The organism is Bacillus sp. FSL K6-3431, from assembly GCF_038002605.1.
Classification (GTDB): Bacteria; Bacillota; Bacilli; order Bacillales; family Bacillaceae_C; genus Lederbergia.
Window position 1 is genome coordinate 3,573,157 of sequence record NZ_JBBOCT010000001.1, and the last position, 230,686, is coordinate 3,803,842.

A 230,686-nucleotide genomic window follows, 5' to 3' on the forward strand; every position below is an offset into this window, starting at 1 on the left:
TTTGCCATAGTAGCTAGTTTAATAAGTATCATTTTCATTATGATTGTCAACTATTTGACTAGCCCGAATTATATGTGGTTTATTTACCCTGTTTTTGCACTGTTGTTCTGGCCAGGGAGCATTATTTTTATTGCGAAAAAAAAATATAAACTGCAATCTATTTTCGGCAGTGTAGTCATAATTACATTTCTGATTATAACGAACTATCTTCATTCACCAGATTATCTTTGGTTTCACTATGCGATTTTTCCAATCATTTGGTGGCCAGTTTCTGCGTTTTATGGCGAAAAAGCAAAGACATTATCATTCGCATTAATCGGAAGTATGAGTACGATTCTTTATTACTCGTTGTTGAATGTCATCATGTCACATCAGCATCCATGGGCTATTTATCCTGCCTTTATTGTTCTATGGTGGCCACTCGCACTATACTATGCTCGAAAAAAGGATTATTTCGGTCTGTCCGTTTCCGGTAGTTTATTAACGATTTTATTTTTTATTACTGTCAATGCTGTTTCTTCTCCTAGTACAATTTGGGCTATTTATCCTGCCTTTATTGTTCTATGGTGGCCACTCGCATTATACCATGCTCGAAAAAGGGATTATTTCGGCCTGTCCGTTTCTGGTAGTTTATTAACGATTTTATTTTTTATCACAGTCAATGCTGTTTCTTCTCCTAGTACAATTTGGGCCATATACCCTATATTTATTGTTTTATGGTGGCCGTTAAGTATGTATTATTACCAATTTAAAAGACGTTAAAAAACTATTAAATAAGGAATAAGCAATGGATATGATGCGATTGACTTTTGGCATACATTCTCTCTGTAACTAAGAGAGAATGAACTCAATATACAAGCCATTCGATTTTTTTTTGGATGAGTATAACTATAAATATGCGAATTTTCAGCATAATAGGCATTTACAAGTTAAATAGTAAGAGGGTTAAGGAAGAAACTCCATTCAAAAAGGTATCAGAGACGTTAATCTAATGTATATGTGCATAAGGGTGGAAAATTGTAGTGCTAGAATGAGAAACTACAGGTTTGAAATATGGTTGCTTAGTCTAAGATACATAAATAGCTGCTTACACACTTATTCAAAAGGCATGCATAAAATGACAGACTGGCAAAACCACCATTATAGGGTTCTAAAAGGTCCTACTATAAATATACTTTTTCAAAATCTGTAGGGTTGAAAGTTAGTCTAACGTCTATATAAGTATCATATATGAAAGAAACAAGAAGATTGGATATATAAAAGAGTGTTCAAAAAGCCACCAAATGATAAACAACGAATTTATTCGTTGCCTTTGAAATTTGGCGCTTTTTTGAACACCAACTATAAAAGTTCGAAATCAGACTTAAGTCTTAGATGATTATTAGTCTATAGCTGGGTTCGCTTTGGAAGTTCTTTTTGTATGCTTATTATAAGATCACGGAATCACCGAAAGGAATGAGCAGTAATGAAGAAGATATTATTTTTCCCCCTACTAAGCATGCCTTCAGGCCATCATCAAGTTGCAGATACACTTACGAGCTATTTACGCAAAAGAAACCCCAAATTTATTTGTAAAAAAATAGACCTACTAAGTAAGTGGAATCCTTTGTTTGAAAGTATTATTACGAAAACATATTTAGAGTGGATATATCATTCTCCTAAAACGTATGCATGGGTCTATAAACAAATGGCGCACACCTCTAAGGAGCAACGGTCGTATAAATATTATGAGTTTTTATTCTTAAAAAAGATGAAGCAGATCATATCTGAAGAAAAACCGGATCTGATTATTTGCACACACGGATTCCCATCCTACTTTCTAAGTAGACTGAAAACACGGGATCAATGTCAAATACCAGTTATCAATGTGTACACAGATTTTTTTGTGAACGATGTTTGGGGAAGAGAGGGAATAGATTATCATTTTGTACCAAGTCAAGTAGTGAAGAATGAATTATTGGAGAAAAGTGGCGTTTCTGAAGGGCAGATATTTATTACCGGAATACCCATTGCGGAACAATTTGATAAACGACTGAATTCAATTAAAGGTAGATCCGGGTGCAATGTTTTAGTATCTGGGGGAAGTGTTGGACTGGGAAATATGATGGATCTTTTGCAGCGACAAAAAGAGGATAAAGAAATAGAATACTTTGTTTTATGTGGAAAGAATAAAAAACTTTATCAAAGTATTGTTCGTCTTAATTATAAGAACATCCATCCGATTCCCTATATTTCATCAAAAGAGAAAATGAATGAATTATATAATAAAGTGGACGCGATCATTACGAAGCCAGGTGGTGTGACCATTAGTGAGGCTCTGATGAAAGGTTTACCTATTTTTATTCACTCCGCTCTACCAGGACAAGAGGAAATTAATTTAAAATTTTTAAAAGAAATGAAGCTTGTACATGAACTAAATGATAAACAATCACTGGAAGATCAGCTCATAGATTTTTTCAAAGACACATTACTATTTGATCGATTTCAAGATTCAGTGCAAAGATATTTAAGTGAATTAGAGGCTGGTAAGCCCGAGTATATTTCAACTTTAATTGACTCTGTGATTGAGACAAATGATACAGCCTGGATTAGTGAGATAGAAAGAAGGAAAAAGGTGCAATGATTCAACAATTCTTAGAATGGCTAAATACAATTGGAATTGCCGGTTTATTTTTATCCATGTTTTTAGAAGGATCATCTCTACCCTTTCCAGGTTTGGTTATTGTACTTTCATATGGATATTTATTATCTCCGGGATATATAAATACAGCTTTCATCGCACTGGGCATGAGTATTTTTTACACTCTTGCTAGCCTTATTCCTTATTTTATAGGGGCAAAGCTTGAAAGACATCTCCCAAAGAAACTGAAAAAGGGGTTAGAGAAAGGAATCGTATTATTCAATCGCTATGGAATTTGGAGCATAGCACTTTCTCGACCATTTGGTATTGGTAATTATATTTCGTATGTAGCGGGTATAGGGAAAGTGAACTTATTTAAATATTTTATCTTAACTTTTTTAGGGATATACCCGTGGTCATACGTAATGATTCTGCTAGGAAATTACTTTAAAGGGAATTATGAGACATTCAAGGACTATTTCAGCTCCTACGGCATATACGTTTATCTATTCATAGCAGTTATCTTAATATTCATAGGATTATTATTTTATTATAAAAAATCAAAACAGAGAAATGTAGAATTATCTGATTTAGGTGAAGGAGGACGTAGTAAATGAAACAAACGGGAGTGTCACTGGGCGGCGGCTCTCTTAGGGGAGTTGCTCATATAGGCGCATTAAAAGAACTAATAATCAATGATATTGAAATCACTCATATAGCAGGAACAAGTGCTGGATCTATGGTTGGCGGTCTATTGGCGTGTGGCATGAATCCTGAAAAGATGCAAAGCGTTGTTCATGATGTTTCCATTCGTCGCCATATTGATATTGGCTTCAATAGAAAGGGCTGGATAAAGGGTGACAGAATTTATAATACTTTACTAAAATGGACTGAGGGAAAGCATTTTTCGGATTTGGATATTCCATTCGCGGTCATTTGTGTAGATCTTATTTCTGGTGAAATGGTCGTTATTGATTCTGGAGAAGTAGCACTTGCCATTCGTGCCAGTATTGCGATACCAGGTCTATTTTCTCCAGTAGAAATAGGCAATAAATTATTAGTTGATGGCTATATATTAAATAATAACCCTGCTGATATTGTCAGAAGTATGGGTGCGGAAAAAGTGACATCTGTAAGAGTTCGAAGTTCTAATCCTCATTATCCTTCTAATTTTTTTTCCGTTTTAAACAGATATATTGATATTGCTAGTCAAAAAAATACTGATCGCTGCTTAGAGGAGCATGCCGATTTATTAATAGATATCGACCTACACGATGTAGGGAGATTCGAAACCAAGTCTTTATCGAAATCAATTGACTTGGGGCAAGAGGAAACAAGGAAAGTATTATTTAATAAAAAAAATGAAGAGAGTAATAATAATATTATTTACATGGATCATTGGTTGAAAAAAGTCCGTTAATAGAGGTATATATAGTTCAAATGCTAGGTAAGGTATTTATAATGGGAAAGTCCTATTTTCATATGGTTAAAGTTAAAACCATTCCTGTGATTAGGAGTGGTTTTATTTGATAATTAGACGAATGTAATGCTTAGATAGCATGGATGGAGAGTTAAACACGAACAGTGGATAATGATTTTTTCAAAAGTGTACGAAATAATCTATAAAGTCAGATGCCGGAATGATATTCACATCTGACTTTAGATAGACATATTACTTATCCCGATATATCTCGTTTATTATATCCGACAAAGCCAATAAGCATCGCAACAATTGCGATCGTTGTTAGCACGGAGGCTTTCATAAAGTCGATATCTTCAACTGGTAGTTGAGAAATATGCCTATAGGGCGATAGGTGACTGAGCCATTCGGGAAATTGAAGTAACCCGCCTAAATAAACGACTACGAAAGAATAGGTTAAGTATAACCAAACGAAACCAGTGAATTTGGGTGCTATACCGACAAGCAATACCGTGATCCCGATCATGATCCACATTGCAGGTAAATAAGCCATTGCTGCACCATAGAGAGTGCCGAATGGAATTGGATCATCCATGACTGCCGATCCAGCACCCCATAGACCGATTGCAGTAAGTGATAGCATGATAAAAGCAACAACAATAGACACTAATAACGAGCTATTTATTAACCCTGTTCGAGAAATAGCAAGAGCTAGTAAATGTTCAGTACGATTTTTTCTCTCTTCCCCGATAAGTTTTAGTATGGCCATCAGAGCAGGAATCGTACAAATCATTGCCATAATGGACATCAACATTGTTATAAACTGTTCTGTTAATGAAAATCCTTCGACAGGTGTTAATAAATCTTCCATTATGTCCATATTTTCAAAAAAGGACTCTAAATCACCTAAAACGGATCCGTATGAGACACCTAAAATAAACATACCGATGGCCCAAGCGATCATTCCTGTTCGCTGTAATCTTAGTGTAAGACCAAGCGGACTTTGTAAAAGTGGGTGTGCAAATTTCTTTCCATTCTTTGCAGGTAAAAATCCCGATTCTAAATCGCGGATGGCGTTCAAATATAATGCTAGTATAATCAAAATGATTGAGACAACTATTGTTAGTAAAATTGGCCACCAGTAATTATTCACATACACTTCCGCACTTAACACCCAACCTAATGGGGAAAACCAAGAAAGTGTTTCAGTGCCTACATCACCTACTGCACGAACAAGGTAAGAAATGCCCAACACCCCAAACGATAAACCGATTGTCCCTCTGGAGTTTTCCGAGATCTGTGCAAAAACTGCGGTAATTGCTGTGAAAAAAATGCCTGTTGCTCCTAAAGCAGCTCCATATAACAATGAACCTTCTAAATTCATACTTTCAATACCTAAAGCATGCAGCCCGAAACCTATCACTAAGGCTAATAATACATTAGTACCAGATATTACTAAGATTGTTGCGTGTAAATGTGATAAACGCCCGGCAGGAAGAGAGCGGATCAATTCGATACGACCGTCTTCTTCATCTGCTCGTGTATGACGTGCAACAAGTAGAATACTCATAATCCCAACAACTAAAGCGGTGAAAAGTAACATTTGATGGGCCATCATCGCTCCATTTGTATAATTATCTAAACCATATCCTTTACCGACCATTGCTGTCATTGCAGGGTTCATCATCGTTTCTGCAATCGTCTGTCTTTCTTGCTGGGAAGAGTATAAATCTGTAAAGGCATTCGCGACTGCAAATGTCACAACAGATAAAGAGAGTAACCAAATCGGAATACGAATGCGATCTCGTCGAAGTATGAAGCGAAATAGGCTCCCTGTTTTATTGTAAAGCTGCTTTGTCATTATGATTCACCTCCAACTCCTTCGTAATGGCGCATAAATAAATCTTCTAATGTCGGAGGCGCACTTTCTAATTTCACAATCCCAAATTGACTAACATGCTGCATTACATTGCCTAGCTCTTCCGTATCTACATGGAATGAAAAAGCTTGACCTTTTTTTACAATATCATGAACACCTTTCAGTACATGTAAAGAAGTGATGGCTTGCTTCGTCTCGACAAGTAGACTTGTTCTTGTTAAGTGGCGTAATTCATTTAAAGAACCTGTTTCGATGATTTGACCTTGTCTAATGATGGCGACTTTGTCGCATAGCCTTTCTACCTCAGATAATATATGACTGGAAAGAAGTACGCTTTTCCCTGCCTTTTTTGCATTCATCACACATTCTTGAAACACTCTTTCCATTAATGGATCAAGTCCTGAAGTTGGTTCATCTAAAATATAAAGATCTGCATCAGATGAAAAAGCGGCAATTAATGCAACCTTTTGTCGATTCCCTTTTGAATACGTTCTGCATTTTTTTGTTGGATCTAAATCGAATTTCTCAATAAGTTCTTCACGTCGGCTTTTATTGTTCGTTCCACGAAGCTTTACGAATAAATCAATCACTTCACCGCCTGTTAAGTTCGGCCATAGGTCCACATCTCCCGGTACATAGGCAATTCGTTTATGGATGTCAACAGCTTCTTTCCATGTATCCATTCCAAAAATAACTGCTTCACCTTCCGTTGCTTTTAAAATACCGAGCAACACTCGTATTGTTGTTGATTTTCCAGCTCCATTAGGACCGATAAAACCATAAACTTCCCCATTATTCACTTCAATGTTCACGCCTTCTAAGGCGACAAATTTGCCAAACTTTTTCGTCAGGTTAGTTGTTCTTAATACGCTCATTTCTCATCCTCCCCTTTTGTATAAAAGCATGTTTTCATCATGTCGAGATAATCAAAAAACTCTTCAAAATATGCTTCGAAATGAATGGAATTCATATCTTGGTCCCGTAAACGATGTTTGACTTCTTCTTCATATCCATGAAATGACCACTGTATTAATTTGAATGTCTTTTCGGCATCAATGTCTTGTCTAAACAATGAAAAGTCTATATTTCCATATATTTTGGCGTGTGATTTCTCTTGCAATGTCTCAATCCGAGATTTTAATTTTGGATCAATTTGATCAAAATTCTTTAAAAATATGGTCGCTAAAAAATTTATAGCGTTAGGATACTTCATGAGGAACTCCAATTTGACGTTTGATATGTTTTTTAATCTCTCAAATACATTACGTTCACTCGTATCAATAAATTTGAGATACTTCTGCTCCGTTATGTCGATACAATAATCAATTAAATAGAAATAAAGGTCTTTTTTATTATTAAAGTAATAAAATAGCATTCCTTTTCCAATGCCAGCATCTTTGACAATTTGATTCGTTGAAGCCATTTCAAATCCCTTCTCTGTAAACTCTTTTAACGCAGCATTAATGATTCGCTTCTGTTTTGTAATATCGAGGTTTTTAAATGGTTTTGTCATACTTAATTCCCCCTCTGTAATTGTTTTATTCCTTTACGACATTATATAGACCAGTTCGGTCGATAAAATCAAAACAGATTTCGACCGAACTGGTCTACGCTTTATTTTCCAGTGAATGGAGGTTGTTAATCGATAATAGTACTTAAACTGTTTAAACAGGCATATTCTTTGAAATAAACTGAATGCTTATTCTGATGTCGAAATCATACTATTACTACTAAAAGATAGAAAATGTTAGTAAATTGCTAATATCTGATAAAAGATGATGAATACGAGTGAAAGAACGAACGGTTGGTATCGGTGGAGAGATGCTAAAAGAGGTAGAGTAAGCGCAAATGCTGTTAAGCGACGTACAAACTGGTGGCGATCTAAGATGGGACTAGTAATCCTATACAAAAAACCTGAAGGAGATTTCCCTCAGGTTTTTGATTTTATTGAAGACCATCAATGTCGAGTTTTTTGACAGGCATGAATGTTTCTCCGGTGTCTAAATATTGCAAGTTCACTTTATCTCCCACCTCTAGGTAGATGGTAAGAGGACTATTCTCTGAGGAAACGGTATAGTTTTGTTTGTTATCTAAATAAAATGAGATGATGGTAAAATCTCCAGTTTTTTCTTTGAATACTCGTAAAACTGTTCCTGAAACGCCTTTCTCTTCCGCGTTTGATGTACCATCGACGGAACTCCCGCCACGTTGCAGCGCTGTTTTATAGAGCTTTAGTGCTTCATTTGGTGTATTTGCAAAAACGGAAATCTCTGGATTGGCGGCAGAAACAATAAAGTAGTTTTGCAAAAATCCATTTGAATCAAGCACGGGTGTTAACCAACTAGCTTCACCATAAAAGTTATAAAGGACTGGCATTTCACCTGACCACTTTTTCTCAATGAATTTCTTATCAATAATCTGTAGTGCTGCTTGTGAATCCATATAAGATTCTTCCAAGTTACCAGTGTAATAAGTTGCTTTTCCTGTACGCGCATCTGTAAGCGAGTAACCGAGCATCGAATCTACGCCTTCTTTCGGACTCGTGAAGTCGGTGAAATAGACCATTTCTCCATCTTCATTAAAGATGGGACTCACATTTGCAACCGTTCCTTCATCAGAAGGGAGTTTTACATCTCTTTTCCCGAAGACACTATTCCAAAAACCGTGAATGTATTTTCCAAAGTAACTATTTTGAAGGCTGACAGCTTCGGGAGAAACGGCACCGTCAATGAATGCTGGAACCTGGTCCAAAGAGAATTTCTTTGTTTCTCCATTAGTAGGATTAACCATGACAACACCTTGCATATCAAAACCATCACGCGCCGAAATGAAGTGACCATATGTCCTAACATAAAATGGTTTTCCGTCATCATCGATCTCCAACCGTGGCTCACCATAGAAGATGAGATTAGGATTTTGATTACGAATAAAGCGATTTAGGTCTTTGTTTAGATAAGCTGAAGGGCTATAAGTCATTTCTGCCTTCACAAATTTTGGATTATTTGATGCATCTGTCGCGCTCATTTTAAAATAGCCAGGGGTTGTTTTTCCATTCCACCATTTGAAAAATCCAGAAAATTCAACAGGAGCAATATAAACATACTCTTCCCCGATTTTTTGAATCTGTAATTCTCCAAGTTCGTAGTAACTTGTATTTGGAACTTGCCCAAATGCTTTTTTCATTTTATTTCTTGCAAATTTGGGTGGAACGCTAGCAGGTGTCTTTGTTTCATCGAAAGCCTGAATTTCCACCTTTTCTTCCATTTTTGATACCTTGTACTTGTCATCAGCATTGAATAAAAAGGCACTAAATATATAGACCATAAACAATAGGCTTCCTAGGAATAAAATACCTTTGAACCATTGCTCGCGTCCACTTGCTATTAAAGCTCCTAGGGCGGTAACAATCAATAACAAGAGCCAAAGCGAACTAATCGTCCGATCAATATTTGTCAAATAATAATAGCCAAATATAATGAGGAAAAACAGGACAGTCACACTGATATACTCCGCACTTATATTTCGTTTCACTGCTTCCTTCACTTTCTTCGCTTGCTTAGGTTTGATTGGAATTACGATTAACGTAAACACAATCGAAACAATAATCGAAAAGATAAAAATACTTCCCATTTCCGAACATCTCCTCTAGTCATCTAAATTTCCTCTATTATTTTCTACGAGCTGATACACTAAAAAGTTTCAAACGATACAAAACAATTAAATGTTTTTTCAAGCACATAGAAGGGAAATATTAAAGAAAAGCGATAGCACCGTACGCATCGACGTATAACATATTGGTTAAGTGCGGCACGTCCTGTCGCTACGTCGATGTGACCGGTCTCAATATAAAGGAGATGTATACAGTGATAAAGAAGATGGTTTTTGCCATGATTGTTTTGATGTTGACGGGATGTAATTCTCCTCAATCATCTGATAAAAAGGGGCAAGAAAAAAACTCGTCGATAGTAGAAAACGATTCAAATGTTGATAATGAAAGCCTACCCAATGTAGAGGAGGAGCAAGCTAAAGAAGAGTCTGTCGATCAGCAGACATTATCACCTAAAAAAGTTATTGAAGAAACAGAAAAACAGTTGAAAGCAGATATTCCAATCAAGTTGCCAAAAACTATCTCGGTTTCTTCCAGGCAACATTTAACAGCCATGACTAGTTCTGACAAGGGTCAATATGCTGTTATGTTTTTGGAAACGGACGAACCTATTCCAATTAATAATGATGAATTGAAGGATAAAGAAGTAAATATAGCTACATTGAAAGGAACGAGATTCGAATCGGCAGAAAAAGCAGCAGAACAGATTAATCATGAAGAACACGCAGAAACGGGCGGGCATGAAGTGGATCTCGGCTATGGCATAAAAGGATATAGTGAAGGAGCAGCTGGTTCGCAGTACATTGGCTGGAATGAAGGTAGATGGTCACTCGTTGTCCGTGGCTTTACAGAGCAAGGGGAGAGTGTTGTAATCGAGGCGAAAAAAGTTGTTGAATATCTGGAAACAAATATGTTGCCAACTCCACATGATATTGGCGCGTCGATGTTAGATGTGACAAATAATAATGATCGGAAACAACTCATTTCCTGGCAGGAAGACAATATCGTATATGAAATAGAGACGAATAAGAATGCGCTAGATGCGCTTGAAATTGCTGTTTCCATTCAAGAAAACAAATAATATATTACAAATAATTGAACAGAAAGGGACTATTAATAATACTATAGAGATGATTTGACTTAATTTAGCTTTAATCATATATAATAAAGGGAAGGAAAAATAAAAAGGTGGTTTTTTTCGTGACATTACAAAGTAAAAATGATGCCCTTCCTCCTAAGACATGTACGATTGAACGACTAGTTACAGTTCCAGAAGACATTGAAAAGGTGCTTCAAGGGAAAAAGAAAGCAACTAGGAGAAATGGAAGATATGCAGATATCGGAGAAATAATGACGCTTCAAGATCGAGAGTTCATTGTTGAAAAAGTGTATACCCAAACCCTTGGTGAAATGACAGATGAACACGCGCAGCAAGAAGGATATGAAACACTAAACGAATACAAAGAAACAATACTAGCGATGCATCCCGGTATGCCTTGGGTTCCTAAAATGAAAGTTTGGGTTCATGAGTTTGCTTCTAAATAAATGTTATCACTCGTTTCGGTAGCATTTATGTTATAAAAGAAAAGTAGCTGACTAGGTCAGCTTTTCTTTTAAGGTTGTCGAGAAAGTCTCGGCAGCCTTTTATATTTTTTTGGTGCAATACTATACACGTACGAAACTATACGATTTCTCGACTAGTTCCTCCATCTGGCCAGTTTTACTAGTTGTGATCCACACTTTTACCCTGTAATCCAAGCTCATTCCAATAATGAATATGTGATAATGACTTTTTCCATGGCTCTGCGTGTAACTAGCCACTCACGTAAAATTACTGGTCGCGCCATAAATAGCTAACCATAGAAACTTCGTAAAAAAAATTGAAAGAGTCTTTATGTTTAGTCTCTTGCTTATTGACTGTAACTGTATGTAATTGGAATAATGGAATGAGGAATGTTTCTAAATGAAGCGGAGGTCAAAGTCATGATTAGATCAACCATCATGTTGTCAAAAAAATTAGAGTCTTATCGATATGAAATTGAAAAAACGGTGAAACCCTTTCTGAAAATCGAAACGATAAATGAAAAGCCTCGTATTTATCACAGCAAATTTGCCGGTCATCCTTATTTGCCCAAAACTGCTGAGCATCCGCTGGATGAAAATGGGAAACAGATGAAATTACTCGCGCAGTTGAATTTTGCAAAAATTCCTCATTTAGAACATATGCCACAAAAAGGATTGTTACAATTTTTTATTGCAGCTGATGATGATTTACTGGGGCTAGACTTCGATGACCAAACGAAACAGAATAATTTTAGGGTCGTTTATTTTCCAGAAGTGATAACAGATGAAAGTCTACTTGTTTCTGATTTTAGCTATATACAAGAAGTAGAGGAATCGTATTTTCCCATTGAAAAAGAGCTTTCTCTTTCATTTACAGTTGGGGAGGAGCCAGTCGCTACGGGGGATCATAGGTTTGATCATTCTTATTCTAATCTCGATTTTGATGAAGTGATCGATAGGGGAGGCGAAAAGAATGAGACATTATGGGATTTATTTGCTGAAGAACTCTCAAATGAGGGGCATAAAATAGGCGGATAGGGATTATGATGAAAAGTGGAAAAGTCATGATATATTGCTACTTCAAATAGATTCCGAATTTGAAAAGGGTATGATGTGGGGAGATTCAGGAGTTGCTAATTTCTTTATTCGCAAACAAGACTTGGAAAGGTTGGATTTCTCTCATGTATTATATAACTGGGATTGCTTTTAAAATGGTGTGAGGGGGAGTGCAAATGCTAAATGAAAGCATAATGAAGTGGGTATTGGCTTCATATAGTGGAAGTGAAAAGATCATTGCAATCGAACAGCTTCACGGGGGAATGTCTTCTCATATATATAGTATTTCACTTCAAGTCGGGGATAAGATAAAAGATGTAGTGTTACGTCAGGTTGATGATGAGGAATGGCTGGAGGAAGAACCTGATCTAGCTCGTCATGAAGCAGAAAGTCTTCGCTGGGCCACAAGTGCTGGATTAATGGCTCCAAGTATTATTGCTTTTGACGAAACTGGAAGCAACTGTGGGCATCCCACAGTACTCATGGAAAAGCTAGAAGGATCAGTCATTTTGAGGCCGGACAATGTGGATAGATGGGTAAATGGACTAGCGGAATCTTTAGTGCAGATTCACAAAGTGGATGCAGATGATTTTCATTGGAGTTATTTTACATATAAAGACCTTCATATAGTAGAAACACAGGAATGGTCAAAACATCCAGATTTATGGAACACAGCATTTAAAATAGCGAATAAACCTCGTCCAAAAGTGAAAGACTGCTTTATTCATAGGGATTTCCATCCAGCAAATGTATTATGGTCAAGGAACGCTGTCAGTGGTGTTGTCGATTGGGTAAATGCTTGTCGCGGCCCCGCAGGTATTGATGTTGGCCATTGTAGAACGGATTTGGCATTGCTACATGGCATTTCAGTAGCGGATGCTTTTTTGGATGCATACATAATGCATGCAGGGGATTCATTTCAATATAACCCTTATTGGGATATATTGTCCGTAATAGATATTCTATTTGGTACGCCAGAAGTGTATCCGGGTTGGACTGCTTTAGGTGTGACAGAACTTACGGATCAAATGATGGAAGAGAGATTGGACGCCTATTTAGTTAGTTTATTGAAACGTATATGATCTTGCTGATTTATCTATATATACTAGTGAAAAGCACTGAATGACAAGCAAACTAATTCAGTGCTTTTTCCCATTAAATATGAAAGGATTTGTTCGAATCCTTTTTGAAAAAAATTAGGGTTGCAGCAATTATTAACAAAATACCTGTAAAGATAAAGCCTTGATTTGCTGATAGTTTTAATAACCCTGTTAAACTGGAGCCAACTACGACACCAATGGAGAAAAATGCATAAAAGTATCCATATGCTTTTCCGCGATGCGTCTTTTGTGTGGCCTCAATTAGCAATGAATTAAGTGATGGGAACAAAAAGGCAAAGCCGAGTCCATATAGGCCCATAAAAACATAAAGAATAGGAATATTTTGACCGATACTAATGAAAATAAGGCTTACTCCCATCGTTCCCATTCCAAATGTTAATGTTTGAATTGGCTTAATTACGTCAAAAAGACGATTAGTTGGAAGAATGAAAATGAGAATGGCAACAATACCAAAAGTACTTAGAAGCAAGCCACTTGTTTGTGTATCTTGTCCAAGGGCAGCTACCTTTAATGGTAGCATATATGCGAGAACACCCTGTGAAAACATCAGAAAAAATGCTCCCAAGAAAGCTTTAATAATACGTGAATCTTGGAAGAAAACACGTACTGACATCTGTTCCTTTTTTGCTTGCGTTCTATTTGATGTAACCACTTGTGAACGTAAAAGGATAAACGCAAGTATTCCTAACGCGATCATAAAGCAAGCAGTTATAGACAATACAGCAACTTCATTTGTTCTGCTTGATAAAATACCACTAAATGCTGGTCCGATGACAGCGGCTAACCCTACAAATGCTCCTGAAAGCGCCGCACCCTTCCCCTTTTTTGTTGTTTCAACCGAGTTCGCTAAATAAGTAAAAGCTGCTGGGACAATCAGACCTGCAGTCAGTCCATGTACGAAGCGAATTAAAAGTAAGAGCCATGCATTTTCTGCAAAGTAATATATAGAAAGAGAAGCACCAGTAAGTAATAATCCAGAGATCAAAATGAGAAATGGTCCCTTTTTATCTGTTAAAAATCCCGAAACAACATTTCCAATTGTATTAGAAAAAGAATACATACCGACAACTAATCCAGTTAAAAAAGGAGTTGCTCCGACAGAAATTGCGAGCGGAGTCATAATTGGAAGTTGCGTAAACAAATCAAAGAATGAGAAAAAAACAATAATATATACAAAAACACGCATAAACGATAGCCGCCTCCATCTTAATAACCTCACACTATCATCTCTTTTTTAACGAAATTAGGCAAGAAGTTCTGCCTTTTTCGAGGATGGGTTAATAGAAATTCGTGACAATCTTGTTAATTATCCTTTTAATGGATAATAGGGCTATTACGGAAGTTTTTTAGGAAAATAAATAGGTGTGAACCATGATAGACTAACAATCATACCCAGCGTTTGGCCATAAGATGGTAAGAAGTGGCTATATTCATGTATTTACCTACATATGATACAATTTCACATAGGTATATTGGCTGGGATAGTCTCTTAGTGCATTAATCGTAGATGAACAGGTAGTAAAATCGGCTAATATAAAACTAAGGGACCCAGGGAAGCTCAAGGGGAAGGAATAAAACTTCTACTTTTGGAGGTTTTACTTTATAAAGTAATGAGTGTGGCCAGAAAGGGGGAGAGGAAATGATAAGGATGCAAAGAGAACATATCTTTAAAATAATTAAAATAATCTTCCCTTTGATATTATTAGTATTAACAGGGTTGGAAATAAAGAAAGCGGCAATGGGAATTAATATTGATTTGCTCCAATATGAAGTAAATCAATTGCCGTTTTGGCAAATACCTCTCATTTTTATCCTTTCTATCTGTGCGATCACACCGATGTTTTTATATGATATCATGCTTGTTAAATTGTTAGGGATTCAAGTATCGCAAAAGAAGTTAGTAAAACAATCCTTCATTGTCAATACTATTTCGAATTTGATTGGCTTCGGGGGGATTGCGGGCTTAATGCTCAGAAACTATTTTTATACAAAATATGACGTGAACAAGCAGGTCTTACTGAGGAATATTGCTTCTGTAACAATATTTTCCCTTACAGGAATTTCATTACTCGCAATGATTTTGCCAATCAGCTATCGAAACTTTCCTTTACTTAATGAAACTAAATGGTTATTTATTGCTGTAATAGGCGTAAGTTTATGTTTACCTATGTTTATCCTATTCTATTGGATTCAACATAAAAGAAATAGTAGCTCTGCTATAAGCTTACAAATGTTTGTAAAGCTTGTTTTGGCATCACTTCTTGAATGGATATCTGTATTTTGTGTGATTTGTTTTTTCGCTTATGTGTTGAATATTCCCATTCAATTGACTGATTTGTTTCCTGTATTTATTATCGCCACTTGCGCGGGGGTTGCCAGCATGATTCCTGGTGGGGTTGGATCGTTTGATCTAGTGTTTATTTGGGGTACCCAAAGTTTAGGTATTATGGATGAAAAGGTATTCGTTTTACTGATTTTTTATAGAATGAGTTATCTAATTTTCCCTTTCCTATTATCAGTAGCTTTATTTTATAAAGAGATATGGAGGAAGGTAGATTCCTTTTTGGAGCAATGTGCCAAATTTCTTCTTTCAGGGAATTAATCCTAACCTACTTGTAGTGGGTAGATCTGTAGAAATTAACCGTAGCCTGTTGGTGCCGTAAAAAGTGTATCCGAATTGTAGCCAATGCATGGCTATTAATCTTGTACAATATAGCTAAAAGGTGATTTTAAATTTGTTGCAATATCAATCGGTAGTAAAACTGATATAAACGCTAGTAAGTCGCCAAAGATTGGTAGAAAAGTATCTTGAATGGGTAGTAACTACACGAAAATCGGTAATAAAATAATCATAATTGGTAATAAGGCGGCCACCTTATAAGAGGATGTTCAAAAATTCACCAAATGATAAACAATAAAATCATATAAACAACATAAAGGATTTGAAAAGTGATGAAGAAAGTATTAATCATTGAAGATGAAGAGAGTATCCGTAGCTTTTTAACGGTGAATTTTAAAATGCAAAAGTTTATTGTAGTGGAGGCGGGATCAGGCGAAGAGGGTTTAGTGAAGGCAAAGAAGGAAAAGCCGGATATTGTGATTCTCGATGTTATGCTTCCTGGTATCGATGGATTCCAAGTGTGTGAGCAATTAAGAACGAATTTCCCGGATATTGGTATCATTATGTCTACGGCAAAAGGACAGGATTTAGATAAGATTAAGGGATTAGAGTTTGGAGCAGACGATTATGTCGTTAAACCATTTAATCCTTTAGAACTAATATTACGTGTGAAGTCTTTATTAAGAAGAATGATTGATGAAGTGGAAAAAGGAGAAACATTGAAAAGTGGTCCCTTTTTATTAGAAGTATATTCACAAAAAGTGTACAAACATAAAGTGGAAGTTTCGCTTACTCCGATAGAATACCTTCTGATGAAATTATTTATGGAAAACCCAGGTAAGGCATTTTCTAGGAATGAACTTTTAGACATTGTATGGGGACATCATTTCGTAGGGGACACGAAAATAGTTGATGTAAATATTAGACGGCTCCGAATTAAAATTGAAGATGATGTGGCGACCTCCATATACATAGAAACGGTGTGGGGAACAGGTTACCGTTGGAGGAAAGATTAAAGAATGGCTGGTAAAAGAAAACAGGCGAAGAGTATTAAAACGAGACTTGTTGGCAATTTTATTGTGATTATTTTAATCAGTGTAATAGCTTTTGAAACACTGCTAATCTATTTTACGCAATATTACTTTTATAATAATGCGGAAAATGTTTTAACAAACCAAATTAAAATATCTTCCGAATTTTATTCGAAATACTTTTCCAATGTTCCATTACAGGAAAATATTATTGATAATGTCGATGTATTTTGGAAGCAAACAGATGCCCAAGTTCAAATTATCGATACAACGGGTAGAGTTTTATTAGATTCTGTTGGCGCCGAACATAAAGAGAAATTGCAGAGTTCGGATTTCCAAGAAGCATTAGATGGCGGAAAAGGTATTTGGATTGGGAAGTTGGAGCAAGGACAAGATAAAGTGATGATCGTTTCTTATCCATTAGAATCTGACCAGGAAGTAGTAGGTGTGCTGAGGTTTATTTCAAGTCTTACTGAAGTAGATAATATGTTGAGAAATATTGCCTTTATCTTTATTAGTATTGGAGTTATTGTGATTGTGATTGCTGGTGCCATTAGCATCTTATTAGCAAACAGTATTATTCATCCGCTTAAGGAAGTGACGAATGGTGCTGAATTAATGGCTACAGGTGATTTGAAAATAAGAGTAATGAATCAGAAAAATGATGAGATTGGTAGACTGGCCTCAACTTTAAATTATATGGCACAAGAAATTGAAAATAGGGAGAAAATAAAGGACGATTTTATTTCTCTAGTTTCACATGAATTGCGAACACCACTTACATCTATTAAAGGATGGGCAGTTACCTTGAAAAATGTGGATCCAGTCGAAAAGAAAATATTTAAAGATGGTTTAACAATTATAGAAAAAGAAAGCGACCGTTTAACGGATATGGTGGAGGATCTGCTTGATTTCTCTAGCTATACAACTAGTAACTTAACACTAAATAAAAAAGCGACTGATTTACGAGGAATTTTTGATTTTATTGCGAAACATATGAGTCCAAGAGCGGACAGGGATGGTATTCAATTTGAAGTTCAATGTAAGGAACTCCCTATCATAACATTGGATAAAGATAGGATAAAGCAGGTGCTTATTAATCTTTTAGAAAATGCATTTAGATTCACATCATCTGCAGGTAGCGTTACATTAAGTGCTTATTTGCAGGAAAAGGAAATTATTTTATCTGTAAAAGATACGGGCTGTGGAATTACTGAAGTAGAATTACCTAAAGTGAAAGAGAAGTTTTATAAAGGGAAAAATAGTAGATCGCAAACAGGGCTTGGTTTAGCTATATGCGATGAAATTGTTGGAATGCATGGTGGGAGCTTAATGATTAAAAGTGAAATAGCTGTCGGCACAGAGGTCATTGTTGCACTTCCATTAGGGGAGGAGGAACATGATGGGGGAAAATAGAGGAACGTTTCCATACTATTTATGCATCTTGATTCTTTCCCTTGTCGGATGTAGTCATTTTGATTTCAATACAGATGCCATGCTACTCTCTCCAGTTAATGAAATATCACCCATACAAGGGACTTGGGAGATAGAAGAATTTTCACCTGTAAAAGAACAGGAGAACCGATCCGGTGAAATCGAGCGATACTTAGGAAAGACAGCAATGTTTGATGATGTAGTTTGTGCTATGGGTGAAGAAAAATGTGTACAACCTAAATACAAAATTATTAATGTGGCTACTGCTGATTACTTTTACAATAAGTTTAGGATAGATCAAGATCAGCATCATATTACCGCTGAAAGGGTGGATGTCATTACAGTTACGTCTGATCATCAAGTATTTTATGAGTTTATAAAAATAGAGGATAGTAAACTGCTTGTTTATATGGAAGGTGGATTTTTATATCTACATAAAACCTCTGATGAGGTAAAAGAAGATATGAAACAAAATGTTGTGGAAGATGATATTAAAAAGAATAGGGAACACAAAGGGAATAATGTATCAAAAGTAGGTCTATTGCTTGGGATTCGCTCTGCAAATAATACGTATAAAACATTGTGGATTAACATGGAAAATAACAAATTAAAGCCGATTCTCACCAATAAGCAATTACTTGTTCCTAGAAAGACAGGATTTTGGGAAGTGGGCCGCTCATCATCAAAGGAAAGTATATATGCAATGCCAATGACTAATAAAGGAGAGCCAACTATATTAGTGGAGAATAAAAATATTCTTACTGAAAGCCCAGATAGTAAGATCTTATTCGTGGGAAATGACTATATTGGAACAGAGAATAATTTAAAGCTTAATGTGTTACCAATCGATAATATTAGCCTTGGAAAAGGAATCAAGCTTACAGACGTAACAAGCAAAAATGCATATGCCATAATGCTCCGTTCCAGTGAAGCATTTATTGCGTCACTTGATCGTGAAAAGGCCCAACAGATTATCAAAAATCCGCACGAGGATAATTTTACTTTAGAAAGAAGAAGTGGACATTGGATTATGAAAGGTAGGCTTTTTTACGACCATGCGATTGGCGAAAAAGAGTACGAAGACTTTAATATCAATATATTAGTCCCGATGAAGCTAATAAATTATGATGAACTGTATACCCCATGGGGAGAAATTAAATCTAGCATGCCATGGATAATAGATGCATATCAATCACCTCTGCAAGATACAATGATACTGACATCCAATGAATCCCTTTATATTTATACATTGGATGATGGGAAGATTTCTAATCAACCATTAAGGGAAATCGGTTTGCAAGATGGCGATACAATAGTAATGGCCGAATGGGCTCTTGGGGATTATGTTGATAAATGGAATGCGATTGTTGAGGAGAATTTTACTATTTTAAATTAGAAATTGGAATGTTTAGTATATAAAAGTCATTGACAGAAGACAATGACTTTTATATACTAAAAACAACTACTTGGTATAACCAAGTAGTTGTTTTTACAATAGCTATCTTGTTTAACATAATAGATGAGAGAGGATGGCATTACATGTCCATTAGAAGCCAATTGTTAAAAGGGATCTTAGACGGCTGCGTGTTAGCTATCATAGAAAAGGACTCAGCATATGGTTATGAACTTTCACAAAAGTTACAAACGATTGGTCTACATGATGTAAGTGAAGGGACGATCTATCCAGTGCTGTTAAGACTTCAGAAAAACGGCTTAATCCGGGGAGAAATGAGACCATCAGATACAGGACCGAATCGAAAATACTATTTTTTGACTGTAGATGGAGAAGAGGCTTTAACAACGATCACAGAAGAATGGCAGCAAATATCTAATCCGGTAAATGAATTATTCAGAAGGAGGGAAAATTAATGCATGCAAAACAATTAATTGAAGAAAACAACCATAAAAGAGATCTGTTAACATTGGATAACAAATCATTTTATAGCGATATCCTATTATATATCCGTCTTCAGTTATCGTTATCGGAGCAGCAGTCGGAAGAGATATTAATGGAGATGCTTGATCATCTACTAGATGGGCAAAAGGAAGGGAAAACAGCGAAAGATATATTTGGACCAGATCCAAAAGCTTACGCAGATGAGATTATTGCTCAATTGCCAAAGGAAAAAATGCGAGCTATTATACCATTTGTCACTGGAATTATTTTTGATATAGTAAGCTGGCTGTTAATCTTTCGCGGAATTGCCTTACTTGTTATCTCGCAATTTAAAGAAGTGGAAACTACGATTTACCCAATTATGGTGACGATCATAGCTGTTGTAGTGCTTAGTCTAGTGCTATTAGCTGTTTGGTTTGTATTTAGAATGATTAAAAACACATTATTTAAAGAAAAATCAAGCGTGAAAAAGGATTCACTAAAAATAGGTTTATTCGCTGCAATTTTGATGGCAGTGGTAATGGGGTTAACGATTTTTATTCCGGACAAAGGGCCGTCATTTAACTTTACTTGGTGGGCATCAATAGTTGTAGGGTGTATTTTGTGGTTAATCACCTATTTCATAAAAAGGAAGAGATAACTTTTTTAGCTATCATGTAATGCAATGTAGACTGGTAAAAATATACGCGAGTTTTGAATCCCAAATCCGAAGCAGGAGGAAAAAATGCTCACTAAAAAAAGTGCGAATTTCATCGATAATCTACGATTATATTTAATTACATCTGGTAAAAACGAAGATGAAGTAAAAGAGCTAACAGAGGAGTTACGAGAACATTTAATCGAATCAGAAAAGCGCGGTAAGAACATGGACGACATCATTGGCGGTACCCCGGCAGCCTATATGGAATCAATAAAAGCTGAAATGAAAACGGACTATACCGGTCTTGTGAAAAATATTCCGGTCTATTTTTTGGGGGTCATTGCTTATTTTATTATGGGTCCAGCTATCCGCGGCGAATTCGAATTGAACATGATCCAAGTTATTGGCTTTCCGATTGTGGCAGCGGCAGCTTTGCTCATTTATGTTGCGTTTCTGCGGCAAGCCGGTAAAAAACAATATTCATCCAAAAGGCTATTCCTAGTTGGAATGATTGCGAGTACAAGTGTTATGGTGCTTTTTATCTTGCTTTTATTAGGGAGCAATCTTATTGTGAAGTCGTTTTTTCAAGCGAGCGCTACGGTTAATTGGGTGATTGTCGGGGTCTGTGCTTTCGTTTTTATTGCAGGGGCGATCTGGAGTAAAACGTGGTTTACCATTTGGATTCCACTGCTTTTATTCATTCCTGATGTTCTTTTCCGTTTTTCAAATTTAGGAGATGAAACGATATTGATAATAAGTGGTGCATCCTTTTTCTTAATATTTATCTTGCTTATATTGAGCTTGCTCATACAGGAAAAGTTTAAAAAGAAGCAAGGGTAGAATAATGATCATATAGTAAATAACTAAGGACATTGATTATTGCATCAGTGTCCTTAGTTATTTCCCATCGTGATTGTTCGTTCCGAAGCAAAGTATGATTAATTTACAATTTTAAGTCGTATCAAGTAGACTAGGAATAATTAAAGTGCGTGTTCAAAAAGGTGCCAAATTAGAAACAAGAAGTTCGAGGCGCGAAGGTTTTGAGGATCAGAGCTATGCTATTAATACGTGAGAACCGGACTTGCACAGGAAGTTCTAACTTCTACGTTGCCCACAGGACGTACTTGCAACACGACGTGAGCGATCTTAACATTTAGTAGAAGTACGACGTACCTTTGCCAACGAAGAAATTCGCTGTTTATCATTTGGTGACTTTTTGAACATCCTCTTAAAGGACTTTTTTACCTTTATCTACTATTATCTACTATAAAAATAAAAGGAGCACAACCATGATAAAATTTTCAAATGTATCAAAGTTGTATGCAGATGGAACCCAAGCGGTGAATTCTTTAGATTTACAAATCGAAGACGGCGAGTTTTTCGTCCTCATTGGTCCAAGTGGATGTGGAAAAACCACGACATTAAAAATGATGAATCGTTTAATAGATCCTACAAGTGGAGTCATTTCCATAGATAATGAGAAGATTGACAGTTATGACATTCATGAATTGCGCTGGAATATTGGTTATGTTTTACAGCAGATTGCTCTGTTCCCTCACATGACGATTGATGAAAATATTGCAGTTGTCCCTGAACTAAAGAAGTGGGGACGGGATAAAACTCGCTCGCGTGTGAATGAATTGTTAGAGATGGTTGGTCTTGACCCAGCTGTTTATAGAGCTAGAAAGCCAGAAGAACTCTCAGGAGGCCAACAGCAGCGGATTGGTGTTGCGCGTGCATTAGCTGCGGATCCGCGGCTGATTTTAATGGATGAACCATTTAGTGCACTTGACCCGATTAGCAGAGAAAAATTGCAAGATGATGTACTTACATTGCAAAGAACCATTCAGAAGACGATTGTCTTCGTTACACATGATATACAGGAAGCTTTGAAGCTGGGAGACAGAATTTGCATCATGAGAGATGGAGGTATTGTACAGATCGGTACGCCGGAAGAGATTGTGCAGCATCCTGTAAATGATTTCGTAAAAGAGTTTGTGGGAATTGAATCGCGTAGGGATGAAAATGTAGATTTGGAGTCAATAGTGGATCATAGTGTCGGTAATGGTAATAGTGGTGCTTCTGATTCATTGGTAACTATTTCGGTCCATTCAACCTTAAAAGAGATTCTTGAAGCCTTCACCCATGAAGATCAACTCCAGATAGAAAAAGAAGGCCAACGTATTGGGATGATCAATCGCCAAAAAATGATGCAGTACTTAGCGAATCGCTTGCAAGAAAGAGGCGTAAACAATGACTAATATGATGAATGAATTTCGTGACAGGCAAAGTCAACTGTTCCAAGCTTTATTTGAGCATATTCAAATTTCATTGATATCCCTTTTGTTTGCCGTCTTGATTGCCATCCCACTTGGTATTTACTTGACTAGAAGAAAAAAGGTTGCCGAAAGTATAATTGGAGCTTCAGCTGTTTTACAAACCATTCCGTCCCTCGCTTTACTTGGTTTATTAATCCCCTTGCTAGGGATAGGTAAGGTCCCGGCAATTATAGCTCTTGTTGCCTATGCATTGCTCCCGATTTTAAGGAATACCTTTACTGGGATTAATGAAGTTGATTCTTCACTAAAGGAAGCAGCGCGCGGTATGGGTATGAATACTCGCCAACAGCTCTTGAAGGTGGAAATGCCACTTGCTATGCCTGTAATCATGGCAGGGATTCGCACAGCAATGGTATTGATTGTGGGGACAGCAACATTGGCTGCGCTTATTGGTGCTGGTGGTCTAGGGGATATTATTTTGTTAGGGATTGACCGAAATAACTCGATGTTAATTGTATTAGGTGCCATTCCGGCAGCATTATTAGCAATTTTATTTGATCTATTATTGCGTAAGTTTGAGCAGCTTTCTTTTAAAAAAACATTGGTTTCCATCGGTCTTTTTATCATTTCAGCAGTACTGATTATGGTTCTTCCGTTCATATGGACAAGCGGTAAGAAAGATATTGTCATCGCCGGAAAACTTGGATCTGAACCAGAAATATTAATCAATATGTATAAAATTCTAATTGAGCAAGATACAGATTTACGCGTTGAATTGAAGCCGGGACTTGGTAAAACATCTTTTGTCTTTAATGCGTTAAAAGGTGGCAGTATTGATGTATATCCAGAGTTTACAGGTACCGCTATCTCTGAATTTTTAAAAGAGACTGCGATAAGCACAGATCGCGATGAGGTGTATGAACAAGCAAGAGAAGGTTTGTTAAAAGAATTTGATTTAGCTATGCTTGACCCAATGGAATACAATAACACCTATGCATTGGCTGTACCTAAAGAAACGGCAGACCGGTTCCAATTAAGTGCAATTTCTGATTTAGCTGCAGTTCAGCAAAACATCAAGCCAGGCTTTACTTTGGAATTCGCTGATCGCGAGGATGGTTATTTAGGCATTCAAAAGCTTTATGGCATCCAATTCTCTGATATCGTCACAATGGAGCCAAAATTACGCTACAATGCGATTGAAACAGGTGATATTAATTTGGTCGATGCTTATTCAACAGATAGTGAGATTAGGCAGCATCAGCTCGTTGTTTTAGAAGATGATCAAAACTTATTTCCACCATACCAAGGTGCTCCATTGCTACGCGAAGAAACAATAAAGAAGCATCCTGAAATCGAGGACGCTTTAAATAAATTGGCTGGGAAAATTACAGATGATGAGATGCGCGAAATGAATTACCAAGTAAATGTAGAAGAAAAAAAGCCAGTAGAAGTAGCGAAAGAGTTTCTCAGAAATGCAGGTCTGTATCTCGGAAAATAAATATATAATGATACACGCTCATGTATAATGAGTATAAATAAAAAAGGGGTGTGAACAGAATGAGGAAAAGTGTTAAACATATGGTTATGTTTAGCCTACATGTAGGTAAAGATACATCAGAGGCGGAGGACTTCTTGAAAGAAAGTGCAGCCGAATTGGCTTCAATTCCAGGTGTACAACAATTTGAGGTGCTTCGTCAGGTTAGTGCCAAGAATGATTATGATTATGGCTTTTCAATGATATTTACAGATCAAGAGGCCTATGATGCTTATGATAATCACCCAGTGCATCAAAATTATGTTGCCGAACGTTGGCTGAAGGAAGTAAGTATCTTCCAAGAAATGGACTTCGTGAAGTACGAATAACCCGAAAGAGCCGTCAATCTGTTGAGTGGCGGCTTTTTTTGCAGTGTGGGTGAACGGAGACCAGCATTACTACCGATTGTGACGTAATTACTACCGATTATTAGTATCTTACTACCGATTATGCAAAGTTTACTACAGATTGTAAAAAAGCGCATCATGTTATAGCTAATAATGATGTTTACTCACTCATTTTTGGGTCAAATATCATCGTATATGTTCGATTTTGAAAGGTTCCATCGTTTTTTAAGTTCATGCTTTGTAGAATCCTTGTGGTGGTTTGCATCTTTTCGATATACAGGAATTCACGGCAATCCTTGTTTGTCATTTTATCGCCAAACAATAAAAACCATTCTTTTATTGCCTGTTGATGAGCGTCTTTGCTTATTTTACTGCAATTAATACAGTACCAACCCTTTTTCGATTTAGTCATACCTAATACGCCACAGGATTCACACCTGACCCCTGTACGAATCTCTCTCTTCTGAATGTTATACACTTCGCAGAGCGGCGATGGGATATAGCGTTGATGATTATTCAAAATTTCTGTTGTTAACCAGTTTAACTTATCTTTTTCTAACCAAACGGAACTAGGAGTAAGACTTCTAATGTATGGTGGAATTAGGTTGGGGAATAAAACCTTTGTTTTCGCGGGAGCTTGCTCTACAATTTGTTTTAGATATGCGAGTACTACAACACCGTAAACGGGCAAGTGTATACCCCGAATTTGAAGCCATTTGTTGAATAATTCTACGTTTCGCTCTACCTGCGCTGCGGGACTGTCAAATCCGTCTATATGCCCGTCGGCCCTAATCCGAATTAGTTGCGGAGGATTATCAATAAACTTCAATCGTCCACCAACGTTTTTTACTTCGAAAATAATCGCAAAGGAGGATATCAATAATAAAGTGTCCATTGAAATATACTGCTAGAAAATAGGGCTATATCGTGGAAAATCCGTGGTTCATCGTGAATCTGTGTTTACAAAAGATGTCGGCTACTCTATCCTCACCTCCAATGCCAGCTTGTCGAGCAGAATAGCTTCCAATCAATGCCGATGATAAAGGATGGTTTTCAATTATCCGGGCCAAACCAGCTTCCAAGCTTTGAAGCGTTAGCGACTCGTCACAGTTTTTAACAATAATTACTAAACACCTCCTTACATTTAGGATAGCACAATACAAAGCCACCTTCATCCTTCCAACCAATCCATATTCTGATCTTCACTTGTCCATTGAAACCTCTCAAGATCAACACGCAGCTTTGCGTCTATTACTACGCCTTCCTTCTCCAGCAAAACTTTCTGCTTGCCTCCATCACTAATCACAATGTCACCTTTCGCATTTACAACGCGATGCCATGGCAATTGGTGTTTTGCGCTCATGGAGTGAAGAACTCTTGCTACTTGCCTCGCACCTCGAGCATTACCAGCAAGCCTCGCGATTTGCCCATATGATGCAACCTTTCCTTCTGGAATACCGCGAATCACTTGAATGATTTTTTCTGTAAAAGTTTTCATTTTACTTCACCCACCAATCATACGTGTTCAAAAAGGTGCCAAATTAGAAACGAGAATTTCGAGGCGAGAAGGTTTTGAGGATCAGACTTGCACAGGATGTGCTGACTTCTGTGTTGCTCACACGACGTGAGCGGTCTTAACAGAGGATCCTTTTCCTTAGAAGAAGTACCTAATTGCCAACGAAGAAATTCGCCGTTTATATTTGGTGAATTTTTGAACATACACCAATAGTATAACATTTTACCTTTTAAAATCCGGCTGTCAGGGTAAAAGTAATACAAAGAAGGGAGTGTCAATAATGACAATTAAAAACGCAGGAGAAGGTAAAGAATTCAACGAAGGCAGATTAATAAAAACAGAGCTATTCCAGGAAGGAAAAACGACCGCATTAGTACTGAACTTTTTACCTGGGCAAATATTGCCGCCGCATCCGCATCCAGACTCCAACGTTTATATATATGTAATCGAAGGAAAAGGAATATGCAAGATTGACGATAAGGAAAATCCTATATCTGAAAAAGATGTCATACATGCCGCAGACAAACAGCATGTAAGTATCGAGAATACCGGCGACGCTACATTAAGTATTTACATTGTTCAAGCCCATGAATCATTATAAAATGCTTGAAAATCTTCCTACAGTATGACATGTTTAACAAAAAAGGGAGATATTATGGCGAAAATCATGATTGTTGAGGATGATCCCAAAATCGCAGTACTTCTTCAGAGCCATCTAGAGAAGTATGGATATGATGTCGTACTCACAGAAGAATTTGAATTCGTAGTGGACCTTTTTCAAGAGGCGAAGCCGGACCTTGTGTTATTGGATATTAACTTACCAAGTTTTGATGGGTATTATTGGTGTCGACAGATCAGACAGATTTCCACTTGCCCGATTCTGTTTATTTCTGCTCGGTCAGGAGAAATGGACCAAGTGATGGCTTTAGAAAATGGAGCAGATGACTTTATCACAAAGCCTTTTCACTATGAGATAGTCATGGCGAAAATTCGTAGTCATCTCCGACGTGCATACGGGGAATATGCACCAAAAGTAGAGGAACGGATTGTCGACTTGGAAGGACTTATTCTTTACGTGGAAAGAATGGAATTACAAAGAGAAAATGCTATTGTATCATTAACTAAAAAGGAAACGATTCTTCTCGAAATGCTGATGAAGCGATCACCAAGAGTTGCAAGCCGTGAAGTAATTCTTGAAAAACTTTGGGACGACCAATCTTTTGTAGATGAAAATACGCTAAATGTTAATATCGCAAGAGTACGAAAAAAGCTTCAAGAATTAGGGATAGAAGAAGCAATTGAGACAGTCAGAGGAGCGGGATATAGAATCAATCCATCCTGGGAAAATAAACAATGAAATTATTTTTAAGAGAGCATGTCCCACTTGTACTAATCAATATCATTCAAATAATGATTATCATATTTATTTTCTGGATAGATGGATATCGAGATTATCCGCTTGCTCTTTATTCGGTATTTCTTGGTACCTTTCTATTAACTGTCTATTTAATTTATCATTATATCACTCATAAAGACTTTTACAAACGGTTGACAGTCTCGATGAGAGCATTTGATGAAGCAAATCGAACGCTAGGCAACGCTCCACTTCCAGAAGCACTTGAAGGACTTCTAAAGGCGCAGTATACCCAATATATGAATGAACTACATATGCAGGCGAAAAAGCGTAGCGACCATCTTACATTCATTAACCAATGGGTTCATCAGATGAAAACGCCTCTCTCTGTAATTGAACTGATCGCCCAAGAAGATGACGATGAGAAATTTGAAAGCATCCGAGAAGAAGCGGAGAGATTAGGTAAAGGTCTAGAAATGGTTCTATATGCGGCTAGACTGGAAGCCTTTGAACATGATTTTCAAGTAGGACCAGTTTCTTTGGGGGAAATAACGGAGCAAGCGATTCGTGACAATAAACGTTTGTTCATTAAAAGCAGGGTGTATCCGGAAACCAAGATTCATTCAGAAGTACTTGTTGATTCAGATGAAAAGTGGCTCATTTTTATTTTGAATCAATTTATTACAAATGCTGTAAAGTATTCAACAGGCAAATCGCAAAAAATTATTATCTCCGTTTCTAAATGTGAAGAACATGCGTTGTTCGAAGTGGAGGATTATGGAGTCGGGATCGCAAAGACAGATATGAAACGCGTTTTTAAGCCATTTTTCACAGGGGAAAATGGTCGGCTTTATCGTGAATCAACAGGAATGGGCTTATATTTGGCGAAAGAGGTGTGTGATCGCCTCGGCCACAATATTGAAATCAAATCTGAAAGAGGCACAGGAACAAAGGTGAAGCTTACCTTTCCTTCCCAGTCCAGTTCTAGCACTTAACCGAAGATCCTCTTCGCTCTATGTTTCTTGGAGGCCATCAGGCCAAAGGCCACAAAGGCTTTAGCACAGGATGCGCCGTTCCTAGTCTTTCTTCTTGCATTCTGTATAACCTTACAAAAGTGTAATAAAACTGAAAGCTGAACCGATGGTTAAAAACCCCTTTTTTCTATTACACTATGTGTAGAAGAGAAAGGGGTTTATTATGTTGGATATGTTAAAAATTAAAAACTTAAGTAAAGTATATGATGGAAAAGTAGCTTATAGAGCTTTAAATGATATTGATTTAACTATTGAAGCAGGTGAGTTTGTTGGAGTGATGGGGCCATCTGGGAGTGGGAAAACGACCATGCTTAATATGGTGGCAACCATCGATCAACCGACATCAGGCGGTATCTTAATTAATGGAAAAGATCCATTTCGCTTAAAACAAAATGATCTTGCATTATTTAGACGTAGACAATTGGGCTTCGTTTTCCAAGATTTTAATTTGCTTCATACTTTAACGGTTGAGGAAAATATTGTTCTACCGCTTACACTTGACGGCGAAAAGGTGAGAGTAATGGAGGAAAAGGTAAATATGATTGCTGAAAGATTAGGCATTACAGATATTTTAAAAAAGCGCATATATGAAATTTCCGGTGGACAAGCGCAAAGAACAGCAATTGCTCGTTCGATTATTCACTCGCCTAGCATGGTGCTAGCTGATGAGCCAACTGGAAATCTAGATTCGAAATCTTCAAAGGCAGTGATGGAAACCCTTGAGAATATTAATAAAAAAGATAAAACAACGATGATGATGGTGACACATGATTCGATTGCAGCAAGTTATTGTGATCGTGTTGTGTTTATAAAAGACGGAAAATTGTTTAACGAAATTCACCGTGGTGACAATCGCCAAGCCTTTTTCCAAAAAATCATCGATGTGTTATCGCTATTAGGAGGGGATTCACATGACCTTTCGACAATTCGCGTTTAACAACGTCATTCGCAATAAAAGGACATATGCCGCTTATTTTCTAAGCAGTACATTTTCCGTACTCGTATTTTTCATTTATGCGATTTTCGCCTTTCATCCTTCTTTATCAGCGATCAATGCGAATGTTTCTATGGGATTGCATGTTGCTGAAGGGATTATTTATGTGTTTTCTTTCCTATTCGTCCTCATTTCCATGAGTGCCTTTTTGAAATCGCGAAAAAAAGAATTCGGATTGATGGTCATGCTTGGGATGACGAATACGCAGTTACGAAGAATGGTCTTTCTAGAAAATGTCTTTATTGGTTTTTTTGCAACTATTTCTGGTATGGGGCTTGGCCTCGTTTTTGGAAAAATAATATTGCTTGCTGCAGAAAATATTTTAAATTTAGAGGAAACCCTGCCATTTTATTGGCCAATTCAGGCTTTGCTATTAACATTTATCGCTTTTTTATTGTTGTTTATTATCATCTCCTTTTCGACGGTCTCGATTTTAAAAGGGAATAAGCTAGTCGATTTAATTAAAGGAAGTTCTGCACCGAAGAAGGAGCCGAAATCCTCTGTTGCATTATCGATTATTGCCGTTCTATTACTGGCAATCGGTTATGCTGGAGCATTGTTGGCTCGTAATATGCAAGTGGTAATGGCGATGATCCCGGTTATCATTGTTGTAACGATAGGTACCTACCTTCTTTTCACCCAACTAAGTGTTTATACGATCAATAGGCTTAGAAGGGGAAAATCCCTATTTTGGAAAAAGACAAATATGGTGCTTTTTTCGGATCTTGCTTATCGAATGAAAGATAATGCTAGAACATTCTTCTTTGTGGCGATTGTATCTACTGTTGCATTTTCAGCAATCGGCTCGCTCGTTGGTTTCCGCTCGATGATGACCACGGCCGCCGTTGAAGAAAGCCCATTTGCATTTACTTATACAAATGAGGGGAATGTCAAAGGGGAAGAACATATCAGGCTGATCAAGGAGGAACTTGCTGATATTCCATATAAGGAAGCAAGTGTAAAAATGAAGGGGATTAATTTTAAAGAAACTAATTATCCCATGTTCGTTGTAAGCGAGACAGACTATAATCAACTGGTGGAGATTGGAGAACTGGGATTTAAGAAGGTCGACATCCAACAAAATGAAGCAATTCCTATTCAATACCATAGTTCGATCGGTATGACGCCAGATTGGGACCGTGGAAAAATCATTTTAGAAGAAGATAATATTGTCCTTAATCAAAACGAAAGAATCTTATCCAATTTATTTCCGCCTTATCATGATTATTTTGTTGTAGATGACGCGCTTTTTGATAAGCTACAACAGGTTGAATTACAACAGGAATATTCGGCCTTTTATATAAAGGATTGGAAGGAAACGGTTGAAGCTGGTAAAAGTTTAATACAAAAGATTGGCAAATTCGGAGATGCTTATCAATTCCATTCTTTAGCTTTTGATTGGAATGAAGTGAATCAAGGGTACGGGGCAATTCTTTTTGTCGGTTTGTTTATCGGGGCAGTATTTTTCGTAGCTGCTGGAAGCTTTCTATATTTCCGACTTTATGCTGACTTAGAAGATGAGAAGCGTAAGTTTTCCGCGATCGGAAAATTAGGATTAACTGACAAAGAATTATCAAAGATTCTCTCAGTCCAGTTAGCACTCTTGTTCTTTGTGCCAATTATTGTCGCTGTTATCCATGGTGCCGTTGCACTTACAGCTCTTCAACATATGTTTAACTTTAGTTTAGTGAAGGAGTCCGCACTTGTACTAGGAAGTTTTAGTGTGATACAAATCGTTTACTTTTTCTTTATTCGCGCCAATTATATACGAAAAATAAAAAGATCGATGTAAAAAAGATATATTATATTATCGCATATGAAATTCGTCCATTGAATAGACCTGATATTTTTAAGTGATTACATTGTTTCAAACTTGCATGCTATAATATCAGTATTCGAATCAAAGGGAGAATTTTATAAATGGATTGGAAAAATATATACCGTGGGCTTTTAATGGGAGTGACAGATTTGATCCCAGGTGTCAGCGGCGGAACCGTAGCATTTGTGCTTGGAATCTATGATCGTTTACTAGAAGCAATTAGTGGGTTCTTCAGTCGCAATTGGAAAAAGCATATCGGGTTTTTGGTTCCGTTGGGAATCGGAATTGTCGCTGCGTTACTTATATTTAGTAGATTGATTGATTATTTGTTAGAAAGCCATCTAGCATCTACCCAATTCTTTTTTATGGGACTGATCATTGGTGTTATCCCATTTATATTGAGGCAAGCGGAAGCAAAACAAAATTTTAAATCAAACCACTTTATTGGATTAATTGTGGTGGCAATTTTGCTTGCCTCACTTGCTTTTATTAAACCGGATGAAGCTGTAGCACCAATCACTTCTTTAAGCATGCCAGTGTTCTTTCTGCTTTTTTTTTCGGGCTGGTTAGCAAGCATGGCTATGCTTCTGCCAGGTATTAGTGGGTCGTTTATTTTGCTATTAATCGGTGTCTACACGACGGCAATTAAAGCTTTAAAAGATTTTAACATTCCTTTAATCCTTACAATAGGTGCAGGGGTCATTATTGGTTTCATTGTGAGTAGTAAGGCGATACGTTATTTACTTACGCATTATCAACATATGACCTATGCAGTTATCGTTGGATTAATATTCGGTTCATTCTTCGTCATGTTTCCGGGCGTTCCAGGGGGATCGGAACTATGGCTTAGTATCATCACTTTCCTAGCGGGCCTTGTTTTTTCGTTATGGTTTAGTTCCGAAAAATTCACGAAAAAAAGTCAATGAAAAAATTATTGGCTTTTTTTTATTTGTGGTGTATAGTGTGTATATAGATATACACACATAAACTTAAGGGGGAGACTTATTTGGAAAGCTGGAGACAGGCACTTTGGTTAGTGAAGTTTGAATTAAGGGCATACAGAAAAAATATGTTTTTCGCCATGCTGCCTTCTTTATTACTTTATTTCGCTATTGTCTATACATTGGAGAGCGATAAAGTAAATGACGGATCAATTTCGATGCTAGACGATATCCTTTTTGTTACTATCTTTTGGTTTGCGGTTGTTTGGATGAAACCAAAAGAGTTCCAATATCAAAAATTAGCTGGAAAGTTTTGGGCTTCACCATATTTTGTCATGTTAAAACAGTTACCGATCCCTAAAGATATTTTGATCAAGAGCCGTTTTCTACAATATTATGTGACTTCGATCCCAGTCCATCTACTTGTATTAATGATGATATTTATCAGTTCGCCAACGATAAGAGATCTATTATCTCCTGGTGAATATATCGCATTTTCACTTATTTGGCTTAGTTCGGGTATGGTGATGGGAGGCGTTTTTCCAGCTAGTGAATCTGGAGAATATAACTCAAAATTAAAATTAGTAATATACACTATTATTTCGATCGTTGTGTTTCTTGGAGGGTTTATTGCTCTTTATATATTTACTGGTGAAGGCCTCGTTTATTGGTCGATTGTTGCTGCAAATAAATGGCCTATTCTATCAGCCTCTTTCTCCATCTGTATAGCGGTAGCCTTCATGATTTATTGGCCACATTATATGAGGAAGAATATCGAACGGATCGATTATTTTAAATAGAAAGAGAGGAAGCGACAGATGCAACTTCCAATTCGACTTTCAAAGGATTCGCGGGAACCGATTTATTTTCAAATAGAAGAACAAGTAAAAGCGCTAATTGCAAGTGGGCAATTGAGTGCAGGAACACTTCTTCCTTCGATTCGTTCTCTTTCAAAAGATCTTGAAGTTAGTATGATAACGACGAGAAGGGCGTATCAAAATTTAGAACAGCAAGGATTCATTCGGACAACGCAAGGAAAAGGAACATTCGTCTCTGAAATCGAAGAAGGATTGAAAAAAGATGTGAAAATAGCAGCAGTAAAGCTTGCATTTGAAACGGCGATTGAAACAGCACTTCGCCATGATTATTCTTTAAAGGAAGCAGAAGAGATATTTCAAAGCATAGTTGAAAACTATCAAAGGAAGGGGGAGTAAGGAATGGAACAGGCTGTAAGAATAACAAATGTACAAAAACAAATAGATGAATTTCAGTTAGGACCAATCGATCTTCAGTTTGAATCAGGGATGATTACTGCGCTCGCGGGAAGCAATGGTGCGGGGAAAAGTACCTTGCTAAAAATAATCATGAATTTAGTAAAACAAAATCAGGGAAATATAGAACTTTTTGGAGAGGTCATCCGTAAAGAAGAGGAGAATTGGCAGAAGAGGGTTGCATATTTGCCGCAATCAATGCCGGGAGTTGTCCCTTTTACAGGAAGAGAACTTAAAAGCTTAGTTGCACATTGGTACCCAAGTTGGGACGAACAACTATTTAATCAAATGATTGATTTATTTGAGATCCCTTTAACAAAGCAGTTTGAAAAATTATCGCAAGGGGCAAAACAGAAATTAAATTTAGCTCTGACACTTCCACGGAATGCCGTTTTGCTTATATTGGATGAGCCAACTTCGCATCTTGATATTCCAGCAAAAAAGATGTTACAAGACTTACTAGCAAATTGGATGGAACGCGGCGATAGAACACTTATATTTGCTAGTCACCAAGTCGAAGAGATTCGTAAACTTGCTGATTATATCGCTGTTATGAAAAACGGAAGGCTGATAGGACAGTTTGAAAAAGAAGCACTGACAGAGCAGTATAAACGCTACTGGTTTTCAAACCCTATACCAGAAAATGCAATTCCAGGTGAAGTGGAGCGCAAAGGTAGAACGATCGTTACGAGCAACCCTCAAAAAACAGAAATGTTTTTTAGAAATAAAGATATGCAATGGTTAGACTCAAAAGCTGTCGAACTTGATGAAATATTAACATTTATGTTGAACAAGAAAGGGTGAGCCAAAATGGAAAACGTTTTAACCGTAAACAAGCTTGGAAAATCATTTAAAACAAAACGCGTCATTGAAGATATCAGTTTTGATGTTCGTAAAGGTGAAATTATGGCAATATTGGGGCCAAATGGAGCAGGGAAGTCAACGACGATTAGAAATATAATGGGAATTATGTATCCTGATGAAGGTAGTATTGTGTTTCATAATCATGCAGCGAATGAAATCCCGCGTCATAAAATTGGTTATTTGCCTGAAGAGCGGGGTTTATATAAAAATGTAAAAGTAATGGATATGATTTTATATTTAGCTGACTTAAAAGACTATCCAGTGAAGAAGGCGAAAGAGCGAGCTCTTGCCTATTTAGCTAAATTTGATCTGGAAGGGAAAGAGAAAGTGTCTGTGGAAGAGCTGTCGAAAGGAATGGGGCAAAAAGTTCAATTTATTGCTTCGATCATCCATGAGCCTGAATTACTGATTTTAGACGAACCATTCTCAGGATTAGACCCAGTCAGCCAAGAGCTTTTTAAAAAAGAAATTAGAGAACTCGCAAATAATGGGACTGCAATTCTATTATCCTCACATCAAATGAATGTTGTCGAGCAATTATGCGACCGATTATTTATGATTCACCGTGGACAAAAAGTAATTTATGGAACAATGGAAGATGTTAAAAATCAGTACGCAAACTTCAAATGTACAATTAAAGGAAGGAATGATCTTTCGGTATTAGAAAAACTGTCAAATGTGCAGCGAGTCGAGCAGTCCGATGATACGGCTATTCTTTATTTAACGCAAGACGTCGTTGTGCCACTGTGGCTGAGACAACTTCCAGAAAGTTTACACATTCAAGAGCTTTCAATTGATAGAATTTCTCTCCATGAAATTTTCATTGATGTAGCAACTGACAAACATATACTCCAAGAAGGAGGCGCTGTCCATGCGTAATAGCTTAAAGGTTGCAAAGTGGGAAATTAAAAGGAATATGACAAATAAATCATTTATCATTTCCCTTTTATTAACACCCGTTCTATTTATGATATTCTTTTTTGTGCCTTCTTTCTTTAGTGATAAAGATTCAAATAATACAGTGAAGGTACATGTTCTTGACGAGTTGAATGTTTGGGGTGAACTTGAAAAGGCAGTCGAACAGCAGGAGTTGAATACGTGGGATTTGCAAAAGACGGATATAGCTGAAGCCGATATGGCTAAAGCTGCTGTTGACTCGGAACAATCTGTGTTCATTGCCATGACAGAAAAAGGACTTGAGCAAGGTCAGGTTCACATGTATATGAGTGATGATGTAGATGAAAATTTTCAGTATGAAGCATTCATTTTAGAAGAACCACTACGGCAGGTGCAAATCGAGCGCCTTGGTTTGACGGCTGAGCAAAAGGCCGTGATCGCAAGCCCAATTTCAATTGAGCCGATGTATACTGAATCTACAGAGACCAGTGAGGAAGTAGAATCTGGCGAAGAATCAACGGCTGATCCACTGAAGCGAATTATTCCAGGTGCATTTGCAGGCATCATCTTATTTTCCATTGTCATGACGGGGATGATGATCTTCCAATCAGCGTCACAAGAAAAGAAAGAAAAGGTCGCGGAAATTATTTTATCTTCGCTGACACCGACGGAATTAATGCAAGGAAAAATAATTGGTTATTTTGTTCTTGGTATTACCCAAGTGATGGCATGGCTCGTTTTTCTTATTCCACTTGTCATGTGGAAACTCGATATACCAATAATGGAGTACTTATTAGTCCCTGAGTTATTATTGCTTTTATTTATTGCATTTGCAGGCTATCTTCTGTTTGCGGCAATTTTTGTCGGACTTGGAGCAACTGTAGAAGAGATGACAGCAACAAGTAATTTCCAAGGGATGATTATGATGCTTCCTTTCTTACCGTTTCTATTTATTGGTCCAATCATGAGTGATCCTAGTGGGCTGATTGCAAAAATCGGCTCATTTATTCCAATTACTTCCCCTGCAATATTACTGCTTCGCCTTTCCATGTTAGAAGAATGGCCGTGGACAGAAATAATTATTGCGTTAGTCATTTTAGTGATTAGTATTTGGCTATTTATGAAACTTGCCGGAAAAATATTCAAAATGGGAATTTTGATGTACGGAAAAAACGCGACACCAAAAGAAATATGGAAGTGGATGTGGGCTTAGAAGGGAATTGTGTGAGTTGTTTGGGGGTTGTTTGGGTGCCTGGCACCCAAACAACCCCCAAACAACCTTCTCGACGGGACAGCTACCTTATTTTGTGCAAATATTTTCAAATAACAAGAATTCATATATAATAGTCTATTAAGTATAGCAACAGGAGATGTGAATAAAAATGTCTGTTAAAGTAAATATAGAGAAAAAAGCAAAACAGCTAAATAAGAAGTTTGAAAACCGCGGCCGTTTATTAGTAAAATGCCCAGATAGACCGGGGATTGTTGCGGCGGTGTCCAAGTTTTTATGTGATCATGATTCAAATATTATTGAATCAAGTCAATATACAAGTGACCCAGAAGGCGGAGCTTTTTTCATTAGAATTGAATTTCAATGTGAGGATCTAATGTCTAAGCGTAAGCAAATGGAAAAAGACTTTGCAGATCTCGCGGCTACATTTTCGATGGACTATGATTTTACATATGGAAATGAGCGGAAACGTACGGCTATTTTCGTTTCACAGGAGCCACATTGTTTAATGGAGCTTCTTTGGGAATGGCAAAATGGTGACCTTGAAACAGATATTGCTGTTGTAATCAGTAATCATGAAGATTCACGCGGGATCGTCGAATCGCTTGGTATTCCGTTTCATCATATACCGGCGAATAAAGATATTCGAAAACAAGTAGAAGAAGAACAGATTCGTTTAATGGAAGAATATAATGTTGAATTATTAATTCTTGCGCGTTATATGCAAATATTAACACCGGAGTTTGTTGATCACTTTCCAAATCAAATCATTAATATACATCACTCGTTTTTGCCGGCATTTATCGGTGCACGCCCGTACGAACGCGCATATAATCGCGGTGTGAAATTAATTGGAGCAACTTCACATTATGTGACGAATGATTTGGATGAAGGGCCAATTATTGAACAGGATATCGATCGTGTGGATCACCGTGACCGTGTAGATGATTTAAAGAAAATAGGTCGACAAATTGAACGGCGTGTTTTAACACGAGCTGTAAAATGGCATTTAGAAGATCGAGTAATTGTCCATGAAAACAAAACGATTGTGTTTCACTAATTTACATGCGATAGTGTTACTTGTACGAAATAAGATGTAAGTGAATTTGAAAGACCTTCTGAAAAATGGAAGGTCTTTTTCCATTCAATATTATGGTACTGCTGTCTTTGGATTTATTTTAGTTCCGAAGTTTGGAGCGGAACGAACTCCCTGCTATGCTGAAAGAGAATTTCGTTAGGAGGTAATAAAATTTGTTTTGGGAAACCTTGTTTTTGTATAAAAATGTAAAAGGTATCGCAATTTCGGCAGCTATCTTTTTGTTATTTCTGCTTTTTGGAAGATATTCGCAAAATATGTGTTTACGCTTTTATTAAAATTGAGTAGAAAAGCACAGAGTACATTGTTCACCTATATTTGGTTAGCATTTGAAAAACCTATGCAGTGGTTGTTTATCATTATCGGGATTTATATTTCAGTTGAATACTTCCCACTTTTTGAAAATACAAATTCATTTTATTTAAATATGATAAGTTCTTCCATTATCTTTTTGATCGGTTGGGGTTTGTTCAACCTCTCGGGGTCTTCTTCCCTTCTTTTTACAAAGATCAATGAAAAATATAATATCGAAATTGATGATATATTAGTTCCGTTTTTATCTAAGGCGTTACGATTTATCATTATTGCAATAAGTCTTAGCATGATCGCTCAAGACTTTGATTATGATGTGAGTGGATTAATTGCTGGATTAGGTCTAGGTGGACTTGCATTTGCGTTAGCGGCAAAAGATGCACTCGCAAATTTATTCGGGGGCGTGGTCATTATTACAGAAAAACCTTTTACAATAGGTGATTGGATAATGACGCCAAGTGTTGTAGGCTCCGTGGAGGATATTAACTTTCTTAGTACAAAAGTGCGTACGTTTGCCCAAGCTCTAGTCACAGTACCGAATGCCACACTAGCAAATGAATCGATAACAAACTGGAGTAAAATGGGGAAGAGAAGAATTAAGTTTAATTTAAGGGTTGCTCATGATACTTCTAAGAATACATTAGAAAACATTGCTACGCAGATTGACGAATTATTTAAAAATCATCCTGGCGTACATCAAGAGAAGATTTTCGTGACGTTCGATGAATATTAGGCAAATGGATTAGATATTTATCTGTATTTCTTTACGAAAACAACTGTCTGGGGAGAATACTTAAAACTAAAAGAGGAAATTAACTTTGCGATAATGGAAATACTCGGAAATGAAGAAGTTTCATTTGCATTGCCAAGCAGCAGAATATATGTTGAATCTGAAATGGAAGGTCATCGGAAAGGTGATTCTTCATTAAATCAAGAAACTTAATACAGAAATCCTCGGTCCATGCGGATCGGGGTTTTTTTAGGTTCCGTTCACGAGTAGGCCCATGTCATAGAATTAACATCGATCTATCTATATTTACATTCGTTATTGCATATATATGGAACGTACTGACGACTCTTTTTTACGGCGAGATCTGTGATGAACACAAATTAATCATTCTTTAGTTTTATGTAGGTGGATCTATATGGAACTAGCATAAAAATGGAGGTTGTTCCTCGTGGCTAACAATGTAGTGAATGAAAAAAGACTTAAAAACTATTTAAACGGTGAGTGGTTAGAGCCAAAAGAGGCAATTTATGCAGCAGTCCATAATCCTGCTACTGGTGAAAGTATAGGCGAGGTTCCTTTATCACCTATAGCTGTAGTAGATAAAGCGGTGGAATCAGCTAAGATGGCCCAAAAGGAATGGGCGTTGATCCCAGCTCCACAGCGGGCAGAAGTTTTGTATCGGGTCGGATATTTGATGAAGGAAAGAAAAGAACGACTTTCGCAACTTCTAACAATGGAAAATGGAAAAGTAATTGAGGAAGCCCGAGGTGAAGTACAAGAAGGAATAGATATGGCTTTTTACATGGCTGGAGAAGGAAGGCGCCTATTCGGTCAAACGACACCATCCGAATTAAAAGATAAATTTGCGATGAGTGTACGTGCTCCAGTTGGCGTAGTCGGTATTATTACTCCATGGAATTTTCCAATTGCCATTGCTACGTGGAAGTCATTTCCGGCCATTGTAGCTGGAAATGCAGTGGTTTGGAAGCCTGCTACTGAAACACCATTCATGGCCTATGAACTTGCTCGTATTTTTGCGGAGGCAGGATTACCAAATGGTGTCTTGAACGTTGTTTTTGGCTCCGGTTCTACACTTGGAGAGGCGATGGTAGAGCATGAAAATATCCGTGTGATTTCATTTACTGGTTCAAATGAAGTTGGCAGAAACATTGCTAGCAAATGTGGTCAGCTGTTAAAAAAGGTCTCCCTTGAAATGGGTGGAAAAAATGCGGTCATTGTAATGGATGATGCTGATTTAGACTTGGCAGTTGAAGGGATTATTTGGAGTGCATTTGGAACAAGTGGGCAAAGGTGTACGGCGTGTAGCAGGGTGATTGTTCACGAAAATGTGAAAAATCGTATGGAAGCAAAGTTATTATTGGAAATGGAGAAGCTAACGATTGGCAATGGCTTAAATGAACATGTGAAGGTCGGACCGATTATTAATAAACCATCTTTGGCAAAAATCCAACGTTATATCGATATTGGTAAAAAGGAAGGAGCGAAACTTTTAGCTGGCGGTTTTGTCATAAATGATAAGGAGTTTGCGCGGGGAAATTACTATGCACCGACGATGTTCACAGATGTAAGTCCAAATATGCGGATTGCTCAAGAGGAAATCTTCGGTCCTGTTGTCTCGCTAATCCCAGTGAAAAGTTTTGCAGAAGCAATAGCAGTAAATAATAATGTTTCGTTTGGATTATCTAGTTCTATTTTTACTAAAGATATAAATAAGGTATTTACTGCACAACGTGATCTTGATACTGGAATTGTGTATGTAAATGCGGGAACGACTGGAGCGGAAATTCATTTGCCATTCGGAGGAACGAAAGGAACTGGAAATGGACATCGTGATTCAGGTGTTGCTGCGTTGGATGTATTTACAGAATGGAAAAGTATCTATATTGACTATAGTGGCAGGCTGCAAAGAGCACAAATTGATGTAGATTAATCATATACTATCAAGCAATCTCCATTTTGAAGATGGTGTCGCGCACTCTTGTTTTTAGGAGTGATCCCATTCGTAAGGAGGGAATTGATAGATGAAAATAGCTGTCTTAGGATCAGGTTTGATGGGGAAAGAAGCGGCGCGTGATTTAGTCCGAAGTATAGAAGTGAAAACGGTAGGACTTGCTGATATTGATTTAGTCCGTGCTAAGCAAGTGTGTGATAATTTGAAGTCAGATAAGTTGGAAGCATTTCGTGTTGATGCAAGTAATCAAGCGGAATTGGCGCAGTTTATCCGCCAATATGATGTAGTGATTAACGCGCTTTTTTATTCTTTTAATGAAACTGTCGCAAAAACAGCGATTGCTACTGGGGTAAATTGTGTAGATCTTGGCGGTCATATCGGTCATATAACCGATAAAGTATTGAAGCTTAAAGGTGCGGCAAAAAGTGCTCAGACTACAATTATCCCCGATTTAGGGGTTGCTCCTGGGATGATTAACATATTGTCAGGATATGGGGAAAGTAAGTTAGATAAGACTGAATCGATAAAAATGTATGTAGGTGGGATTCCTGTCAGACCCGAACCCCCACTTGAATATAACCATGTATTTTCGATGGAAGGGGTACTTGATCATTATACAGATCCTTCTTTTATCATCCGCAATGGAGTAAAACAAGAAGTGCCGTCTTTATCTGAAATAGAAAGAATATACTTTGAGAAATTCGGTCCTTTGGAAGCTTTTCACACGTCAGGTGGTACCTCAACATTGTCTTATTCCTATCCTTTTTTAAATGGATTGGAATACAAAACAATTCGTTATCCAGGTCATGCTGAAAAAGCGAAGTTGCTTGTAGACTTAAATCTGACTCGTAAGAATTATGAAGTAGAAATTAGAGGGCAAAAAGTGAAGCCAAGAGAAGTATTATTAAAAGTCCTCGATCCAATCGTGGATTTAAAAGACAAAGATGACGCCGTCTTACTTCGTGTGATTGTTTCAGGTGAGAAAAATGGAGTGAAAACCACTCATTCATATGAAATGACGACATATAATGACAAATCTACGAAAGTCACAGCTATGGCGCGGGCCACAGCTAACACGATTTCAGTTGTCGCGCAAATGATCGGTAATGGCACGATTACAAAAAAAGGTGTATATCCTCCCGAACAAATTGTGCCAGGAAATGAATATATAAAAGAAATGGCGAAACGAAATATTAGTATTATTGAAACAGAAACAAAAAACGAATTCAATTCATAAAGAAGGCTGCGAATATAGATTTCGCAGTTTTTTCATGGGGGGTTATGTCATTCAATAAAATAAAGTTAAGTTTCTCTCCTATGAGAAAGGGAATGGAGGAGTATCAGCAATAATTTTAGGAGGAGAATAAGTATGGAAATAAGAGCTTTAATACTTAATTGTACGTTGAAGAAAAGTAGTGAGCCATCGAATACGCGCGCGCTTATCGACAAGGTTATACATATTTTTGATGAACATCATATCGTATCAGAAATCTTAACGATGGCAGATTACAATATTGAATTGGGAATTACTCATGAAGCTGTCAGTGACCAAGATGAATGGCCTATGATTTTTGAAAAAGTAAAGCAGGCAGACATTCTGATCATTGGCTCTCCTATTTGGCTTGGGGAACAAAGCAGTGTAGCTGTAAAAACGATAGAAAGATTATATGGTGGAAGTAGTTTACCGAATGAGAAAGGGCAGTATCTTTACTATAATAAAGTGGGGGGTGTGGTGATAACTGGCAATGAGGATGGAGCCAAACATGTGGCAGGATCCCTCCTTTACTCGCTTACCCATATAGGTTTTACTATCCCTCCGAATGTTGATACATATTGGGTGGGGGAAGCAGGACCAGGTCCATCTTTTATAGAAGCCGAGGGTGAAAAGAATGAATTCACTATGCTACATGCTAAAATAATGGCTTATAATTTGATCCATTTTGCTAGAATGCTTAAGGAACATCCCATACCGGCAGAAGGCAATGTGATGGAGTAATAGTGCCTTTCAATTGGAAAAGCTATTAACGACCGCTGCTCCCTTATAGGGATTAGCGGTTCGTTCGTTAATTACTTTCGCATTAGTTGTTCTTGTGCCATTTTAATCATTTCTTTGACCATATTTCCGCCAATCGGTCCACCTATTTTTCCGGCTTGTTCTGATGTGAGTTGACCATTCTTTCCCTTACTTAGTGGAATACCTTGCTCTTTGGCGACTTCAAATTTTACATTATCAGCTGTAGCATTGTATCCCTTAGCTTTCATAACTCGCTCTTTTAGCTGATTCAGACCTGCTCTTGCCTCTGGAACCAATAGTTTATTTTTTCTTGCCATTTGTAATCACTCCTCTAAGGGTAGTGTTCCCATAAAGTGTGAAAAGACTAATAAACATAAAGAGCTTTCATTTTTATCGCAGATTAACGGGCAGTAAAACCCCACTTTAAGGATTCGAGTAAAAATAATGAAGAGTAAGTGGGGGACCAACTTTCCGTAAAGGCCCGATTGGTTCAACTAACAATCAGTGGGGGATGATAGAAAACCCCCACCGATTGAAGTTTCACTTTATATTTCGGAAACATTTTACATGTATATTCCGTCTACTCTATTAGAAGACTTGATTTTTAGGGTAGAGGTGGGAAAAGATGAAAAGGTTTTTAGGGATAATGTTTATATTACTTTTATTATTTTTAACTGGTTGTTTATTGAATAAGACCTCAGAGGGGGGGAGAAAATTCCCAGAAACGATAAATAATCCATCCAAAGAAGGATTTTATATTGTGAAGAAAGATAAATCAGGTGTAACCGTTGTTAGTGCTGAATCTGAAGACTTTAGCGATTCTGGAGGAGAGAAGGAATTTTATCAAGCGGTTGTGTATTCGAATGTGTCGAAAAATGTGAAAATTGGTCAAAGAGTGCAAATTGAAAATGATGGTCCGATTCTTGAATCATATCCTGCTCAAGGTAAAGCAAAAGCCACTGTTTTGCTTCCAACATATCATCCTGAAGGTGCTGATCTGACGGAAGCTCAAGTTGTGAGGAAAGCCTTAAATGTGTTAGAAGAGAAATTTGCATGGGTACCTATTATCAGAGAAGTAGTCTATCATCACGCTTTAGATAATTGGGAAATCAAAATTCAATTGGAAGAAGTAGTATATAAAGTAGAAATACAAGACAAATAACCAGCCTCAAAGTACCTTTTGGAGCTGGTTATTTGTGCTCTTTTATACAATTCTTAATATCCACTACAGACACTATCTGCTCGAGACTGTTTCGGTCTAGACGATTAAGTAATAAAGGCAATATTCACCACCATTTATCCTTCGGTCGCTTGTCGCTGAGGAGCAGTCGCCTCTGGTTTACATTACTAAAAGGTAAAGTCGACTTCTTTCTCATGTTCTTTTTCTACGCCTTGCATATATTCGATTCTGCGTTGAGCAGAGGCTTGGCTTACTTGCTCATCTGCATGGTAGGAAGACCGAACAAGTGGACCTGCTTCACAGTGGCTAAAACCTTTTGTCATAGCTATTGCTTTTAGTTCTGCAAATTCATCAGGATGGTAGTAACGCTCGACCATTAAATGTTTTTTTGTAGGCTGTAAGTACTGACCGATCGTCATTATATCAACATTATGCGCACGCAAATCATCCATTGCTTGGATGATTTCTTCCTTTGTTTCACCAAGCCCGACCATAATACTCGATTTTGTTGGTGTATTTGGCGCAATTTCTTTTACTCGTTTTAAAAGTTCAAGAGAGCGGTCATATGTTGCTTTTGCACGAACCCTTGGCGTCAAACTTCTTACAGTTTCAATGTTATGATTAAAAATATCCGGACCACTGGACATTAAGTTTCGTAAGTTTTCGTAATCACCTTTCATATCTGAAGGCAGAATTTCAATCGTACACCCAGGAACCTCCTGACGGATTGCACGAACAGTTTCAGCGAATACACCAGCACCGGCATCATTTAAATCATCGCGGGCTACTGCTGTAACAACGACATGCTTAAGCCCCATTATCTTCACTGATTCAGCCACTCTCATAGGCTCATTCAAGTCCAGTTCGTTTGGCAATCCAGTATTGACTGCACAAAAACGACATGCACGTGTACAAATAGAACCAAGAATCATAAAAGTAGCAGTTTTACGTTCACTCCAGCATTCGTGAATATTCGGACAACGAGCTTCCTCGCATACCGTATTCAAGCCTTTTTCACGCATTAGTTTCTTTAATCCTGTATATGCTTCATTCGTATTAATCTTGGTTTTCAGCCAATCAGGCTTTCTAATATATTCTTCTTTTTTAAATGCCATTATTTTAGCACCTGCTTTCGATTTTTGAAGTTCCATTCGTCCGATTGATACTTAGATTCTGCTATGGTATGTACTTCATTCCACTGCTCATTAGTGAGTTCGAACGGAATAAATGTAAGATTTAACTCCTTTTCAAATCCATATTGAAAAGCTTTGGCAGCTGCTTCGAATGTAATTTTCTTTTTTGCTGCTTCATTCATTGTGATCGCTTTTTCGGAAAAGGCTTTTCGCTGCCGCTCTCTCATTTTGTCTGATGAGAAGTTGAATAAATCGAATAACATTTGATTATCAATGCTAAACGGAAGTGAACCATGCTGTAGCAATACGCCTTTTTTTCTTGTTTGCGCATGTCCCGAAATCTTTTTCCCATCAACAAGCATTTCGTAATCAGATGGTCTTTCAAAACAGACCGCAGTACCGCTTTTTTCAAAATGCTCCTTCGGCATGGAGTAGTCTGCATCAATACCTAATTCCTTAAATCCAGCCATAATTCCTTTCGATAATGTAAAATAGGCCGCACGGATCGAATCAGCTATGTAGGATTTCTGCTCAGAAACAGCGATGCTGTATGTGAGTTCGTCCTCATGTAAAACAGCGCTTCCCCCAGTTAGGCGTCGAACAAATTCGCATTCGTATCGATCTACTGCAGAGAAATCAATCGTTTTCTCAAGTTTTTGAAAATGGCCAACAGAAAGCGTTGGCTTCGACCAACCGTAAAATCGGAGCACAGGTGGGATTTTACCTTCACTATGCCAATTCAACAAAGCTTCATCTAATGCCATATTAATAGCAGCATGATGAAACCCAGAATGAAGAAGGCCCCATGTATCATTCATGATTTTCAACTCCTTCGATTTGAATAGAAAAAGACCACATTCTAAGGAATGCGGTCTGATTGTATGCCAATTTGTAATGCATACGACCACACTTCCCCACGCTAGCATTACCTAGTTTCGGGTACAAAGAGTCAGAGCTTGATGTCTTCTCAGCCGCCATAGCAGCTCCTCCAGTGTATAAGTCAATATTCAATCAACAATTCCTATGTTAGCGAAAGAGAATCTACATGTAAAGAAATCGGATTGCTAGATAGTCTAGCAATCCGATTTCCAATTATGGAATGTTGGGTATTATGCTTGGTCAGTTAGTTTCTTATAGCGAGCAAGTGTTTCAAGCATTTTTGAAGGAATGGTTTGATTAGCCAACATGATCAGATCTTCTTCCTCTTTATCTTCTTCTTTAAGGATGGATACCTCTTTGTGAAGACGTTCCATTTTACGGTCCAGTTCGGCAGCGACAGTGGCCGTCTCCTCTAGTTCTTTTGATAAATGTTCAGGAATGTCTTTATTGTATTTATAGTAAATTTTATGCTCTAAACTAGCCCAAAAATCCATCGCAATCGTGCGGATTTGTATTTCAACATATGTATTTTCCACTCGATCAGACATGAAAATTGGAATTTCTATAATCATATGAAGACTCTGGTAACCATTTGGCTTTGGATGCTTAATATAGTCCTTACACTCGATTACTTTTATATCTTTTTGATTTTTTAGCATATCGCTTACTTGATAAATATCGGAAATGAAGGAACAGGTAATCCGAATTCCAGCTATATCTCTAATATTATTTTTGATGGAAGGGAGAGAAAATCCATATCCTTTTCTTTGGATTTTTTTTAATATACTTTCCGGAGTCTTTACACGGGACTTAACGTGTTCAATCGGATTGTAATCGTGAATATAATTAAATTCATCTGATAAAATATTTATTTTCGTATTTAACTCATCGCAGGCAAACTTGTAAGCCATCATAAATCGAGTCAATTCAATTTTAAATTCTTTTATGTAATTAAGGTCAAGTAAGTTTTGTTTTTCCATGACGGAATTCCTTTCCTGATGCAGTAATACCATTATCGTACCATAATATTAATCAAGAAATCGAATCTAATATGTCTAAAATCATAATGGGAAATAGGTGCATACATCTTGTTTTATTTTCGGTTTAAATATATACTACATTACAACACTAACGTACTATGTTAGAGGAGGTATATAAGTGATTTTACATTCGGATGGATCGAAACCAATTTATGTGCAAATAGCAGAATGGATAGAAAATGAAGTTATTAGCGGTGCGTTTATGAATGATGAAAAGGTTTATTCACAATATCAGTTGGCAGAGATGTTCAATATTAACCCAGCTACGGCAGCAAAGGGGCTGAATATATTGGCAGATGAACAGATTCTATATAAGAAGCGTGGACTTGGAATGTTTGTAAATGTTGGCGCGAAAGAAAAAATACTTAGCAAACGGAAAAATGAAACATTAAAGGGATTAATTCAAGATCTTGTTCAAGAAGCAGATCGTTTAAGTGTAAGGGAAGATGAGTTACTCAAATTGATCAAGGATGCGAGGCGAAAAAAAGATGAAGATAATTGAATGTAAAAATATAACGAAAATTTATGGAAAAAAAGCAGTTCTTGAAAATATATCTTTTTCAATTGAAGGACATAAATTAACGGGATTGATCGGACGTAATGGAGCAGGGAAGACAACACTTTTGAAAATTTTATCTGGATTTATTCGTGAAACATCTGGTGAGGTGGACGTTTTTTCTGAACAGCCTTTTAATAATTTATTTGTTTCTGCTAATAGCATTTTCATTGATGATCAAATGACATTGCCTCCAGCACTAACTCTTGCTGAAATTCTAGATGCTGCAGATAGCTTTTATGAAAACTGGGATGCAACTCTTGCAAAGGGGCTTTTTGAATATTTTTCATTGGATTCGAATCAATATCACGCAAATCTTTCTAAAGGGATGAAAAGCACATTTAATATGATTTTGGGACTATCAGCAAGATGTGCACTCACAATTTTTGATGAACCAACAACTGGAATGGATGCGGCGGTACGTAAAGACTTTTATCGTGCCTTGTTAAAGGATTATATTGCACATCCACGTTCGATTATAATTTCAAGTCATCACTTAAATGAAATCGAAGATCTATTAGAAGATGTTCTACTAGTAAATGATGGAAAGGTCCATCTTCACAAACCAATTTCTGAATTAAAAGAATGGGCGATTGGACTTTATGGAAAGAAATCTGTAGTAGCTGGATGGACGTTGGGTAGAGAGGTACTTCTTGAAAAAGATATGGGACCAGACCGTATGTATTCCGTTGTGCGAAATGATTTTACTGAAGATGATATAAAATGTGCAAGAGACGGGGGGGTAGAGTTCACATCTATTTCTTCAAGTGATATCTGTATATTTTTAACGAGTAAAAGCAAGGGGGGAATTGATGATGTCTTTAATAGAAACGAATCTATCTGATGTTGTAAAAAAACAGTTCTCATTTAAGGTAAAGGCATATTGGGGTGTATTTAATTCACTTGCGATCATGCAGTTGATTGCCGTTTTGTTTTCACTTGCACCATCGTTTAATGTTGGCTATGGATCAGCTAGTTTCTCGGTAAATATATCTTTTTATTCAGCAGATATAGTCATCGTTTTTACGATGCTTTGGGCTTTTATTTCCGCTATTTTAATAACCACAAAAGCGACAAGATATGATGATTTTGCTTTCGTGGGGAACCGAGTGAGCAGTAATATTTCAAATGCCCTTTTCCTATCAATAGCAAGTGTTATCGGTGGTATCACAGCTATTTTGTCGAGTTATTTCATTAAGGTAATTGTCCATTTTATTGGAGGAATTCAATCTGCCGGAAGTATAACAATCCAAGAATTATTGATCGGTATTGCAGCAACGATATTATACGTGTTCTTGTTCAGTGCTATAGGATATTTAGTAGGAATATGCATTCAAATAAGTAAATTATTTATCATTATCCTGCCTGCTTTGCTTATAGGAACGATTGTCACCGGCGTGCAGGTGGGCAAAGACCAATGGTTAGTAGCAGTTTTTAATTTTTTTGCTGCAGAGTCATCATTTCTTCTATTTTTTATAAAAGTCATCGTGGTGGCTGGGATACTATTCAGTGGTTCTGCCACACTCTCTAATCGAATGGAGGTTAGAAATTAATGATTATGAGTATAATTGCACCTGTATTGATCATGGGATTACTAGCGATTTCTGTAGTACTAATCATTCGTTCGAAAAATAAATATATGAAAAACAAGCGAGTGACAATGACTTTTTTAGGTAGCTATCTTACAATCTTGTGCATCTCGGCAATTGTCTATGGGCTACTGCCGGTAGAGAATGCAAATATACATGCAATAACGGAAAAAGAAGTCAATCGAATTTCCGACGTATTTAATGAAAATATTTTTAGTGGAAAAACAGAAAATATGGATCCTGCGTTTATAAAGGACGAATGGACTTTAGATTATGATAAAGATAAACTTACGATACTCCAACCAGAAGGATATTTCGATGGCATGATCGTAATTGAAAGAAAACCGGAAGATGATGAGAAAATAGAAGGCACATACTACGCGAATGCAATCATAGGGGGTGTCGATGTGACGCCAGAAATAATACCAACTAAGGTAGATTTAAATGGTGATACATTAGAGTTAATCATTCCCGCTATGGTCGAGCTAAAATTTTCCTTAACTAAAAAGGAATTTCCCATTAATCAATTTACCGAAGAAGGCCGGTTCAAGAGAAATCCAAGTTCCTTTACGGAGAATCAATTACTATATTTGCGAATTCCTCAAAACCTAGAGATTATTAATAACCAAGATCTTTTTATTCACTATGTGGAAGAGTAAAACGTGAGTGGCCAGTAATAATCGTGAGTAGCTTATAAATTCGCTGAGTGGCCAGTAATAATCGTGAGTAGCTTATAAATTCGCTGAGTGGCCAGTAAAAGAAGAGTGCCACTCGTAATCAATCATGATATGCGGTAAATGATTGTTTATATGTATTTAAAACTTCATTTTAAGTGTTTTCGCTAAACTCTGCGTTTAAATCTAGTGATTTTGGCAATCATGCTAAGGATTCTAAACATAGGAGGTTTTGATTTTGAAAAAAGTTATGTTGTTCGTTATTGTTGCTATGTTTACCCTAATAGTCGGCGCGTGTGCTACGGATAAGGATGCAACGCCTCAACAAAATAAGGATGAGGCGGTTCCCGTGAGTAGTTCTACTCCGCTGGATATAGACATCATCAACACGAAAGATGCAAAAGTGGGCAAGGCAACTCTTACTGAGACAAAAGAAGGTGTTAAGATTGGATTAAAGATCGAAGGAATGGAACCAGGTACCAAAGCGATCCATATCCATGAAACAGCAAAATGCGATCCACCAGATTTTAAGTCCGCGGGTGAACATTTCAATCCCGGGCATAAGGAGCATGGTTTCGATAATCCAAAGGGCTTCCATTCTGGTGACTTGCCAAATATTGAGGTTTCCGATAATGGCACTGTAAATGTAGAGATCATTGCAACCAATGTAACATTAGGACAAGGGGAAAACTCCTTACTAGATGAAGATGGTAGTGCCCTTGTTATCCATGAAAATGCCGATGATTACAAAACAGATCCTGCAGGAAATTCAGGAGACCGGATTGCATGTGGAGCAATCACCAAATAAATTAGTTTGTAAAATGCGTTTTTTAAAAATTTCCTCACCGAAATATCTTAGCTAATACTTTTAAAATTGCAAAATCCCCTACTAATAGCAATTCGTGCGTTAGTAGGGGAGATTTTATATGATCGCGATTACCGATCGCCACCAAGGATATTAAAAAGTCCACCGATTCCGCCTTCATCTTTTGATCCACCTGTTGTAGGCATCGCAGCAAATACACGGCTAGCAAGTCTTGAGAATGGAAGTGATTGAATCCATACAGTGCCTGGTCCACGAAGTGTCGCGAAAAACAATCCTTCGCCACCAAATAAAGCTGTTTTCACACCTTTAACCATCTCAATATCGTAATCGACATCATGTGTCAACGCAACGAGACAACCAGTATCAATTCTCACCACTTCACCAGGTGCTAATGTTTTCTTGTGAATGGTGCCTCCTGCGTGGACGAACGTCATACCGTCACCTTCAAGCTTTTGCATAATGAAACCTTCACCACCGAAGAACCCCGCACCAAGTTTGCGTTGGAACGCAATTCCGACAGAAACCCCTTTTGCAGCAGCTAAAAAGGCGTCTTTTTGACAAATGATTTTTCCGTCTAGTTCACTTAAATCCATAGGAATAATTTTTCCAGGGTAAGGTGAGGCAAAAGAGACATGTTTCTTTTCGGATCCTTCGTTCGTGAACATTGTCATAAACAGACTTTCACCAGTAAGCATTCTTTTACCTGCACCCATCAGTTTACCCATAAGCCCTCCGCCTTGGTCAGACGAACCATCCCCGAAGACTGTTTCCATTTTGACACCATCATCCATCATCATCAAACTGCCGGCCTCCGCTATTACAGTTTCACGTGGGTCAAGTTCAACTTGTACAAACTGCATATCATCGCCAAATATTTCAAAATCAATTTCATGGTTATTCATCAATGTCCACCATCCTTTAATAAATGTACGGATAAAGAAACGAAAAGGATTCAGAAATAATCTAAGGAATAGCGGAAAACTTTTTTAGAGATAGAAATGGATCAGAAGTATAGAGGTTATGTGACGAATGAATATAATGGAAAAAGGAATTATGTAAGGAAGATAAAGTGGATCTATAAACAATTCCTTGATTGTTGTTGTAAATCACATTGCAGGAGATTCAAATTAATATCATTGGAAGGACGATCAAATTAAACATAATGATATAGTTATAACAAAAACTGCCATTGAACAGGTAGCAATGGCAGTTTTATAAGCGGATCCTGAAATATTGTTTATATCCATGTCTTAAAGAATTTTACTTAAAAACTCTTGCGTTCTAGTATTTTGCGGATGATCAAAAATTTGTTCTGGATCTCCTTCTTCTGCGATTACACCTTCGTCGATAAATAGGACTCTATCGCCAACCTCTTTGGCAAAACCCATCTCATGAGTCACGACAACCATTGTCATTCCTTCTTTTGCGAGATCTTTCATTACTTGGAGGACATCTCCAACAAGCTCTGGATCAAGTGCTGAAGTAGGCTCATCAAACAGCATTACTTTAGGGTCCATAGCGAGTGATCTTGCAATGGCAACTCGCTGCTTTTGACCGCCTGAAAGACTATCGGGATACATATGCGCCTTATCAAAAAGCCCGACTTTTTCTAATAAAGGTAAAGCTTCTTTCTCTGCAGCAGTTTTTGATTTACCTTTTACTTTTAGCGGCCCCAGTATGACGTTGTCTAACACCGTCATATGAGGAAAAAGGTTAAAATGCTGGAAAACCATTCCCACTTTTGCACGGACCATATTAATATCGATATTCGCATCAACTAGATTTTCTCCATCAATAATTACATCACCAGAAGTGATTGCTTCCAATGAATTTAAGCAGCGAAGAAATGTACTTTTACCTGATCCAGATCGACCAATGACACAGACAACTTCTTGCTCCTCTATTTCACAATCGATACCCTTTAAAACTTCCAAACTACCAAAAGACTTATGCAAATTTTTTACACTAATCATATTAGACAGCCAGCTTCCTTTCTAGTCTCCGTAAATAAAATGATGCAGGAATAGTAATTAATAAGTATAAAACACAAACCATAATCAATGTTTGAAAGGGTGTATATGTGACATTGTAGTATTGTTTACCCATATATAAGAGTTCTCCAACCGCAATAACCGAAAATAGGGAGGTATCTTTTAAACTGATAATAAATTGGTTTCCTAAAGGTGGAATCATCCGTTTAAATGCTTGTGGCCAAATAATATAGCGCATCGTTTGTTTTTTTGTTAATCCAATCGAACGTCCCGCCTCGTTTTGTCCTTTATCCACTGAATCTACAGCCCCACGAACGATCTCAGCAATATAAGCTCCTGCATTAATCGTGATGGCAATAATCGAAGCTGTTAATTTATCAATATTAAATCCAATAATCTCTTCTGTTAATCCATAATAAATAAAAAGTACTTGAACAAGGATAGGAGTACCACGAACAACCTCTACATACACTGCACAAATGAAACGTAAAACTTTATTATTTGATAAACGTCCCAACCCAGTGACTGCTCCTAAAGCAAAGCCTAAAGCAAGACCGATAAGTGTAATGATAAGCGTCCACACTAATCCTTGTAAGAGAAAGGGTAGACTTTGAATATAATGACTTTCTAGAAAGGCTTCTATCATCTAACATTTCTCTCCTTTTAAATTATATATTTAATGGTATGTATTATATGGTGGGTATTGACAATTAAAAACAGTTGTTAAAAAAGCGCAACAAGATATAAGAGATTGTTGCGCTTTTTGACTGATAAAGTGCATTAACTGTAATGTAAGGGAATTCCTTTTAGAATGGCTTACGTCGGAGGTGCAAATCATAGAAAATGAGCATTGAACTAATTACTCACCTAGCCACTTTTCAGTTGGGGCCTCACCGAAGTATTTTTCATATATATCAGCGTAAGTACCATCCGCAATTATACTTTCCAATGCTTTATTGACATCATCTACTATTTCTGAATCCTTCTTTAAAGCGATTCCATAGGATTGCCCTTCAAGTACATCGCCGACAGTTTTTAACTTATCGTCACCTTCTTGGGAGATATAATAAAGAACGTTTGGTAGGTCATATAATGCACCGTCCAGTCTTCCTTCTTTAACATCCATATAGGCAGTAACGATTTCTGGGAATGCTTCGACTTTTGCCTCCGTTTGTTTCTGTAAGTATGTTTGACTTGTTGAACCTTGGCGAGAACCAATTTTTTTACCATCCACGTCCTCAATTGACTGGATATCACTATCAATAGGAACCATCATCACTAAACCAGAATCATAATAAGGGATCGAAAAATCGATCGATTCTTTACGCTCTTCTGTAATCGACATGCCTGCAACTCCAATAGGAAAGCGACCAGATTGCAGTCCGGCAAGGACCCCATCAAAGTCCATTGTTTCAAATTTAACTTTAAAACCTGCCCTGTCAGCAATCTCTTCAATGATCTCGATGTCAAATCCTTCTAGCTCTCCGGTTTTAGGATTTTTATATTCGAATGGTTTAAAATTTGAATCTGTAGCAACTGTATACGTTTTACCTTCTCCACTAGATTCAGAGCTACCACACGCTGTAAGTGCTACCAAAACGGAAAACGTCGCTACCAAAAATAATAACTTTTTCTTCAAAGTATACGAACCTCCTAATTTTTTCTGCATCTGTTCATCATTATCTATGAATTCTAAATTGGGCACAATATTCATAAATTTACATAAGAGACGATAATAGTGTATATATTGGGAAGCCGTTCATATGGAGGGTGGTTTCTATATAAATGCTCCAAATAAGTCTCAAATACTCATTACCCTTTCAAAATAGGAATAATCATAAATAATGAAATATATGATAAAAAGTTAGATTTATTATGCATGTGGAAGTATCTGCTCTTCATTTGCTAATGCGATTATTACATTTGCAATTATGAATTACTAATTGATGTGGTTGTTAATCATTGAAGGTACGCGGTTATTGGTTTACGTTTAGAAGTGGGGATGTAACACGCCGAGGGCTATTATTGGTTATATTTGAGTACCACTCATTATAACGGGGGAAAATGATCCAGTAGTTAGGGAGAAATACTTTGAACTAAACTTTCATAGGAAAATAAAAAAGCGTGCAATTTCTGCACACTTTTCATTACTTCACTAATTGCCACACGTGTTGACGATCTTTTTTCTTTTCTTCGCCTTTATGTGTAATTGTAACTGTGTAAGCTTTTAGTTCAGGCAATTTATCGCCTTGTTGTACTTCTACACGTTGTGCTTCTTTTACTTTACCGCCACCGTGTCCTACTTCTACATAAGTGCCTGCAGCTGGTGCTGCTTCACCGGATTTAACGAATTGACTCATAAGAAATTACCTCACTTTGAATGTATTGCAAAACATATAAGTCAATTATAACAAATAATCGACCTAAAAAGCTAATTGTAGTGAAAAAAGATAAAGTTTTTATCAAAAGATAAGGAAGTATACGGTTTTCAGTTAGCTTTTTTTCGAAAAGGCATTTCTGTATTTAGCTTCAAACACCTTCGGTCAAAAGGTCACTAATTAAATTGCTGTAGGACTGGGGAGCTTATCCTTTGGTAAACAAAATCCGGTACTTAGGTGTTGCCGCAAGGCGTGGCAAACTTGGCAGCTCTTTATAAGCTATTGCCGATGGGTGGGTGCCTTGTGCTTAATTACCCTTTATTTACAACGTCAATTGCTTTTAAACCATTATAAATTCCAGATTCTGAAACGGTAGTAGTTTTTCTATTTCCATAGGCGAACAAGTCAGGATGGGCGTTTCCCATGACAAATCCCTCACCGACAGTCGCTAGCATTTCTTTGTCGTTCATTCCATCGCCAAAAGCTATTGCTTGGTCTTTTTGAATGTTCATTCTCTCAAGTATTTTCTCAACTGCCCTGCCTTTATTTACTGAATCTCTGATTACATCGTAACAATCACGCAAACCATCTACATTTACTTGTGAAAAATGATAGCTAGAATTCAATTCATAAAGACTAGCTTCATCATCCTTTAAATTGATTAATGTAGCTCCGAGAATCTGATCGGCAATCTCAGCGTGAAACAGATCATTTTTCTTCATCTGAAACATCTGGATGAAATTTTCAACACAAGCTGCATCCATGGTAGTAAAATAATTTTTTTTGCTTGTATAAAATACAATTTCGTGGCCGTGTTTTTTAGCAATCTCACCGAATTGTAGAATAATCTCAGCTTGCATCGGTTCATTTACAATTGTTTTCTCTTGATAAATAGCAAGCGCTCCGTTATATCCAATGAAAGAATCGATATTCAATTCATCAGCAAGGTCTGCAATTTCATGAAGAGGTCTGCCAGTAGCTAAAAAAACTTCTATCCCTTTATCTTGTGCTTGTAGAATAGCTTCTTTTGTAGAATCTTGAAATGTGTGGTCTGGTAATAAAATAGTTCCGTCAATATCTAAAAATAATACACGATAGTTCGCCATCTATTTCTCCTTCTATTCATATTATTTGAATTTTATCATAAATTATCTAAATGCGTGTTAAAATGGTTTCTTCCAGTCTTTTTGGAAAAGTTATGGAGTAAGGAAGCTGGAATTTTAGGGCTTATTTAATATAAGAATATGAATTTTCGATTAGCATTCACACGTTGAATCTTTAAAGCTCATTGCTTGACAGTGGATTCATATTCGCTGATGATAGAATAGAAAGAATACTCAATCTTCAATGAGAGGGAGAGATATCATGAAATATCGTAGACTAGGTCGTTCAGGATTAAAAGTGAGTGAAGTTAGTTTGGGAAGCTGGTTGACTTATGGTAAATCAGTAGAAGATAATACTGCAGAGAAAACAATACATAGAGCATATGAACTAGGAATTAACTTTTTCGATTCCGCCAATGTATATGAGCGTGGCGAAGGTGAGAAAGTAATGTCAAAGGCTTTGAAAGAGTTCCCTCGCGAATCATATGTCATTACTACAAAGGCATTTTGGCCTATGGGAGAAGGTCCAAACGATCGTGGCTTATCTAGAAAGCATGTATACGAGCAGGTGCATAATAGTTTGAAAAGAATGGATTTAGACTATGTCGATATTTTTTATTGTCATCGCTATGATTCCGAAACGCCGGTGGATGAAACATTACGAGTTATTGATGATTTAATTCGCCAGGGCAAGATCCTTTATGCAGGTGTCAGTGAATGGAGCGCAGCACAAATTGAGGAAGCGGTTGGAACAGCAGATAAGTATTTGCTTGACCGAATTGTTGTGAACCAGCCACAATACAGTATGTTAAATCGCTATATTGAAGAAGAAGTCATTCCAGTATCAAGTAAACACGGCATCTCCCAAGTTGTATTTTCTCCGTTAGCTCAAGGGATGCTTACTGGAAAATATAAAGGTGGGAAAATTCCAGAAGGTAGTCGTGCGTCCAATGATACGATTAATTCTTTCGTAAAAAATATTTTTAATGAACAAAACTTTTCAAAGGTTGATCAATTGGATGCAGTGGCAAAGGAGCTAGATACTACCTTGCCGGCACTAGCCATCGCTTGGATTTTGCGTCAACCAAACGTAGCCAGCGCTTTAGTCGGTGCAAGCCGCCCGGAACAAATTGAAGCGAATGTAAAAGGTAGTGAATTAGAACTATCAACGGAGATCATCTCGAAAATTGAAGGAATTTTAACTCAGTTAGATTAATATTTTTATATAATAGTAGTTACGAACCACACTTCCTGTATATTAGTAAGGAATGTGGTTCGTTTCATTAAAAGCAATTGAGTTTATACAATACATCTTAAACATATAGGAAGAAGATCCGGTGGTTTCCGGTAACATTTAAATGGTGTTGATTTTCGGCCTAGCTAATAAGAACCTTATAAATTTATTTATTAAATTCCAATGAGCGGAACATACATATCAAATTGACGTGCTAATAGCAATTACAGTCAAATGTTTTAAGGAAAAAAGCATGGTAGGATAATGTTTTTAAATAGAAAATTCGATATGATATAGCTAAATGGAAAGTAAACCCTTACAAAATAAGTGGCATGCATATAAAGTGGGGTGAGTGAATGGATGAATGGTTGACTTCCAATTATAGAATGAAGTCTCTTGGTGAGCAGGCTTTAGACTTTCATTCACATTCAACGTTTGAAATATACTATTTTCATAGTGGTGATTGTAAATATTTGATACATAATAATATTTTTGACTTACAGCCGGGAGATATCATTATTATGGACGGGATGACCTCGCACCGGGCAAATCCTTCGCCGTTCGAAACGTATGAGCGGAGTGTTGTTCAATTTTCGCCAGATTGGATTAAACCCGTAATCGAGTCTTTACAAATGCCTGAATTACTGTCTCCATTTCAAAAAATGAATAATTGTTTGCTTCGAGGCCAAGAAGAAACAGAGCGGAAAAACATTCTATCATATTTAAAAGAAATCGATCATTTAACACATGATGATAATTCGTATGTATGGGAAGGTAATGAACGGCAGCAGAAAAGGGAAGTGGAGGTAGAGATAAAAGTATTGCTCGTATCTATACTTGTTCAAACATTTAAGCTGAGTAAAAAAGAAAACCAGACACTAACAATGCATAAAAGTGAAAAAGATATCCATGTAGAAAGAGTTGTGCAATATATCAATCACAATTTTAAAGACAAAATTACATTAGATGAAATTTCATTCGAAATGAATATAAGTAAGTTTTACTTATCTCGACTTTTTAAAGAGGTAACTGGAACAACTATAATGGATTATGTGATGGCTTGTCGATTGAATCAAGCGAAATACGAGTTGGAGATGAATCAGGGTAAAACGCTTTCGGAAGTAGCGGTAGAATCAGGTTTTGAGAGTCCAGCTCACTTCAGTCGCTTTTTTAAGCAAAAGCTAGGTATGACTCCTTCAGAATTTCGTAAAAAAAAACAAAAGTAATGGATTCGATAATCTTCAAATAGATGCTATTCGTGAATAATCAGAGGAAAAAAATAGTCAATATGAAGGGGGATTTAATTGAAACAAGGTAAAATTGGCGTTCAAATGATGATGCTCAAAGGGAAAGTCGAAGAACTAGGTGTATATGAAACGATGAGAAAGATAAATGAACTTGGATATCGCAGTGTGGAGGTATCGCAAATTCCGATGTCTGAGGAGAATGTTTCAGAACTGAAAAGAGCATCAGCGGACTTTGATATCGAAGTTGCTGCTTTGTCTGCTGCTGTAGAGCCAATGATGCCTGGTATGTCTGGTGAGACGTTAACAAATGATTTTGAGAAGATTGTTAGCGATTGCAAAATGCTTAGTTGTAATTTTTTACGCATCGGTATGCTGCCATTACATGTAATGGGCGACAAAGATAAAATAATGACATTTATCAAAAAGGCTGAATCCATGGCAGAGAAGTTAGCTGACCATGGTATTGAGCTATACTATCATACCCATCATATCGAATTCCAAAAATATGATGGTGTGTACCTGTTGGATTTGATGAAAAATAACACTTCAAAACTTGGTTTTGAGTTGGATGTTCATTGGATTCAAAGAGGTGGAGAAAATCCTGTGGAAATTATTAAGCAATATGAAGGACGCATTTCATTATTGCACTTGAAAGATTATCGAATTGGGTCTTTGGATATGGGTGCTTTAAAGAAAAATGATATGCAACAATTCTTCCAAGACTTTGCAAATGTAATTGAATTCGCTGAAGTTGGTGAAGGTAGTCTTGATATGAAAGAGATGATTGAAGCAGGCCTTAAGAGTGGTGTACAGTATTTCTTAATTGAACAAGATGATACATACGGACGAGATCCTTTTGATTCCTTAAAAATATCTGCTGACAACTTAAGGAAATTAGGATATGCAGATTGGTTTTCTGTGTAAGCGGAGGTCTATAACAATATGAAACTATTATTTACACGTTATTGACTACTTATCAATACAGTCAGTTTCACAATTATTATACGAGGAGTGAAGAAAATTGACGAAAAAAGATGGTATGAATTATGCCCCAAAAGGAAGAGTAAATCGGGTTGTTGATGAAGGTGAGTTTGTTATTGCTGCAATGTCTCTTGATCATGGACATATCTATGGCATGTGTAATGGCTTGATTGAAGCAGGGGCAACAATCAAGTGGGTATATGACTCGGATCCCGAGAGAGTGAAAAAGTTTATAGAATCATTCCCAGATGTCCAAGCCGCGAATAGTGAAGAAGAAATTCTCCAGGATACTGAAGTGAAACTTGTCGCTGCTGCTGCAATTCCATCTGAACGTGGTCCACTTGGCATTCGAGTGATGGAAAGAGGAAAAGATTATTTTACAGATAAGACACCATTTACAAGATTAGAACAATTGGAAGCTGCAAAAGAGGTTGTAAAAAGAACAGGGAAAAAATATATGGTTTATTATTCGGAACGCTTGCATGTGGAAAGTGCTGTATATGCAGGGGATTTAATTAAGCAAGGTGCAATTGGTCGTGTACTTCAAGTATCTAACTTTGCACCGCATCTTCTAAATGCACCCTCGCGGCCTGAGTGGTTTTTCCAAAAGGAAAAGTATGGCGGAATTTTATGTGATATTGGTAGTCATCAAATTGAACAGTTTTTGTATTTTAGTGGAAATACCGAAGCAGAAGTAGTGAGGAGTCAAGTGGCAAATTATACTGCAAAAGAATATCCAGAACTAGAAGACTTTGGAGATTGTATGATCGTCGGAAATAATGGTGCTACCCACTATTTTCGAGTGGACTGGCTTACTCCCGACGGCTTAGGTGTATGGGGCGATGGGCGAACATTCATCTTGGGAACGGAAGGGTATATAGAAATAAGGAAATACATTGATATCGCTCGTGACGATGAAGGAGATCAAGTGTATCTGTCTAATAAAGAAGGAACGTATCACTATTCAGTGAGAGGGAAAGTCGGGTTTCCTTTTTTCGGAGAGCTTATTCTCGATTGTATAAACCGTACGGAAAATGCGATGACACAAGCGCATGTGTTTAAAGCCGCAGAACTTTGTCTAATTGCTCAGAAAGAAGCGGTGCTCCTAGAATAAGCGCCATAATTTGCTTTATCATATCAACAGCCAGTGGTGGGGATAAGAAGGGGTAATAGAATGATTGTATTCAATACAATTGGAAAAACTCGGTGGGAATTGGTATATTCCCACCGGGTTTGCTTATTTTTGCATTATTGTACGGCATGATAGTAATTTAGATCATTTTGATTTCATGCTACAATAATGGTTAGATAGGGCTTTCAAATATCGCTATTAGTCGTGTAGCGGTGTTTCTTGATGGGGAAGATATGTTTGAAATATAGTGATTTCAACAAGTTTCACACTATGAACCGACCTAGATGCTATTGTCTAACAAGTGATTTTTTCAGAGATGGAGGTCGGTTAATATTAGTATAATCTACTTTTTTGTTGGTTTATTTGCCTCGATAATAGGCGCTATAGCTGGATTGGGTGGCGGAGTTATTATCAAACCGGCACTCGACTTCTTAGGTGATTATGATGTTGCAACGATTGGTGTATTATCAGCAGCAACAGTATTCGCAATGGCTTGTGTTTCATTATTAAAGGCTACTCGTTCTGGAATAAAGGTAAAGGGGAAGGTAAGTTTTATTCTTGCTGCCGGCTCCATTATTGGTGGTGTTTTTGGGAAAATAATATTTAATTATCTTATTGCGTCCGTAAGAGATCAAGAACTAATAACAGGCATTCAAGCTGGGATCTTAGCGTTCTTGATGTTCATTATTTTTTTATTTGTGAGAAATATAGAGGATATAAAAACATATCATTTGAAAAATAAGATTGTTATCTTGATCGCTGGATTTGGATTGGGAATGCTAGCTTCTTTTTTAGGAATTGGGGGCGGCCCGTTGAATGTGGCAGTACTAGCATTTGCTTTTTCAATGAGTGCAAAAGAATCGGCGATTAATTCGATATTTATTATTTTTTTCTCACAGCTAGCTTCCCTAGTCATTACAGCATGTACTACTGGTTTTGCAAACATCGATCTAACGATACTAGGGTTTATGTTAGTAGGTGGGGTAGCGGGAGGCTTTATCGGTGCAACGTTATCGGTAAAGTTGAGTAATATTCGAATTGGAAAAATATTTAATTTTACCTTAGTGGGAATTTTACTATTAAATGTATATAACTTAATCCGAAGTTTGCTATAACAATGAGGTGAAGATCATGAATTCTAATGAAAAAAAGTCTTGCTGTTCCATAGATCGTTCTGTAGTAAATGAAGTTTCCAGGCATCACTCCATGCTTAAGGATTATATATCTAAAGAAAATAAACATTCGGAAGATATGGTTCTCGTTACCGGTGGAGAATTTCTTATGGGGACGGATGATGTTGATAGCAATCGAGCAGATGGGGAATATCCGATTCGAAGTATAAGGGTCGATGACTTTCTTATGGATGCATACGCTGTAACCAATTTGCAATTCAAAGAGTTTGTTGAGGATACTAAGTATAAAACAGAAGCTGAAAATTATGGTTGGTCCTTCGTTTTCTATAAATTGCTTTCCGATGAAGCAGCAAAATCAGTGAAACAAGTTGTGACAGGGACTCCTTGGTGGGGTGTCATAGAAGGTGCATATTGGTCCAAACCGGAAGGACCAGGAACGGATATTAATGATCGTTTAGATCATCCCGTCATACATATTTCTTGGAATGATGCAAAAGCATATTGTGAATGGGCAGGAAAAAGACTACCGACTGAGGCGGAATGGGAGTACGCGGCACGCGGTGGTCTAACGCAAAAAAGATACCCATGGGGCGATGAATTAACGCCGAATGGAAAGCATGTTTGTAATATTTGGCAAGGGGAATTTCCGAAAAGTAATACGCGGGCAGATGACTACTTAGGTACTGCTCCTGTAACAGCTTTTGAGCCAAATAACTATGGGCTATATAATATGTCGGGAAATGTATGGGAGTGGTGTGAAAATTGGTTTAGTCCTAACTTCCATATATTTGATACAAAGGAAAACCCAAAAGGACCAGCTGTTGGCGAAACAAAAGCAATGCGTGGTGGATCCTATCTTTGTCATGACTCATACTGCAATAGATATCGTGTTGCAGCAAGAACTTCAAATACACCTGATAGCTCAACCGGAAATCTAGGATTCAGATGCGTGAGAGATATTCATTTTAAAGATAACGATAAATGACATACATATATAGGATGATTATTTGATGGCTGAAAAATAAAAAGGAGCTAAATTCCATGAGGCAACAAGATTTTACGAGTGGGAGTATATGGAGACAGCTACTCGTTTTTTCGACGCCGATTTTATTAACTAATTGACAGACCTACCGAACTAGAAAACTCATTGCTTTTAAGCGTGGGATGAGAGTGAGCCATATACGGAGTGCCACTAAAAACCAGAGGATTGTTGCGCTTTAAGTATCTGAAAATATTTTCACCAAAATGCAGCAGTAATGCTTGCCTTTGTTCTTTTTATCCAATAAACAAACCACACTTCCTGAATCAAGGAGTGTGGTTTATTTTATTTAAATCGAATATATCCTTTCAACTGTGAACTTTGAGCGATCTCCTCTAAAAACTGACTCTGAAAATTCAATTGGAATATGCTCCATATTGTAAGTGATCGTTTCTAATGATAATACGGGCGTTCCCTCAGAAACATTTAAATAGCTACTTATCGTTTTACTGGCTAATATGGGCTCTATTTCTTCAATCGTCTTATGAATTTTGAGCTGATACTTCTCTTGTAATAGTTGGTACAAAGATCTTTTACATTCCTCCTCGTCATTCACGAGACCTGGTGCGAAATGCCAAGGTATATAAGAGATTGCGTAGAAAAGAGGTTCATCGTTTGCGTAACGCACACGAGTCAATCGATGAACAGGATCGTTTTCCTTTATTTGCAAATGGTCAGCAAGCGAAGCATCCGCAGGAATGACTTGAAGATCAATAATTTCAGTTTTAGGCTCATAGCCCTGTTCAATCATCTGGCTGGCAAATCCTTTTTCAAAAGTGGTCAATGATTGCTGAATTTTCGGTTTGGCAACAAATGTTCCCTTCCCTTGTAATTTATAAACTCTTCCCTCTAATGCGAGTTGCTGCAACGCTATCCTGATTGTTGTGCGGCTAACACCATACTCTTCACATAACTCCATTTCCGTCGGTAATTTTTCACCAACTTCGTATTCATTTATTTGAATTTTTTTCATTATACTCATTTTTACAATGTAATACAATGACGCTTGTTCTTGTGATGACAATATAGGACCTCCTAGTATAGAACACTCTTTATATAGATTGTTGTTATAACAATAGTTATTTGAAGAAACAAATATATAATGATTTTAAATCTCAGAAATCTGTTAATTTGTAAGGATCATACTTCTAATATACAAGTAAATCTAACTAATGTGAAGAACTTTCAGAATAATGTTGACTATTTGTTATACCAAGATTACAATGTTTATAACAAGTTTTGCGTATGTAAGACAACAGATACTCGTCTTGAAAGTATTGCTTTGCGTTTAGAAATCTAAACTACAATGAAAACGCTGTCATTCTGAATCGGGTAATGACAATTGGTTAAGGGGGACGAAGATGCCTATTCTTATGGGGGTAGACGGTGGTGGCAGTAAAACCTATTCCGTCATTACAGATGAACATGGTTATCAATTGGGGAAGGGAATATCTAGTGGTGCAAACTACCAAACAATAGGAATTGATAAAGCGATTAAAAATATTAAGGATTCTATTGAAAGTGCTTTAATGTCCGCGTCGCTAAAGTACGATGATATTGATTATGTACAATATGGTCTTGCGGGTGCTGATCGAGAGAAAGATCTATTGATCATAAATGAAGGGCTGCGTACAATCAATTTTCAAAACTGGGGGCTTGTGTGTGACACGATGGAAGGACTTCGGATTGGTTCTCCGGATTATACAGGTGTAGTGCTTGTCTGTGGAACTGGTACAAATGCAGCTGGTCGCAATAAACTTGGTCAAATGGTGCAAATTGGTGGATTAGGAAACCTCTATGGAGATGGGGCTGGCGGCTCATCAATGGCAGAAGAAACATTCCGGGCAGCTATCCGTTCGTGGGAACTACGTGAACGTCCAACTATTTTAACCAAGACAGTACCGAGTTATTTTGGATTTGAAAATGTACCTGATATGTTCAATACGTTTCTTGATGATGAAGTATATAATGTTCCAAATGAGTTGACCATCGTGCTGCATCAAGCTGCATATGAAGGTGACGAAGTAGCCATTCGTATTTTAGAGGAAACAGGCAAAGAACTAGGATTAGCTGCAAGTTCTGTCATCCACAAACTTGGAAATTTGGAGGAGCCTACTCCGATTGTGTTAACGGGGAGTGTATTACAGAAAGGTCAAAGTAAACATTTACTAGAGTCGTTGCGAAGTACAGTTGAAAGTGTCCATGAACATATCAAATTGGTTATTCCAAAAATGGAACCCGTTTATGGGTCTCTATTGTTAGCGATGGATCATCTTGGCATTACAGTCACCGAAGAAATCCATCAAAAATTCAACTCTTACGGAGGATACGAGCAATGAATAAGAATTTAAAAATAGCAGTGATTGGTGGGGGATCTTCCTATACCCCTGAGCTGATTGAAGGATTTATTAAACGATACGCTGAATTGCCGATAACTCAGTTGTATTTAGCCGATATTGAAGAAGGGCGAGAAAAGCTAGACATTATTGGTGGTTTGGCCAGAAGAATGTTTGATAAAGCAGGGATTAATATTGACTTAAAATTAACTTTAAACCGTCGGGAAGCTATTAAGGATGCTAATTTTATTATTACACAATTCCGGGTCGGCTTACTTGATGCTCGTGGTCGGGATGAACGTATTCCTTTACGTTATAATCGTATCGGTCAAGAAACAACTGGGGCAGGCGGATTTGCTAAGGCGCTGAGAACCATTCCAGTAATCCTTGATATTTGTAAAGACATCGAGGGACTGGCACCGAATGCTATGCTTTTAAATTTCACGAATCCTGCGGGGATTTTAACCGAGGCAGTGTTAAAACATACAAATGTAAAAACGATTGGTCTCTGTAATATACCAATTGGGACAAAAATGCAAATGGCTGAGCTTTGTGAAACAGACGTGAACAATGTTTTTATTGAAATGCTAGGAATTAACCACTTAAACTGGACGACTAAGGTGGTTGTGAATGGAAAGGACATTTCGAATGAGGTGTTCACGAAAGCGGCTAGTGCATCTGGTCTTACAATGAAAAATATTCCCGACTTTGGTTGGGATGCATCCTTTTTGCAAGCAATGGGCGCTTTACCTTGTGGTTATCATCGTTATTTTTATATGGAAGATGACATGCTAAAAGAGCAATTGGAGTCGCTGGAATACGAGGGAACACGAGCTGATGTAGTGAAAAAAGTGGAACAAGACCTATTTGAATTATATAAAGACCCGAATCTTGCAATAAAGCCTCCGCAATTACAAGAACGAGGTGGTGCTTATTATTCAGAAGCTGCGCTAAATTTGGTCTCGTCTATTTACAATAATAAGGGTGATATTCAAACCGTAAACGTAAGAAACAACGGAGTTATTTCTTGTCTACCTGATGAAGTATCAGTTGAAGTGAATTGTATAATCGATTCACAAGGTGCACACCCTATTCAATTAAGTACTGAAATTTCACCGCAAATAAGAGGATTGCTACAATTAGTAAAAGCATATGAGGAGCTCACAGTCGAGGCTGGGGTTACCGGCAATTATGATACTGCAATTCAAGCATTAACGATTCATCCATTAGTAGGCTCTATAAAAGTAGCGATATCGATCTTAAACGATATTCTAGCAGAAAACAAAGCGCATTTAAGCCAATTTAAGGTTGATTCAAAGATTACTTGACTAGGAAAGTGGCTGATAGACCTACTTTGTTCTTAGTGAAAAACTCTATTGTAAGCGCACGCAAAGTGAAGCAGACTACTGGGGGATATGAAAATGAAAAAGGTTATCACAAGTCCAGAAGTGATGATTGTACCAAAAAGAAAGAGTACCTTCTCTCGATTTATGGCGCAATGGGATCTGCAATTAATGGTTATTCCTGCTGCTATTTTTATATTTATTTTTAGTTATATACCAATGTATGGGATCATCATGGCCTTTCAAGATTACAATATTTTCAAAGGGGTGATGGCTAGCTCTTGGGTAGGATTTAAGCATTTTCAGATGTTTTTCACTGCTCCTGAATTTGGAAGGGTGATTCGTAATACGATTGCCATTAGTTTTCTAAAGCTTTTTATTGGCTTTCCTGCCCCGATTATTTTGGCATTAATGCTAAATGAAGTAAAGAATATGGCGTTTAAGAGAATTGTACAAACAGTGAGTTATCTCCCACACTTTCTTTCATGGGTAATTGTATCTGGCTTCGTAATGTCCATTTTATCTACTGATAATGGCAGTTTAAATATCCTATTGCAGACACTACATATGATTGACGAGCCAATTGGGTTTCTTAACTTTCCGGAATACTTTTGGACAATCTTAGTGACTACAAATGTGTGGAAGGAGATCGGATTTGCTTCTATAGTATACCTAGCAGCAATTGCTGGGGTGGATCAGCAACTCTATGAAGCTGCTTCTCTTGATGGAGCAAATAGATTTAAACAAATGTATTTAATTACGATCCCTTCTATTATGCCGATCATTATCATCTTTATGATCTTAGCCATTGGGAACCTATTAAATGCAGGCTTTGAAGATATTCTTCTACTTGGTGCAAATCCAGTTGTAAGGGATGTATCAGATGTTTTGGACACGTATGTATATAGGGTAGGTATCCAAAATTCATTATTCTCTTATGCAACCGCAGTGGGCTTGCTTAAGGCAGTCATCAGTGTCGCATTACTGACAATAGCGAATCACATTGCACGTAAGGCAGATAGTAGCTTATGGTAGGTGCTAAGAAAGAGAGGGGGAGTCAGTTTGTTGAGGAAGAGTATTAGTGATCGGTATATGTCGATTTTTATTTATATTATTTTGACTATTCTTGCATTTGTTACCTTTTATCCGTTTTGGAACGCTGCGGTTATTTCTTTTAACAGCGGAGTGGATACGATGAAAGGAGGAATAACTTTCTGGCCAAGGGAATTTTCGCTAGATAACTATAAAGTAGTATTCAAGGATTCTCGTATTTTGAATGGGTTTTTTATCTCTGTTCTTCGGACGGTGATAGGAACTATCATGGCTGTAATGTTTACTGCAATCTTTGCATATGGGATATCAAAAAAAGAGTTAGTAGGTCGTAACTATTATATGCTTTTCTGTGTGGTTACGATGTTCTTTAGCGGCGGTCTTATTCCAACATTTTTACTTATTCGTGGCTTGGGATTATTCAATACATTTTGGGTGATGGTAATTCCTGGTTTGATCAGCGTGTGGAATATGATCATTTTCCGTACCTTCTTCCAAGCACTTCCAACTGGGCTTGAAGAATCAGCCAAAATGGATGGATGCGGGTATTGGGGAACGTTCTTTCGAATCATACTGCCACTTTCAGGTCCGGTTATCGCTACATTGTCATTGTTTACAGCGGTCTATCACTGGAATGATTGGTTTTCTCCAAGTATCTATATTTCAGATCAGGAGTTACTACCAATACAGACTATGTTACAACAAATACTATCCTCGAATATCATGACAGAGCAAATGGCTCAGACCGATTCTGCAGCAGCAGGACGAATGGCAGCAATGAAGTCAGTATCAACTAAATCACTTTCAATGGCTACAATGATGGTTGCAACAATTCCTATCATCTGCGTATATCCATTTGTCCAAAAGTATTTCGTAAAAGGGGTATTGGTTGGTTCCTTGAAGGGGTAGTGCCTGAAGTCTGACTAATGGATTTTAAGCGAAAGCTTTGATCATATAAAGTATGAAAAATAATACGAGGGGGAAAAGAAATGAAGAGAAATAAGAAATACTTTATGTTGTTGCTTGTAGCCATTCTTACGGTATTTATGGTAATGTCAGGCTGTTCAAAAAAAAGTTCCAATGAGGATTCCGAAAAAGGAAGTAAGAGTAGTAACGAAGATTTTATTCTAGGTGAAACTCCATTAGAATACACAATGTACGGGCATTATGATTGGTATACAATGCCTAAATGGGGGGAGGATCTTGCCTCTAAATCGATTAAAGAAAACAAGAAAGTAACCGTGAAACCAATTAGTTCAGGTGGTAACGCAGCACAAAAATTCAATACGATGATAGTAGCCAATGATTTGCCTGATGTTATTTGGATGGATCGAGGCCCAGATGTAGAAAAACTACGTGAGGCGGATATGCTAGTTCCGTTGGATGATTATATAGACAAATATCCCAACTTAAAGAAATGGGCAGGAGAATCCACGCTTAATATGCTACGTTCATCTGACGGGAAAATATACCAATTTCCAAATTGGTATACAACTCAGCCAAATGGAAATGCAGGTTATGTCGTGAATGATAAAATTTATAAAGAGCTTGGTTCCCCTAAGTTAGAAACAACAGATGATCTATATAGTTATTTGAAACAAGTTAAGGAAAAATACCCTGATGTAGTTCCTTTCGAACCAAGCATTCTGGCAAGCTCTGGATTTGATATTCTGTACTCAGCATTTGGTGAAGACCATTCTGGAATGTTTGTAGGCATGAGGGCAGTTCCGCAAGGAGATAAATTAACTTCAATTTTTACTGATCCTGTTTTTAGAGAGTCCATGCAATATATCAACAAGTTGTACAATGAAAAACTTATATCGCAGGATGCATTGACGCAAACAGAAGATCAAGTAAAAGAAAAGATTATGACAGGGAGATTTGCAGTTTATGCTGAAAGTAGCCCGACAACAAATGCGAATGTTGCTCACTCAGTACTCAAAGATGGAGACCCTGAAGCAGGTCTTAAAATGATCTGGCCGATCCATAAAGAGGGATTAGATAAAGATAAAATATATACAGGAAGCTATAATCAACTCGGGTGGAATGTAAGTGTTATAACGAAAAATGCCAAAAATCCTGAAGCAATCTTCGCATTCCTTGATTATATGACTGGCCCAGAAGGACAACGCGATATTTTCTGGGGGCCTGAAAAACTGTATTGGGAAGGTACACAAAGTGTTGAAGGTGTTGATGAAGCACCGATTTTCACTGAAGCATACTTAACAGATACAAAAAAACGCGACGAGCTAATGGAAAGTACAGACGGTTTACAATGGGTTGGGAATACAGTCTATATTGATAATTCAAAAATGGCATTTGAAAAGTCCTTGCCAGAAGAACAACAAAACTGGGCAACAAGGTATCAATCTCAAATTACTTGGAAAACACAATATAATGGTACTCCATTTGTGAATCTTAATCCGATGCCGGAGTCTCCAGAGGGAATAACGGAGCAACGTGTCAATGATATTTATGATGAAGCAAGAGCAAAAGCAGTTTATGCCAAGAGCGCTCAAGAGGTTCTCGATATCCTTGATGAAGCAGAAAAATCTGCTCAAGCAATTGGGTACGATAAATTACTGGAATTTAAAACAAAGCAATGGCAAGACAACTTGAAACAAATGAAAGGTAACTAACATGTTCAGCTTCTATACTTTACTGGAGATGGGAGCTGGTTTTTTATAAATTGTTATTAAAATCACAGCTTTGTTATGCTACGGTGAAGATAACGAATGAAGCACTTGTCAGAGTTGAAAGCAGAAATGAAAACATCACTAGTATTCTTGCTTGTGCAAATTTTCAATAGGTATGACTGAAATTAACTTGCCATTGAGACATCCTGGTTCTTCTATTATGCCGGGAAAAGTAAATCCCGTCATGGCTGAATTAATTAATCAAATTGATTCCAAGTGAAATGACAGAGCCAGGTATCGCCGGTGCTGATTGATTAGCGAAGTAAATAGAGAAATCCTCGAAAAGCAATCACGCTTCGAGGATTTTTTATTGTTAAGGAAATTAAATTTGATTGGGAAAGTAATACGATTCCTTACATACGAATTATCGTGAAAGGAAGCAAGTGTTAATAAATCTATGTTTGCACTTTTTCTTGTGTTAATCTGCTCCTGCCCCTCCGCCATCATCTCCTCCACCACTGTCACTGGAAAAGGAGCTACCACCACTACTGTCCCCACTGTTATTTTTCTCATTATCGCTACTATCGAAAAGTCTTTTTCCTGAACTATCGCTCCATTTCCATGTTTTTAATAAATAGCTAGCGGGATCTTCATTATTAAGAATAAGAACGGCCATGGGCGCAATCGACGCTAATTCTTCTATTGGACGGTTAAACTGGTTTACATCCAATTCAAATGTCTTTACTTTTAACAGAACAGCTCGTGTCATCCATTTTTCTAGTTCAGTTTCATCTATACCGGAAGGGATCCCTTCCTTTTGGATCCACTTTCGGAATTGACGAATTTCTGCTCTCATTTCAGTAGCTTCTCTATTTAAGATATAACGAGGTATTGTTAGATAGCAGATGCTGACTGCAAAAGTAAAAAATATGAATCCGGGAATAAACTCTGGATCTATAGCAAGCCATCCAGAAATCATCGAAAAGAAGAAAAATAGTAATACACGTTTTTTCGTTAATAATGACCATGCCCTTTTTAGCAAATAAGCAGAAATAACAAGATAGAGAATGATTCCGAAGCCAGACGATGCCCCAATAAAATAGGTGGAAATAGTAATGATCATCATCATTATCATCAAAACGCGAGTAGCAATAGGGTATAGTTTGCCTCTGATCCATTTTTTTTCAGTTAACTCATTGAGAACGCAATCAAACCAGTTCTCTTCATGTTGTTGACGTTTGATCTGTTTCCGGTAATATCCATGCACATTTTTCGCTTCTTTTTCTCTTTTTGTCGCACCGTATATATTATTCATTGAAAAAATCCGAGTGCCTAGTTTACTTTTTCTCGTAAATAGCCAATCAAGTAACATTTTTTCAGACTCAGCTAAAACTGAAGATGGTGGATGAAAGGTAAAAGAGAGCGTGTTTTTCGGTGCTTCAGTATCTTGTTGAAATCGTGTAAGAGTCGAGGTTTTTCGGACTGTTGCATAACCTTTTTCAACTAGAGAATACACGCCAGCTAAAAATGCATATCCATCCTTTTCTCCAGCACGATCAATAACGTATAAATAAAGTGGATCATATTTTAATAAATCCTCAGGGCGTATATGGTTTCTTAATCTACGTTGTGGTAGCAGTAGCAAAAAGGCAGTGGCTACCGCAAATAACCCTGATAATATTGGTAGAAAGCCCCTAAATGATTTTTGCGTGCTGCTTCGTGTCATCGCTGATTCTAAGGCTTTTTCCTCGTCCTTTAAAACAGTTTCCAATGACCTAGGTTCAGCTTGCTTAGACTGTTCCGTCATTATAGCTGAAGGAAATAAAAGGCGTGTTTCCGTTAACATGTGCATTTTTGAAAGTGGTGTAAAAAATCGTATCATTTCTTCTGTTTTTTGAACGATATATCCTTCTTCATCATGAAAAAAGGCATGATATTGGTTAGGATTTATTTGATTGGGAAATACGAAATCAATAGTAACATTTTGTAAATCGGTATCGTGGTTACTATCAGTCCCGAAAAAAGGTACGGTAATATCACTATAAGTCTTATAGGATTTCACTGCATTTTCAAGAATGTAAACATATACAACTTGCTTACTGGTATTTTTGACAAGTAGATTTCCGGTATAGCTATTTTCGTTTTGGATAACGTCAAGTTGACGAAGATCGTTTTTACTTATTGCGTTGAGAGAAGCATTTGGATTCATAAGCTCATAAGCTTCAAAGTCCTTGACTCCATTATGTCCAACAGTATGAATAGATCGCCTCACATTTTCAAAAGTACCGTTAAATGTGTATGTAAACATTTCATTTACTAGTAGGTTACCATCAGGTGCAATCATTATGCGAATATGCGCTTCGTCAATGGTGAATGAGCGTGCGGAAGCTTGTGGCGCAAAAATCGCAAAAAATAAAAGTGCAAATAAAAGAATGATATGTGGCTTTTTCAAACCGCCCCTCCTTAGACAATGTTTCTTATAAAAATCATAGCTTGAAAAAGGGGGGAATTCCATAGGGAGAACGTCTTAGTGCAAAAGGACAAAGCTTCTAAGCCTTGTCCCTTTTCTTCCATTAAATTTTTCAATTAACCGAAAATCCAATCTTCCCAAATTGATCTGCATTTTCCATTCTTTTAAAAGCTTCTTCAAATTGGCTTAGTGGATAGATTCGATCAATAACGGGAGTGATTTTATGTGTGTCGATAAATTGAATCATTTCATTATATTCCTCTGCACTGCCCATCGTTGATCCCAGCAGATTGAACTGTCCATAGAAAAAGTCGCGTAGGTTTAATTGGATTTCATCTCCCGCGGATGCACCGAAAGCGACGATTGTTCCACCTGGTCGAAGTTGATTGAGAGACTTATTAAATGTAGCAGCTCCAACTGACTCAATGACAATGTCTACTTTTTCACCATCAAGTGCTTCATTCCAATCTCCATTACTATCAATCGCTTTATCCGCTCCTAATTCAAGTGCCATGCGACGTTTTTCATGCGATCGGGAAGTAATATATACAGTCGCATCCGCAGCTTTGGCGAATTGCAAAATAAATGTAGCGACACCACTACCAATACCTGGGATCAATAACGTTTTTTCAGCGCTGATGTTGCCCCTTGTAAAAAGAGCACGATAAGCAGTTAAGGCAGCGAGTGATAATACTCCAGCTTCTTCCCATGTTAAGTATTCAGGTTTTAGTATCGCATTTCCAGCAGGGATCACGATTTGTTCGGAAAATGTCCCATGATCAGGTAAGCCGACGATCTCAAATCCATTCGGAGGTGCTTCGCTGTTTTCAGTCCAGCCTAAACCTGGATTGATAATTACTTCATCCCCGACTTGAACATGTGTAACGCCTTTTCCAACTGCATCAACGATACCAGCACCGTCAGAACCGATAATTAGTGGTGGCTCGGTTGGTTTATGTCGGTTTAGTACAAATAAATCGCGATGATTCAGACCTACAGTTTTTAATCTGATCCTGACCTCGCCAGCATTTGGATGTAATTCCTTCATTTCACGATAAGAAAGGCCCTCAAATCCGACCTTGTCTGCATGCACAACAGCTTTCAATTCAAATCCCTCCATTAAAAAATTTTCGAAAGTTATGTCATCTTTATCATACTCTACTTTTTACCTTAAACAAAAAAGAGATATTTATAAACCTAGATCTTCTATTTGATTCATTAGATCGGTAATTTCACTAATTGTTTTCATTATCTCCGAGTTTTCAAGAAATTCCGGATCAAATGTACCATTTTCAATGTTGGTTAAATATAAATCAATTCCTTCTTCCAGTTTCTTATTAGAGCTTACTATATTTTCATGAATGTCCGCTGCTATGGAAGGAGGTTCCATTTCGTTAAATGTTTGTATCTCTTCCTTCATTGCTTGGAGCTCATTCTCTAAATTTTCTCTTGCTTCCGTATCTGTAACTGCATCTTGAGCAAGAGGTGGTACTTCATTAGCGAAACTTTTTGCAGTATTAATATAGTCCGTTACTTCGTTTACATAATCTAGTGAATTGTTCACCTCTCCAAGTAGCGAGCAACCGCTAAGAATTAGCATAGATAATAGTCCGAATACAGCGATGATTTTTTTCATGAAACTCCTCCAGTAATTGTATTTTGTCTGTGAAAAAACTTATAAAAAGCAGCGATCCAATTGAGAATGAATGCGGGAATCTTTTTCGGGAAAAAACGCTTGTTGTAATAGCGATAAAAGGCAGTCTTTAAATCAAGCCATTGATTACAAGCTTTTCTTTGTCGAAAGCGGGCTACGTCAATCATCTTAATATCTTTATTGGAGGTGATTAAAATATTCCGCAAATGGATGTCTGAGGGATTTAATCCTTCCTTTCGTGCTAATTTCAAAGCTAGATCGACCTTCTGGATCTCCTTTTCAGAAATCCGAATCCCTCTAGTTAGACATTCAAAAAATGTATATCCTTCAATAAAGTCAATGACAATATAATTAATTCCAGCTTCGTGGAGAGCAGAATAAAAATCGATGTGTTGTATGGATTTATATACATCGGCTTCTTCTTGTGCAAGATGTCGATGTGTTGGGAAAAAAACTTTCAGCGCCTTGTTTGTGTGTTGAATCTTAAATACAAAGGCACTTCTACCAACACCTACAAGCGTTAAAGAGTCATCATATTTAATGATTTCTGGTTTGTTGTGCTTATTAGTGATGATTACGCTCTCTGCCAATTTTTTGAAAAAATACAAAATGTGATCTCCTCTCAAATTTTAATTGAAATAAAAAAGACGTTGATACCGATTTCGGTACAACGTCTCTTAGAGATAAAAAGACCTTACCAAAAAATCGGTAAGGTCTCGCAAACAACGTAAGTTGCCAACAAAGCCGAGGATATACTCCTGTATTGACGACTTTATTGTATAGCTACTCCCCTTATACGGAAGATTTATTTTATTATAATCTTTTTCATTATAGGGGTAGAAAGTTGATACGTCAAATAGGCGTTAGTTAGCAAATTTCCCCATATCTTAAAAGTTCGTTAATAGTTTGTTCATACTTTCTGGCTATGATAATAACAAGGAATCATTAATGAGGAGGAAAGAAAGATGACGGATATGCATGAAAATAACGGGATGAATACAATAGATGAAAACCGTGGGAAGCCGAAGAAGCCAAAAGGTGGAAGATTCTTGTCGACGATAGGTGCAGGTGTGATCGGTTCGGTGCTAACTTTGACTATTGTGACGAATACAGGATTGTTAGAAGATAAAGAGGCTCCAGTAAATAATAATACACCGATTACGCAAAAGGACGATTCGAATAACTATGATGTTCAGCAAACCTCTGCAAGTAGTGGTTCGTTAGCAGATATGGTGGAAAATGCATCTAAAGCGATCGTCGGGGTAGAAAAATTTCAACATACAAATAACCGTTTCTCTCAGGATTCAGAAATCCAAGCAGCTGGATCTGGATCAGGTGTTATTTTTAAAAAGGATGAGAAAAGCGCCTACATTGTGACGAATAATCACGTCATTGAAGGTGCTGAGAAAATTGAGATCTCTCTTGAAAGTGGCGAGAAAACAACAGCGGAACTCGTTGGAGCGGATGCATTAAGTGATTTGGCTGTATTAAAAATGGATGCCAAATATGCTAATGCGATTCTCGAGTTTGGTGATTCAGATAAATTAAGAGCGGGAGAACAAGTCGTAGCAATCGGTAATCCGCTCGGAAGTGACTTCTCCCGAACTGTGACGCAAGGAATCATTAGTGCTGTCAAGCGTTCTATCAATGTTAAAACTTCGGCAGGCGAATGGGATTTAAATGTTATCCAAACAGATGCAGCGATAAACCCAGGAAATAGTGGCGGTGGGCTCATTAATTCGGCTGGTAAACTGATTGGGATAAATAGTTTGAAAATAGCTGAGAATGGGGTAGAAGGTCTTGGTTTTGCTATACCAAGTAATGATGCAATACCATTAATTGAAGAAATGATTAAAAATGGAAAAGTCGAACGTCCATATATGGGTGTAAGTTTAGCAGAGCTTGCGCAAGTTCCGCCGCAATATGTACAGCAATTACCGCTAGAAGTAGAGGGTGGTGTGATGGTGACACAAGTGGATCCGGAATCTGCTGCAGCAAAAGCTGGACTAGAGGCACAGGATGTCATTGTTAGTATGAATGATAAAGACGTAAAGAGTACAAGTGAACTAAGGAAATTATTATACTCAGAATTTAAAACTGGTGATAAAGTTTCTCTAAAAGTATACCGGGGAAGCGAATTGAAAACCATTCAAATTACATTGGGTTAAACGCAACACCTCTTATCAAGCTTGGTAAGAGGTGTTTGTAGTTGCTTATTTTTTATATTCTGTTTACCTTTAAATTACAGAGAATGTAGAAAGGAGGCAGGTTGATGAAAATTTTAGTAATCGAAGATAATGAAAGTGTCGCTTCTATGATTGAAATGTTTTTTACAAAAGAAGGTATTGAAGGACAATTTATCATGGATGGGCTTGAGGGTTATGCGCGTGCACAAGAAAATAATTGGGATTGTTTGATTATTGACTGGATGTTGCCGGGAATGGATGGTGTGACCATTTGCCGCAAAATCAGGCAGAAAAATAAGACTGTTCCTATCATTATGCTGACAGCAAAGGATACGGAATCTGATCAAGTGCTAGGCCTTGAAATGGGGGCGGATGATTATGTGACGAAGCCATTTAGCCCGCTTGCACTAATGGCGCGTATTAAAGCGGTGACACGCAGATACAATCCGCAGAAAGAAAATTCAGATACCATTGAGACGACTCATTTTAAAATTAACAAAAATACGCGGGAAGTGATTCTTGATGGACAGAGAATTACGAACTTAACACCAAAAGAATTTGACCTTCTTTTTCATTTTGTTCAACACCCGAAACAGGTTTTTTCCCGTGAGCAATTGCTCGAAAGTGTATGGGGGTACCAATTCTATGGCGATGATCGTACAGTCGATGTTCATATTAAGCGATTGCGAAATAAAATTGGCACCGCAGAACAGCCATTTTTTCAAACGGTTTGGGGGGTAGGCTATAAATTTGAAGAAACTGATTCCCCACCTGATGGTAGTGGAAAATGAAGATTAAATATGTTTATCAACAGCTTGCCAGCCATATTGGTGTACTGCTTATCGCCTTTTTAATCTTGAGCTTATTGTTTACGCAGTTTGTAGAAAAATTAGTATATGAAAATAAGATTGAGGAACTTACTTCATATGGGAATAACATTCTTGGTGATTTGGAGAGTAATCAAGGGAGATCGCAACAAGTTTTACAACAGTATGGGAATGTTTTAGCGGGACGGGAAATTCAGTATAGCTTGTTTGATACGAATGCTGCGATTACTTATTCAAAAGGAAGCTTACACCCAGAAGTGGAGCTTACGAACAATGAATGGCGCGATATAAAAAATGGTAAGACGGTTATTATTAAGAAAGAGTTTAGACGTTTTGATCAAGGGGTTACTTTTGTTTTACTTCCATATGTGCATAATGACCAATTCATGGGAGGGATTTTACTAGTATCTCCAATAAAAGGTTCTCGTGATGTCATTGATCAAATTAATCGATATTTATTTTATACAGTCATTATCTCTTTAGCAGTAGCATTATTGATGAGCTGGATTCTATCTGCATTTCATGTGAAAAGAATCAAACGGATTCGGGAAGCAACAGCGCTCGTTGCAGCTGGTGATTATTCCGTACAGATTCCATCATCGAACTTTGATGAGATCGGGGAGCTCGCCGGGGATTTTAATGAAATGGTTGATAAATTACATATTTCAATGGAAGAAATTGAAAGTCTTGAAAATCGCAGACGCCAGTTTATGGTTGATGTGTCACATGAACTAAGAACGCCGCTCACAACCATTAGCGGTGTGATCGAAGGTATAAGAAATGACATGATCCCTGAATCGGAAAAAGAAAAAGGGATGTTATTGGCAAGCAAGGAATCGAGACGGCTCATTCGGCTCGTAAATGAAAACCTTGATTATGAAAAAATCCGCTCGAACCAAGTAAAACTTTATAAGGTAGAGACACAGCTAATTGAAGTGTTGGAAATAATCAAAGACCAATTAGAAATGTTGGCACAAGAAAAAGATAATGAAATCATCGTTGAGGTGGATCATGATGCTTTTATTTACGCTGATTATGATCGACTAACGCAGATATTAATTAATATTACGAAAAACAGTATCCAATTCACGAAGGGTGGAAAAATTATACTTCGTGGAAAAGTTGGTGTAAATCAAACAATTATCGAAATAGAGGATACAGGTATTGGAATTGATCCCGCAGAGATTGAAAAAATATGGGGGCGTTTTTACAAAGCAATGTTATCGAGGACGACGAACCCATACGGTGAATTCGGTCTTGGTTTATCTATTGTAAAGCAATTGGTTACGATGCACCATGGTAAGATTGAGGTGACCAGTGAAAAAGGAAAAGGAACAAAATTTACGATAATATTCCCCGTGAAAGAAACCGTCTAAATGGCGGTTTTTTCTCCCTAACCTAAAGGAGTAAGCAGTATAAAGTTGTAACCCTAGTGATGTTCGTTTTTTACTTACGCTTATCTTTTTCTTTTCAAAGTTTGTTAATAGTTTGTTCATAATTTCCGTTTATGCTTATGAAACAGGTATTAATTTGGAGGGGAAAGAATGAATAAGAAGTTTTTATTATCATTAATCGCAATAGTAGTTATTGGTGCAGCAGTTATCTTCAGTACTGCTTTTTCAAAAAAAGAGACGGTTGCAATTGTCGGAAGTGAAGAAATATCCAAGGATGATTTGTACAATATGTTAGTAGAAACAAATGGAGCAGCGGCGCTTGATTCATTAATAAATACAAAAATCATTGAACTAGAAGCAAAAAAAGAAAAGGTAGAGGTTTCAAGTAAAGAAATTGATGAAGAGTTAGTGAAGTATACAGAATCATTTGGCGGTGAAGAAGCATTCAATGCGGCTTTGGAACAAAGTGGTATCACAAAGGATATTATCAAGGATGACCTTCAGCAATTTGTATTAATTAAAAAATTGATCGAACCACAAATTAAAATAACAGATAAAGAAATGAAGGCTTACTTTGATGAAAATAAAACGAAATTTAATCAGGAAGAACAAATACAAGCAAGCCATATTTTAGTAGAAGACGAAGCTACAGCAAAAAAGGTTGCTAAACAACTTGTAGATGGTGAAGATTTTGCCAAATTAGCAAAGGAATACTCTAAAGATACCGGGAGTGCTGAAAACGGAGGGGAATTAGGGTATTTTCCTAAAGGTAAAATGGTAAAAGAGTTTGAAACTGTTGCTTTTTCGATGGAGAAAGGTAAGATCAGTGATCCTGTAAAAACAGAACACGGCTATCATATTATTAAGGTAACCGATAAAAAGGCTGCAAAGGAAGCTAAGTATGACGATCATAAAAAGGATATAAAAGAAATTTTATTTGAAGAGAAAATGCAAACCGAATATCCAACATGGTTAGAAAAGATGAGAAAGGAATATAAAGTTAAGAATTCAATGGAAAAGGCGAAATAAGGATACTTTAATTGTTTATAGTTTATTCCAACATACAGGGCATACTAGTAAGTGAAAAATTACTTACTAAAGGAGGCAAATCTGTATGAAAAATAAACTAGCATCATCGCTTTTGACGGTCGCTCTTATGTTTGGAGCGATCGGTTTAACCCCGGTTCATGCGGAATTTTCTAAGGTTAATGGCCAAACCAAGGGAGAGTATAAGCATGATTCCGAAATGCTTAAAAAGCATGCAGAGGATCTAGGGATTAACACAGAAGGAAAAGATGTAGATACGCTCCGAAAAGAAGTGCGGGATGCGATTATCAAAAAGCAGGCTGAGGCTCTGGGTATTGAAACAGAAGGAAAAGATTCGGACACTTTAGCGAAAGAAGTTCGCCATAAATGGGTTGAACACATCGCAAAAGAATGGGATATTGATACAAAGGGCAAAGACGATAAGACGATCATGAAAGAAGTAAAGGCGGCTAAGATCAAAAAGGCTGCAATGGAATTAGGCATTTCTACCGATGGAAAAGATCTGAAACAGCTTGACAAGGAAGTGCGCGAGACACAAATCAAAAAGCATGCTAAAGAATTAGGAATTAAAGTAGAAGGAAGAGACCTTGGGGAAGTAGCAAAAGAAGTCCGCGAGAAAATGATCTACCAAGCGGCGGAAAAATTAGGTGTCGATACGAACGGAAAATCACCTAAAGAAATTTTCCACGAAATTATGATGAATCATGGTGAAAAGGCGAGAGAACTAAATTTATTTCCTTTTAAAGAGGAAAATATCATCTTCTTTAACGGACATAGACATATGAATCGCTGGTAAAAATATTAATCCTAAGAGCTTTCATGCGAAAGCTCTTTTTAATTGTGCGGTCAGGTTATTATGAGCGGCTTATAAAATGTGGGAGTGGCCAGTAAATCGAGAGAGCGGCTTATAAATTGTACGAGTGGCCAGTAAATCGAGAGAGTGGCTTATAAATTATACGAGTGGCCAGTAAATCGAGAGAGCAGCTTATAAAATGTACGAGTGGCCAGTAAATCGAGAGAGCAGCTTATAAATTATACGAGTGGCCAGTAACCTCGAGAGAGCAGCTTATAATTGTACGAGTGGCCAGTAAATCGAGAGAGCAGCTTATAAATTATACGAGTGGCCAGTAACCTCGAGAGAGCGGCTTATAAAATGTACGAGTGGCCAGTAGTAACCCGAGTGAGTGGCTTATAAAATGTACGAGTGGCCAGCACCCCGAGTGAGTGGCTTATAAAATGTACGAGTGGCCAGTAACCCCGAGAGAGTGGCTTATAAAATGTGCGAGTGGCCAGCAAACCCGAGAGAGTGGCTTACAAAATGAGCGAGTGGCCAATAACCCCGTATGAGCGGCTCATAAATCCCACGAGCAACCTGTAAAGCGGTAATAACAAGTGAAGTAAGTGTAAATACAGAATGTATACATTTTTTTTGCATGTTTTTTCGGAACTAATCTGCGATTCGGGTTAAAATCATCAATAGCGGGTATTTTATAAGGCAAAAGGCAACATCTGAAATGTTTTTGACGTCCTTAGAAAAGAATGTGAATGAAAGGAGTGTGAATTGTATGAGGAAATTGTCGTTTTTATTCATGATCATTTTTGTTTTTGCTCTAGTAGCTTGCCAACAGGGAGCGAAAACCGATTCAGGTAATGGAATTGTGGAAAATGAATCTAAAGTGGATGTAGTTGACAAAAATAGGAGCGAGCTCAATAAGGGGATAGGAGATCCAGCTAAAGAAAATAAAGAAGAAGTAAAAAAAGAGATAGCACTCTCTACCTTTTTCATGAAAGACGAAGCGGAAGCGGAGTTTAGAGGAGAAGGAAATGAATTTGCGCAATTTACGGCCAAAACGCAGTGGCTCAATGATCATTTCGTGAATGTGTACGAGAATAATGGTGGGACAGTCATGCTAAGAACATTCCGTATTGATAAAGATAAAATAGTTGTTGTGCGAGAAGAAGGAGAGTCCTATGATGATTATTCGCCTTCCGACAGTGAACTTAAGCAACTTGAACCTATTTACACATACTTACATCTGCCTTTAAATAAAGGTTCGAAATTTGATGGCTGGACTGTCATTGATAATAAGGCGACACTCGATACACCGTTGCAAGAATTCTCAGATGTAATTGTCATTGAAAGAGAAGGGGATGATGGATCCATCACCCGTAAATATTTTGCAAAAGATTATGGTGAGATAAAACGTGAGATCATTATGAAAGAAGGAACCGAGGAATTTACAGTTACTTCTACAATAGAAAAGGTAAAATAATTTCAGTTGATATCCGTATACGTTTTTATATAAAATCCATCTGTTGCTGACCATTCGGCGAAAAAAATTTCGTCGATTACGGGAAATCCTTCTTTCTTCAGTTCACCTTGGAGCCACTTGGGCGTTTTTCCTGCAAATTGCAGGATTTCTTTTTTTATTCTACCTTCGTCGATCAATAATATGGAAGGAGATTCGTCATTTACTTCCATATGAAGCATGTCGGCGGTCGGTGGTTCTGAACTTGAATATTTCAGCATACTTATATTTCCACTCGGCTCTAAATACAAATCACGGACTTCACGTAAAGAGAATACTCCTTGCTGTCTAAGCATTGTAAGTAATTGTTCCATTTCTAGGTGATTTTTCTTCATTGCGTTTATATCAAGCTGTCCATTTTTTATAATAACGGATGGCTCTCCTTTTAAAATCTTTTTAATTCTATTATTTTTAATAGCTATTACTTCAATGATGTAGATGAGAATAGCCCAAACCGCAACAGCAAACAAAAAATTCCAAATGGTTATTTTTTGATCGTAGAGGCTTTCTTCTAGTAACCCGCCAAGGACGAGCGCATATACAAAATCAAATGGTGTGATCTGAGCCATTTCTTTTTTTCCAAGAAGTCTAGTAACAACTAGAAGAGCTAATAGACCCAGTACAAGTTTGAACGCTGTATCAAGAAACTCCATTTCTTTCTCCTCCTGTTAACTCTCATAATGATATTTACCACAGAAAAAACAAATTAACCTTGTCGGGAAATTTTTATTTCACCTAGAACTTAGAATAATCGTAATCTCGTAGTCTTTTGGTTTCAGTTTTACTGGTATAATTGGCATAATTAATGATATAAAACTGAAGATTGTGGATATGTAAGATAAAAAATATTATGTTAATTCATAAAAAAATTTGCCTGATGATTATTTATTCAACTACGAAAGGGCTGTGAAAAATGATGAAAACGTCAATCGAAGGTGTCGGTCTTTATTTGCCTTCTCGGATAGTGACAACTGAAGAGATTGCGCAACGTCTGAATGTAGATCCAGTCCAAATTTCTCGTGCTTCGGGAATTGACTTTCGACATATTGCTACAGATGAAACGAGTTCGTATATGGGTGCACAGGCATTGAAAGAGGCATTAGAAGATGCTGGGCTTCAATTGGATGATCTTGATTGTATTATTAGCGCTAGTGGAGTGCCGCAACAAGCGATTCCTTCAACTGCAAGTCTGATTCAGAAGCAGATGAATGGAAGCGAAACTGGCATTCCATGCTTTGATATCAATTCAACTTGTCTGAGTTTTGTAACAGCATTTGATGTAGCAAACATGGCAATTCTAACGGGTAAATATAAGAGAATTGCTATTGTGTCTACTGAAATCGCATCGGCAGGTATCAATGAAAAGGTAATTGAAAGTGCTGTGCTGTTTGGAGACGGGGCAAGTGCAGTTATCGTGGTTGCAATAGAGGGCGAACATGCAGGTGTTCTTGGTTCGCATATGGTGACATACAGTGATGGTTCATCTTTTACTGAAATCAAAGGCGGCGGTACATTAATCCCACCACGTGCTTATGGTGATCATCCAATGGAGGATTTTTTATTCCATATGGATGGGCGCGCTGTATTTAAAATGACATTAAAAAAGATGGATGCTTTTTTATCTGAACTACTTAAAAATGCTGGAGTAGCAAAGAAGGATTTGCAGATGGTTATCCCACATCAGGCAAGCGGTTCATCGATGGAGATTGTCCGCAAAAAGCTTGGATTTTCAGTGGACCAGTTTATGAACATCATTCGCAATCATGGCAATATGATCGCGGCTTCTATTCCAACGGCACTTTATTATGCGATCCGCAAAAATAGAATAAAGCGTGGAGATAAGGTCATGTTGATTGGAACTTCTGCAGGCCTATCTATCGGAGGGCTAATATTTGAATACTAAGTGTATTTTATTAACTGGAGCAAGGGCGCCAGTTGCGGTAAAAATGTCACGTACTTTGGCGGAGGCAGGACATAGGGTAATTTTGACCGACTCAACACCGCTAGTCATTGCAAAAAAGTATAAAGAAGTAAAGAGGTTTTATCAAACGTCTTCGCCGAATCAAATGCCAGAACGGTATATAAAAGAATTGCAGGAAATTATCGAACTTGAAAAAATTGAATTAATTATCCCGCTTTGTGAAGAAGTATTTTTTATCTCCCGGTATAAAGATAAGCTTGATACGGAAATTTTTGTCGAGGATTTCTCTAAAATGCAACTCGTTCATCATAAAGCAAAGTTTTGCGATTGGATATTGGAAAAAGGTCTTTACGCGCCAAAAAGTATGCTCGCAAAAAGTAAATCCGATATCTTAACATTTATGGAGCGAAGTAATAAGCAACGTTTTATTTTAAAACTGCCATATACGCGTTTTTCCAATTCTGTTCTTGTGCTGGAAAAAGAGGGAGTATTACAAAACGATATTTTTCCAATTGTTGTTCAAGAATTTATCGAAGGGCGAGAGTGGTGCACATATAGTGTCGCATTGAAAAGTGGTTTGACGACAGTGCTTTATCCATCGGATATACATTATGGTCGAGGCACAACGATTTATTATAAACAAACAAATAATGAAGCGTTGGAAGACTATGTTAATAAAGCGATCATGCTTCTTGGGTGGACTGGACAGATTGCATTCGATCTAATTGAGTGTGCTGAATCGGGAAAATATTACTTTATTGAATGTAACCCTCGTGCTACAAGTGGTGCACTTTTCATAAAAGCAGATGCTTGGTTTACTTCTACTAATCCATTAAAGGAAGCATATCAAATGGCTCCACTTATGTTAGGGAAGATCTTGAGAAAACCATCAGTGGAGATGCTGAGAAAGTTTCGAAAAGCACGTGATATTATCGGGTTTTCAAGTGGTATTCGACCTTTTTTTACCCAGTTCACTGTCCTGATCGGCTGGTTTCTAATCGCTAGGAGGTTAGGTTGCACGATGACAGAAGCTACAACAAGGGATATCGAATGGAATGGAGAGAGTTTATCATGAAATTGGCGATTACAGGAGCCACGGGATTTCTTGGCCAACGTGCATGTGAATATTTACAAGAGGGAGACCATCATGTGATTGGCCTAGGTCGAAATAATAGGAAGGGGTTAGAGCTTACTGCTGCAGGTATCCCATTTGTGCAAGCGGATTTGTCAGATGTTGAGGAGTTGACAAGAGCTTTCAAAGGAGTAGAAGTGGTTATTCACTCTGCAGCTAAGTCTGAACCTTGGGGACAGTATAAAGATTTTTATCAATCGAATGTAATAGGCACTCAAAACGTATTAGTCGCAGCTAAGAAAGCAAATGTAAAGCGGATCATCCACATTTCTACACCGAGTCTTTATTTTCGCTATAACAGTAGACATTTTGTTAGGGAAGATGAGCCAATACCAAAGAAATTCGTCAATGCCTATGCTGAAACGAAATTTCTTGCTGAAGGCCATGTACAGAGTGCAGTAAGGCAAGGGGTTGAGGCGATTATTTTGCGGCCGCGTGCTTTATTTGGACCACGCGACACGACGATTATTCCGCGATTGATCGAATTAAATGGACAGCGTGGTTTTCCGCTTCCTAATAAAGGAAAAACACTTGTTGATCTAACATATACAGATAATGTCGTGCGAGCGATTGAACTTGCACTTACAGCGCCCGAACAATGTATAGGCGAGGTATACAATATAACGAATGGGGAGCCAGTTTACATAAAGGTAGCATTGCAGCAATTATTTACAGCACTACATATGCCAATGAATAGTAAGCCGATCCCTTATTCCATTTTGTATTGCCTTGCCGCTATCCTTGAAGGGGGCCATAAAGTGTTCATACCAGACAAAGAACCAATACTGACGAGATATAGTGCTAGTGTATTAGGGAAAAACCAGACTTTAAGTATTGAAAAGGCTAGAAAAGATCTGGGGTATGCACCAGTCATTTCCATACAAGAAGGGATTGAGCGTTATGCAACTTGGTGGCACGAACAAAATAAAAAATGTGAAGGTATTTAAGACCGGATCTTGCTCGAGTTATGATTTTATTGCACGCGCGGGAGGAAAGTTCAAACAAGTGCATTTTCCTTCTCTTGCTTTTCTGATAGATCACGAGGATGGATATGTTCTTTTTGATACAGGATATGGCGATCATTTCTTTACTGCTAGTGAAAGTTTTCCGTATAAATTGTACCGTTATGGCACACCCGTTACTTATTCATCGCAAGATAGTTTGAAGATACAGTTACAAAATAATGGGATAAATGCCGATGAAATTAAGACAATTGTTCTTTCTCATTTCCATGGTGACCATACGGGAGGGTTGCTTGATTTTCCTAATGCAAAGATTATCTGCAGTAACAAGGCGTGGGAGGCAATTAGGGACTGTAAAGGAGTCAAAGCAGTAAGACAGGCATATTTGCCAGGAACGATTCCAATAGATTTTAGTGAGCGTGCAGTTTTCATTGAAGAGACCCCGATTCTTCCTATAAAAGAAACACATACCCCTTTTACGAAAGGTTACGATATTCTCGGGGATGGGTCGATCATTGCAGTATTTTTAGAAGGTCATGCAAAAGGTCAGTTTGGTATTTTTTTTAATGATATTTTTTTATGTGCGGATGCGACTTGGTCTTCAGCGGCTATTCGTGCTAAGTCTTTGCCGAACCGAGCCGCAGGGTTGATCATGTCCTCATGGAAAGAGTATAAAGAGACATTTGATCAAGTGGTGGACTTCTTGAGGTTACATCCCGAATTTCAAATCATCCCATCCCATTGTACGGAGGTTTCTCATGAATAAAATTCGTGTGCTTCAGCATTATTTGAAAACCCGATATCGTCATCCATTTAAGTCACGGCAAGAGCTTGAATACCACCAACGTCAGCAACTGGATCGTTTTTTCAAAAAGTTACCTTCCAATTTGGCCTATTTTACAGGATTGTCTGAAATAGAAAGGAAGCAATTATCGATAAACACACTACAAACATTGCCGATCACAGATAAGCTATTCATGATGGAGAACTTCGATAAGATTAATACGGTTGGCATATCAAAAAAACAGGCATTCGATGTTGCACTGAAAGCAGAACAATCCCGAGATTTTTCTCCCATGCTCAATGGTGTCACCATCGGTTTATCATCAGGAACGTCTGGGAACCGTGGACTTTTTCTTGTATCGTCCGAGGAGAGAGAAAGATGGGCAGGCATTATGCTCGCGAAGATGTTGCCGAAATCGATTGTACGAAAACAGAAGGTGGCATTTTTTCTTCGAGCAAATAGTAATCTCTATGAGACGGTTTCTAGTAGCTCCATCCAGTTTACATTCTTTGATTTACTAGATTCGGTGAATGAGAATGTAAATAAATTACGAGCCCTTTCACCAGATATTGTCATAGCCCCGCCAAGCATGCTCCGGATAATTGCCGATTTAAAAGACCGACCTCCATTCAAAAGAGTGATCAGTGTAGCGGAAGTGCTGGAGAAACAGGATCAAGCATATTTAGCACAAGCATTCGAACAGAAAATTCACCAAATCTATCAATGTACAGAGGGATTTCTCGCACATACCTGCAAAGAAGGCAATCTTCATTTGAATGAAGAATTTGTGTATATTGAAAAGGAATATGTAGATGAAGATAAAGGCATTTTTTCGCCGATTATAACTGACTTTTCGCGAATGGCCCAGCCAATTATTCGTTATAGATTGAATGATTTGCTTGTGGAAAAAGATGAACCTTGCAGATGTGGCAGTGCATGTACAGTATTAGATCGGATTGATGGACGTAGTGATGATATTTTTACTTTTAAAGGAGCTGATGGTGAAGGAGAAGTAGCCGTGTTTCCAGACTTTATCCGTCGTACGCTCATTTTGCACGGTGATGAGCACGACCAATTTAGGGTAATCCAAGAGAAGGATCTTTCACTATCAATTTACGTGACAAACTTCCACGATGGCGATGCCATTAAGCAATCATTTCAAAAGCTCTTTTCAAAAATGGTCTGTGTACCAGTGGATCTTACTATTTTTCCGTATGTGCCACCAGAGGCAGGCGTAAAATTGCGTCGAGTTCAGAAGCGATGATTGCACTTTATAGAGATTTTCAAAGTATTGATTGGTCTAATTGTGAGAATCGAGAAGAAGTAGAATCTTATCTTCAAGTGATGCTGGGAGGCTTGACAGAAAAGATTCGCAATGTTCATAGTGAAGTATATGCGATACGAGCGGGAAACTGGATTTATCCATTGACGGTGACAACGGAAAATTACGATGACAGTTGGATTGTGTCTCCGTATGGGCAGTACGTCGTTTCATTGGAGGATGAACTCGCACAGTATATTGATTCCCGTTTTTCTCGCAGCATCATTCGGGCAGTGATTCGTTTTCAAGGTGGCTGTATTCGCCGCGTAAAGAACAGGATCATTTATATACATAATTTCCTCGTTTCCACGAATCTATATGCTAGTAAATGTAATATAGATATGGAAAAGATGACTGCTTTTCTGACGAAGGAATTTCCTGAGCATGCGATCGGTTTCCGTTCACTCAATGAAAAGACAGCTTTGGATTGGATAGATCAGCTAAGGAACGCAGGTTATCTGCCTTATGGAAGCCGCGTCATTTATTATTGGCATCCGGCAGAAAGGATGACGAAAGGACAGAGGAAGGACCATGCGCGGGACCGATCCATTCTAAGAAAGTCGGGACTCACTAAGAAAGTAGTGTTAAGTGAAATCGACATGGACGAATGTGAACGGCTTTATGATAAATTATATTTGCAGAAATACTCACCGAACAACCCACAGTATACTGCTCGGTACATGCATGAAATGTGTCAGAGTGGAAAATTTGATATGATTACATTAAATAATGATATATGTGTGGCTTTTGGTGGCTATTTTATCATGAATGGTCAAATGGCGACCCCTTTTTTCGGCTGGGATACGGATATAGACGAGAAGGATGGTATTTACCGAATGCTTTCAAATCAGCTGTATGAAAAAGCCCGCGAAAAAGTTATACTGATGAATAATTCAGGTGGAGCGGGGAGTTATAAAAAGGCGCGTGGTTGTCAGCCTGAAATGGAGTATAGCTATATTTATACGAAACATTTACCTGTAAAGGACCGTTTAAATTGGTGGGCAATCCAATGCCTTACGTATACTGTAGGTAGTAGGATACTTTGGAAGTTTAGATAAGAGCACTTATAGAGGATGTTCAAAAAGTCTCCAAATGATAAACTGCGAATTTCTTCGTTGCTTGGTTTTTCCGGTTCTCACGTATTAAAAGCATACGCTCTGATCCTCAAAACCTTCGCGCCTCGAACTTCTTGTTTCTAATTTGTCATCTTTTTGAACACGCATTTATAGGAAAAGGAATGGTTATTATGTCCCAACAGAGCAGAAAGTCGATTGCTGCAAAGTTAATCTCAGAACACGCTCATTTTTTCAGCTGCCCGATCTGTACAAGCCCTATGGTGTTTGAAAATAACACAACATTAGTTTGCACAGAAGGTCATAGCTATGATCTTGCGAAAAAAGGCTATATTCATCTACTGTCACAGTCCATAGATACGAAATATGATAAATCCTTGTTTCAATCCAGACAAAGAATTGCTGAAAGTGGTTTTTTTACGCCACTTGTAGAAGCAATTGCTATTTTAATCGAAAATGAACGGTTAAATGAACTTACGGCCATCCTTGACGCTGGTTGTGGCGAGGGATCACATTTGGCGCAAATCCAGGAATATGTTGCTGGAAATACAATTGGTTTTGGAGCGGATATTTCAAAGGAAGGGATTCAACTTGCAGCGAGTAATCTCTCCAATGCGATTTGGATAGTTGCTGATTTAGCCAAAACACCGCTTGCTAGTCAAAAGTTTCCGTTCATCCTAAATATTTTATCCCCGTCTAACTACTCTGAGTTCGATAGATTACTTACAGATGACGGCCTACTTATCAAAGTAGTGCCAAACAGTGCTTACCTGCAAGAACTTCGGGAACTTTTCTATGAGAATAGAGAAGCTTTTGATAATGAAAAGACAATGAGTCGATTTCAAGAAAAGTTTGATTTAATAAAAACACAAGCTGTTAAGTATCATGTTCGGTTAGAACAGCCACTTTTGAATGATTTAGTGAAAATGACCCCTTTATCATGGTCAGCAAATGAAGCAAAACGGAAGCAAGTAAGTGATATGTCAGATATGGATATTACCATCGATTTAAACATTTTGGTGGGAAGAAAAAAAGTTGAAAATGGAAGCCAGATTTAATTGAGAAAATAGGATAAAGAAGACTCCGAATTTCAAGATTTGGACATAGTGTTATGGTTCTTATATGATGAAAACACACGCCAACATTCTCATTAGAAATGACGTGTGTTTTGCATATGAAAGCTATTTCCAAGCGTTAAGCTTTAGCATCTGCTTTTCCAGATGAATTCTTATGATTATCTGTCGCCATATTTTCCCATCCCCGTAAGCGCCAACGTCTCATTAGTATAATGCCTCTTACCCACTCATCCACGATAAAGCCGATCCAGACACCAATCAAACCTAAACCAAAATGTATGCCTAATATATATGCAAGCGGTACACTAATTAACCACATTCCAAGGATACCTACGATCACCGGATAATTAATATCACCTGCTGCTTTTAGAGAATTATTAAACACTAAATTCAAAGCACGCCCAGGTTCTAAAAGTAACGTTAAGAGAAGGAGGGTGGTCCCTAACGTAAGAATATCAGGATTGTCTGTAAAGATACCCAGTATTGGCTTGGAAAAAATATAAAATACCGTGGCAACCCCAAGTGCAACCATTGCTGCTATTTTATAGAGGCGGATACTTTGCTGATAGGCACCATCAAGGTTTCTAGCACCAATTTTACGGGATATGAGAATTAACGTCCCTTGCCCAATAGCTCCAGAAAAAGCAGTGACAAATACCCTTATATTTGTACTATATACATTGGTTGTTAAAGCAACGGTTCCCAGTAAGGCAATAAACACAGTAATTACTACCATTTGCAGGTTCCAAGCTGCCGAATCTACCGAGGATGGTATTCCTATTTTTAAAAGACTTTTAACATGTTGTTTCGGAAGATGGAATAGCTTTGATAAGGGAATCGTTTCCCCAATCCACTTTACTAATATAATAAAAAGAACAATGACACCTATTATTCGACTTACCACGGTTGCAATTGCAACACCTTGAACACCTAACACTGGTATTCCGAAGGGGCCAAAGATAAATAAATAATTTCCTACGATATTTAGTATATTGACACCTGTGATTACATACATGACTTGCTTCGTAAAACCATGGCCTCTAATTATCGCAGACACTGTTAACATCAGGGATTGAATGAAGGAACATCCTCCGATGATGATTAAATAAACTGTGGCATCTTTCATTAGCTCTTTAGGAAGCCCCATTAGTTTCAATAGACCAGAAGCGAATACGATCAAGATCACACCTATGAATAATCCAAATAGAAAATTGAGAGAGATGGAGACACGAGCGATTTCTGACGCACTTTTATACTCTTTCGCACCTAAATGACGTGAGACCAAAATCGTTGTACCGATCGTCAGCATGCTACATAGCATGATTGTCATCATTATTAATTGATTAGAAAATCCTACTGCAGCGACTGCATCATCCGAGTAATGACTAAGCATCAATGTATCAACAATACCCATTAGTCTATTTAGAATTATCTCAATAAATATCGGCCATGTTAGAGCAAATAAAGTGATCTTTTGTACTTTGTCATTACTCATAAAGTTGATTATCTCTCCTCCGGAAATAAAATTTAGAGCGTTTTTATTGTACTTCAACATAAATTAAAAATATAGACTGATAATTTCTTTTATTCTGTGTTATGATAAGAGTATAGTAAAAGAAGCGTGTTCCTAACTTGAAAAAGGTACGTAAAAAACGGCAGATATGTTATTCTGCCGTTTTTTTATTCTTTATTATTTAACTTTTTAGTCATTATTTTTTTCAATAAAAGACCAGTAAAGAGTCCTGGGATGAGACTTAATATTGGAAGCCAAATAGGACCTAATAATACGCCAAATAATGAAAATTTTGGTGAATAAATGGTGCCTAATGTTACAAAATACGCAGAGAATGCAAATGGCAGAAATGAATACGGTTCTTTCCCGCCTCCTGCATCTTTAAATGCATCCCACATGGCGAAAAAGTATAAACATGGATAAAACATAAGCCACTGATAATCGGCTTGATTAATCGCATGATTAATATCTCCGTGAAAACTAGAAATAATAACTTCATTAAAACGTGCCCGTACGTTAATTAAAAATTCTAAGGAAATAAATACAATACCTTTGATATATTTTTCGTTTAAAAATTGACCGAATCCGGGAAAGGCAATGCTCCAAAATAACTTCTCTTTTGCTTCCACATCGTTTTAACCCTTCGCCAAATCTTTTCGATCTGGAGCAGAAGGAGGTTTTTCGAGCCATCCATTGGAAATCATTATTTGCGCCCCGTCAGTAACAAACTCCCCGGTTTCTATTAATAAACGGCTATAAGCGGTCGCTAAATCTTTCCTTGGGCTTCCTGCTATACTTTGCCCATAAAAGCCTATCCCGGCATTATTTAATACATCTGTATGAAACATTAGTAATTTATCGGAAAACACAGGTTCTTGAGAGGTTGTCACAGTTAGACTTGAAGAAACAGGTGTAGCCAAGTTGCTCTCCGCTAAAAATTTACTAAAAACAGCACTATGATGTTTGGCAATTTCCGCTCCATTCGTCATGAATTTACGTACTTCTTTCATCTGTGCGATTTGAGAAAATCCCGTCAATAGGGAGCCTCCAAGCGTGTTTCGATATAAATTCATAAATAGAAGTGAAATTTCATTGCTTGTTAAAGGTCTTTGCTCTCCTATCCATCCAGATAAAAAGTGCTGTTTATTAACGAATTCTGTTTGCTTTGGATAAGGTATATAGGGGGGACGTATATACAGCCCTTTTTCAAGTAATAGATTTGTTACACGATTAAATAATTCAGTTGATGAATGCAACCAAGATGTAAAATGTGTGCGAATATCATTACGGGTTGCATTTGGAAGTATAACACTGTAAGCAGTTAGTCCCATAATACCTATATTAAGAACATAATGAAGGATCATTTCATCACTAAAAAGTCGAGGCGCTTTTATATTGACATCTTGTTCTGTAAACCCTACTGGTATAGGAAGACCTTCATCATGATAAATTTTCTTTAAAATATCTACATGCGATTCGGATAATTTTAATGAGTATTCCAAACAAGACTTCACTTCAAGATCCTCTACATGTTCTAAAAAGTAGGAATTGACACAAATAGCTAATGTATCTTGCATATATGCTCCAAACAAAACGGCCAATTCACTAGAAGTTAATTTTATGTGATCATGATTTTTCATTATAATCCTCCTTGTCGTTTGCAGTTGCATAAATAGTGTCTCCCAAAAGAGAAAAAAGTATAATAGTTAAACTCTTGTATATATCCAAGTTGACAGTTTTGCGGTGTGGATACTGCTTTAGTAATCTATCGGGGTAATTTGACAATTCATTAGATGACTCGTATCATTAATACGAATTTGAAAATAAAATTAGGAACTCTCGTTAGGTGAGGCTCCTATATGGAGATATGCTGCTGCCCAGAAATGTCGAAAGACTCCAATGGGTCAACAGAAACCATCGACTTAAGGTGGTTTTTAATGTAGCTGGATCGATTTCATCCTATGCCATATAGTGCTAAAGCTCTACGAAGGAGGTTTATTCACTTATATCATTTTTATGCTGAGCACCCTTCTTTGTAGAGGGGTGTTTTTTATTATTTTGAGGAGGTGGTGGGGAATGTGTAGTTCTAAGGAAACAGAACCCCCTGGTTGGTTAAAGTTAATTGCCATTCGAATGAAAAGTAGTATGTCCACTTCCCCACACATGGTGAATAAGTGGACGCAATAAGGAGGTCCACATACATGGGCACAATTACTAACGGTGTTTTCAAGCAAGAAACGACCGGAACACTTATGAAAAAAGGCTATATCGCTCTTCAAGAAACATACACAGTTAAGGAAGCACTGTCACGTCTTCGGCAAAACGTACGTGATAAAACGAATATTCACTACTTGTATATCGTTGGTTCTGATAGTGAGCTAATGGGAGTTTTGTCTATTCGAGAATTGCTCGGTGCCGCTGATAACGATTTTATTAAAAATATTATGATGAAAGAAATTACCTCTTTTCCAACTGATTTAGACCAAGAAGAAGCAGCGCATATCTTCCGTGATAAAGACTTAGTTTCTATTCCTGTCGTCAATAATAGGGAACAGATTATCGGGGTTATCCATGTTGAAGATATTTTAGATGTTATGCAACAAGAAGCAGATGAGGATATCGGAAAACTTTCCGCATCTGGAAAAGAAATTGACTTTCACACAAGTCCCTTCGTTGCTGCTGCGAGAAGGTTACCATGGCTTATTTTATTATTATTTATCGGACTTATTTCAGGTGGGATCATTGAAAGATTTGAAGCTACCCTTGAAGCAGTCGTTGCCCTTGCCTTTTTCATGCCGATGATTGCGGGAATGACTGGCAATACAGGTACACAATCGCTCGCAGTCGTTGTCCGTGGCCTCGTTTCAGAAGATCTTAATTTTAAAAAAACGATGAAGCTTTTATTTCGAGAGTTAATTGTCGGAATTATTATAGGTGTTACGTGTGCGATTGTCATTTCAATCATAGCATTCGTTTGGCGAGGAAGTATAACACTGGGTCTTGTTGTAGGCTCATCACTTCTCGCTACTCTGATTATAGGGACACTCGCTGGAACAATTATCCCACTCATTTTATACAAGTTTAAAACAGATCCTGCAGTAGCATCTGGGCCGCTCATTACAACAATTAATGATATCTTGTCCCTACTTATTTATTTCGGCATTGCGACAATGTTCATTTCAAAACTAATGTGAAAATAAACAAAGTCCATGTTCGATAACAAGCAAAGCCATAATTCCGAGCGTGTAAAAAGTGAATATTAACTAGTAAGTCCAATGCTTACCTTAAAAAGTGATGGCGGGTCAGTAACAGGCTGTTAACTGCCAGTAAAAGAAAAAAGCATCTATTTTATCCTAAATAGATGCATTTCCTTCACATTAGCGAGTAAAAGTTTATCAAAAAAATAGGTTCAGTTAATATGCCTATGCAAATGATGCAAGACAATAAAAACGCTCAACCTAAGTTATTCGTGGGAGCACTTTTATTTTATTCTATCAATAGGCACGACCAAACCAAACGGTATGTTTTGCTTCTTTCCCACAGTTAATACAAGTAGACTTCTTAGCTGGTGGATTAAATGGAATATTACGAGTAGTAAACTTCGTTTTTTCTTTCACATGTTCTTCGCAAGCGTCATCTCCGCACCAACCTGCAAGGATCCAGCCTGGGATTTCTTCGTTTTGTGTTGAATTAGCAATATGATTCGTTAATTGCTCTAAAGATTCTACATGTGTATGGGAATGCTTATCACGGAATGCACGCGCTTTTTCTAATAAGCGTGTTTGCATGGTGTGTAACGCTCCTTCAATACAGTCTGCTATTGTTGGAAGATCAACAGAAACTTTCTCATCTTCATCGCGCGCTTTGATTAGCGCTTGGTTATTTACCAAATCACGAGGTCCTAATTCCACTCGAATTGGCACACCTTTAAGCTCCCATTCATTAAATTTATATCCTGGTGATTGATTGGAATCGTCTAAACGCACTCGAATGCCTTTTGTTTTTAATGTAGCAAAAACTTCATCTAGCTTTTCAATAATTTCAGGATTTTTCTTCCATGGTCCTACTGGAATTAATACAACTTGCGTTGGCGCAATACGCGGCGGTAATACAAGCCCTTGTTCATCGCCATGCACCATAATAACAGAGCCGATTAGACGTGTAGACGTTCCCCATGAGGTTGTATGCACAAATTCGTGCTTATTTTCTTTATTTAAATACTTAATGTCAAATGCCTCGGCAAATTTTGTACCTAAGTAATGGGAAGTTCCTGCTTGAACTGCTTTTCCATCCTTCATCATTGCTTCGATCGAATACGTATCTACAGCCCCTGCAAACCGCTCGGATGGTGTTTTTTGACCATCGTATACGGGAATAGCCAAAAGCTCTTCTACGACCTCTTTATAAATGTTTAGCATTTGCATCGTTTCAGCACGTGCTTCCATTTCATCTTCGTGAGCAGTATGTCCTTCCTGCCATAAAAATTCAGATGTTCGGATGAAAGGAAGTGTTTTCTTTTCCCAACGGAAGACATTTGCCCATTGATTGATCAGTACAGGTAGATCCCGATAGCTTTTTATCCAATCACTATATAAATGACCGATCATGGTTTCAGATGTAGGACGAAGTGCTAAACGTTCTTCTAATTTTTCACCTGCGGCTTCAGTAACCCAAGGAAGCTCTGGTGAGAATCCTTCGATATGATCTTTTTCTTTTTGGAAGAAAGACTCTGGAATCAACATTGGGAAATACGCATTACGATGTCCCGTTTCCTTAAAACGTCTATCCATTTCATCTTTAATATGTTCCCATATTTCATAACCATCTGGTTTGAATGCAATACATCCACGAACGGGTGTGTAATCCATTAAATCCGCTTTTTGAATCGTCTCGATATACCAGCTTGTAAAATCATTTTTCTGTTGATTAGTCATTAATAATTCCTCCTCATAATAAAAAGCACAAATCTGTCCTTGTGTAAGGACGTCTTTGTGCTGAACCGACGTGGTACCACCTTAGTTTAGCTTCATTAAATGTAAGCCCTCTAAAACGTTTGTTAACGAAAACGACTCGGTTATGTTGTCCATAACATCTCCGTGGTAGGTTTCAATAAGAAGCGGTGATATAGCTCTCAACAAGTTGCTATATTTTCTGTTTCACAATTCTTATTTAGTTGGCCACATCAACGAGTTAATATTTCCTATAATATAACAAATACCTGTAGTTAATACAATTCTGTTAAAAGTCTGTACTTCCCTTTTTCTAACAACTGTTGCGTGGTGGCAAAATGAATCTTACTATTTCCGCCTATAAAAAGCGCCTTCAGAAATATCCCTCTATGAGTTTTTTAAAAGTGGAATTAATTTTTTCCCTTCATCCTTACAATCATACTTTGTTTTCTCGGTGTTGACTATATAGGAGGAGGCGACCAATTATAAAAGCCTCCAATTCTGTCAAGAAGTTACTTGCAATAGGTTTGAAGATGAAATTTGATTATAAAGTGCCGGAAAGATGTAAAAAAGAGAATGCTTGTAACTTAAGTATAATTAAGAAACCAAAAAAAGTAGAAATAACGAGTTATATTAAGTCTAGGAAAATGGAAAGGATAGTAGATTCCGAGAATAAAGAACTAGATTCATTTGTCCTAATTTTGAATTTCTTTGACATGGTAGTCCCATAGTGATATTCATTAGTAATGAAATAATCTAATTGAAAGCTAGTAGTTGATTGGAAGAAACTTATTAATCTTAGTTGGATGAAATGCTTTCAATAGAAGAGTTTAGTCATTGATTGCTAGTAGTCGATTTTTTAAATTTATGATGGGAGTGTTTTGGGATGAGGAAGCTAGTCATAATCCTGTTCTTAGCGATAATGTTGGTGGGATGTAGCTTAGCTAATAAGAGTGAAAAGGTCGGAAGCGTGGATAAAGAAAAAGAGCAGCAGGCAATTGCCATGCAATTACTAAGAGCAGATGAGGGAAATGGTGTTACATTGGAAAATGAAATGTATCAACAATTAACTGGGCTTGTAGAGGCAAATCCCGATATTGGCGTTGCCGATGACTTCAGTATTCATCCAATTGATCTTGTAGATACTAAAGCAGGTGAGAGTGTCCTTTTATTCCTAGGCATTAATCGTTTGGAAAAACCGATTAAAAATATTAAGTTTGAATATACGTCTGGCGTTGAGACGGAAGGTTCCGTAGACTATGTGTTTGATCGTGAAGAAGTAGACCTATCTGAATCTTTTGCAGGTATTATTCAGCCGGGTCATGCGATTCCATTTACTATTCCTGTTAATGAAAAGGGGGAAGCACTGTTTCAATTGATGACCGAGGAAAATAAAATTGTAAAACTTGAAAATGCTACATTCGAGTTAGAAGAATAATTGGCTGCTAATGCAATAAAGAAAAGAAGGAATTTAAGCAAATTCCTTCTTTTGGTTTCTCATAAATATGGATAGAGTGTACAACGATCCCTTATTTAGTTTTTTGATTGAATGAATGGTCTATTCTTCAAATGGGCGGTATGCTCTTTCATAAAAAGGTAAAACAATTCATAGAGGACCCATCTGAGCGGAAACTTAAAAACAAGTTTATTTTTCATGTTATAGGTAAGAACATGCCTTTTGTTATATTCGACCCTTTTGATGTCACGCAAACCAACGCTATATTGCTTAGCTCCATCCTGCTTTACAAGCTTTTGACCAATGATCGTGATTTGTGGTCACCCTAACCCAGCTATAAATAAGAAGGACCTAAAAGAACCATGCTCCCATGCTAAGCTTTGGCGAGCTTTCAAGTTCTTGAATGGTGGCCGAATCGAATTTAACAAAATCAGTATACGTGGCATCCTGTAGTTGTGCTGTATCATCATCTTGTTTAAATGCATAGCCGCCTGTCCAGCCAGCATACACACAGTTTTATCGGAAAAAAGTATACAAGTTTAGATTTAGATCTGGAGCCAGCGTCAAGTAAAGACGCTGGTTTTTGATATGGGGAAAATTACTGCTCTATTCCCGCCAGGGGGATTATTCTTCTTCGAGGGGTTTTCCGCGAGCAGTCAATTATGAGATAATGAACGTATTCTAACATAGCAAGGTGGAGTAAAAGATGAACTTTGTTGCAATAGATTTTGAGACAGCGAATAGTGTACGGTCGAGTGTTTGCTCAATCGGCATTGTAAAAGTAAAAAACGGTAAAATTCAAGAAGAATTACATACATTGATCAATCCGTTAAGTGAATTTCATTATTACAATACAAAAATTCATGGCATTACAGAATATATGGTACATGATGCACCTACATTTGAAGAGTTTTGGCCGAAATTTAAAGGCTTTATTGAGAATCAAATGATTATTGCACATAATGCGAGCTTTGATATCGGAGTGCTTCGAGACTCTTTAACTAGGATTCATGAAACGGAGCCGAACTTTCAATATGGATGCTCTTACCGCATTGCAAAAAAAGTGTGGCCGAATTTGTATAATCATAAGTTATCTACTGTCGCAAATTATTTAAGTATTAGCCTAAAACATCATGATGCGCTTGAAGATGCTCGTGCTTCCGCCATTATTACACTCGAGGCGATGGAAAAAACAAAAACTGGCTCCATTCAAGAGCTATCTATTTTGCACAAGCTTAAACTCGGTAGCCCAACGTCTTCTAGTAAACAACCGACTCGTTCAAGGAAAAGTTCGCAAGATGCATCACTAAAAAGGATTGTCCCTGAAAATATAATAACGAATACAAAGCATCCATTTTACGGGACAAACATTGTATTTACGGGTAAGATGATGTCAATGACTAGACCGATGGCTGCTCAATATGCAGTCAATTGTGGTGCTGCTTGTAAAGATCGTGTGGATTTAGCGACGAACTTCTTAGTGGTAGGAGAGCAAGATTTATACAAATATGTGCAAGGAATTAAAAGTATGAAAATGAAAAAAGTAGAAGAAATGATTGAGCAAGGATATCCAATTGAAATTGTAGGAGAACAAGAATTTATAAGATTGGTAAAATGAAAAGGTTGTACTAAGTCGTATTTTTCGATTTGGTTATTTTATCCTTAACGCTCAAAATCGTTCAAAGGTGGAGCATCTACTAAGATTGTCATTAGCGCTTTGAAGTAACCAGGGTACCTATAACTAATCAAGCCATAATAGAATTCAAATTATAATTTACTCTACTATACAACTAAACAGAAACGCATGTGATTTGTAAATCGTTCATTATGCTATACCAAAAACACACGCCATCGTTTACAATGAAGTAAACGAACGTGTGTTTTTATTTGGAGGTTGATTTCAAATGAAATTAATATTGGCTGAGAAGCCTTCCGTTTCGAAAAATATTGCGGATGCGCTGAAAATAAAAAATCGCCAAGATGGATATTTTGAAGGAAATGGCTATATTGTGACATGGGCATTCGGCCATTTGCTTCAATTAAATGATGCGAAAGATTATGATGAAAAAATGTCATCATGGAAAATGGATAATTTTCCGTTCATTCCTAGCAAATTTCAATATAAAGTAAAAAGCGATCCGAGAAATAGGGACAAGCCAGATCGAGGAGCGCAAAAGCAATTAAAGATTATCCATCAACTAATGAAGAGAAAAGATGTACAAGCGATTGTCTCTGCATGTGACTATGACCGAGAAGGGCAACTCATCGGTGATAGTATCATTTACAACTTGAAGACGGATAAACAGGTGTATCGCCTGTTGTTAAATGAGTGGACACCTGCTGAAGTGATAAGAGGGATAGAAAATATAAAGTTGAATGCTGAGATGAGACCATTACAAGATGCTGGAGTAAGTAGGCAATGGGCTGATTGGGTGATCGGTATCAACCTAACATCTGTCGCTACCCTTAAATATCAAAAAGGAAAAGGGAAGGCATTAAATATTGGCCGAGTTCTCTTGCCAACGTTAAAAATAATATATGATCGCGATCAAGAGATTGAAAACTTTGTTCCAGAAAATTACTACAAGCTCCAGGCTACTTTTCAAACGAGTGAGAATGAAACATATGAGGGAACTTATTTTGAAGGCAAGGAAGACAAATTTAAAAGTAAAGAGATATTAGAAGCGATTCAAGGATTATTACAGGGTAAAAACGGTATTATCCACGAAAAAAAGGTACAAAAGAAAAAAGAGTTCCCACCATTTTTATTTAACTTGTCTAATTTACAAGGGTATATGACGAGTAAATATAGTGGCTGGACAGCCGATAAAGTATTAAAAGTGGCTCAGTCCCTTTATGAGAAGAAGTTTATTACGTACCCAAGGACTGCTAGCATCGCATTAGAGGAAAGTTTGGTTGGAAAAACGGCGAAGGTATTGGAGACATTATCACAGGATCTACCATATAAGGATGAAATAAAATTTGTCCGTACGAAAAGAATTTTTGATAATGCCAAAGTGGAAAGCCATAGTGCGATAATTCCTACTTATATGAAGCCAAAGAGACTTACTGCAGATGAAGGGCAAGTATATCAAGCGATCAAAAATAGATTTATTATGCAATTTATGCCTTTAGCAGAACATGAAGAAACAACCATTGAAACGAAGATAAAGGACACTGATTTAAAAGGTTTATTCCTATCAAAAGGCAAGGTTCAACTTGTTGAAGGCTGGAAAAAGGTTGAAAAGATTCAATCGAAAGATACGCTTTTGCCACTCGTGAAAATCAATGATGAGGCAGAGTTAATAGAGCATGAATTAACATCTCATGTGACAAAGCCACCAAAGCAACATACAGAAAAAACCTTGTTGCGCATCATGGAAACATGTGGAAGAAACATTAATAAGGATAAAGGTGAAGAAGATGTTGAGGCAATTTTAAGCGGCTTTAGTATCGGTACTCCGGCGACAAGAGCGGAAACGATAAAAAAGTTAAAAGACATTGGATATATTACTGCTCAAAATAAAAACCTAATTTGTACGGAATTAGGAAAAGATTTAGTTGAAACATTTCCAATCAAAGATTTATTTAATCTTGAATTTACGGGTCGTTTGGAAAAGTCATTGTATGATATCGAGAAAGGAAACTTTAGTAAGAATGAATTTCTACAACTCATTTATTCTTTTACAACGAACTCGGTAGAGAAAATAAAAGAGCACCAAGCGGGAACGATTCATGAAGTGACCACACAGCGTAAAACAAATGAATTCATGGGGAAATGCCCTGTATGCGGAAATGCAGTCATTGAAGGTCAAAAGGGGTTTGGCTGTAGTAATTGGAAAAGTGGCTGCAAATTTGTTATTTGGAAAAACGATAAATTTTTAGCGACAATGAAGAAAAAACCGACGAAAACAATGGTAAAAGCTCTACTGAAAAATGGAGTAGCTACTGTTAAGGGATTAACAAGCAAAAAGGGAAACAAATTCGACGCACAAATGAGATACGAAAAGAATCCTGATAACGAGTACTATAGTTGGAAAATGGAATTTGATAAACCATACAAGTGAAAAGTGCATGGAACAGGTTAACTTTGCCTCGAACTTCGATACCCTTTATACACACGCACTAAAAACCACATTTAGATGAAAATCCTGAATTTTTTGCTGGTTTTAGCACATAATAAACTAGATTTTTTAAAAGGAGGAATTCACTTTGCAAAACCAACAAGGGCAAATGCATCCTAATATGCACACAGGTATGGTAAATCAACAGCTTAATCATGGTGGGCATGAGGTATTTGATGTACATGAAGTGCTATCGGGTGCGATAGGTACTTTAAATCTATTTACTTTATTGCGTCCCCATGTGAAGGATCAGGAATTATTAAGCATTCTGGATCACCAGTATCAATTTTCATTAAATGAATATAACACGACAGTCGATTGTTTTAAATCAGGACAAGATCCTGCCGTTCCGACGCAAAAATATGAAATGAATCAAGGGAATGATTTTGTATACGGATTAAAACCATCTCAACCGAAAAAACCGCTACAATCCATTCAAGAAATTACCGATGAATGCATTTCAGGATTAATGCTTGGATCAGTAAAGTCTGGGGCTTCAATGAAGGCCATGGCAGCACTTGAAGTAACGAATCCTGTTGTGCGTCGCGTAATTGCCGACTCTGTGCCAAATTGCATTGAAATGGCTTATGAAATTTCTATCTATCAAAATAAAAATCATTATTATCAAGTGCCACAGCTTGCTCAACAAGATATGCAACAATTGTTAAATGCATATGCACCGGCGCAGATACCTAACCCGAATGCTCCACATTAAATGAATATAAATAAGGCGATACCTCAAAGGTGTCGCTTTATTTGTATTAGATGTTAAGTCTTAAATTAATTGAAGATCATGGACATTCATTTTTCGAGAAGAAACGAAAATATTTTGTATAACTTTGATACAAGTGGATAAATTATATGATGGAGGTGATAAGGATGAATAACAACACTAATCGAAATAAAAACAATCGTAATCGTGACAACAACGAGAACATGGAGATAAATGAAAATGAAAATGTAAACGTAAACGTAGAATTTGCAGATGAAAATGATGCACAAGAATTATTAAATAGCCGCAAAAATAACAACAATGATAATAAAAGCAACTAAATATACTTATAACAGCAGAACAAATATCTGTCATGAAAATACTTAAAAGGAGATGGTAAAACCATCTCCTTTTCATTTCTCCTGATTAATGTCTGCGTTTGATGAATGAACTTTTAATCTAACAGTCGATTATTTTCATCAACAGACATTACTTTTGCCGATTGGGAAGCTTCCCCTGGATACAGGATACCTTTACCTCTACACACACTGCAATTATATTGCCAACCTTCATCATCAGAAAGCATTCCAGTTCCTTCACACGCTTTACATGTATTTTCTCTGTCCATTAAAGGTACCCTCCAATAAAAATTATTTTGATCTTTCTTTATTTATGAACCCACCTCTACAATGTTTCAGCTTGGCAAAACGAGTTCACTATGTAGTACTTTTTTGCCGATCTTTCACCCAGTTGATCATTCCGCCCTTTAGCATTACTTCGACCTGCCGATCTGATAGGGAATGTCTAACGCTTATTTGTAGATCTTTTCCTTTGACATGAATAGTAAATTCGTTTCCTTCTTTTACTTTATTTCGCAAATTAAAAAGCTGAAGAACATCACCCTCATCTATCTTTTGATAATCTTCTTCATGAACAAAGTTGATTGGTAGCACTCCAAAGTTAACAAGATTTTGCCAATGGATTCGAGCGAAGTCTTTTACTAATGCAACGCGCAAGCCGAGGTATCTTGGTGCAAGTGCAGCGTGCTCACGGCTTGATCCCTGTCCATAATTAGAACCTCCAACTACAGCATGTCCACCTTGATTAACACTTGCCATTCCACGTGTATAATACGTTTTATCAATAATTTCAAAGGTGAATTTGCTGATTTCGGGAAGATTGCTTCTAAAAGGAAGAACTCGAGCCCCCCCGGCAAGTATTTCATCAGTTGAAATATTATCTCCCATTTTTAACAGGATAGGCACTTCCAAAGTATCTTCCATCTCGCCCATTTTAGGTATTGAGGCGATATTAGGTCCTTTGTATAACACGACTTTTCTAGCATCCTTAGACGGTAGCGGCTCATCTAGTAAATTCAAATCTATGGTTGGTTTCTTTGGTTCTTGAACTTTTGGATATGGAATGTCCATTGTTCGTGGATCTGTGATTTTCCCTGTCAGTGCTGAGACTGCAGCGGTCTCAGGGCTACATAAAAAGACACTATCTTCTCTTGTTCCAGAACGCCCAGGGAAATTACGGGGTGTTGTTCGTAAACTATTCCGTCCAGTTGCAGGTGCTTGTCCCATTCCAATACAACCATTACAGCCTGCTTGATGCAATCGTGCACCAGATTGAAGCAGACTTGCGATATGGCTTTCTTTTACTAAATCAGTTAACATTTGTCTTGAAGTTGGGTTAATGTCAAAGGAAATTCCCTTCGCAATTTGTTTTCCGTTAACAATTTCAGCGGCTATGGCGAAATCACGGAACCCGGGATTTGCGGATGAGCCAATATATGATTGATAAATAGGTGTGCCCGCTACTTCTGTCACTGCCACAACATTTCCGGGACTTGAGGGCTTAGCAATTAATGGTTCTATTTCAGATAAATTTATTTCTTCATCAATATCATATGTTGCTCCCTTATCGGCAATTAACTCTATCCAGTCATTCTCACGATTTTGTTCCATTAAAAAACGCTTGATCTCATTATCTGATGGGAAAACAGTCCCTGTTGCTCCTAATTCAGCACCCATATTAGCTATAACGTGGCGGTCCATCGCACTTAATGCATCTACTCCTGGCCCGTAATATTCAATTACTTTCCCAACACCACCCTTCACATCATGTCTACGTAGTAGTTCCAAAATAACATCCTTTGAACTCACCCAGTCGGATAGTTCTCCAGTTAGTTTTATCCCCCATACTTGAGGTGTCTTTACATAGAAAGGCTCACCTGCCATTGCTAAAGCAACATCCATTCCTCCGGCACCCATCGCCAACATCCCCATACATCCATTCGCACATGTATGGCTATCAGATCCTAGCAGAGTTTTCCCCGGTTTGGCCAGTCGTTGCATATGAACGGGATGGCTAACTCCATTTCCCGGGCGGCTATAGTATAATCCGAAGCGTTGTGTAGCACTTTGTAAAAACAAATGATCATCAGGATTTTTACTGTCAACTTGAATGAGGTTGTGATCAACATATTGGGCCGATGCTTCTGTTTTTACTCGATCTAATCCCATTGCTTCCAGCTCCAACATCACCATTGTTCCGGTGGCATCTTGGGTTAGCGTTTGATCAATTTTTAACCCAATTTCTTTCCCCGGAATCATTTCACCGGAAACAAGATGCGATTGTATTAGTTTTTGGGTAACATTAAGTGGCATGATAACGATCCTCCTTATCTTTACATATAAAGGTTAATAGTAATTTTTTATACATTATATAGGATTGATTAATCATGATAAAATATACATTTTCGTATTCTTATATAGGAAAACAAGTAAAGAAAAAAATTCAGCTTTGATTGGTTTACTGCAAGTATTTGGGTGGCGGGTTAGAAGGTTCTTTCTTTGTGACTGGTTGTTTTTCTTTTTTAAACGTATATCTTAATTTACCATTCGTTCCTATCGTGGCCGTTAGTACATCGTTAATAGACGTAATTCCAATCTGTCTGAGTCGTTCTTCAAGTTTATCGACTGTTAACTTTAATGTTTTTATGTTACTAACATTCAAATGACCATTTTATTGGTCGATAACATGGAATCATCAGATAAATATTGATGTATGATGTTCATAAGGATTTTATGATGATTTGAGTAAAGTATGAGGTCCCTTTTTACCGTATGAACAGGAGGTAGATAGCGATGAAAAAAGTAATACTTAATGCTAAGGTTATTACAATAAAAGAAATAACACTGCCATCAACCGTTTGGATTGAAAGCGGAAAAGTTCAAAAGATTGATAAACAAGATAAGCCACAGATTCCAGAAGACTATCAAATCATCGATGCGGAAGGCCATATGTTAATACCCGGGATGATCGATGTACATATACATGGCGCGAATGGTTTCGATATGATGGACGGTACCTTAGAAAGTATTCTAATTCTAGAAGTCTCTAAGACTGCTGCGATAACTGGCTGCACATCATTTCTTGTGACATCTGTAACTTCTTCAATTTAGGATTTAATGCAAATGATTCGCAATGTTAAAAAGGTGATTGGCAGTGAGTCTGGGGCCAAAATAGAAGGTATTCACTTAGAAGGTCCCTACTTAAATGTAAAACGAAAAGGCATGCAAAATGGTTGTATATGCGGCATCCAAATATAGAAGAAATGAAAGAGATATTAAGAGAAGCAGGTCCATTTATCAAGATGGTTACAATTGCACCTGAGTTACCAGGCGGGATTGAAATGGTCGAATTTCTAAAAGAGAAGGGCATTGTCGTTTCTATTGCCCATTCTGATGCCACATATGAAGAGGCAAAGGATGCATTTGCTAAAGGGGCAAGCCATGTACCCACTGCTTTAATGGTATGCGCCCCATTCATCATCGAGATCCTGGCCTTTTTATAGCAGGGTTTGAAGAATCTCATGTAAGTCTTCAAGCCATTGTCGATCATGTTCATTTACATCCAGCTATCGGGTGCTAAAGGTGTTGTTTTGATTACCGATACCTTGTATATGTATCATAGTACTTACCCGATTGAAATTGCTACTGTAATTGTACAATAAAAAAGTTATAACATCCTTGTTTTATGAGGATCTTATACCTTTTTACTTTTGATCGATAATTTTTAACAAGCTCCGTTGATTGGAGCGGAAGGCGGTGACTCCTGGAGGATTAGCGTGACAGGTGAGATCCCGCAGGAGCGCAGCGACAAGGAAGCCCACCTGTCACGCCCCCCGGAAAGCGTCTGCCTGAAGAGGAAATCAACAGTATTCCACATGATCCCTATATTAGGAGGACTTTTTCAGTGCCCTCTTTTCTATGCAACTCTTTTTAAAAATAACGGATAAAAAAACACGAATATTATGTTCATTCACAATTTGTAAAGAAAACTACTAATTTTCTTTACAAGATTTTTTGAAAAAAGTATTAAAGCAAGCTATGTCATCATATATAGCTATAGCTTGCTTTAAAGGTAAAGGTATATCAATTACATTAAATCAATGAGTACGTTTATCCACATATTTCCCATAGTCTGGGATAGCAATCTGATCAAATTCACGTACTAATTTTTGTAAACTATTTGACAGTAATTCACCTGACATAGGTAGTCCATGTCCAGTTACCGCAACAGATGGTTTCAATGCTTCTAATTTTTTTACTGATTCTAAAGCTGCTTGCCAATCGGTGGTAAGATATCTTGGAGGTCCATTTATTTCCTGTTCCTGTGTAAACACTTTATAAAGGGAGTCTTGTTTGACGGTAACAAATGCATCACCTGCGATTAATGCTCGATCTTCTTCTCTAAATAACGATACATGCCCCGGTGCATGTCCAGGTGTATGAATCCAGCGAAATCCAGGCATATGAGGGACGCTACCATCAGAAGGAAGTTCTTCCACTTGATTGCCTAAGTTTATAGGTTCATTCGGAAACATTGGTGACATTTTTGCCACCATCCCCCCTTCAACAGTTGGATCTGGTTCTGGATAACTCATTTTCCCCGTCAGATAAGGTAATTCTAATTCATGTGCATATATGGGAACTTGCCAATGCTTAACTAACTCAATAATCGCACCAACATGATCAAAATGACCATGGGTTAAAATGATTGCCTTCGGACTACTGTCTTCACCAAAACGGTCTTCTGTAACAGATATAATTTCATCTGCCGAATTTGGCATTCCTGCATCGACTAAAACAAAATCTGTAGTCCCTGGATTTCCTACCAAATGAATATTTACAATTTGGACCGTATGACAGAATAAATCTGGCAATACCTCTATTCCAACGCCACTTCCAATTGATGTTGCAGGAATAAATTTGTAATCACTACCGTAAGAAAGTTCTTTATCCATATGAAAGCCTCATTTCATTTGTAAATTAGGGCATAGTAATAGTGTTTCACGGGTTCAAATAATTATGCAATCATATACATGAATGGGTTGGTTTCTTATTGAAACAGTATGAAATATATCGAATTTTATATATAAACGCAAAAAAGCCCTAGCATCAAATACTAGAGCATACATAGATTTATACAATCGCAACTACGGATTCCCGCTCAACGATATGATGGGGCATATAAAAGACGCCATTTTCAGTTTGCGTTTTAGGTTCTTCTAATAATTTTATTAGATATTTGACACTTTCCGCGCCAATTTCCTCAAATGCTTGTGAAACGGTTGTTAATTTTGGCGTGACCATATTTGAAATAGATAAATTATCAAAGCCTATTATGGAAATATCCTCTGGAACCCTTAATTTTTTATCATGTACACATCTCATGGCTCCAATGGCCATCTCATCTGTTGCAGCAAACACCGCAGATATATTTGTGTCATTTCTAGTTTCAAGTAATTGCTTCATTGCATTATAGCCGCCTTCATAGCGAATGTTATCTCCGTAAGCAATTTGATTCCTATTAAAAGTAAGATTATAGAAATCCATAGCGTTTTTAAATCCACTAAATCGAGGTTCGCCAACTAGTTTATCCTCACCTGGTGAGGAAGTAATCATTCCAATATTTTTATGTCCACGTGAAACCAAGTATGAAATGGCATCAAATGAAGCTTTTATATCATCTGTTTTAAACGAGGAAAACTTTGACTCTTTATGCTCACTAAGTGCTAATACAACTGGGATTCTTAATCGATTTATTACCTCTTCATACTCTTCGGTCATCATGCGACTGGATATAATAATGCCGGATACGCCATGTTTTTTTAAAGAAACCATTCCATCCAAAATCCGTTCCTGTAATGGCCCTTCATGATCTAAATCGCGCAAAATGAGATCAATATTGGCATTTTTGGCTGTTCTACTAATCCCTCTATACAGTTCTCCAAAGTAGAAGGTAGTAATATCAGGAATCAATAAACCTAATGATACATTTTGTTTTTTTGAGCTTAAAGACCTTGCTTTTTCATTGGGGTAATAACCTAATTTACGGACACTTTTTAAGACCCGTTCCCTTGTTTCGGAATTTACCATGTCTGGATTATTTAAGACTCTAGATACTGTAGAAATGGAACATCCTGAGTCTTTGGCTACATCTTGTATTTTTACCAAATTATTTCATCACCTTAACTTTACTAAAATAGTAATATTTAAAAAAACCTTTGTCAATAATGGCATTCCTTGGTTAAAAGAACTATTTTGCGGGGCGAATGTAGAAGGGTATTATGAATATTATTTTGAAATCGTTTTATGAAAAACACATAAGAGAATATCTTATTAAAGAATATATCATACATCTTATATAATGAAAAACTTGTAATAATTAAAAAATTATTGCAATACGCATTGACAGCAATAATTTTTTAATATAATCTTTAAACATATTGTTTCTGAAAACGTTTTATGAAAATAAATAATTAATAAGTCAGTGGGTATTACTGTATCTACTTCTAAAATGGAAAGGTTTTATTTTTTATGGAAATAGAAAGCGGTTTAATGATTGATGAGTTCCTTAAAAAGAAGAAATAGTATTAAGGTTTTGCGCTGTACAGGATTTGATTGTATTAAGGTTTGTAGAGTTTTTCACTTTTAATCTAATTGAAAAGAGGTATGAAAATGTCAAATAGTAAAAAGGTAAGAGTTGGAGTTATTGGATGCGGAGGAATAGCCAATCAAAAGCATTTGCCATCTTTGGCTAAGTTAGTGGAAAAGGTAGAACTTACTGCATTTTGCGATATTTCGATAGAGAGAGCGGAGCAAGCAGCAAGACAGTATGGTAATGAGGAAGCGGCTGTTTACTCTGATTATAAGAAATTATTGGAAGATACATCTATTGATGTAGTTCATGTCTGTACCCCAAATGTTTCACACTCTTTTATTACCATAGATGCACTTGAGTCTGGAAAGCATGTGATGTGTGAGAAACCCATGGCTATTAATTCAGAAGAAGCGAAAAGGATGCTTGATGCAGCAAATCGGACAGGCAAAAAGCTGACTATTGGTTATCAAAATAGATTCAGAGGAGATTCAATCTCTTTAAACCAGGCCTGTAAAGAAGGGGATTTGGGTGAAGTATACTTTGCGAAAGCGCATGCTATTCGAAGAAGAGGAGTGCCGACTTGGGGAGTCTTCATGGATAAAGAAAAGCAAGGTGGCGGTCCATTAATAGATATTGGCACACATGCGTTGGATCTTGCTTTATGGATGATGAATAATTACAAACCAAAACTGGTTGTTGGGTCCACATACCAAAAGCTTACAGACAAAACAGAAGGAAATGTATTTGGTCCATGGAATCCCGAAGAATATAAGGTTGAGGATTCAGCATTTGGATATATAAAAATGGAAAATGGCGCTACTATCACGTTGGAAGCATCATGGGCGTTAAATATGCTCCATGAAAAAGAAGCACAAGTAACCCTATGTGGAACAGAGGCTGGAGCAGAAATGTTTGGTAACCCAGACAAAAATGAAGGGTTTGTTACTTACAATAGTACAAAATATGGTCAAAGAATTGAATCAGAAACAACACAAGCTTCTGGAATCGCTTATTTTGAAGGACAAGAACTTGATATGGGTTACCTTGAGGCCAAACAATGGATTGATGCGATTCTAAATGATGACGAACCATTGGTTAAGCCTGAAGAAGCATATGTAGTAACACAAATATTGGAAGCAATATATAAATCGGCTGAAACAGGAAAAGCGGTCGAATTAAATTAGGAATTCATTTTCCTCTTCATGATTCTTAATTTAAGTCTAATAGAGGAAACTGTTCAAATAAAATATAAATGGAGATTAAGATATGAATCCAACTACCGCAGTAGAAACAGAACAATATATGAATACTACTGAACGATTAAGTATCAAAGAAAAGATCAGTTATGGTTTTTGGAGATTTAGCAGCGCGTTAAAAGATTTACAATCATATTTAAATGTAATGAATCTAGGTTCGTATAATAACTTAAATTAGGAAGCTATAGAAAATTTGAAAGGAAGCGATTACTATGACATTAAAAGTTGGTATTCAACTTTACTCTGTACGGCAAGCATTAAAAAAAGAACCATTCGAAACATTGGAGAAGGTGGCAGAGGCGGGCTATAAATATGTAGAAGCTGCAAACCATGATGCTTTAACTGATGATGGTGTCGGTTTTGGACTTTCGGCTAAAAAAATGAAGGAAGCTCTCGACAATTTGGGACTATCTATTGTTGGTTGCCATGTAAATCCTTTGAAATTGGATAGACTTCCTGCTGTTTTGGATTATCATCAAGAATTAGGAAATAAACAAATTGGCTGTGATATCGAATTTTATCCTTATAAGGACATGGATTACTTGCTTCGTAGATGTGACCTATTTAATAAGGTAGGGGAAATGTGTAAAGAGCGAGGCATGCGCTACTATTACCATAACCATTATCAAGAGTTTCAAAAGTTTGGTGATCGGACGGTTTATGAAATTATTATGGAAAATACAGATCCTAATCTCGTATTCATAGAAATGGACACGTACTGGATTACACGTGCTGGGGAAGATCCATTAAAGCTGATTGAAAAATATAAAGATCGTCTTGTCCTTCTACATCAGAAGGATTTTCCAAAAGAGTCTCCACAACCGATAATTCTGTATGATGGTATCATTGATCGAAATAAATCTATTACATATCCAATGTTTGAAGATACAAAAGATCCGCAATGTTTTACTGAGATTGGAACTGGAATCCTTCCTATTCAAGATATTATTGACACTGCACTGACAGCACCGCATTTGGATTATATTATTTTGGAACAAGATCATACGAAACTAGATGAAATTGATTCGATAAAGGCTAGCATGAAAGCCTTTCAAAAATATTCCGGAATAGAATGGGATTAAAGGTAGGATAATTATCAAGATATCAAGTAGATGTCTTGACGCATTTTAAAGTGACTTATATTCCTTACGAGTGGCTCGTAAAGTCGGTCGAATAGTTGTTTCTATTTCTTTATTTATAGTTACAATTTACTATAATTTCCTTTTGAAATTTTAATAGTATTTAATTCTTTGCTTTTGGCTCATTCGTGAGAAACCTTTGTTTCTTATCAATGGGCCTAAAGTCGTTTCATCAAAGTTAAAATCGGTATAAGAACAAGGTAATATTACCAGTATGTATTTTCTGAAAACTTAAGTATACTGATATGATAATAATAATTATGTGTGGTGTATAAGGATAAAAAAATTGGAGGCGATTTTTTGTTGAAAAATACTGGTTTATCTGGGGTTAGCCTGTTTCACGAGATTGAATTGTTCAAGACGTTTATTAATGGATCTGTTGATTTATTTTCCAGTCATTCATCAGATGGCCGATTTGTATATGCTTCTCCAGCCTCCCAGTCACTACTTGGTTTTGAATCAAACGAATTACTAGGTGTTTCTGTTTATGACCTATGTCATCCAGAGGATCGGAGTAAAATAGAAAGCTTGTATGATAGAAGTCATACTCAAACGAAGCGCGTTTTTTATCGAATTCGTCGAAAAGAAGGTGATTACCTTTGGTTTGAAACAACATGTACCAATAAGGAGGATCCTGAAGGTATTCTCTGTATATCAAGAGATGTAACTGCTTACAAGATGACGGAAAAAGAATTGAAAGAAAATGGGGAAAGATATCAGTTATTAGTAGAGAACTTCCAGGATACAGTAGGTATTGTCACCATAGACGGAATTTTGATTCACATGAATAATACTGGTAGGAAATTATTCGGCATCACAGATAAGGAAGAGATGATTGGAAAGTGTTTATTTGACTACATTTATGAGCAAGAGATGGCTAAAAAACATATCCTTTCATCTGTTAGTGAAACATCGATGGAGTGTACCATTTTACGAAGCGATCGCCAACAGAGGTATGTTGAAGTCCAATTTATTCCAACTGTTTATAAGGACCGAAAAACATATCAAGTGATCATAAGGGATATAACAGAGCGCAAAAAAACGGAATATATGATGCAAAGGGCAGAACAACTACATGTTGTCGGTCAATTAGCTGCTGGCGTTGCTCATGAAATTCGAAATCCATTAACATCTATTAAAGGTTTTACACAATTATTCATACAAGAAGAGCCAAATAAATACTTTGATTTAGTCATGCAAGAAATTGAGAGAGTCGAAGAAATAATAAGTGATTTGCTACTTTTGGCGAAACCGCAAATATCCACATTTGAAAAAGTAGATATGCGAAAGATCCTTAAGGATGCGATTAAGCTATTTCACTCCGAATCTTTACTTCATAATATTGAAATCAACCAAGACATCCACCTAAACGATCCAATTATTAAAGGGGAAGCCAATAAATTAAAGCAGGTCTACATTAATTTAATAAAGAACGCAATTGAAGCAATGCCAGATGGCGGTAAAATCTTCATCAGGGCAAATCAACTGAACGAAAATATGCTAATTACTCAAGTGGTTGACGAAGGAATAGGGATTCCGTCAGATCAGATAAAAAAGTTAGAAGAACCTTTTTATAGTACAAAAGAAAAGGGGACAGGCTTGGGTTTAATGATTTCCAATCAAATTATCAAAAACCATAAAGGAACTTTTAAAATTGAGAGTAAGGAATATGAAGGAACGACCATTACGATTCAACTTCCTACATACTTTGAAGCCAAGAAAAATGAATAGCTTTTAGATGGAAAATCAGCAAAGAGATAAAGATGTCCGTAGGCATTCCTTCGGTTCACTTCCTCTTGCACTTGTAATGTTGGTAGGATTTATTGGTTCTTTCGAATTTCACGAGTCTAACGCGTTAAGGATTACAAGCGTACTAAGGAAGAGTGTACATACTCATATTTCGGTCAGTTGCTTTTGTGAGGGGGTAAGCATATGCAAATGGATCTGCTTATCAGCAATTAACACGATGTAAGTGATGAATCTGGAAGTAAATAATGTTATTGGATATGTAGGAGGAGAAATAAGTGTGCATGTCAACGAAATTTAGCTGTTATTAGCCTAAAGAAAATTCCTTGCTACTTTAAATAAAAGAGACACCCAAAAGTTGTCAGGTGTCTTTACTATCCATTTGTATATGACTTTTACTTTTTCAACCGCTACCTTTGCTCGCTCACGTGCGGTATCGACTGTTTCGGCCGTGTTTAAAACGACGCCCATGCGACGGCTGACTTTTGTTTCTGGTTTGCCAAATATTCGTACCTGTGTTTTGGCAATGAGGAGACTATCAGCTACTCCGGAAATTTCATATGAACTACTTTGTTCCCATGTTTTAATTGTTCGGCTCACACCTGGAGTGATAAGTTTGATCTCTGGGATTGGATACCCTAGAATAGCCCTAATGTGGATAGCGAACTCTGAAAGATCTTGGGTGGCAAGTGTTACCATACCTGTATCATGTGGTCTGGGGGATACTTCGCTAAAGTAAACGCCTTGTTTAGTCAGAAAGAGCTCTACACCAAATAAGCCCCAGCCACCAAGTGCATCGGTTATTTTCTTAGCTATTTCTTCTGCTTCATGGACCTGTTCTTTCGTCATCTCATGAGGTTGCCATGATTCAATATAGTCACCGTTTTCTTGTATATGTCCGATCGGTGCGCAATAACTTGTGCCAGAAATGGATCTTACTGTGAGCAGGGTAATTTCAGAATCAAAATGGATAAATTCTTCGACAATTACACGCGCTTTTTTCGTCCGTCCGCCCTCATGTGCTTCATTCCATGAATGTTCAATTTCATCTATTGATCGGCATACACTTTGTCCTTTTCCAGATGAACTCATAATCGGTTTAATCACGCAGGGGAGACCAATGATGTCAACCGCTGCCTTTAATTCTTCTAGCGTATCAGCGAAAGCATATTTCGCAGTTGGGATTCTGAGCTTTTCACTGGCTAGCCGTCTGATCCCTTCACGGTTCATTGTTAAATAAGTTGCTTTTGCGCTTGGAATAACGGTAAACCCTTCCTTTTCCAGTTCAATTAACGTTTCGGTCGCAATTGCTTCAATTTCTGGAATAATAAAATCGGGTTGTTCTTTCTCAATGATGCTGCGAAGTGCTGGCCCATCAAGCATATCAATCACATAAGATTGGTGTGCAACTTGCATTGCGGGTGCATGCTCATATCGATCGACAGCAACTGTTTTTACGCCTAAACGCTGTGCTTCAATAACCACTTCTTTTCCCAGTTCACCTGAGCCTAACAACATGATTTTCTTCGTCTGCAAACCGCTCAAAACGAACACCCCTTAATATACGTGTTTTATTCATAATAACGTACAGTAATTCGTTGTTCAAGTCGACTTGAGAATTAAAAGCGAACTATATCATCTTTTAATATATGTTTAATTCGTCTTATTCTTAAATGCGTTGGAATAAAAAGGACTATTTGCATGTGAAGCAAATAGTCCTTCTACCTTAATTATCCTTAAACCATGCTGCAGCTTTCTCGATCTCACCAATAGTCAATTGATGGCCGTGGTGTTCCCAGTGAAGCTGAACTTCAGCACCAGCAAATTCAAGTAGTTTCTTTAGATCTTCTGATTCTTCTGGTGGGCACATTGGATCGTTTTTTCCAGCGCCGATAAATACAGATGTTCCTTTTAAGTCAGGCAGATCGATTCCACGTCTTGGCACCATGGGGTGAAAAAGAATTGCACTTTTAAGGCTATCTTGAAAATGGAATAAAAGACTGCCGGCAATATTTGCACCGTTCGAGTATCCAACAGCGATCACATTGCCTCTATCAAATTGATATTCTTGCGCACTTTCATCCAAAAATTGTTTTAATTCTTCTGTACGGAAAATCAAGTCTTGCTCATCGAATACACCTTCTGCCAACCTGCGGAAAAAACGAGGCATGCCGGATTCAAGTACATTTCCTCTTACACTCAATAGGGAAGAGTGTGTGGATATCATTTTGCCGATTCCAAGTAAATCCTGTTCTGTCCCACCTGTTCCGTGAAGAAGAAGTAGGGTAGGGGCGTTTGGATCTTTTCCCTGTTGAAAAATATGCTTCAAAGTGTAACCCTCCAATTATTATTATAGACTCTCGGCATTCACCAAGCCGGATGGTACTAGACTTTCTGTGCCGTTTTTTCATGTCTCCTCCTACTTTTAATAGGGGGATAGTTCACTTTTTATTAGTAGAATTACTCTACATACAGCGTGTCTTCCGACCACCGTTGATTTCCGTTCCAGGCGGGGCGTGCGGTGAGTCGCCTCAGGCCAACAGGATGTTGGTCACGAAGCCGTTGCCACACGATGTGGCGACGGCTTCGTTCCGTAATAGCTCTTGCGGTCTCACCTGTCACGCTGATCCCCCAGGAGTCGCCACCTTCCACTCCAATCAACTGTCTTTACATGATATCCACCAGCGACAGTCGATACGATTTCCCGTTGTATCCAAGACTTCAACCTGCTTCCCGCCATGATTCTATCAGCCTGTTGCCAGCGCTATTGAATTTTCACAACGTACTACCTTGGGGACAATTGGCAAAATGCTTTTGGATACTGCACACGATGCTGAACCCATTTATGAATTGAATTGCTGAATCTCTACCAGATCGACCTTTCATCGATGTAAATGTCCGAACCAAGAAAAATTTCTGCACGGAAAGTGATATACAAATCTCTCCCGAGGGAATCCCGATTTGTCCCGCGAGCTTGAAAATGAAATCAAATGGGTACGACAAATCCCAAAACAGGCAAAGCGGAAATCAACCACGCACTACTTGGTAAAGCAACAATTTTTTCAAGAACAGCCTTTTTAAAAAAATAGTGACGCTTCTTTGACATGTCTCTTTTTTAAAAAATTTGAAAATGAATACCAAATATTCAATAAAGTTTAATTCCCAGTATGTTTTTGGAAATTCGGCAGATTTACGTCTCGAAATTCCGAGAGTCTATTTTTTGGTATTTAAAGGTTTCAAATGTGCTTCAATTTTTTCGCGTTGATTTTCCAAGAATGGAGGAAGTGCAAGCGATTCACCTAAATGATCGATATGCTCATCCGTATCAAACCCTGGTCCATCTGTTGCGAGTTCAAAGAGGATTCCATTGGGTTCTCTGAAGTAAAGGGACCTAAAATAAAAGCGGTCCACAAATCCTGAATTCGGGAATCTAGCTGCGCGGATATGTTTAATCCATTTGCGTAACTCCTCTTCATTTTCGACACGGAATGCGACATGGTGAACACCACCACGGCCTAATCGCTCAGGGGGAAGATCGCTTCGTTCCTCCAGATGAATTTCAGCTCCACTGCCACCTTCACCTGTTTCATATACAGCGATGTCAGGTTGTCCTTGTATATGTGATGGATACGCACCCTTGAGGCGGAAGCCCATCAATTCTGTTAATACATGGGCAGTAGGTTCTGTATCGCGTACAGTAAGTTTCACTGGACCTAATCCGGTAACGCCATGGTTTTGAGGTACTGGGCTATTTTCCCATGGTGTGCCTGCATCAACACCCACGTTATTTTCGTCGGAAACGAGGATCAGTCTTTGACCTTCAGGATCAGTAAATGCCAATGTTGCGCGGTCTGCACGGTCGGTAATATCCTCGTGCTCGACTCCTAGTTCTTCAAAACGTTTTTTCCAGAAAGCAAGTGCTTCATCATTTGCAACCCGGAGTGAGAGAGCAGAGATACTACTCACACCTTGATGATTCTTTGCAGCCCGTGGAATTTCAAAAAATGTTAATTCTGTTCCAGGGCTGCCTTTTTCATCACCGTAAAAAAGATGATAAACAGATGTGTCATCTTGATTGACCGTTTTTTTCACAAGTCGTAAACCCATTACTTTCGTGTAAAATTCTAAGTTAAGTGTAGCATCAGCTGTCATCGCTGATACATGATGAATACCTTTCAATTTCATATTAAAAACCTCCTTAAAGGTGTTTATTCCCTTAATCAAGAAAAATATATCTTGAATTCGAGATAATTGTACGATTTTATCTAATACTTGTCAAATGAAAGTAAGTTTTATTTAGTAACCTAAGTAGTTATATCAAACATCAGAGGATGAGTACATAAAAGAGTCGAACAAATTGTGTTGGACTCAACAGATTTATCGCAGATTAACGGGCAGTAAAAACAATGAAGAGTAAGTGGGGGGATCAACTGCCCGTAAAGGCCCGATTGGTTCAGGCCAACAGGATGTTGGTCACTCAGGCGTTGCCGCAGGACGCGGCGACCTTAGCCTGAGTTCCTTAACCATCAGTGGGGAGGAACAAAACCCCCACTGATGGAAGTTTCACTTTATATTTTTTTGACGATAAAATTATCTTCAAGCAATAACCAATTTTGTGGGAATGGGTAGCCGAGTACCCAATAGCTGATTCCGTTCAGTCGGTAATCTTTTACAAGATTAAATTTTGCCTGAGCACTGCGGGCATCCTCAAACCAGACCTCATGCTTGCGGCCTTGTTCATCGGTATATCGATAAAAAGGGGATTGTGCCGTTTTATCGTATTGAATGGTGACACCATATTTTACTGCACGTCGAATGGCTTCCTGCATATCGAATGTTTCTGCTTCCATTCCTTTGACATGGGGGAGGAGCCAGTCACGGGCATATAGCTGGAAGCCCATGAAAATTTTATTCCGTGGAATGACGGTGACGGCATAATCTAGTACGCGTTTCATTTGATTAAGTGGAGAAATGGCTTGTGGCGGTCCTAAACGATACCCCCATTCATAGGTCATTAAAAATACAAAGTCAACAATTTTTCCGTGAGCAGCGTAGTCAATGGCTTCATATAAAAGTCCTTTTTGTTCTGCACTCGTTTTTGGAGCAACTGCAGTTGAAACAAAGTAACCGAGGGGATGAAGTCGGTTCACTGTACGCTGTAAAAATGTATTGTACAATTCACGGTCCGTTTGCAAAACATTTTCAAAATCAATATTTAGTCCGCGGTAGCCTTTTTCTTTCATCGTAATCGTAATGTTCGTTAATAACTTATCCTGTAGTTGGGTGCTAGAAAGGATTGTATGTGCGAGTGTTGTTCCAGGCTCCTCAGCAGTAAAATTAGTAATCGACATAATTGGGACAATCTGCATTTCGTGAGCAGCTTGAATAACCTCAGCATCTTTTAAAGAACTAAGTCCACCATCTTCTTTCATCGTATAGACAAAAGGGGAAATATAGGTTAGATGTTGGCCAACTCCCCGAACTTCATTGGCACCTGTTTCCCCCATGTTCATCACGTATGCATTGACATCCACAAGTCTTTTTGGAAATGGAATGATTAAAACAGTCCCAACGTAAACCATATTGGGATTCTGGATTTTATTTGCTAGCAATATTTGCCCAACAGTTGTGCCATATATTTGAGCAATTTGCCCCAAGGTTTCCCCGGCTTGGACAGTATGAAATCTTGGAGGAATGATTAACACCGTATCAATTTTTAACATGGAAGGGTTGGCGAGTTGGTTTATTTGGATAATGGATTGTACGGATACACCATACCTTTGAGCGATATGCCAAAGCGTCTCCCCTTGGCGAACAGTGTGTTGTTGTGAAGCTATAGGGATTACAAGTGACTGTCCAATTAGTAATCGGTCTGGATTAGGTAATTCATTGGCTGAGGCGATTTGTGAGATACTACTACCATAACGATTTGCAATACTCCATAAAGTATCCCCGCTACTAACCGTATAAATGATCATTTTTACCACCTCTGATTCTAGTCATATGCCTAATATATGCAGGGAAGTGCAGTGCAAGACTAAAAAAGAAGGTCAGACCCTGTGACAAGGACTGACCATTTATTTTACTTGTATGGTAATTTTTTCAGTAGTGAAGGTTTCGTGGATTTTCCTAGCGAAGTGCAGCGCATCTGCGCCATCTCCATGGATACATATTGTATCAGCTTGTACGGCAATATCTGTACCGTCAGTAGAAGTGACCCGCTGCTCTTTCACCATTTTTATTGCTTGTGAAATAGCATGGTCGACATTGGTAATCAAAGCATCGGATTGCGATCTCGAGGTAAGGGTACCGTCCCGTTGATATGTTCGATCTACAAACACTTCATTAGCCGTCCTCAGCCCAAGCTTTTTTCCAGATTGGATTAATTCACTGCCTGCTAGTCCATATACAATTATTTCTGGATTTAGATGGTATATAGCTTCCGCAATTGCATCTGCAAGAAAATGGTCGGTTACAGCCATATTATATAATGCGCCATGCGGTTTTAAATGATGAAGCTTGCCGCCGCTAGCGGTCACAAAAGCATTTAATGCACCTGTTTGATATAAAATAAGTTCATAGGCCTCCCGCGGAGTAATTGCCATCTTTCTTCTCCCAAATCCTTGTAAATCAGGCAATCCCGGATGGGCGCCAATACTTACTTTGTTTTTAAGAGCCAGTTGAACTGTCTTGTTCATCGTAGCAGGGTCACCAGCATGGAAGCCACATGCAATATTAGCAGAAGAAATATAGCCAAGTATTTTTTCATCTTGGCCAAGCTCATATTGCCCGAAGCTTTCACCCATGTCACAATTCAAGTCGATTTTATACATTAGATCTGTCCCTCCATTTTAGTGTGCAAGCAGCCCGTAATGTCGCCAATTCTCGATGATAAGTAAGCAATGCTTGCTGTGCTTCTTTTAATGAAATTTCCTCGAAATGCACTTTTTCACCAGGACGCATTTGACTTAGCCGGGGAAGATCGCAGCTTATGACCTCTCCGATTTTCGGATATCCTCCCGTTGGTTGACGGTCAGCCATTAAGATAATGGGCTGTCCATTCGGGGGGATTTGAACCGAACCGAATGCTGTTCCTTCTGTTGTGAGTTCTCTTTTTTCAGCCAAGTAGATAGGAGTTCCATGTAGACGATAACCCATTCTGTCAGAGGCAGAGCTGATTGTAAAAGGCGATTCGGTAAAAGCTTGCCTAGATTCAGTATTGAACCAATCGTATTGGCGACCTCGCGTAAAGCGAATCGGCTTTGAATGGCTTATGTAGTTTTCCAGTTTATAAGATAATCCCCACGAAGTATCTGAAAAAAATGATCTCTTCAAAGGCAAGACGTCGCCAACTTCTAAGCATCGACCATGCAAACCACCAATTTCGGCTTTAAAATTAGTACTCTTGCTATTCAACACTTCAAGGATGGTGAGACCGCCCTTTACCGCCAAATAACATCTAGCCCCTTTTTGGGCAGTACCAAATGTTAATACCTCGCCTTTCTTTATTTGAACAGGCTTTCCATGTCGTATATCCATATTATGAAGCGTAGGGGACATAAAAGCTCCGAATATGGAGATGACGGCATCTTCTGTGAATTTCAGAGATGGACCGGTAAGCGTCATTTCTAGGACAGCTTCATTTTCATTATTTCCAAGCACTATGTTCGCCAGCCTTGCTGCGGTGAAATCCATTGCGCCGCCGACTGTAATTCCGAATGCTTGCCATCCATTTCTTCCGAGGTCTTGCACCGAAGTTAGCATACCCTTTTTGATTACTTTAATGGCCATGGCTATTCCTCCAAAGCAAAAAATTCTTCTTTATTAATAGATACAAAGCGAACCTGATCGCCAGGTAAAATTAACGTTGGAGGGTCCGCATAAACATCAAAAAGTTGTAAGGGGGTTCTACCGATAATTTGCCATCCCCCAGGAGACTCAAGGGGATAAATGCCAGTTTGACCGCCTGCAATACCGACTGAACCACGAGGTATTTTTAAGCGAGGTACATTTTTGCGGGGTGTAGAAAGGCTTTTATTCATTCCACCTAGGAAAGGGAAACCTGGTGAAAACCCTAAGAAATAAACATGGTATATATTTGCACAATGGATGTCGATCACTTCTTGGATTGTTTTCTTATTATGCATAGCAACAATCTTGAGATCTAGGGAAAAGGGCTCTTCATAACAAACAGGAATCTCTACTGTTTTATTATGATTGACGGAATGATGTATTGAGAAAGAAATGTTTTTTACCGCTTTTTTTACCGTATCATATGGAAAAGAAGTTCCAACCGCCACCGCATCGTAAAAAATGGTCAGAGTGGTATATGCGGGAACAGCTTCAATAAATCCTGGAAAAGGATGTGCTTCAAGCGTTAGCCGCCACTTGAGTATGAAGCGATTTTTCTCCAAATTCATCCCTTCGCCAAAATCGACGATCAACCCCTGGTCACCAAGAGGAGAAAAAGTGATGCTTTCCATTGTCTCACCCTCCTTAAGGAATCTAATAATGTAATCGTATCATTTTGTGAAAACTTTTTATACTCAGGAGAAACGTCCAGTTTAAAAAGCGGAGAAAAAAGAGATGCCCCACATCACATGGTCATCTCGTCTTTGCAGAATAGAGCTGAGTCCTAAATAAACAAGCTAAGAATCAAAACGATGGCTAGTCCAACAATAGAATTTGTGAATAAGAGTAGACCCCATGTTTTAAATGTTTCTTTAATGGATAAATTAAAGTATTCTTTAAACAGCCAGAAAGATGCATCGTTTACATGTGTAATGGTGTTACTACCTGCAGCTGTTGCCAATACCATTAATACAGGATTCACATCGAAAGTATGAATTAGCGGACCAACAATTCCAGCAGCTGTAATGGCAGATACAACGCCTGTACCAGTGGCAATCCGAATCATAGCTGTAATCAGCCAAGCCATAATTAATGGAGAAATGCTTGTATTTTGCATCATTGTTGCGATGTAGTCACCAACACCTGTATCTAAGATGATTTGTTTGAAGGCACCACCAGCACCAACAATAAAGATAATCATTGCAATGCCTTCAATTGCGCCTGAGAAAGAGTTCATAATTTCCGGCATTGTGCGTCCGACACGAAGACCAAATACGTAAATGGCTACTATGACAGCTAGAATCATACTAATTTCAGCGCTTCCAAAAAAGTTAACGATTTGATGACTCATCGTGCCTTCTTCGACAAAAACATTTAAAATAGTAGCAGCGGTAATGGTAATTGCCGGAATTAATGGAACGAGTAAACTAACGGCAAAGCCTGGCATTTCTTCCTCTGTAAACTCTTTTGATTTTTTTAATAGAGGTGGTATTGGTCGATCTAAATTTCGTAATAATCTAGGTAAGATAATACCGGCACAAATAACAGCAGGGATAGTGACGACAAGCCCTAAGATATAAACCATACCCATATCAGCACCGTATGCTGCAACAAGTGCAACAGGACCAGGTTGCGGTGGGAAAATACTATGTGCCATGGTAGCGGATGCAACCATTGTAATGCCAAGGCGCAAATAGGGAATTTTGGCTTCGACAGCAATACTGATCACCAAAGGAGCCAAAATGATAAAGGCAACTTCATAAAAAACAGAAATACCAAAGATGAAACCGACGATCAAGATCGCCCATTCAACATTCTTTACACCAAATTTGCTTAATAAGGTTGTTGCTACACGTTGAGCAGCACCAGAATCGACCATTAATTTACCTAAGACAGCCCCTAGACCGATAATGATCGCTAAGCTTCCTAGCGTACTGCCAAGCCCTGACTTTATCGAGCTGATGACATCAGTTAATTGCAAGCCATTTAAGATACCCACTAATATTGCGACAATTAAGAGGGAGAGAACACTGTTAAGCTTCACCTTCATGTTCAAGAAGAGAAGCAAAGCGACTCCAAGTGCTACCCAAATAATTGGCAGTGAATTTGTAATCCAATCCATGTTTAGTTCCTCCTGATGATAGTTTGCATCCATTGAAGCCTTTTCATTTCGATATTAAAAAGTTTACTAGCCAATGAAGGCGCTTTTACTAATTTGATTGGTAAACAAACTAATTGTTTACTAGCCATATATTACAAGTATAAAAAATAAAGTCAATCAAAAAAAGGAAAATAAAACTATTGAGAACAGAGGGAATAATAAATTAATTTGATCTTTAAAAAAAGGAGCCCCACTCAGGGCACCTCTGTGTTTACATGACAGAAATATAAACTATTCCTAGTATAACAGCAAGTACAATTCGATATATTGCAAAAGGTAATAATTTGATTCGGCTAATCAACGCCAAGAAAAAGCGGATAGATAGCCATGAAAATAAAAAGGCACTGATGAAACCAACAGAGAAAAATGGAATAAGGTCAGTCGTTAAAAGATCCATTTTTTTGATTAATGATACAGCACTTGCTCCGAACATAATTGGCACAGCCATAATAAAAGTAAAGTCTGCAGCAGCGCGGTATTTCAGTCCCATTAATACACCGCCTGAAATCGTTGCACCTGAACGAGAAAATCCTGGCCATAAAGCGATACATTGGAATAAACCAATTAAGAAGGCTTGCTTATATGTAACTTCATCTAAGGAATCACCTTCATAATGATAATTTTGTTTTTCGGCGCGTTTTGTTTTCCAATCAGCTAAAATCATGAGGAATGAACCAGCTATTAATGCAACAAGAACCCATTCCACTGTGAAAAGATGTTTATCAATGAAGTCTTCAAATGTGAAACCAAGTATTGCTGCTGGCAATAGCCCTACAATAACATGTGTCAATTTTAACCGTGATTCAGATGAAGCAGATTTTTGCGATTTACCAACGTTTAACCCGACTAAGCTCCAAAGACGTGACCAGAAAACAATCACAACTGCCATGATCGAACCTAGTTGGATGACAACTTTAAAGGTATTAGCAATTTCGGGCGAACCTAAAATGTCTTTTGATTTTAATAACATATCGTCGACAATAATCATATGTCCTGTTGAAGAAACAGGAGCGAACTCTGTTAATCCTTCTACGACTCCTAAAATTAAAGCGACAATTAAATCCCAAATGTTCATAATTATAAATTCCCCACTTTCACTTTAAGTTCCTATTTTACATTTATTTATAAGAAAAGAAAAGAGATTGTCCATTCGAACTACTTGAAAAACATCCACATAAGTATAGACGTATTCATTTCACTCGGCACTACATTTTGAAGAAAAAATAATTGTATAAGTTGAGCCAATTAGTTTACTAAAAAAACAAAATTTCTAAACTGGTACTCTCTCAGTGATGTAGATTTATCGAATTTGAAAAAAAAGTTTTTAGTATTATGAAGATGAGAAATCATATAGTATAATATATTTTATAATAGTCTATCCAGGAATATTCGGGGTGGACAAATTTAAATCACAGGAGGTGTACACCTTTCTTTGAAAGGTGAACCATTTGGACATAGTCAGTTTACTCTTTATTGCAGTATTGATTGCTTTAACCGCATTTTTCGTTGCGACGGAATTTGCTATCGTCAAGATTAGAAGCTCGCGGATTGATCAGCTAGTGGAAGAAGGAAAGCCCGGGGCAAAAGCAGCCAAGCATGTGGTAACGCACATGGATGAATACTTATCAGCTTGTCAGCTAGGAATTACAGTTACAGCACTTGGAATTGGTTGGCTAGGCGAGCCAGCTATAAAAAGTCTGATTGATCCTCTGCTTGACAGATTCGGATTTGATGCATCTCTGTCACACATCGTTTCGATTGCTATTGCATTCTTGATCATTACATTCTTGCACGTCGTAGTTGGGGAATTGGCACCTAAAACTGTGGCAATTCAAAAAGCCGAGGCTGTTACTTTGTCTTTTGCAAAACCAATTATTTGGTTTTATAGAATTTTGTTTCCATTTATTTGGGCGTTGAATGGATCTGCCCGTTTACTGGTAAGAATGTTTGGGCTTAAATCTGTATCAGAGCATGAGGTATCCCACTCGGAAGAGGAGCTTCGTATTATCATGTCTGATAGCTATAAAAGTGGTGAAATCAATCAAGCCGAATTGACATATGTAAACAACATCTTTAAGTTTGATGACCGGATCGCCAAAGAAATCATGGTTCCGAGAACGAAAATGATCTCCCTTTCTACTGAAGAGGATATTGAAGATTGGATGCTTGTAATTAAAAAGGAAAAATTTACTCGCTATCCCGTCTATGAAGGTGACAAAGATAATATTATTGGGATCATTAACATAAAAGACATATTAATGGCGCAAATAAAGGATGCCGAACCGGAGTCTGATATGAAAGTCACTGGCTTTCTTAAGCCGGTAATTCTCGTCATTGATACGATTCCCATTCATGATCTTTTATTAAAAATGCAAAAAGAGCATACTCATATGGCAGTTTTGCTTGATGAGTATGGTGGTACATCAGGACTAGTTACTGTAGAAGATATCATTGAAGAAATTGTCGGGGAGATCCGCGATGAATTTGATTCAGATGAAGTGGCTGATGTGACAAAAATTACGGATGATCATTATACATTCAGTGGAAAGGTACTTATCCATGAGGTGAATGATTTAATCAATACAGAATTATCTGATGAAGAGGTCGATACGCTTGGTGGCTGGATTTTATCGCAGAATTTTGATGTTGTTGAAGGAGAAAGTATTTACTCCGATGGATTTGTATTTACCGTGAAAGAGATGGATGGGCATCAAATTCAAATTATTGATGTTCAAAAAGATGAGATTCTCCAAGAACCAATTGAGGTAGAAGCATAAATAAAATGAATGCATAAAACGCACCTTTTTTCCTGGGTGCGTTTTTGATTATTCAAAAGTTATAATTTAAACACCGGTTGTATCCTCGCATGTAAATGATTTCTATTTTAAAAAATGATATTAACGTATTTTTACCACAAGAAACGCTTAAAGGAAAAATACATATAAAGAATTAGAAGGTATTTCGATTAAAGAATCCTCGACAAATTTTTATCCCAAAAGCGGATAGCAGAGAAAAAGTGTATGAGATTATTCCATGACTCGATTAGAAGCATTCTCAGTGCTTTTTATGAAAAAAAAGTATAAGATGATATGGATGGAAGGCAAAGAACATTATAAGAACCTGTCCAATACCTTTCTGTAGTTCTTGAGTTATCCGTGAAACGAATGATAAAGCGTTTTAGATATTATTTTATATTATGGGGGAGACCCCTTGAATGAAGGGAATGGAGATAAAATGGAAGACCGTCTATTTAGAACGGCCATGGGGAAATTTGCAACGGGTGTTACTGTCATTACTACGGAAATAGAAGACAAAGTGCATGGAATGACAGCAAATGCATTTGTATCGGTTTCACTAAATCCGAAGCTAATACTAGTTTCTATTGGAGAAAAAGCTTCGATGAACTCTCTCATTAAAGAAGCCGGCTCCTTTGCCGTCAGTATTTTAAATGAAGATCAAGAAGACTTATCTGCTTACTTTGCAGGACAAATCAAAGAGGAGAGAACGGTTGCATTCGAAACTTTTAATGGTCTGCCTGTTATAAAAGATGCATTGGCTAATGTGACTTGTACCGTGCAAAATTCTGTCATTGCTGGCGATCATACCTTGTATATTGGTGAAGTCACTGATTTACGCGTACAGGATGGAGAACCACTTGCATTCTTCGAAGGAAAATATAAAAAAATCACATAATGAAATCCCGTCTACTTCAAAGCTATATTGAGGCAGGCGGGATATTTTATTGGACTATCGTGAAGGTAACGCTGATTGCGTTTTTTATAGGAATAAGTATTAGCCTTAATATAAAGACCTCCAAGGATATGGCGCTCGCCAAGCATCCTGAGAGGTTTTTCTTATTTCTTGATTTTTCTCTTTGGATCCTTTGGAAGGAGTACTAAACCTAACTCCTTTTTCTCTTTTGTTAAAGCTTTATAAAGGGAGAGCATCATTAGAATGATAATGATGGAAAAAGGAAATGCGGCAATAATGAGCGCATTTTGCAATGCCTGTAAACCACCACTATATAAGAGAATTGCTGCCATTGCTGCAAGAATTGCCCCCCAAGTTAATTTCACTTTGTTTGAAGGGGTCAAGGAACCATAGGTTGTCTGCATCCCTAGGACGAATGTTGCTGAATCCGCTGATGTGATGAAAAAGGTGCCGATTAGAATAATCGCTACGATCGACATGACGGATGAATATGGCATCCCATTGAAAACAGCAAACAATACTTCCTCTGTGGCGAATTGCGTTAAATCAACGACACCAGTTTGCTGGACATTAATAGCCGCTGTTCCAAACGCAGCAAACCATATAAAGCTAACAACTACTGGTAGTAGTAATACACCAATCAAGAACTCGCGAATGGTTCGGCCTCTTGAAACACGGGCAATAAAAATTCCTACAAATGGGGACCAAGAAATCCACCATGCCCAGTAAAATATTGTCCAATCATTAATCCATTCCCGATGCTCAAGATCAAGTGGTGCTATTCGAAAGCTCATTCCAATTATATTTTGAATATATGCGCCGATCGTATCTGTGAACATATTTAATATAAGTAAGCTCGGCCCTAATATAAATACTAGTACTAAAAGTAATATGGCCAGAAACATGTTTGCATTACTCAAATATTTAATTCCTTTACTTAATCCCGACCAGGCAGACATGACAAATAAAATAGTCACGACAATGATAATAATTAACTGGACGGTAAAATTGTTTGGAATGCCAAATAAATAAGCTAGTCCTCCATTGATTTGCGCTGCACCAAATCCTAGTGTGGTGGCCACGCCAACAACAGTCGCGGTAACAGCAATGACATCGATTAAAGTCGCGACTCGACCTTGTGCATATTTTCCCAAAACAGGACGTAAAGTGGCACTAATTAACCCTGGTTCGCCTTTGCGAAAGTTGAAGTAGGCAAGACAAAGTCCCACAAGCGCATAAATTGCCCAAGCATGAATTCCCCAGTGGAAAAATGTGTATCTCATTGCCTCTTTTATTGCTTGATCTGTTCCAGGATCAGCAGTGGGAGGACTAGTAGCAAAATGAGAAATTGGTTCCGCTGCTCCAAAAAAAACAAGTCCAATTCCCATGCCAGCACTAAATAGCATAGCAAACCATGTTGGCCTAGAATAACTAGGTCTTTCATCGACTTTTCCCAATCTGATCGTTCCAACAGGGCTAAAAATAAGAAATACACAAAAGATAACAATGATTGTCACCAAAATTAAATAATACCAGCCAAATCTAGAAGTAACGAAGGACTGTATATTTGATGTAACCGCTTCAAAGTTGTTTGGTGCAGCTACACCAAAAATAACTGCAACCATTAAAATGGCTAATGAAATCCAAAAAACCTGTGATATATTTTTCATCATATCTCCTTTCATGTAATGAAGTTAGTACTGATTATTATTCATACGTTTTCCTTAACAGGAAGCAATAATATTAAAGTGCGTGTTCAAAACGGTGCCAAATTAGAAACAAGTAGTTCGAAGCGAGAAAGTTTTGAGGATCGGAACTCATACACGTGCTGACCTCTGAGTTGCTCACAGGATGTGAGCGTAACAGAGGATCCTCTATCCTTAACAGAGAATCCTAGAAATTCGTCGTTTATCATTTGGTGACTTTCAGATATAGTACTTAATACTTCCTCAATTTTATCAACTTCAAACGTTCTCTCTAAGGGAAATGTGGTTAAAAAGGGTATACCATCAATCTAGCATGACTAGCATCTCCACTACTTCAAAAAATGCCTCTTGTCCACTTTGTTCTTGATTTTGACTTTTGTACGCTAATTCCTTTTCGAATTTGAATTAGCCGAAATGATCTTTCTTTTTTATAGTTATAGTTTTCTTTAAAAAAGAAATTTTATCCGCAAGTAAATGATCCAAAGTGATATATTAAATAAAACGGTTACAAGTTTTGGGGGATTAAAAAGAATGAAAGCTAGGAATAGGAAGCAACCAATTACTGTAGAGACATTTGAAACAGGTATAGAGGATTGGAGATCAAGAGGTGATCGCTGTCAGTCAGTATCGATTCGTCGAACAGCTTACCCGGAACCCGTTCGCTTTGGTAATCATGCATTGGAACTTTCCTATGATTTTTCAAATACGATCGGCACTTCAGGGGCATATGCTTATCGGCATGCAGCAATCACAGTAGAAGATATCCCTTCGGCAATTGGTATGTGGGTGTATGGGGATGAGAGTAGGCATATGGTTCGTGCGCAAATGAGGGATGGTAATCAACATGCGTTTCAAATTAATTTTGTGGAAAAGATCGATTGGAAAGGGTGGAAGTTTGTTACTGCACCCATTCCGGAGGGGAAGGTTACACCTCTTGCGCTAGAAATCGCTGTAAGATTATTGGAAACGAATGATAAAAATAAAAATGCAGGGTCCATTTATATTGATGAAATTCAAGCTATTTATGGGGAAAATGATCAGGACGTGACGAATCCGCTGATTGCAGGAGAATACCCTTCCGACTGTGAAGTTGTAAATATAAGCGAATTTCCTATCCATGCGCGGGTAATAGATGAAGAAAGTGGCATTCATCCAGAAAGTATCAAATTATACGTTGACGGAGTAAAATTTGGTACTAGATTTAATGAAAAGTTAGGTGAAGTTATTAGCGATTCACACTTAACACTGTTGAATGGTATGCATCAGGTACAGCTGATTGTGCATGACCGGGCGGGAAATGAAAGTGAAAAGGTATGGCAATTTGAAGTCGATGCAAATCAGCCAGGAATAAAAGTACATTCCGAATCATCGGCTTATATAGGAGAACCATTTGAAATGATGTTTGAGGTAAATAAAACCGAAATTTTCGATACAATAAAGCTTCATTTCTATTTTAATCCTGAGGAAGTCGGGGCCAATCAAAAGAAGATCTTGCTACACGAGCAAATCACTCAACGCAATATTGTAAGAAATGAGATAACAGAAACTGGTCATATTTATCTGGAATTAAAAGACCTATATTATATTCAAACGGATTCAGCAATCAGTCAGTTAGGAAAAATAGATTTTTGTATGAAAAAAGTAATTACTGATAATACAAAGATAGGGTTTTTAGAGAGTCATGCAACATTACGAGAAAACTCGACAAAATTCGGGTGGTGCCTGGCACCAATTAAGGTGAAGGCAAAGGCTCATTATCGAATAGCTATCAATAGGGCGACGGTTGGGTTTGCTAGTAATATCATTGTGATGGATGAAATGGACATGCCTGTAAAAGGAGTACGAATTGTAAGTGGGGATAAGGATTTAGGCGTAACGAATGAAGGCGGTTTATTAAGAACAAAAGAGCTTGCCAAGACTGTGGGTGATTTAACAATTCAGGCGGAGCAAGGGGGCAAGTATAGTTTTTCGACAAAAGTGAAGGTACTAGATCAGCTTTGCTCACAGCAACCAACAATGTTGAACATAACTTTTAACGAAAATCCCACATATATGAATATAACATGGGCTACGTCCCCATTATTCACCAATTCTATTATTGAATATGTAAAAAAAGAGCAATACGCAAAGACTGGATTTTCTAGCACATCTGTGCAACGTTTATGTGGAGACAGTGAAGAATATGCTTTTGATACTGGCGAAATCCAGATGCACGCGGTATCAGTTACCTTGGAAGAAAATAACTGTTATGTATATCGTGTCGGTGATGGAACAGCTGGAGGCTGGAGTGAGATAAGTGAAATTTGCACACCAAAGGTGAAAGATGATTCGTTTCATTTTATCGTACTTGGAGACACGCAAGCACCCCCTAATCAAACGAAAAGCGGATATGGATTATTTAAAGAAATCATTAATAAAGCCAAAAGTGAATATAATGATCCAGCGTTTTTTGTGCATGTAGGTGACATGATAGATGATGGAAATCTGTATGCTCACTGGGGAGCTTTCTTCCGATCGATACAAGCGCCTGATTTGGCAATGTCGACACCACTTGTGCCAACCGTTGGTAATCATGAAAATATCGGGGCGGGGGTCGAAACGTTTAAAGCTGTCTTTAAAGTACCGAATAATGGACCCGATCATTTTTTAGGAACTGCATACATGTTTGACTATGGTAATGCATGTTTTGCGATACTTAATACGGAAACCAGTAGCGAAGAACTGATTGAACAGGCCAAATGGCTTACAACAATCATGAGTGAAACAAATAAAAAGTGGAAAATAGTCGTACAGCATCGCGGTCCTTATTTTTCAAATCCAGATAGCGGAAGTGAATATGTACAGCAAATTCTACCTCAAGTATTTGATCAATTGAACATAGACCTAGTAATTTCTGGACATGATCACTCATACGTACGAACATATCCGCTTAAAAATGGTGAAGTCAATAAAGCTGGAACAACTTATTTGATTGCCGGATCAACAGGGAAAAAGTTTTATGCTGCGACACCACAGCCATATATGAAAATATACTTTGATGAAAAAACCCAAGTATATACAAATATAGCGATTTCTAAAGAGAAGATTCACATACTTGTTAAAAAACTGGATGGTACAATAGTAGATCAATATAAATTAGAAAAGTGAACTCGTTTCAGCAAGCTAAATATCAGGGAATTGGTGGGAACCTTTAAACCTAAAAAAAGATCAAGGTCAATTAAATAAACTATATCGTCACAAGAAATACAATAGAAATTATTGCAAAGGAGAGGACGATCGATTAATGGTTTTTGAAAGTCAGAAAATACTACCTGCATTAAGGGATTTTAGACAATTTGAGCAACTAATGAAAAGTCCTTTTGAATATATTATTTTATTGGAAGTGAATATCGGAAATTTGAAGAACGTCATGCTAGAAGCAAGAAAGTATCATAAGAAAGTATTGGTTCATGCTGATTTAATTCAAGGTTTAAAGAATGATGATTATGCAGCTGATTATATTTGTAATGATATTAAGCCAGCGGGAATTATATCAACACGTTCAAATATGATCGTCAAAGCTAAAGCAAAAAAGATTATCGCCATTCAGAGAACATTTTTACTAGATACGATTGCGCTTGAAAAAAGCTACCAATTAATTGAACGAACAAAACCTGATTTTATTGAAGTATTACCAGGAGTGGTGCCACACTTGATTAAAGAAGTTCATGCAAAGACGAATATTCCAGTAATTGGTGGTGGTCTTATACGAACTGGGGAAGAAGTGGAGGCTGCGTTAGCAGCTGGCGCCAGTGCTGTAACAACTTCTCACCGTGAATTATGGGATGATTATAGTAAAATATGGAGGGAAAAAAATGACACAAAAATATATTTTAGCACTAGATCAAGGCACGACTAGTTCACGAGCCATTTTGTTTGATCAAAAAGGTAATATTTTTCATTCATCGCAAAAGGAATTTAATCAATACTTTCCTAAATCTGGCTGGGTAGAACATAATGCGAATGAAATTTGGAGTTCCATTTTAGCAGTGATTGCTGGTGTGTTATCAGAGAAAAGTATAGAACCCGAACAAATTGCTGGAATTGGCATTACGAATCAACGTGAAACGACTGTGGTTTGGGACAAAAATACCGGGAAGCCAATTTACAATGCGATTGTGTGGCAGTCCAGACAAACAACTGAGATATGCGAAGAATTAAATATAAAAGGATATAATGATATTTTCCGTGATAAGACTGGATTGTTGATTGACCCTTATTTTTCAGGAACAAAAGTGAAATGGATTTTGGATCATGTAGAAGGAGCGAGAGAAAAGGCGGAAAGAGGAGATTTATTGTTCGGTACGATAGATACGTGGCTAGTCTGGAAGCTATCAGGTGGAAAAGCGCATGTCACTGATTATACAAATGCGTCCAGAACACTTATGTACAATATCTATGATTTAACATGGGATGAAGAATTACTGGACATATTAGGAGTTCCAGCATCGATGCTGCCTGAAGTTAGGCCTTCTTCAGAAGTATACGCTCATACTGCCGATTACCATTTCTTTGGACATGCAGCACCAATTGCAGGTATCGCGGGGGACCAACATGCAGCATTGTTTGGTCAAGCGTGTTTTGAGAGTGGAATGGCAAAAAATACATATGGTACTGGTTGTTTTATGTTGATGAATACGGGAGAGAAAGCAGTCAAGTCCGAAAATGGATTATTAACAACGATTGCATGGGGGCTTGATGGCAAAGTTGAATACGCGCTTGAAGGAAGTATTTTCGTTGCAGGTTCGGCGATTCAATGGTTACGTGACGGACTCAGGATGTTTAAAGACTCGGCTGAAAGTGAAAAGTATGCGGCTCGTGCTGAATCGACGGACGGTGTGTATGTCGTTCCTGCGTTTGTTGGACTAGGGGCACCATACTGGGATAGTGATGTGAGGGGGGCAGTTTTCGGTCTCACGAGAGGGACATCAAAAGAGCAGTTTATTCGTGCCACTATAGAATCGCTCGCATTTCAAACGAAAGATGTGCTGGATGCGATGGAAGCAGATTCTGGTATTTCTCTAAAAACGCTGCGTGTTGATGGTGGGGCTGTAAAAAATGACTTCCTCATGCAGTTCCAAAGCGATATATTGGACGTTCCGGTAGAACGTCCCGTCATCAATGAAACAACTGCGCTTGGAGCTGCCTATCTGGCAGGACTTGCCACAGGGTTCTGGAAGGATCGTTCTGAGATTGCAAAGCATTGGGATATAGATCAATCTTTCAGTCCAGATATGGAAGCGGAACAGCGCGAAAAACTTTATCGAGGTTGGGAAAAAGCAGTAAAAGCTGCGATGGTATTTAAATAAATCAGTTAAGGTTGTCCCTAAGATGGGGCAACCTTTTAATGTGAAGGAATACCCGAAATGTGCAACTACTGTTATAACCGGACATTTCAATTTTAAGCTACAATCTAGTGCAATACTGTCAATTGCACGCAAATAAGCAAATTAGAAGCATTTTAATTAATCACAATTAATTCATAATATTGATAATGATTATCAATCCTTTATTGACAGTGCAATTGACCATGTTATAATTAAAATTGATAACAATGATAATCATTTTCAATTAAATGATAAATAAAGGTAATAGAATTGTTGAGGGTAACTATGAAAACTTGGTATATGATTATAACTCTTATTCTAGCGTCGCTTCTGTCTCTTTTCGTAGGTGTGAGTAATATTTCACCTCTTCATTTGCTAGATTTTCAATCGGAAGAAACGCAGATTTTTTTAATAAGTCGTCTGCCTCGCCTTATGGCAATCATATTGGCTGGAGCTGGTATGAGTATTGCAGGCTTAATTATGCAGCAGTTGAGTCGTAACAAATTTGTTTCCCCGACTACTGCCGGTACACTCGATGCAACCAGGCTTGGTATCCTCGTCTCTATGTTATTATTTGCGAATGCAACGATGCTAGAAAAAATGGCTGTAGCTTTTGCCTTTGCCTTAGCTGGTACATTTTTATTCATGCAAATATTAGATCGAATTAAGTTCAAGGATGCAATTTTCATCCCACTTGTGGGACTTATGTTTGGTAATATTTTATCTTCCGTAACGACTTTCTTTGCTTACAAAGCAGACGTTATTCAAAACATGTCTGCGTGGTTGCAAGGAGACTTTTCTATGATTATGAAAGGTCGGTATGAGCTTTTATATATTAGTATTCCCGTCTTAATTATTGCTTATTTGTATGCAAACCGTTTTACCGTAGCAGGAATGGGAGAGGACTTTTCGAAGAACCTTGGCCTCGCATATAAACGGGTTGTGAACATAGGCTTAATACTTGTTGCGCTTATTACAGCAACTGTTGTTTTGACTGTTGGGATGATCCCATTTTTAGGTTTAATTATTCCTAACATTATTTCTATAGCTAAAGGCGACCATTTACAAAAGACTTTACCACATACAGCATTACTAGGTGCCACGTTTCTTCTGATTTGCGATATATTGGGCCGTGTGCTCATTTATCCATACGAAATTTCTATCAGTTTAATGGTAGGGGTAATCGGAAGCGGTATTTTCTTATACTTACTGTTCCGGAGGAAAGCATATGCGTAACTCGACGAAGATCGCCATCCTTTGCTTGGTCGCGGCGGGATGTTGTAGCCTGTATTTATTTCATGGATTAAACGGTAGCTTCGATTATGCGCTACCGAGAAGAGGAATTAAAGTTCTTGCGATGGTATTGACTGGGCTAGCCATATCCTATGCAACCATCGTGTTTCAAACAATTACCCATAATAGAATTTTAACACCAAGCATCATGGGTCTTGATTCGTTATACTTACTTATCCAGACAGTGGCGATATTCTTTTTAGGGTCAAATCACGTTACGATTGTAAATAAACAATTGAATTTCACTTTTTCTGTAATAATGATGGTCGTTTTCGCATTGCTACTCTATCATTTCTTATTTAAAAAAGGGCAACAACCGATTTACTTTTTACTTTTGGTCGGTATTATTATTGGTACTTTTTTCCAAAGTATCTCTACATTTTTACAAGTCCTTATTGACCCGAATGAGTTTCAAATCGTCCAAGACCGTATGTTTGCGAGTTTTAATAATGTAAACGGTGATCTGGTTTGGTTATCACTTGTTCTTATCGCTATCGTTATTGCATTCGGTTGGCGAACGATTGCATATCTGGATGTGTTGTCATTAGGAAGAGAGACTGCAATCAATTTGGGTGTCTCCTATGACAGAATTGTAAAGCAAATGCTTGTTACTGCAGCTATTTTAATTGCTATTTCTACAGCTTTAGTTGGACCTATTACGTTTTTTGGTTTAATTGTTGCGAATTTGTCCTATCAGTTTTTCCGAACATATAAGCATCGGATTTTAATTAGCGGGGCAGTTGCGATGAGTGTGATTGCGCTAGTTGGCGGACAATGGGTTGTAGAGCGAGTGTTCACATTCTCCACAACACTTAGTGTCATCATTAATTTTATTGGTGGAATATATTTCATTTATTTATTGCTGAAGGAGAGTCGATCGTCATGATTCAAGTACGTAGCTTAACGAAATTATATGGGAAGAAGCGAGTAGTTGAAGATGTCACGGTTAATATCCAACGTGGTCAAATTACATCGTTTATTGGGCCGAACGGGGCAGGTAAATCTACGTTGCTTTCTATGGTAAGTCGTCTTCTTGCTGCTGATACTGGCGAAGTGCTTGTAGATAATACAGATGTCAGAGGCATGAAATCAAATGATTTTTCAAAAAAAGTATCGATTTTGAAGCAGTCTAACTATATGAATGTGCGCTTAACCATTCGGGAACTTGTATCATTCGGACGTTTTCCATATTCAAAAGGTCGGTTAACTCCGAAAGACAAAGAAATGGTCGATCAAGCAATTGAATATATGGCTTTGGCAGATATGGAAGATGCGTATCTTGATGAGCTATCTGGTGGACAACGCCAACGAGCATTTATTGCGATGGTTATTGCACAAGATACAGATTATATTTTACTAGATGAGCCACTGAATAATCTCGACATGAAACACTCTGTTCAGATTATGAAAATATTACGAAGACTTGTTGATGATTTAGGGAAAACAGTAGTCATTGTTCTCCATGATATTAACTTCGCATCGGTCTATTCTGATAGAATTGTTGCATTAAAGGATGGGAGAGTTGTAAAAGATGGTCCGACCGAAGAAATAATTCAGTCAGACTCATTAAAAGAAATTTACGACATGGACATTCCAATCAAGCAATTAAGCAATTGTCGAATATGTGTTTATTTTAATTCATAATAAAAGGAAGTAGAATTTATAACTAATGACACCTGCGATGGTGCTTATTTTAGCTGCACGCGGATTGAATTGGCATTATAATAAATATAAGAAGATCGTAGAGCATTCGGCTCTACGGTTTTTTTGTAGGGAAAATACAATAAAGATAGAAGAACGTAATGTAAGAAAAGTTTCAAGCCAACGATATTTAAATGTTCTCCAGACAGAAATCCAAGCAGCAGTTAAAATAGCTCTAACTAAGGCATTTTTACAAAATTTGATGTACATAAAGGAAAGCAAGGTGTTATTGTTGTAGGAAAGGGGTTAAAGAGGTTTTAGATCCTGATGAAGATGATGAAAATTGATACCGGCGATTGTTCAGGAATTTATTATATCTTAATAAAATCAAAATGATTTTACAGCAAATATCCATTAAAAGTGCTAGGGAATGGACTGAAAATGGCTATTGGATGTAACAGAGAAAAATTTATAATATGAAAATAAATTTACAAGTAGAGGAGACTTCCATATGATCGGTGTGATTGCACCTTACTCTCAGTTTAGAGTAGAAGTAGAGAACATATCTGGAAACTTGAATATCCCTGTTGTAGTAGAAGTTGGTGCTTTGAGATCTGGATTAGCTAAAGCAAGGAAAATGATTAGAGATTACGGTGTGAAAGTAATAATTGCAAGGGGTCCCACAGCAAGTTTCCTTAAAAAAAAGTTGGATATCCCTATCATAAAGATAGATGTCACGAATTTTGACATTATGAAAACTTTAAGTGATGCAAAAAAAATAGACGATACCATTGTATTAATTGATCATGTCGAAAACCATGGGAGGAATGATTTAAAGGCCATACAAGAAATCCTTAATATCGACATTCATTTGAAGGAATTCGAACATGAAAGGGATATTATAGATCAAATTGATGAAATTGCTAAAAAGGGTGAACAAAGACTAATTGTAGGAACGGCAGAATGTATGGAGAAAACAGCTGGAAAAAAGGGAGTACAATCCTTTATTGTTTTTTCGCAAACAGATTCCATAACAGAATCTCTATGGAGAGCGAAGGAAACGCTTGAGCATTTCGCCAAGGAAGAGATGAAGCAAAAGCATTTGGAGGCGGTTATCTCCCATGCATTCGCTGGAGTAATATCGACCGATCAATTCAATAATGTAACCGTATTTAATGATGTGGCAGGAAAGCACTTAGGTATTCGTGCAACTGATATTATAGGGCGTAATATCGCAAATATCCATTTGCCGCTGTTCAAGAAGTTAATAGGAGATTCTAAAGCCGCCACAAAGAAAGTGGTTAAAAATGGAAATAAAAAATATGTGTTAAATCGAGTTTGTCTTGACAATATGGGAATGGTTATTCATTTTCAAGAAGCAGAGGATGTTTTACAGATAGATACAAAAATTAGAAGTGAATTATATCATCGTAGATTTTATGCCAAGTATGAGTTTGACGAACTTGTTTTTCAAAGCGACATTATGAATCGAGTGATTTCGTTGGCCAAAGCTTACGCTAAATCGAGTAGTAATATTTTGATCTATGGAGAGAGTGGAACTGGAAAGGAATTAATTGCGCAAAGCATACATAATGAAAGTGGACGTAAATATGGACCTTTTATTGCAATTAATTGCGCAGCACTACCGGAAAATCTACTAGAGAGTGAATTATTTGGTTATGAGGACGGTGCCTTTACAGGGGCGAAGAAAGGAGGAAAAGCGGGACTGTTTGAAATGGCACATGGAGGTACCATTTTCCTAGATGAAATTGGAGATATTGCACCAGCATTGCAAGCAAGATTGTTGAGAGTATTACAAGAAAAAGAGGTTCGGAGAATTGGCGGAGAAAAAATTATTCCTGTTGACATAAGGGTAGTTTCCGCGACAAATAAAGACTTGTTGGAGTCAATTCAAACAGAGGAATTTAGAAGCGATTTATACTATCGACTAAATATTTTACACATTCATCTCCCTGCACTTAGAGATCGAAAAGAGGATATTGACCTTCTTATTGATAGGTTGCTTAAGAAACATAATGGAGATTTCAATTTGATTTCAAGAACGACAAGAGAGATATTGAATAAATATTACTGGCCAGGAAATATTCGCGAGCTTGAAAATGTCATAGAACGGGCTGTAGCAGTTGGATCGCATTTTCAAGGACAGATTATCGATCTTTTACCTAAGCGGGTTGCTTTTGATTCCGGAAAAGTAAATGAAGAAGAGTCGGTAGAATATGTGAAAGTGAAGATTGGTAGTCTTGAAGAGATGGAAAACCAAATATTTGATACATTGGGAGCTAAATACGAAGGGAATAAAACTGAGCTTGCTGATCAACTTGGGATTAGTAGAACAACATTATGGAAGAAAATGAAAAGAGTAAATTAAGTAATATGTTTACTTGTTGAACAATCGGTGTTCAAAATAAAAACATTGCTGTTTTTATTATGAACGAGGAGATGTGTGGACAGATTGTTTATTCGTATGAGTACTCTATATTTTATACACTTTTTTATTTAATATAAAAATGAAGGCGATTACCAATAAGGTGATCCCTTACACTCGAAACCTTGTATAAGTTAAGGTGTTAGGGTGTTTTTTTGTCTGAAATTAAATATTTTACGTTTTTTTTTATTGTTGGCACGCAACTTGCAAGAGTATAAGTGAATACAAATTAGGAGGAATAAAATATGGACAATCATCATTTCTTAAACCCACCACAACCGGAAGAACTAGATTTGCAAAATGTCATATATGAAAAAAAGGGTGGAATTGCTACCATTACGATTAATCGTCCTGAGGTTTATAATTGCTTAAATTTTCAAACGCTGAAGGAAATGACACGTGTCTTTGAAATTGTTTCTTGGGATGACGAAGTTGGGGTAATTGTTTTAACAGGTTCAGGAGACAAAGCATTCTGTACAGGTGCTGATATGAAAGAACAAAATAATGAAATTTTAGAAAGACCACGCAATTATTGGAAATGGATGGGACAATTTATTGATGCTCACAAGAAGTTGCTTGATATAGGAAAACCAACGATTGCAAGATTAAATGGCATTGTAGTAGGTGGTGGTAATGAGTTTAATATGAACTGTGATTTAGCAATCATGGCTGATCATAGTTATATCCGCCAGGTTGGTAATTCTCATGGAAGTGTAGCTGCTGGTGGAGCAACACAATGGCTCCCAATCATGGTAGGAGATCGTCGTGCGCGTGAAATTTTGTGGCTAAATGAAGAGATTAGTCCTGAAAAGGCTTTGGAATGGGGATTAGTTAACCAAGTTGTACCATATGAACAATTGGATGAAGCTGTTGAAATCATGGCAAAGAAACTATTGAACAAGCTTCCTGAGTGCATGCGTTATACAAAAGAACAAACAAACTTCTGGAAAAAAATGCCGCTTGATTTGACAGTTGGCCATGCCCGTGACTGGCTAACTGTTCATACAGCAAACTATGAAACTCATGAAGCGATGCGTGCTTTTAGCGAAAAACGCTTGCCAGATTACAAGATGCTTCGTGAACGGATGAGCTCTGGAGATTCATACGAGCATATGTGGGGAGCTCCAGCACTTGATTGTTCGGAATGCGGGGCGAAGGATATCCCTGAGCACTTCAAACACTGTGGAGTTTGTGGTTCACCATTAAATAAATAAAGGTGGAATGGGAGTGACCTGTAATAGCCCGACAAGCACAAGGCGAATTGCGAGGGTTCAGATCTACCTCTACCACAGCAATTTGGCTTGTGACCTCAAGGGAATGATAGATACTGGAGCTAGACAAAAAATGCAATTTATATATAAAAATTTAATGATAGTTTATACATTATTGTAAAATGAAATATCTTAAATTATTGTTTCTGATCAAACAAATTGTGTAGTTATTTTATTGTAATTGCATAAATGTAAGCGGTTTTATTGGTGCTAAATTAAGTGACAGTAAAGAATGAATTTAAATGTATTCTAATTGGGAGTTTATTTCAGAGTGTTTGAATAATTAGGGGGATCATTTATGAGAAAATCAATGTCTGAAAGAGTAGCGGATGCATACAGTAAATATTTCCCAGATGCTTTTATATTTGCACTCGTTTTATCACTTTTGGCTATTTTAATGGCTACTATATTTACTGAATCCTCAGCAATCAATGTATTAGGTTATTGGTTCGATGGATTTCCAATGCTATTTACATTTGCATTCCAACTTATTATTACTTATGCAGCAGCACTTGTACTCGTCGATACACCAATTGTCCAGCGAATGATTAAAAAAATGGCACGTAAAATTAAGACACCGACCTTTGCTTACGTTTCAACAAGTATTATTGGGGCCTTAACCTCATTTTTAGGTTGGTACTTTGGCCCGGTTGTTACGTCACTTTATGCGAGGGCCTTAGGTCAAAACGTAAAAGGTGTTGATTATCGCCTGTTGGCTGCGGTCGCGTATTGTTCATTTACAATCTCACTTACAGGAATATCAGGAACCATTCCTTTGTTTGTAGCAACAGAAGGAGCACTTACTGAAATGTTGGGTGGACTTTATACCTTGGATCGAACAACATTTTCAGTTTTAAATATGGTTACTGCTTTTGCCATTGTTTTAGTTACAACCATTATCTTTTATTTTATAGGAAAAAATAAGAAGGAAATTGTGACGTACCATGATCTTGCGATCGTAAAGCCTGGAGAGCAAGCTGCAAGTATAGATGTGGAAATAACGTCAACTAATCAAACACATACAACATTTGCCGAGAAAGTGAATCATTTCCGTCCAATCCTCTTTATATTTGGTTTTCTTGGGCTTATTTATCTTGTTTATTATTTTGGGAAAAATGGGATTGATGGATTAAATTTGAATTCAGTTGCGTTTGTGTCGATCATATTAGGATTTCTTGTACACAAAAATCCAGTTACATATGTCGACTCATTTTCAAGAAATATTCCAGCAACGAGTAGTATTGCAATGCAATTTCCAATTTATGGGGGGATTGCATCTGTATTAGTCGGATCGGGGCTAACGATAAAACTATCCGAGTGGATGGTTAGTATATCAACGGAAATGACTTTCCCGATATATACATTTTTAGTTACAGGTGTAATTAATTTATTTATACCTTCAGCTGGTTCTCAATTTACTGCTACCGCACCGTTTATCATACCGGCTGCTGTTGAACTGGGAGTAGAGGTTCCACGTGCAATTCTATCAATCACATTTGGGGATATATGGACAAACCTTATTCAGCCGTTTTGGGCATTATTATACTTCCCAATTTTGGCATTGGGTACACGCTTAACTGTCCGCGACTTCATGGGATATTGCCTACCGATTTTGGTAGCGGTTGGGGCTATTTGGATTCTTGGGCTTTTGCTTTTACCACTTTAACGATAAAGCATACGAACTTCATCCACCTACAAAGGGAACGAAGGTAGGGTATTTAGGAGGAAAAAAATATGAAGCTTTCAACATCTATTCCTTATTATTATAAGTCGATTGATTTTAATAAATTAGTAAAAGAATATGAGCCACCTATTGAATATATGGAAGGTGGGTGGTTGTGGGAAAGAGAGCAGATTGAATGCACACAGTTTAGGCGACTACAGGCTACTTTGGCCCGCGGGGAGGAAATCCCTTTTTTTCAGAGGTTATGGAAAAAACACGATTTCCATCCAAGTGATGTAAAAAGTATCGCGGATATGCATAAAATCCCTCAATATACGATTGATGATATACGAGAGAGCATTGATCTTGAGCCACCATTTGGAGATTATCAAAAATATCATTTTGAAGATGGAACCTACGAGCCGCTGCGCTTTTATACTAGTGGTGGTACAACTGGAGCACCGCGGCCAACAATTTATTCAGCATGGGATAGAGAAGTGGGTGCAATTTTGAGTGCGAGAACTTTTTATCTGCACGGCATTCGGCCAGGGGACGCAGTCATGAATTCATGGGCATACTCCACACATAATGCAGCATGGATTATGGATCATGGTCTTTGGCATTGGCTAGGATGCACACCTGTTACAACTGGGACAGGTAATGTGACTCCTACGGAAAAACAAGTAGAATTTGCACAAACATTCGGTGTAAGTTCAATTTTAGCAACTTCAGATTACTTGGTTCATATCGGAAATACCGCCATGAAAATGGGAATTGATCCAAAAGTAGATCTAAAACTTAAAACACTATCGGCATTCGGGAATAAAGAGCCGGTGCAAAAAATGTTTGGATGTCCAGTTTATGATTCTTATGCGTTTCATGAAGTTCAATACGTTGCTGCAGAATGTCAGGCTGAAAACGGATTGCATATTTTTGAAGATGCTTTCATTGTTGAGGTTGTTGATTTTGAAACAGGTAAGCCATTGCCACCGGGCTATATGGGAAATATTGTTGTGACAGCGCTTTATAAAACAGGAACACAGCAGATCCGTTATAACATACAGGATATATCAGCTAGCTATGAAATAGAACAATGTTCATGTGGAAGTTGGCATAAAAAAATTGATTATTTTCAAGGTAGAAGCGATAACATGGTCAAATTGCGGGGAATCAATGTCTGGCCAGAAATACTAGGCGAAATTGTTAGTAAAAATCCGAAGGTCAATGGAGAATATTTTTGCTTTGTTGATACGTTAAGAATTGATGGAGAGGCCGGACGTGATGAGATGACAATCCTCGTAGAGCCAAAGTTTGCAAGTGTTGATGCATTTACATTACAACAAGAGCTTGAGAATGAATTAAAACGAAAGATTGGTGTGAAAATTAATGTGCAAATTGTTGAGGAAGATTCATTGCGTCCTTTAACAGGCCACGGATCAAGAGCAAAGCTAAAGCGCTTTGAAGAGCGAAGACTGGGGGCTCCAAAATGTTTGTGAAAGAGATGAAAGGAGTCATTTTGGAAGAACACGGAAATCTTGACAAGCTATTATATAAACGTGATTTACCAATCAATGTTATTAAAGAAGATGAAATTAGAGTTCAAGTGAAGTTTTGTGGATTAAATCATTTAGATATTTGGCTGCGCAAAGGTGGGACCGGGGATCGTCTATCATTTCCGCGTATTTCGGGAAGTGATGTAGTTGGGATTGTAACTGAAATTGGGCTGAATGTCACCAATGTGTCTAAGGGTGATACGGTTGTACTCTATCCTGGAAGAGGCTGCGGGGAATGTGCAGCTTGCTCCAAAGGTAGAGAAACGTTATGTAGAAGCTTTGAAGTACTTGGTTATAACAACGATGGCGGCTACTGTGAATATGTCCAAATCCAGGGGAAAAGAGCAGTAAAGATTACGGATGACAAGTTGGAAGAATGGGCAGGGGTTCCTGTCGCATATGTAACTGCTTGGAATGCACTTATAACAAAAGGGAAAATGACTGCAAAAGATACTGTTGTCATATGGGGAGCTTCTGGTGGTCTTGGCTATGCGGCCCTTTCGATTGCAAAAGCATTCGGGGCAAGGGCCATTGGTATTGTCAGTTCTGAAGAGAAGATCTCTTTTTTAAAGAAAAAAGGGTTTGATGATGTTGAATTTATTGTTCGCGACTCTGAAGTTGGAAAAAAGATTCGTGACTTAACTAATAAAGCTGGAGCAGATCTTGTATTAGATCATGTTGGGAGCAAAACTTTTAATGAAAGTTTAAAAATGCTTGGGAGAGGAGGGAGACTCTCGTTTTGTGGCATCACAACAGGACCAATCGCCGAAGTAGACTTGCGATTGATTTTTGGAAAGCAGATTACGATTACAGGTTCGTGGATGGGAGATTTACGCGATTTTCATGAAGTCATTGTATTCCTGTTGAGAACGAGGGCTTACCCGCATATTGACGAAGTATTTCCATTGGAAGAAGTGAAAGAGGCCCAGAAAATGCTTGAAGAAGGCAAGCATATTGGGAAAATCATTCTACAAATATAGGAGACATTCAAATCGGTATAAAGTAAGCAATCGTTAATAATCGGCCTATGATCGGTAATAAGGTGACCATAATCGGAATAACCATTCAGAGATCCGTAGTAATGAGGTGATAATCGGTAATAAAACGCTTTATTGATGGAGTTATGATAATAGAGTATTCAGGAGGACAGCTATGAATGTAAACCGTATTTTAGTAGTCGGATCGGGTATTATGGGGGGCGGAATTGCTTATGCAAGTGCTATTGGAAGCTTTGAAACAATCATTTGCGACATTAAGCAAGGCAGTCTGGATAAAGCGAAGGAATATATTGAAGGAGTGCTTGAAAAAGGTGTGAATCGAAATAAAATCACGGTTGAACAGAAGGAAGCTGCAAATAACAATATTTCGTATACAACGGATTTGAAATTGGCAGCAGAGAAGGCTGACTTTGTTATCGAGGCAGTTCCTGAAGTAAAAGCCATTAAACAACAGGTATTTGAACAGTTGGATAAATATACGAGAGAAGAAGTCATTCTCGCTACAAATACATCAACGATGAGCCCAACTGAAATTGGTTCTTACACAAAGCGTCCTGAAAAAGTGATTGCGATGCACTTTTTTAATCCGGTGCCATTAATGAGGCTTGTTGAAATAGCGCGCGGTCTTGAAACAAGTGACGAAACTGCTGGAGATGTCAAAGCTGTTGCATCCCAAATGGGCAAGGAAACAGTATTAATCAATGAGTTCCCAGGTTTTGTAACAAGCCGGATCAGCAGCATGGTCGGAAACGAAGCTTTCAATATGTTAATGGAGGGTGTAGGAACGCCTGAGGAAATTGACAAAGCAATTGAGCTTGGACTAAATTATCCGATGGGACCTTTTAAACTAGGAGATTTGGTTGGTCTTGATACAAGATTGAACAACCTAGAATACTTACATACTACTCTTGGCGAACGCTTCCGACCAAGTCCACTTCTAGTGAAATACGTAAAAGCAGGAAGACTGGGACGTAAAACAGGCAAGGGGGTTTATGATTATAATGACGAATCTTGATGTGGCAGAGTTGTTCATGGAATACAATTATTTACGCGTATCCATTGAAGATCTCATCGGCACGATCCAAATTTATCGTCCGGAAAAAAGAAATGCGATGGACTCAGATAGCTGGGCAGAGCTTGACCTCGCTATAAAACAATTGAACAATGACGATCAAGTCCGTGTGATCGTAATTACGGGACATGAAAAAACGTTTGTGGCAGGAGCAGACATTCAATGGATTCACGACAGGAAGCCATTGGATATATATGGTCTAGCAGTTCAAGATGTTTTGTTAAATGTATATAGATCGTATAAACCAGTAATCGGGGCCATTAATGGCTATGCACTTGGAGGAGGTTGTGAATTAGCTCTCTCTTGTGATATACGTGTTGGAAGTGAAACAGCAATGATGGGACAGCCTGAGATTAATTTAGGTATTTTACCTGCAGGGGGTGGTACTCAACAGCTAACAAAAATTATCGGCTTGGCTAAGGCGAAAGAATTAATTTTAACCGGTGACATGATTGATGCGCATGAAGCACATAGGCTTGGTCTATTAAATCATGTTGTATCAGCTGAGAAGTTAATGGAAAAGGCGTACGAGATTGCCAATAAAATTGCGGAGAAGTCACCTATTGCTGTGAAAATGGCGAAGATTGCACTGAATGAAAGCACAACAACCGATTTAGCTTCAGGACTTGCATTAGAAAAATCATTGCAGGCTGTGCTATTTAGTACAGAAGATAAAAAAGAGGGAACTAAAGCATTTTTAGAAAAAAGAAAAGCAGTTTTTAAAGGTGAGTGACATGGAGCAAAGAGACGTATATATTGTTGATGCAGTTAGAACCCCAATTGGAAGATACAAGGGTGCATTAAAGTCAGTTCGACCGGATGACATGGCTGCAATAGTAATTAAAGGGCTATTAGACAGGAATCGGACTATTCCAGTTACTGAAATTGAAGAGGTGGTTCTTGGTAATGCCAACGGAGCGGGGGAAGAAAATCGAAATGTAGCGCGTATGGCTGTGCTGCTCGCAGATCTACCAATTGAAGTAAGTGGAACTACGTTGAACCGTCTATGTGGTTCAGGTCTTGATGCCGTTAATTATGCTGCAAGAGCTATTCTGGCAAATGAGGGTGACATATTTATTGCAGGCGGTACGGAGAGTATGACTAGAGCTCCTTTTGTCATGGGCAAACCCGAGACTGACTTTCCTCGCGGAAATATGGAGTTGCTAGATACAACGATTGGTTGGAGATTCACAAATCCAAAATTCGAGAAACAATATGGTGCGGATAGCATGCCGCAAACAGCAGAAAATGTTGCGCAAAGATACGAGATTTCCCGTGAGGCGCAGGACCAGTTTGCCCTTGAGAGTCAATTAAAAGCAAAAACAGCGATGGAGAAAAGTAGATTTGCGGATGAAATCATTCCAGTTGAGATCAAAGATCGAAAAGGGAAAGTAACCGTAGTTAGTACAGATGAGCATCCGAGATCGAATTCAACAATAGAAGGTCTACAAAAGCTGCGCCCTATTTTTGAAAATGGTACAGTAACAGCAGGAAATGCTTCAGGTGTGAATGATGGTGCTTCCGTTCTACTCCTGATGAGTGGAGAAAAGGTAGAGGAGCTTGGATTAAAGCCACTTGGGAAGTATATCGTTTCAGCTGTTGCTGGACTTGAGCCGAGCGTGATGGGGCTTGGCCCAATTTATGCATCAAAAAAAGCTTTCGCTCGGGCTAATCTTTCTGCTAGGGATATGGGACTTGTTGAGTTGAATGAGGCATTTGCGTCCCAGTCCTTGGAGTGCATCAAGCAACTAGAACTAAATCCGGAAATTGTTAATGTGAATGGAGGTTCCATTGCATTTGGTCATCCGCTGGGTGCAAGTGGGGCGCGCATTTTAACAACTCTACTTCACGAAATGAAAAGACGTAAGGATGTTAAATACGGTCTAGCGACAATGTGTATTGGTGTAGGACAGGGAATTGCGACAATTGTTAAGAAAGTAGATAAGTAAAGTTAGAAACATAGCCTTAGGAGGAACGAATGAAGTCCTTCAAGCTATGTTTTTTCATATGCTATAATATCAGAATATAGTAAAATATCATTAAGAGGGAGGAATTCACGTGAAAATGGAAATAGGATTGGTGCAGCGTCAGACATTAAATGTTACGATGACTCAGAAATTACAACAGGCGATATCTATTCTTCAGTACTCCACGCAAGAGCTCACCTCTTTTCTTGAAATGAAAGCGATGGAAAATCCTTTAATTAATATAGAAAGTTCCGCAGTGGAGCCAGTTGATACTCGTGATACCATTGTGAGTAGAAAAACAACAAATATTGAATCTGATAGAAATAAGTGGCTTGAACAAATTGCCAATTCTTCTGAGAATCTTGCTGATTATTTATTATCGCAACTAATAATGGAAGCGTTGTCAATAATAGAGATAAATATTGCAAAACGACTCATTTATAATCTTGATATGAATGGATATTTGACTATTTCACTAGAAGATGTAGCGGCTATTACTAACGCTAACCAAGATGAGGCTGAGAAATGTCTTCATTTAATACAAAGTTTAGATCCTCCGGGTATTGCTGCAAGAACTTTACAAGAATGCTTGCTCTTGCAAGTAGAACGTAAAAAGGACATGCCTAAGCTCGTAACCACCTTGCTAACAAACTTTTTCAAAGATTTTGCTGAGAGAGAATGGAAATATATTTCAAGTAAACTATCTGTTAGCTTAACAGATATACAAAAGGCAGCAGATTTAATTAGAAAATTAAATCCGCGTCCAGGCTCGCAATTCATTAGTGAGCAACCTCAGTATGTGGTACCTGATTTAATATTAAAAATAAGCAAAGGAAAGATGAAATTAGAATTATGCGAGAAAGGTATGCCAACAATTACATACCAAGCTGATTACTATTCCAAAATGATTAGCCGTGGGGACCGACAAGTAAATCGGTTTTTGAATGAAAAAAAACAAGATTATTATTGGATTTTAAATAGTTTAGAGCAACGAAGAATAACGCTAATGAAGGTTGGAACAGCCATCCTTCAAGCACAGAATGACTTTTTCTTAAAAGGACTTCGTTTTCTACGGCCTCTTACAATGAAGGAACTAGCCCGAAGCATTGATATGCACGAATCGACTGTTAGCCGTGTGGTTAGAGGGAAATATATACAAACACCGAGTGGAATGTTCGAGCTCAGAATGTTCTTTTCACAAGCGTTACAAACGAATGATAATCGAGGCGGAGATGTAGCTTCAGCCATTCAGGCTAAAACTATGATTGAAGAATTAGTTCAAAAAGAAAATAAGAGTAAACCGTTGTCAGACCAAAAAATTGTCGAAGAGCTAAGTAAAAAAGGGATGGAGCTATCGAGAAGAACAGTGGCAAAATATCGTGAACAGCTGGGGATTCTTTCTTCAACGAAGCGAAAGCGCTATGCCTAATATATATGCAGTCAAATCTGGTATAGAGTGATTAAACTTATTGATTGTTCCCGACATTTTTTGAGGAAAGATGGTGTGAAGAAGCTTTCTCACATCTGCAAAAGGTATCTGAAAATGTTGCTTCTTTAATGAAGAGGACCGAGCTCTTAAAATAATTGATGGAAAAGTGAATTGGTAGGTAAAATAGCTACCTTTTACCACCACTTATGTGTTCGTTTTTTTGATCCTTATTTAAATTGAGATATAAAGACTAATTAAAGACATGTCGCAAATTGGAAAAGTCTCTTATAATAAAAGTATAGAAGATAATGGCCTTATATATGAAGGCGGTTACAATAAAAGGGAGGCTAATATAACTTGCAAACTATTGAACAACTAGAACATTTTATGACGGAACCGTCTGTAGCTCTCATTGAAGATATGAAAATAATAGAAGGAAATATCATGATTTTAGGTGTCGGAGGGAAGATGGGACCGACGCTTGCGAAGATGGCAAAGCGCGCGATTGATGCTGCTGGGGTTGAGAAAAAGGTAATTGGAGTTTCACGTTTTTCATCGGGTGCATTAAAGGGAGAGCTGGAGCAAGCTGGTATTGATACGATTGCCTGTGATTTATTGAATGAAGACGAGCTTACAAAGTTACCATATGAAAAAAACATTATCTATATGGCGGGAAATAAGTTTGGAACAACTGGAAATGAGCATTTTACATGGGCGATGAATACGTACTTGCCAGGTAGAATAGCAGAACACTTTAAACAAGCCAATATTGTTGCTTTTTCAACTGGCAATGTGTATCCCTTTGTTCCTGTTGCACAAGGTGGATGTGATGAATCCCATGAAGTGAATCCTGTCGGTGAATACGGGCAATCTTCTTTAGGGAGAGAGCGTATATTCACTCACTTTGCACATCGAGATCACACGCCATTGACTATTTTCCGTTTAAACTACGCGATTGATATGCGTTATGGCGTTTTATTAGAGATTGCGAGAGCTGTTCATGAAGGGCGAGAAATTGACGTATCTATGGGGCATGTTAATGTCATTTGGCAAGGAGATGCGAATGAATATGCCATTCGTTCCTTGCTCATCGCAGATGTTCCACCAACGATTTTGAATGTGACGGGACCAGAGTTATTACCAGTTCGCTGGATTGCTTCCCAGTTTGGAAAATTACTAGAAAAAGAGCCAGTGTTTACTGGGACAGAGCAGACAACGGCCCTTCTTAACAATTCTGGTAAAGCACATCGCTTGTTTGGTTATCCTCGAGTTTCTATTAATCAAATGATTGATTGGACAGCTGAATGGGTAAAAAATGATGGTGAAATTAGTGGTAAGCCGACACACTTCCAAGAAAGAAAGGGGTCATTTTAAAAATGTTAGCTCCTAAACTAGTAGAATTTTTACATGAAGGAACGGTAATACCTGCTCATCCACTTGCTTTAAATAAAGATAAAGAGCTTGATGAAGTAGCGCAACGCCGATTGACACATTATTATATGGAATCTGGTGCAGGCGGGATTGCAGTTGGTGTTCATACAACGCAATTTGAAATTCGTGACCCAGCGTATAATCTGCTCGAACCAGTTCTTAGAATGGCGGCAGAAGAAGTAGAAAAGGCGCAGCTTGATCGACCTTTTCTAAAAATTGCTGGCGTATGTGGGCCGACAGACCAAGCCATGAAAGAAGTTGAACTTGCAAAATCGCTTGGATATGATCTTGCATTACTAAGCAATGGTGGGCTTACAGGGTATTCAGAGTCTGAATTGCTTGAACGTACTAGAAGAGTGGCGGAAATCATGCCTGTATTCGGATTTTATTTACAACCATCTGTTGGTGGGCGTGTATTCACGTTTGATTTTTGGAAAGAGTTCGCTGAAATCCCGAATGTTGTTGCAATTAAAATGGCACCATTTAATCGGTATCAAACATTGGACGTTGTCCGCGCTGTTTGCGAGTCCTCAAGAAAAGATGAGATTGCCCTTTATACCGGGAATGACGATAATATTGTCTTGGATTTACTGACAACATATTCTTTTAATATTAATGGGGAGCAAGTTTCCAAAGCGATTGTTGGAGGACTGCTAGGACATTGGGCGGTGTGGACGGAAAAAGCAGTGAAGTTGTTTTCGGAATTAAAAGAGGCGAGAAGTAGTGGTGCAATTGAGGAGAAGTGGCTAACGCTAGCGCAAAGTGTGACAGATACAAATGCCGTCTTCTTTGACGCAGCTAATCAATTTAAAGGCTGTATCGCTGGAATAAATGAAATTTTGGCACGCCAAGGATTATTGCAAGGTAACTGGTGCTTATCAGACCATGAAGTGATGTCTCGGGGACAGGCCGATGAAATCGAGAGAGTGTACCGGATGTACCCTGAGCTCCATGATGATGAGTTTGTAAAGCAATTTCTAAATACGTATAAGGTATAATTAGCATAAACTAAGGGCGCTTCCAAGATCGGAAGTGCTTTCTTTTTCAATATGTAAGGAGCTGAATAATCTGATGGAAAGTAGCATTCGGCTTGGTGTAATTGGGCCAAGATGGATACGTGCTGTAATCGATCCATGTTTACAAATGTTTCCTTCTATTCAGCCGATTTTTCGCCTATCTGATGAACTAGAAGAGGCAATTGTCTTTACAGAAGAACTGGAACATGAAGTCGATGCGTATATTTATTCTGGCCAAGTACCATATATGTTAGCAAAGTTTAAAATACCACCAGGCATCCCCGCGTTTTACATACCATTAAAAGGAACGGGTTTGTATCAAGCATTGTATAAATTGCGAATGAATGCGCCATTTACGCATATAAGTTTTGACGGGATTATTTCCGCATATGTTGATAGAGTCAAAGTCGTCTTGAATGAAAATTTTTCATATAGTATATGTGACCAAAAGCCTCTATTGGAAAATGTGGCGGAGATGGTTCGCTTTCACGAAGGTCATTTTAAAACGAGTGAAAATAGTGTTGCCATTACTTGTATGAAATTAGTATCTGAACGATTGACTGAAAGGGGTATCCCGAATGAATGGCTAAGACCAACTGAAGAAGATATTACGGTAACTTTGGAAAGATTGCTACTTGCTACAACGCAACGAAGGCAACGGGAATCACAGATCGTTTTTGGGCGTATTCAGATTGATAGTTATTCAAAGTTGGTGAAGCAACTAGCCTCCGAGCATCAGGTGCAAAAAAGAAATGTTCAATTATATAGGCTGTTGCTTGATTATGTAGAACAATTAGACGGTTATTTAACATCTGTTAGTGAAGATGAGTATTTGTTTATTACAAATCGGGGTATATTTGAACAAGTCACGGAAGGTTATAAGCGCATGCCAATAGTAGAAGATGTCAAGCTACGATTGAATCTTCGGGTTTCCATTGGTGTTGGTTTTGGTAGGAGTGCCACGGAAGCTGGTACACATTCGCGAATGGCTTTATTTCAAGCACAGGATTATGGTGGCTCCGCGTGTTTTATCGTTAAAGAAGATAGAAGCGTCTTTGGACCAGTAGAGTGGGAAGCACCAATTGTATATCCGCTGACAGTGACCGATCAAAAAATACTCGGTCGTGCGGAGAAAACGGGAATGAATGCCGCATATTTAGAGAAAATGATTGCGATAGTTAGAAGGAAAAAGAGAAACGAATTTACTGCGTATGAATTGGCACAAATAGTAGGGATCACAACGCGTAGTGCGCATCGAATCATTTTAAGTTGGCAAGATGCGGAGCTTATTAAGGTAGTTGGAACGGAAAAAATGTCAACGCGGGGGCGACCTCGCCAAGTATATCAATTCGACTTTAATGTAGAGGAAGGCGAGGAGAATTAAATGAATATAGGAATGATCGGAATTGATACATCACACTGTGAAATTTTTGCAAGGCTCTTAAATGATAAAAATGATCCACACTATATAAAAGGTGCACGAGTTACCAAAGCGATACCCTTCTATTCCCCAGAATTGCCAATTAGCGCAGATCGGACCGTTCAGCTAACGGAAAAGGTGAAGATGCAATATGATGTTGAAATGGTGGAAGATGTAGCGATATTCTGTGAAAAACTAGATGGTATTCTTTTGACAGCAGTAGATGGTAGTACACATCTTGAATGGATAAGAAAACTTGCACCATACCAAATCCCTATCTTCATTGATAAGCCGATTACTTTTTCAAGTGAGGACTTAAGGGAAATACGTGAACTCGCGGAAACATATCAAGTGCCATTGATGAGTTCATCGTCTTTAAGGTTTGCAGAAAGTTTTATTGATTTGAAAGAAGCTATGAAAGAACCGGAGATGGCATATATATATGGACCATTACCGATGCAAGAAGGAATACCAGGCTACTTTTGGTATGGTATTCATATGGTGGAGATGGCTGTTGCGTTAATGGGGACAGATATTAAACATGTTCAAGTCGATCACTATGAGACATATGAACTTTGTCATATGACATTTAAGAGCGGTAGCCAAGTAATAATGCGAGGAGAAGATGAATGGCATCATTACTTTGGAATTGTTGGGCATACGTCTGGAAATACTTTTAATGCGGAAATATGGAAAGATGAGAAGCCATACTATGCTAGTTTATTGGAGAAAGTAATTGCTTTCTTTCAATCAAGGGTTTCACCTGTCCCTTGGGAGGAAACGGAAGCAGTCGTTTCTATAATTGAGAAGATAAATATACAACGAACAGTGTGATGTCTTACACAATACGGGCAACAATTATCTAGCCAAGTTGAAATAATTGCTGCTGCGTTTTATGTAAAGGTCAAATGAAATAAAATCCTGTTGACTGACGAGGACAACAGGATTTTATTATTCCAAATTAGCGTTAATTACTTCATCTATTACTGTACCATCCATAAACTTAGGTGATTTGAGCCCCATTAGTTCGTATAATGTGGGAGCGATATCTATCGTAGAAATTGAACTCGTTATATTATCTTGTGTTAAACCATTACCTGTTACGAATAAAACCGGGCGCAATGCTTTACGTTCTGGATTACCGCCGTGATTCCCTAAATCAACTGCCTTTTTTGCTGTTTCATCATCATCTTGCGCGATAAAATATCCTTGTTTCGCAATCAACAATACATCGCCTGCCCGCTCGTGGTCAAGGACATTTCCTTTTTTGTTTCCTGCCGTAATTACATCCTCAAATGGGTTCTCTTTTATCCCAACCATTACCCGAAACATTCCTCGCCAAGTAGAGGCTGTATCCGAGAAATCTGCTTCACCACTGTGAACCTTATCTGACCAATCACTGTATAAATACCGTACTGTTTCTTTCTTTGGAATGTCTAGTCTTTTTATTTTTAGCTTTTCGAAAATCTTAACTATTTTATTTTGAACTTTAGGATACTCATCCTCTGAAACAATTCCATTTTGTTCACGACCAGCCAAATTAATATAAATATGTCCAATTGCACCACTTGCAACAGCATATGCTTTCGATTTGGAAGTATCTATTTTACCTTGCTCATTTTTATGTAATAGTCCGGCTTTTTCTAGTTCACTATTAGGAGCGATCATCGTATGAACAGGTTCCATCCCATGATCAGAAGCCAGAAATAGTAGATCATTATCGTTCATTGCTTGCAATGTTTCACCGAGAGACTGATCAGTCAATTGATATGCCCATTTAATATAATTCATATATTGATGCGATTTTTCCTTTGAATATCCGGGTTGTCTTGGGTCTACCAGTAGATATTTATGTTCCTCATGATCAATTTGAGGATAATAGAACATTAATAAATCAGGCTTATATTTTTCTTTTATATAGAGCGATACATCCGTTGTCCATTTAGCAAATCGTTCGCTGATCTGCTCATAATCTTCCCGCGTAATCCATTTTTTAGCTAGTGCGTGATCGTCATCTTGGGTAGGAAGAAAGCCAAATTTTTCTGAAATGTCCTGTTTAAAGTTAGAAGGACCTTCTATTGCTGCTGAAGTTACAGCTGTTCTGTATAGCTTTACTTTAGACAGGGATTTGTCTAATTCTTTTAGCTTAAAAGAAAATCCGGCTGTATTATTTCTATTTAACGAAATAATTCCCCATTCATCTGCTTGAACAACTGTCGCTTGATTCGCATCCTTTTTTACAGAAACATAAAAAGTATCATAATCTGTCATGCTGTTATTTGTAGAATCAACAGCTAATATATAAACAGTCTGCTCCTTATCTTTTTGAAATTTTATCTGAAATGCCGCATCCCTAAGGGGACTATAGCTTTTCGGTGGATTTGTCCATGTTTTTGCTGATTTAAAACGAAGTGTTTCAAGGGCACTTTCTGCCCAAGTCTCATCATAATAAATGGAATATGTCGCTTGATTCCCATCTTCTGGATTGGAACCAGGGAAAAGAATGGTGGCTGTTGTTTTTCCTTGCTTTTTCGCTTCCGACCAAATAGGGGTTGCACCAAGTGGTGAGAAGAAAGCACTTTGTTTATCGGTAAGTTTTCCCCCTGATTGATGGAGATTATTGCTGATCATCCCTGTTTTATTAGGTTTTGCTCCCGTAGAAATGGCAGCATGGGAGGCTGCCGTTAACGAAGGGAAAATCGTTTTAATATCTTCAGCAAATAATCCATTATCTTTCACATTTTCAAAGTTTGGAAGCAGTCCCTCATCCATATATTTTGTGGTGAAGTCATGGCGCATTCCATCGAAGGAAATGACGATATGTGTGTGTGCTTCTTCTGCGTTTTTTGCAGGCGGTAAAATGATTTGTCCTGCTAGAATAATTATAATTAATGTCATTCCTTTTTTTAATGGATTCAAGATCCTACTCCTCTCTTTTACTAATGGTAGGTTCAGCTTATTTTCCCTTTTTCCTTGTTTATAAAACAAATAAACGTCACAATTTGAAGTATTAATAGGTTAAATAAAATGTATGCGGTGCCATTATTCTGCTAATATTGACAAAGAATATTTCGTATATTAGCATGATTACAATCACAATTTTCATAAAATTCATTGGAGCTATATTATGCTCAGGTCAGGGAGGAAGAACGTAGTGAGAAGTCCCTTAATTTTTCAATCAGATTTCGGTCTTGGTGATGGTGCGGTTAGTGCGATGTATGGGGTTGCTAATGGTGTGGATAATTCGCTCAAAATTTTTGATTTAACCCATGAGATCCCGCCATACAATATTTGGGAAGGATCATATCGGTTGTTGCAGACGATCTCATATTGGCCTGAGGGTTCAGTGTTTGTTTCTGTTGTTGACCCTGGCGTAGGATCGGAACGGAGAAGCGTTGTAGCTAAAACAGCTTCTAACCATTATATCGTTACTCCGGATAACGGAACATTGACACATATTCACCAGCAAATAGGAATTACACAAATTCGTATTATTGATGAAAATATTAATCGCTTACCTAATTCAGGTGCATCACATACTTTTCATGGTCGCGATATATATGCGTATTCTGGCGCGAGACTGGCATCAAATACAATTTCATTTGAGGACGTAGGGCCTGAAGGTGATTTAGGATCCATTGTTCAGCTACCTTTTCTTTCAGCGAATTTAGAAGATGGCGTGCTATCAGGAATGATCGATGTACTTGATGTCCGATACGGAAATCTATGGACGAATATTAGTCGGTCTTTACTGATGGAACTCGGTGTTGAGTATGGTGGGCATGTCAAAGTAGCGATTGACCATGATGGAACACGTGTATATGTAAAGAAAATGATTTACGGGAAGTCATTTGCTGATAATAATGTTGGTGAAGCACTTATTTATATTAATTCCCTCGATAATGTAGCTGTTGCAATTAATCAAGCTTCTTTTGCTGAAAAGTATCAGATTGGAACAGGGATAGATTGGAAAATAAATATAAGTAAGGGATAAGTTTTTTGCTACGTCAGTCTTTAAGGAAGCGAAAAATCCCAATCATATGGTAAAATTGATAGAAATGAGGAAGAGCCTCAAATTACATATATTCAAGGAGATAAATATGGAAAAAATACTTGTTTTCGGACATAAAAATCCAGACACAGATACCATTTGTTCAGCGCTAGTATATGCAGATGTGAAAACGAAGCTTGGTTTAAATGTGGAAGCTGTGCGGTTAGGTGAAGTGAATGGTGAAACCCAATATGCATTAGATCATTTTCAAGTAAGCGCACCAAGACAAGTGGAGACCGTAGCTACTGAGGTCAAACAAGTTATTTTAGTAGATCATAACGAGCGTCAGCAAAGTGCGGTAGATATTGATGAAGTGCAAGTGATAGAAGTAATTGACCATCATCGCATTGCTAATTTCGAAACGAGTGATCCACTCTATTTTCGTGCAGAGCCAGTTGGATGTACCGCAACGATTTTAAATAAGATTTATAAGGAAAATAATTTGGAAATCGATAAAAAGATGGCTGGCCTAATGCTATCCGCGATTATTTCAGATTCCTTACTGTTTAAATCTCCAACATGTACAGAGGAAGATATTGTGGCAGCAAAAGAACTAGCGGATATTGCTGGTGTGGATGCAGATAGCTATGGACTCGAGATGTTAAAAGCGGGCGCAGATGTAAGCGGGAAAACAGTAGAACAATTACTAACTTTAGATGCGAAAGAGTTTAATATGGGTAGCGCTAAAGTGGAAATCGCGCAAGTCAATGCTGTTGGAGTTGAAGATGTATTAGCGAGAAAAGCTGAAATTGAAGCAGCACTTTCCGACGTAATTGCAGAAAGAGGATTAGATTTATTCCTCTTTGTAGTGACAGATATTTTGACGAATGACTCCACGGCTATTGCTGTTGGGCAAGCAGCCAAAACAGTAGAGCAGGCATTTAATATCACACTTCAAAATAATGAAGCAGTATTAAAAGGCGTTGTTTCGAGAAAAAAACAAATCGTCCCACCACTGACAGCAGCATTAAATAAATAATCAAAGGGACAGCGTGTTGCTGTCCTCTTTCTATATGCAATATGTAAAGCTGCACTGCTATTTGAGTATTGGATGAAAAGGAGTTTGTTAATTTTGAAAGTAGCATATTTAGGACCAAAAGGAACGTTTTCTGAAGAAGCGGCATTAAAGTACTTTTCAGAAGAGGAGATTATCCCGATTAATCTTGGGACCATCCTCGATGTGCTTGAAGCAGTTACTGACGAACGCGTAGATAAAGGAATTGTACCGATTGAAAATGCAATTGAAGGCACGATTACGATGACGACCGATGGTTTAATCAATAATGATTTATGGATTGAAGGCGAAGCTATTTTACCTGTAGCGCTTCATTTGTTGACAGTCGAAGGAGCTAGTTTGGAAAACATTAAGGAAGTATGGTCAATCCCACCTGCCTTAGCCCAATGTCGGGCATATACGAGAGAACTAAGAGCGGAGACGAAACACTATAACAGTACAGCAAACGCTGCCGAGTCACTTAAAAAAGCAGGAAGACTTGATGCAGGAGCGATTGCATCAGAGTGGGCTGCAAAAACATTTGATTTAAAGATCGCCAAAAGTAATATACAAGACTTTGAAGGCAATTCTACACGGTTCTTAATCTTATCAAAAAAAGATACAAAAAAACAAGCAACAGAGAAAACGATGCTGCTTGTAACGCCAATAGAAGACCGCCCTGGATTACTTGCGATCATCCTTAATGTTTTTTCATCATTGGGTGTCAACCTTACATGGATTGAATCAAGACCAACGAAAGTAAAATTAGGTACATATCGTTTCTTTCTAGAAGCTGGTCTAGGAATGCACGAGTCAAATTTGAAAAAAGCGATCGCTATTTTAGAAACATATGGATATGATGTTCGCGTGTTAGGTAGCTATAACGCGAAGCATCTGTAAAAAGAGTTGAATAATAATTAATGAGGTGTAAAAATGAAAATTGCAGTGTGGTCTGATTTTGTTTGCCCGTTTTGCTATATTGGTAAACGTCGTTTAGAAGAAGCACTTAAGCAGTTTGATCATCGTGATCAAATCGAAATTGAGTTTAAAAGCTTTGAGTTAGATCCGAACGCTCCGAAAGATAGCAAGCAAAGTATGCAAGAAGTCCTCGCAACTAAATATGGCATGTCGCTTGAAAAAGCGAAAGAGATGAATGCTAGCATTGGCGAGCAGGCAGCGAGTGTAGGGTTGACGTTCAATTTTGAAAATATGAAGCCTACAAATACATTTGACGCACATCGACTTGCCCATTTTGCGAAGAAGCAAGGGAAAGATGCGCAATTGACGGAAAAGCTACTATATGCGTATTTTACAGATTCGAAAAATGTCGGCGATCAAATTACTTTAGCAAATATTGCGGAAACAGTAGGGATTGCACATGAAGATGCTTTAACTGTTTTAAATGATGAACAAGCTTATGCCGATGACGTTCGCAATGATCAAAAAACGGCTCAGCAAATTGGTGTGCGTGGTGTACCATTTTTCGTCATTAACGATAAATATGCGATATCAGGTGCCCAAGCTCCAGAAACATTCCTCGGCGCGCTACAAAAAGCATGGGAAGAAGCGAATGCTACGCCAGTGCTTGAGGATGTATCCGGAAATAATGCTGAGGGTACAAGCTGTACGGATGATGGTTGTGCGGTTCCGGACAATAAATAAGTTTAAAAAACAGACGATCATAATAACTGATCGTCTGTTTTTTCAACTCACTATGAAATCACGGCTCTTGTTAGGGTCTCGCTTCATTTTTGGTTAAATCATTCGGGATATACTTTATTGGACATCACGGTTTAAACTTGGTAAATATATCTTTCACCATATTCACCGCTATCCCTGATCCACCACCTTCTTCAACACCTTCAACCATTAAAGCAATTAATAGATCTGGATTTTCTTTCTTATAAGCTACGAACCAGCCATTCTCTTTACCTTTTTCATTTTGTTTTTCCTTAAATTCCGCTGTTCCAGTTTTTCCAGCTAGTGGATAATCCTGTATTCTTGCGCCACGGGCTGTCCCTTTTGGATCCTCCACCACTTTGACTAGTGCTTGGTGAATATTCTCCGCTTGCTCCGCGCTAACCACGTCTTTTTTCCAAATTTGTCCGGGCTGATCATCCATTTGCAAAATTGGTTTGATCATATTTCCTTTATTGACAAATGGTGTAAATGCACTGGCTAAATGTAGTACACTCATTTCTACTTGTCCTTGACCATAGCCTGAATCAGCTAGAGCAATGTCGGAGTCAATCGTTCCGATTTTTGAATCTTCCATTGGATAGAGAAAAGGTAGCTTCTCTTCAAAGCCGAATTTTTTTAATCCGGAAATAAATTTATCCTTACCAAGCTCAAGTGTTGTTTGCGCAAAGTAAATATTATCAGAGTATATTAATGCTTTTTCAAGATCAATTGGCGTCCCAGGGTCTGAGACTCTTTTTACCTTATAGCCACCCCAAGATGCATCTTTTTGCCATGTTAGATCTTTGATTTCAATTGCTTTTTTCCAATCGATTATACCTTCGTTCAATTCTATCGCTGCTGTGATTGGTTTGATTACTGAACCTGGGGCAGTGCTCTTATTAAAACGAATGGTTAAAGGTTTATTTGGATCGTCTTGTAGAGCTGCCCATTGTTCATTCGTTGCCCCTAAAGAAAGTGTATTAGGGTTAAAGCTTGGACTACTAACTAAGGCAAGTGTTTCTCCCGTAATTGGATCCATAGCTACCGCTGTTCCGGGTTTGCCCGCCAGTTCTTCAAATATTGTTCTCTGCAGGGTGCTATCGATTGTCAATTTAACGTTTTCGCCATCCTTTACAGGTTTCTCAGCAAGGAAAATTTCTGATCCATCTTCTTTGTTGATAACGATTTGTACACCGTTTTCGCCTTTTAATCGATCTTCAAGTACCTTTTCCAGACCTCTTTTACCAATACTATCTGTGTTGCTATAGCCTTTTCCTTTATTTTTCTCTATTTCGTCAGCTGTAATAGGGCCAATATTACCTGTCAAATGGGCTGCAGCCTCACCCAATGGATAGACCCTTGCCTCGACCCCCATACTGTGAACAGACGGAACTTCAGATAGTTTATCCAAAAGCTCCGTTTCGTCACTTGCGATTGTATGAATCGGGACGAAGTGCTCGGGTTTTACCCAAGAGGCACTTAATGCCTTTTCAATTTGTTCTGGACTTACTCCCAAAAGATCGGAAACTTTTTGTTTAATCTCTTCTTCATTACCAGTCATATCTTGAGGAACGATGCCAATTTGCCTGGCTTGTCCCGTTTCAGCGAGTTCGATACCATTCTTATCGATAATATCTCCACGCTTGGCGGGGGTAGTAGGAAGGGAGATTTTATCCCCATCTTCAAGATCTGGGAAAATAAAAGATGTATCCCAATTAACATACCAATTTTTTGCCTCATCGCGTTCTTCTTTTACGATGATCGCTTTATGGTCAAATTCGATTTCTCCAGCGATACTTTCCATTTTAGTTGAAAAAGAAAATGGAACTTCCTCTAGTTCTTCCTTTGTCTCTTCATCTTCTTTAGGCTTCTTAAAAAGTACTGATAAATTATGAATCTCTAAATCTTCATATATTTTTTTGTAACGATTCGTGAAATCCTCTTTAGAAATAGATTCTTTCGCATCTGTTGACAAATAATCATACATCTTATCAAACTTTTGATCGTTCCAAAGCTTTACATAGTCCGCAAATCGATCTTCCGGTTTTGGATCTTCTACTTTATTACATCCGGCAACAACAAACACAAACATGAAAAGAAATAAAATCATCATATACTTTTTCAATATGTATCCCTCCAACCTATGACAATAATTGTAACATTTTGAGATAATGAATAACATATTAAACGAGAGATATTCACTCATTTTTTGTTGATATGATAAAATGATAACTGTTCGGACTTTCATTATAGCTAGTTGTATGAAGATAGAGAGGCTGTTGCTATGAGGAAAGTACAAAGCCCACATACATAAGGAAAAGCAGTGAATATCTATCCTAAATTATATAGAGGATATTTGTCTTTTTATCAACATTGAAAATGCTGAAACGATAAGGTTAAAGGGCGGGAAGACTAATATAAATTATTTTATAAAACTTAATTTTGAAAGGATGTGTTTATCGTGAAGAAATATTTTATCATCCGTATCCTTATTTTATTATTTTATGTTGCCTGCTTATGGTACGGATTGAAAATGCGAAGTGATGCGGGATATATTTTGGCCGGAGGAGGAGTCGTCCTAGGTCTTGTCCTTAACTATATAAACTATCGTGTGAATTTCAAAGGGAAATTCGATCAACCGCAAAAATAATCGATTCGATATTAAAACAACTCCAAGCGGGATTATGAGGCTTGGAGTTGTTTTAGTTTACGGATACATGTCATTGTAATTTGAACCAATACTTCCGCAAATACGAGTCCCATTGCAATAGCACCTGAGATAATAAATGCTTTTGCTGCAAGTGGGATGGAACCAGTATAATCATTGCTCACAACATGACGCATCGCATCGTAAGCAGATCCGCCTGGAACTAGTGGGATAATCCCGGCGACAATGAAAATAATAATTGGTGTTTTATAATATTTAGCCATGATATGACCAATTAAGGCTACAGCGAAAGCACCTGAGAAGGCAGCAACGGAAACGTCATAACGTGCATTCGACATTAACCAGTACACAAGCCATCCAATCATACCGACTAAACCACATTGAATTAATGACTTTTTTGGTGCGTTAAAAATAACTCCAAATCCAGCTGCCGCAATAAAACTTAACAGTGCGTGGACAAGTAAACTCGGCATATTATTCTCCTTTTCTACATCCATAATGAAAACACAACGGCAACTCCTGCTCCGATCGCAAAGGCTGTTAAAAATGCTTCGGCACCTTTCGATAGTCCTGAAACAAAATGACCCGCCATAAGATCACGAATGGCATTGGTAATTAATAGCCCGGGGACTAGCGGCATGACGGAAGCGATAATAATCAAATCGAGATCCCATCCCCAACCATTTTTTACTGCAAGCATTGCGGCAACCCCAATCGCAAAAGCAGCTGAAAACTCAGCGAAAAATTTTACTTTCGTAATACGCTGAATCAGTACTAAAATAAAAAAACCTATGCCTCCAACGATAAAGGCGGGCAGAAAATCTGACCAATTTCCATTAAACATAATTAAAAAACTTGCGCTTGCTAAAGCTGCCGCCGCAATTTGCATCCAGATAGGAAAGGAGAAACGGGCTTTGTCTAATTCTTGGAATTTGAGCAAAGCTTCTCGCGCGTTTAACTGTTTGTTAGATATCATCCGAGAGATATCGTTCACCTTAGCTATTTTCTCTAAATCGGTTCCACGCTCATTAATCCGAACGAGATGGGTGGGACTTAATCCATCTAAGGAAAAAATGATTCCTGTTGGAGTTACAAAGCTTTGGCTATCGGAAATACCATTAGCATCCGCTATTCTTCTCATCGTATCTTCAACGCGATAAGTTTCTGCCCCGCATTGCATCAGAATTCGACCAGCAAGTAGACAAGCTTCTACTATAGTCTGGTCATTACCCGTAATATCTTCTTGCAATACAATTCGACCTCCACATCAAGTTTTGACATCGGGAATTTTTATTTTTAAAATAAACTTATTTTGCATGGCTGAAAAGTCGAGGACACCTCGATGGTTCTTTACGATCCGCGCTATTTGCTTTGTACCAAATCCTTCGTGATTACCGCCTTTGGTCGTTATTGCTTTACTTGTATACATTCGTGAAGTCGTATAATGGTCGAGTAGGATTGTACTATTTTGGCAAATAATGATCCATATACCGCTGTGTTTTCTGCATGTAAGGATAACGTAACCGCCGTTGCCATTTTTCTCTTTGTATTCAGATGCTGCCTCTATCGCGTTCTCTAATATGTTGCTAATGAAAGAGATACGCTCATGTTCTGCTAAAGGTAGTCCTGAGATCGCGTGCTGAATATGATATTCAAGAACGATGCCTTTTTCCTTAGCTTGTCGATAATATGCAAAGAGAGCGCCAGCAGTGATGTTTGATTCTCTACGCAAAAGCTCATCCATTTCTGTGTATTGACCAAATAATTGAGACCGGTACGCTTTTATTTCATCGGTAAATAAATCAGCATGTTGCAATGCCGTAGTATGTTTCTGCAAGTCGTGGCGCTGTTTTCTAAGTTCGAATAGTAAAGCAGTTTGTTGATTAAAATTGGCAAGTACTGCAAGATGTTTTCGCTTTTCTGTTTGGTGAGCACTACTGAAATACGTAAATACCCCAAGCTGAAGCAACATTCCTAAGGTAACAATAGGTGAGGCAGTATAATAAGCGGTACATAGCCAGCTTAGCAATAGTATGGCAATAATGCAGTCACTTTGAAAGGGCAAGCGTAATGAATAGTATTCTCTTAACTGCCATAATGCCCCCAATAAGAGCAGACCAGATACGAGAAAGTCCTTTGTCCATATTGTCCACAGAATGGCTAAAATCCACGGAACGAGCTGCATTCTTTCACCTCAAAAATAATATTTTTGTAAATAGTCCATTTTTTCTTTTGTTAACATAGCATTTCTTTTCGTTCCTTCGAATAAAACACTATATGATTTTTTCGTATAAATTGAAAAGCTTTTTACATAATGGAGATTAATAATAAATGAGCGATGTGAACGGATAAAATTACTTTCACGCAAAGTTCCTTCAAGCTCATTCATCGTCAAATAAGCTTCAAATGTATCATTTGCGGTATAAATAGTTGTAGAGCGCCCCGTCCGTTCTGCAAAAATAATATCTTTCTTCGGAATCATTTCGATATGCCCTTTTTGCCTAAGGATGAGCCTTCCTGTTAAATCGCCTGCATGTTGTTTTTCTCGGTATTTTGAGAGCGCCTGGAGCAATCGTTCTTTCTTATAAGGTTTTAAAATATAATCATGCACATTTAGTTCAAAGGCATTGACCGCATATCCGCTTTTCGCTGTTACGAAAATTACTGTAATTAGAAGTCCGTGTGTTTGAATGAAATCTGCAAGTTCATATCCGGAAATACCAGGCATTTCGATATCAGCTATTAATAAATCAATGTTGCTTTTTTGAATTTCTTGATAGGCCTCTTTAGGATTGGTTGTGGAAAAAATAAGCTCCACATCTTCTTCCCCTTCTAAAATATACTTTAGCTTATCAAGATCTATGATTCTATCGTCGACAATTCCCACTTTCATGCTGAAAACTCCTTTGGAAATACTATACATTATTATAGAGTATTTTCCAGATACATAGTTAAAGAAGTTTTCACCCATTCACGACATGAAAGGTCCCTTTCGCGACGAGATGGCAGACGGGGAGGAGAATTGATCGTACAATACAGTTATATATTACCGAGAGGGAGATGAACGGCATGATTGTGGTTAATCAAGTGTCTAAACAATTTAAGGATAAAAAACAATATGTAAAAGCGGTTGATTTTATATCATTAAATATCCCTAAAGGGCATGTTGTCGGATTAATTGGGGAAAATGGGGCTGGTAAAACGACATTGCTTCGTATGCTCTGCACATTAATAGAGCCAGATGAAGGAACGATAACGCTTGATGGCCGTAATATTTTTGAAAATAAAGTTCAAGTGCGGTCTCGGTTAGGTGTCCTATTTGGATCGGAAACGGGACTTTATAATAGATTGACTGCACGAGAGAACCTAGAATACTTTGGAAGTCTTTACGGTATGTCAGCACATGATATTAAAAATCAGATCGACATGCTTGCGAAGCGGTTCGGCATGCGCAAATATCTTGATAGAAAAGTAGAGGGATTTTCCAAAGGTATGAAGCAGAAAGTTGCAATTGCACGCACACTCATTCATGACCCGGATATCGTTTTATTTGATGAGCCAACAACAGGTCTTGATATCACTTCATCGAATATTTTCCGGGAATTTATTTATCAATATAAAAGTGAAGGTAAAACGATTGTCTTTTCCACACATATTATGGATGAAATCGCCCAGCTTTGTGAAGATGTCATTATGATGCACAAGGGGCAAATAGTTTATGAAGGCGCTCTTGAAGAACTTTATGAGCAGGAAAATAGCCGCGATCTCAACTATTTATTCACATCTAATGTTGTCAGGGGGGATTTATATGTTTAAAACAATTTTTCTAAAAGAAATAAGATGTTCTTCGAGATAAACGGAGTATTACTTTGCTTGTTCTTTTTCCAGTTTTAATGATGGCAGGTCTTACTTTATTTTATGATAAAATCCTTACAACTAGCCATGAAGATGAGTTTACGATCGCTGTTGAAGAAGGAACGGATACAGAGTTGCTTGAGCAACTTGGCAATTATATGCCAACAATGAGTATTGAAACAATGTCTGATGTTCAGAAGGCGGTAGAAGAAAAGGAAGTCCAGATTGGATTGGTTCTTGACTCAGAATGGGAAAGTAAACTTGAATCACAGGAAACAGTACCTGTTCAGATTCTATATGATCCGAGCAGCCAAGAATCCTCTAATGCTTCAACGCTTGTGATGGGTGCTTTTACACAGTGGCAACAGGAAATGGTCCAACTCAGACTAGCTGGTCATAATATTGACAGCAATATCGTGGAAGTTTTCCAAATGGAAACAAAAACGACAAAGGATGAAGACAATGCCATTGCATCATTTATGCTCGCCCTACTGCTCCCAATGTTGATTCCAATTGCGGTCATACCCATCAGCATCAGAGTTGTTTGCGGGAGAAAAGGAAAAGAAAACAATTGAAGCATTGCTAATCACACCTGTGAAACCAATAAAAATCCTGTTGGCGAAATGGCTAACCATTTCATTACTAGGTATCTTTACAGGAGTACTTTGTGGCGGTGTGCTTAGCCTACTCATGAACTTTACAACCGAATTGAAGAAAGGGTTTGCGGTGATTCCGAATCCCGCGACATTTATAGCAATGAGTATTGTGTTAATTGTACTATTTGCGGTTTTTATCGCGGAAGTGGAAATGATCCTCAGTATGTTAGCGAATTCTGTGAAAGAAGCTGGTTATTATATCACACCAGTCTTCAGTATTATTGTACTTCCAATGATGTTCATGTTTTTTGCGAGTGAAACCCTAAATATGTCACTGTATGCCATTCCGATTATGAATTTATTTTTATTCGTTCGTGATGCGTTCGGAGGACAATTAACAGCAGGTGCATTTTGGGTTGCAGCTGGAAGCTATGTATTGTTAATCGGTATATTATTTCCGGTAGCGATAAAACTTTTTGGCAACCACCGATTAATGCTCGGAAAATAATAGTTGACATTACGGAAGATTTCTAATATTATCATTATCAACCAATTCAAAACTTATGCAATGATGAAGAGTAGTAGCCTGTGTGGCACTGAAGAGAGCCGGTGGTTGGTGCAAACCGGTGTGATCATACAGATGAATGGACTTCTGAGCTTCTAAACCGAACCTTGATTATATGAGGTGTAGGCTTTGGCGAAAATCCCGTCGTTACAAGGGAGTACGTATCATGCATTTGCATGTATACTTAATGAGAGCTGTTTTACAGCTGAAAAAAAGGTGGCACCACGGTCCCTCGTCCTTTGGATGAGGGGCCTTTTTACGTAGAAAAGTAGAAGGCGCTCGTTTAGTAATGGGATTAGTACGTTGTAGCTAGACATAAGGAACAACGGCTAGGCGCGCAACGTCGTGTGGCAACGCCGTTGTGACCCACGTCATGTGGGCCTTAGTTCGCCAGGTCGTGTGGCAAAACAGTACGTCATGTAGGCCTAATAATTAAAACGTTGAGCAAGAGGAGTATGTGCAATGATTTCGTTTCAGAGAACCGGTGATGGTGTGAATCCGGTACGAAAGCTTGGGCAGAATGGACTTGCGAGTGGTTCCTTGAATTGTTAGTAGGGGAACACGGTTTTCCGCCGTTACATGGATAGGGCATCGGAGTTATTCCCGTGCCTGAAAGAGCCCAATATGAGGTGGCACCGCGGTTATGATCGCCCTCAGATAAACACAGTTTTCATGTGTTTGTCTGAGGGCTTTTTTTGTTTAAAAAAAGAGAGGGGAATGAAAATGCAAACAAAAAATGCGAGTTTTAAAATGAAAAAGTTGAATGGTGATGTGTTGACTCCGATTAATGTATTTTTACGATTGGAAGGTGTAAAGAAATTTTTGTTGGAAAGTTCATTGAAACATAATGAACAAGGACGTTATTCGTTTATCGGAGTAAATCCATTGATGGAAATCATTGGGGCTGGCGACCAGACAAAAGTTATTTCTTCAGATGGGGTAGTGATAAAAGAGGAGAAAGGACTGCCACTTAATATTTTGCGGACGAATCTACCTGAATTGACATTAGATCTTCCATTCCCTTTTTATGGTGGAGCAGTTGGCTATGTAGGTTACGATGCAATAAGGCAATATCGAGAGATTGGAGTCGATCTTTCGGATCAAATCGATATGCCTGATATTCATTTCATGATCTATGAAGACGTTGTTGTATTTGATCATTTAGCACAAACCATTTATTTGCTAGCGATTGATTTAGATGGAAAGCGATCGGAAGCGGAGCTAGAAAAGAGACTTGAAGAATTGGAAATGCAAATTTCCCGTAAAGAAACAGATGAATCTCTTTTTGATTGTAATATTGAATTTCGTCCTGAGATGGAAAAAGAAGAGTTTGTTCGTAGAATTGCAAAGGCTCAGGAATATGTGAAGAGTGGTGAACTTCTGCAAGTGGTGCTGTCACAAAGAATGATCGGTCATGTAGATGCAGATCCGTTCCACTTTTATCGTGTGTTACGTAACTCTAATCCGTCGCCATATATGTTTTTCTTAGATTTTGGTGAGCACGTTGTTTTAGGAGCTTCACCAGAAAGCTTTATTAAAACGAATGGGCGCCACGCCTCAACAAACCCAATTGCAGGGACGAGACCGCGGGGAGAGACAGTCGAGGAAGACGAAAAACTAGCTACGGAACTTTTATCAGATGAAAAAGAGTTATCCGAGCACCGGATGCTCGTTGATTTAAGTCGTGAAGAAATGTCAGAGGTTTGTATGCCGGATAGTATAGATGTAAAAAGGTATATGAAAATAGAACAATATCGCCATGTGATGCATATCGTCTCGGAAGTGGAAGGGGAGCTTGCTGAAGGGCAAATGGGTATCGATGCACTCATCGCATGCCTTCCGGCTGGGACGGTATCAGGGGCACCAAAAACGCGAGCAATGCAAATTATCAATGAGCTGGAAGATGTGAAGCGTGGTGTATATGGCGGTGCAATTGGCTATGTTAACGCGAATGGGGACATCGACTTCGCCCTCGCGATTCGCTCACTCGTTATCAAAGAGCAACAGGCATATTTACAGGCAGGTGCTGGAATTGTTATTGACTCAGTACCGGAGCGTGAATATATGGAAACAGTAAATAAGGCGAGAGCACTACTCAGCCCGGGAATAAAGTAGAAAAATGTAGACCAATAATATTATCCGTAAAAGCGTTGACATTGGAAATTCATGGTGCTAAGATATGAACATTCAAATAATTAAAATTTTACAGAAAGGGAGGCTGAATAACATGAAAAAGTTAATTGTCTTTACTCATCATCAATTGAATAAAGGATCAGCCTGTCGTTCGTAAATTAGTTTTTATCATAATTTAACGATAAAGACATGGGCTGTTTAAGGTCCATGTCTTTTTTATGTGAAGCATAGTTGCGCGCATTTCTTGGGCGCAACTATGCTTTTTTATTTTTAACAGAGAAAGGGTTGTTATTTTGAAGATTTCAGCATAAAAATTGCTGTTTCTTAATATATGAAAATGGAAAAAGGGAGTGGAAACAATAAGCGTGCTTTATGCATGTCTTTTATAAATGAGGAGGGAAATGAAATGACGAGAAAGAACATTCAACTAATGATTGCAGTGGAGCTAGAGAATGGGTAGCTAGGTAGAGGGAGGATAATATATGTTTAGTGTATTAGCGAAATTAGGCTGGTTTTTTAAAATGCATTGGAAGAGGTATGCAATTGCTTTAGTGTTACTTGGATTTGCGAATATATTTGAAGTCATTCCACCGTTTCTTCTTGGTGCAGGGATAGATCATATTCATCTCGGTACGATGACAAAAGATACATTATTCCTATATATTGGAATATTAGTCGGAATCTCCGTTTTTAATTATGTGGTAACTTATGTATGGCAGTATCAGCTTTTCGGTGGAGCGTTCATCGTAGAAAAGCTGATTCGGTCAAGGTTAATGAACCATTTGTTAAAAATGACGCCAACCTTTTTTGAGAAAAACCGTACAGGTGACTTGATGGCGAGGGGGACAAATGATTTAAGAGCGATCTCCACAACTGCGGGGTTTGGAATTTTAACACTATTTGATTCGACGATGTATATGATTACGATTCTATTGACGATGGGGTTTCTTGTTTCGTGGAAATTAACGCTTGCAGCCATATTACCATTGCCAATTTTGGCCTTGATTATTAAGATTCTAGGGGCGAAAATTCATACCCGCTTTATGACAGCGCAGGATGCTTTTGGAGATATGAACGACAGTGTCCTTGAAGCAGTTGCAGGTGTGCGCGTAATAAGAGCGTATGTACAGGAAAAAGAAAGTGAAGTTGATTTTCAAAAAATGACTGAGGATGTATATCAAAAAAATATTAATGTAGTCCAAATTGATGCCTTTTTTGGTCCTGTGACTAAAGTGATAACAGGTATTAGTTATATAATCGGATTGTCTTATGGGACTTATCTTGTCTTTCATCAAGAAATATCACTAGGGCATCTCGTTTCTTTCAACGTTTACCTAGGAATGCTTATATGGCCAATGTTTGCGATTGGAGAATTAATCAATGTGATGCAGCGCGGTAATGCTTCACTTGACCGAGTGCAGGAAATATTAAATCACGAGGAAGATGTAAAAGATCCAGAAGTTCCAAAAACAATTGAACAACCAGAAAAGATTGCATTTTCACAAACGGTATTCCGTTATCCATCTTCACATACAGATAATTTAGCAGATCTTTCATTGGAGATCGAACGTGGATCAACGATAGGTGTTGTTGGTAAAACTGGGAGTGGAAAGACAACTTTTATTAAACAGTTTTTACGGGAATATCCGTTGGGTCATGGTGATATTACGATTTCAGATATAAGTATTGCTGAACAGTCAAAAGATCAATTGCGAAGCTGGATCGGTTATGTACCACAAGACCATGTGCTGTTCTCTAGAAGTGTACGGGAAAATATATTGTTCGGAGACGAAAAGGCTACCGAATCTGATTTAAAGAAGGCGATTCATCTCGCTTATTTTGAAAAGGATTTAGCCATGTTGCCAGAAGGGTTGGATACACTTGTCGGTGAAAAAGGAGTGGCACTTTCTGGTGGGCAAAAGCAGCGGATATCGATTGCCCGGGCACTGATAAAAAATCCGGATTTACTCATATTAGATGATTCATTGTCTGCTGTGGATGCTAAAACGGAGGCACGTATCATCAGAAATATTCGGAAAGAAAGACAGGAAAAAACAACGATTATTACAACGCATCGATTATCTGCGATAGAACATGCTGATTGGATCATTGTTTTTGATGATGGAAAAGTAATCGAAGAAGGAACACATGAACAATTGCTTGAATCTCAAGGTTGGTATAAAGAACAATATGATAGACAACAGGTAGAGAGCTTGCTCGAAGAGGAGGTGCAAGCATAATGGTCGGTAAACGATTATTTCGATATGCACTATATTTCAAAGGACTCATTATTGCTGCACTTGCAATGCTGACGGTATCGGTTTGTGCTGACGTGCTTGAACCGATTATAGCGAAAACTTTAATTGATGAACATATTTTAGGAATAGAAGATCATTGGTTACAAACGGATCAAAGTGAATCATCCGTTAAATATAATGGGGAATTATATGTACGCGAACGTTATTTAGATGAGGGGAAAGCGAATGACACAGCAAGTTTAGCGACGATTTTACAAGTAGGAAGAAATTTTTATTTTATTGATTCGAAGGTGCCGCTTGAAGGTAAACGTGAAGTGAAAGATGGAAAGCTCATGATTTTAGATGAAGACACATCTACTACGGTCGATGCTAATAAATTATCGGCAAATGAAGTGTTGAGTTTCTATCAGCCAGAGCTTCCTGCAATGATCAAGCTACTTATTATTTATGCAGGCTTGTTCATCATATCGGCCCTATTTCAATATGGACAATATTTTTATTTGCAAAAAGCGGCAAATAGGATTATTCAAAAAATGCGCACAGATATCTTTGCACATGTACAAAGACTGCCAATTCGTTATTTCGATGATTTGCCTGCCGGAAAAGTAGTAGCGCGAATTACAAATGACACTGAAGCGATTAGAGAATTATATGTAGCGGTATTATCTACATTTTTCTCCGGTCTGATTTATATTATTGGCATATATATTGCCATGTTTTTTCTCGACGTGAAATTGGCTCTTTTCTGTTTAGCCCTTATGCCAATTATGTACGGATGGATGATTTTTTATCGGAAATATGCGTCAAAGTATAATCATGTCATTCGTTCTAAAGTAAGTGAATTGAATGCAATGATCAATGAATCGATTCAAGGAATGACGATCATCCAAGCTTTTCGTCGGGAAAAGCAGATGAGCAAGGAATTCGAAGAGTTGAATGAAACACATTTTCAATATCAAAATAAGATGCTCATATTAAATTCCTTGTCTTCACATAACTTCGTGGGGATCTTGCGAAATCTCGTATTTGTCGGCTTCATTTGGTATTTCGGAAGTGAAGCGATTGGTGTTCAGTCCGTGGTAACAATCGGTGTTTTGTATGCCTATGTTGATTATATTAATCGTTTATTTAACCCTGTTGGTAATATTGTCAACCAGTTCGCCAATTTAGAGCAGGCGCTAGTGGCTGGAGAACGTGTTTTCCGTCTTCTTGATGAGGCAGGTGAGGATGTTAGCACTGAAAAAATGGGGCGCTATAAAGGGAATGTTACCTTTGATCATGTTCATTTTGGCTATAAAGAAAATGAATACGTACTAAGAGACATTCACTTTGAAGCAAAACAAGGCGATACAGTTGCGCTTGTTGGTCATACTGGTTCAGGGAAAAGCTCGATTATGAATGTGCTGTTTCGGTTCTATGATTGTAATGAAGGAGAGATCCGGATTGACGGTAAAAATATTAAAGACATTCCGAAGCAAACACTCCGCGATCATATGGGGATAGTGCTACAGGATCCTTATTTATTTACTGGAACGATTGCGACGAATGTTAGTTTAAATGATCCGCGGATTACAAGGGATAAGGTAGATGCGGCATTAAAAGCAGTTGGTGCGGAAGGCGTGCTGAAAAACTTAGAAGATGGCTTTGATGAACGCGTCATCGAAAAAGGTAGTACATTATCATCCGGTCAGCGGCAGCTCGTTTCATTCGCGCGTGCACTTGCATTCGACCCAGCTATTCTGATCTTAGATGAAGCGACATCAAGCATTGATACTGAGACAGAAACGATTATTCAAGAAGCAATGGATGTGTTAAAAAAAGGAAGAACAACATTTATCATTGCCCATCGTCTTTCAACGATTAAAAACGCAGACCAAATTCTCGTGCTCGACCGCGGAACAATCGTAGAGCGCGGAAATCATCAAGAACTAATGGAGCAAAAAGGAAAGTACTATCAAATGTACCAACTACAAATCGGCCAAGAGGCAATGTAACAAAAAAAGCGAAATCTCCCGTGTAGTGATGTATAAACTGCGCCCACAGATGTGGGTGCGTGGACGTTGCCACAGGGTAGTCGAGAAGCCATATAAAGGAAACACGGTAAGCTGTGAAAAGGAAAGGCGCTCGTCCAGGGGCGACAAGCATAAGGCAAGGTGGCGGGAAGGTTGGTCTTTGCATTCTTGACGAATTGACTTATGAACTCGAACCCCTGGCTCACACCTGCAAGGCGAACCGATGTAACTTATCGTAGGAAGCATCCTGAAGTTTGCTAGTCACTGCGCGCTGTAGCTAGACAACGAAATGTTTAGTGATATATTTGCTGAGACTTAACAACTAGAGAGCGAAAGAAAAGGGTTCTGTTCCCCAGCGCATTTTAATGCTGAGGGGCAGATCCCTTTTCTGATCATTAATACATACATATTTGCTTAGGATAGAAGAAAGAATAGAATATGGAGGTGATTTTGATGGACAAGAGGAGTCTCCAAGGTATGAATGCAGCCAAAACTCCTGATCATGGCATGAAGGATTTTAACGAAGAATTTTCAAAAGAACCGTTAACAGTGAATCAAAAACTAAACAATAAAAAGCGAAAGAAAAATCAATAAAAAAATCGGGAGCGAGCGTAAAACCTTCGCTTCCGATTTTTTTAACCCAAACAGTTCATTTATAGGTATATAATTTCCCCTCTTTGATGCTTTCATAATTGCCCAAACACTTTTATATGATAAAGAAAGTCAAAACTGAAAGTACTATCGAAACAGTTACCATGGCGATGAGAGGCTTTAGGGCTCTTTTTCGTAAATCGCCTAGGCTAACATTTAAGCCGAGTCCGACCATTGCTGCAGTAAGTACCCATGTTGTAATGTTCGAGACCACATCCAATGCCCCTTCAGAAATCGGCACGGAATGTCCAAGTACAAAGCTACCGATAATACTCATGATGATAAAGCCAACAAGAAACCAAGGAAACTCAATTTTAGCGTTCCCGCTTTCTCTGGTTGATTTACGCTTAATCCAGTACATAAAAATGAAGCAAAGCGGAATAAGTAAAAATACACGTCCAAGTTTTGCGAGCAGAGCAAAAGCGAGCGCCTCGTCTCCACCAGAAGCTGCAGCAAGCACAACTTGCGCTACTTCATGTAGACTGACTCCAGCCCACATCCCATATTGAATATCTGTCAAAGGTAAAATCGGGCGCAATATCGTGTAAGCAATTGCAAAAACCGTTCCGACTAATGCGATGATACCAACGCTGATTGCGGTATCTTCATCCTTCGATTTAATAATTGGTGCAATAGCTGCAATGGCAGCAGCTCCGCAAACCCCGGTACCAACACCAAGCAGCAAAGAAATGGTCGGATTTGCTTTTATTTTTTTGGCTAACCAGATAGTCGCCAAGATCGCGAAGATAATCACGCCTGCATCTCGAATTAACAAGCCCAGACCATCAGTTAAAACAGCGCCAATGTTCAACTTCAATCCGTATAAAATAATAGCAAATCTTAGTAAGTTTTTAGAAGAAAACATGATCCCGGAACGTAGTGATTCTGGATAACCGAAAAATTGCCTATAAATAATTGCAATGACGATAGCTGAAGCCAATTGCCCAACCATGCTGAAACCAGGAAGCTTTACAAGGATAAATCCAAGGAAAGCGATGAAAAAGGTGAAAGCAATCCCACCAAACCAATGAAGATTAATGGATTGTGGGATAGATTTGTTATTTTGCTTTTGTTGCTTCTGTGGCTCGCTCATATAAAAACCCCCGAAAAGTAAGTGCTTTCTACAGCATAAGATATTTTTTGATATAAGGAAAATAAATCATTATAATAGTTACAATAAGTATTACTTATAATGGCGGTGAAAAGGTGGATCAGCAATTATTAGTGTTTATAACAGTAGTAGAAAAACAAAATTTTTCCCGTGCAGCAGAAGAATTGCATATGACGCAACCAGCAGTGAGCCAATATATCCAAGGATTCGAACGGGAGATTGGTACAAGGCTTTTAGAGCGAAGCAACAAGTATGTAAGGTTGAATAAAGCAGGAGAAATTGTGTATCATCATGCAAAAGAAATATTGGGATTGTATACAAAAATGCAGCGCTATGTCGATGACATCACAAATAAAATGAGCGGCCCTATATCAATTGGAGCTAGTTACACGTTTGGTGAATATGTATTACCTCATATTATGGCAAAAATGCTTGATCAATATCCATTGATTATACCTTCTGTTGCGATAGGGAATTCTAAAGAAGTTGCAGAACTTGTACTAGGTCACCAAATAGATGTCGGAATTGTTGAAGGTGACTATAAAAATGAAAATTTGAATATCGAGGCTTTTGATGAAGACAAAATGTATATCATTTTAGCTACAGGTCATCCATTGGCGAACCAACAAAGAGAGATAGGAATAGAAGAGTTGGAAAAAGTAAGTTGGATCGTCCGAGAGAAGGGGTCTGGAACACGGGAAGCAACCGAACAATTATTCCGACAGTTGGGCATTGTACCAAGTAAGAAAATGGAATTCGGTAGTACCCAATTGATAAAAGAATCAGTCGAGGCAGGGCTTGGCATCAGTTTACTCTCAAAATGGGCAATTCAGAAAGAGCTGTCCATGGGGACATTGCAAATTATGGATGTACAAGGGGTTCCTTTTTCAAGAATGTTTTCCATCGTTACACTGTCACCGTATAAAACAAAAGCAATAGATACCTTTTTAGACTTGGTCCGTGTCAATAGTGAGCGTACGACATGAATAGATAGTATGTCCTCATGAGCCCGCCGAGTGGCCAGTAATTCACGCGTGCGGTTTAAAAAAGTTCTGAGCCGCCAGTAAATCCCGCGAGTGGCTTATAATATCTTTGAGTGGCCCGTAAATCGGAGCGAGTGGCTTATAAATCCTTGAGTGGCCAGTAATTCGATGCGAGCGGCTAATAAAATTCCTGAGTGGCCAGTAATTCGATGCGAGCGGCTAATAAAATCCCTGAGCGGCCAGTAAAAGAACGCGAGTGGCTAATAAAATTCCTGAGCGGCCAGTAAAAGAACGCGAGTGGCTAATAAAATCCCTGAGTGGCCAATAAAAAAGAGCGAGCGGCTTATAAAATTCCTGAGTTGCCAATAAAAGAGCGCGAGTGGCTTATAAAATTCCCTAGTGGTCAGTAAATTGATGTGACTGTACCATAAAAGTTGTATATCCGTACGATAGTAATGTAAACATACTAGATAGACGTAATTTTTTTCATATATTTGTATGTTCACATGAATTTACTGCAGCATATGATGTTTTGATAGAAATATATATCATAAAACATAGCTAAACCATAGCGCCCCCCATATTTTCCCGAAAAGGACAAGCTGTAGAAATAAGCCTACAGCTTGTCCTTTTTTCTTTCAATAAGTATTTTACTAGTTAATCAAACGTTTGATTAACAAATTTTAGCACTAAATTTTTAACAGAAATGTATTGCGCAATTTTCTACATTATGTATAATATACTAGGGTTTAAGGTAAACAATAAGTTTACTATAAGTAAACTTAGTTTACTGCATGTTTACTTATAATAAACAGACAAGAGGGAAAGATTCATGAAAATTGGGAATAAAATTAAAAATTTGCGACTGAAAAAGGGACTTACACAAGAGGAACTCGGGGAGCGCACAGATTTAAGTAAAGGATATATTTCCCAGCTAGAACGCGAATTAAGTTCTCCAGCAATAGATACCTTTTTTAATATATTAGAGGTTTTAGGTTGTACGCCTAAACAATTTTTCGATGAAGAAGAACGCGAACAAAAAGTTGTCTATGGAGAAGAAGATCAAACCGATTATATGGATGAGGAACGAGGCTATGATATGCAATGGCTCGTGCCGGAATCTAACGAAAAGGATATGGAACCAATTAGGTTAACGCTGCAAGAAAATGGCGAATTTAAACCATTTGAACCTTCGCTGTCTGAAACCTTTGCCTATGTTCTTAAGGGAAGGGTCAAGATTACTCTTGGTAAACGTGTTTATTATGCTGTGGCAGGAGAATCTTTATATTTTCATGCGGCAAATGAACATCAAATTAGTAATGCCAATAATGGTAAATCAGAACTCATTCTCGTTGCAACAGAATCTTATCTATAAGAGGATGTTCAAAAAGTCACCAAATGATAAATGGAGAATTTCTTCGTTGGCATAGGTACGTACTTCTACTAAGGAAAAGGAACCTCTGTTAAGATCGCTCACGTCCTATGAGCAACACAGAAGTCAGCACATCCTGTGCAAGTCCGTTCCTCAATTCTACGCCGCCTCGAACTTCTTGTTTCTAATTTGTCACCTTTTTGAACACGCATTATAAGAAATGGAGGGCATATGATGCTAGATCAGACAATTATTCGCTTTGAAAACGTTTCAAAGCAATATGATCAAACAATAATATTAGATGATGTCAGTTTTGAAATTGAAAAAGGTAAATTTTATACATTACTTGGCCCTTCCGGATGCGGGAAAACAACGATCCTTCGTTTAATAGCAGGCTTTAACCAGCCGACAAAAGGTAATATCTTATTTCAAGGTAAAAAAATAAACAGCATTCCAGCAAATAAGCGTCAAGTGAATACTGTGTTCCAAGATTATGCTTTATTTCCGCACCTAAATGTTTTTGAAAATGTTGCTTTTGGTCTGCGTATAAAAAAGATGAAGAAGTCAGATATTGATGTAAAGGTAAAAGAAGCACTTAAATTTGTAAACTTAGTAGGGTATGAACATAGAGAAATTAATGAAATGTCAGGTGGGCAGCGGCAGCGTGTTGCAATTGCACGTGCGATTGTTAATGAGCCGGAAGTTATTTTACTTGATGAACCACTATCAGCTTTAGATTTAAAATTAAGAACAGAAATGCAATATGAACTGCGTGAATTACAGCAAAGATTGGGTATTACATTCATATTCGTTACACATGATCAAGAAGAAGCACTTGCAATGTCAGACGAAATTTTTGTTATTAACCAAGGGAAAATACAGCAAAGTGGAACGCCAATTGATATATATGATGAGCCTATTAATAGATTTGTCGCTGATTTTATAGGCGAATCGAATATCGTGAAAGGCAAGATGATTCAAGACTATCAAGTGGAGTTTGGCGGCAAACAATTTGAATGTGTCGATCAGGGGCTTAACCCCAATGAACCTGTAGAGATTGTTATTAGACCTGAGGATTTAGAAATTACCTCACGAGATCAAGGTAAGTTGAAAGTAAAGGTTGATTCGCAACTTTTCCGAGGCGTCCATTATGAAATTTGTTGTTACGACGATTACGGCAACGAATGGCTTGTTCATTCCACTAAAAAAGCAAATGCGGGGGATGAAATCGGTCTTCATTTTGATCCGGAAGCGATCCATGTAATGAGATTTGGAGAAACAGAAGAAGAGTTTGATAAACGGTTAGAAGCTTATGATGAGGCCAGTCATGAATAAAACGCGTAATTTTTATCTGATTCCTTATATTCTATGGATTGCCTTGTTCGTCGTTGCACCGATCTTGCTTATTGGTTATTATTCTTTCTTTGATATCGAAGGCCATTTTACATTCAATAATTACCAACGATTCTTTACACCTGTCTATTTGAAAATGACGTTCAGTTCTTTTTGGTATGCATTTCTTATCACTAGTTTCACATTATTAATTTCTTATCCAACGGCCTATCTTTTGACAAAGACGAAGCATAGGCAGCTTTGGCTATTATTAATTATCTTGCCTTCGTGGATTAATTTACTTTTAAAAGCATACGCTTTTCTTGGTTTGTTCGGAGCATATGGTCCGGCTAACAGCTTTTTGGAAGTAATAGGAATAGGTTCTAAACAGATATTATTCACCGATTTTAGTTTTATATTTGTTGCGGTTTATATATTTATTCCATTTATGATTTTACCAATTTATAATTCTTTGGAAAAGATGAATCCTTCCTTTACTGATGCTGCAAGTGATCTCGGTGCTTCCGGATGGACGACTTTCAGACGTGTCATTTTTCCATTAACATTAGATGGCGTTAAATCAGGCTGTCAAGCTGTGTTTATACCTGCACTTTCTTTGTTCATGATCACAAGATTGATCTCAGGTAATCGCGTTATAACGTTAGGAACAGCGATTGAACAACATTTCCTCGTTACGCAAGATTGGGGAATGGGTGCAACTATTGCTGTATTTTTAATAATAGCTATGGCAATTATTATGATTCTTACCGGGCAACGGAAGCGAGGTGATTTGGCGTGAATATAAAAAGTAAATTACCTAATATATATTTAATCTTTGTTTTTTTCATCCTTTATGCACCGATTATATATTTAATGTATTACTCATTTAACGCTGGAGGGTCGATGCGGAATTTTGAGGGGTTTACACTTGATTGGTATAAGGATGTTTTTCAAGACACAAGGCTATTGATCATCGCATTGAACACATTAATTATTGCATTATTATCTGCTGCCATTTCAACGATTCTGGGTGTATTAGGCGCACTAGCGATTACGTATGTAAAAAAGCGCAGAACGAAAAACACGTTACAAACATTAAATAATGTTTTGATTGTTAGTCCCGATGTCATCATTGGTGCATCATTTCTTATATTATTTACAATGATTGGGATTAGACTTGGATTTATATCGGTATTACTGTCGCATATTGCTTTCAGTGTCCCCATTGTGGTGATTATGGTACTGCCGAAACTCCAGGAAATGAGCTCATCCCTGATTGATGCGGCACGCGACCTTGGAGCGAGTAACTGGAATATTCTTTCGAAAGTTATCTTGCCATATATTACACCAGGTATTTTCGCGGGGTTTTTTATGGCGCTAACATACTCGCTAGATGATTTTGCTGTTACTTTTTTCGTTACAGGCAATGGTTTTTCGACATTATCAGTAGAAATCTACTCAAGGGCACGCCAAGGGATTTCTCTTGAAATCAATGCCTTATCTACTCTAATATTTTTACTTACCATTGCGCTTGTGATTGGTTATTATTTCATTAATCAGCGTAATGTCAGATCTGCCGGAGCGGGGGTGAGAAAGCGATGAGTAAACTTGTGCGAATGTTTTCAATTATTTTTATTGTTTCTTTTGCTTTACTTTACTTTGCTTCTCATTTGAATTCTTCGCAAGGCTATACGAGTGGTAACACATTGAATGTATACAATTGGGGCGACTATATTGATCCGGATTTAATAAAAAAGTTTGAAAAAGAAACTGGTATGAAAGTTGTATATCAAACATTTGATTCTAACGAAGCGATGATGACGAAAATTTCTCAAGGGGGAACGGCCTACGATATTACGATTCCTTCCGAATATGCTATCAGCAAAATGAAAGAGGAGGATCTTCTGCTGCCGCTTGACCATACGAAATTATCAAATATGAAATACATCGATGAGCATTATCTGGATTTATCCTTTGATGAAAACAATGAATACTCCATTCCTTATTTTTGGGGAACCTTCGGAATTGTTTATAATCCGAAAATGCTTGGCGGAACAGAAATAACAAGTTGGAACGATTTATGGGATCCAAAGTTAAAAAATCAAATTTTTCTTGTGGATGGTGCAAGAGAAGTAATTGGTATGGGGCTGAACAGTCTTCATTATTCATTAAATGAAACAAATAAAGATCGCCTTCAGGAAGCGAAACAAAAGCTAGACGAACTTACCCCTAATATTAAAGCGATCATTGGAGATGAAATCAAGCTGCTTGTAGCTAATGAGGAAGCAGCAATTGGAGTCGTCTGGTCAGGTGAAGCTGCCGATATTATGTGGGAGAACGAGGATCTTGATTATGTGATTCCAGAAGAAGGATCGAATCTTTGGTTTGATAATATGGTTATCCCTAAATCCGCGAAAAATGTAGATGGTGCCCATCAATTTATTAACTTTATGCTGGATCCTAAGAACGCGGCGCAAAATGCGGAATATGTAGGATATTCCACACCAAACGCCAAGGCACTTGAATTCATGCCAGATGAAATTACCCAAGATAAGCGATTTTATCCCGATGCAGAACTAACAGAAAAACTTGAAGTGTATGACAACCTCGGCAAAAAAATGCTGGCATACTACAACGAACTTTTTCTAGAATTCAAAATGCATAGGAAATAGAAGAACCTTTAAGGAACAACGGCTAAGAGCGCCACGTGTGTGGCAACGCCGTTGTAACCCACATCGTGTGGGCCTTTAGATCGACTGCTGACGACATTTCAGCAGTCGACTTTTTGGATCGGAATGATATAATGAAATATATGTAGAAAGGAGGAGGAATATATGAAAATGGAAGAAGAAATCATGGGAATGCTAAAGGAAATAAAAAGCACCTTGAGTGATCATACCCAGATATTGGGTGAACACAGCCAAATATTGGGTGAGCATACCCAGATATTGGGTGATCACAGCAAAATATTAAACGAGCATAGCCAAAGGTTTATTGAACACGGCCAGATTTTAGGGGCACTTAAAGTAGGACAAGAAGGCTTAAAAGCTGAAATGAGCGAACTGCGCTTACAAAATGCGAAAGACTTTGGTGAAGTGAAGGAACAGATTAAAATACTTGAAGATAGTTTTGAAATTTTAAAAGAAGAAACGTGGACAAATAAAAAAGATATTCGCAGAGTTCAAAGAACAATGGGAATGATATAAAAGCTTCAAAGTCTACTTCATGCCTCTTTTACTCCCACAATTGAGCCGCGATTAATGCTACACTATCAAACACCTACAAAAATAGTAGTTTTAAGAAGTTTCTTCCATATAAGGAGTAAACTTCTTGAGGCTTTTTTTTATAAATTAAAAACCTCTAAAAAAACATATAATTTATTGAATTATCGTATATGTTGGTCTTATCAATAAGTAAGCGGATACACAATGATTTTATTTAATTCTAACTGATAAAACATTCTGAAAATGTATTGACGTATCAGCGATATCAAGGTATCATTGAGAACAATTTAATAAATAGAAAAATGAGACAGGCAATAAAATGTGAGAGGGGCAAACAGCAGTGAGTGAGCAATTGATTTTCCTCAATGGTCAGTTCGTGAAAAAAGAAGATGCCGTCGTATCTGTATATGATCATGGATTTTTATATGGGGATGGGGTTTTCGAGGGTATACGTTCTTATAGTGGAAATGTATTTCGCTTGGAAGAGCATTTAAGACGTTTATATGACTCCGCGAAGTCCATTATGCTAACTATTCCTTATACGAAAGAGGAAATGACTAGTATTGTTGTTGAAACGCTCCGCCAAAATAATTTAAAAGATGGTTATATCCGTCTTGTCGTATCTCGTGGGGTTGGAAATTTAGGACTTAGTCCATTTACTTGTGCGAAACCGCAAGTCATTGCTATTGCTGAACCGCTTAGTATTTTTCCGAAAGAGATGTACGAAACAGGACTTGAGATTGTTACTGTGGCTACAAGGCGCAATCGTTCTGATGTGCTCAGCCCAATGGTTAAATCTTTGAATTACTTAAATAATATACTTGTAAAAATTGAAGCTAACCTTGCAGGTGTGGAAGAAGCGTTGATGTTGAACGATCAAGGCTACGTTGCGGAAGGTTCAGCAGATAATATATTTATTGTTAAAGATAATAAATTGTTAACTCCCCCAGGGCATGTAGGTGCACTAGTTGGAATTACACGGAATGCTATCATGGAACTTGCACTGGAAAAAGGTTATGAAGTTGCAGAGGCTGTCTTCACAAGGCATGATGTATACACTGCAGATGAAGTGTTTCTAACTGGGACAGCGGCTGAAGTAATCGCTGTTAGTAAAGTAGACGGACGCGTCATTGGCGAAGGTAAACCAGGTCCGGTCACATCAGTCTTGTTAGAAAGTTTCAGAAAATTGACTTTAACAGACGGAGTGAAAGTGTACGACCAAACATTAAATGTCAGCTAAGACAGAAACAGGAGAGGTAATATGCGCAGTGATATGATTAAAAAGGGGATTGATCGGGCCCCTCACCGTAGCTTGTTATACGCAACTGGTATAAAAACAAAAGATTTAGAAAAGCCATTTATCGGAGTATGTAATTCATATATAGACATTATCCCAGGACATAAACATTTGCGAGAATTTGCTGATATTGTAAAAGAAGCTATTTGGGAAGCAGGTGGTGTGCCCTTTGAATTTAATACAATCGGAGTCGATGATGGAATTGCAATGGGACATATCGGAATGCGCTATTCACTTCCAAGTCGAGAATTGATCGCAGATTCAGCTGAAACAGTTATCAATGCACATTGGTTTGATGGAGTATTTTATATCCCGAACTGTGATAAAATCACACCAGGCATGCTAATGTCAGCTGTTAGAACGAATGTCCCTTCTGTTTTTGTTTCAGGAGGTCCGATGGAAGGCGGCGTATCTTCAGAAGGTGAGCCACTTACACTTACATCTGTTTTTGAAGGAGTAGGAGCATACCATTCTGGGAAAATGACTGCGGAAAAACTGCTCGACATTGAGCAAAATGCATGTCCTACATGTGGTTCATGTTCAGGAATGTTCACAGCTAACTCTATGAATTCACTAATGGAAATGCTAGGATTTGCCTTGCCGGGGAATGGTACTATTGTAGCAACATCTAATGAACGCCACAGATTAATTAAAGAAGCGGCACATCATTTGGTGCGAATGGTAAAAGAAGATATTAAACCACGTGATCTCATTTCAGAGCGCACGATTGATGATGCTTTTGCGCTCGACATGGCCATGGGCGGATCAACAAATACAGTGCTTCATACATTAGCCATTGCACACGAAGCAGAAATAGATTATGATTTATCTCGTATCAATAAAGTAGCAGAAAGAGTTCCATACCTTTCTAAAATTGCTCCAGCATCAGACTATACGATGCAAGATGTTCATGATGCTGGCGGAATAAGTGCCATTATTCGTGAATTATGCGAAATGGGCGCGGTTGAGAGTGATCGAATGACTGTAACTGGAAAAACAGTGTATGAAAACGTAAAAGACAATGTGATAACAAATCCAAATGTCATACGTCCTCGCGAAAATCCATACAGTCCAGTTGGCGGTTTATCTGTTCTTTACGGGAACATCGCTCCAGACGGCGGAGTAATCAAGGTGGGAGCGGTAGATCCTTCTATCAAAACGTTCAGCGGTAAAGCGATCGTATTTGAATCACAGGAAGATGCGCAACAAGGTATAAACGATGGGACAGTACAAGCGGGTCATGTAGTAGTCATTCGCTATGAAGGTCCAAAAGGCGGACCGGGAATGCCTGAGATGCTTGCTCCAACAGCAGCAATTGCTGGAAGAGGGCTTGGTACTCAAGTTGCACTTATCACAGATGGTCGCTTTTCTGGAGCATCAAGAGGAATTTCTATTGGTCATATATCGCCAGAAGCTGCTGAGGGTGGACCAATCGCACTTGTAGAAGACGGAGACGAAATCCTCATTGATTTGATAAATCGGACGATTCATCTTGAAGTTTCCGATCAAGAATTGTCAGAACGCAAAGAAAAGTTAGAACCGTTTGAACCGAAAATTAAAAAGGGTTACTTAGCAAGATATTCTAAGCTAGTTACTTCCGCTAACACTGGCGGAGTTATGAAAATATAATATTAAAGCAATGAAGAGGTAAAAGTTAATGGATCACTGTATTTACAGAGAGTCGGAACTGCTGGGAACCGACAATACAGCCATTAGCGACATCGCCTCAGAGCATGAATCCTGAAAGCTTATGCGACTATGGATTCGCGGGGACTTTTAGTTAAGCTTCCCGATATCAATGAGCGGCTAGCCGCCGCTCCCGAGTCAGTGAATTTCACTGAGAAGTAGGGTGGTACCATGAAAGTTTTTTCATCCCTGCATAAAAGGTTCTCCTTTTGTGTGGGCTGAAAGAACTTTTTTTTATTATAAAAGTACTCAATTTGGTAGATCTTTGTCATGTGAAATAGTGTTAACACATATATGCTTTAACAAATACAGAAATTGAAAGGAAGGGCTCAACGTGAGTATGGGTATCCCGATGAAATCGAATAACCCCAAACCAGACACGGCCGTTAACGAAAAAGTGAAGAACGGGGCAGACCTATTTATCGAGGCACTACAAAAAGAAAAGGTGGAAATCATTTTCGGATATCCTGGAGGAGCAGCACTACCGATTTATGATGCGCTGTATAAAAATCCAATTCGCCATGTGCTGACAAGGCATGAACAGGGAGCTATCCATGCAGCTGAAGGATACGCAAGGGTAACTGGGAAACCTGGAGTTGTGATGGCCACTTCTGGTCCAGGGGCAACAAATTTGGTTACTGGAATAGCAGACGCGATGATGGATTCGCTACCGCTTGTGGTATTTACCGGCCAAGTGGCAAGCTCCTTGCTTGGAACTGATGCATTTCAAGAGTCAGACATTATTGGTATCACAATGCCAATTACAAAACATAATTACCAGGTAAAAAGAGTCGAAGATCTAGGCAGAATCATTAAAGAAGCTTTCTATATTGCTTCAACAGGACGCCCTGGCCCAGTGCTAGTCGATATTCCAAAAGATATCGCTACGAACCAAGCAGGGAACTATCCTGACGAACCCATTAATTTGCCGGGTTATCAACCGACAACCCAACCAAATTACTTACAAATTCAAAAGCTTGCAAGTGCTATAGCCAATGCTAAAAAGCCGCTGATTCTTGCAGGTGCCGGTGTCCTTTTCGCGAAGGGATCAGACTATTTGAAAGAATTTGTAGAAATGACCGGTTTCCCAATTACAAATACACTTTTAGGATTAGGTACAATTCCTGGGGATCACCCTCAATTTTTGGGGATGGCGGGGATGCATGGGACGTATGGATCAAACATGGCAATTACGGAATGTGATTTACTTATTAATATCGGTGCACGCTTTGATGATCGATTGACAGGCAATCTAAAGCACTTTGCACCTAATGCAGTGGTTGCTCATATAGATATCGATCCTGCAGAAATCGGTAAAAACGTACCAACAGCTATCCCAATCGTATCTGATGCAAAAGAAGTATTAAAAGAACTTCTAAAAATGGAATTTGATTTTTCGGATATTACTGAGTGGACAGAGCATTTACAGGATTATAAAACGAAATATCCATTCAAAACTCCAATATCAAAAGAAGATTCACTTTCTGCTCCGCACGTGATTAAAATGATTCATGAATTTACAGGTGGAGACGCGATTGTTACAACGGATGTTGGACAGCATCAAATGTGGGCTGCACAGTATTTCGGATTTAACGGACCTGATAACTGGGTAACTTCAGGTGGACTGGGCACTATGGGCTTTGGTTTTCCTGCTGCAATCGGTGCTCAATTAGCTGTTCCGGAAAAAACTGTTATTGCTGTCACTGGAGACGGAGGTTTTCAAATGACATTGCAGGAACTTTCGGTCATTAAGGAACTAAACTTGCCGGTGAAAATTGTAATTATCAATAATCAATGTCTTGGAATGGTTCGTCAGTGGCAGGAGTTATTTTATGAAGAACGCTACTCACATTCAATATTTTCTGGGCAGCCGGACTTCGTAAAACTTGCGGAGGCGTATGGGATCAAAGGTTATCGTGCCACTACAGAAGAAGAAGCAAAAGCGGTAATCGAAAAAGCTTTCAATATCCCAGAACCAGTGCTTATTGACTTCCGAGTGGTTCAAAAAGAATTTGTTAATCCAATGGTTGCACAAGGTAAAGGCCTGCATGAAATGATAGGGGTGGGAGAATGAAACGGGTTGTTACTGTAACAGTCAACAATAATAGTGGAGTGTTGAACCGTATAACCGGATTATTCGCCAAAAGACAGTTTAATATCGAGAGCATTACAGTCGGGGCGACCGGAAAACCGGGGATTTCAAAAATGACTTTTATCGTTCCGATGGAAGATCCTGCTAAAATGGAACAACTGCTCAAACAGCTACAAAAACAGATTGATGTATTAAAAGTAACGGATATTACTGACAAAGCAATCGTTACTCGAGAATTAGCACTTATTAAAGTGCTTTGCCCACCGTCGGTTCGCAGTGAAGTGTACAGCATTATTGAACCTTTCAGAGCAACCGTAATTGATATGGGCAAAAATATGGTTACTGTTCAAGTAACAGGTGAGCCCACAAAAGTGGATGCCTTTATTGAACTATTAAAACCATATGGAATAAAAGATATTGCCCGCACAGGTGTCACCGCATTTGTGAGGGAGCAGCAAAAGTTAGAAACACCGCAATTATCATTATTACAATTATAAAAGAGGAGATGGACAAAGATGGCAAAAGTATATTATAACAACGAGATTAATGAGCAGGACTTACAAGGAAAGAAAATTGCAGTTTTAGGTTATGGATCACAAGGGCATGCACACGCAACAAACTTGAAAGAAAGCGGATTTGATGTAGTTGTAGGAATTAGACCAGGAAAATCATATGATCAAGCAGTTGAGGACGGACATGAAGTATACACGGTTAAAGAAGCGAGTGCATTAGCTGATATCATCATGATTCTACTTCCGGATGAAAGACAAACAGCTGTATACGAAAACGAAGTAAAACCTGAACTTTCAGAAGGAAAATCTTTAGTATTTGCACACGGATTTAACGTGCATTTCAGCCAAATCGTTCCTCCATCAAACGTTGACGTATTCTTAGTTGCACCTAAAGGACCGGGACATCTTGTAAGACGTACATTCCAAGAAGGCGCTGGTGTTCCAGCACTATTCGCAATCTACCAAGATGCTTCAGGTAAAGCGAGAGAAACAGCATTAGCATATGCAAAAGGAATCGGAAGTGCTCGTGCAGGCGTATTAGAAACAACTTTCCAAGAAGAAACAGAAACAGATCTATTCGGAGAGCAAGCAGTACTTTGTGGTGGAACAACTGCCCTTGTAAAAGCTGGTTTCGAAACGCTTGTTGAAGCAGGATACCAACCAGAAGTAGCATACTTCGAGTGTTTACATGAATTAAAATTAATTGTTGATCTAATGTATGAAGATGGTCTTGCTGGAATGCGTTATTCGATCTCGGATACAGCACAATGGGGTGACTTCGTTTCAGGACCACGCGTTGTTAACTCTGATACGAAAGATCGCATGAAAGATATTCTTGATGATATCCAAACAGGTAAATTTGCAAAAGGCTGGTTACTTGAGAACCAATTGAACAGACCAGAATTTAATGCGATCAACCAACGCGAAAGCGAACATCTAATCGAGAAAGTAGGTAAGGAGCTCCGCGACATGATGCCATTTGTTAAAGCTGGTAAAAAGAAAGCGGACAAGGAAGTGGTTGCAAGTGCGAAAAATTGACATCTTTGATACAACTTTACGTGATGGAGAGCAATCAGCCGGTATTAATTTAAATACGGCTGAAAAGCTTGAAATTGCCAAACAGCTAGAACGCTTTGGAGTAGATGTAATGGAGGCGGGATTTCCCGCCGCATCTCCTGGCGATCTTGACGCTGTAAGGAAAATTGCCTCAACAATAAAAACTTCATCTGTTACAGGGCTTGCACGCTGCGTTAAATCGGATATTGATGCTGCATGGGAAGCGTTGAAAGTGGCAGAATGCCCTAGGCTCCATGTATTTCTTGCTACCTCACCGATCCATATGACGTATAAATTGAAACAAACACCTGAACAGGTTGTGAAAACAGCGGTTGAAATGGTTAAGTATGCAAAGACTTTTTTCCCAATTGTTCAATGGTCAGCTGAAGATGCTTTCAGGTCTGATCGGGCTTTCCTTGCCCATATTGTGGAACAGGCAATTAAAGCTGGTGCATCAGTCATTAATATTCCTGATACAGTTGGGTATGCCTCACCACAGGAATATGGAGCACTATTCCGTTATTTAAAAGAAAATGTTCCGAATATTGAGGAAGCAAAACTATCTGCACATTGCCATGATGATCTAGGGATGGCTGTGGCAAATACACTAGCTGCAATCGAGAATGGTGCGGATCAAGTGGAGGGTACTATTAACGGCATTGGTGAAAGAGCGGGAAATGCCGCACTTGAAGAAGTTGGAGTAGCCCTTTATACAAGAAAAGATTTCTATAATGTCGATACGAATTTAACGCTAAATGAAATTAAACGCACAAGCCAATTAGTTAGTAAATTAACTGGTATGGCAATTCAAGCAAATAAAGCTATTGTTGGGAAAAACGCCTTTGCACACGAATCGGGTATTCATCAAGATGGTGTGTTAAAAGAACCAACAACATATGAAATTATTACACCAGAATTGATTGGTGAAACATCTAATAACCTAGTGATGGGTAAACATTCTGGTCGTCACGCATTCCAGGAACATGCAAAATCTATGGGCTTTGAGCTTGACCAAGATACTTTAAATCAGGCATTTAAGGAGTTCAAAAAGTTAGCAGACAGAAAGAAAGAAATGACAGAAGAAGATATGTGGACAATTTTGACAAACCAACAATTAAAAGACGCAAATGCATCTATTTATGAGTTGGAGACAGTCGAGGTCCAATACGTAACAGCACATACACCATCAGCGACTGTTCGCGTAAAAAAGCCGGATGGTAATACGGTTGAAGAAACAATGGAAGGCGCAGGAAGTGTTGAAGCAATTTTCAATGCGCTTGAAAAAGTAATTAATAGTAAAGTTCATGTACTCGATTATCGTGTTTCCTCCATCGGAAAAGGGCGAGATGCACTTGCAGAAGCTGTGATCAACTTGACATTTAATGGTGAAGAGTTGCGAGGCAGAGATTCGGCGCAAGATGTACTTGAAGCATCTGCAAAAGCATATTTAAATACGATTAATCGAATCTTGCTTAATGACCATTTGAAGAAAATGATCAAGGCAACAGTTTAGCTTTTTCAAGAACATGAGAAATGGACACAATAAGGGGATATAACGATGAAGAAAAGAGTAGCTGTTCTACGTGGAGACGGAATCGGTAAAGAAGTAACAGATGCGGCAACGGCTGTATTGGCATCCATTGGCCGTCGCTTTCATCATGAATTTGAGTTAGTGTACGGCTTACTAGGTGGGGAAGCGATTGACCAAGCTGGAGAGCCATTACCTGCTGAAACAATTAAAGTGTGTGAAGCGAGCGATGCGATCTTGCTTGGTGCAGTTGGTGGCCCTGCATGGGACAATAATCCATCACATCTACGTCCGGAAAAAGGACTTCTTCAAATACGTAAGCATTTTGAGTTAAGCGTCAATCTTCGACCTGTGCAAGCATTCAAAAGCTTATTGGCTGTATCTCCGCTAAAAGAAGAAGTAGCCGAAGGTGTAGATATGATGATTGTTCGTGAGTTGACTGGTGGCTTATATTTTGGGGAACCAAGTTTTCATGATGATGAAAAAGCTGTTGATTCCTTAGTTTATACACGAGAGGAAATCGAACGCGTAGTCATTCATGCTTTTGAGTTGGCTAAACTTCGGAGAAATAAATTAACCTCAGTTGATAAGGCGAATGTGCTTGAATCTAGCAAGCTTTGGAGAAAAATAGTCGAGGAAGTTGCAGTTAAATATCCAGAAGTTGAGTATGAGCATATGCTTGTGGATGCAGCAGCAATGAAATTGATTACTTATCCAGCAGCGTTTGATGTAATTGTAACAGAGAATATGTTTGGTGATATTTTAAGTGATGAAGCATCTGTTATTACAGGCTCTTTAGGGATGCTACCATCTGCTAGTCTCCGTGTCGATGGCTTTGGAATGTATGAACCAGTACATGGTTCCGCACCAGATATTGCCGGACAAAATAAAGCAAACCCACTTGGAGCGATATTATCAGTAGCAATGATGTTACGAAGCTCGTTAGGTATGATTGAAGAAGCAAATGCAGTGGAAACGGCAGTCAAGAATGTGCTTGAAAACGGCTATTGTACAACTGAATTTATTAATATTGGCAGAAATATTTTATCGACAACAGAGATGACAGACAAAATAATCGCTGAAATTAAATCTGAATCAAATATGTGAGGTGAAGAAAGATGGGCAAAACAATTATTGAAAAAATATGGGAGAGTCACGTTGTCCACAGAGAAGAAGGTAAGCCTGATTTGCTGTATATCGATCTTCATCTAGTACATGAAGTGACTTCTCCTCAAGCTTTTGAAGGACTTCGGTTGAATGATAGAAAAGTAAGAAGACCGGATTTAACATTTGCTACGATGGATCACAACGTGCCAACGCGTTTAAATGAGGCAGTAGAAGATCCGATTTCACAAAAGCAAATGACAACATTAGAAAAAAACTGTGCTGAATTTGGCGTACCTTTAGCAGGAATGGGTCATCCAGATCAAGGGATTGTTCACGTTATTGGTCCAGAACTTGGTTTGACTCAACCAGGTAAAACAATTGTTTGTGGTGATAGCCATACATCGACACATGGTGCGATGGGTGCATTGGCATTTGGAATTGGTACGAGTGAAGTCGAGCATGTACTATCAACACAAACCCTGTGGCAAGCGAAACCGAAAACGATGGAAGTACAAGTGAATGGAGAATTAGGTCCTGGTGTAACATCAAAAGACTTAATTTTAGCGATAATCGCAAAGTACAGTATTAATATCGGTACTGGTCATATCTTCGAATTTACAGGCAGTGCCATTAGAAATTTAACGATGGAAGAACGTATGACAGTTTGTAATATGTCGATTGAAGCAGGAGCAAAAGCTGGTTTGATTGCCCCTGATGAAACAACATTTGCTTATTTGGAAGGTCGTCCACATGTAGCTCAAGGTGAAGAATTCGAACAGTTAAAAGCTGAATGGAGAAAGCTTGCAACTGACTCGGATGCCAAGTATGATGCAATGATTGAGATTGATGCATCTGCGATTGAACCTGTTGTTACATGGGGAACGAATCCAGGAATGGGTGTTGGCGTGAATGGTCAAGTACCACGTCCTGAAGACGCAAAAACAGAAGCTGAAAAAGCGGAGATAGCAAAAGCACTTGAGTATATGGGACTTGAAGGCGGCACAAAAATGACCGATATTGATATCCAATATGTGTTCATTGGCTCATGTACGAATTCCCGAATTGAAGACTTACGTGCGGCTTCGAAAATTGTTGCAGGGCAAAAAGTAAATCCTGGTGTAAATGCCATTATTGTACCTGGGTCACGAACAGTGAAAACAATAGCGGAACAAGAAGGATTGGATCAAATTTTCCTTGATGCTGGTTTTGAATGGCGTGAAACAGGATGTAGTATGTGTTTAGCAATGAATGCGGACCAAGTACCATCGGGTATGCGCTGTGCATCCACATCGAATCGTAATTTTGAAGGTCGTCAAGGAAATGGATCACGTACACACTTAGTTAGCCCTGCTATGGCAGCAGCTGCGGCAATCGCCGGTCACTTTGTTGATGTTCGTACGTTTAAACAAGAGGGGGCGCTTGCATGAGACCGATTAAAGAAGTAGCGAGTGTATTAGCGCCATTAGATCGTTCTAATGTTGATACAGATCAAATCATTCCTAAACAATTTTTAAAGCGCATTGAGCGAACTGGTTTTGGTAGATTCCTATTTTATCATTGGCGTTATGATGACGAGGGTGTAGAAAAAGTAGATTTCGAATTAAATAAACCAGAATATGCGAACAGCGAAATCTTAATTGCAAGGGAAAACTTTGGTTGCGGTTCATCACGAGAACATGCACCATGGGCACTTGGAGATTATGGTTTCCGGGTTGTTATCGCAATGAGCTTTGCCGATATCTTTTTCAATAACTGCTTTAAAAATGGCATCTTGCCCATTCAATTAGCTGAAGCTGATGTGGAAGAGTTATTGAAAAAGTCTCAAGAAAAGGCACTGAAGATTACCGTTTCATTAGAATCAGAAACAGTTGTCACGGAAGATGGGGATACTTACTCGTTCACTGTTGATCCATATCGCCGTCAAATGCTTCTTAATGGATGGGATGAAATTGCATTGACATTGCAATTAGAAGCTGAGATTACAAAGTATGAGAAATCATTATCATAATAATTAAAACGACTTGCGTTGGATGTAATCCAAGCAAGTCGTTTTCTTATCTAAACAGTTGCTCTTCGAATTAGTAAAAAGGATGCAACAAGAAAGAAAACAATAAAAGGGAGGAGCCAAAGAGCTAATTGCACTGCCGTATGGATTGTAAACCACTGGAAAATGTCATACCAGACTTGGTAGTGAGTAAATAATAAGAGAATGACGCCCCCAAGTAGCAAGGTAGAAATAGAGAGGATGAGCATTCCTTTTCCACCAAAGCGACGTACAAAGCTGGAAATTGTAAATCCAGAGAAAAACAGGAAAGCTAATAAGATGATATAAATAATTATTTGTTGTAATGCGTTACCATCATTTACGTAAGGAAAGTGGAAAAAATGTAAACCGGTACCCCACCCGCTCGTATTATTTTCAATAAGGGCGAATACATAAATAAGCACTCCAATTCCAATACTTGCTAAAACCCCCATTAGTGAAGTTCCGATAAAAAAGTCTTTTCTACGTACGGACATCCCAAGAGCGAATGGAAAGGTCTGAGAAACAGTGATAATTCCAGCTACGAATATATAGATGAAAATGGAGGATACACCGCCTGTATATATCTTTACACTATTAACGAAATAGCTAACAGTTAGATTTACTAGAAAACTTGAGAACAGAATCAATGCGGGAATATAGATCCATGACCACTTATCTATGCTGTGTATTTTTAACACACTTTGAACACTCTTCATTTAGCGATCGCTCCTTTATGTTCTGATTTTCCGTTCGTTAAATGGACAATGAGCTGTTGTAGCGAAACAGGGGTAATCTCCAGTCCATTTGCTGCTGCCTGTTTTTGTTCTAAACTATTATTATGCTGAATGACTGTAGCAGAAAGCAATCCGCCGAATGGTTCACGGTGCACCGTTTCTTTTCCAGCTAGAAAAGCTTCCATTTTTGTGACCTGCCCAGTGACTGTATACGCCATTCCTCTTAATTCTTCTGCCTCTTGATTAATAATCAATTTTCCATTATCAATGACTAAAATATGCTCAAGCAAATTACTTACCTCATCAATTAAATGCGTGGAAAGAATGACTGTTCGTGGATGTTCTGCATAATCTTCCATCAACTTATCGTAAAATATTCCCCGTGCGACTGCATCAAGCCCTAAATAAGGTTCATCGAAAATAGTAAGTGGTGCCCGACTTGCAAGGCCGATAATAATCCCGACTGCAGAGAGCATTCCGCGGGAGAGTTTTTTTATCCTGCATTTTAATGGTAAATTAAAATCCTTTATTAAGATGTGAGCGAATTCAGTATCCCAATTTGGAAATATTACTTTTGAAACCTCTAACACATCAATGACGCGAAAATTATCAGGATATTTCTGACCTTCTTTTATAAAACATATTTGACTAAGGGCTTTGGTGTTTTCATACGGACTTTCACCAAATACTTTCAAATCTCCAGTTGTAGGAAATATTTGTGCAGAAATCATGTTCATGAGCGTAGTTTTTCCTGCACCGTTTCTGCCAAGCAATCCATATATTTTATTTTCTTCAATCGAAAAACTAACATTTTGGACAGCTTTAAATTCACCGTAGACTTTCTCTAACTGAGTTATTTCAACTATGTTTTTCATCATCTCTTATCCCCTCTCCGAATCATATCTGTCAGTTGGTCAGCGGTAATTCCAAGTTTTTCAGCCTCTTGCATCATTGTAATGATATATTGTTCGAAAAATAATTCTTTTCTTTTCTCCATTACTTTTACACGTGCACCTTCCGCTACGAACATCCCGATCCCTCGCTTTTTATATAAAATGCCTTCATCTACTAATAGATTGACGCCTTTTGCCGCTGTGGCAGGATTAATTTTATAAAAGGCAGCGAACTGATTCGTTGAAGGAACCTGTGTTTCCTCAGGTAGCCCTCCTTCAATAATGTCATCTTCTATACGTTCTGCGATTTGAATGAAAATCGGACGCCCATCATCAATTAATTGTTTCAATGCTTCACCACCATGTTGGTTAGTTACTTATGTAATTAACCATATAACGAATAGAGAAAGAAGTCAATCATTATTTAGAAAAAAAGATCAAATGGGTTGGAAGGAGGAGAATGTAATGAAGTGATAGAAATGGTAGTAAAGGATGTACAGTGGAGGAGAATACGTATGCTGACAAAAGAAAAGCTTAAGCAAGCGTTTAAGGGAATGGGAATAAAAGAAGGAATGGTACTTGCTGTTCATACATCACTAGGAAGTGTTGGTTACATTGAAGGTGGGCCAATAATAGTGATAGAAAGTTTATTAAAGATTTTAGGAGACGATGGTACATTAGTTATGCCATCTATGACGAGTGGTGAGGAAGTTTTTGATCCTAAAAAGACACCTACTGATGAGATGGGGATTGTAGCAGAAACATTTTGGAAAATGCCTTTAGTGAAGAGAAGTTCACATCCGAATAGCTCTTTTGCTGCTAAAGGAAAATACGCTGAGGAAATAATATCAGAACAACCCTTAGATGATCCTGAAGGTATTAAAAGCCCGATTGGAAAGGTTTTTCAGCTGAATGGAAGTATTCTATTACTTGGTGTTTCTCACAGTGCCAATACGATGATCCATCTGGCCGAATCATTAAGCAATGTTCCATATAGAATTGCCTCCGATATGCCCGTTCTTAGAGATGGGAAGGTAGAAAAAGTCTCCGTTCCGCTAATCAATCATTGCTGTCAAAACTTTAATAAAATAGAACCATTACTCAAAAGTAGCAACCTACTATCCATCCACCAGATCGGAAATGGTATGGCCCAATTAATGAAGGCTAAAGATGTAGTTGAAACTGCTTGTGAACAACTAAATAAGAATAGGTATTACTTTCTTTGCGAAAGCGACTGTGACGAATGTATGCAAGCGAGAGCATATGTCGCTAATTAATGAGTAATCTACTATTCATACTCCGTTCATATTCACTTCCTACAATAAGGGAAGAAAAGAAATAGGAGGAGATGAATCGTATGTTACGTCCATTCCAAAGACTTGCTAAATATTCTAGTAGCTCAAAAGGTGCGAAGATCGTGATAACGGCTTGGCTTATCGCTGTTGTACTTCTGAGTGCACTAGCCCCATCGGCGAAAGAATATGATGGTAATAGTAAAGAGGGCAGTGTAAAAGGGGACACACCTTCAGAATTCGCTGCCCAAGTATTAAAAGAAGAGTATCCCTCGAATGAAGGGTTAACAGCTCTACTTGTTTTCCATCGTGATAAGACGATTACAGAACAAGATAGAGAAAAAATTACAAAGTTAAGTGAATGGCTTGCATCAGACCAAAAGCCAGAATATATTTCTAGCGCACTACCATATCACCAATTTCCCGCTTCTGTACAAGACCAAATGTTTTCAGAAGATGGTACAACATTATTGTTTAATTTGTCATTACAGGCTGACTTAGATTCAGGCCTTGCAAATGAGACGATGGAAAAAATCAGGGAACAGGTAAAAGCGATTGGTATCGATGATGGTATGCAATTTGAAATTACTGGTCCTGCTGGGATCTCTGCCGATACCACTCTATTGTTTAGGAATGCTGACTTTGTCTTAATGTTGGCGACGATTGTTTTGATATTCATTATTTTAATCATTATTTATCGTTCGCCATTACTAGCGATTACACCTCTGATCATCGCCGGGATTGTATATGGAGTGGTTGATAGAGTACTAGGACTGGCTGGTAAAAATGAATGGTTCGCTGTTGATAGTTCAGCAGTTTCTATTATGCTCGTATTATTGTTTGCTGTCTTAACCGATTATAGCCTCTTTATCTTTTCCCGTTACAGGGAGGAATTAAGGAAGCAAGCATCGAAATATGGTTCAATGGAAGAGGCAATGCATCACGTATCTGAACCGATTACGTTTAGCGGTGGGACGGTATTCTTGGCGATGCTGACATTATTCGTCACTGTATTTGAGCCATACAACCATTTTGCTCCAGTGTTTTCGGTTGCAGTAATCGTAATTTTACTTGCTGGCTTAACGCTAATCCCAAGCATCTTTGCTTTAATGGGAAGAAAAGCATTCTGGCCATTTGTTCCGAAGGTTGAAAAGGATGCAAAACACAAGGTTGGTGTATGGTCGAAAATAAGTAAGCAAGTAATGAAAAGACCTGCATTATTAGCTGGTAGCTTACTAATAGTCTTGCTAATTGGTGCCTTTAATTTTACATCAGTAAAGTATTCCTTTAACTTGTTGAACTCATTTCCAGAGGATATCTCATCACGTCAAGGATTTGAACTATTAGAAGAGCATTATCCAGCTGGTCAATTGGCACCTTTGACAGTGATTTTACAAAAGGAAAAAGAAATAGATGTGAATGAAGCATTTTTACAAAAAGTAAAAGAGTTGAAGGAAGATTTAGAGGGGAAAAGCGGTATCAGTTCCGTAACAACTGCTATTCCGGATGATGCAAATGAACTTCCGCGTAATTTTTTAGCGGAGTCGAAAAAGGCAGTACGTCTTCAAGTTATATTGGACGATAATCCATATGAACAGGATGCGTTAGATACGGTTCAGAAGCTCCGTGATTCAGAAGAAGAACTAATCAAGAACAGTGGTTTTTCAATAAACGATTACGAGCTTCAATATGCTGGTCAAACAGCACAGCAGCTTGATGTAAAGCAAATGAACCAGCGTGATATGATTATCTTATTTTCACTTGTAACAGTGTTGCTGACTGTTATCCTTGGATTCCAAACGAAGTCAGTGCTCATGCCAATTTTGATGATGTCAACAATCCTATTATCATACTTCGCATCATTAGGATTTGGTTGGTGGATTTTCAAACATCTGATGGGCTTTGACGCAATTAGTTATCGATTACCTGTATACACTTTTGTCTTCATGGTCGCACTTGGAATTGATTATAATATCATGCTCGTTTCACGAATTAGAGAAGAAGCAAGAATACATCCGTGGAAAGAAGCAGTTGGCCGTGGCGTTGCTTTAACAGGAGGCGTCATATCATCAGCAGGATTGATATTAGCAGCGACATTTGCGGTCCTTATGACACAGCCTTTGCAAGAACTCTTTTTATTCGGCTTCACAATGGCCTTGGGAATTTTACTTGATACATTCCTGATAAGGGGGATCTTCCTACCAGCGATTTTAATATTGACGCATAAAAAGGATGAAAAAACTAAACTAAGCACACAAACAGAATGGAAAGCATGACCCTTTGATATATTATTCAGTTAGATGCGTTTTGAATGCTTACATTCAAAACGCATTTATTTTTGATTTCATTAGCGGCAGTAAGGTAAAGTAAATAGAAGGAGTGATCGTGATGCAAACACATATATTGGTTACGGATGACGACCCACATATTCGTGAATTACTGCGCTTTTATCTGCAACAAGAGCGCTATATAGTTATCGAGGCTGAAGATGGTCTACAGGCCTCGGCACTGCTTGAAACAGAGCAAGTTCACTTGGCTGTTGTCGATGTGATGATGCCTGAAAAAAATGGCTGGGAACTTTGTGAAGAAATTCGTAAATATTATGATATTCCCGTCATATTACTAACTGCAAAAGGCGAGATGGAGGATAAAGCAAAAGGATTTTTATCGGGAACCGATGATTATATGGTCAAACCATTTGAGCCGGAAGAATTACTTTTCAGAATCCGCGCATTGCTTAGACGTTACCAAATAGTTTCTGAAAATATTATCACGATGGGAAGTACTGTAATTGATCGCAATAATTATCAAGTAAAAGTGGGAGAGCAGCACTTTACATTGCCGCTGAAGGAATTCGAATTACTCTCTCAGCTTGCTAGCCAGCCGGATCGGACATATACCCGGGATCAGCTCTTACAACTTGTGTGGGGTAATGATTTCGAAGGTGATAGTAGAACGATTGATGTTCATATAAAAAGACTAAGAGAACGATTCCGTAGCCTAACAGAAGACTTTCAGATCGTCACAATTAGAGGACTTGGCTATAAACTTGTGGTAAATGGAAAATGAAATCACTTTACTTTAGAATCGTTGCTACCTTTGCTTTAGTAGCACTTGTCAGCGGTTTAATTGCATTTTTATTGTCCAATCTTTATTATCATGCGAAGTTGAAAGATTTTAATGAGAAAAAAATACTAGAAATCTCCCGTGAAATCGTTTATTTAAATGATCATAGTGAACTATCGATAAATGAATTTTTAACAAGCATTGCTGATATGAACTTTCAGTTATACTTGGTTGATCAAAACCTTAAAGGGACACATTATGGAGATGAATTTCGTAACTATGATTTGGATGAAAAAGTTATCAAATCCATTTTGAAGGGAAATACGTATTACGGTATAACTAACTTCCAAAGCAATTTATTTGTAACAGGTTTCTTCAAGGATAATTTGGAAAACAGCATTGGCATTCCCATTACGGTTAATGGGCAGACAGAGGCATTATTCGTACGTCCTAATGTCGAAAAGCAATTCGGTGAAATGCGGATTGTGTTTAGCTTACTACTGGGAATCACCTTTTTATTAAGTCTTGTACTTATATTTGTATTTACTACCTTTCTCGTACGTCCAATTAAAAAACTAATGAAAGCAACCCGAAAAATTGCTAGTGGAAATTATCATGTCCAGCTCGAGAGCAATCGATCTGATGAAATTGGTGCACTTGCGAATGACTTTGGGAAAATGGCTAAGTCATTGCAAAAATTAGACGAAATGCGCCAAGAATTTGTTTCGAATGTATCGCATGAAATTCAGTCTCCACTTACATCGATTCAAGGTTTTACGAAAGCAATTCGGACAGAGGCCGTTTCAAAAGAAGAAGCAGACCGTTATTTATCGATTATTGAACAGGAAAGTAGTCGCTTATCTTCACTTAGCAAGCAGCTATTGATGCTTTCATCGCTAGATAAACAGGTGAAAGCTATAAGTAAAACGGAATTTAGGCTAGATGAACAAATACGTGAGGTAATTCTTGTGGCTGAATGGCAGTGGAGCCAAAAAAACATTGAAATGAAACTTGATCTACCAAGGATAGTGATTCATGCGGATGAGCAGTTATTGTTCCAAGTATGGATGAACTTAATTACGAATAGTATTAAATTTACAGATGAAAATGGCGCTATATATGTTGCGGTTGTTGTGGATGAAGATATTGTTGTGACTGTAAGGGATACAGGAGCAGGTATACAAGAAGAAGCTCTTCCACATATTTTCGATCGTTTTTATATGGGAGATAAATCAAGAAACAGAACGAAATCTGGAAGTGGTTTAGGCCTGTCGGTTGTGAAAAAAATCGTCGACATTCACGATGGATCTGTAGATGTTGTAAGTAAATTAGCTGAAGGAACGGAATTTATTATTAGACTACCAAGATAATAAAGTCCATAGATTATGTTTGAGGGCTAATCGGTTTTGTCTGACGGCAATAGAATGTTTTCGCGGTTAATAATGAAAGAAATTTAGTATATTTGACGCATTAAACTGCAATAAATTTATACTTAGTGGCCTAAAATGGTGAAAATAAATAATGAAAAACTTTCTGGTAAGGGATAGTGGCGCGTTAATATTTAAAAATAACTACAATGCTGACAGTTAAAATGAGAACGATTGTTATAAGCAATATCATGATAAACATGTTTAGGCCACCTATATTTTTGATCACGCCACCTTTCTTTTCGAGATCGTTTAATTGCTTAACCAATTTCCGACCACTAATACTAATAGAAATAATTGAAAATAAAATGGTTACTCCGCCGAATTGATTCATAAAGTTGAAATAGAATGGCTTAGTTGCTTCACCAAAGTTCACTGAAATCATCATAAAAAAGCCACTTATCAAAACGAAAATTGCGCTCGGATGTATGAGAATATGAATGATTTGTATGATTTTCTTTAAAATTATTGACAGTTCTTTGGAACCAAGATGTTTTTTCATCATCAATAAAGTCAAAGTAAAAGCTACCAGTGAACCAATCCAAACTGTAACCCCTGTAAAATGTAAAAATAGCCAGAATTTGAACATAATTTCTCCTCCTCAGCATAATCATAGCGATGTAATATGAATAACGGATGAACAAATAAAGCAAAATCGGTAGTAAAAGCCCTATAATCGGTAGTAAACTATAAAAGAGCGGTAGTAAATATACAATTAGCAGTAGTAAACGCCGGAAAGTCGCTAGTAAACTGATAAATAATCAATAGGATATTCATTATTTTTAGGCTCATTCTCAAAGGAGGAATGTAAGTATGTTAAGTAAATCTATAGTCGAGGATGTATTGACAGCCGCTTTGTCTACGGGTGGTGATTTTGCAGAGGTGTTCGTGGAGGATCGCTTTACGAATAATATGACGCTTCAAGAAGGTAAGGTTGATCGAAGTGTTTCTGGACGAGATGCGGGTGTCGGAATCCGTGTATTTAATGGTTTTCAAAGTGTATACGCATACACGACGGATTTTTCACACCCAGGTCTGCTAAAGGCAGCGAAAAATGCAGCGCATGCGATAAAAGGAGACGGCCAGCACACTATTACGGCGCTTAAACAAGAAACGATCGAACCATTACATAAAATTCTGCAAATGCCGCGTACCATCGAAAACGGGCGCAAAGTGGCCGTGATGAAAAAAGCTTATGAGATCGCGAAAAACTATCACTCAAGTATTAAACAAGCGACCATCCATTATATGGATAGCGAACAAAATATACTAATTGCGAATTCAGAAGGCAAGTTCGTCGAAGATACGCGGGTAAGAAGTCGGATGGCGATCCAAGCAATTGCATCGGATGGAACGCAAATGCAGCCGGGCTTCTATGGTCCTGGTGCCTATCAAGGATTCGAGTTTTTCGAATCCCTTAACCTAGAACATTATGCAAGTGAAGCAGCGCGAATTGCAGTAACAATGCTTGATGCGGAAGAATGTCCGAGTGGGAAATTCCCAGTTATTATCGATAATGAGTTTGGCGGTGTTATTTTTCACGAAGCATGTGGACACGGATTAGAAGCCACTGCTGTTGCGAAAAATAATTCTGTGTTTGCGAACCGAATTGGCGAAAAGGTAGCACCGGATATCGTGACCTACATCGATGATGGCACAATAACAAATGAATGGGGTTCCTTAAATATAGATGACGAAGGTGAAAAAACGAGGAAAAACGTCTTGATTGAAAACGGGATATTAAAAGGCTATTTGATTGATAAATTTAATGGACGGCGCATGGGTATGGATGCAACTGGCTCAAGTAGAAGAGAGTCATACCGTTTTAATCCGACTTCACGCATGACGAATACGTATATTGCATCAGGTAAATCGACACCAGAAGAAATCATTTCATCTACAGAACATGGACTGTATGCCAAGTATATGGGCGGAGGCTCAGTGAATACGGCGACAGGCGATTATAACTTTGCAATTATGGAAGCTTATATGGTTAAAAACGGGAAAATCGGCAAGCCAGTCAAAGGGGCAACATTGATCGGTAATGGAGCGAAAACATTACAGCTTGTCGACATGGTCGGTAATAATCTTGCTCACGGAGCGGGGATGTGTGGCTCTGTCAGCGGTAGTCTTCCAGTCAATGTCGGCCAGCCAATGATTCGTGTGAGTGAAATAACTGTCGGTGGAACGAAGGGGGAGTAATTGGATGAAAATTGAAAAGTTTCAAGAAATGCTTCTAGGAAACGGGCTAGGCTTCGGTTTTGAAGATATGGAGATCTATTATGAAAAATCAAATCGGTTCGCCTGTGAGATTTATAAAGGGGAACTCGACCATTACGAAACAGCGGAAAATGGTGGACTATCATTTCGGGGTCTTTATAATGGAAAAATGGGCTATGCTTACACCGAAAAATTTGATGAGTCTTCCATTACTTATTTACTTGAAAAGGCGAAAGCAAATGCGGAAGTAGTCGAGGAAGAGGAGCAAGATGATATTTTCGGAGGCAGCGATGATTATGAAGAAAGAGATTTTTATTCAGAAAGTTTGGATATGGTTTCGATTCCTGAAAAAATTTCTTTTCTGAAAGAAGTGGAAAGTAAGGTTACAAGCTACGACCCGCGTATCGTCTCACTTAATTCTTGTAAGATGATGGAGCAATCGAAAGAACGTGTTCTCGCAAATAGCAGAGCTCTTGTTTTACACGAACGAAAAAATTACCTCGCTGTCGTGTTATCAGTTGTAGTAAAACAGGAAGAGGAAACGAAAAGCGGATTCACGATTAAAATAACAAAGGATTTCTCTACATTAAATGCAGATGAAATAGCAAAAGAAGCGGCGGAAGAAGCTTTGTCCTATCTTGGTGAAAAATCAATCGCTAGCAAAAGATATCCAGTTATTTTTCGTAATGATGCCGCGGCAAGTTTGTTAGCGACATTTGTATCGGTATTTTCAGCGGAGGTTGCGCAAAAAGGTCGGTCATTATTAGAAGGAAAAAATGGAACATTGATTGCAGGTGAGCATATTACGATCAAAGATGATCCCTTTCATGAGGAAGGCTTCGATAGCAGGAATTTCGATGGTGAAGGCGTAGCGTCAAAAACATGTACGATCATCGAAAAAGGAATATTAAAGACCATGCTTCACAATCGCAAAACAGCGAAAAAAGAAGGTGTGGAAACAACAGGTCACGCATATAAGTCATCATATAAAGGGACCTTGACGGTTGCGCCGTCTAACTTTTATATCGAACCAGGTGAGAAAAAGCATGAGGAATTAGTGAGCGCACAGAAGGAAGCTGTCATCATCACTAAGCTTGCAGGTCTGCACTCTGGAGCTAATGCCGTTTCAGGAGATTTCTCCGTTGCAGCAAACGGCTTTTATGTGAAAGAGGGTAAGGTAGAAACAGCTGTGAAGCAAATGACGATTGCCGGTAATTTCTTTGAACTATTGAAAGAAATAGAGGAAGTCGGATCTGACCTTTATTTTTCAACAAGTGGAATTGGATCTCCATCGCTATTACTTAAAGGATTATCAGTAACTGTAGATTAAATATTTCACAAAAGGGGGTGTCCAAAAAGTCATATAATTGGCTTTTTAGGAGCCCCTCTCCATTTTATCCTCTTCGCGAAAAAGGCACGACCTGACCTGGTCATTGGGCGCCATTCGAATGCCCCTCCCTGCAAAAAAAGCAGGGTTAAGGTAAATCGAACGTCTCCCGAATGCCTCTCCCTGCGAAAAGAGCAGGGTTAAGGTAAATCGAACGCCATTCGAATGCCCCTCCGAGCGAAAAAAGCATGCCTAAGGTAAATCGACCGTTATTCGAATGCCCCTTCGAGCGAAAAGAGCAGGGTTAAGGTAAATCGAACGCCATTCGAATGCCCCTCCCTGCAAAAAAAGCAGGCCTAAGGTAAATCGAACGTCTCCCGAATGCCTCTCCCTGCGAAAAGAGCAGGGTTAAGGTAAATCGAACGCCATTCGAATGCCCCTCCGAGCAAAAAAAGCATGCCTAAGGTCAATTGAACGTTATCCGAATGCCCCTCCCAGCGAAAAAAGCAGGGTTAAGGTAAATCGAACGCCATTCGAATGCCCCTCCCTGCGAAAAAAGCAGGCCCAAGGTAAATCAAATGTTTTCCGAATGCCCTCCCAGCGAAAAGAGCAGGACTATGGTCAATTGAACACGCCCCACTACAATCAATTTACATTTTTTTAAAGTCAGAGCAAGATGAAAAATCAGCCAAAAGCCGTTTTAACGATTTTCCTACTTATCGGACAGCTCCTTTTGTGTGTAGAATATATATTACTAATAACGGAATATTTAGTATTTAGAACTATATCTCATTAAAATGGGAAGAAATAAAGATAGGAGTGAGCTGAATATAATCAGCGCTAAACCGGTAGTAAGCATGGATAAAGAGATTTTATTCAGTAAGAAAAGTCCCAATATCCACAGTGGCAGGACGGTAAGTAAAGATACGACAATCCTAGAGGAAAAAGCTATCTTATGCCATGTACCACATTGCCTGCATTGAATAGGTTTGTATGCTAAATAAAGCGATATTAATAGTTGCTTCCATTTAAATTTGGTTTTACATTTATCACATTTCTGCATATTTCTTTCACACTCTCCTATTGTTTGGTATTAGCCACTATCCCATTTTACATGAATCCCACCATACATATTGCTTAGTTGTATTCCTATTTTGCCGACAATAATCCTCACTATATAGACGGCTTATTCATGTGAAATGTTGCATAGATCCTCCTTTATTTCATAAAAGTATAGAAAATATAAAAAGTATCTGTTATATTATATATATAACAGACGAGAGGGAGTGCAAAATGCCAACAATTAACTGGGGGTTGATCGCGCCATTGCTGGTGATTCAATTTATTTTACTTGTAATTGCGTTAGTTGATTTGAAAAAACAAGAGCAGGCAAATGGACCAAAATGGATTTGGGTACTTGTCATTTTGTTAGGAAATCTTCTAGGACCAATTATTTATTTTGTATTTGGAAGGGGTAAGGACAGATGAATGTGTTAGAAATAAACAACCTGTCAAAGCTATATAAAAATAAAAAAGCTGTGCAAAATATTGAGTTTGCGCTTGAATCGGGAAAGTGTACCGCTTTACTTGGACCAAATGGAGCGGGGAAAACAACGACATTGAATATGATTGCCGGTTTGCTTACTTCAACAACGGGAAATATTCAATCACCACTTCTTGAATCAAAGCAAGATCTTCGCAGATTAATCGGATTTTTACCGCAATATCCGTCTTTTTACGGCTGGATGAGTGGAGAAGAATACATGATGTTTGCTGGTGAAGTTTGCGGATTAGCTAAAAAGGAAGCTAAGACGAGAACGGAATCCCTTTTACAGCTAGTCGGTTTGGAGGACGGGAAGAAGCGGAAAATAAGTCAATACTCGGGTGGGATGAGGCAAAGACTTGGCATTGCACAAGCACTTATTCACAAACCTAAACTTATTTTGCTGGATGAACCGGTGTCTGCACTTGACCCATTCGGTAGAAGAGAAGTGTTAGAACTCATGAAGAGGTTAAAAGATGAGACAACGATTTTATTTTCCACTCATATTTTAAATGATGCAGAGGAAGTCAGTGATCATGTTTTATTTATGAATGAGGGGAAAATAATTGAAGCAGGTAGTTTGCAAGATGTGAAGCGAAGAAATGCGGAGAATATGATCAACCTACAATTTGCACAAGTTGCTTCGAACTATACTCATCTTTTTAATGAATACGAAGTGAATGTTAACGGCGCTACACTTGTACTTCGCGTGCAAGATATAGAGGAAGCCAAAAACGATATCCTACAAATCATTCTTCGTGAACAATTGCCACTTATCAAATTTGAAATGAGTGACGCTTCATTAGAAGAGATCTTTATGAAAGTGGTGAAAAAATGAATCAATTTCAAGTTCTTTTTAAAAAGGAATGGCTGGAAGCAACTCGGGACTTTAAGTGGATATGGATACCGCTTGTTTTTATCATCCTCGGCATTATGGAACCATTAACGGCTTATTATACACCACAAATCATCGAAGAATTTGGAGACTTGCCTCCAGGAACGGTCATCGAAATACCACTTCCAACAGCAGGAGAGGTGCTCGTGCGGACAGCGAGTCAACTGAATTTATTTGGTGTCCTAGTCATTATTTTGGCATTTATGGGGATTCTTGCTGGAGAAAGAAAATCAGGTACGGCGGCGATGATTCTCGTAAAACCAGTTTCCTATCATGCGTTCGTTGGAGCCAAATGGCTTCACGGAGCGGTTCTCATAGGTGTTTCTTATTTACTTGGAATGCTAGCATCCTGGTATTATACGTATCAATTATTCGATTTAGTGAAGGTGTCAGACTTTTTTATGGGGACGATGACGTTTGGCATTTTTCTTCTATTCATTTTTACGCTCACTTTATTTTTCAGTAGCTTTAGTTCGAAGTCAGGAATCGCTGCATTTGCAACGCTAGGGACAGTCATTGTTTTAACGATGATCTCATCCTTATTACCGGAGAAATTTAACTGGACTCCTTTCGGGTTAACCGTATATGCAAGTAAGCTTTGGATGGGTGATCAAGAAGTATCTGGAAAAATATATATTGCCTTTATCGTAACAGTTGCTATGATGGCTTTATTAACATTCCTTTCTATTCGGATATTTAAGCGGAAAGAATTGGCTTAACTGAAAAGAGGTGCCAGCTTGGAAAAGAAAACTGCACTCATTGTGGGTGTAACTGGTCTTGTGGGAAACGAGCTACTCCGTATACTTCTAAAATCAGAAAAATATAAGGAAGTCATTGCGCTTGGGAGGAGAACAATAAATGTTTCCCATCCGAAATTAACGGAAATCCTAGTTGATTTTGAAAAGTTAGGTGATTATGCGAGCAGCTTCATTGCAGACGATATTTTTTGCTGCTTAGGAACGACTATCAAGAAAGCAAAGACGAAGGAAGCGATGTATCAAGTAGATGTTGAATATCCCTTAATGATTGCGAAGCTTGCTCATACAAGCGGCGCGAAGCAATTTCTAGTAATTAGTGCGCTGAATGCCAATCCTCAATCGTCACTTTTCTATTCGAAAATGAAAGGCGAATTAGAGCAGAAACTAGCGGAAATTTCATATGAGGCTATATCAATACTACGTCCGTCACTATTACTCGGCGAGCGGGATGAATTTAGGTTAGGTGAGAGATTAGCAGGGGTAATGCTTAAAATGATACCATTTTTATTTAAAGGTCCATTGAAAAAGTACAAAGCAATCTATGGGAAAGATGTTGCATTGGCTATGTATGCAATTGCGCAATTGAATAAACGAGGAGTGGCGGTTTATACATCAGAACAACTAGATTTACTCTCGAAATAACAATAGAACCAAGACAGTCTTAAGTGGCAGTCTTGGTTCTATTGTTATTAAGTTGTTTGCTAAAGATTTTCTGAACAAGTAATCACGCTTTCGACTCGATAGTGCGGCATATGCTAAGATATGAGTAATTGACTGACTTAAAAATGTGTAAGCTAATCGTGCTTTTTTAATATAAATATATCTTATCGAGGGGACACACAATGAAAGTAAAATTAGAAGATGTTGCAAAAGCTGCAGGGGTATCTCCAACTACCGTATCTCGAGTATTAAATAATAGGGGATATATTAGTGATCAAACAAGAGCAAAAGTGGAGAGTGCGATAGAAGAATTAAATTATTATCCGAATGACGTAGCTAGGTCTCTATTCAAAAAAAGAACTAATTTTATTGGCTTAATATTACCAACAGTTAGTAATCCTTTTTTTGGTGAATTAGCACTATATATTGAAAACCATTGCTCTGAATTAGGGTATAAGATTATTCTTTGTAATAGTAATGGTCAAATTGATAAAGAAAAGGCATATTCGACGATGCTTATAAGGCATCAAGTAGATGGAATAATTGTTTGCTCGTATAATAGGGGAATAGACACGTATAAGCATCCAAAGCTCCCTATTGTTGCGATTGATCACTATTTAGCACCCACTATACCAGTAGTAGGTTCTGATAATTATGCTGGCGGAAAGTTAGCTGTCCAACATTTAATCGATCAAGGGTGTAAATCAATTATTCATATTAATGGTCCCATAGAATTAGAAACACCTGCCCACTTTAGAAGAAAAGCATACGAAGATCTTGTGGAAAATCCAATTAATTACGCACTTCCATTTGATGTAGATAGGATTGCATTCATTAGAAAAATTTTAAAGGATGTTCCTGAAATAGATGGGATATTTGCTAGTGATGATATGATTGCAGCTGCATGTTTACAGGTTGCCAGGGAATTGAACATACATGTACCTGATCAATTAAAAGTGGTTGGATATGATGGTACTGAAGCAACGATGACCTTATTACCTCAATTAACAACCATTAGACAACCAATTGAAGACATAGCTAAAACGTCTGTTTCAAAATTAACGTATATGATCGATAACTCAAAATATTCAGGGCCGCACGAAACAACGCTGCCTGTAGAATTACTAATTAATGGGACAACATAAGTTTTATCGAAAATTAAAAGGCAGAAATTCCCCATATACTGATGGAAGTCACACTTTATATAAGAAAAAAACTTGTGGAAAAAGTTCCTTTTTTTCTACAAGTTTTTTTACAATCATCTAGGTCAAGCGGTTGACATATGAAAGCGGTTGACATACTATTAGGTTACAAATTAAAAAAGTATTAAAGAGGGAGGATTTATATGGAGACAATAATTCATAAAAAAGTGCATAAAAAAGCTCCAAAGGAAAAGAGAACTTTTATTGATTATATGCGTCAAAACTATATGCTGTATTTGTTCCTAACACCTGCAATAATTTTAACGATTGTTTTTAAATATGTACCTATGTACGGAGCTATTATTTCATTTAAAGATTTTAGTCCGATGAAAGGGATTTGGGGAAGTGAATGGGTGGGATTTGAGCATTTTACTAGATTTCTAACGTCACCCAATTTTGGAGAACTCTTTATGAATACGCTTAAATTAAGCGTTTATGGCCTGGTTTTAGGTTTTCCCGTTCCAATTATATTAGCGTTAATGTTAAATCAAGTGAGAAGATCATCCATCAAAAAAAATATCCAGCTAATATTATATGCACCGAATTTCATTTCGGTTGTTATCATTTGTGGTATGCTGTTTATTTTTCTCTCACCTACAGGCCCAATTAATGCGATATTGTCTTATTTTTTTGATAAACCTATTTCATTTATGTCAGATCCAGAGGCATTCAGAGCCATCTATATTATTTCTGGTATCTGGCAAGGAGCCGGTTGGGCCTCGATTATCTATGTAGCTGCTCTTGCCAATGTAGACCCGCAGTTACATGATGCGGCAACGATTGATGGAGCTTCGCTATTGCAAAGAATATGGCATATCGATCTGCCGACACTAAAACCAATGATGGCTGTATTATTTATTCTTGCCGCTGGTGGAATTATGGGAATTGGTTTTGAAAAAGCATATTTGATGCAAACTGCCATGAATATCCCAACATCTGAAATCATCCCAACCTATGTTTACAAAGTAGGATTACAAGCTGGGGATTACGCATACTCATCTGCAGTAGGATTGTTTAACTCTATTATTAATATAATCTTGTTAGTGTTTGTTAATTTTGTTGTGAAAAAATTGAGTGAAGGCGAAAGTCTTTATTAAAGGAGGGAAATTTGAGCGTATGTTCCATACAAAGAAAGATAAGCTTTTACTTTTCATTAATAAAATCCTATTAATTGGAATGGTATTGGTCATTATATTACCGTTACTTTATGTTCTATTGGCTTCATTTTTAGACCCAAGCGTATTGCTAAGTAAAGGAATATCATTTAATCCGGTTGATTGGACCATTGAAGGTTATGTGAGAATAATGCAGGATGGTGCAATTATTAGAGGCTTTTTTAATGCCATTCTCTATTCAGTCGGTTTCACTCTTGCAACTGTTATCGTTTCAATCTTTGCCGGTTATCCATTGGCAGTTGATGGATTAGTAGGGAAAAAAGTCATTATGGTATTTTTTCTCTTTACTATGTTTTTCGGTGGCGGTTTGATTCCTACATACCTAGTCATTAAGAACTTAGGAATGCTTAACAGTATATGGGCGATCATCTTGCCAGGTGCTGTAAGTGTGTGGAATATCATATTGGCTAGAACCTTTTTTAAAAGTATTCCAAAAGAACTGAACGAAGCTGCAAAAATTGATGGAGCGACAGATATACAAATATTTTTTAAGATCGTTCTCCCGTTATCAAAACCAATCATTTTTGTACTAGCTTTATATTCTTTTGTCGGTCAGTGGAATTCATTTTTCGATGCGATGATTTATTTAGAAGATCCGAAGATGCACCCATTGCAATTAGTGTTAAGATCGATTCTTATTCAAAATGAAGTACAACCTGGAATGATTAATGATCAGCTTGCGATGGCAGAACTGAGTAAAATCTCGGAAAAAATTAAATACTCTTCCATTATACTTTCAAGTTTGCCTTTAATTATTATGTATCCTTTCTTCCAAAAATATTTTGAAAAAGGCGTTATGGTAGGGTCATTAAAATAAAAAATGGGGGTTTATGATGAAAAATATGTACAAGGTATTTTCTACACTTATTATTGCGGGAGTAATGATGGCGGGTTGTAGTAGTAAGAGTGATACTTCATCAAAGGATTATGAACTTAAGGATGTCACTTTTCCATTAGAAGAAAAAGTAACATTGAAATTTATGACGCAAAGTTCACCGCTTGCATCTACAGATCCTAATGAAAAGTTAATTTATCAGCGCTTAGAGGAAAAAACAGGCGTGACCATTGATTGGAAAAACTACACAAGTGATTCCTTTGCTGAGAAGAGAAACTTAGCGGTTGCCAGTGGGGAATTACCGGATGCGATTATTGATTCCGGATATGGCGATTATGATCTGTTAAAACTGGGAGGAGATGGCACAATCGTTCCAGTTGAAGATCTGATTGAGAATTATATGCCGAATTTGAAAAAGGTTCTGGATACTAAACCAGAATACCGAGCGATGATTACCGCCCCAGACGGACATATTTATGCTTTCCCATGGATTGAGGAATTGGGTGCTGGAAAAGAGAGTATTCATTCTGTAGATGATTTTCCGTGGATTAATGTGGAATGGTTAGATAACTTAGGATTGGATATGCCGACTACAACAGAAGAATTGAAAGAAGTTTTGATAGCATTTAAAACCCAAGATCCAAACGGTAATGGTGAAGCGGATGAAATTCCGATGTCATTCATTATTAATGGTGGTGGAGAAGATTTGACGTTCTTATTTGGCTCTTTTGGTATAGGAGATAATTGGGACCATACAGTCGTCACGAATGATGGACAGGTAGTATTTACGGCCGCCCAAGATGATTATAAAGAAGCAATGAAATACTTTAATGATTTGTACAAAGAAGGCCTAATGGATGAAGAAGCCTTTGAACAGGACTGGAATACATATCTTGCTAAAGGTAAAAGTGAAAAATATGGTCTGTATTTCACGTGGGATAAAGGGAATATTTCAGGCATGAATGATAAATATGAATTGATGGCGCCGCTTGCAGGTCCTTCTGGTGAAACAAATGTAACTCGTACAAATGGAATGGGATTTGATAGAGGACGCATGGTTATTACTAGTGCCAATAAAAACTTGGAATTAACAGCAAAGTGGATCGACGAGCTGTACGAACCACTTCAGTCTGTTCAGAGTAACTGGGGTACCTATGGTGATGAAGAGCAGCAAAATATTTTCGAACTTGATAAAAGTACTGGGATGTTAAAACATCTTCCACTTAATGGAGCTGCGCCTGTTGAATTAAGACAAAAAACTCAAATCGGCGGACCATTAGCGATTCTTGATGAATATTATGGCGTCGTTACAACTAAGCCAGATGATGCAGCTTGGAGATTAGATTTGATGAAAGAAGTAATGGTTCCACATATGAAAGCAGACAATATCTATCCAAAAGTATTCTTTTCTATAGATGAACTAAAAGAACTATCAAAGATCGAAGCAGATTTAATTGCCTATGTTCATAGAAAGCGAGCGGAATGGATTAAATCTGGAAAAGTAGAAGCAGAATGGGCTGATTATTTAGTTGAGTTAAAAAGACTCGGATTAGATAAATGGCTGAAGATTAAACAAGACGGATACAACAGAAATGTGAACTAACTTAGGAGGAGAAAAAATTGACGACTTATAAAATTGAAAAATACAGACCAACATTACATTTTGCACCACAGAAAAATTGGATGAATGATCCAAACGGATTAATTTATTTTAAGGGTGAATACCATTTATTCTTTCAGCACAATCCAAATGACAGCATATGGGGTCCTATGCATTGGGGTCATGCTGTCAGTAAAGATATGATTACATGGGAAGAGTTGAATATTGCTTTATATCCAGATGAATTAGGTACCATTTTTTCAGGAAGTGCTGTAATTGATTGGGATAATACTTCAGGCTTTTTCCCTGATGAGCCGGGGATGGTAGCCATTTTCACTCATCATTTGGATGAGACCGAACAGACACGAGCTGTTCAAACACAAAGTCTTGCTTACAGCCATGACCAAGGTAGAACATGGATTAAATATGATGGAAATCCAGTGCTAAAACATGCGACAAAAGTGGATTTTAGAGATCCGAAAGTTTTTTGGCATGATGAAACGCAAAAGTGGATAATGACATTAGCTACAGGGCAAACGGTTACCTTTTATTCTTCTCCTAACTTAATTGATTGGCAGTTTGAAAGTGAGTTTGGTGAAAATATTGGTTCACATGATGGTGTATGGGAATGTCCGGACTTATTTGAATTAACTGTGGAAAACAGCGGAGAGAAGAAATGGGTTTTATTTGTGAGTATTGGGGATGATCCTCGCTTTGATACGGGCTCCCGAACACAGTATTTTATTGGATCTTTTGATGGTTCAACGTTTTCTCCTGAAGGTGATCAAGTTCAATGGCTGGATTTTGGAAAAGATAATTATGCAGGAGTTAGCTTTTCAGATATCACTAAAGAAGATGGTAGGAGAATTTATTTAGGCTGGATGAGCAATTGGAGGTATGCCAACCAAGTACCAACTGAAGGTTGGAGAAGTCAGATGACTTTACCAAGAGTTCTTACATTAAGGAATGTGGAAGATAAACTTTTGGTGGTCCAAAGACCAGTAAGAGAATTGAATCAATATTTTTCTAGAGAGATTGAGATAAATGATGAGTCAATAAAAAGCGAAGAGTCAAAAACGATTAAAATTGATGAGTCAAGTGTAGAGATCTTCTTAAATATTAATAACAATCAAGCAAAACAATTTGGTGTAGTACTGTCACATACACAAACTCAAAAAACGGTGATTACGATAGACTCAAAGACGAATCTATTAACTTTAGATAGAAAGGATTCTGGGGACGTAGCATTCTCAGAGAACTTTCCTAATCTTCAAAAGATGAAAATTCATTCTACAGATCAAGTGAGTTTGCGAATCATTATTGATTCTTCTTCCATTGAAGTATTCGTTAATGATGGTGTTTATGCTTTAACTAGCTTAATTTATCCGGATAAAGCATGTGAACAGATTTCCATTTTCTCGTTTGATGGAGATATAAGGCTAACGAATAGTTATATTTCAGCACTTAATTCGTAAAAATACATTGAAATCGATCTGAGAGGAGGCTGTAACTTGCTTGGTGCAATTGAAGCGGGAGGTACAAAATTTGTCTGTGCTGTTGGAGATATAAATTTTAATATAGTCGATATCGTAGAGATACCGACGGCATTCCCTGCTGAGACAATGAAGGAAGTAAAATCATTCTTTAAACAATACAATATTCAAGCACTGGGAGTAGGTTCATTCGGTCCAGCTAATATTAATCCCCAATCAGCAAATTATGGCTGTATTACAACTACACCGAAAGAACAATGGCAATATTTTAATATCATATCTTCTCTAAAAGATTGTTTTGATGTTCCGATGATTTTTGATACGGATGTAAATATAGCTGCATTGGGGGAAGCGATGTTCGGAGCTGCCCAAAACGTAAATAGCTGCATCTATGTAACTATCGGTACCGGAATTGGTGTAGGTGCAGTTATCAATGGCAAGATGCTACAGGGAATCAGTCATCCTGAAATGGGACATATATGCGTTAAAAGACACCCGAAAGACCCATTTGCAGGAAGTTGTCCATTTCATCGAGATTGTTTAGAAGGGCTAGCTTCCGGTCCTTCTATTGAAAAACGATGGAATCAAAAAGCGGTCTTGCTTGGTAATAAAAGTGAAGTTTGGGATATACAAGGTTATTACATAGCACAAGCATTAATGACATATATCCTAACTCTCTCGCCAGAAAAAATCATTTTAGGGGGAGGGGTAATGAAGCAAAGGCAAGTACTCCCTGTTATCTATAAATACTTGAAAAGTTTTAATAATCATTATTTATCTTTCCCACAGCTGGAAGACCAGATGGAAGATTATATTGTAACACCTGGAGTGGAAGGACTTTCTGCAATAAAGGGAGCATTTTATTTGGCAAAAGACGTATTGGCGAAATAAAGATTACAGTGTTTTTATAGGCCATCTCAGCAACATTCATTAACCTTTTTTAAACTTTGCCTTTGTTTATCTAATATTCAATTATAGGCATAGGGAGTCTCTCTTCTGTCATTGGAGTTTGTTTGGTTACTCACTCATTTGGACATTTAGGAGATACTCTCTTCTTTTATTACTGGAAATAACAGAATTTTTATGGTGCTAATTAATGAAACTAGCAAATATTATTCGTTATTGAATGTGAGGTAGTTCGAACCTATGTCAAAGAGCCAGTAATATGGGTAGTAAATTGTTCTTAACTTCAGTAAACGCCTATAATTTAGGAAAAAGCACTAATAAATATGTTTAAAGGCGTGAGAAAAAAGCAGCGATTTCTCGAGCGAAAAATCATATAATAACAATATTGTTTAAGAACGCCTATTCAAAAAATATCGCAGTATCTTTTGTCTTTTCCCGAAAATATCGTTATAATTTAAGTATACGATAGGAAAGTGGGTGTTCAATATGTATGAGATTCTTTTACAAGATTCATATGCGGAATGGGTTGTGCCGCTAACGATGGCGGTTGTGTGGATTCTTAGTTTGCAGTTTTTTTCCATTGTACATCCTATTTATGATCATAATAAAATGGAGAGCGAACGGCAATCTACTATATTTATCGTACCTACAACACGAAATGAGCATCCACTACGTATAGCTGAACGATTAATTAAAACGGTTAAACGAAAAGAATGCCCTGATGATTCGGAAGGGCCGCATTTTTCTATTTAAAATTCAAAATTTTAAATAGAAGGGTGAATTCATTGAGAAAAAATACATTATTTATTACAATATTAGCCATTACAACAGTTCTGCTAGGCGGTTGCTCTGGCGTTGAAAATCAAACTGGTTTTTTTTATACCACATTGGTCCGTCCTTTTGCTTGGTTGATTCATGAAATTGGTACAATGCTCGGAGGGAATTTTGGATTAGCGTTAATATTGATCACGCTGCTCATTCGCCTCATTTTAATGCCATTTATGCTGAAAACGTATAAAACCCAGCAATTGATGAAGGGTAAAATGGAGAAGCTAAAGCCAGAAATGGAAGAGATTCAAAAACGTTCAAAAGCGGCAAAAACTCCGGAAGAACAAAAAGAAACTCAACAGGAAATGATGCAGTTATATCAAAAGCATCAAGTAAATCCGCTTAATATGGGCTGTCTTCCGATGCTGATTCAAATGCCGATACTCATGGGACTTTATTTTGCAATTCGCAGTTCTACGGAGATTGCCACACATTCATTTTTGTGGTTTGATCTTGGACAGACAGATATTGCGATGACACTTATAGCCGGACTCGTTTATCTTGTCCAGTCGCAGGTATCAATGTCAACAGTTCCGGATGCACAGAAAAAGCAAATGCGTATCTTTATGTATATATCGCCGATCATGATCATGTTTATTTCTTTTTCAGCACCAGCTGCACTGCCATTATATTGGACAGTGGGAGGAGCTTTTTTGATCATTCAAACATGGATTGGACGTCGATACTATCAGCATCATCCAGAAAAAGCAACAGAATAAGAATGAAATGGTAGCCTTTTAGCGAAGGCTATCTTTTTTTGTCAATTTTTATATAAACTTTTCTAAAAGGTGAAACTTTTGTCTCATGAGATACGTTATATTAATGAGAGAAAGAGATATTCTGGTAATTTTCCATCGTTTTCTAAAATTCTATAAGAGCGTCGGGAAATATACCAGAAATAAAAGGTTCTAGGGGGATAAATGTGAAGAAAAAAGTATGGATATGGATCGCGTCTATAGTCGGGGTCCTAGTCATTGCGGGAGCAACGACGTATTGGATATTAGGCAAACAATCGCAAGCAGTAGGAAATGAGGCTCCCGAGATGGGGGTTATGGTTCAAAAAGCATCAGAACAAGAATTAGTTGAGTCCATTCTTGTTACAGGACAAATTGTACCAGAAGGCGAACAAAAACTATTTTTAGAGCCTGAAAAGGGAGAGGTAAGTGAATATAAAGTGGAGGAAAACCAGAAGGTAAAAGCTGGCGATCCACTATTTTTTTATGATTCTTCCAAACTAGAAGTTGAGTTTGGTAGAGCAGTGCGGGAAAGAGATTTAATTAAAAGTAGAGGAAATACAGAATTAAATCAAATTGCTGATATAGGCAAGCGAATTGCGGAAACAAAAAGGAAAATGGGAACTAAAACGGTGGATAAAGAAACTGGAGAAGAAATAGTACTTGCGACGCAAGAAGAAGTGAATGAGCTTGCGAATGAAAAAGTGCAATTAGAGATTCAATATGAAAGTACCAAGTCAGAAATTGCTTCCGCGCAGGAGCAAATTAATGATATAGATTCGCAAATAAAAGAAATGTCGGTAGTTAGTAAAATTGACGGAATAGTAGTGAAAGTAGATAAAAATGTGGCGAAAACTGAAACCGGATCAACTGAACCAGTCATACATATTATTTCAAGCGATCCTTATAAAGTAATCGGTACGATGAGTGAGTTCGATGCAGTAAAAATTAAACCAGAACAGGCAGTTGTGATTCGCCCAAAAGTTTACAAAGAACGCGAGTGGAAAGGTGTCGTTGAATCAGTCTCTCAATTTCCGAATGATGAAAGCGGTGGCGGAGAAGACTTCGGTGGTGGTGGCGGTAATGTAACGATGTATCCATTTAAAGTTGCTATTACCGATGATACTTCAGAATTAAGACAAGGATTTCATGTTTCATTGGAGATCAAAGTTAGCGGGAAAGCTAAATCTCTCGTTGTTCCTCACATGGCATTGGTCGATGAAGACGGGGTAGGGATTGTTTATGTCTTGGTTGATGGTTTATTAGAGAGACGTGAAGTGCAGACGGGTGCTATGAATGATGAGTTCATTGAAATAACAGAAGGTGTGGAATTAAATGAACTTGTTGTGTCAATGCCGGATGAAGGAATGCATGACGGAATGGAAGTGACCTCCTTTGATGAAGTTGAGTGAGATTACGAAAATATATGGGAACGGTTCGTTACAAGTTCCTGTATTGCACGGTATTGATTTAACGATAGAGGATGGAGAATTCGTTGCCATCATGGGTCCTTCAGGATCGGGAAAATCAACGTTGATGAACATCATTGGTTTTTTAGATTACCCCTCAGCAGGTGTATTTGAGTTAAACGGTGATAAAATCGGTTTAGTAAAAGAGAATCGGTTGGCAAAGTTAAGAAATGAACATGTCGGTTTTGTATTTCAGCAATTCTTCCTGCTACCTAGGTTAAACGCGCTAAAAAATGTGGAATCACCGCTCATATATGCAGGTGTTCAAAAACGGGAAAGAACGAAAAGAGCAAAAGAAATGTTAGAAAAAGTAGGTTTAAGCGACAGAATGGGCCATTTGCCAAGTCAATTATCGGGTGGCCAAAAACAACGGGTTGCTATTGCACGTGCACTTGTTAATAATCCGTCGATTATTTTAGCAGATGAGCCAACTGGTGCCCTAGATTCGAAAACGAGTGAACAAATTATGAAGCTATTGGTCCAACTTAACGAAGAAGGAAAGACGGTTATTATCGTTACACATGAAGAGGAAATTGCAGCCTATACAAATAGGATTATTACTTTAAAAGATGGCCTGATCACAGATGACCGGAGGACGACACCATGAGTATATGGGAAAGTTTTAAAATAGCTTTATCCTCCATATGGAATCATAAGGTCCGGTCTATTTTAACAATGCTCGGGATTATTATCGGGGTAGCAGCTGTGATCATTATTGTTGCGATTGGTGAAGGTGCTAAAACACAAATGACCGAAGATATGTTTAGTACCGAAGAAAGTATCATTGAACTTTATTATGAACCATTTCCTTCTGAAGATGGGTCAGAGATGGTGTGGAACGAACCAGAATTAACAAGCGCTGATTTGACGGTTGTTCAGGAGGTGCCGGGCGTTAAAGCTGTAATTGGTACAAATAACGGCTATGGCATGATGGTTCATAATGACAAACAAGGTGATATGCAAATAACTGGCGTAGGTCCAGATTACTTTTCTGGAAGAAAAGTGGAGATTGCGGAAGGACGTGCCCTAAATATTCGGGATGTTGACAGCATGAATCGGGTTGTGATGATAGATACAGTAGCTAGAAAGAAATTCTTTAAAGAGACAGACCAGGTCATTGGCGAGATTGTTGATATTAATGATAATCCTTATAAGATTATTGGTGTATATGAATCAGCCATGCCTGAGATGTATCGTGGTGAAGAAGGTGAATCTCTGATGCCGCGGACACTGATCGCTATGATGTTTGGTGGCATGGAAATTCAACAAATTTCTGTTATTGCTGAATCTGCTGATACACTTGTAGAGACAGGGGCGATGGCTGGAGCGGCACTAACAGAGGAGAAGAAGCTTGAAGATGGTATGTATACTTCATACGATATGGGGGACTGGGAAGCAGAATATACGCAGTTCTTAACGATCATTACATTGGTTATTAGTAGCATCGCCGGTATTTCTCTATTGGTTGGCGGGATTGGCGTTATGAATATTATGCTCGTATCTGTTACTGAGAGAACGAGGGAAATAGGTCTAAGAAAAGCGTTGGGTGCAACAAGAGGAAGAATCTTATTACAATTTTTGATCGAGTCCGTTACATTAACCTCACTAGGGGGATTAATTGGTATCGGTTTAGCTGTACTAGGGACCATTCTTGTTTCACAATTTGCTCCGATTACAGCTGTGATCAGTCCGATCGTTGTGATCATCGGTGTTGGTTTCTCCGCATTTATTGGTATTATTTTCGGGATTCTCCCAGCTAATAAGGCGTCGAAACTTAGTCCGATAGATGCTTTGAGATATGAATAATTAACATATAAAATAACAGTCGCTGCTTCGTGGCGTCTGTTTTTTTGAAAATAATTCATAACATGCATTAAAGTGAAAGTAGCGTAATTATTACCCAAGCTCGTCCAATTAGACAGAAACTATTGCAATAAAATCTGTTGATGGGTCGTAACTGACAATAGATATGCAAATAGTAAATGAAAAAGATTGAAAGTATCTTCTTTTCAAAGGACGGTCACATTTCTGTTAAAATGTATTTAGAGGTGAGGACAGATGAGGTCAGCAGTTCAAATACGTTCGCTTCACGATATGGAAGAAATGAAACAAGTACAAGTTCTTGAGGATTTGGTTTGGACAGGAGATTCGATTCCTACACACCAAACGATTACCGCTATCAAAAATGGTGGTCTGATGTTGGGTGCTTTTATAGAAGGAAAACTAGTCGGATTTAATTATAGTTTTCCGGGATTTCTTAAGGGGAAAATCTATTTATGCTCACATAACATGGGGATTCACCCAGATCATCGTGGAAAAGGGATTGGATCAATGTTAAAAGGTGTTCAAAAAGAAAAAGCAAGTGAAATGGGATATGATCTTATCACATGGACCTTCGATCCGTTAGAAACAAGGAATGCCTACTTGAATTTGTCGAAACTTCGTGCGGTCTGTGATACATATATGGAAAATTGCTATGGGGAAATAAATGATGGGTTAAATAATGGATTGCCCACTGATCGTTTTAAGGTGGAATGGTGGCTCGAGAGTGAACATATTGGGAAATCATTTCAAGCGCAGACGCCAATCGGAATTATTCCCTGGGAAATGACAAATAATGACTTGCCCAAGTTAGGTGATTTCGACAGTCTTTCTGATGAACGGTCTATCCATGTTCCAGTTCCAGTCGATTTTCAAATGTTAAAAAGAAAAGACTCTGGGCTTGCGCTCGATTGGAGAATGAAAACAAGGAAGGTTTTTCAAACCTTTTTTGCAAAAGGATACACAGCTATTGCGCTTGAAAAAACTGAAAATGATCCTGTTCACCATTATGTGCTCGTGAAAAGGTCATCAGTACATATCGATTGAGCTTCTAAATCAGTGTTGGATAGGCAGATATAGGAGCTAACTACATAACATTAACATTAAAATTATATGAAAAGGTGAATGAAATGATCATTAAAGAAGTGATTGTACGCCAGTTAAAAATGAAAATGAAATTTGATTTTACAACGAGCTTTGGAACGATTAAAGATAAAGAATTTCTGTTAGTACAAGTAATAGATGAGCATGGTAACAGCGGTTGGGGAGAGTCCGGTGCTTTCCATGCGCCGTGGTATAACGAGGAAACGATTAAGACGAATCGACATATGCTAGAGGATTTTCTGATCCCATCTTTACTGAATAAAAACATTGAACATCCTGATGAAGTTTCCGTGATTCTCTCAGATTTTCGTAGAAATTATATGGCGAAAGCTGCCATAGAAACGGCCGTATGGGATCTATACGCCCGCAACAAAGGGGTGCCTCTTGCTACAGCGCTTGGAGGTACAAAGGGAAAAATTGAAGTTGGCATCAGCATTGGTATTCAAGATACAGTCGCCGATCTACTGCGCATCATTGATGGTCATGTGAACGAAGGCTATAAACGCATGAAAGTGAAAATAAAACCAGGATGGGACATCGATGTCATTCGCCAAATTAGACAACAATTTCCTGACGTTCCGCTCATGGCCGATGCTAACTCAGCGTATACACTTAACGATATCGAGCTTTTAAAAGGATTAGACGAGTTCAATTTAATGATGATTGAGCAGCCCTTGGCGGAAGACGATATCATTGATCACGCTAAGCTTCAGAAGGAGATTGCGACTCCTATTTGTTTAGATGAAAGTATTCATTCCTATGAGGATACGCGGAAGGCAATTGAATTAGGTAGTTGTAAAATTATCAATATCAAAATTGGCCGTGTTGGCGGGCTCACTGAATCGAAACGAATCCACGATCTTTGTCAAAAGCATGATATCGCTGTATGGTGTGGCGGCATGCTCGAAGCTGGGGTTGGAAGAGCACATAATATTGCATTGACTACATTAGGCAACTTTATTTTACCGGGTGATACAGCAGGATCTTCGCGATATTGGGAGAAGGATATTATCGATCCAGAGGTTATCGTAAAAGATGGCTATATTGAAGTTCCTCACGGGTCAGGAATAGGATATGAACCGAATTTGGACTTAATAAGACAGTTTACTGTCAATGAAAAAAACTTTTCCTAGGTTGTCAAGAAAAAAAGAAAAGCTAACACAAAGTTAAAAGGAAAATAAATAAGTTCAATTATTATTTCAACAACATGAGGACAAAAAATGAAACGAAAATGGAAAAATAGGCTAATCCTTATATTCATAACGCTTTTGGTACTAGGTGCAATACTAACAGGTGGAAAAATTGGATTAGATTTCCTGTTCGGTGGCATGTGTGAAAACGAGATTATCCAACAAAGCAACTCGCAAAGTGAGAAGAAAACAGCTTATATTTTCATAAGAGATTGTGGGGCAACGACAGGTTATTCCTATCATTTATCGATTCTTAACCAAAATAAAGAATTAAAAAATAAATCGGGTAATACCTTTGTTTCGGATCAAGAATTCTCCATAGAGTGGCAAAGTAATAAGTCATTAAAGATATATTATAACGATAGCGTCAATACGTATGAGATGGATAAACGAGTAAATGGCGTAAAAGTTGAATATATAGGAGATTAATAAAAACATCGACTGCTATGTCGATGTTTTTCATTCCGAGCTTATTTCCCATTCTGCGACCAATGAGCTCCTTTATCCATATGTACGAACGGAATATCTGTATCAACCTCACCTGTAATCCGTCCAATATCTACATCTTTCCCAGCTAACCAATCTGCGAAATAAAAGGAGGTAGGCTCTTGATTATCGCCTAAGGCAATCCATGCCTTCATGTCTCTTGGAAGATAAGCTGATGTATGTATCGTTCCAGCCCAACTCCCGTATAATTTTGAAAATACCCCTTTATCTACATCGTTCATCAACCGAAAAGCATCGTAGGATCTTGAAATATGCTCCTGTTGGTCTTGCATTGCTGTTAATCTGCGCTCCGAATCAATAAGGTGATTCCGATTTTCATGCTTCATTATTTCAAAGTGATTGGTACAAAATTTAGATTGGCGCACTTTCACGTCGCGTGGAGATGTTTCCACAATATAGGTCTCACCACTCTGATCATAGACAACATAGCTAAAGGAATGACGATGTGGAATTTCCCGCAACATTGCGACAGCTTCTTTCACATTTGCACATGCTTCTATAATCATTCTACCAATCATACAACAGATGAACCCATCACCTGGTTTTTTGCGGTGCATAAAATTATATCCGATTGCGAGCCCTTTTTCGTTCATTCCATCCATACGTCCAGTCACTCTTTGACTTGGACCGATCGTGGCATAACCTTGATCCGTTGGCTGATAAAGTACGTAGCGGCCTTCATATGTCTTAGGGTGATAATCATAATTCCGAATTAAATAATGATCACCTGTCATAATCGAACAACCTGAACGAACATAATCTAAACGATAACCACCAAATTCCATTAATACACGTTCCATCGGCCATTCTAATGCTGCTTGCAATCCCAGTAATTCATCCCATATACCAGGCGCAAAGGGAAGAATAGCTTGTTTGACTTCCTCCACTTCTACAGTAAACCGAGGTTTACGCACTTTCCACTGTTTTTCGCGGTTCTTCACAGTCAAAGAATCTTTTACTATTTCACCTTGCATATATCCAAAATCATAATGTGTACCACGAAATTGAATCACATCACTGTAAACCTTTTTCATTTAACATCCTTCTTTCTACATATATACTTATATATATTCTTCCACATACTCCTCATAATCTAACACTTTCGGGTTTATTCACGTATCAATACAGGAATAAACTTTATATAGGGGTGTATGACAAATGGAGATATTTACGATCGGTCATTCTACTCATTCCAAAGAGAGGCGTTTAGTTCCATGCTTAAAGCCTACGACATACAGTTATTAGCGGATGTACGAGCATTCCTAGGCAGTAGAAAGTTCCCGCAATTTTCTCAAGATCATATGCCATATTGGTTGCAAGCAGAAAATATTGGCTATCAGCATTTTAAAAAACTCGGAGGGAGGAGACCGAAGTCGAAAGAGGTAGACCCTTCATTAAATGGAGGTTGGAGAAATAGATCATTTCACAATTATGCTGACTATACATTATCAGATTCCTTTGCAGAAGGTATAGAAAAATTGATCGAGGAAGCTAGCAATAAACCTGTTGCCTATTGTTGTGCTGAGCGTCATCCGGTAAGATGTCACCGTCTGTTAATTAGTAATTGGTTTACAGCTAATGGATGGAATGCTAGCCATATTATCGATGGGCCTAAAGGGAAAATCGATGTGGTGAAACATGAACTAGGACAATGGGGTGCAGCACCACTCGTTCAGAAAAATAGGGTTATCTATCCAAAAATAAATTAAGGTCAGGTTCAACTGAACCTGACCTCTCACATTATATAAGTAGATGGAATAATCTACTATCTTTATTAACCTCAGTATACGAGAAGCCTTTTTGACTCATTCGCTCAACCAAGCCATCATAATCTTCTTTTCTTTTCAATTCAATCCCGACAAGTCCTGGACCGCTTTCTTTATTGTTCTTTTTCGTATATTCAAACGTAGTGATGTCATCATCAGGTCCGAGTACATCATCTAAAAATTCCCGCAATGCTCCGGAACGTTGTGGGAAATTGACGATGAAATAATACAGTAACCCTTCGTAAATCATCGACTTTTCTTTGATTTCCTGCATCCGGCCAATGTCATTATTTCCACCGCTGATGACACAAACGACAGACTTGCCTTTAATTTCGTCTTTATAAAAGTCAAGGGCAGCGATCGGCAGAGCACCTGCTGGTTCTGCAATGATAGCATGCTTATTATATAAATCTAAGATAGTTGTACATACTTTACCTTCTGGAACAAGCACAATATCATCTAAATATTTACGGCAAATATCATAATTGTTTTGGCCAACACACTTCACAGCTGCACCATCAACAAATTTATCAATCGCATCTAAAGCAAATACCCCTTTATTTTCAAATGCTGCTTTCATACTGCCAGCACCTGCTGGTTCCACACCAATCATACGTGTATGTGGGGAGACATTTTTAATATACGTGCTAATTCCAGACATGAGGCCGCCGCCGCCAATACTACCGAACACGAAATCAAGTGGTTCCTCTGTATCATTCATAATTTCCACCGCAACCGTACCTTGACCAGCGATGACATCTTGATCATCAAATGGATGAATAAAGATTCTACCTTCGCTTTCAGCACAGGCTGTCGCACTAATAGACGCATCATCAAAAGTATCACCAATTAAAACGATATCCACTTGATCTTTACCAAACATTTTTACTTGGTCTATTTTTTGTCTCGGAGTTGTTTGTGGCATGAAAATTTTCCCGTTAATTCCTAAATGGGCACAAGCAAATGCGACACCTTGCGCATGATTACCTGCACTCGCGCAAATAACACCTTTTTCAAGCGCCTCTTTTTCAATCATTTTTATTTTATAAAATGCCCCACGTAATTTAAAAGAACGTACATGTTGCAAATCTTCTCTTTTTACATAAATATGACAACCATATTGTTCAGATAATCGTTCATTTTTTTGCAAAGGTGTATGTACCACCAGATCTTTTAAACATTGATACGCAATTAAAATATCCTCTACATGCACAGTTTTTGTTTGCTCCTTTGTTTGATTCATGGCGTTAATCACTACCTCCGCTCTCTTATAAACATTTCTACATTATAACATGAAAGGAAGACAAACATCAAAGGAATATTCAAAATATTTGGTGGTAATATGGTTACCTTTAGATCTAAACGTACGTTATTAGCTATTTCGCCGAAAATAAGCTTGCATATGTAACGAAAGATTCAATTTTCAAGTGCAATATGACCACTGCGGTTCGGAGAAATCTTGTGAGGGAGAATACACAGTTATTGTCTTAAAAATAGAAGACTTTTAATAGAATTAATGGTGAAATAATTGTTGCGGAAAAAATAAGACTATAATATAATCACAGGTATAAGAATATTAAGACTAATAGAAACTCTGTTTTAAATAGTTATTTTCAGCAGTGGAGAAAATAAAGAAGAAGTATTTCTTTATTACTAAAACGCTCGTTGATTTGGTAGTAATTATTAACATGGTGTTAATAATTTATGAGATTGCTGTTTCATATCAATAATGGAGTAGATAAAACATAAAAAGGAGTGGGGAATAATGAAATTAGGATTAAGTACATATAGTTTGGTGAGAGAATTGAGAGATGAAAAAATGACAGTGTTGGATGTCATTCAATGGATTGCGGACAATGGTGGGGAACATATGGAGATTGTCCCATATGGTTTTACTGTCGTAGATAATGAAGAATTGGCTGACCAAATTAAGGAGAAGGCTGCCGAAGTCGGGATTGAATTATCTGCCTACTCATTGCCGGCCAATTTCGTTCAGGAGACAGAAGAAGCATTCTTAGAGGAAGTGGAGCGTCTTAAAAAGCATGTAGATATTGTGAACCGAATGGGTATAAAAATTATGCGCCATGATGTAACAGCGTTTACACTACCGCCGGAGGATAGGACGATTCACTATTTTGATAAGCATTTTTCGAAATTGGTTAGAGGTAGTCAATTGCTTGCTGATTATGCAGTGCAATTCGGCATTACGACTACGATCGAGAACCATGGCTTTAATGTACAAACGAGTGACCGTGTACAACGTGTTATTCATGCTGTAGATCGCGAAAACTTCAAAACGACATTGGATGTGGGGAATTTCCTTTGTATCGACGAAGAGCCACTAGTTGGAGTTAAAAAGAATCTTAAATATGCAGCAACGGTTCATTTTAAAGATTTTTATATTCGCCCGTATTATGAGAATCCAGGTGGCGGTGATTGGTTCCGTACGGTGAATGATAACTATTTGCGTGGAGCTATTGTTGGACATGGAGATATTAATATTCGTGAAATTGTAAAGCTGGTGAAAAACTCTGGATATGATGGTTATTTAACTGTGGAATTCGAAGGAATGGAAGAGTGCAAACTCGGTTCAAAAATAGGTATGGATAATGTAAGAAGATTTTGGCATGAAGTATAATTCCATTTAACATGGGATAGTTGTTTAGTATTGCGCTGAATAATGAAAGCTTGAACTCGCTTAATCAATTCCCTTAACAGCGAAGCGTTTATGATTGAAACCGTGCAATTACTTCATCTCACACTATAGTGTACTTAGGTATTTTCAGCTGATAAAGGGATGATACTTTTATCGAAAAGAATTGGCATTCATTTGGATTTAACTTATTATAAGAATGCTGGGAATTTGTGTGATTTTGATCAAATGATTCTTGAGGGAACTTGATTAGGAGCGAGCTTAAAATGGAAAAGCAAGACCAAGTTTTAATGAAAAAGCAAAATAAAAACCTTGTTCTAGATATTGTTAAACAGAAAGCGCCGATATCTAGAATCAGTATCGCTAAGGCAACTGGTATGAGTCCGACCTCGATAACGAGAATTGTCAATGAGTTATCTGAGCAGGGATTCGTGAGAGAGACGACACTTGTAACTTCTGGCGTCGGTAGAAGAGCAACATTACTAGATGTAGATAAAGATGTTTTATATACAATAGGTGTAGAATTAGATAAATCTCTTATAAAAATAGGTATCGTTAACTATGTTGGTGAGATTGTAGTGATCCAAAGCTTAAAACATGAAAACATAGAGACATATGAAGAAACCCTACATAAATTGTCTCAGAATATAATGGGGCTTATTGATAATTATGCAATTCGACCTCAGAAAGTAATTGGAATAGCAGTGGGATTACCAGGGTTCATTGATTATAAAAATGGCATAGTCAAAATATCTGACCAACTTAAATGGAAGGATGTACACTTTGCTGAGGACTTAAAAAAACTTACCTCAATAGATGTCATTATTGATAATGAATTGAAGATGAAGGTAGTTGCGGAGAGTACCGTTGGTAAGGCAATGAATTCGCAGAACGCTATACTATTAGGGATCGGTTCTGGAATTGGTACTGCAATTATACTTAATGGAGAAATTGTTCGTGGAGAGTCAAACAATGCAGGGGAGATTGGGCACACTATCGTTGACCCTACAGGCAATGTTTGCAATTGCGGTAAGATTGGTTGTCTTGCTACATATATATCAGAAGGCGCTATTTTGGCTGATAGTAAAAAAGTAAAAGAAATAGATTCTATTCAGGATGTGTTCAGTTCATATCGGAAAAAGGAAGCATGGGCGCTTAATATCCTCGATAGGGCAGCAACATATTTATCAGTCGCGATTAGCAATATATTATGTCTCTATAATCCC

The 230,686-nt window shown here is 38.0% G+C and carries 207 protein-coding genes, 3 pseudogenes, 2 riboswitches and 3 other annotated features (2 of these 215 running past the window's edge); of the genes and pseudogenes, 154 read left to right on the forward strand and 56 right to left on the reverse strand.

Annotated features, from left to right (window positions below; genetic code table 11):
- From MHB53_RS17400 to MHB53_RS17415, 4 genes are all read left to right on the forward strand, one after another.
- Positions 1-762, forward strand: partial view of a hypothetical protein gene (locus tag MHB53_RS17400; protein ID WP_340920708.1) — the 3' portion only. It extends 21 nt beyond the left edge of the window; 762 of the gene's 783 nt are visible here — the last part of the coding sequence; its start codon lies beyond the left edge, outside the window; the stop codon is at positions 760-762.
- 703 nt (positions 763-1,465) lie between these two features.
- Entirely contained in the window at positions 1,466-2,623 is a 1,158-nt protein-coding gene (locus MHB53_RS17405; RefSeq protein WP_340920710.1) for an MGDG synthase family glycosyltransferase, read from the forward strand.
- The gene (locus MHB53_RS17410; protein WP_340920711.1) at positions 2,620-3,237 is read left to right on the forward strand and encodes a DedA family protein; all 618 of its coding nucleotides are present in this window, start codon (positions 2,620-2,622) and stop codon (positions 3,235-3,237) included. The genes MHB53_RS17405 and MHB53_RS17410 overlap by 4 nt, the downstream gene beginning before the upstream one ends.
- Positions 3,234-4,040 carry a patatin-like phospholipase family protein gene (locus MHB53_RS17415; protein WP_340920714.1) on the forward strand — a complete coding sequence of 269 codons (807 nt, stop codon included), beginning with the start codon at positions 3,234-3,236 and terminating at the stop codon, positions 4,038-4,040. Before MHB53_RS17410 ends, MHB53_RS17415 begins: the two co-directional genes overlap by 4 nt.
- 256 nt (positions 4,041-4,296) lie before the next feature.
- Here the strand turns inward: MHB53_RS17415 and MHB53_RS17420 are convergent, their stop codons facing one another.
- The 4 genes from MHB53_RS17420 to MHB53_RS17435 all read right to left on the reverse strand — a co-directional run bounded on the left by MHB53_RS17420 (position 4,297) and on the right by MHB53_RS17435 (position 9,549).
- Positions 4,297-5,901, reverse strand: coding sequence for an ABC transporter permease (locus MHB53_RS17420; RefSeq protein ID WP_340920715.1), 1,605 nt, complete (start codon positions 5,899-5,901; stop codon positions 4,297-4,299).
- On the reverse strand, positions 5,901-6,794 hold the full coding sequence (locus MHB53_RS17425; protein WP_340920717.1) for an ABC transporter ATP-binding protein: 894 nt from the start codon (positions 6,792-6,794) through the stop codon (positions 5,901-5,903). The genes MHB53_RS17420 and MHB53_RS17425 overlap by 1 nt, the downstream gene beginning before the upstream one ends.
- Positions 6,791-7,432, reverse strand: a complete 642-nt coding sequence (locus MHB53_RS17430) for a TetR/AcrR family transcriptional regulator (RefSeq protein WP_340920720.1) — start codon at positions 7,430-7,432, stop codon at positions 6,791-6,793. The genes MHB53_RS17425 and MHB53_RS17430 overlap by 4 nt, the downstream gene beginning before the upstream one ends.
- A 431-nt stretch (positions 7,433-7,863) precedes the next feature.
- Positions 7,864-9,549 carry a hypothetical protein gene (locus tag MHB53_RS17435; protein ID WP_340920722.1) on the reverse strand — a complete coding sequence of 562 codons (1,686 nt, stop codon included), beginning with the start codon at positions 9,547-9,549 and terminating at the stop codon, positions 7,864-7,866.
- 233 nt (positions 9,550-9,782) lie between these two features.
- Between MHB53_RS17435 and MHB53_RS17440 the strand changes: the two genes are divergently transcribed.
- From MHB53_RS17440 to MHB53_RS17460, 5 genes and pseudogenes are all read left to right on the forward strand, one after another.
- Positions 9,783-10,607 (forward strand): hypothetical protein, encoded by an 825-nt coding sequence (locus tag MHB53_RS17440; protein ID WP_340920724.1) that lies wholly within the window; start codon positions 9,783-9,785, stop codon positions 10,605-10,607.
- Positions 10,608-10,726: 119 nt separating this feature from the next.
- Entirely contained in the window at positions 10,727-11,071 is a 345-nt protein-coding gene (locus MHB53_RS17445; protein ID WP_340920725.1) for an ASCH domain-containing protein, read from the forward strand.
- 438 nt (positions 11,072-11,509) lie between these two features.
- The gene (locus MHB53_RS17450) at positions 11,510-12,127 is read left to right on the forward strand and encodes a YwqG family protein (RefSeq protein WP_340920727.1); all 618 of its coding nucleotides are present in this window, start codon (positions 11,510-11,512) and stop codon (positions 12,125-12,127) included.
- A 10-nt stretch (positions 12,128-12,137) separates the two neighbouring features.
- Positions 12,138-12,299: pseudogene (locus MHB53_RS17455) on the forward strand (DUF1963 domain-containing protein); the annotation flags it as partial.
- Between the two features lie 22 nt (positions 12,300-12,321).
- On the forward strand, positions 12,322-13,227 hold the full coding sequence (locus MHB53_RS17460) for a phosphotransferase family protein (protein WP_340920731.1): 906 nt from the start codon (positions 12,322-12,324) through the stop codon (positions 13,225-13,227).
- A 73-nt stretch (positions 13,228-13,300) separates the two neighbouring features.
- Here the strand turns inward: MHB53_RS17460 and MHB53_RS17465 are convergent, their stop codons facing one another.
- On the reverse strand, positions 13,301-14,452 hold the full coding sequence (locus MHB53_RS17465; protein WP_340920733.1) for an MFS transporter: 1,152 nt from the start codon (positions 14,450-14,452) through the stop codon (positions 13,301-13,303).
- A gap of 453 nt (positions 14,453-14,905) precedes the next feature.
- Here MHB53_RS17465 and MHB53_RS17470 point away from each other — a divergent pair, with 453 nt between their 5' ends.
- From MHB53_RS17470 to MHB53_RS17515, 10 genes are all read left to right on the forward strand, one after another.
- Positions 14,906-15,868, forward strand: coding sequence for a lysylphosphatidylglycerol synthase domain-containing protein (locus MHB53_RS17470; RefSeq protein WP_340920736.1), 963 nt, complete (start codon positions 14,906-14,908; stop codon positions 15,866-15,868).
- 350 nt (positions 15,869-16,218) lie between these two features.
- Complete coding sequence (locus tag MHB53_RS17475; RefSeq protein WP_340920738.1) at positions 16,219-16,902, forward strand: response regulator transcription factor; 684 nt, start codon at positions 16,219-16,221, stop codon at positions 16,900-16,902.
- A 3-nt stretch (positions 16,903-16,905) separates the two neighbouring features.
- Entirely contained in the window at positions 16,906-18,333 is a 1,428-nt protein-coding gene (locus MHB53_RS17480) for a HAMP domain-containing sensor histidine kinase (RefSeq protein ID WP_340920740.1), read from the forward strand.
- Positions 18,320-19,747 (forward strand): hypothetical protein, encoded by a 1,428-nt coding sequence (locus MHB53_RS17485; RefSeq protein WP_340920742.1) that lies wholly within the window; start codon positions 18,320-18,322, stop codon positions 19,745-19,747. The genes MHB53_RS17480 and MHB53_RS17485 overlap by 14 nt, the downstream gene beginning before the upstream one ends.
- A gap of 143 nt (positions 19,748-19,890) precedes the next feature.
- Entirely contained in the window at positions 19,891-20,220 is a 330-nt protein-coding gene (locus tag MHB53_RS17490; protein ID WP_340920744.1) for a PadR family transcriptional regulator, read from the forward strand.
- The gene (locus MHB53_RS17495) at positions 20,220-20,888 is read left to right on the forward strand and encodes a DUF1129 family protein (RefSeq protein WP_340920746.1); all 669 of its coding nucleotides are present in this window, start codon (positions 20,220-20,222) and stop codon (positions 20,886-20,888) included. The genes MHB53_RS17490 and MHB53_RS17495 overlap by 1 nt, the downstream gene beginning before the upstream one ends.
- A gap of 84 nt (positions 20,889-20,972) precedes the next feature.
- Positions 20,973-21,728, forward strand: coding sequence for a DUF1129 family protein (locus MHB53_RS17500; protein WP_340920748.1), 756 nt, complete (start codon positions 20,973-20,975; stop codon positions 21,726-21,728).
- Positions 21,729-22,177: 449 nt separating this feature from the next.
- A complete protein-coding gene (locus tag MHB53_RS17505; protein WP_340920750.1) occupies positions 22,178-23,149 on the forward strand; it encodes an ABC transporter ATP-binding protein in 972 nt (323 codons plus the stop codon).
- Entirely contained in the window at positions 23,142-24,665 is a 1,524-nt protein-coding gene (opuFB, locus tag MHB53_RS17510; RefSeq protein ID WP_340920752.1) for an osmoprotectant update ABC transporter permease/substrate-binding subunit OpuFB, read from the forward strand. Before MHB53_RS17505 ends, opuFB begins: the two co-directional genes overlap by 8 nt.
- A 59-nt stretch (positions 24,666-24,724) precedes the next feature.
- Entirely contained in the window at positions 24,725-25,030 is a 306-nt protein-coding gene (locus MHB53_RS17515) for a Dabb family protein (RefSeq protein WP_340920754.1), read from the forward strand.
- A 178-nt stretch (positions 25,031-25,208) separates the two neighbouring features.
- On the opposite strand, the gene MHB53_RS17520 is transcribed toward MHB53_RS17515, so the two are convergent.
- Both MHB53_RS17520 and MHB53_RS17525 read right to left on the reverse strand, forming a co-directional pair.
- Positions 25,209-25,943, reverse strand: coding sequence for a nuclease-related domain-containing protein (locus MHB53_RS17520; RefSeq protein WP_340920756.1), 735 nt, complete (start codon positions 25,941-25,943; stop codon positions 25,209-25,211).
- Between the two features lie 276 nt (positions 25,944-26,219).
- Positions 26,220-26,546 (reverse strand): MGMT family protein, encoded by a 327-nt coding sequence (locus MHB53_RS17525; RefSeq protein ID WP_340920758.1) that lies wholly within the window; start codon positions 26,544-26,546, stop codon positions 26,220-26,222.
- Between the two features lie 298 nt (positions 26,547-26,844).
- Here MHB53_RS17525 and MHB53_RS17530 point away from each other — a divergent pair, with 298 nt between their 5' ends.
- The 17 genes from MHB53_RS17530 to MHB53_RS17610 all read left to right on the forward strand — a co-directional run bounded on the left by MHB53_RS17530 (position 26,845) and on the right by MHB53_RS17610 (position 43,075).
- The gene (locus MHB53_RS17530) at positions 26,845-27,165 is read left to right on the forward strand and encodes a cupin domain-containing protein (RefSeq protein ID WP_340920761.1); all 321 of its coding nucleotides are present in this window, start codon (positions 26,845-26,847) and stop codon (positions 27,163-27,165) included.
- Between the two features lie 54 nt (positions 27,166-27,219).
- A complete protein-coding gene (locus MHB53_RS17535; RefSeq protein WP_340920762.1) occupies positions 27,220-27,921 on the forward strand; it encodes a response regulator transcription factor in 702 nt (233 codons plus the stop codon).
- Positions 27,918-28,913 (forward strand): sensor histidine kinase, encoded by a 996-nt coding sequence (locus MHB53_RS17540; RefSeq protein ID WP_340920765.1) that lies wholly within the window; start codon positions 27,918-27,920, stop codon positions 28,911-28,913. Before MHB53_RS17535 ends, MHB53_RS17540 begins: the two co-directional genes overlap by 4 nt.
- Positions 28,914-29,124: 211 nt before the next feature.
- Complete coding sequence (locus MHB53_RS17545) at positions 29,125-29,889, forward strand: ABC transporter ATP-binding protein (protein WP_340924799.1); 765 nt, start codon at positions 29,125-29,127, stop codon at positions 29,887-29,889.
- Positions 29,864-31,738, forward strand: a complete 1,875-nt coding sequence (locus MHB53_RS17550) for an ABC transporter permease (protein WP_340920767.1) — start codon at positions 29,864-29,866, stop codon at positions 31,736-31,738. Before MHB53_RS17545 ends, MHB53_RS17550 begins: the two co-directional genes overlap by 26 nt.
- Before the next feature lie 128 nt (positions 31,739-31,866).
- Positions 31,867-32,691, forward strand: coding sequence for a DUF368 domain-containing protein (locus MHB53_RS17555; RefSeq protein WP_340920769.1), 825 nt, complete (start codon positions 31,867-31,869; stop codon positions 32,689-32,691).
- 80 nt (positions 32,692-32,771) lie between these two features.
- Positions 32,772-33,506 carry a hypothetical protein gene (locus MHB53_RS17560; RefSeq protein ID WP_340920771.1) on the forward strand — a complete coding sequence of 245 codons (735 nt, stop codon included), beginning with the start codon at positions 32,772-32,774 and terminating at the stop codon, positions 33,504-33,506.
- An 18-nt stretch (positions 33,507-33,524) separates the two neighbouring features.
- A complete protein-coding gene (locus MHB53_RS17565) occupies positions 33,525-33,920 on the forward strand; it encodes a GntR family transcriptional regulator (protein WP_340920773.1) in 396 nt (131 codons plus the stop codon).
- 3 nt (positions 33,921-33,923) lie between these two features.
- Entirely contained in the window at positions 33,924-34,781 is an 858-nt protein-coding gene (locus MHB53_RS17570) for an ABC transporter ATP-binding protein (RefSeq protein ID WP_340920775.1), read from the forward strand.
- 6 nt (positions 34,782-34,787) lie between these two features.
- Positions 34,788-35,720 (forward strand): ABC transporter ATP-binding protein, encoded by a 933-nt coding sequence (locus MHB53_RS17575; RefSeq protein WP_340920777.1) that lies wholly within the window; start codon positions 34,788-34,790, stop codon positions 35,718-35,720.
- Positions 35,713-36,951, forward strand: a complete 1,239-nt coding sequence (locus tag MHB53_RS17580; RefSeq protein ID WP_340920779.1) for an ABC transporter permease — start codon at positions 35,713-35,715, stop codon at positions 36,949-36,951. Before MHB53_RS17575 ends, MHB53_RS17580 begins: the two co-directional genes overlap by 8 nt.
- Positions 36,952-37,120: 169 nt before the next feature.
- Entirely contained in the window at positions 37,121-38,029 is a 909-nt protein-coding gene (gene purU, locus MHB53_RS17585) for a formyltetrahydrofolate deformylase (RefSeq protein WP_340920781.1), read from the forward strand.
- A 340-nt stretch (positions 38,030-38,369) separates the two neighbouring features.
- Positions 38,370-39,110 carry a mechanosensitive ion channel family protein gene (locus MHB53_RS17590; protein WP_340920785.1) on the forward strand — a complete coding sequence of 247 codons (741 nt, stop codon included), beginning with the start codon at positions 38,370-38,372 and terminating at the stop codon, positions 39,108-39,110.
- Between the two features lie 21 nt (positions 39,111-39,131).
- On the forward strand, positions 39,132-39,320 hold the full coding sequence (locus MHB53_RS17595) for a hypothetical protein (protein ID WP_340924801.1): 189 nt from the start codon (positions 39,132-39,134) through the stop codon (positions 39,318-39,320).
- 235 nt (positions 39,321-39,555) lie between these two features.
- Positions 39,556-41,058 carry an aldehyde dehydrogenase family protein gene (locus tag MHB53_RS17600; protein ID WP_340920788.1) on the forward strand — a complete coding sequence of 501 codons (1,503 nt, stop codon included), beginning with the start codon at positions 39,556-39,558 and terminating at the stop codon, positions 41,056-41,058.
- A 91-nt stretch (positions 41,059-41,149) separates the two neighbouring features.
- Positions 41,150-42,316: a saccharopine dehydrogenase family protein gene (locus MHB53_RS17605; protein ID WP_340920790.1), complete on the forward strand. Its 1,167-nt coding sequence runs from the start codon at positions 41,150-41,152 to the stop codon at positions 42,314-42,316.
- A 132-nt stretch (positions 42,317-42,448) separates the two neighbouring features.
- Complete coding sequence (locus tag MHB53_RS17610) at positions 42,449-43,075, forward strand: flavodoxin family protein (RefSeq protein WP_340920792.1); 627 nt, start codon at positions 42,449-42,451, stop codon at positions 43,073-43,075.
- 71 nt (positions 43,076-43,146) lie between these two features.
- On the opposite strand, the gene MHB53_RS17615 is transcribed toward MHB53_RS17610, so the two are convergent.
- Entirely contained in the window at positions 43,147-43,410 is a 264-nt protein-coding gene (locus tag MHB53_RS17615) for an alpha/beta-type small acid-soluble spore protein (RefSeq protein WP_340920794.1), read from the reverse strand.
- Between the two features lie 308 nt (positions 43,411-43,718).
- Here MHB53_RS17615 and MHB53_RS17620 point away from each other — a divergent pair, with 308 nt between their 5' ends.
- Positions 43,719-44,255 (forward strand): DUF3221 domain-containing protein, encoded by a 537-nt coding sequence (locus MHB53_RS17620; RefSeq protein WP_340920796.1) that lies wholly within the window; start codon positions 43,719-43,721, stop codon positions 44,253-44,255.
- Between the two features lie 185 nt (positions 44,256-44,440).
- Here MHB53_RS17620 and lipA read toward each other — a convergent pair whose 3' ends face one another.
- From lipA to MHB53_RS17635, 3 genes are all read right to left on the reverse strand, one after another.
- Positions 44,441-45,388, reverse strand: coding sequence for a lipoyl synthase (gene lipA, locus MHB53_RS17625; protein WP_340920798.1), 948 nt, complete (start codon positions 45,386-45,388; stop codon positions 44,441-44,443).
- A complete protein-coding gene (locus MHB53_RS17630) occupies positions 45,388-46,224 on the reverse strand; it encodes a lipoate--protein ligase family protein (protein WP_340920800.1) in 837 nt (278 codons plus the stop codon). Before MHB53_RS17630 ends, lipA begins: the two co-directional genes overlap by 1 nt.
- A 76-nt stretch (positions 46,225-46,300) precedes the next feature.
- Positions 46,301-46,406: riboswitch (TPP riboswitch) on the reverse strand.
- Between the two features lie 109 nt (positions 46,407-46,515).
- Positions 46,516-47,265: a GTP pyrophosphokinase gene (locus MHB53_RS17635; protein WP_340920802.1), complete on the reverse strand. Its 750-nt coding sequence runs from the start codon at positions 47,263-47,265 to the stop codon at positions 46,516-46,518.
- Positions 47,266-47,443: 178 nt separating this feature from the next.
- Here MHB53_RS17635 and MHB53_RS17640 point away from each other — a divergent pair, with 178 nt between their 5' ends.
- From MHB53_RS17640 to MHB53_RS17660, 5 genes are all read left to right on the forward strand, one after another.
- The gene (locus MHB53_RS17640; RefSeq protein WP_340920804.1) at positions 47,444-47,827 is read left to right on the forward strand and encodes a GntR family transcriptional regulator; all 384 of its coding nucleotides are present in this window, start codon (positions 47,444-47,446) and stop codon (positions 47,825-47,827) included.
- Positions 47,814-48,725, forward strand: coding sequence for an ABC transporter ATP-binding protein (locus MHB53_RS17645; protein WP_340920806.1), 912 nt, complete (start codon positions 47,814-47,816; stop codon positions 48,723-48,725). Before MHB53_RS17640 ends, MHB53_RS17645 begins: the two co-directional genes overlap by 14 nt.
- Positions 48,694-49,434: a hypothetical protein gene (locus MHB53_RS17650; RefSeq protein WP_340920809.1), complete on the forward strand. Its 741-nt coding sequence runs from the start codon at positions 48,694-48,696 to the stop codon at positions 49,432-49,434. Before MHB53_RS17645 ends, MHB53_RS17650 begins: the two co-directional genes overlap by 32 nt.
- Positions 49,434-50,129, forward strand: coding sequence for a hypothetical protein (locus MHB53_RS17655; RefSeq protein ID WP_340920811.1), 696 nt, complete (start codon positions 49,434-49,436; stop codon positions 50,127-50,129). The genes MHB53_RS17650 and MHB53_RS17655 overlap by 1 nt, the downstream gene beginning before the upstream one ends.
- 253 nt (positions 50,130-50,382) lie before the next feature.
- Entirely contained in the window at positions 50,383-50,952 is a 570-nt protein-coding gene (locus MHB53_RS17660) for a superoxide dismutase family protein (protein WP_445661446.1), read from the forward strand.
- 128 nt (positions 50,953-51,080) lie between these two features.
- Here MHB53_RS17660 and MHB53_RS17665 read toward each other — a convergent pair whose 3' ends face one another.
- The 6 genes from MHB53_RS17665 to MHB53_RS17690 form a co-directional block, all read right to left on the reverse strand.
- Positions 51,081-51,872 carry a TIGR00266 family protein gene (locus MHB53_RS17665; protein ID WP_340920814.1) on the reverse strand — a complete coding sequence of 264 codons (792 nt, stop codon included), beginning with the start codon at positions 51,870-51,872 and terminating at the stop codon, positions 51,081-51,083.
- A 348-nt stretch (positions 51,873-52,220) separates the two neighbouring features.
- Complete coding sequence (locus MHB53_RS17670; protein WP_340920816.1) at positions 52,221-52,943, reverse strand: amino acid ABC transporter ATP-binding protein; 723 nt, start codon at positions 52,941-52,943, stop codon at positions 52,221-52,223.
- 1 nt (position 52,944) lies between these two features.
- Positions 52,945-53,607 carry an amino acid ABC transporter permease gene (locus MHB53_RS17675; RefSeq protein WP_340920819.1) on the reverse strand — a complete coding sequence of 221 codons (663 nt, stop codon included), beginning with the start codon at positions 53,605-53,607 and terminating at the stop codon, positions 52,945-52,947.
- Between the two features lie 213 nt (positions 53,608-53,820).
- Positions 53,821-54,600, reverse strand: coding sequence for a transporter substrate-binding domain-containing protein (locus tag MHB53_RS17680; protein WP_340920821.1), 780 nt, complete (start codon positions 54,598-54,600; stop codon positions 53,821-53,823).
- A gap of 508 nt (positions 54,601-55,108) precedes the next feature.
- Positions 55,109-55,321, reverse strand: a complete 213-nt coding sequence (locus tag MHB53_RS17685) for a YjzC family protein (RefSeq protein WP_340920822.1) — start codon at positions 55,319-55,321, stop codon at positions 55,109-55,111.
- Positions 55,322-55,650: 329 nt separating this feature from the next.
- A complete protein-coding gene (locus tag MHB53_RS17690; RefSeq protein WP_340920824.1) occupies positions 55,651-56,445 on the reverse strand; it encodes an HAD family hydrolase in 795 nt (264 codons plus the stop codon).
- 259 nt (positions 56,446-56,704) lie between these two features.
- Here MHB53_RS17690 and MHB53_RS17695 point away from each other — a divergent pair, with 259 nt between their 5' ends.
- The 6 genes from MHB53_RS17695 to MHB53_RS17720 all read left to right on the forward strand — a co-directional run bounded on the left by MHB53_RS17695 (position 56,705) and on the right by MHB53_RS17720 (position 63,154).
- Positions 56,705-57,658 (forward strand): aldo/keto reductase family protein, encoded by a 954-nt coding sequence (locus tag MHB53_RS17695; protein WP_340920826.1) that lies wholly within the window; start codon positions 56,705-56,707, stop codon positions 57,656-57,658.
- Between the two features lie 374 nt (positions 57,659-58,032).
- On the forward strand, positions 58,033-58,902 hold the full coding sequence (locus MHB53_RS17700; RefSeq protein ID WP_340920828.1) for an AraC family transcriptional regulator: 870 nt from the start codon (positions 58,033-58,035) through the stop codon (positions 58,900-58,902).
- A 78-nt stretch (positions 58,903-58,980) separates the two neighbouring features.
- The gene (locus tag MHB53_RS17705) at positions 58,981-59,847 is read left to right on the forward strand and encodes a sugar phosphate isomerase/epimerase family protein (protein ID WP_340920829.1); all 867 of its coding nucleotides are present in this window, start codon (positions 58,981-58,983) and stop codon (positions 59,845-59,847) included.
- A gap of 97 nt (positions 59,848-59,944) precedes the next feature.
- Positions 59,945-61,018, forward strand: coding sequence for a Gfo/Idh/MocA family protein (locus MHB53_RS17710; protein ID WP_340920831.1), 1,074 nt, complete (start codon positions 59,945-59,947; stop codon positions 61,016-61,018).
- A gap of 359 nt (positions 61,019-61,377) precedes the next feature.
- Positions 61,378-62,151: a sulfite exporter TauE/SafE family protein gene (locus MHB53_RS17715; RefSeq protein ID WP_340924806.1), complete on the forward strand. Its 774-nt coding sequence runs from the start codon at positions 61,378-61,380 to the stop codon at positions 62,149-62,151.
- A 16-nt stretch (positions 62,152-62,167) separates the two neighbouring features.
- Positions 62,168-63,154 (forward strand): formylglycine-generating enzyme family protein, encoded by a 987-nt coding sequence (locus MHB53_RS17720; RefSeq protein WP_340920833.1) that lies wholly within the window; start codon positions 62,168-62,170, stop codon positions 63,152-63,154.
- Positions 63,155-63,497: 343 nt separating this feature from the next.
- On the opposite strand, the gene MHB53_RS17725 is transcribed toward MHB53_RS17720, so the two are convergent.
- On the reverse strand, positions 63,498-64,232 hold the full coding sequence (locus MHB53_RS17725; protein WP_340920835.1) for a GntR family transcriptional regulator: 735 nt from the start codon (positions 64,230-64,232) through the stop codon (positions 63,498-63,500).
- A gap of 337 nt (positions 64,233-64,569) precedes the next feature.
- On the opposite strand from MHB53_RS17725, the gene MHB53_RS17730 reads away from it, so the two are divergent.
- The 6 genes and pseudogenes from MHB53_RS17730 to MHB53_RS17755 form a co-directional block, all read left to right on the forward strand.
- On the forward strand, positions 64,570-65,547 hold the full coding sequence (locus MHB53_RS17730) for an N-acetylglucosamine kinase (protein WP_340920837.1): 978 nt from the start codon (positions 64,570-64,572) through the stop codon (positions 65,545-65,547).
- Entirely contained in the window at positions 65,544-66,872 is a 1,329-nt protein-coding gene (locus MHB53_RS17735; RefSeq protein ID WP_340920839.1) for a 6-phospho-beta-glucosidase, read from the forward strand. The genes MHB53_RS17730 and MHB53_RS17735 overlap by 4 nt, the downstream gene beginning before the upstream one ends.
- A gap of 93 nt (positions 66,873-66,965) precedes the next feature.
- Positions 66,966-67,922: an ABC transporter permease gene (locus MHB53_RS17740; RefSeq protein WP_445661447.1), complete on the forward strand. Its 957-nt coding sequence runs from the start codon at positions 66,966-66,968 to the stop codon at positions 67,920-67,922.
- A 27-nt stretch (positions 67,923-67,949) separates the two neighbouring features.
- Positions 67,950-68,846, forward strand: a complete 897-nt coding sequence (locus tag MHB53_RS17745) for a carbohydrate ABC transporter permease (RefSeq protein WP_340920842.1) — start codon at positions 67,950-67,952, stop codon at positions 68,844-68,846.
- An 80-nt stretch (positions 68,847-68,926) separates the two neighbouring features.
- The gene (locus MHB53_RS17750) at positions 68,927-70,576 is read left to right on the forward strand and encodes an extracellular solute-binding protein (RefSeq protein WP_340920844.1); all 1,650 of its coding nucleotides are present in this window, start codon (positions 68,927-68,929) and stop codon (positions 70,574-70,576) included.
- Between the two features lie 169 nt (positions 70,577-70,745).
- A pseudogene (locus MHB53_RS17755) lies at positions 70,746-70,841 on the forward strand (lyase family protein); the annotation flags it as partial.
- Positions 70,842-71,051: 210 nt separating this feature from the next.
- On the opposite strand, the gene MHB53_RS17760 reads toward MHB53_RS17755, so the two are convergent.
- The 4 genes from MHB53_RS17760 to MHB53_RS17775 all read right to left on the reverse strand — a co-directional run bounded on the left by MHB53_RS17760 (position 71,052) and on the right by MHB53_RS17775 (position 75,305).
- On the reverse strand, positions 71,052-73,025 hold the full coding sequence (locus tag MHB53_RS17760; RefSeq protein ID WP_340920848.1) for a DUF2207 domain-containing protein: 1,974 nt from the start codon (positions 73,023-73,025) through the stop codon (positions 71,052-71,054).
- Positions 73,026-73,155: 130 nt separating this feature from the next.
- Entirely contained in the window at positions 73,156-74,148 is a 993-nt protein-coding gene (locus tag MHB53_RS17765) for a zinc-binding dehydrogenase (protein WP_340920851.1), read from the reverse strand.
- Positions 74,149-74,232: 84 nt separating this feature from the next.
- Positions 74,233-74,679: a DUF6376 family protein gene (locus tag MHB53_RS17770; RefSeq protein WP_340920854.1), complete on the reverse strand. Its 447-nt coding sequence runs from the start codon at positions 74,677-74,679 to the stop codon at positions 74,233-74,235.
- A complete protein-coding gene (locus MHB53_RS17775) occupies positions 74,676-75,305 on the reverse strand; it encodes a protein kinase family protein (RefSeq protein ID WP_340920857.1) in 630 nt (209 codons plus the stop codon). The genes MHB53_RS17770 and MHB53_RS17775 overlap by 4 nt, the downstream gene beginning before the upstream one ends.
- Positions 75,306-75,662: 357 nt before the next feature.
- Between MHB53_RS17775 and MHB53_RS17780 the strand changes: the two genes are divergently transcribed.
- From MHB53_RS17780 to MHB53_RS17805, 6 genes are all read left to right on the forward strand, one after another.
- Complete coding sequence (locus tag MHB53_RS17780; protein ID WP_340920861.1) at positions 75,663-76,865, forward strand: S1C family serine protease; 1,203 nt, start codon at positions 75,663-75,665, stop codon at positions 76,863-76,865.
- 104 nt (positions 76,866-76,969) lie between these two features.
- Entirely contained in the window at positions 76,970-77,674 is a 705-nt protein-coding gene (locus tag MHB53_RS17785; protein ID WP_340920864.1) for a response regulator transcription factor, read from the forward strand.
- The gene (locus MHB53_RS17790) at positions 77,671-79,086 is read left to right on the forward strand and encodes a sensor histidine kinase (protein WP_340920866.1); all 1,416 of its coding nucleotides are present in this window, start codon (positions 77,671-77,673) and stop codon (positions 79,084-79,086) included. The genes MHB53_RS17785 and MHB53_RS17790 overlap by 4 nt, the downstream gene beginning before the upstream one ends.
- A gap of 168 nt (positions 79,087-79,254) precedes the next feature.
- Positions 79,255-80,133 (forward strand): foldase protein PrsA, encoded by an 879-nt coding sequence (locus MHB53_RS17795; protein WP_340920868.1) that lies wholly within the window; start codon positions 79,255-79,257, stop codon positions 80,131-80,133.
- A gap of 85 nt (positions 80,134-80,218) precedes the next feature.
- On the forward strand, positions 80,219-80,947 hold the full coding sequence (locus tag MHB53_RS17800; RefSeq protein WP_340920870.1) for a hypothetical protein: 729 nt from the start codon (positions 80,219-80,221) through the stop codon (positions 80,945-80,947).
- 769 nt (positions 80,948-81,716) lie between these two features.
- A complete protein-coding gene (locus MHB53_RS17805; protein WP_340920871.1) occupies positions 81,717-82,424 on the forward strand; it encodes a hypothetical protein in 708 nt (235 codons plus the stop codon).
- Positions 82,425-82,426: 2 nt separating this feature from the next.
- Here MHB53_RS17805 and MHB53_RS17810 read toward each other — a convergent pair whose 3' ends face one another.
- Positions 82,427-83,113 carry a DUF421 domain-containing protein gene (locus tag MHB53_RS17810; protein WP_340920873.1) on the reverse strand — a complete coding sequence of 229 codons (687 nt, stop codon included), beginning with the start codon at positions 83,111-83,113 and terminating at the stop codon, positions 82,427-82,429.
- Positions 83,114-83,373: 260 nt separating this feature from the next.
- Here MHB53_RS17810 and MHB53_RS17815 point away from each other — a divergent pair, with 260 nt between their 5' ends.
- The 7 genes from MHB53_RS17815 (at position 83,374) to MHB53_RS17845 (ending at position 90,711) form a co-directional block, all read left to right on the forward strand.
- Entirely contained in the window at positions 83,374-84,363 is a 990-nt protein-coding gene (locus MHB53_RS17815; RefSeq protein ID WP_445661448.1) for a beta-ketoacyl-ACP synthase III, read from the forward strand.
- Complete coding sequence (locus tag MHB53_RS17820; protein ID WP_340920875.1) at positions 84,353-85,456, forward strand: ATP-grasp domain-containing protein; 1,104 nt, start codon at positions 84,353-84,355, stop codon at positions 85,454-85,456. The genes MHB53_RS17815 and MHB53_RS17820 overlap by 11 nt, the downstream gene beginning before the upstream one ends.
- Positions 85,432-86,460 carry an NAD-dependent epimerase/dehydratase family protein gene (locus MHB53_RS17825; RefSeq protein ID WP_340920877.1) on the forward strand — a complete coding sequence of 343 codons (1,029 nt, stop codon included), beginning with the start codon at positions 85,432-85,434 and terminating at the stop codon, positions 86,458-86,460. The genes MHB53_RS17820 and MHB53_RS17825 overlap by 25 nt, the downstream gene beginning before the upstream one ends.
- Before the next feature lie 58 nt (positions 86,461-86,518).
- A complete protein-coding gene (locus MHB53_RS17830; protein WP_340920879.1) occupies positions 86,519-87,241 on the forward strand; it encodes an MBL fold metallo-hydrolase in 723 nt (240 codons plus the stop codon).
- Positions 87,234-88,523 carry a F390 synthetase-related protein gene (locus tag MHB53_RS17835; protein WP_340920881.1) on the forward strand — a complete coding sequence of 430 codons (1,290 nt, stop codon included), beginning with the start codon at positions 87,234-87,236 and terminating at the stop codon, positions 88,521-88,523. Before MHB53_RS17830 ends, MHB53_RS17835 begins: the two co-directional genes overlap by 8 nt.
- Positions 88,520-89,638, forward strand: coding sequence for a hypothetical protein (locus tag MHB53_RS17840; protein ID WP_340920883.1), 1,119 nt, complete (start codon positions 88,520-88,522; stop codon positions 89,636-89,638). Before MHB53_RS17835 ends, MHB53_RS17840 begins: the two co-directional genes overlap by 4 nt.
- Before the next feature lie 188 nt (positions 89,639-89,826).
- Positions 89,827-90,711 carry a putative RNA methyltransferase gene (locus tag MHB53_RS17845; protein ID WP_340920885.1) on the forward strand — a complete coding sequence of 295 codons (885 nt, stop codon included), beginning with the start codon at positions 89,827-89,829 and terminating at the stop codon, positions 90,709-90,711.
- Between the two features lie 136 nt (positions 90,712-90,847).
- Here the strand turns inward: MHB53_RS17845 and MHB53_RS17850 are convergent, their stop codons facing one another.
- The 3 genes from MHB53_RS17850 to MHB53_RS17860 form a co-directional block, all read right to left on the reverse strand.
- A complete protein-coding gene (locus MHB53_RS17850) occupies positions 90,848-92,224 on the reverse strand; it encodes an MATE family efflux transporter (RefSeq protein WP_340920889.1) in 1,377 nt (458 codons plus the stop codon).
- 185 nt (positions 92,225-92,409) lie between these two features.
- A complete protein-coding gene (locus tag MHB53_RS17855) occupies positions 92,410-92,871 on the reverse strand; it encodes a hypothetical protein (protein WP_340920891.1) in 462 nt (153 codons plus the stop codon).
- A 6-nt stretch (positions 92,872-92,877) separates the two neighbouring features.
- Entirely contained in the window at positions 92,878-93,882 is a 1,005-nt protein-coding gene (locus MHB53_RS17860) for a DUF3231 family protein (protein ID WP_340920895.1), read from the reverse strand.
- A 191-nt stretch (positions 93,883-94,073) separates the two neighbouring features.
- Positions 94,074-94,242, forward strand: a riboswitch (M-box (ykoK) riboswitch).
- A gap of 201 nt (positions 94,243-94,443) precedes the next feature.
- Here MHB53_RS17860 and mgtE point away from each other — a divergent pair.
- A complete protein-coding gene (gene mgtE, locus MHB53_RS17865; protein ID WP_340920897.1) occupies positions 94,444-95,436 on the forward strand; it encodes a magnesium transporter in 993 nt (330 codons plus the stop codon).
- 300 nt (positions 95,437-95,736) lie between these two features.
- Here the strand turns inward: mgtE and proS are convergent, their stop codons facing one another.
- Positions 95,737-97,176, reverse strand: coding sequence for a proline--tRNA ligase (proS, locus tag MHB53_RS17870; RefSeq protein WP_340920899.1), 1,440 nt, complete (start codon positions 97,174-97,176; stop codon positions 95,737-95,739).
- Positions 97,177-97,218: 42 nt separating this feature from the next.
- Positions 97,219-97,437: a binding site (T-box leader), on the reverse strand.
- A gap of 640 nt (positions 97,438-98,077) precedes the next feature.
- Here proS and MHB53_RS17875 point away from each other — a divergent pair.
- The 5 genes from MHB53_RS17875 to MHB53_RS17895 all read left to right on the forward strand — a co-directional run bounded on the left by MHB53_RS17875 (position 98,078) and on the right by MHB53_RS17895 (position 103,824).
- Positions 98,078-98,629: a hypothetical protein gene (locus MHB53_RS17875; protein WP_340920901.1), complete on the forward strand. Its 552-nt coding sequence runs from the start codon at positions 98,078-98,080 to the stop codon at positions 98,627-98,629.
- A gap of 724 nt (positions 98,630-99,353) precedes the next feature.
- Positions 99,354-100,265: an exonuclease domain-containing protein gene (locus MHB53_RS17880; protein WP_340920903.1), complete on the forward strand. Its 912-nt coding sequence runs from the start codon at positions 99,354-99,356 to the stop codon at positions 100,263-100,265.
- Positions 100,266-100,551: 286 nt separating this feature from the next.
- Positions 100,552-102,714, forward strand: coding sequence for a type IA DNA topoisomerase (locus tag MHB53_RS17885; RefSeq protein WP_340920905.1), 2,163 nt, complete (start codon positions 100,552-100,554; stop codon positions 102,712-102,714).
- 145 nt (positions 102,715-102,859) lie between these two features.
- Positions 102,860-103,486, forward strand: coding sequence for a spore coat protein (locus tag MHB53_RS17890; protein WP_340920907.1), 627 nt, complete (start codon positions 102,860-102,862; stop codon positions 103,484-103,486).
- A gap of 164 nt (positions 103,487-103,650) precedes the next feature.
- Positions 103,651-103,824, forward strand: a complete 174-nt coding sequence (locus tag MHB53_RS17895; protein ID WP_340920909.1) for a hypothetical protein — start codon at positions 103,651-103,653, stop codon at positions 103,822-103,824.
- Between the two features lie 113 nt (positions 103,825-103,937).
- On the opposite strand, the gene MHB53_RS17900 is transcribed toward MHB53_RS17895, so the two are convergent.
- The 3 genes from MHB53_RS17900 to MHB53_RS17910 all read right to left on the reverse strand — a co-directional run bounded on the left by MHB53_RS17900 (position 103,938) and on the right by MHB53_RS17910 (position 106,504).
- Positions 103,938-104,111, reverse strand: a complete 174-nt coding sequence (locus MHB53_RS17900) for a hypothetical protein (RefSeq protein WP_340920911.1) — start codon at positions 104,109-104,111, stop codon at positions 103,938-103,940.
- An 88-nt stretch (positions 104,112-104,199) separates the two neighbouring features.
- Complete coding sequence (locus tag MHB53_RS17905) at positions 104,200-106,155, reverse strand: aconitate hydratase (protein ID WP_340920914.1); 1,956 nt, start codon at positions 106,153-106,155, stop codon at positions 104,200-104,202.
- A 145-nt stretch (positions 106,156-106,300) separates the two neighbouring features.
- Complete coding sequence (locus MHB53_RS17910) at positions 106,301-106,504, reverse strand: YetF domain-containing protein (protein WP_340920915.1); 204 nt, start codon at positions 106,502-106,504, stop codon at positions 106,301-106,303.
- A 131-nt stretch (positions 106,505-106,635) separates the two neighbouring features.
- Between MHB53_RS17910 and nagA the strand changes: the two are divergent.
- Positions 106,636-107,413 (forward strand): annotated as a pseudogene (gene nagA, locus MHB53_RS17915) (N-acetylglucosamine-6-phosphate deacetylase); the annotation flags it as partial.
- A 526-nt stretch (positions 107,414-107,939) separates the two neighbouring features.
- Here the strand turns inward: nagA and MHB53_RS17920 are convergent.
- Together MHB53_RS17920 and MHB53_RS17925 are read right to left on the reverse strand one after the other, a co-directional pair.
- On the reverse strand, positions 107,940-108,797 hold the full coding sequence (locus tag MHB53_RS17920) for an MBL fold metallo-hydrolase (protein WP_340920918.1): 858 nt from the start codon (positions 108,795-108,797) through the stop codon (positions 107,940-107,942).
- Positions 108,798-108,975: 178 nt separating this feature from the next.
- Positions 108,976-110,010: a LacI family DNA-binding transcriptional regulator gene (locus MHB53_RS17925; protein WP_340920920.1), complete on the reverse strand. Its 1,035-nt coding sequence runs from the start codon at positions 110,008-110,010 to the stop codon at positions 108,976-108,978.
- Between the two features lie 504 nt (positions 110,011-110,514).
- Between MHB53_RS17925 and MHB53_RS17930 the strand changes: the two genes are divergently transcribed.
- The 4 genes from MHB53_RS17930 (at position 110,515) to MHB53_RS17945 (ending at position 114,563) form a co-directional block, all read left to right on the forward strand.
- Complete coding sequence (locus tag MHB53_RS17930; protein WP_340920922.1) at positions 110,515-111,621, forward strand: Gfo/Idh/MocA family protein; 1,107 nt, start codon at positions 110,515-110,517, stop codon at positions 111,619-111,621.
- An 82-nt stretch (positions 111,622-111,703) separates the two neighbouring features.
- Positions 111,704-111,871: a hypothetical protein gene (locus tag MHB53_RS17935; RefSeq protein WP_340920924.1), complete on the forward strand. Its 168-nt coding sequence runs from the start codon at positions 111,704-111,706 to the stop codon at positions 111,869-111,871.
- Between the two features lie 34 nt (positions 111,872-111,905).
- Positions 111,906-112,775 (forward strand): sugar phosphate isomerase/epimerase family protein, encoded by an 870-nt coding sequence (locus MHB53_RS17940; RefSeq protein WP_340920926.1) that lies wholly within the window; start codon positions 111,906-111,908, stop codon positions 112,773-112,775.
- A gap of 357 nt (positions 112,776-113,132) precedes the next feature.
- Complete coding sequence (locus MHB53_RS17945; protein ID WP_340920929.1) at positions 113,133-114,563, forward strand: PAS domain S-box protein; 1,431 nt, start codon at positions 113,133-113,135, stop codon at positions 114,561-114,563.
- Between the two features lie 327 nt (positions 114,564-114,890).
- On the opposite strand, the gene purT is transcribed toward MHB53_RS17945, so the two are convergent.
- The 9 genes from purT to MHB53_RS17990 all read right to left on the reverse strand — a co-directional run bounded on the left by purT (position 114,891) and on the right by MHB53_RS17990 (position 125,665).
- Positions 114,891-116,096 carry a formate-dependent phosphoribosylglycinamide formyltransferase gene (gene purT / locus MHB53_RS17950; protein WP_445661532.1) on the reverse strand — a complete coding sequence of 402 codons (1,206 nt, stop codon included), beginning with the start codon at positions 116,094-116,096 and terminating at the stop codon, positions 114,891-114,893.
- Positions 116,097-116,304: 208 nt separating this feature from the next.
- Positions 116,305-116,907: an alpha/beta hydrolase gene (locus tag MHB53_RS17955; protein ID WP_340920932.1), complete on the reverse strand. Its 603-nt coding sequence runs from the start codon at positions 116,905-116,907 to the stop codon at positions 116,305-116,307.
- An 884-nt stretch (positions 116,908-117,791) separates the two neighbouring features.
- The gene (locus tag MHB53_RS17960; protein WP_340920933.1) at positions 117,792-118,763 is read right to left on the reverse strand and encodes a ring-cleaving dioxygenase; all 972 of its coding nucleotides are present in this window, start codon (positions 118,761-118,763) and stop codon (positions 117,792-117,794) included.
- A 383-nt stretch (positions 118,764-119,146) separates the two neighbouring features.
- On the reverse strand, positions 119,147-120,556 hold the full coding sequence (locus MHB53_RS17965) for a glycoside hydrolase family 18 protein (RefSeq protein WP_340920935.1): 1,410 nt from the start codon (positions 120,554-120,556) through the stop codon (positions 119,147-119,149).
- 99 nt (positions 120,557-120,655) lie between these two features.
- On the reverse strand, positions 120,656-121,411 hold the full coding sequence (locus MHB53_RS17970; protein ID WP_340920938.1) for a 5-oxoprolinase subunit PxpA: 756 nt from the start codon (positions 121,409-121,411) through the stop codon (positions 120,656-120,658).
- A complete protein-coding gene (locus tag MHB53_RS17975; protein WP_340920940.1) occupies positions 121,404-122,369 on the reverse strand; it encodes a 5-oxoprolinase subunit C family protein in 966 nt (321 codons plus the stop codon). The genes MHB53_RS17970 and MHB53_RS17975 overlap by 8 nt, the downstream gene beginning before the upstream one ends.
- Before the next feature lie 2 nt (positions 122,370-122,371).
- Entirely contained in the window at positions 122,372-123,061 is a 690-nt protein-coding gene (gene pxpB / locus MHB53_RS17980; protein WP_340920942.1) for a 5-oxoprolinase subunit PxpB, read from the reverse strand.
- Between the two features lie 152 nt (positions 123,062-123,213).
- Complete coding sequence (locus MHB53_RS17985; protein WP_340920944.1) at positions 123,214-124,551, reverse strand: gluconate:H+ symporter; 1,338 nt, start codon at positions 124,549-124,551, stop codon at positions 123,214-123,216.
- 250 nt (positions 124,552-124,801) lie between these two features.
- Entirely contained in the window at positions 124,802-125,665 is an 864-nt protein-coding gene (locus MHB53_RS17990; RefSeq protein WP_340920947.1) for an undecaprenyl-diphosphate phosphatase, read from the reverse strand.
- Positions 125,666-126,038: 373 nt separating this feature from the next.
- On the opposite strand from MHB53_RS17990, the gene MHB53_RS17995 reads away from it, so the two are divergent.
- The gene (locus MHB53_RS17995; RefSeq protein ID WP_340920949.1) at positions 126,039-127,367 is read left to right on the forward strand and encodes a hemolysin family protein; all 1,329 of its coding nucleotides are present in this window, start codon (positions 126,039-126,041) and stop codon (positions 127,365-127,367) included.
- 457 nt (positions 127,368-127,824) lie between these two features.
- Positions 127,825-128,283: a flavin reductase family protein gene (locus tag MHB53_RS18000; protein ID WP_340924814.1), complete on the forward strand. Its 459-nt coding sequence runs from the start codon at positions 127,825-127,827 to the stop codon at positions 128,281-128,283.
- A gap of 161 nt (positions 128,284-128,444) precedes the next feature.
- On the opposite strand, the gene MHB53_RS18005 is transcribed toward MHB53_RS18000, so the two are convergent.
- Positions 128,445-129,971 carry a glycine betaine uptake BCCT transporter gene (locus MHB53_RS18005; RefSeq protein WP_340920951.1) on the reverse strand — a complete coding sequence of 509 codons (1,527 nt, stop codon included), beginning with the start codon at positions 129,969-129,971 and terminating at the stop codon, positions 128,445-128,447.
- A 567-nt stretch (positions 129,972-130,538) separates the two neighbouring features.
- Here MHB53_RS18005 and MHB53_RS18010 point away from each other — a divergent pair.
- The 19 genes from MHB53_RS18010 to MHB53_RS18100 all read left to right on the forward strand — a co-directional run bounded on the left by MHB53_RS18010 (position 130,539) and on the right by MHB53_RS18100 (position 155,407).
- Positions 130,539-133,154, forward strand: coding sequence for a metallophosphoesterase family protein (locus MHB53_RS18010; RefSeq protein ID WP_340920954.1), 2,616 nt, complete (start codon positions 130,539-130,541; stop codon positions 133,152-133,154).
- 136 nt (positions 133,155-133,290) lie between these two features.
- Complete coding sequence (locus MHB53_RS18015) at positions 133,291-133,905, forward strand: glycerol-3-phosphate responsive antiterminator (protein ID WP_340920956.1); 615 nt, start codon at positions 133,291-133,293, stop codon at positions 133,903-133,905.
- Positions 133,862-135,355 carry a glycerol kinase GlpK gene (gene glpK / locus MHB53_RS18020; protein ID WP_340920958.1) on the forward strand — a complete coding sequence of 498 codons (1,494 nt, stop codon included), beginning with the start codon at positions 133,862-133,864 and terminating at the stop codon, positions 135,353-135,355. The genes MHB53_RS18015 and glpK overlap by 44 nt, the downstream gene beginning before the upstream one ends.
- A 303-nt stretch (positions 135,356-135,658) precedes the next feature.
- Entirely contained in the window at positions 135,659-136,609 is a 951-nt protein-coding gene (locus MHB53_RS18025) for an ABC transporter permease (RefSeq protein ID WP_340920960.1), read from the forward strand.
- Positions 136,602-137,552, forward strand: a complete 951-nt coding sequence (locus MHB53_RS18030) for an iron chelate uptake ABC transporter family permease subunit (protein ID WP_340920962.1) — start codon at positions 136,602-136,604, stop codon at positions 137,550-137,552. Before MHB53_RS18025 ends, MHB53_RS18030 begins: the two co-directional genes overlap by 8 nt.
- Entirely contained in the window at positions 137,549-138,310 is a 762-nt protein-coding gene (locus tag MHB53_RS18035; RefSeq protein ID WP_340920964.1) for an iron ABC transporter ATP-binding protein, read from the forward strand. The genes MHB53_RS18030 and MHB53_RS18035 overlap by 4 nt, the downstream gene beginning before the upstream one ends.
- 508 nt (positions 138,311-138,818) lie before the next feature.
- A complete protein-coding gene (locus tag MHB53_RS18040) occupies positions 138,819-140,696 on the forward strand; it encodes a sigma 54-interacting transcriptional regulator (RefSeq protein WP_340920966.1) in 1,878 nt (625 codons plus the stop codon).
- A gap of 302 nt (positions 140,697-140,998) precedes the next feature.
- Positions 140,999-141,967: an enoyl-CoA hydratase/isomerase family protein gene (locus MHB53_RS18045; protein WP_340920968.1), complete on the forward strand. Its 969-nt coding sequence runs from the start codon at positions 140,999-141,001 to the stop codon at positions 141,965-141,967.
- Positions 141,968-142,322: 355 nt separating this feature from the next.
- Positions 142,323-143,690: a TIGR00366 family protein gene (locus MHB53_RS18050; protein ID WP_340920969.1), complete on the forward strand. Its 1,368-nt coding sequence runs from the start codon at positions 142,323-142,325 to the stop codon at positions 143,688-143,690.
- 68 nt (positions 143,691-143,758) lie between these two features.
- Positions 143,759-145,183 (forward strand): phenylacetate--CoA ligase family protein, encoded by a 1,425-nt coding sequence (locus MHB53_RS18055; protein WP_340920972.1) that lies wholly within the window; start codon positions 143,759-143,761, stop codon positions 145,181-145,183.
- Positions 145,174-146,220 carry a zinc-binding dehydrogenase gene (locus MHB53_RS18060; protein ID WP_340920974.1) on the forward strand — a complete coding sequence of 349 codons (1,047 nt, stop codon included), beginning with the start codon at positions 145,174-145,176 and terminating at the stop codon, positions 146,218-146,220. The genes MHB53_RS18055 and MHB53_RS18060 overlap by 10 nt, the downstream gene beginning before the upstream one ends.
- A 172-nt stretch (positions 146,221-146,392) precedes the next feature.
- Complete coding sequence (locus MHB53_RS18065) at positions 146,393-147,253, forward strand: 3-hydroxyacyl-CoA dehydrogenase (protein WP_340920976.1); 861 nt, start codon at positions 146,393-146,395, stop codon at positions 147,251-147,253.
- Complete coding sequence (locus MHB53_RS18070) at positions 147,240-148,043, forward strand: enoyl-CoA hydratase/isomerase family protein (protein ID WP_340920978.1); 804 nt, start codon at positions 147,240-147,242, stop codon at positions 148,041-148,043. The genes MHB53_RS18065 and MHB53_RS18070 overlap by 14 nt, the downstream gene beginning before the upstream one ends.
- A gap of 1 nt (position 148,044) precedes the next feature.
- Positions 148,045-149,259, forward strand: coding sequence for a thiolase family protein (locus MHB53_RS18075; RefSeq protein WP_340920981.1), 1,215 nt, complete (start codon positions 148,045-148,047; stop codon positions 149,257-149,259).
- Positions 149,260-149,374: 115 nt separating this feature from the next.
- On the forward strand, positions 149,375-150,706 hold the full coding sequence (gene rpoN, locus MHB53_RS18080) for an RNA polymerase factor sigma-54 (RefSeq protein WP_340924817.1): 1,332 nt from the start codon (positions 149,375-149,377) through the stop codon (positions 150,704-150,706).
- 357 nt (positions 150,707-151,063) lie between these two features.
- Positions 151,064-152,080: an NAD-dependent epimerase/dehydratase family protein gene (locus MHB53_RS18085; RefSeq protein WP_340920984.1), complete on the forward strand. Its 1,017-nt coding sequence runs from the start codon at positions 151,064-151,066 to the stop codon at positions 152,078-152,080.
- Positions 152,081-152,082: 2 nt separating this feature from the next.
- Positions 152,083-153,135 carry a dihydrodipicolinate synthase family protein gene (locus MHB53_RS18090; protein WP_340920987.1) on the forward strand — a complete coding sequence of 351 codons (1,053 nt, stop codon included), beginning with the start codon at positions 152,083-152,085 and terminating at the stop codon, positions 153,133-153,135.
- 73 nt (positions 153,136-153,208) lie between these two features.
- The gene (locus tag MHB53_RS18095; protein WP_340920990.1) at positions 153,209-154,537 is read left to right on the forward strand and encodes a hypothetical protein; all 1,329 of its coding nucleotides are present in this window, start codon (positions 153,209-153,211) and stop codon (positions 154,535-154,537) included.
- Complete coding sequence (locus MHB53_RS18100; RefSeq protein ID WP_340920992.1) at positions 154,538-155,407, forward strand: Gfo/Idh/MocA family protein; 870 nt, start codon at positions 154,538-154,540, stop codon at positions 155,405-155,407. It begins immediately after the preceding gene.
- A 117-nt stretch (positions 155,408-155,524) separates the two neighbouring features.
- Here the strand turns inward: MHB53_RS18100 and MHB53_RS18105 are convergent, their stop codons facing one another.
- Complete coding sequence (locus tag MHB53_RS18105) at positions 155,525-157,492, reverse strand: alkaline phosphatase family protein (RefSeq protein WP_340920994.1); 1,968 nt, start codon at positions 157,490-157,492, stop codon at positions 155,525-155,527.
- Positions 157,493-157,700: 208 nt separating this feature from the next.
- On the opposite strand from MHB53_RS18105, the gene MHB53_RS18110 reads away from it, so the two are divergent.
- The 4 genes from MHB53_RS18110 (at position 157,701) to MHB53_RS18125 (ending at position 161,280) form a co-directional block, all read left to right on the forward strand.
- On the forward strand, positions 157,701-158,567 hold the full coding sequence (locus tag MHB53_RS18110) for an SAM hydrolase/SAM-dependent halogenase family protein (protein WP_340920996.1): 867 nt from the start codon (positions 157,701-157,703) through the stop codon (positions 158,565-158,567).
- Between the two features lie 106 nt (positions 158,568-158,673).
- Positions 158,674-159,603: a manganese-dependent inorganic pyrophosphatase gene (locus MHB53_RS18115; protein ID WP_340920997.1), complete on the forward strand. Its 930-nt coding sequence runs from the start codon at positions 158,674-158,676 to the stop codon at positions 159,601-159,603.
- 93 nt (positions 159,604-159,696) lie between these two features.
- On the forward strand, positions 159,697-160,518 hold the full coding sequence (gene pheA, locus MHB53_RS18120; RefSeq protein ID WP_340921000.1) for a prephenate dehydratase: 822 nt from the start codon (positions 159,697-159,699) through the stop codon (positions 160,516-160,518).
- A 33-nt stretch (positions 160,519-160,551) separates the two neighbouring features.
- Positions 160,552-161,280, forward strand: a complete 729-nt coding sequence (locus tag MHB53_RS18125) for a DsbA family oxidoreductase (protein WP_340921001.1) — start codon at positions 160,552-160,554, stop codon at positions 161,278-161,280.
- 124 nt (positions 161,281-161,404) lie between these two features.
- Here MHB53_RS18125 and MHB53_RS18130 read toward each other — a convergent pair whose 3' ends face one another.
- On the reverse strand, positions 161,405-163,423 hold the full coding sequence (locus tag MHB53_RS18130; protein ID WP_340921002.1) for a penicillin-binding transpeptidase domain-containing protein: 2,019 nt from the start codon (positions 163,421-163,423) through the stop codon (positions 161,405-161,407).
- 336 nt (positions 163,424-163,759) lie between these two features.
- On the opposite strand from MHB53_RS18130, the gene MHB53_RS18135 reads away from it, so the two are divergent.
- Positions 163,760-163,948: a hypothetical protein gene (locus MHB53_RS18135; protein ID WP_340921004.1), complete on the forward strand. Its 189-nt coding sequence runs from the start codon at positions 163,760-163,762 to the stop codon at positions 163,946-163,948.
- Between the two features lie 32 nt (positions 163,949-163,980).
- Here MHB53_RS18135 and MHB53_RS18140 read toward each other — a convergent pair whose 3' ends face one another.
- The 4 genes from MHB53_RS18140 to MHB53_RS18155 are packed head-to-tail and all read right to left on the reverse strand — an operon-like array spanning position 163,981 to position 166,859.
- A complete protein-coding gene (locus tag MHB53_RS18140; RefSeq protein ID WP_445661449.1) occupies positions 163,981-164,439 on the reverse strand; it encodes a threonine/serine exporter family protein in 459 nt (152 codons plus the stop codon).
- Positions 164,440-164,453: 14 nt separating this feature from the next.
- Positions 164,454-165,215, reverse strand: coding sequence for a threonine/serine exporter family protein (locus MHB53_RS18145; RefSeq protein WP_340921009.1), 762 nt, complete (start codon positions 165,213-165,215; stop codon positions 164,454-164,456).
- Between the two features lie 18 nt (positions 165,216-165,233).
- Positions 165,234-166,151 carry a sensor histidine kinase gene (locus tag MHB53_RS18150; RefSeq protein WP_340921012.1) on the reverse strand — a complete coding sequence of 306 codons (918 nt, stop codon included), beginning with the start codon at positions 166,149-166,151 and terminating at the stop codon, positions 165,234-165,236.
- 9 nt (positions 166,152-166,160) lie between these two features.
- Entirely contained in the window at positions 166,161-166,859 is a 699-nt protein-coding gene (locus MHB53_RS18155; protein ID WP_340921014.1) for a LytR/AlgR family response regulator transcription factor, read from the reverse strand.
- A 176-nt stretch (positions 166,860-167,035) separates the two neighbouring features.
- Between MHB53_RS18155 and MHB53_RS18160 the strand changes: the two genes are divergently transcribed.
- From MHB53_RS18160 to sspO, 7 genes are all read left to right on the forward strand, one after another.
- A complete protein-coding gene (locus tag MHB53_RS18160) occupies positions 167,036-167,782 on the forward strand; it encodes an ATP-binding cassette domain-containing protein (protein WP_340921016.1) in 747 nt (248 codons plus the stop codon).
- A gap of 53 nt (positions 167,783-167,835) precedes the next feature.
- The gene (locus tag MHB53_RS18165) at positions 167,836-168,396 is read left to right on the forward strand and encodes an ABC transporter permease (RefSeq protein WP_340921018.1); all 561 of its coding nucleotides are present in this window, start codon (positions 167,836-167,838) and stop codon (positions 168,394-168,396) included.
- Entirely contained in the window at positions 168,335-168,925 is a 591-nt protein-coding gene (locus tag MHB53_RS18170) for an ABC transporter permease (protein WP_340921020.1), read from the forward strand. Before MHB53_RS18165 ends, MHB53_RS18170 begins: the two co-directional genes overlap by 62 nt.
- Positions 168,926-168,976: 51 nt before the next feature.
- Positions 168,977-169,225, forward strand: a binding site (T-box leader).
- A gap of 188 nt (positions 169,226-169,413) precedes the next feature.
- Positions 169,414-169,640 (forward strand) — a binding site (T-box leader).
- Positions 169,641-169,699: 59 nt separating this feature from the next.
- Complete coding sequence (gene trpE / locus MHB53_RS18175; protein WP_445661450.1) at positions 169,700-171,097, forward strand: anthranilate synthase component I; 1,398 nt, start codon at positions 169,700-169,702, stop codon at positions 171,095-171,097.
- Positions 171,098-171,597: 500 nt separating this feature from the next.
- Entirely contained in the window at positions 171,598-173,355 is a 1,758-nt protein-coding gene (locus tag MHB53_RS18180; protein WP_340921024.1) for an ABC transporter ATP-binding protein, read from the forward strand.
- Positions 173,355-175,367: an ABC transporter ATP-binding protein gene (locus tag MHB53_RS18185; protein ID WP_340921026.1), complete on the forward strand. Its 2,013-nt coding sequence runs from the start codon at positions 173,355-173,357 to the stop codon at positions 175,365-175,367. Before MHB53_RS18180 ends, MHB53_RS18185 begins: the two co-directional genes overlap by 1 nt.
- A gap of 471 nt (positions 175,368-175,838) precedes the next feature.
- Positions 175,839-175,979, forward strand: a complete 141-nt coding sequence (sspO, locus tag MHB53_RS18190; protein ID WP_445661452.1) for a small acid-soluble spore protein O — start codon at positions 175,839-175,841, stop codon at positions 175,977-175,979.
- Positions 175,980-176,091: 112 nt separating this feature from the next.
- Here sspO and MHB53_RS18195 read toward each other — a convergent pair whose 3' ends face one another.
- Complete coding sequence (locus MHB53_RS18195; RefSeq protein ID WP_340921028.1) at positions 176,092-177,129, reverse strand: YeiH family protein; 1,038 nt, start codon at positions 177,127-177,129, stop codon at positions 176,092-176,094.
- A 113-nt stretch (positions 177,130-177,242) separates the two neighbouring features.
- Between MHB53_RS18195 and MHB53_RS18200 the strand changes: the two genes are divergently transcribed.
- From MHB53_RS18200 to leuD, 16 genes are all read left to right on the forward strand, one after another.
- Complete coding sequence (locus MHB53_RS18200) at positions 177,243-178,133, forward strand: LysR family transcriptional regulator (protein ID WP_340921030.1); 891 nt, start codon at positions 177,243-177,245, stop codon at positions 178,131-178,133.
- An 829-nt stretch (positions 178,134-178,962) separates the two neighbouring features.
- On the forward strand, positions 178,963-179,505 hold the full coding sequence (locus tag MHB53_RS18205) for a helix-turn-helix domain-containing protein (RefSeq protein WP_340921032.1): 543 nt from the start codon (positions 178,963-178,965) through the stop codon (positions 179,503-179,505).
- Positions 179,506-179,736: 231 nt separating this feature from the next.
- On the forward strand, positions 179,737-180,837 hold the full coding sequence (locus MHB53_RS18210) for an ABC transporter ATP-binding protein (protein ID WP_340921034.1): 1,101 nt from the start codon (positions 179,737-179,739) through the stop codon (positions 180,835-180,837).
- Positions 180,830-181,633, forward strand: coding sequence for an ABC transporter permease (locus MHB53_RS18215; protein WP_340921036.1), 804 nt, complete (start codon positions 180,830-180,832; stop codon positions 181,631-181,633). Before MHB53_RS18210 ends, MHB53_RS18215 begins: the two co-directional genes overlap by 8 nt.
- Before the next feature lie 74 nt (positions 181,634-181,707).
- Positions 181,708-182,436 (forward strand): ABC transporter permease, encoded by a 729-nt coding sequence (locus MHB53_RS18220; RefSeq protein WP_340924821.1) that lies wholly within the window; start codon positions 181,708-181,710, stop codon positions 182,434-182,436.
- Between the two features lie 14 nt (positions 182,437-182,450).
- Positions 182,451-183,506, forward strand: coding sequence for an ABC transporter substrate-binding protein (locus MHB53_RS18225; RefSeq protein ID WP_445661533.1), 1,056 nt, complete (start codon positions 182,451-182,453; stop codon positions 183,504-183,506).
- Between the two features lie 162 nt (positions 183,507-183,668).
- Entirely contained in the window at positions 183,669-184,040 is a 372-nt protein-coding gene (locus MHB53_RS18230; RefSeq protein WP_340921038.1) for a hypothetical protein, read from the forward strand.
- Between the two features lie 358 nt (positions 184,041-184,398).
- Complete coding sequence (gene ilvE / locus MHB53_RS18235) at positions 184,399-185,298, forward strand: branched-chain-amino-acid transaminase (protein WP_340921040.1); 900 nt, start codon at positions 184,399-184,401, stop codon at positions 185,296-185,298.
- Positions 185,299-185,319: 21 nt separating this feature from the next.
- Positions 185,320-186,984, forward strand: coding sequence for a dihydroxy-acid dehydratase (gene ilvD / locus MHB53_RS18240; RefSeq protein ID WP_340921042.1), 1,665 nt, complete (start codon positions 185,320-185,322; stop codon positions 186,982-186,984).
- Between the two features lie 409 nt (positions 186,985-187,393).
- Entirely contained in the window at positions 187,394-189,115 is a 1,722-nt protein-coding gene (gene ilvB, locus MHB53_RS18245; protein WP_340924824.1) for an acetolactate synthase large subunit, read from the forward strand.
- Entirely contained in the window at positions 189,112-189,630 is a 519-nt protein-coding gene (ilvN, locus tag MHB53_RS18250; protein ID WP_340921044.1) for an acetolactate synthase small subunit, read from the forward strand. Before ilvB ends, ilvN begins: the two co-directional genes overlap by 4 nt.
- Before the next feature lie 18 nt (positions 189,631-189,648).
- Positions 189,649-190,683, forward strand: a complete 1,035-nt coding sequence (ilvC, locus tag MHB53_RS18255; protein WP_340921047.1) for a ketol-acid reductoisomerase — start codon at positions 189,649-189,651, stop codon at positions 190,681-190,683.
- Positions 190,670-192,214 (forward strand): 2-isopropylmalate synthase, encoded by a 1,545-nt coding sequence (locus MHB53_RS18260; RefSeq protein ID WP_340921048.1) that lies wholly within the window; start codon positions 190,670-190,672, stop codon positions 192,212-192,214. The genes ilvC and MHB53_RS18260 overlap by 14 nt, the downstream gene beginning before the upstream one ends.
- A gap of 45 nt (positions 192,215-192,259) precedes the next feature.
- On the forward strand, positions 192,260-193,336 hold the full coding sequence (gene leuB / locus MHB53_RS18265; RefSeq protein WP_340921049.1) for a 3-isopropylmalate dehydrogenase: 1,077 nt from the start codon (positions 192,260-192,262) through the stop codon (positions 193,334-193,336).
- Positions 193,337-193,347: 11 nt separating this feature from the next.
- A complete protein-coding gene (leuC, locus tag MHB53_RS18270; protein WP_340921051.1) occupies positions 193,348-194,763 on the forward strand; it encodes a 3-isopropylmalate dehydratase large subunit in 1,416 nt (471 codons plus the stop codon).
- Complete coding sequence (gene leuD / locus MHB53_RS18275) at positions 194,760-195,344, forward strand: 3-isopropylmalate dehydratase small subunit (protein WP_340921053.1); 585 nt, start codon at positions 194,760-194,762, stop codon at positions 195,342-195,344. Before leuC ends, leuD begins: the two co-directional genes overlap by 4 nt.
- 50 nt (positions 195,345-195,394) lie before the next feature.
- On the opposite strand, the gene MHB53_RS18280 is transcribed toward leuD, so the two are convergent.
- The 3 genes from MHB53_RS18280 to MHB53_RS18290 are packed head-to-tail and all read right to left on the reverse strand — an operon-like array spanning position 195,395 to position 197,339.
- A complete protein-coding gene (locus MHB53_RS18280; protein WP_340921055.1) occupies positions 195,395-196,078 on the reverse strand; it encodes a hypothetical protein in 684 nt (227 codons plus the stop codon).
- On the reverse strand, positions 196,075-196,971 hold the full coding sequence (locus MHB53_RS18285) for an ABC transporter ATP-binding protein (protein ID WP_340924826.1): 897 nt from the start codon (positions 196,969-196,971) through the stop codon (positions 196,075-196,077). The genes MHB53_RS18280 and MHB53_RS18285 overlap by 4 nt, the downstream gene beginning before the upstream one ends.
- A complete protein-coding gene (locus MHB53_RS18290) occupies positions 196,971-197,339 on the reverse strand; it encodes a GntR family transcriptional regulator (RefSeq protein ID WP_340921058.1) in 369 nt (122 codons plus the stop codon). Before MHB53_RS18290 ends, MHB53_RS18285 begins: the two co-directional genes overlap by 1 nt.
- Before the next feature lie 165 nt (positions 197,340-197,504).
- Between MHB53_RS18290 and MHB53_RS18295 the strand changes: the two genes are divergently transcribed.
- From MHB53_RS18295 to MHB53_RS18310, 4 genes are all read left to right on the forward strand, one after another.
- Entirely contained in the window at positions 197,505-198,266 is a 762-nt protein-coding gene (locus MHB53_RS18295) for an AAC(3) family N-acetyltransferase (RefSeq protein WP_340921060.1), read from the forward strand.
- Positions 198,267-198,337: 71 nt separating this feature from the next.
- The gene (locus MHB53_RS18300) at positions 198,338-200,557 is read left to right on the forward strand and encodes an MMPL family transporter (protein ID WP_340921062.1); all 2,220 of its coding nucleotides are present in this window, start codon (positions 198,338-198,340) and stop codon (positions 200,555-200,557) included.
- 109 nt (positions 200,558-200,666) lie between these two features.
- Complete coding sequence (locus MHB53_RS18305) at positions 200,667-201,350, forward strand: response regulator transcription factor (RefSeq protein WP_340921064.1); 684 nt, start codon at positions 200,667-200,669, stop codon at positions 201,348-201,350.
- Positions 201,347-202,717, forward strand: a complete 1,371-nt coding sequence (locus tag MHB53_RS18310; protein WP_340921065.1) for a sensor histidine kinase — start codon at positions 201,347-201,349, stop codon at positions 202,715-202,717. The genes MHB53_RS18305 and MHB53_RS18310 overlap by 4 nt, the downstream gene beginning before the upstream one ends.
- A 184-nt stretch (positions 202,718-202,901) precedes the next feature.
- Here MHB53_RS18310 and MHB53_RS18315 read toward each other — a convergent pair whose 3' ends face one another.
- Positions 202,902-203,363: a hypothetical protein gene (locus MHB53_RS18315; protein WP_340921067.1), complete on the reverse strand. Its 462-nt coding sequence runs from the start codon at positions 203,361-203,363 to the stop codon at positions 202,902-202,904.
- Between the two features lie 224 nt (positions 203,364-203,587).
- Between MHB53_RS18315 and MHB53_RS18320 the strand changes: the two genes are divergently transcribed.
- The gene (locus MHB53_RS18320; RefSeq protein ID WP_340921068.1) at positions 203,588-204,976 is read left to right on the forward strand and encodes a TldD/PmbA family protein; all 1,389 of its coding nucleotides are present in this window, start codon (positions 203,588-203,590) and stop codon (positions 204,974-204,976) included.
- Positions 204,977-204,980: 4 nt separating this feature from the next.
- A complete protein-coding gene (locus MHB53_RS18325; protein WP_340921070.1) occupies positions 204,981-206,324 on the forward strand; it encodes a TldD/PmbA family protein in 1,344 nt (447 codons plus the stop codon).
- Between the two features lie 766 nt (positions 206,325-207,090).
- Here the strand turns inward: MHB53_RS18325 and MHB53_RS26445 are convergent.
- The gene (locus MHB53_RS26445; RefSeq protein ID WP_445661453.1) at positions 207,091-207,384 is read right to left on the reverse strand and encodes a TIGR04104 family putative zinc finger protein; all 294 of its coding nucleotides are present in this window, start codon (positions 207,382-207,384) and stop codon (positions 207,091-207,093) included.
- Between the two features lie 230 nt (positions 207,385-207,614).
- Between MHB53_RS26445 and MHB53_RS18330 the strand changes: the two genes are divergently transcribed.
- From MHB53_RS18330 to MHB53_RS18415, 18 genes are all read left to right on the forward strand, one after another.
- Positions 207,615-207,809, forward strand: coding sequence for a PLD nuclease N-terminal domain-containing protein (locus tag MHB53_RS18330; RefSeq protein WP_340921072.1), 195 nt, complete (start codon positions 207,615-207,617; stop codon positions 207,807-207,809).
- Positions 207,806-208,702 (forward strand): ABC transporter ATP-binding protein, encoded by an 897-nt coding sequence (locus MHB53_RS18335; RefSeq protein ID WP_340921074.1) that lies wholly within the window; start codon positions 207,806-207,808, stop codon positions 208,700-208,702. The genes MHB53_RS18330 and MHB53_RS18335 overlap by 4 nt, the downstream gene beginning before the upstream one ends.
- Positions 208,699-209,478, forward strand: a complete 780-nt coding sequence (locus tag MHB53_RS18340; RefSeq protein WP_340921076.1) for an ABC transporter permease subunit — start codon at positions 208,699-208,701, stop codon at positions 209,476-209,478. Before MHB53_RS18335 ends, MHB53_RS18340 begins: the two co-directional genes overlap by 4 nt.
- A gap of 18 nt (positions 209,479-209,496) precedes the next feature.
- Entirely contained in the window at positions 209,497-210,159 is a 663-nt protein-coding gene (locus MHB53_RS18345) for an oxidoreductase (RefSeq protein ID WP_340921078.1), read from the forward strand.
- A gap of 200 nt (positions 210,160-210,359) precedes the next feature.
- Positions 210,360-211,322: a LacI family DNA-binding transcriptional regulator gene (locus MHB53_RS18350; RefSeq protein ID WP_340921080.1), complete on the forward strand. Its 963-nt coding sequence runs from the start codon at positions 210,360-210,362 to the stop codon at positions 211,320-211,322.
- A gap of 269 nt (positions 211,323-211,591) precedes the next feature.
- On the forward strand, positions 211,592-212,476 hold the full coding sequence (locus MHB53_RS18355) for an ABC transporter permease (RefSeq protein ID WP_445661534.1): 885 nt from the start codon (positions 211,592-211,594) through the stop codon (positions 212,474-212,476).
- Positions 212,477-212,495: 19 nt separating this feature from the next.
- Positions 212,496-213,371, forward strand: coding sequence for a carbohydrate ABC transporter permease (locus tag MHB53_RS18360; protein WP_340921085.1), 876 nt, complete (start codon positions 212,496-212,498; stop codon positions 213,369-213,371).
- Between the two features lie 16 nt (positions 213,372-213,387).
- Entirely contained in the window at positions 213,388-214,992 is a 1,605-nt protein-coding gene (locus tag MHB53_RS18365) for an ABC transporter substrate-binding protein (RefSeq protein ID WP_340921087.1), read from the forward strand.
- 17 nt (positions 214,993-215,009) lie between these two features.
- Positions 215,010-216,464: a glycoside hydrolase family 32 protein gene (locus MHB53_RS18370; RefSeq protein ID WP_340921090.1), complete on the forward strand. Its 1,455-nt coding sequence runs from the start codon at positions 215,010-215,012 to the stop codon at positions 216,462-216,464.
- A gap of 36 nt (positions 216,465-216,500) precedes the next feature.
- Positions 216,501-217,373: an ROK family protein gene (locus MHB53_RS18375; RefSeq protein WP_340921092.1), complete on the forward strand. Its 873-nt coding sequence runs from the start codon at positions 216,501-216,503 to the stop codon at positions 217,371-217,373.
- 501 nt (positions 217,374-217,874) lie between these two features.
- The gene (locus MHB53_RS18380) at positions 217,875-218,141 is read left to right on the forward strand and encodes a hypothetical protein (RefSeq protein ID WP_340921094.1); all 267 of its coding nucleotides are present in this window, start codon (positions 217,875-217,877) and stop codon (positions 218,139-218,141) included.
- Between the two features lie 32 nt (positions 218,142-218,173).
- Entirely contained in the window at positions 218,174-218,935 is a 762-nt protein-coding gene (yidC, locus tag MHB53_RS18385) for a membrane protein insertase YidC (protein WP_340921097.1), read from the forward strand.
- 203 nt (positions 218,936-219,138) lie between these two features.
- On the forward strand, positions 219,139-220,362 hold the full coding sequence (locus tag MHB53_RS18390; RefSeq protein WP_340921099.1) for an efflux RND transporter periplasmic adaptor subunit: 1,224 nt from the start codon (positions 219,139-219,141) through the stop codon (positions 220,360-220,362).
- Positions 220,346-221,026: an ABC transporter ATP-binding protein gene (locus MHB53_RS18395; RefSeq protein ID WP_340921102.1), complete on the forward strand. Its 681-nt coding sequence runs from the start codon at positions 220,346-220,348 to the stop codon at positions 221,024-221,026. The genes MHB53_RS18390 and MHB53_RS18395 overlap by 17 nt, the downstream gene beginning before the upstream one ends.
- Positions 221,023-222,225, forward strand: a complete 1,203-nt coding sequence (locus MHB53_RS18400) for an ABC transporter permease (RefSeq protein WP_340921104.1) — start codon at positions 221,023-221,025, stop codon at positions 222,223-222,225. Before MHB53_RS18395 ends, MHB53_RS18400 begins: the two co-directional genes overlap by 4 nt.
- Before the next feature lie 252 nt (positions 222,226-222,477).
- Positions 222,478-223,287 (forward strand): GNAT family N-acetyltransferase, encoded by an 810-nt coding sequence (locus MHB53_RS18405; RefSeq protein WP_340921107.1) that lies wholly within the window; start codon positions 222,478-222,480, stop codon positions 223,285-223,287.
- Between the two features lie 83 nt (positions 223,288-223,370).
- Entirely contained in the window at positions 223,371-224,477 is a 1,107-nt protein-coding gene (gene menC / locus MHB53_RS18410; RefSeq protein ID WP_340921109.1) for an o-succinylbenzoate synthase, read from the forward strand.
- 87 nt (positions 224,478-224,564) lie between these two features.
- Positions 224,565-224,963: a hypothetical protein gene (locus MHB53_RS18415; protein WP_340921112.1), complete on the forward strand. Its 399-nt coding sequence runs from the start codon at positions 224,565-224,567 to the stop codon at positions 224,961-224,963.
- A gap of 41 nt (positions 224,964-225,004) precedes the next feature.
- Here MHB53_RS18415 and MHB53_RS18420 read toward each other — a convergent pair whose 3' ends face one another.
- The gene (locus MHB53_RS18420; protein ID WP_340921116.1) at positions 225,005-226,075 is read right to left on the reverse strand and encodes a C45 family peptidase; all 1,071 of its coding nucleotides are present in this window, start codon (positions 226,073-226,075) and stop codon (positions 225,005-225,007) included.
- A gap of 117 nt (positions 226,076-226,192) precedes the next feature.
- Between MHB53_RS18420 and MHB53_RS18425 the strand changes: the two genes are divergently transcribed.
- Entirely contained in the window at positions 226,193-226,750 is a 558-nt protein-coding gene (locus tag MHB53_RS18425) for a DUF488 domain-containing protein (protein WP_340921119.1), read from the forward strand.
- 31 nt (positions 226,751-226,781) lie between these two features.
- On the opposite strand, the gene ilvA is transcribed toward MHB53_RS18425, so the two are convergent.
- Positions 226,782-228,050 carry a threonine ammonia-lyase IlvA gene (gene ilvA / locus MHB53_RS18430; protein ID WP_340921121.1) on the reverse strand — a complete coding sequence of 423 codons (1,269 nt, stop codon included), beginning with the start codon at positions 228,048-228,050 and terminating at the stop codon, positions 226,782-226,784.
- Positions 228,051-228,572: 522 nt separating this feature from the next.
- Between ilvA and MHB53_RS18435 the strand changes: the two genes are divergently transcribed.
- A complete protein-coding gene (locus tag MHB53_RS18435; RefSeq protein ID WP_340921124.1) occupies positions 228,573-229,445 on the forward strand; it encodes a sugar phosphate isomerase/epimerase family protein in 873 nt (290 codons plus the stop codon).
- A 281-nt stretch (positions 229,446-229,726) separates the two neighbouring features.
- A protein-coding gene (locus tag MHB53_RS18440) for an ROK family transcriptional regulator (protein WP_340921127.1) crosses the window boundary here: on the forward strand, positions 229,727-230,686 show its 5' portion. Its footprint extends 195 nt past the window's final position; 960 of the gene's 1,155 nt are visible here — the first part of the coding sequence; its start codon is at positions 229,727-229,729; the stop codon falls past the right edge of the window.

Bases quoted from the DNA above. Each gene is read 5' to 3' on its own strand.
- MHB53_RS17405 (WP_340920710.1), top strand. From the start codon at position 1,466: ATGAAGAAGATATTATTTTTCCCCCTACTAAGCATGCCTTCAGGCCAT.
- MHB53_RS17410 (WP_340920711.1), top strand. From the start codon at position 2,620: ATGATTCAACAATTCTTAGAATGGCTAAATACAATTGGAATTGCCGGT.
- MHB53_RS17415 (WP_340920714.1), top strand. From the start codon at position 3,234: ATGAAACAAACGGGAGTGTCACTGGGCGGCGGCTCTCTTAGGGGAGTT.
- MHB53_RS17420 (WP_340920715.1), bottom strand. From the start codon at position 5,901: ATGACAAAGCAGCTTTACAATAAAACAGGGAGCCTATTTCGCTTCATA.
- MHB53_RS17425 (WP_340920717.1), bottom strand. From the start codon at position 6,794: ATGAGCGTATTAAGAACAACTAACCTGACGAAAAAGTTTGGCAAATTT.
- MHB53_RS17430 (WP_340920720.1), bottom strand. From the start codon at position 7,432: ATGACAAAACCATTTAAAAACCTCGATATTACAAAACAGAAGCGAATC.
- MHB53_RS17435 (WP_340920722.1), bottom strand. From the start codon at position 9,549: ATGGGAAGTATTTTTATCTTTTCGATTATTGTTTCGATTGTGTTTACG.
- MHB53_RS17450 (WP_340920727.1), top strand. From the start codon at position 11,510: ATGATTAGATCAACCATCATGTTGTCAAAAAAATTAGAGTCTTATCGA.
- MHB53_RS17460 (WP_340920731.1), top strand. From the start codon at position 12,322: ATGCTAAATGAAAGCATAATGAAGTGGGTATTGGCTTCATATAGTGGA.
- MHB53_RS17465 (WP_340920733.1), bottom strand. From the start codon at position 14,452: ATGCGTGTTTTTGTATATATTATTGTTTTTTTCTCATTCTTTGATTTG.
- MHB53_RS17470 (WP_340920736.1), top strand. From the start codon at position 14,906: ATGATAAGGATGCAAAGAGAACATATCTTTAAAATAATTAAAATAATC.
- MHB53_RS17475 (WP_340920738.1), top strand. From the start codon at position 16,219: ATGAAGAAAGTATTAATCATTGAAGATGAAGAGAGTATCCGTAGCTTT.
- MHB53_RS17480 (WP_340920740.1), top strand. From the start codon at position 16,906: ATGGCTGGTAAAAGAAAACAGGCGAAGAGTATTAAAACGAGACTTGTT.
- MHB53_RS17485 (WP_340920742.1), top strand. From the start codon at position 18,320: ATGGGGGAAAATAGAGGAACGTTTCCATACTATTTATGCATCTTGATT.
- MHB53_RS17490 (WP_340920744.1), top strand. From the start codon at position 19,891: ATGTCCATTAGAAGCCAATTGTTAAAAGGGATCTTAGACGGCTGCGTG.
- MHB53_RS17495 (WP_340920746.1), top strand. From the start codon at position 20,220: ATGCATGCAAAACAATTAATTGAAGAAAACAACCATAAAAGAGATCTG.
- MHB53_RS17500 (WP_340920748.1), top strand. From the start codon at position 20,973: ATGCTCACTAAAAAAAGTGCGAATTTCATCGATAATCTACGATTATAT.
- MHB53_RS17505 (WP_340920750.1), top strand. From the start codon at position 22,178: ATGATAAAATTTTCAAATGTATCAAAGTTGTATGCAGATGGAACCCAA.
- opuFB (WP_340920752.1), top strand. From the start codon at position 23,142: ATGACTAATATGATGAATGAATTTCGTGACAGGCAAAGTCAACTGTTC.
- MHB53_RS17515 (WP_340920754.1), top strand. From the start codon at position 24,725: ATGAGGAAAAGTGTTAAACATATGGTTATGTTTAGCCTACATGTAGGT.
- MHB53_RS17520 (WP_340920756.1), bottom strand. From the start codon at position 25,943: ATGGACACTTTATTATTGATATCCTCCTTTGCGATTATTTTCGAAGTA.
- MHB53_RS17525 (WP_340920758.1), bottom strand. From the start codon at position 26,546: ATGAAAACTTTTACAGAAAAAATCATTCAAGTGATTCGCGGTATTCCA.
- MHB53_RS17530 (WP_340920761.1), top strand. From the start codon at position 26,845: ATGACAATTAAAAACGCAGGAGAAGGTAAAGAATTCAACGAAGGCAGA.
- MHB53_RS17535 (WP_340920762.1), top strand. From the start codon at position 27,220: ATGGCGAAAATCATGATTGTTGAGGATGATCCCAAAATCGCAGTACTT.
- MHB53_RS17540 (WP_340920765.1), top strand. From the start codon at position 27,918: ATGAAATTATTTTTAAGAGAGCATGTCCCACTTGTACTAATCAATATC.
- MHB53_RS17545 (WP_340924799.1), top strand. From the start codon at position 29,125: ATGTTAAAAATTAAAAACTTAAGTAAAGTATATGATGGAAAAGTAGCT.
- MHB53_RS17550 (WP_340920767.1), top strand. From the start codon at position 29,864: ATGACCTTTCGACAATTCGCGTTTAACAACGTCATTCGCAATAAAAGG.
- MHB53_RS17555 (WP_340920769.1), top strand. From the start codon at position 31,867: ATGGATTGGAAAAATATATACCGTGGGCTTTTAATGGGAGTGACAGAT.
- MHB53_RS17565 (WP_340920773.1), top strand. From the start codon at position 33,525: ATGCAACTTCCAATTCGACTTTCAAAGGATTCGCGGGAACCGATTTAT.
- MHB53_RS17570 (WP_340920775.1), top strand. From the start codon at position 33,924: ATGGAACAGGCTGTAAGAATAACAAATGTACAAAAACAAATAGATGAA.
- MHB53_RS17575 (WP_340920777.1), top strand. From the start codon at position 34,788: ATGGAAAACGTTTTAACCGTAAACAAGCTTGGAAAATCATTTAAAACA.
- MHB53_RS17580 (WP_340920779.1), top strand. From the start codon at position 35,713: ATGCGTAATAGCTTAAAGGTTGCAAAGTGGGAAATTAAAAGGAATATG.
- purU (WP_340920781.1), top strand. From the start codon at position 37,121: ATGTCTGTTAAAGTAAATATAGAGAAAAAAGCAAAACAGCTAAATAAG.
- MHB53_RS17605 (WP_340920790.1), top strand. From the start codon at position 41,150: ATGAAAATAGCTGTCTTAGGATCAGGTTTGATGGGGAAAGAAGCGGCG.
- MHB53_RS17610 (WP_340920792.1), top strand. From the start codon at position 42,449: ATGGAAATAAGAGCTTTAATACTTAATTGTACGTTGAAGAAAAGTAGT.
- MHB53_RS17615 (WP_340920794.1), bottom strand. From the start codon at position 43,410: ATGGCAAGAAAAAATAAACTATTGGTTCCAGAGGCAAGAGCAGGTCTG.
- MHB53_RS17620 (WP_340920796.1), top strand. From the start codon at position 43,719: ATGAAAAGGTTTTTAGGGATAATGTTTATATTACTTTTATTATTTTTA.
- lipA (WP_340920798.1), bottom strand. From the start codon at position 45,388: ATGGCATTTAAAAAAGAAGAATATATTAGAAAGCCTGATTGGCTGAAA.
- MHB53_RS17630 (WP_340920800.1), bottom strand. From the start codon at position 46,224: ATGAATGATACATGGGGCCTTCTTCATTCTGGGTTTCATCATGCTGCT.
- MHB53_RS17635 (WP_340920802.1), bottom strand. From the start codon at position 47,265: ATGGAAAAACAAAACTTACTTGACCTTAATTACATAAAAGAATTTAAA.
- MHB53_RS17645 (WP_340920806.1), top strand. From the start codon at position 47,814: ATGAAGATAATTGAATGTAAAAATATAACGAAAATTTATGGAAAAAAA.
- MHB53_RS17650 (WP_340920809.1), top strand. From the start codon at position 48,694: ATGATGTCTTTAATAGAAACGAATCTATCTGATGTTGTAAAAAAACAG.
- MHB53_RS17655 (WP_340920811.1), top strand. From the start codon at position 49,434: ATGATTATGAGTATAATTGCACCTGTATTGATCATGGGATTACTAGCG.
- MHB53_RS17665 (WP_340920814.1), bottom strand. From the start codon at position 51,872: ATGAATAACCATGAAATTGATTTTGAAATATTTGGCGATGATATGCAG.
- MHB53_RS17670 (WP_340920816.1), bottom strand. From the start codon at position 52,943: ATGATTAGTGTAAAAAATTTGCATAAGTCTTTTGGTAGTTTGGAAGTT.
- MHB53_RS17675 (WP_340920819.1), bottom strand. From the start codon at position 53,607: ATGATAGAAGCCTTTCTAGAAAGTCATTATATTCAAAGTCTACCCTTT.
- MHB53_RS17685 (WP_340920822.1), bottom strand. From the start codon at position 55,321: ATGAGTCAATTCGTTAAATCCGGTGAAGCAGCACCAGCTGCAGGCACT.
- MHB53_RS17690 (WP_340920824.1), bottom strand. From the start codon at position 56,445: ATGGCGAACTATCGTGTATTATTTTTAGATATTGACGGAACTATTTTA.
- MHB53_RS17695 (WP_340920826.1), top strand. From the start codon at position 56,705: ATGAAATATCGTAGACTAGGTCGTTCAGGATTAAAAGTGAGTGAAGTT.
- MHB53_RS17700 (WP_340920828.1), top strand. From the start codon at position 58,033: ATGGATGAATGGTTGACTTCCAATTATAGAATGAAGTCTCTTGGTGAG.
- MHB53_RS17720 (WP_340920833.1), top strand. From the start codon at position 62,168: ATGAATTCTAATGAAAAAAAGTCTTGCTGTTCCATAGATCGTTCTGTA.
- MHB53_RS17730 (WP_340920837.1), top strand. From the start codon at position 64,570: ATGCCTATTCTTATGGGGGTAGACGGTGGTGGCAGTAAAACCTATTCC.
- MHB53_RS17735 (WP_340920839.1), top strand. From the start codon at position 65,544: ATGAATAAGAATTTAAAAATAGCAGTGATTGGTGGGGGATCTTCCTAT.
- MHB53_RS17740 (WP_445661447.1), top strand. From the start codon at position 66,966: ATGAAAAAGGTTATCACAAGTCCAGAAGTGATGATTGTACCAAAAAGA.
- MHB53_RS17750 (WP_340920844.1), top strand. From the start codon at position 68,927: ATGAAGAGAAATAAGAAATACTTTATGTTGTTGCTTGTAGCCATTCTT.
- MHB53_RS17770 (WP_340920854.1), bottom strand. From the start codon at position 74,679: ATGAAAAAAATCATCGCTGTATTCGGACTATTATCTATGCTAATTCTT.
- MHB53_RS17780 (WP_340920861.1), top strand. From the start codon at position 75,663: ATGACGGATATGCATGAAAATAACGGGATGAATACAATAGATGAAAAC.
- MHB53_RS17785 (WP_340920864.1), top strand. From the start codon at position 76,970: ATGAAAATTTTAGTAATCGAAGATAATGAAAGTGTCGCTTCTATGATT.
- MHB53_RS17790 (WP_340920866.1), top strand. From the start codon at position 77,671: ATGAAGATTAAATATGTTTATCAACAGCTTGCCAGCCATATTGGTGTA.
- MHB53_RS17795 (WP_340920868.1), top strand. From the start codon at position 79,255: ATGAATAAGAAGTTTTTATTATCATTAATCGCAATAGTAGTTATTGGT.
- MHB53_RS17800 (WP_340920870.1), top strand. From the start codon at position 80,219: ATGAAAAATAAACTAGCATCATCGCTTTTGACGGTCGCTCTTATGTTT.
- MHB53_RS17805 (WP_340920871.1), top strand. From the start codon at position 81,717: ATGAGGAAATTGTCGTTTTTATTCATGATCATTTTTGTTTTTGCTCTA.
- MHB53_RS17810 (WP_340920873.1), bottom strand. From the start codon at position 83,113: ATGGAGTTTCTTGATACAGCGTTCAAACTTGTACTGGGTCTATTAGCT.
- MHB53_RS17815 (WP_445661448.1), top strand. From the start codon at position 83,374: ATGATGAAAACGTCAATCGAAGGTGTCGGTCTTTATTTGCCTTCTCGG.
- MHB53_RS17825 (WP_340920877.1), top strand. From the start codon at position 85,432: ATGGAATGGAGAGAGTTTATCATGAAATTGGCGATTACAGGAGCCACG.
- MHB53_RS17835 (WP_340920881.1), top strand. From the start codon at position 87,234: ATGAATAAAATTCGTGTGCTTCAGCATTATTTGAAAACCCGATATCGT.
- MHB53_RS17840 (WP_340920883.1), top strand. From the start codon at position 88,520: ATGATTGCACTTTATAGAGATTTTCAAAGTATTGATTGGTCTAATTGT.
- MHB53_RS17845 (WP_340920885.1), top strand. From the start codon at position 89,827: ATGTCCCAACAGAGCAGAAAGTCGATTGCTGCAAAGTTAATCTCAGAA.
- MHB53_RS17850 (WP_340920889.1), bottom strand. From the start codon at position 92,224: ATGAGTAATGACAAAGTACAAAAGATCACTTTATTTGCTCTAACATGG.
- MHB53_RS17860 (WP_340920895.1), bottom strand. From the start codon at position 93,882: ATGAAAAATCATGATCACATAAAATTAACTTCTAGTGAATTGGCCGTT.
- mgtE (WP_340920897.1), top strand. From the start codon at position 94,444: ATGGGCACAATTACTAACGGTGTTTTCAAGCAAGAAACGACCGGAACA.
- proS (WP_340920899.1), bottom strand. From the start codon at position 97,176: ATGACTAATCAACAGAAAAATGATTTTACAAGCTGGTATATCGAGACG.
- MHB53_RS17875 (WP_340920901.1), top strand. From the start codon at position 98,078: ATGAGGAAGCTAGTCATAATCCTGTTCTTAGCGATAATGTTGGTGGGA.
- MHB53_RS17880 (WP_340920903.1), top strand. From the start codon at position 99,354: ATGAACTTTGTTGCAATAGATTTTGAGACAGCGAATAGTGTACGGTCG.
- MHB53_RS17885 (WP_340920905.1), top strand. From the start codon at position 100,552: ATGAAATTAATATTGGCTGAGAAGCCTTCCGTTTCGAAAAATATTGCG.
- MHB53_RS17895 (WP_340920909.1), top strand. From the start codon at position 103,651: ATGAATAACAACACTAATCGAAATAAAAACAATCGTAATCGTGACAAC.
- MHB53_RS17900 (WP_340920911.1), bottom strand. From the start codon at position 104,111: ATGGACAGAGAAAATACATGTAAAGCGTGTGAAGGAACTGGAATGCTT.
- MHB53_RS17905 (WP_340920914.1), bottom strand. From the start codon at position 106,155: ATGCCACTTAATGTTACCCAAAAACTAATACAATCGCATCTTGTTTCC.
- MHB53_RS17920 (WP_340920918.1), bottom strand. From the start codon at position 108,797: ATGGATAAAGAACTTTCTTACGGTAGTGATTACAAATTTATTCCTGCA.
- MHB53_RS17930 (WP_340920922.1), top strand. From the start codon at position 110,515: ATGTCAAATAGTAAAAAGGTAAGAGTTGGAGTTATTGGATGCGGAGGA.
- MHB53_RS17935 (WP_340920924.1), top strand. From the start codon at position 111,704: ATGAATCCAACTACCGCAGTAGAAACAGAACAATATATGAATACTACT.
- MHB53_RS17940 (WP_340920926.1), top strand. From the start codon at position 111,906: ATGACATTAAAAGTTGGTATTCAACTTTACTCTGTACGGCAAGCATTA.
- purT (WP_445661532.1), bottom strand. From the start codon at position 116,096: ATGTTGTTAGGCTCAGGTGAACTGGGAAAAGAAGTGGTTATTGAAGCA.
- MHB53_RS17960 (WP_340920933.1), bottom strand. From the start codon at position 118,763: ATGAAATTGAAAGGTATTCATCATGTATCAGCGATGACAGCTGATGCT.
- MHB53_RS17965 (WP_340920935.1), bottom strand. From the start codon at position 120,556: ATGATCATTTATACGGTTAGTAGCGGGGATACTTTATGGAGTATTGCA.
- MHB53_RS17970 (WP_340920938.1), bottom strand. From the start codon at position 121,411: ATGTATAAAATCGACTTGAATTGTGACATGGGTGAAAGCTTCGGGCAA.
- MHB53_RS17975 (WP_340920940.1), bottom strand. From the start codon at position 122,369: ATGGCCATTAAAGTAATCAAAAAGGGTATGCTAACTTCGGTGCAAGAC.
- pxpB (WP_340920942.1), bottom strand. From the start codon at position 123,061: ATGGAAAGCATCACTTTTTCTCCTCTTGGTGACCAGGGGTTGATCGTC.
- MHB53_RS17985 (WP_340920944.1), bottom strand. From the start codon at position 124,551: ATGGATTGGATTACAAATTCACTGCCAATTATTTGGGTAGCACTTGGA.
- MHB53_RS17990 (WP_340920947.1), bottom strand. From the start codon at position 125,665: ATGAACATTTGGGATTTAATTGTCGCTTTAATTTTAGGAGTCGTAGAA.
- MHB53_RS18000 (WP_340924814.1), top strand. From the start codon at position 127,825: ATGGAAGACCGTCTATTTAGAACGGCCATGGGGAAATTTGCAACGGGT.
- MHB53_RS18005 (WP_340920951.1), bottom strand. From the start codon at position 129,971: ATGAAAAATATATCACAGGTTTTTTGGATTTCATTAGCCATTTTAATG.
- MHB53_RS18010 (WP_340920954.1), top strand. From the start codon at position 130,539: ATGAAAGCTAGGAATAGGAAGCAACCAATTACTGTAGAGACATTTGAA.
- MHB53_RS18015 (WP_340920956.1), top strand. From the start codon at position 133,291: ATGGTTTTTGAAAGTCAGAAAATACTACCTGCATTAAGGGATTTTAGA.
- glpK (WP_340920958.1), top strand. From the start codon at position 133,862: ATGACACAAAAATATATTTTAGCACTAGATCAAGGCACGACTAGTTCA.
- MHB53_RS18025 (WP_340920960.1), top strand. From the start codon at position 135,659: ATGAAAACTTGGTATATGATTATAACTCTTATTCTAGCGTCGCTTCTG.
- MHB53_RS18030 (WP_340920962.1), top strand. From the start codon at position 136,602: ATGCGTAACTCGACGAAGATCGCCATCCTTTGCTTGGTCGCGGCGGGA.
- MHB53_RS18035 (WP_340920964.1), top strand. From the start codon at position 137,549: ATGATTCAAGTACGTAGCTTAACGAAATTATATGGGAAGAAGCGAGTA.
- MHB53_RS18040 (WP_340920966.1), top strand. From the start codon at position 138,819: ATGATCGGTGTGATTGCACCTTACTCTCAGTTTAGAGTAGAAGTAGAG.
- MHB53_RS18045 (WP_340920968.1), top strand. From the start codon at position 140,999: ATGGACAATCATCATTTCTTAAACCCACCACAACCGGAAGAACTAGAT.
- MHB53_RS18050 (WP_340920969.1), top strand. From the start codon at position 142,323: ATGAGAAAATCAATGTCTGAAAGAGTAGCGGATGCATACAGTAAATAT.
- MHB53_RS18055 (WP_340920972.1), top strand. From the start codon at position 143,759: ATGAAGCTTTCAACATCTATTCCTTATTATTATAAGTCGATTGATTTT.
- MHB53_RS18060 (WP_340920974.1), top strand. From the start codon at position 145,174: ATGTTTGTGAAAGAGATGAAAGGAGTCATTTTGGAAGAACACGGAAAT.
- MHB53_RS18065 (WP_340920976.1), top strand. From the start codon at position 146,393: ATGAATGTAAACCGTATTTTAGTAGTCGGATCGGGTATTATGGGGGGC.
- MHB53_RS18070 (WP_340920978.1), top strand. From the start codon at position 147,240: ATGACGAATCTTGATGTGGCAGAGTTGTTCATGGAATACAATTATTTA.
- MHB53_RS18075 (WP_340920981.1), top strand. From the start codon at position 148,045: ATGGAGCAAAGAGACGTATATATTGTTGATGCAGTTAGAACCCCAATT.
- rpoN (WP_340924817.1), top strand. From the start codon at position 149,375: ATGGAAATAGGATTGGTGCAGCGTCAGACATTAAATGTTACGATGACT.
- MHB53_RS18090 (WP_340920987.1), top strand. From the start codon at position 152,083: ATGTTAGCTCCTAAACTAGTAGAATTTTTACATGAAGGAACGGTAATA.
- MHB53_RS18095 (WP_340920990.1), top strand. From the start codon at position 153,209: ATGGAAAGTAGCATTCGGCTTGGTGTAATTGGGCCAAGATGGATACGT.
- MHB53_RS18100 (WP_340920992.1), top strand. From the start codon at position 154,538: ATGAATATAGGAATGATCGGAATTGATACATCACACTGTGAAATTTTT.
- MHB53_RS18110 (WP_340920996.1), top strand. From the start codon at position 157,701: ATGCTCAGGTCAGGGAGGAAGAACGTAGTGAGAAGTCCCTTAATTTTT.
- MHB53_RS18115 (WP_340920997.1), top strand. From the start codon at position 158,674: ATGGAAAAAATACTTGTTTTCGGACATAAAAATCCAGACACAGATACC.
- MHB53_RS18125 (WP_340921001.1), top strand. From the start codon at position 160,552: ATGAAAATTGCAGTGTGGTCTGATTTTGTTTGCCCGTTTTGCTATATT.
- MHB53_RS18140 (WP_445661449.1), bottom strand. From the start codon at position 164,439: ATGCCGAGTTTACTTGTCCACGCACTGTTAAGTTTTATTGCGGCAGCT.
- MHB53_RS18150 (WP_340921012.1), bottom strand. From the start codon at position 166,151: ATGCAGCTCGTTCCGTGGATTTTAGCCATTCTGTGGACAATATGGACA.
- MHB53_RS18155 (WP_340921014.1), bottom strand. From the start codon at position 166,859: ATGAAAGTGGGAATTGTCGACGATAGAATCATAGATCTTGATAAGCTA.
- MHB53_RS18160 (WP_340921016.1), top strand. From the start codon at position 167,036: ATGATTGTGGTTAATCAAGTGTCTAAACAATTTAAGGATAAAAAACAA.
- trpE (WP_445661450.1), top strand. From the start codon at position 169,700: ATGAAAATGCAAACAAAAAATGCGAGTTTTAAAATGAAAAAGTTGAAT.
- MHB53_RS18180 (WP_340921024.1), top strand. From the start codon at position 171,598: ATGTTTAGTGTATTAGCGAAATTAGGCTGGTTTTTTAAAATGCATTGG.
- MHB53_RS18185 (WP_340921026.1), top strand. From the start codon at position 173,355: ATGGTCGGTAAACGATTATTTCGATATGCACTATATTTCAAAGGACTC.
- sspO (WP_445661452.1), top strand. From the start codon at position 175,839: ATGGACAAGAGGAGTCTCCAAGGTATGAATGCAGCCAAAACTCCTGAT.
- MHB53_RS18195 (WP_340921028.1), bottom strand. From the start codon at position 177,129: ATGAGCGAGCCACAGAAGCAACAAAAGCAAAATAACAAATCTATCCCA.
- MHB53_RS18205 (WP_340921032.1), top strand. From the start codon at position 178,963: ATGAAAATTGGGAATAAAATTAAAAATTTGCGACTGAAAAAGGGACTT.
- MHB53_RS18210 (WP_340921034.1), top strand. From the start codon at position 179,737: ATGCTAGATCAGACAATTATTCGCTTTGAAAACGTTTCAAAGCAATAT.
- MHB53_RS18215 (WP_340921036.1), top strand. From the start codon at position 180,830: ATGAATAAAACGCGTAATTTTTATCTGATTCCTTATATTCTATGGATT.
- MHB53_RS18220 (WP_340924821.1), top strand. From the start codon at position 181,708: ATGTATTACTCATTTAACGCTGGAGGGTCGATGCGGAATTTTGAGGGG.
- MHB53_RS18225 (WP_445661533.1), top strand. From the start codon at position 182,451: ATGTTTTCAATTATTTTTATTGTTTCTTTTGCTTTACTTTACTTTGCT.
- MHB53_RS18230 (WP_340921038.1), top strand. From the start codon at position 183,669: ATGAAAATGGAAGAAGAAATCATGGGAATGCTAAAGGAAATAAAAAGC.
- ilvD (WP_340921042.1), top strand. From the start codon at position 185,320: ATGCGCAGTGATATGATTAAAAAGGGGATTGATCGGGCCCCTCACCGT.
- ilvB (WP_340924824.1), top strand. From the start codon at position 187,394: ATGAAATCGAATAACCCCAAACCAGACACGGCCGTTAACGAAAAAGTG.
- ilvN (WP_340921044.1), top strand. From the start codon at position 189,112: ATGAAACGGGTTGTTACTGTAACAGTCAACAATAATAGTGGAGTGTTG.
- ilvC (WP_340921047.1), top strand. From the start codon at position 189,649: ATGGCAAAAGTATATTATAACAACGAGATTAATGAGCAGGACTTACAA.
- leuB (WP_340921049.1), top strand. From the start codon at position 192,260: ATGAAGAAAAGAGTAGCTGTTCTACGTGGAGACGGAATCGGTAAAGAA.
- leuC (WP_340921051.1), top strand. From the start codon at position 193,348: ATGGGCAAAACAATTATTGAAAAAATATGGGAGAGTCACGTTGTCCAC.
- leuD (WP_340921053.1), top strand. From the start codon at position 194,760: ATGAGACCGATTAAAGAAGTAGCGAGTGTATTAGCGCCATTAGATCGT.
- MHB53_RS18280 (WP_340921055.1), bottom strand. From the start codon at position 196,078: ATGAAGAGTGTTCAAAGTGTGTTAAAAATACACAGCATAGATAAGTGG.
- MHB53_RS18285 (WP_340924826.1), bottom strand. From the start codon at position 196,971: ATGAAAAACATAGTTGAAATAACTCAGTTAGAGAAAGTCTACGGTGAA.
- MHB53_RS18295 (WP_340921060.1), top strand. From the start codon at position 197,505: ATGCTGACAAAAGAAAAGCTTAAGCAAGCGTTTAAGGGAATGGGAATA.
- MHB53_RS18300 (WP_340921062.1), top strand. From the start codon at position 198,338: ATGAATCGTATGTTACGTCCATTCCAAAGACTTGCTAAATATTCTAGT.
- MHB53_RS18310 (WP_340921065.1), top strand. From the start codon at position 201,347: ATGAAATCACTTTACTTTAGAATCGTTGCTACCTTTGCTTTAGTAGCA.
- MHB53_RS18315 (WP_340921067.1), bottom strand. From the start codon at position 203,363: ATGTTCAAATTCTGGCTATTTTTACATTTTACAGGGGTTACAGTTTGG.
- MHB53_RS18320 (WP_340921068.1), top strand. From the start codon at position 203,588: ATGTTAAGTAAATCTATAGTCGAGGATGTATTGACAGCCGCTTTGTCT.
- MHB53_RS18325 (WP_340921070.1), top strand. From the start codon at position 204,981: ATGAAAATTGAAAAGTTTCAAGAAATGCTTCTAGGAAACGGGCTAGGC.
- MHB53_RS26445 (WP_445661453.1), bottom strand. From the start codon at position 207,384: ATGCAGAAATGTGATAAATGTAAAACCAAATTTAAATGGAAGCAACTA.
- MHB53_RS18330 (WP_340921072.1), top strand. From the start codon at position 207,615: ATGCCAACAATTAACTGGGGGTTGATCGCGCCATTGCTGGTGATTCAA.
- MHB53_RS18335 (WP_340921074.1), top strand. From the start codon at position 207,806: ATGAATGTGTTAGAAATAAACAACCTGTCAAAGCTATATAAAAATAAA.
- MHB53_RS18340 (WP_340921076.1), top strand. From the start codon at position 208,699: ATGAATCAATTTCAAGTTCTTTTTAAAAAGGAATGGCTGGAAGCAACT.
- MHB53_RS18350 (WP_340921080.1), top strand. From the start codon at position 210,360: ATGAAAGTAAAATTAGAAGATGTTGCAAAAGCTGCAGGGGTATCTCCA.
- MHB53_RS18355 (WP_445661534.1), top strand. From the start codon at position 211,592: ATGCGTCAAAACTATATGCTGTATTTGTTCCTAACACCTGCAATAATT.
- MHB53_RS18360 (WP_340921085.1), top strand. From the start codon at position 212,496: ATGTTCCATACAAAGAAAGATAAGCTTTTACTTTTCATTAATAAAATC.
- MHB53_RS18365 (WP_340921087.1), top strand. From the start codon at position 213,388: ATGAAAAATATGTACAAGGTATTTTCTACACTTATTATTGCGGGAGTA.
- MHB53_RS18380 (WP_340921094.1), top strand. From the start codon at position 217,875: ATGTATGAGATTCTTTTACAAGATTCATATGCGGAATGGGTTGTGCCG.
- MHB53_RS18400 (WP_340921104.1), top strand. From the start codon at position 221,023: ATGAGTATATGGGAAAGTTTTAAAATAGCTTTATCCTCCATATGGAAT.
- MHB53_RS18405 (WP_340921107.1), top strand. From the start codon at position 222,478: ATGAGGTCAGCAGTTCAAATACGTTCGCTTCACGATATGGAAGAAATG.
- menC (WP_340921109.1), top strand. From the start codon at position 223,371: ATGATCATTAAAGAAGTGATTGTACGCCAGTTAAAAATGAAAATGAAA.
- MHB53_RS18415 (WP_340921112.1), top strand. From the start codon at position 224,565: ATGAAACGAAAATGGAAAAATAGGCTAATCCTTATATTCATAACGCTT.
- MHB53_RS18420 (WP_340921116.1), bottom strand. From the start codon at position 226,075: ATGAAAAAGGTTTACAGTGATGTGATTCAATTTCGTGGTACACATTAT.
- MHB53_RS18425 (WP_340921119.1), top strand. From the start codon at position 226,193: ATGACAAATGGAGATATTTACGATCGGTCATTCTACTCATTCCAAAGA.
- ilvA (WP_340921121.1), bottom strand. From the start codon at position 228,050: ATGAATCAAACAAAGGAGCAAACAAAAACTGTGCATGTAGAGGATATT.
- MHB53_RS18435 (WP_340921124.1), top strand. From the start codon at position 228,573: ATGAAATTAGGATTAAGTACATATAGTTTGGTGAGAGAATTGAGAGAT.